Genomic DNA, 230686 nt, shown 5'->3' with positions numbered 1-230686 from the left:
GAAGGGCCCGCTCGGTGACGTCCGCGTCCGCCGCGCGCTCTCCCTGGCCCTGGACCGCACCGGGTTCGTCACGTCCGCCCTCGCGGGCGTGGGCACCGTCACCGGTTCACTCACCACCCGTGCCGCCTGGGCCGGGGGCTCGGAGCAGACGCGGAAGGCCGCCTTCGACGGGCTGCCGCCGACCGCCGCGGACATGAAGAAGGCCAAGGCGCTGATCAAGCAGGCCGGCGCCACCGGGAAGACCCTGACCGTCGCCACCAGCTCCATCGGCCAGGACGTCTCCGTGCTCGCCACCGCCGTCCAGGCGGCGGGCGCCAGGATCGGCCTGGACATCCGGCTCAGGACCATCGCCCCGAACGCGTTCACCGCGCTGTTCACCGACCCCAAGGCGCGCGAGGGCATCGACATGTTCCCGCTCACCTACTACGACTCGATCACCGACCCGCTGGACCTGCTGTCGAACTTCAAGACGGGCGCCTACCTGAACTTCGCCGGCTACAGCGACAAGCGGTACGACGAACTCGTCGGCCGGGCGACCGCCGCCTACGATCGGAACCAGCGGATGACGATCGAGGCGCAGCTGCAGAAGCGCGCCGCCGACCAGTTGCTGTGGATTCCGGTCGCCGAATGGCCGACCTCGGTGTTCCTCAACAAGAGGATCACCGGAGCGCCCACCACGATCTCGTACATGTACTATCCGTGGGCCGCCGACGTGGGGGCCGCGCAGTGAACTTCACGAGATTCGCCGTGCGGCGGCTGGCGGAGATGATCGCCACCCTGCTCTGTGCGTCGTTCGTGGTCTTCGGCGCGATGTACCTGGCGCCGGGCAGCCCCGCGAGCTTCCTGCTCTCGGGCCGCTCGGCCTCACCGCAGGCCCTCGCCGCGATCAACGAGCAGTACCACCTGAACGATCCCTTCTTCGTCCGGTACCTGCGATGGCTCGGCGACGTGGCGCACGGCGACTTCGGCCGGTCCATCACCTACCGCACCGACGTCTCCCGCCTGCTGGCCGACCGGCTGCCCACCACACTGCTGCTGGTCGCCATGGCGCTGGTGGTGGTCGTGGTCGTCGGCCTGGTCCTCGGCCGGCTCGCCGCCGTACGCGGCGGCGCCACCGACTCCGCCGTCCTGGTCACCACCACGTTGGCCGTCGGGACCCCGTCCTTCGTCGCGGCCGTCATGCTCCAGGGCCTGTTCGCCGTCAGGCTCGGCTGGTTCCCCAGCGGCGGCGCGGGCGACGGGCTCCTCGACGAGGTCTGGCATCTGACCCTTCCCGCCATCGCGCTCGCCCTGTACCTGATCGGTCTGCTCGCCCGGGTCACCCGCTCGGCCATGCTGGAGGCACTCGACAGCGAACACGTCACGGTGGCCCGCAGCCGGGGTGTGCCCGAGCGCCAGGTCATCCGCCGTCATGTGTTCCGCAACTCGCTGGGCACCGTGCTGACCACCGGTGGCCTGATCGTCTCGACGCTGCTGGTCTGCACGATCTTGGTGGAGAGCGCCTTCAGCATCGGCGGCATCGGCCAGCTCCTCGAACTGTCCACCACCACCAAGGACTTCCCCACCGTCCAGGCCATCTCCCTGATCATCGTCGCCCTGTTCATGGTCGTGAACCTCGTCGTCGACCTGCTCATGCCGCTGGTCGACCCGCGGATCACCCTCGGAGCGAGGAGGTCCTCCGCATGACCGTCGTCCTCACCCGCCGGCCCGGCCTCGCCCGGATCCGCTCGGCCGGGTCACCGCTGCACCTCTGCTGTCTGGCATTCGTGGTCCTCGTCGTCGCCGCGGCGCTGTTCGCCGGCGTGGTGGCGCCGCACGACCCCAACGCGGTCGACCTGGGCAACGCGCTCGCGGGGCCCTCGGCCGCTCATCCACTCGGCGTGGACGAGGCGGGCCGCGACACCCTCTCGCGTCTGCTGCTCGGTGCGCGCACCTCCCTGCTGGGCCCGCTCGGGGTGATCGTCTTCTCCACCGTCGCCGGCGTCGTCGTCGGAACGGCCGCGGCCTGGAAGGGCGGCTGGCTGGACTCCGTGCTCTCCCGCAGCACCGAACTGGTCTTCGCCTTCCCCGGAATGCTGCTGGCGATCCTCATCATCTCGGTCTACGGAGAGGGGCTGCTCGCCCCGGTCGTCGCTCTGGCGATCGCCTATCTCCCCTACGTCAGCAGGCTCACCCGCTCCCTGGTCCTGGCCGAACGCGAACGCCCCTACGTCAGCGCCTACCAGGTCCAGGGCCACTCCGGGCTCCAGATCTGTCTGCGCCACATCCTGCCCAACGTCGCCCCCGTCGTCCTCGCCCAGTCCACCGTCAACTTCGGCTACGCCCTGATGGACCTCGCGGCCCTCTCCTTCCTCGGACTGGGCATTCCCGCGCTCACCCCCGACTGGGGCCGCATGGTCTTCGACGGGCAGACCGCCATCCAGCGTGGCTACCCGCTGTCCGCGATCGTGCCCTGCGTGCTCATCGTGCTGACCGTCGTCGCGTTCAACGTGGTGGGGGAACGCTGGGCCGACCGCGTCGCCAGGAGAGAGCGATGAACACACTCGAGATCCAGGGTCTTCGGATCACTCTGCCCGGCACCGCCCGTCCGGTCCTCGACGGCATCGACCTCACCGTCGGCGCCGGCGAGACCGTGGCCCTCGTCGGCGAGTCCGGTTCCGGGAAGACGCTCACGTCGCGCAGCGCGCTGTGCCTGCTGCCGCCGGCCGCCGTCACCGAAGGCGCCGTCCGGGTCGACGGCCACGACGTGCTCACCATGGACGCGGACCAGTTGCGCGCCCTGCGCACCGGCACGGTCGCCATGATCTTCCAGGACCCGCGCGCCGCGATCAATCCGCTCCGCCGCATCGGTGACTTCCTCACCGAGAGCGTCCGGCTGACCAGGGCCATGAACCAGGCCGAGGCCACCGCCCAGGCCTGTGAACTCCTCGACGCGGTGGGCCTGGACGCCTCCGCGCTGCGGAAGTACCCCGGCCAGGTGTCCGGCGGCATGCTCCAGCGCGTCATGATCGCCGCCGCCCTGATGGGAGATCCGGCCCTCCTGCTCGCCGACGAGCCCACCACGGCGCTGGACGTCACCACCCAGGCCGAGGTCATCGCCCTGCTCGGCCGGCTGCGCGAACGCTTCGGCACCGGGCTGCTGTTCGTCACCCACGATCTCGACCTCGCCGCGGCCATCAGCGACCGTGTCTACGTCATGTACGCCGGACGGATCGCCGAAAGCGGCCCCGCGGAAGCGCTCTTCGCGCACCCCCGCCACCCGTACACGGCTGCCTTGCTCGCCTCCACCCCCCGGATGGAAGGCCCCCGGGGCCGGCTCGCCGCCATCGACGGCCAGCCTCCCGACCTGCGCCAGGCACTGCACGGCTGCGCCTTCGCCGCCCGGTGTCCCCTCGCGACCGGGATCTGCGAGCGGGAGGCACCGCCGGCGCTGTCCGCCCCGGGCAAGCCGGAACACCAGGCCGCCTGTCACCACAGCGACCGGCTCGAAGGGAGTGCTGTCGATGCCTGAGAACGTACTGGTGGTCAGCGGCCTGAAGCGGACCTTCGGGGCCGTGCGCGCCGTGGACGACGTGTCCTTCACGCTGCCGGAAGGCGGATCCCTCGGCATCGTGGGCGAATCCGGCTCCGGCAAGACCACCACGGCCCGGATCGTGGTCGGCCTGGAACGGGCCGACGACGGCGAGGTCCTGGTCCGCGGCCGGTCCAGGACCGGGCGTGACCGGGGTGCCGGCCGGGGCAGGTCACGGCGTCTCGCCCGCGCCCGCGAGGTCCAGATGGTCTTCCAGGACCCCTACCTCTCCCTCGACCCGAGGACGAGCGTCGAGGCGGCCCTCCGCGAGACGCTGCGCCTCCACTTTCCCGAGAGGGACCCCGCACCGCGCATACGCGAACTCCTCGACCAGGTGGGCCTTCGAACACGCGCCGCCGACGCGCTGCCGCGTCAGCTCTCCGGCGGGCAGCGCCAGCGCGTGGCCATCGCGCGGGCCCTGGCCGTCGAGCCCGCCGTCCTCGTCCTGGACGAAGCGGTCGCCGCGCTCGACGTGTCGGTGCAGGCGCAGATCCTCAACCTCCTGGCCGACATCAGGAAGCAGACCGCGGTCGGGTACCTGTTCATCACCCACGACCTCGGCGTGGTCCGGTGCGTCACCGACGAGGTCGTCGTCATGCGGCGCGGTGCCGTCGTCGAGGCGGGTCCCACGGCCGAGGTGCTCGCCGCACCGCAACACCCTTACACCCGGCTTCTCCTGGAGTCCGTCCCCCGCCCCGGCTGGGACCCGGAACTGATCTCGGCCGCCCGCCGGGCGCTGTAGCAGGCCGCTGACCGGTCAGGCCCTTGGCCGACTCAGCCCCTTGGCCGGTTCAGGCTGCTGGCCGGCTCAGGCCCCTGACCAGTTCAGGCCCCTGACCGGTTCAGTCCGCTGATCGGCTCAGGCCCCTGCGGCGAGCGTGGAGATCAGGGTCCTCAGGACCGAACCGGTGTCGACCCCGGCGTCCAGTGACTCCACGGCGGCCAGCCCGTCGACGGCCGCGGCGACGGCCTCGCCCAGCGGCCGGGGATCGAGGTGCCCGCCCTTCTCGTCGGCCAGGACCTGGAACAGATCGACGAAAGCGGTGCGCCAGCGCCGGTACTCCGCCTCCAGGGACTCCCGCACCCGGTCGTCGTTCAACGCGTGCCAGTGCAGCGCCGAGTGCAGGTGCGCGAGGGCCGCGCCCTCCGGCCGGCCGAGCAGATCGACCACGCGGTCGGCGCGCTCGGCGAACGTGCCGGGGGACGCCACCGCCGCTTCCAGGGGGGAGATCCACTCGGGGCGGATGTCCTCGACGACCGCCAGGACGAGATCGGTCCGGTCCTGGAAGTGGTAGTGGCACATTCCGTGCGAAACCCCGCACAGGGCCGCCACGTTGCGGGTGGTGAAGCGCTCGCTCATCTCACCCGAGAGCAGCGTCCGCGCGGCCGAGATCAGCCGTGCCCGGGTCTGCTCCCCCTTCGCCGACACGCGCGACCGCCCCGTCCGGGCGGGGGGAGGGGAGAGTTCCTGGGGGCCCTTCGCCGATGCAGCCATGGCGTCACTCTAGCGAGCGCCTGAGGCGCCACCTGCGGCGTTGCGCGAACCCACGGGATTCGCCGTCCAAACTATTGACCGAGCGCTCGGTCAGTTTTAGCTTTCAGGCTGCCGTCGTGCCACAGCGGTCGGCTGAAGCCACAGAGGAGACCCACATGAACGAGCACGCAGTGAACCGCGCCTCGGGCGGGGGCATGCCCAGGCGCCGGTTCCTGGCAGCGGCGGGGCTCACCGCCGCCGCAGCCGCCCTCGCGGCGGCCGAAGGACGGGCCCGAGCCGCGTCCCCGCGCGACCGGGCCGCTTCAGCGGGCTCCTTCAGCGTGCCGATCGAGGACGTCCGCCACACCCGCACCTGGATGGCCTGGCCGGACAAGCACCGCGATCTGGGGTGGAACGCTCAGTGGCGTCCAGGCGGACATCGCGCTGATCGCACGGACCATCGCCACCTACGAGCCGGTCGTCATGTGCGCCAACTCGGCAAGCGCGGCCAAGGCCCGCTCCTCGTGCGGGTCCTCGGTCACGGTCATCAGCTCGATCCCGGTCGACGACTGCTGGATGCGCGACACCGGCGCGGTGTTCCGCACCGACGGGGCCGGCGGACTGGACGCGGTCGGCCTCAACTTCAACGGCTGGGGGAACAAGCAGACCCACGCCCGCGACGCGCACGTGGCCGAGAGGATCGCCGCCTACGTAGGCGTCCCGTTCACTTCCGCCGCCCTGGTCGGCGAGGGCGGCGCGATCGAACAGGACGGCGTCGGCACCCTCATGGCGACCCGCAGCAGCCTCCTCGACGCCAACCGCAACCCCGGCATGTCACAGGCACAGCTCGAAACCGCGATGTGTGCCGCGTACGGCGCTTCCCGCGTCATCTGGTTCGACGGCGTGCGCGGACAGGACATCACCGACGACCACGTCGACGCCACCTCGCGCTTCCTCGCCCCCGGACAGGCGCTGGTCCAGATGCCCCTGGCGACGGACACCGACGTCTTCTCCAAGGACGCGCGCCGGCAGTTCCAGGTCCTTTCCGCCTCCGTCACCGCGAGCGGTACTCCGATGTCGGTGAGCAGGCTCCAGGGCCCCGACTACGACAAGATCCGCTCCACCGACCGGGACTTCCTCGCTTCCTACGCCAACTACTACGTGTGCAACGGCGCCGTCATCTCCGGCCAGTTCGGCGACACCCAGGCCGACGCAGCGGCCAGGGCCACCCTGGCCCGGCTCTACCCCGGCCGGGTCGTCGAACAGCTCGACATCGACCGACTCGGCACAGGCGGCGGCGGAATCCACTGCGTCACCCAGCAGCAGCCCGTTCCGTAGCCGACGAGCGCACGCCGGCCGAGGGCCGGCCGAAGGCCCGGGGGCAGGTGGCTAGAGTGCGAGTTCCTCCCACTGGTCGAGCGTGAGTTCTGCCAGGTCGGGGCAGGGTTCCCGCTGACCGTCGTGGAGGGATTGCTCGGCCCAGATCACCTTGCCGCGCGCCAAGTAGCGGGTGCCCCAGCGCTCGGCGAACTGTGCGACCAGGAAGAGGCCGCGGCCACCCTCGTCGGTGGCGGCAGCCCGCCGCAGGTGCGGGGAGGTACTGCTGCCGTCGGAGACCTCGCAGATCAGGGCACGGTCGTACAGCAGGCGGACCCGGATGGGCTGGGTGCCGTAGCGGATGGCGTTGGTGATCAGCTCACTGAGGATCAGCTCGGTGGCGTACCCGATCTCCTCCAGCCCCCAGCCGTCCAGGGTGCGTCCGCAGTCGGAGCGGATCCGCGCCACGGCCGCCGGGTCGGACGGCACCTCCCACTCGGCGACCCGGTCCGGGTCGAGCAGCCTGGTACGGGCCACCAGCAGCGCGACGTCGTCGCTGGGACGGGCGGGCAGCACGGCGTCCATCACGGCGGCGCAGGTCTCCTCCGCGTCGAGGCCCGTACCGGTGGCCAGAGCGGAGCGCAGCAGCTCCAGGCCGGTGTCGATGTCGCGCTCGCGGTCCTCGACGAGCCCGTCCGTGTACAGCACCAGGCGCGAACCTTCCGGCAGGGCCAGTTCGGCGGTCTCCACCGGCAGGCTGCCGCCCGCGCCCAGCGGTGGGGAGACGGGCACTTCGGGGAAGGAGGCGGTGCCGTCGGGGAGCGCGAGGGCCGGCCCGGCGTGGCCCGCCCTGGCCATCGTGACCCGCCCCGCGACCGGGTCGTACAGCGCGTACAGGCAGGTGGCGCCGGTCATTCCGGCACCCTCGCCGTGTCCGTCGCCGCTGTTGCCGGCGGTCGGATCGCTGTCGATCCGGCTCACCAATTCGTCCAGGCGGGCCAGAAGCTCGTCAGGGGAGAGGTCGAGCGCGGAGAAGTTGTGGACCATGGTGCGCAGACGGCCCATGGTCGCGGCCGCGTGCAGACCGTGACCGACGACATCGCCGACGACCAGCGCCACCCGCGCACCGGGCATGGGGATGACGTCGAACCAGTCACCGCCGACCCCGGCCCGCGCGGGCAGGTAGCGGTAGGCCACGTCGAGGGCGGACTGCTCGGGCAGCCCACGAGGGAGCAGGCTGCGCTGCAGGGTGACAGCCATCGTGTGTTCGCGGGTGAACCGGCGGGCGTTGTCGACAGCCACCGCGGCGCGGCCCACCAGCTCCTCCGCGATCGAGACGTCCGCCCGCTCGAACCGCTCCGCCTCACCCGACCGCAGAAAACTGGCAACGCCCATCAGCACACCGCGCGCACGCAGCGGTACCACGATCATCGAGTGCATGCCGAAGCCGACGAGCCGCCGGGCCCTTTCGGGATCGTGCGCCTGCCATCCGGCGAACGTCGACATGTCCGCCTCCAGTACCGGCTCTCCGGTGCCGAAGCCGACCGCCTGCGGTGTGTCCGGAGCGAATTCGAGCAGGTTGCCGACCGGGTACAGAGGATGGTCCGCCCGGATGCCGCTGAGAGCTGTACGGCGCATCGTCGTGCCCACCGGCTCGCCGCCCTGAAGGACCGGCTCGACGAGGTCCACGGCGGCGTAGTCGGCGAACCGGGGCACCACGAAACGCGTCAGCTCCTCGGCGGTCCGCACCACGTCGAGGCTCGTGCCGATCGCCGCCCCCGCGTCACACAGCAGCCCGAGGCGATGCTGTGCCGCGGCGGCCCTGCCGGACAGGGCCCGCAACTCGGTCGTGTCGCGGACCGTCACCACGCTCCCCGTCGGGCCGCCGTACGGGGCGGTCTGGCGCGCGTTCACCGCGAGCAGACGATCGCGCGCCGGGAAGACCTCGTCGGCGGCCTCCCGGCCGGAAGCCAGCAGCTCGGCGACGGGCCGGTCCAGGCCCAGGTCGGCGATGTCGTGCCCCACGGCGTCCGCGGGCAGGGCCAGCAGGCGTCGCGCCTCGTCGTTGGCCAGGAGCAACCGCCCGTCGCTCACGATGAGCACCCCCTCCCGCACGGCGTGCAGCACCGCGTCGTGGTGCTCGTACATCCGTCTCAGTTCGGCGGGCTCCAGACCGTGCGTCTGCCGCCGCAGGCGACGGTTCACCAACGCCGTCCCGGCCGACACCAGGACCACGGCGCCGGCAGCGGACCCGAGGAGAACCGGAAGCTGACGTACCACCCTCGCGTTCACATGGTTGACCGTGATGCCGACCGACGTCAGCCCGACGACCTTGCCATGTGTGTCGAAGACGGGAACAGTCGAATCCACGGTCAGCCCCAGGGGCGTGATGAACGTGCCCGTCTGGGTATGCCCGGCAAGCGCTACGTCGTACGGGCCCAGCACATGTCTGCCGATCAGCCGCGGGTCGGGGTGGGTCCAGCGGAAGCCGGCCGGACTGAACACGACGATGTAGTCGACCCCCGACGTCATCCGTGCCGCCTCCGCGCGCGGCTGCAGCAAGGCGCTGGGGTCGGGTGACTCGATGGCGGCCAGCGTTCCCGGGGCGTTGGCGAAGGCAGCGGCGCCGGTGAGAGAGCGTTGCCTCGCCTCCTGCACACTCGCCCCCTGAGCTTGCAGTACGAGCGCGGCCACGGCTCCCAACCCGAACAGCACCACGAGCACCAGCTGCAACACGAACACCTGACCCGCGACACTGCGTGGGATCAGCGGGAAACGGCGCGGTCGCTCCGACGTCGGCGACGCCCCGGTGCCGTGAGGGTCCCTCCGTGTGGACGAAGAGAAGAAAAGCCTCACCATGGGGCATTCATACCACCGGCTGCACCCGCCGAGCAGCCAGGGATTTTTACCCTCCTCTCACCCTCCGGTCCTTCGGGTGCCCTCTCCCCACCCGTGCCGTCGGCGCCGAAGAGCAGGCCGAGTGCGAGGGGTTCGCGGGTTTCGGTGGCCGCGTCGGGGGGTGCCGGGCAGGTCGGTCTGGAGGGCGTGGGCGGAGGCGATCATGCCGACGGCCCCGCAGGGTGCACCGGTCCGTCCGGATTCCTGTGTCAGTCGTGGCGCAGTCGGGCCGCCAGGCCGTCGAGGAGCAGGCCGAGCCCCAGCGCGAACCCACGGTCGTCGAGTTCGGGCAGTCCGCCGTCGGTGGCCGCGGCTCCCTCCAGGGAGTCGGCGAGGGCAGGGTAGTCCGGCCGGTACCCGGCCGGGGGCCGGGCGAAGCCCGCCGTGAAGGTCTCCAGGGCGGAGCCGAGGACCAGGTAGTCGATGGCGGCTGCCGCCTCGGCCGCCACGGCCGGGGTGAGTCCGGCGCCGACCAGTGTGCCCAGCAGGGTGTCGTACCCGCGCAGGGCCTTGTCCGCCTCCACCCTGCGCCGGGCGACCAGGGGGATCATGTTCGGGTGCCGCAGGTACACCTGCCGGTAGCCGCGTGCGTACTCGACGATGCCCTCGCGCCAGTCCGGCCTCCGCAGCGGGCTCAGGTCGATCTCCTCGTTGATCAACTGAGAGGCCGCGTCCAGCACCTCCTCCTTGGAGGAGATGTGGTTGTACAGCGACGCCCCGCGCACCCCCAGCCGCGTCGCGAGCGCGCGCATGGTCAGCGCCTGGGTGCCTTCCTCGTCGAGGAGTTCGAGAGCGGCGCGTGCGATGACCGCACGGCTGAGCAGGGCGCGGCTGGGTCGGCCCACGGGGGCGTCGCCTCCTTCGGCGCGATCGTCACGGACAGGGTCGTCAGGCTACCGGTACGTAAAGGCTTCACAGCTGGTCGGGTGGCGGCTATGGTCCGTTAACTAACAAAGTTAGTTATCTTTAGTGCCGTGACCGGCTCGCCACCCCTGACCAGGCTTGCCATCGTCCCGGCGCTCGTGTTTCTCTGCGAGGTGCCCGTGTCCCACCCTGCCCACGGCGGATCCACCGCCGAGTCCACCGCTGCGCGGCAGGACGCCGACGCCGCCCGCCTCGGCGACCTCGGCTACAAGCAGGAACTGCGCCGCAGCCTCGGCGTCCTGGGGAACATCTCCATGGGCTTCGCCGTGGTCTCCCCGGTCGTCGCCCTCTACGCCGTGTCCCAGGTCGGCACGATGATCGCGGGCCCCGCATGGGTGTGGGCGCTGCCGATCGTCCTGCTCGGCCAGTGTCTGGTCGTCAACGTCTACTCCGAGCTCGCCTCGCAGTGGCCGCTCGCGGGCGGCCCCTACCAGTGGGGGCGCCGGCTGATCGGCCCGGCGTTCGGCTGGATGGGCGGCTGGGTGTGGCAGTTCGCCGTCATGTTCGGCAACACCACCGTGGCCTACCTGGCCGCACCCTGGGTCTTCGCGCTCATCGGGGTGGCCCCCTCGCCCGGCGGGATGGTGGCGACGGCCGTCGGCATCCTGCTGGGGTGCTCGCTGGTGAACGCCTACGGCATCAACGCCCTGCGCTGGTTCGTCTCCATGGGCATCGTCGCCGAGGCGATCGCCTCGGTCCTGGTCGGGTTCTCCCTGCTGCTGTTCTTCCGCAAGCACCCCTTCTCGCTGTTCACCCACACCCTGGGCGCCGAACAGCTCTCCGGCGGATCCACGTTCGCGGCGTTCGTCGCCGTCGTCGCCGTGGCCGGCTGGGCGTTCATCGGCTTCGACGCGTGTGTCTCCACCGCCGAGGAGACCAAGGACGCGGGCCGCCAGGTACCGCGCGCCATGTGGTGGGCCCTGCTGAGCGTCGGCACCGTGGTCATCCTGAACGCGATGGCCGTCGCCCTCTCCCACCCCGACCCGGCCAGGATCGTCGCGGGGGAGGACATCGACCCCGTCACCACGGCCGTGACGACGTCGTTCGGCGCCTGGTCCGACAAGCCGTTCGTCGCCGTCGTCCTGGTCGGCTTCCTCGCCTGCGCGATGGCCTCCCAGGGCGGTGCCGCCCGGGGCCTGTACTCTCTGGCCCGCGACGGCGCCTTCCCGGTCTCCGGCCAGGTCCGGAAGGTCAACGCGCGTCAGGCGCCCATCGGCGGCCTGATCGCCTCCACCCTGGTGAGCAGCGTCGCCCTGCTCCTGGGCATGAACGCCACCGCCATCGGCAGCCTGATCGCCTTCGGCACCGCGGCCACGTTCGTGCCGTTCTTCCTGACCTCGCTCGCCGCACTGATCGCCCGGCTGCGCGTCACCTGGAGGCCGTCCGGCCACATCCGGCAGGGCCGCAAGGGCACCGTCGTCAACGTGCTCGCGACGCTGTGGACCGGCTTCGAGGTCGTCAACGTCTGCTGGCCGCGCGCCGTCATGGCGCCGCCCGGAGCCCCCTGGTACCAGATCTGGGCCGGCGTCCTCGGCACCGGCGTGGTCCTCGGCACCGGCCTGCTCTACCTGATCGTGAAGCGGCCGCACGAACGGATCCCCGATGAGCAGGGCAAGGCCGCCGGCACGTCAGCCGACACGTCCGCGGACGGTTCCCCGGCATGGGCGGCCGAACCGTCCTGACCATCACCTGGCTGATCCATCGGCAGGTCGAGAGGGGGAGGGCAGGGAGGCAGAGGGCCAGGGGGCGGGCGGGTCAGGCGTAGGCGTCCTCGACGGCGGCTTGCCGCACGGTGCGCAGCGTCGATCGGAGAGTGTCCGGATCGGTCGAGCCCAGGGCGAGGCGGATGGCCTGCGGCGTGTGCGTGGAGGTGGAGAACGGCTCCGCCGTGGACACCGAGATGTGCCGGCGTGCGAGGGCGGCGGTCAGACGGTCGGCGCGTGCGTCGTCGGGCAGCGGCAGCCAGGTGAAGTAGGACGAGGGGTGGCTGATGAGCGGGAGGCCTGCCAGCTCTTGTCCGGCGATTGACTGGCGGGCCCTGGCGTCGTCCCGTTTCCGCGCTTCCAAGTGGGCCACCGTGCCGTCGTCGAGCCAGCGGCAGGCGATCGCGGTGGTGAGGGCGGGGGTGTTCCAGGTGGTCGCCCGGATCGCGCGTTCGAGCGAGGGCACCGCGGAAGGCGGGGCGACGACGAAACCGACTCGCAGGCCGGTGGCGACGCTCTTGGACAGTCCCGAGACGTGGACGGTGATGTCCGGCGCGGTCGCGACCAGAGGCGGTGGCGGGTCCTCGACCAGGTAGGCGTAGGAGGCGTCTTCGATGATGTGCGACCCGTGCTGTCGGGCGATCTGGATCAGGCGGGTCCGGTCGGTTGCCGGCATGACCCAGCCCAGAGGGTTGTGCAAGGTGGGCATGGTGTAGATCGCGCGCACGGGGCGGGTCGCGCACAGCTTCTCCAGGGCATCGAGATCCGGCCCGTCGGCGGTGGCGGGGACGGGTTCCAGGTCGAGATGAAAGGCGTGCGCGAGCACCTTGAAGCCGGGATAGGTGAGTGCGTCGACCGCGACGACGTCGCCGGCGCCCAGCGTGGCCATGACGGTGACGGCCAGGCCGTGCTGGGCACCGTTGGCGATGAGGATCCGGTCCGCGTCAGTGGTGATTCCCCGGAGCCTCAGGTGTCGTGCGACGGAGGCTCTGTCCTGGGGGCGCCCTCGATGGGGTTGGTAGTGCAGCAGCGAGTCGAGATCGCCGGAGGTGGCCACCTCGCGCAGGGCCTGCCGCAGGAGATCGGCCTGGCCGGACAGCGACGGGTAGTTGAAGTTGAGGTCGACCGCGTCCGTGGCGACGGCCTGCTGGTCGATGCCGTGACCGGCGGGGACCGCGAGGTCACGCACGAACGTGCCGCGGCCCTGTTCCCGGCTCACCAGGCCCATCGCTTCGAGTTCGGCGTAGACCCGGGTCGCGGTCACCAGGGCGATGCCCTCGCGGGCGGCGAGCCCGCGGTGTGTCGGCAGCCGCACACCTGCGGTGAGCCGCCCGGTCCGGATGTCGGATGCGAACGCGTCGACCAGCGTCTTGTATCGCGGGGCTGCCACGCGCCGAATTGTATCCATGACAATTCTTTGACTGTCCTGTTTCGGGGTCCTTACCGTCACGTCAAGACGCACTCAATGCCTCACTCAGCGCCCCGCTTTATGACCCACCCACCCGGAAAGGCAGCCACCGTGCACATCGCCATCCTCACCTTCGAGGGCTACAACGAACTCGACTCCCTGATCGCGCTCGGTGTGCTCAACCGCGTCAGGACCGACGACTGGCGCGTCACCATCGCCACCCCCGCCCCCAAGGTGACGTCGATGAACGGGGTGGTCATCGAGCAGATGTCCACCCTTGAGGAGGCGTGCGCCGCCGACGCCGTCATCGTCGGCAGTGGCATCGCCACCCGCGAGGTCGTGGAAGACCCGGCGATCATGAACGTCCTGCGGGGCCTGGACCCCTCGCGCCAGCTCATCGCGGCGCAGTGCTCCGGCGCACTCGTGCTGGCCAGGCTCGGCCTGCTCGAAGACATCCCCGCCTGCACCGACCTGACCACCAGGCCGTGGGTCGTCGCCGCCGGCGTCGAGGTGCTCGACCAGCCCTTCTACGCCAAGGACAACATCGCCACCGCCGGCGGCTGCCTGGCCTCGACCTACCTCGCCGCCTGGATCATCGCCCGCCTCGAAGGCAACGGCGCCGCCGAAGGTGCGCTGCACTATGTCGCCCCGGTCGGCGAGAAGGAGGAATACGTCGAGCGCGCCTGGCGCAACATCACCCCCTACCTGCCCGCTCCCGCTCCCGCCTCCGCTCCCGTTCCCGCGCCGGCGCTCGGCTGACACGTGACCGTCGATCACGGCGCGATCGGGCGGGTCCGCACGCGGGATGCGTGACCGGCCGCCTCGTGGACATCATGGAGGCTGCGGGGGAAGAGGGGACTGAGGGCCCAGCACACCACCGGACGGAGCGGACGCGACGGTGGTGAGAAGGGATGGCCGCGATGAGCGCATCCGAATCCTTCCGGGCCGAGGGCGAAGTTCGCAGGGCGTCCCAACCCCTCAAGCTTCTGAACGATCTGTCCGGGAGGCTGGTCTCGCAGTCCCCGGTCGGGCTGGCTGTCATGGACACAGACCTGCGGTACGTCGCCGTCAATCCGGCCCTGGAACGCATCAACGGCCTGTCGGTGGAGGACCATGTCGGCCGCCACGTCTCAGAGATCCTTCCGCGCGTGGAGACCACGGCCATCGCCTCCGCGCAGTGGCGGGTGCTGGAGACCGGAGTCCCGCTGCTGGATCAGTACGTCGTGGGCCGTACCTGGGCCGATCCGCATCACGACTGCGCGTGGTCGGTCTCCCTGTACCGGCTCGAGGACCCCGTCGGCCGGGTGTGGGGAGTGGCCGCCTCGATCGCGGACGTCACCGAGCGCCACCGCGTGGAGGCGGAAGCCGCTCGGGCCCGACGGCGACTCACCTTGATCGCCGACGCCTCGGCTCTCATCGGCACCGTGCTGGACGTCGACCAGACCGCCCGGGAGCTGGCCCAGGTCGCCGTGCCCGAACTCGCCGACATCGCGGCCGTGGACATGCTGGACACGGTCCTGGCCTGCTACCGCACGGCCGGGCCGGGCAGCGGCCCGGAACTCTTCCGTGCCCTCGCCCTGGCCGCCGCCTACCCGACCGAGGCCACCCGCGCCGCCGACCAGGTGGGTGACCTGGCGACCTACGCCGCAGACCGCCTGGTCACCCAGTGCGTCCACACCGGCAGGCCGGTCCTGGTGCCGCACGTGGGAGAGCAGGACCTGGCCCGCATCGCCCGCGATCCCGGGGCCGCCGTGCTGTTGGCCCGCGCCGGCGTCCACTCGTACCTGGCCGTACCGCTCAGCGCCCACGGAGTGGTGCTCGGCGTCCTGTGCCTCCAACGCGCCCGCAACCCCCTGCCCTTCGACCACGACGACGTCCTGCTGGCGGTCGAGCTGGCCGGCCGTGCCGCGGTGAGCATCGACAACGCCCGCTGGTACCAGAGCGTGCGCAACACCGCGGTCACCCTCCAGCGCAGCCTGCTGCCGGAACACCCGCCGCACCTGACGGGCCTGGAGATCGCCTCCCGCTACCAGCCCGCCCAGGCCACCAGTGAAGTCGGCGGGGACTGGTTCGACATCATCCCCCTGACCGGCGACAAGACCGCTCTGGTCGTGGGGGACGTGATGGGCAGCGGCATCGACGCCGCCGCCACCATGGGCCGGCTGCGCACCGCCACCTGCACCCTGGCCGAACTCGACTTCGACCCCGCCCAGGTGCTCCAGCACCTGGACAGGATCACCAGCGGCCTGGAGCACTACATCGCCACCTGCCTCTACGCCGTCTACGACCCCCACCACCGCGAGTGCCACATCGCCAACGCCGGACACCTGCCGCCCGCGCTCGTCCACACCGGCCGACCTCCCGAGCTGCTCGACCTGTACCCGGGCGCGCCGCTGGGTGTCGGTGGCGTCCCCTTCCACAGCAGCACGCTCGAACTCGGTCCCGGCGACGATCTGGTCCTCTACACGGACGGCCTGGTCGAAACGCGTCACCACCCCATCGACGAGCGTCTCGACGCCCTCCTCGGCCTGCTGGACGGCTCCGACCGCCGCCCCGCGGGAGAAACCTGCGACCTGCTCCTGCACGCCCTGCGGAACCCCGACGACCACGACGACGTCGCCCTGCTCATCGCCCGGATCCTGCCCGCCCAGCCCTGAACGCGAGAGCGTCGAGGCTTCTCGTAGCGCGAGCCCGCCGATACGTGGCTTCCTTCACGCACTCCCGGCTTCGGAGGGCCGGGGTCCCGCCGCGCGGCGCAGCCGGTTGGCGATCGCGAGTCCCAGCCCCTTCTCCACCGGCAAGGACGCGACGACGAGGTCGCATCCCCGCTTGTCGAGTTCGCGCAGGAACCCGTACAGCCCGCGTGCGTAGGCGGCCATCGAACCGGGGACCGCCACCACGGCGTGCGCCTTCACCGGAGCGCCGGCGAAGGCGGAGGGAAGGAAGACGCCCACCTGGTGCCCCAGCTCCTGCGCGCGTTCCGCCTCGGCGACCACCTTCTCGGGCTCGACGAGGACGACACGCGCACGCGGCGCGTAGTGGGACGGGTGCTGGCCCGGTACCCGGACGCGGCTCGTCGGGTCGACCGCGAGCGGGTGCCCCAGCACCTCTTCGAGGTCCTCGCGCGTCACCCCGCCGGGCCGGAGGATGCTCGGGATCTCGCCCGTGGCGTCCACGATGGTCGACTCGACGCCGACCTCGCAGGAACCGCCGTCCAGCACGAAGTCGACGGCATCGCCCAGCTCCGCACGGACGTGGCCCGCCGTTGTCGGGCTGACCGAGCCGAAGCGGTTGGCGGACGGGGCCGCGACACCGCCGCCGAAGGCGGAGAGCAGCGCGCGTGCGACGGGGTGGTCGGGCACGCGCACGGCCACCGTCCGAAGGCCACCGGTCGCCTCCAGGGGCACCCGGCGACCGCGCCGCAGGACCAGCGTCAGTGGCCCCGGCCAGAAGTGCTCGGCCAGCAGGCGAGCCGTCGGCGAGACGTCCTCGGCCCAGTCGCCCAGGTGCTCGGCGCCGCCGATGTGGACGATCAGCGGGTGGGACGGCGGGCGCTCCTTGACCTGGAAGACGCGCGCGACGGCGGCGGAGTCCTCGGCGTCGGCGCCCAGACCGTAGACAGTCTCGGTAGGGAAGGCCACCAGCCCTCCGGCGCGCAGCACACCGGCCGCCTTCTCGATGTCACTGGTTCTTGCCGTCACCCTCGCCATCCTTCCACAGCGCCAATCTCCACATCTCACGGCCGTTCCACGGTCGTTCCGTGGTCCCTTCGGCGCATAACGACCGACCTGGGCCGAGGGCACCGCGTGGGCCCGGTACCAGTGGGCGGGGCGATCGACACGTCCGTCGCGTCGTCTCTTCGTCTCTTCGTCTCTCCGCATCTCCGTCTCCTCCACGCCGCTCATGCGCCGCGCGTCGGCGTCAGGACCGGGTCCCCGGGTCGGTGTACCGCAGCAGGGCGCCCACGCCCTCGTGCAGCCGCAGCTCGCCCTCCGGTACGACGACCAGTTCGGCGCCGGTGCCGACGAGGGCCCGGACGAGTGCCTCGTCGGCGCGTTCCTCGCGCGGGGCCCGCACACCGAAGGACATCAGCTCCGCTTCGGTCAGGGCGAGCTGAGTGGGCTGGGAGCCCGTCCAGAGGCGCAGCGTGGGCCCGGCCCCCGGCGGTCGGTTCAGCAGCAGTGCCGCGACCTGGCCGCGCTGGAGGGCGGCGACGGTGGCGGCCGGCCCGTCCGTCACGGGTCCGTCCAGAGCGCGCCGGCCGATGAAGGTGTCCACGAGTTCCCGGTCGTGCGCGGCCATGCGGCCGTGGAAGACGCCGTGGAGCTGCGGCTCCAGCAGGGCGCGTCCGGTGTCGGTGGGGGTCCGGCCGCCCACGCGTACGACCTTGTCGCGCAGGGTGTGCGGCAGGCGGCGGAGCAGTACGTTGCACGCCCACTCGTCCCCGCCCACCACGACGGCGTCGGCGTGGGCGCGCCGCGCCTGTTCGTCCAGCCGGTGACCGAGCCGCAGGCAGGCGCGGTGCCAGGTCGCCACCGCGACCCTGCGGTGCAGCCGTTCGCCCGGGGTGACGGTGGACGCGGGCCAGGTGCCGGTCTCCGCCTCCAGCGTCACCCAGCCGTGGGTCTCGGCGGTCGGAAGGCCGCCGTAGTGGACGACCACGGCCATGTAGGGGATCTCCGGAAGGTGCTGGGTGAGCAGGGGCAGCGCGTCCGGCAGGGTGCTGTAGCGCGCGGAGTCGTGCTCGGGAGGCGTGGGCAGCTCCCCGTCCAGGACGAGCGTGCCGTGGGCGGCGAAGACGGCCTGACCGTGCGCCCCCGGCACCTCTGTGTCGGCGCCGACCACCTCCTCCAGTACGTTCAGCAGCGCCCGCTCCGAGCCCTGACGCGACAGACTCGCGCGCAGCCGCCCCCAGCGCAGCGCGATCGCCCGCTCGGGATGCTCGACGTTCCGGGAGGTGTCCAGGTACACGGAGGCGAACGGGCCCGGCTCCGCGTAGAGGGGTTCAAGGAACGACAGCCTCATCGCCACTCCTCACTCTTCGTCTCACTCCTTCACTCCTCGTCGACGGCCTCTCCTCCCTTCCTTCGATGATGCGCGGCGCGGGGGCTCTTTGGTGATGCGCGCCCTGGCGGTTCTTCGATGGTGCGCGCCCCGAGGGCTGCGTCAGCGCCGCGGCGTTCCTCACTGTCCGTGTTCACCGCGCGATCCGCCGCTGTGGGCGAAGCGACCCCCGGTGTTATTCAATGAGGTGTGCGGTCAGGGATCTCGGGGCCCCGTCGCACGGGTCCGAGTACGGCCCTGGCGCTGCGCCGGGGACTGCTGAGGGAGCCGCATGGACTCCACACCCTCTCCCTCGTCGTCTTCGCCGTTCGACCTGGTCAGCAGCGCCCTGGGGCGCTACATCCCACGCGGAGGAGCGGCAGCGGGCGCCGGTCGCGCGCAGGCGCAGGGCGGCGGCACCTCCCGGCAGCGCGTACCCGACAGCCCGGCGGCCGGCCGTCAGGACCAGATCCTCGGCGCGGTCAACCTGGACAGGGATCTGAGGATCACCCGCCGCAACCTGGACGCCCCCGTGTTCGAGGGCCTGGACGCCGTGGACGGGAGTCCCTTCGTCGATCTCCTGCCCCCCGGGGACGTACCGACGGTCACACGGCGGTTGCGGCAGGTCCTGGAGACCGGTGAGGCGCACGTCGCCCGGATCCAGCGCCTGCGGCGCGGCGACGGGTCGGAGCTGGTGGTCTCGATGAGCATCCTGCCCGCCGCGGTGCCTCAGGAGGGCCTGACCGTCTCCGTGATCGCCATGGCCAGGAGGCTGCACCTGTACGCCGCCGAGACCGCGATCGGCACCTCGCTGGACATCGGCGACACCGCGCAGTCGCTGGCACAGTCCCTGCTGGCGTGGGGAGAGGTGGCCGCCATCGACCTTGATTTCGCCGTGTGGACGGGGGAGGGGGTCACCGGGCAGGGGAAGGGGCGCATCCGGCTGCGGCGGGCGGCTCTGGTGCCGGACCGGGCATGGCCCGACGGCTACGTGACCGCGGGCCACGACCTTCCCGGCGACGCGAGTCGCCTGCTGGCGCACGCGGTACAGCGGGCCGATGCCCCGCAGGCCATCGTCATACCCGACCGGGAGGCGGTCGAGCGGGTGCTCGGCAGTCCGCGGGTGATGCGTGCCCTGGTGCCCGGTGACCGGTCGGCGGGGGTGGCCTGCATACCGCTGGTCCTGGACGGCGCGCCGCCCGTCGTGCTGGGCGTGGCGGAGGTCTGGCGGCGCTCCGACCGCCCCTTCCGCGACAGCGAGCTGCTCGACCTGCAGGAACTGGTGGCCAGGACCGCCCATCACGTCGACCTGGCCCGTCAGCACCAGCGCGAGCACACGCAGGTGCTGGCGTTGCAGCGCCGGCTGCTGCCCCGGCGCGGCGGCGACACGATCGAGATCGCCAGCATCTACCAGCCCGCCACTCCCGACAGCGCGGGCGTCGGCGGCGACTGGGTGAACAGCTTTCCGCTGCCGGACGGCCGTACCGCGCTGGTGGTCGGCGATGTCGTCGGGCACGGCCTGGGAGCCGCGGCGACCATGGGCCAGCTGAGCATGGAGGCCCGCGCGCTGCTGTCCGCGGGGCTGGCGCCGGACGAGGTGCTGGAGCACCTGGACGAGACCGTGACGCTGCTGGACGAACCGGAGTCCGGGCTCGCGGCCGGCTACAGCGCCCTCGGGTCGACCTGCTGCATCGCCCTCTACGACCCGGTCAGCCACCGGTTGGCGTTGTCCAGCGCCGGCCACCTCCCTCCGGTCCTGGTCTGTCCGGACGGGCGGGCGCGCACGCTCGCGGTCCGCCCTCACCCCGGCCTGGGCGCCGAGTTCGCGTTGCGGGAGCCGTTCGACGTGCACACGTTCGACGCACCCCCGGGCTCCCTGCTCGCTCTCTACACCGACGGCCTGGTGGAGGATCCGGCCGTGTCGATCGACGAGGGCATCGGCAGGCTGGCGGACGCCGTGTCCAAGGTGCACCCCTGGGACGCCCTGCAGCAGGCCGCGCGGCACGTCGTCGCCGCGCTCGCGCCCCCGCGTCAGCGCGACGACGTGACCCTGCTGCTCGCGCGGATGATCGGCTACCGCAAGGGGGACACCGCGACCTGGCGGCTGCCCGCCCGCGACGACGCCCCCGCCCGTGCCCGCGCGCAGGTCCGCGCGCTGCTGCGGCAATGGCGCATCAGGGACGACACCCGGGACAACGTGTCGCTGCTGGTCAGCGAACTGGTCACGAACGCGGTGCGCTTCGCCGCAGGTCCCGTCACGGTACGGCTGATCCGGGCCGGTCAGGGCCTGCTGTGCGAGGTGGGCGACACCGGCAACGGCAGGCCGCGTCTGAGCCGGGGCGGCCTCCTGGACGACGGCGGTCGCGGGCTGCACGTCGTGCACCGGCTCACCACCCGGTGGGGGGTGCGGTGGACGGACACCGGCAAGGTGGTCTGGGCGGAAGTCGCGCGGTGACGAGGCAGCCGTCCCCCGCCCGGGTCGCCGGTACCGGTGGCGCGGGTCCGCGCTACAGCCACTCGCCTTCCAGCGCGGTGGCGGTCAGGCCCGGTGCCGCCGCGTACAGGACGGCGCGACTGCCCGACTTCTGCCCGGCGTCGTGCGCCCGCCGCATGATGTCGAACACGGCCGCGCCTCCGCGGTTGCCGCTGGTGTAGCTGTCCCTGCTGTAGCCCAGCAGTCCCGAGGGCCACGCCTCGGGCATCGTCTGCTCCATGTACTCCAGCACCCGGGTCCCGCCGGGGTGCGCCAGCAGCACGTCGGGGTGCCAGGAGTCGGGGTCGTCCTGGTAACGGACGCGCAGCCACTCCCACATCGCGGCGACTGTCTTCTGGACGGCGCGCGGCCCGTGCCGGTCCATCACGAAGTGGGTGCCGTCCGCCCGCGTCTCCAGGCGGTGCAGGTCGTGGGTGCCGGGCGGGGTGTGGTGCCAGGCGGCGTCCAGCCGCAGTACCGACTCGCGCCTCGGGCGGCCCGTGACCACCGCGGCGACCGCGGTGTCCGCGAACAGCAACCGGACGATCAGGGACTCGAGGGTGTCGTCCGCGGGCTGGTAGGTCGTGCTCAGCGCCTCCGCGATCACGACCAGGACGACCCGGTCGGGGTCGGCGGCCACCAGATCCGCCGCCAGCGCCAGGGAACGGGTCCCCGCGACACAGGCCCACTGCGTGGCCGGCAGCAGCATCGCGTCGCTGCGGAGCTGAAGCCGGTTGGCCAGGGAGACGTCCAGACCCGGCAGCGCGGGGGTGGTGGAGTGACTGGTGATCAGGCAGTCGATGTCCGCGGCGTCGAGCCCGGCGATCTGCAGGGCCCCGCGCGCCGCACGCTCCCCGTAGGCCTGTACGGCCTCCCAGGCCGGCGCGGTGCGCTCCTGGACGGTCTGCGGCGCGGGTATCGCTTCGAGGGCGGCGATCACGCGCTCCACGTCCTGCTGGGTGAACCCGTCGCGTGCCAGCGCCTCTTGGGCGGGCCCTGTGCCGAGGGTCCCCAGACCGCCTGCCTTGCCGGGCGCGACGGCGGTCTCCAGCGGCAGCATCCACCCGCGGGCCTCGATGCCCGTGCTGGCCGCGATGCCGTCGATCCGGGGAGCCCAGGCCGCATGCGGGTGCCGGTCGCGCACCTCCGCCACGATCTGGCTGGTCTCCACGGTGTGTTCGCCGTGTATCACGGCAGGAGGACAGAGGTAAGCGGCCATAATGGGGCACCTTCCCAGGTGAGGAGGAATGTCACGAGTGCTGTGTCATGGGTCACTTTGAACTCCGCTCCCAAGAGGTTGCCGATGGGCTCCACTTCGGGAGTCGGTCTCGGTATCGAGCATGGACGCCAAATGGACATTTCCGCTGTGATGCAGACAACTTAGGCGGCATTTGTGGTGCGTGACACGGCACACATCGCTGCAGCGGGGCCTTCGGGGCGGTGCCGGTGGGCCGGGCTTGACTCGCTGTCAGACGGGACGTCCAACTGCCTGCTCACTGGCGCCCCGGAGACCAAGTCTTCTCATCCGTAGCCCCACACGGGATCGGTCATCGAGGCGGAGCGCGCGTAACTCGCGTGACCGCGAGCCGAGTTCAAGCGCATCGAACGCGATTACGGCTTCGAGTTCGCGGACGATCACCGTGCGTTCTGTGCGGCACAACAGGTTCAGGTACGAAGGCTGGGGCGAGCGTCCGACTGGCGGGGCGGAGGCGCTGGTCTTGACTTCGATGCCCAGTTCGTCGGCGGTCTTGACGTCGTGGCCGACCCACTCCACACACGGCTCGTCGGAACCCACCGCCTGGCATACCAGGAACTCCGCGAACAGTCCGTGTGTGTTGTTCACGCGGAGATCGGGCATGGCGAACCGTCAGAAAGCTGCTGTACCGGCCGCTTCATGGTGGACAGTCTGCCGGTGAGCGGAGTGGTCTGCTCGGGTGGCTTTTCAGGAGCCGTCGAGACAGGGGGTGTTGGGGTACCTGGCGGCTTGTTCGGCGGGGGACGATGATTGACTGGTCGCGGTAGCCACCGTGCCCACCGCGAAGGAGAACCCCGCAGTCATGAGCCAGCCCTACACGTACGAGTACAAGGTCGTCAGCTTCCGGGAGTCGCTGATAGGCGATGCCCTGGACTCCGACAAGCTGGAGAAGGTCCTCAACAAGCACGCCGAGGACGGCTGGGGGCTGAAGGCGATCACGTCCGCCGACGTCAAGGGCCGCATCGGGCCCGGTGCCGTCGAGGGACTTCTGCTCACCTTCGAGCGGCCGCGCCAGTAGCGATCACGATCCGGCCGCCGGCCGGCTCCAGCGGCCGGTCGAAGGCGCCGGCAGCCGCCCGTGCACTGCCGGGGCAGGGGAGTGAGGCGGCCCGAGGTCTCCGTCATCGGGCCGAGGGCCGCCCCGCCGAGGGGTGTGGACCGGCGGCACGATCTTCGATGCGAAAATGGGTGGATGGCAGGAGTCGAGGAATTCACGCCCGAGTCTGAGCGGGTCATGCGCACCCTGCGCGATCAGATCATCGACGGGACCCGGGCACCCGGCAGCAGGCTGGTGGAGCGGGAGATCGCCGCCGAGCTGGGTGTGAGCAGGCTGCCCGTCCGCGATGCCCTGCGGGACCTGGTCAACGAGGGTCTCGTGACGCCGCGCCCTCGTACCTGGGCCGTGGTCCGAGAGTTCACCCCGTCCGACCTCTCGGACCTCAGCGAGGTGAGGTCCGTCCTGGAGACGCTCGCGTTCAGCCTCGCCGCACAGCGCCGTACCCGCGAGGGCCTCGCCAAGCTGCGCGCCGACCTCGATGCCGAGGAATCCGCCGCAACTGTGGGTGACGGCGCGGGCGCACGGCGCGCTGCCGCAGACTTCCACGAGACCGCCATCGAGCTGGCCGACAACGCGCTGCTCAGCGAGCTGTACACGACACTGCGCAGCCGGATGCGCTGGTTGCTGGGGCAGCACGACGATTTCGCCGCCGTCGCCGGGGAGCACGAGGAGCTGTATCGGGCGATCGAGGCGCGGGACGTGGAAGGCGTCGGGGAGCTGGTGGCGCGTCACCTGGCGGCCAGCCGGGAGAAGGTCGCCGCGCACCAGCGCAAGGCGGCGGCGCAGTAGCGTCCGCCGCCTTCGGGCCCGCCCGGCGGGGGGACCGGGAGGGGGCGCCGGGGGAGGGGGCGGGGTGACGGGTGCGGTCGTCGAGCTCTTCCGCGGCGCAGCGGTGTTCCCCTTCAGGCGCCGTGCCGTGCCGTGCCGTGCCGTGCCGTGCCGTGCCGTGCCGTGCTCTGCCGCGCCGCTCCCCGTCTCGGTAGCCGGCCCCGGCTGTCGGTCCCGGCAACTGTTCCGGTGATCAGCCCGTAAGGCCGGGAATAGTCCACCGGATACCTCGCCTACCGGATACCTCGCCTACCGAGCACCTCGTCTACCGAGCACCTCCCGAATACCTCACTCCCCGACGTAGACGATGCCTCCCGGCACGTCGGACCGGATCTCCGTGCCGACGCGCCGCTCCAGCAGGTCGTCCAGGCGCTCCAGGGGGCCGATGAGGGTGCGCCCGCCCGCCTCGGCGACCCGCACGGCCGCGTCGACCTTCGGCTTCATCGAGCCCTCGGCGAAGGCCAGCCGGGCCAGGCCCTCCGGTGAGGCGGTGAGGATGTCGCGCTGCTCGGGCGTGCCCCAGTTCTCGCTGACGAAGTCGCCGTCGGTGAGCATGATCAGCATGTCCGCCTTCAGGTCGGCGGCGAGCGCGGCGCTGGCCAGGTCCTTGTCGACCACGGCCTGCATACCGATCTGGCGGCCCTTGGAGTCGGTACGCACCGGCACACCGCCGCCCCCGACGCACACCACGAGCGTGCCGTTGTCCAGCAGGCTGCTGACCAGCGGCGCCTGCATGATGCGCAGCGGGTCCGGGGAGGGGACGACGCGCCGGAACGCGCCGCCGTCACGCGCGATCGTCCACCGGTACTCGGCGGCGGCCTCGGCCGCGTCCTGCGCCGAGTACTGCGGGCCGATCAGCTTGGTCGGCCGCTCGAAGGCGGGGTCGGCCTCGTCGACCTCGGTCGTGGTGAGGATGGCCGCCACCTCGCGCTCGCCGGCGAGCGCGTTGGAGAGCTCCTGCTGGATGACGTAGCCGATCATGCCCTGGGTCTCCGCGCCGAGGATGTCCAGCGGGTAGGCCGCCACGTCCTGGTAGGCGAGGTTCTGCAGGGCCAGCAGGCCGACCTGCGGGCCGTTGCCGTGTGTGATGACGACCTCGTGCTCGCGGGCCAGGCCCGCCAGTGCCTGGCAGGCCCCCCGGACGTTCGCCCGCAGGTGGTCGGCCGTCATCGGCTCCCCACGCCGGGCCAGTGCGTTTCCTCCGAGGGCGACGACGATGCGCATGTGTTTTCCCTTGCTGGTACTTGTGTTCCCCGACGAGGGGAGAATGGTATACCAATCTGGTATACCAATAGTGCTGGTCCGGATGGTGCTGATCCGGAAAGGCCATGGACAGGCGCTTATGTACGGCGATGAGGAGGGCGCGAGGATGGGCCGCAACGACGCGATCGGGCTGCGCGTGCGCTCCGGCGACGCCGCGCTCCTCGACCGGCTGCGCGAACCCGCAGGGACCGGCTCCGTGCACTCCGTCTTCACCCGCGTCGTCAACGTGCTGACGCCCCACGGCACACTGATCGCCCTCGCCGCCCGTGACGGCGCCGACGCCCCCAGGACCCTGATCGCCGACGTCGCCGACTGGACGGGGCGCGGGCTGGCGGCCGGCCAGAGCGTGACGTTCACGCCCGGGAGCATCACGCTCGGCATCCCGTCCCGGCCCCTGCGCCTGACCACGACCGGCGCCCGCGCCTGGGACCCCGTCGTCCCGTCCCTCGCCCACCTCGCGCCGGACGACGTCAAGACGGCGGCCGTCGTCCTCGACCGGCTGAACCACGCGTACGGCGCCCGCGGCGGCATGCTCGGCGCGACACCCGACGCCGGCCCGATGGAAGCGGCCGTCGTCCGCGCGCTGCACGACGGGCGTACGACGCTGCTCGACGCGGTGCGCGCCGGGGACCGCCCCCGCATCCGCCGCGGCATCCTCGCCCTGCTCGGCCTCGGCCCCGGGCTCACCCCGGCCGGCGACGACTTCCTCACCGGATTCACCCTGCTCGCCGCGCTGCCGGGCAGCGGGCTGGCCGCCTTCGTACCCGTCCTGCGCGACGTCCTGGCCGACCACGGCGGACGCACCACGGATCTCGGCCTCGCGACCGTCGGCGAGGCGGCCGACGGCCGGGCCCGCTCCGAACTCCTCGACCTGCTCGGCCTGTTGGCGAACGGTCATCCACCGGGGGATCTGCACGTTCCTGCCCGCAAGGTGCTGGCCATCGGCCACACCTCGGGCAGCGACACCCTGTCCGGCCTGGTGGCCGGGCTCCATCTGGAAGAAGAACTGCGAGGTTCGCTGTGAGCACCACAGCAGTCGTACGGAAGAACACGTACTTCGACTCCGTGTCCCTGATGTCCGTCTCGACCAAGGCCAACGGCCTGGACGGGGTGGAGCAGGCGTTCACCGCCATGGGCACCGAGATGAACAAGGGGGTGCTGGAGAACCTCGGCCTGCTCACCGACGAGCTGCGCGACGCGGGCAACGGCGACCTGATGATCGTCCTCGTCACCGCCGAAGGCGCTGACACCGAGGCCCTGCTGGCGCAGGTCGAGGATCTGCTGCACCGCAAGGCACCCGCCTCCGCCACGGCCGGCGCGGTCACGTACCGCACCATCGGCAGCGCCGCGCAGGCCATCGAGGGGGCGAACCTCGTCATCATCGCGGTCAACGGCGCCTACGCCGGCCGCGAGGCGCGCAAGGCGCTGGAGAGTGGCCTGCACGTCATGATGTTCAGCGACAACGTGCCCGTCGAGGAAGAGGTCGCGCTCAAGCACCTCGCCCACGACAAGGGCCTGTTCATGATGGGCCCGGACTGCGGCACCGCCATCATCAACAACATCGCCCTGTGCTTCGGCAACAAGGTGCGGACCGGCAACGTCGGCATCGTCGCCGCCTCCGGCACCGGCTCGCAGGAGGTCAGCGTCCGCGTCCACGCCCTCGGCGGCGGCATCTCGCAGCTGATCGGCACCGGCGGCCGTGACCTGAGCGAGGAGGTCGGCGGCATCATGATGACCGACGGCATCCGCGCGCTCGCCGCCGACCCGGCCACCGACGTCATCGTGCTGGTCTCCAAGCCGCCGGCCCCGTCGGTGGAGAAGAAGGTCCTCGCCGAGGTCGCCGCCGCGGGCAAGCCCGTCGTCGTCTGGTTCATCGACGGCTCCGAGGAGGCGGTCGCCGCCGCCGGCGGGCACTTCGCCGCCGGCAGCCTCGACGCGGCCCGCCAGGCCGTCCGCCTCGCGGGCGTCGAGCAGAGCCCGACCGAGACGTTCGACGCCGAGGCCGCGGCGGCCGGCGTCGTCGCCCGGCTCTCCGCCGGCCAGCGCTACGTACGCGGCCTGTTCTGCGGCGGCACCCTCTGCGACGAGACGATGTACGCGGTGCGCGACGCGGGCGCCGAGGTCTGGAGCAACATCCAGAAGGACCCCGCCCACCGGCTGACCGCCGCCGCCCCCAGCACCGGCCACACCTTCCTCGACTTCGGCGACGACGACTTCACCAACGGCCGTCCGCACCCGATGATCGACCCCACCCCGCGCCTGGAGCGGCTCGTGGAGGAGGCCAAGGACCCCGAGGTCGCCGCCGTCGTCATGGACTTCGTGCTCGGCTTCGGCGCCCACGAGGACCCGGTCGGCGCCACCCTGCCCGCCATCGAGGAGGCGCAGCGGATCGCCGCCGAGGGCGGCCGTCACCTGGAGATCATCGGCTACGTCCTCGGCACCGACCTGGACACGCCCTCCGTCGCCGCCCAGACCGCGGCCCTCACCGCCGCCGGCGTCACCGTCACCCGCAGCAGCACCGAGACGGGCCAGTTCGCCCGTGAGATCGCGAAGAAGGCAGAGCAGGCATGAGCACCGAGCAGAACACCGAACTCACCGAGGCAGCCCGGCTGTTCAGCAGCGACCTGAACGTCGTCAACGTCGGCCTCGCCATGTTCGACGCGGACATCACGGCCCAGGGCGCCCAGGTGACGACGCTGGACTGGACCCCGCCCGGCGGCGGCGACGCCGACGCCGCACGCGCCCTCGACGTCCTGGAGCGCCCCGAACTCGCCGAGAAGATCGAGGCCGCCAACGCCGAGGCCGTCGAGCGGATCATGTCCGCCCGCCCGATGCTCGTCGGCTTCGGACGCGCCCTGGACGTCGTCCCCGGCATGACGCCGACCACCATCATGCACGCGGGCCCGCCCATCACGTGGGAGCGCATGAACGGCCCCATGAAGGGCGCCGTCACCGGCGCGATCGTCTTCGAGGGACTGGCGAAGGACCTGGACGAGGCCGCTCGGGTCGCCGCGTCCGGCGAGATCACCTTCAAGCCGTGCCACGAGATGAACGCGGTCGGCTCCATGGCCGGCGTCACGTCCGCGTCGATGTACATGCACATCATCAAGAACGAGACGCACGGCAACACCGCGTACACCAACCTGTCCGAGCAGATGGCCAAGATCCTGCGGATGGGCGCCAACGACCAGAGCGTCGTCGACCGCCTGATCTGGATGCGGGACGTCTTCGGCCCGATGCTGAAGGAGGCCGTCGAGTTCACCGGCCCGGTCGACCTGCGGCTGCTGCTCTCCCAGGCCATCCACATGGGCGACGAGTGCCACAACCGCAACGGCGCCGGCACCCTGCTGCTCTTCCAGGCCCTCGCCCCCGGGCTGCTCCAGTCGTCCTTCACGACCGAGCAGAAGAAGGAGGTCTTCGACTTCGTCGCCAGCTCCGACTACTTCTCGGGACCGACCTGGCTGGGGATGGCCAAGGCCGCGCTGGACGCCGCGAGCGGCGTCGAGTACTCGACCGTCCTGACCGCCATGGCCCGCAACGGCGTCGAGTTCGGCATCCGCGTCGCCGGCCTGCCCGGCCAGTGGTTCACCGGCCCCGCGCAGAAGGTCATCGGCCCGATGTTCGCCGGGTACAAGCCGGAGGACTCCGGCCTCGACATCGGCGACAGCGCCATCACCGAGACGTACGGCTTCGGCGGCTTCGCCATGTCGGCCGCGCCCGCCATCGTCGCCCTCGTCGGCGGCACCGTGCAGGAGGCCATGGGCTACACCCGCGACATGGGTGAGATCACCACGGCGCAGAACCCCAACGTCACCATCCCCGCCCTGGACTTCCAGGGCCTGCCCACCGGCATCGACGTCCGCAAGGTCCTCGACACCGGGATCCTGCCGATCATCAACACGGCCATCGCTCACAAGGAAGCCGGCATCGGCATGATCGGCGCCGGCATCACCCACCCGCCCGCCGAGGCATTCACCAAGGCAGCCATCGCCCTCGCCGACGCCCTCGCCTGACGCGCGAGCCCACCCGGAAGCCCACATACGATGAACACACACCACAACGTCGCGGAGCAGGACGCCTCCGCCGCCCGGGAGCTCGACCCGGAGTACGAGCACAGCCCGGTCCCGGCGGGCAGCCGCAAGTCGCTGTTGACGGTCTCGGCCGTCTGGTTCGGGTTCCCGATGATCCTGACCAATGCCGTCCCCGGCGGCGTGGTCGTCGCCATGCTGGGCTTCTGGCGTGGGCTGGCCGCGATCGCGGTGGCCAACCTCGTCATGCTCCTGTACGTGGGGATCCTCAGCCACCGCGCGGGCTCCACCGGCGAGAGCTTCTCGCTCCAGGCCACGCGCACCTTCGGCCGGGCCGGTTACATCGTCGCCTCCGCGTTCCTCGCCACCATCGTGGTCGGCTGGTTCGCGTTCAACACCGGTGCCACCGGGGCGACCCTGCACCAGTCCTTCGGCTGGCACGAACAACTCGTCGCCGGACTTGCCGGGCTGGGCTTCATAGCCCTGACCTACCTCGGCATCAGGGCACTGTCCTGGCTGGGCGCGGTCGCCGCCCCGCTGTTCGTGATCGCGGGCATCGCGGCCCTGGTGATCGCCGCCAAGGACCACGACCTCGGCGCCGTCTTCTCCTACCAGGGTGTCGGCGGCAACGCGGCACTCACCTTCGGCGCGGCGGTCTCCCTGGTCATGGCGACCTTCGCCGACTCCGGCACCATGACCGCCGACTTCACCCGCTGGTCGAAGAACGGCCGGCAGGCGGTTCTCGCCACGATCAGCGCCTTCCCCGTGGCCAGCATGGTGGCCCAGGTCACCGGCGGCGTGGTGGTCGCGGCGGGTGCGATCGCCGCACCGGCCACCGTGGGCGGCAACTTCCTGCCGCTCCTGACCGGCCAGCACTCGTCCGCCCTGAACGTGCTCGCCACCGTCTTCGTCTTCGTCAACCTCGGCTCCGTGTGCAGCCACTGCCTCTACAACGGCGCTCTGGGCTGGTCGCATCTCACGGGTAAGACGATGCGGCTGATGACGATCGTGCTCGGCCTCATCGGCACCGTGGCCGCGCTCGCCGGGGTGTGGAACCACTTCCTGGACTGGCTGGTCATCCTGAGCGTCTTCGTCCCGCCCCTGGGCGGCGTCCTCATCGCCGACCAGTTCTTCGCGCGCGGCGGCCGAAGCGCCATGGACCAGCGGCCCACCGTGGCCGTGCGTCCCACCGCCTTCCTGGCCTGGGCCGTCGGAGCGGCAGCCGCGGGCGCGGCCCACTGGTACGCCCCCCAGCTCTCCGACGCGGTCACCGGCCTGGTCGTCGCCGTCCTCGCCTACGCCGTCCTCGAACGGGTCATGCCCCGCGGACCCGAGGCGACTGCGGCCCCGGCGGAGCAGCTCCAAGGGGCGGCCGAGTAACCCTCGCCCCCCGTCCATACGTCGACGCGCACTTGCCCCAGCCACTGCGGGCAAGTGCGCGTCGACGTATGGCTGCGGTGGTCACGCCGGCGCCCATGCCGCCGCGCACAGGGCGCGGTCCAGTTCGTCCGTGTAGCGCGCCGCGGTCAGCCAGGCCCGGGTGAAGCGGTCCGCGTCGGTGGGGAGCAGACGGCCGAAGACGTCGCGGGAGCGTTCGGTCGCGGCTGCGTGGAGTTCGCCGAGGATGTCGCCCGCCGTCGACAGGCCGTGCCGGTTCAGGCGGCGGGTGTCGGAGGTCGTGTCGGCGGGGAAGGACAGGGCGCGCCGGCCGCCCGACACCGCTTGGTGCACGCGGCGGCGGAGCAGGTGGAGCGGGGGTTCGTCCGGCAGCGGGGCGGGAAGCGGGGGAGAGGTTCGGGTGGTGGGGAGGTCGGCGCGCCGGAGGTGGTCCAGGCCGACGTCGACGCGTGTTCCGGGGATGGTCGGGTGCTCGATCGCCAGAAGCGTGGCCCGGGGGTGCGGGGCCGGGGTGAGGCGGGCGACGATCCGGAGCCGGCTGCCCTGGGCGGCGGCCAGCAGACGGAGGTTCTCGCGGTGGGGGAGCGCGGGGTGGTCGTGGGCGGCCCTCAGGCGCAGGTCCACACCTCCGCAATCGGCGAGGAGGCAGTCACCGGCGGCCTCGCGGACCGTGCTGGTCAGTACGACGTCGAGGAAGAGCAGGTCGGGGCCGCCCGTCAGGGCACGGGAGACCTGCTCACAGACGGGCACCGCCCACAGCCGGTCCAGGGGTTCCGCACGCCAGTCGGCGCCGGACGCGCGGACCGCCCGTACCCGTGCCCCTGCGCCCAGCCGGCCCGTCGGGGACACCGTCGCCCCCGACACCGCGAGCCCCGCCCGCGACAACTCCCGGTGCGTCAGCGCCGTGTCACCGATGCGTACGGCCCGGTCCGCCGCGCCCACCGCACGGCCCGCGCCACCCGGGGCCACGTCCGACACCTGATACAGCCGGCCCCCGGCATCGGCGGTCCAGGTGACGGCCCCCGCGTAGCCGCTCGCCGTCAGCACCGGCTCGGAGAAGACGCCGTACAGGCGCAGGGAGCCGTCGGGGCGGTACGGCTGCCGGGCGGTGCCACGCAGCTCGGTCAGCTCGGCGCCCTCGGCGTGCGGCGCGCGATGGGCCACGGTCAGGACGTCGCCCAGCGCAGTGGCGAGGTCGGCGAGGCGGTACGTCGGGGCGGACGCACGGGCGGCGCGCAGTGCGGTGACCGCCGAGACGGCGGACGACGCGGCCCGGGGGAGACCGGCAAGTCCGGCGGTGTGCGCCGCCCGGAGCAACTCCGCCTGGAGAACCGCTCCGGAGCCGTCCGTGCCGGCTTCGAGGACGGCACCGGCCGCGGTCAGCAGGGAGCGGGCGGCGGCGCGTTGTTCGGTGGTGGCGGTCGGCGCGGGCTCCGACGCGTTCGTGGGCTGCCGCGCATCAGGCGGCGGGGGTGGTGAGTCGGGGGTCGTCGTGACTCTTGAAGCGTCGGAGGACGAGTCCGGCGCGGGTTCGTCGGTCGCGCTCTCCCCGGTCACATCCGCCACCGGCGCGGCGGACGCAGCCGCCGCGCGGTGCAGGCAGGATGGGGCAAGGAGGCAGCCGCAGCGGATGTCGTCCGCCGTGGTCACCGTGCCGTCGGGGGCGTGCAGTTCGACGTGGGTCGTGTCGTCGATGGCGATGCGCACGGTGGTGCCGTCGACGGTCGCGGGGTTGTCCGCCAGTTTGGCGATGCCCGCGTCGAGGCGTTTGCGCAGCCGGGGCGAGAGAGCCTCGACGAGTTCGGCGGTCACGGCCGGGGCGACCGGCGGAAGGTGCGGGCTCATACGATCTTCTCCCCTACCCAGCGGGCGAGTTCGAGCGGGCTGAGGGCGGCGACCGGCATCCCCGCGGCCACCAGCTGACCGGCGACGCCCGTGGCGTACCGCGGGCGGCCGGCGTCGTCCAGACTCGCGCAGCCCAGGACATGGCAGCCGGCCCCGACGAGGGCGCGGACCTCGGCGAGCAGCCCGCCGAGCGGGTAGCCCTCCTCGAAGTCGCTGACCACCACGACGAGGGTCCGCGAGGGCACGGTGACCAGTTCGCGTGCGTGCCGGAGCCCGGCGGCGATGTGCGTGCCGCCGCCGACGCTGACCTCGAGCAGCAGCGACAGCGGATCCTCGACGTGCTCGGTCAGGTCGATCACCTCGGTGGAGAAGGCCAGGAAGTGCGTGGACAGGGTGGGCACCCCGGCCAGCACGGAAGCCGTGATCGCCGACCAGATCGTGGAGGCCTCCATCGATCCCGACACGTCGGTGACGAGGATCAGCCGCCAATCGGCCGCCTTGCGGGCCCGGGTGCGGAATACGGGCCGTTCGGGGATCACCTGGACCGAGCCGTCCGGTGCGCGGCGCGCGGTCGCCAGGTTGGCCCGCAGCGTGCGGGGCAGATCGAGACCGCCGCCCGGACGCCGGCTGGGACGCGGCAGCGCGGTGCCGTGCAGCGCGGGGCGCAGACGGGTGGCCAGCTGCCCGGTGAGCGCGTCGACCAGGCGCCGGACCAGGGGACGCAGCGTGGCCAGCCGGGCCTCGGGAAGGCCACCGGCGTGCCGGAGCACCGAGCGGAGCAGGTCGACCGAGGGGCGTACCGAGTCGGCGTCGAGTTCCGGGAACACGTCCGTACGCCCGCTCGCGGCTGCCGCTGCCAGCACCTCCTCGCGGATGCCCGGACCGAAGAGGGCCGCCAGTTCCTCGGACCACTCACGCACCCCGGGGTACGACGCCTCCCGGCCGCCGCCACGCCCAGGGCCCGTGAGGTCGCCCCGGGATCCCTCGCCCCGCCCGTTGCCGTACAGCTCGTCCAGCGCGGTCGCCAAGGAGCGGGCGTGGGAGGGGAGTTGATCGGTGCGGCGGCCCAGGAGCAGCCGCCAGCGGTCGGAGGGAGCGAGCTGGTGGGCGGAGGGAGCGGTCCGGTGGTCGGAGGGCGCGAGCCGGTGGTCCGGGTGGTCCGTGGCGGGGGTGGGGCCGACGGGGTCGGCAGGAGCGGTGGGGTCAGTGGGGCTGGTGGGGGCAATGGGACTGGAGGGAGCAGTGGGACTGGAGGGAACAGCGAGTCCGGCCAAGGCCGTTGTGCTGTCCGGGCCGGTGGGGCGCGTCGCCGGCAGGAGGCCCAGCGCGCCGAGCGCCGCACGCGCCGCGAGGTCCGCACGGGTCCAGGTGGCCAGCGCGACAGGGTCGATCGCGCCCGTGTCGGCCACGTGACGCTCGTCCAGGCGCTCCTCGACCGTGGACAGCAGGCGCTCGCGGGCGGCGGGGCTGAGCGTGTCGAAGCCGCCGCGCAGGGCGGGCAGCCGGTCCAGGAAGTCACGGTCGGACAGCCCGGACACGCGGGCCAGCAGCGGATCCAGCGCGGGGGCGGCCGAATCCAGCAACTGCCCCGCGGCGGTCAGCAGTCCGGTGAGCCGTGCCGTGAGTGCCGTCCGGGACTCGGCGTCCACGGCCCCGTCCACCCACGAGGCGACGCGATCGCCGAGGGTCCGCGGATCCTCCTGGTCCAGCAGGACGCGTACGGCACCGGCGGCGCCGCGCATCAGCGGGGAACCGCCGGCGGCCAGCCGGGCGAGCGCGTCGGTGAGCCGGATGCCGCCCAGCGGGTCCGCACGGTGGGAGAGTTCCAGCAGGGCGTGGGCGTCGGCCGGGTCATCGGAGCCGGTCAGGCCGTCGACCTGCCGCACCGCCGCGGACGTGAGCAGGCCGGCCACGGCCGTCGCCCGCGCCGTACGGTCGTCCGAGGACTGAAGGCCGGAGACGTGACCGGCGCGCAGCCGGTCCAACAGGGCCAGACCGGCAAGGAGTTCGGGCAGCGTGCCCGAGTTCGGCAGCACGTCGGCGATGTCGTCCAGCCGTTCGTCGGCGAGCGCGGGAAGGCCGCACTCCGCCGCCTGCTCCAGGCCGCGCAAGACCTGTGCCGCCGTCGGACCGCCCTCCGCGCGCTCGGAACGCAGGCGTTCGCGCAGCAGGCCCTCCGCAGCCTGCGCCGGGGTGACGCCGCGGACGCCGGCCGCGGTCAGCATGGCCGCCGTGGCGGGCGTCCAGCGCACCTCCCAACGGGACGTCAGCGCCTCGGCCCCACCCGTGCCGGTGACCTCCTTGGGCTCCGCGTAGGGCACCGCGCACACCGCCAGGCGGCGCAGCAGGAGTTCACGGCGGCGGTCCAGGTCGGACCGGAGCGGGTCCAGACGCAGGTCGCGGGCGCTGCCCGGACCGGAGTCCGCCGGTCCGGGCAGCCCCAGCGCGGCCAGCTCCGCCTCGGCCGCCGGGGCGAGCCCGCTGCGCGGGGCGTCCGGCGCCGGCCGGCCCGCACGGGTGCCGACGAGCACCTGCTCCATCGCCCGCGCCACCGCACGGCCCCGCCCGTACGGCTCGCCCTGCGCGAGCACCGTCTGCGCGGCCTCCACCAACTCGCCCCGGCCCGCCGCGGGCAGCCCCCGCAGCCGGGCCAGATCACCGGCGAGCCGGGTGATCTCCCGCGCGTCGGCGGGCCCGGACGGATGGCCGAGTTCCCGCAATGCCGCACACACCCGCACGGCCGCCCGGGTCAGGGCCTCCTCCATCGCGCCCGGATCACCGGCCGCGTCGAGCACCATGTGCTGCCACTCGGGATCCCGGATGCCCGCCGGATACCCGGAGCGCGCGTCGAGGAGGGCGTAGGTGTAGGGGATGAGGGAGGTCGTCCAGACCGGGCCGTTCGGCGCACGCCGCGTGCCTTCGGCGAGCCCCGTGCCGTCCACCGGCCCCAGCAGTGCCGGGGCGTGGAACGCGCCCACGACCACGGCGGCACGCTCACCCTTCGCCGTGGCGGCGGCCAGGCAGGACCGCATCCACCGCTCCCGCCGCAGATCCAGCTCGGGCACGCCGCCCGAGGCCGCCGCGTCCTCGCGCAGCGCCCAGCCGGTCAGCAGCGCGGCCCGCCGCAGCGCCTCCGGGGGAGATCCGGGGGCGGCGGCCTCGACCAGCCGGTCCCAGAGGTCGTCGCCGGGGCGTCCGGTCAGGCCGGCGCGGAGGGTGTCGGCAAGACGGGCCCCGGTGCGCGCGTGAGCGGTGTCCACCGGCAGCTCTCGACCGGGCGGGCCGGTGACCGGTGGGCTGTCGTCTCCGGTGCTGTCGGTGTGTTCGTGATCGTGATCGAGTTCGTGTGCGTCTTCGGCTCCTGTCCAGGCCCGGTCAGCCAGCGGAAGGTCACAGGCGACGACCGGTACCGCGTGACGTGCCGCCCACCGCACCGCCGCCAGCTCGGGAGAGAAGTCCGCGAACGGGTAGAACGCCGGTCCCACCGCCGTGCCCGCGCCAGCGTTCCGGCCCCCGCCGTCGGCGCCCGGAGCCGCCGCGAGAGCGACCGGAGCGCGGGTCTCCTCATGGGCGAGCCAGGGCAGCCAGTCCTGCAGCTCGGCGGGGAGTTCGACGAGGAGGACGTCCGGCTCGGAGGCGTCGAGCAGCGCCGGCATCGCCGCGGCCAGGGAGGGCGCGTGATGCCGTACGCCGATCAGGCAGGGCCCCGCCGGGTCGGTGAGGGCGGCGACGGCCGCCTCGGGGGAGGTGCGGGACACGGGGTTCAGCCCTCCAGTACCGTGCGCAGGTCCCACAGGGTGCGCCAGGTGGCGGAGCCCTGCTCGGCCCGGCGCCGTACCGGACCGTCCCAGTAGCCGCGCAGCCGGGCGGCGTCGGCCGGGTCGTCCTTGCGTACGACGCCGAGGAGATGCCCCGGGAGCAGACCGAGGACGTCACGGTCCCCCGGGAAGTACGCCGTGGCCAGCCCCAGCGCGCCCGCGACGGACACGGCCTCCGCGGTGCTCATCACGGTGGACGGCCGTTCCACCTCCCAGCCCTCGGCGGAGCGCCCCTCGCGCAGGTCCCGGAACGCGGTCACCAGTGCCTCCAGCACGGCGTCGTCGACGTGGAAGGGCGCCCCGGCCCGCTCCACCGACGCCCGCGCCTGGCTGCGCACCAGCGCGGTCTCGGCGTCGAGGTCCGCAATGGGGCCCACGGTCTCGAAGTTGAAGCGGCGCTTGAGCGCGGCGGACATCTCGGAGACGCCCCTGTCGCGCAGGTTGGCGGTGGCGATGAGGTTGAAGCCGGGTGCCGCGTGCGCCAACGCGTCCTCACCGCCCGCGAGTTCGGGTACGGCGATGCGCCGCTCGGAGAGCAACGACACCAGGGAGTCCTGCACTTCGGGCAGGCACCGGGTGACCTCCTCGACCCGGGCGATCGCACCCCGGGCCATCGCCGTGAGCACCGGCGACGGCACGAGCGCCTTGCGGCTGGGCCCCTGCGCGAGCAACAGGGCGTAGTTCCAGCCGTACTTGAGCTGGTCCTCGGTCGTGCCCGCCGTACCCTGCACCACCAGACCACTGGTCCCGCAGACGGCGGCCGACAGCAGCTCGGACAGCATCGACTTGGCGGTGCCGGGCTCGCCGACGAGCAGCAGCCCCCGCTCACCGGCGAGCGTGACGACACACCGCTCCACCAGGGCACGGTCGCCGACGAACTTGCCCGAGATCTCCAGGCGCCGCGGTACGTCCTGCGCCGCCTCCGCCTCCTCGGGCAGCCGCAGCGCCTGGCCTGCGCTGCCCATGACGAACGTGACGACGGCACGGGGCGTGAGCCGCCAGGCGGGCGGGCGCGGCCCGCTGTCGTAGGCGGTGAGGAAGGCCAGTTCGGTGGCGTACAGGTCCTCGGGCGGGACGACCTGACGGGTCGTGTCGGGAGCGAGGGCGGCGGCGGTCATCGGCGGAAGTCCTTCGCGGAGGTACGGGACGGGGTCGGCCCGGTGTGACGAACGGGAGGCGGAACAGCGGCCTGCGCCGCCGGTTGTGCGGCGGTGTCGGGATGGGGCACCGGTTGTCTCGTGGTGTCGGGATGGGGCACCGGTTGTCTCGTGGTGTCGGGATGGGGCACCGGTTGTCTCGTGGTGTCGGGATGGGGCACCGGTTGTGTCGTGGTGTCGGGATGGGGCACCGGTTGTCTCGTGGTGACGGGACGGGCCACCGGTTGTGCGGCGGTGGCGGGGCCCTGGCTGGTCCCGGCGGCCGAGCCAGGGCCGGCCCAGGTGACAGGGCTACGGCCAGGGCGGGCCCCGGCGCCAGAGCCGGGGCTCACCTCAGCGGCCGTGCCGCCAGGGCTCGGCCCCGTGTAATCGGCCGGGTTCGACTCCGGGAGTTCGGTCGGAACTTGCCCCGAGGGCCCAGCCGGGACTCGTGCCGCGGGACCGGTCGGGACTTGCTCCGCGAGGCCGACCGGAACCCACCCCGCGAAACCAGCCGGAACTTGCCCCACGAGGCCGATCGGGACTTGCTCCGCGAGGCCGGCCGGAACCCGCCTCGCGAGGCGGGTCGGAACTTCCCCCGTGAGTTCGGTCGGAGCTTCCCCCGCGAGGCCAACTGGAACCCACCCCGCGAAACCAGCCGGAACCCGCCCCACGAGACCGTTCGGATCCCACCCTCCGATGCGAACACGCGCCGGCGCCACGCAGTGTCCACGCGCCGGTGCCGCGCCGCGTCCACGCGCCCGCGCCACGCCACGCCGCGTCCGCCCGCCGGCCAGGCGGAACTCATCGGCGTCGTCCCTTGCGTGTCGCGCGGGTGGTCAGTTCCTCGTAGGCGGGGGCGTCGCCCGCGCGCACGCGCTCCCAGGCGCGGGTGAACAGCTCGGGCACCGGAAGGAGGGGCAGGGCGCGCTGGTGGCCGACGATCGGGTAGAGGCCCTCCTTCCAGGTCTCGACGGGCAGCGCGGGCGCCTTCAGGTCGTGCCAGCCGCAGGGCAGGAACAGGGTGCGGCCGGCACGTGGCCGCTTGGCCTCCACCACCAGGTCCGTCGCGGCCAGTTCGGCGCGTGCCTTCTTCGTCCGGGCGGGCTTCCAGCCGGTCCAGCGGGCGCAGTTGCGGTCCGTCGGGTCGGGCAGGGCGAGCAGCTGGAGGTAGAGCGCCGCCGCGTCCTCGCTCAGCCCGTGCGCCGCCGCGACCTGTGCGACGAGCGCGGGCACGCTCACGGTCGGGTCCTGTGCGTGGCCCGAGCCGCCGTCGGTACGGGCCTCTGTGCCGGCCTCGACCGTGCGGGTCAGCGGGCCGTCGAGCAGGGTGCGCAGGGCGGCCAGGCCCTGGCCGCGCGCCGGGCCCACCAGGCCCTCCAGCAGCCCGAACACCGGGTCCTCGGGGCCGGTGAGCGCGGCCGGGCGGATCCGGACCGTCTCCGACTCGCGGTGGTACGGGTGCAGGACCATCGCCTCGCCGACCCGGGTCATGCCGTGCGCGTCGGCCCCTCCGGTCTCGGGCAGGTCGTAGGCCGTGCGCAGTGCCGCGGCCGTGGAGGCGCCCTTCTCCGTCCAGTCGACGCCGAGGTCGAGCAGCAGTTCCGGGTCGGTCATCCGGCGGCGTACGGCGGCCAGTCCGGCGGGAAGGTGTGCGCGCAGGGAGTGGCCGTAGGGCAGGACGTAGGCCAGCGCGGCGAGGCTGTTCACGACCGCCGACAGCGTCTGCCTGCCGGGCACCGCGCCGGGATCCCGCGGGGCGAGGTTGCCGTCCTTGTCGGGGCGCACGACCGTGGTGCGGCTGAGCCAGGAAGTACGCGACGGGTTGAGCACGTCCTCGGCGTGGCCGGCGCCCGTCCCCGCCAGCTCGGCGGCGAACTCCTCGGGGATGCGGACGAGCGTGGCGAGGTGTTCGGCCCAGACGCGGCCCGCGGCCTGCGTGTCGGGTCCGTGGGTCCACAGGCCGGCGGGGTCCGCGGGCAGCAGGGCGCCCAGGAGAGCGTTGCGCTCGCGCGCGCCGAGGGAGTTCACCCGGGCGATCGCGGCCTCGTTCTGGCGGGGCTTCAGGCCGGTGACGGCCAGTGCCGCGGCGTCGGCGTCGCCCGGCAGACCGGCGAGCAGCGCGGCGGCCTGGAGCGGGCCGAGCCCGCCGCCCGTGGCCGCCACGAGCGCCTCCGGGGCCTCGGCCCGCCAGGGCGCGGCGCCCTTCTCCCGGATCAGCCGGGCCACGGCGGCGAGATGCGCGGCGGAGATCGCCGGTACGTGCCGGACCTCCTCGTCCAGGGTGAAGTGGGCGACCGCGCCGAACGCGCCGGACGGGTCGTGGTCCAGGGCCAGCCAGTGCACCTGGTTGCGCTGGCTGTCGATGCGCTGGGAGCCGAGGACCAGCACCGTGCGGCCGTCGCGGCGCAGGACCTGCCCGGTCCGCTGCTGCTGGTCGTACGGCTCGCTCAGCACGATCTGCCGGAGCACGCCGTCACCGGTGAGGAGCGGCCCCTCGGTGAGCGCCCCGAACAGCAGGAGCAGCGACTGGCGCCGGTCCTCGGTGAGGGCGGGGGACGCTGCCCGGAGCGCGAGCGCGCGCACGGCGCCGAGGAAGGGCGGCCACACCATGCCGATCCCGGGGATCGTGTACTCCTCGCCGATCCAGCCGTCGGACAGCGCGCCGAGCCGTTCGTGGCCCGGCAGCGGCTTGCCGTCGGCGGGCTTGCCGGACAGCACGTGGCCCACGGCCCGGATCTGGCGCAGCACGTTCCACTGCGCGCCGTACCACCAGCCGTGCAGCCCGATCACCCCGGACAGCGCGTCCTGCACGGCGCGGTCGTGGCCGTGCTCCGGGCTGTAGTCGGCGAACATGCCCTCGGTGCGGTTGCGCGGCTGCCGTGGCCGCTCCGCGGGCGGGTTCGCGAACGCCGTGGCCGAATCGACGACGCGCAGCGCCACGCGGACCACCGCGGCGACGCCGGTCAGCAGCCGGGCGTCGGTGATCCCGGTCAGCGTCATGGCGACGGCGCCCAGGGCGACGTGCTCGGCGGGCGGCACGGCGGCCCTGGCGGCCTCGTCCGCACCGGCCCTGGCGAGTTCCTCCTGCCGTCCGGCCAGCGCGAGCGCCGTGACGCGCAGCAGTTCGGCGGCCTGTTCGTCGGTGAGCGCGCGCAGCACGGCCGAGCCCCGCTCGTCGCGGGGGCGCAGGGCGTGCCAGAAGGGCAGCGGGGGCATGAACCGGGTGCCGGCGGCGTACTCGCTGCCGCGGTCACCGGGTGTCACCCAGCCCAGCTCGCCGACCTGATCGGTGCCGTCGACGCCGAGCAGTCCGATCTGGCCGCCCGACTGCGCGACGACCGGCTCGGCGCCGCCCGGCAGCCGCAGCGCCCCGAGCGGAATCGCGCCGAACCCGCCGTCGTGGGCGATGGGCACGCGGACGGTACGCCCGTCGGGCATCCCGACGACGCGGCGGACCTCCTCACCGTTGCCCTCCTCGCGCACCCAGCGGCCCAGCACGGTGCCGTCGGTGCCGAACGGGCTGTTCTCGAGCCCCGGTTGGAGCGGCAGCACCTCGGACCAGCCCGGCAGCAGGGTGGCGTCCTCGTGGACGCCGGCGCGCAGCAGGGCGGGCAGGGAGGCGCGGCCGTGCGTGCCGGTGGCCGGGTCGTGCTCCAGCCACAGCGTCTGCCTGCCCTGCCTGCCCCGGCGCCACAGCGAGGTGCCGTCGCCGATCACGGCACGGCTCGGCGGCAGCACCGTGTCCCCGGCGTGCAGGGTGCGGCCGCCGGTGGCCCGGCCGCCGCCGGGCAGCGGGATCGAGGGGGTGTCGACGTCGTTGCCCGACCAGTAGGCGGGCAGCTGCTCGCCGCCGAGTTCGAAGACGTCCGCGGGGCGGGCCGACCAGTACCCGTACTGCTTGCCGTCCTGCCGCCACATCACCAGCAGTTCCCCGTCCACGTAGCGGAAGTGGGGGCGGTTCCAGCGGTCCGGTTGCCGGGGCAGGCGCAGGTCGTGGACGAGGAGCACCTGATCGGGGCCGACCACGACCGCCTTGTGCCGGCGCGCCAGGATCAGCGCGGGCCAGGCCTCGTCGACCAGCAGCGTGTCGTCCTCGCCCGTGCGGGTCTCCGCGTCGAGCAGGGCCAGGGCCTCGTCCAGGGCGGGCCAGCCCAGTTCGTCGAGGATGCCGGTGCGCAGGGTGCGGCCGAGCAGCGGTGCCACGGCGTGTCCGGCGACCCGGGTGACGGCGTCCGGGGCCGCCTCGCCGGCGATCATCCGGAACGGACGCAGCCGGTCGAGCGCGGCACGCGCTCCGGGCAGGCCGCTCGCGCGCGTGTAGTCCTCGGCGCGCCGGTCCAGCCACTCGCGCAGCACGCCCGACAGCACGGGGTGGTCGGCGAGGTCCTTCAGCAGCTTCCCGGACTGCGAGTCCTTGCCGACCGTGTCGACCGCGAGGTGCAGCAGCCGGCGAAAGCGCGGGTCGGCGGCGACGGCCGCCAGGTCCCGCCCGCCGCCGCGGGTGTCCTTCAGCCAGTCGGTGAGCGGGAGATACACGTTCGCGTCCGTGCCGGGCACCGTGAGGGTGATGTTCTCGGCCGCGCACAGGTCGAGCAGGTCGAGGTCCGTGCCGGCGTGCCAGCGCCCGGTGAACAGGTCCACGGGCCGTCCGGCGGCGCGCAGCCCCTCGGCCATCGCCTCGACGAGCGTCAGGGTGGCGTCCGAGCGGAGCGAGAAGGACCTGCCGTGCTTGCGGAACGCGGCCCACCGGCTCAGCCAGTCGGCGGGGTCGATGCCGTACTCCCCGGCCGCCCGCGCGTCGGTCAGCAGCCGTACGGCGCCGCAGTCGGCGAGCAGGGCGAGCCAGAACTCGTCGTCCTCGACGTCCCGGCCGAGGCCGGCGGGCATGATCTCCAACAGGCGGGCGCGGACGGCCGGCTGACGCCCGGACAGGAGCCGCAGGACCGAGCGGTAGGAGTTCCAGAAGGACGCGGGTGCGCGGACGGCGGCCGGGGAGGCGATCAGATCGGCGACCAGGGCGCACTCCTCGGTGTCCCGGTCCAGGCCCGCGGCCTTGATCAGCCCGCGCGCGTCCTGCGGCAGCGAGGCGTACGGCGGCATGCCTGCGGCGCAGCGCTCCACCGTCAGCTGCCGGAACTGCGCCCACGCGGCGGCCGGGTCGAGGCGCCGGGAGAGGTCCTTCACATGCTCCTTGAGGGCCTTGACGGTCAGCGCGCCGGCGAAGGCGAACTCCAGGAACACGGCCCGCTGCCGCTCCTCGTCCACCGTGAGCGCGTGCACCCGCTCCGCCTCGCGGGCCTTGCCGAAGAAGGCGGCGGCGTACGTGGTGTTCTCCTGCTGGAGGAAGGCACGGGCCGCCTGCTCGTAGAAGGTCGGCAGGAAGTGCGGCACGGTGCGCCCGAGCCGTTCGCCGAGCGCCTCGAAGCCGTCCTTGGCGTTGCCCGGCTTCGACTTGGCCTGCCGGGCGAGCCGCTCGACGTCCTTGACCAGGGCGAGGGCGTGGTGGCCGTTCGCCGGGTCGTTGACCAGCGCCCAGGCCGGGAAGCCCAGCGTCTCCTTGCGTACCTGCCCGACCTCGGGCGTCTCCGGGTCGCGGGCCAGGCCCAGGAACTCAAGGGCCAGATCCTCGGCGTCACCCAGGGTGCCCGGGACCAGGCGCACGATGCGGCGCTCGTCCAGGGCGGGATGCGTGTAGGTGCGGACGGTGAGGCGGTCGGCGTCCTCGCGCGCGGTGCTGCCGGGCGGCAGGACGGCTCCGGCCTCCAGCAGGGCGGTCAGGGTGGCCGCGTCGTACCCGGCGACGGCGATCCCGGCGTCCCCCGTCAGTGCGGTCCCGGCGTCCGCCGTCGCAGTGGTCTCGCCATCCGGCGTCACAGTGGTCTCGGTATCTTTCGTCACAGCGGTCCCGGCGTCCCCCGTCACGGTGGTCTCGCCCTCCGCCGTCACGGCGGTCCCGGCGTCCCCCGGCACAGCGGTCTCCTCGTACTCGGTCACCGTGCTCATGCCACCTGCTCCTCGTCCTGGATGTCCCGCCCGGCGTACAGCGCGGCTGCCATGCGCATGCCTTCCGACCAGGCGACCGGCCCGATCTGACCGAGCTTCAGCGTCCGTCCGGCGGGGTCGGTCCACGCCAGCGGGCCGGTCTCGGTCTCGTCCCAGCCGTCGTAGTCGCCGACCCAGACGCGGGCCTCGACACCGCGGCCGTCCTCCAGGACGGAGCACACCGCGTACCCGCCGCGCACGCGGTAGCCGAGTTGGGCGGCCCGGCCGTGCAGGAAGCGCAACTCCTTGTAGGAGCCGCCCGCGTACTCGTCGACGGACATGCCCTCGGCGTCGAGTCCGGCCGGGCGGTGCCACACCTCGCGGAAGAGCTGCTGGGCGCGCTGCTCGACGCCCAGTTCGACGGCGAACTCGCGCAGTTCCTCCAGGTCGTCGAGGAGGACCGGGTGCGGGAGACGGACCAGGCCGGGGGCGATGCGCACGGTGTCGCCGTCGAGGTCGACCAGGCCCAGACCGCGCTCGGGGTCGGCGTCCCGCAGGAAGCCGGCGACCTGTCCGTCGGCGCCGGTGACGACGAGGTCGCGCAGCGCCGCCTGCCAGGCGGCGTCCGGCCACACGCGGGTGAGGACGCCGAGCGGCACGGGCAGGGAGCGCACCATCCACCGCTCCACATCGGCCAGGCACTGCCGCTCGTGCCGCTCCAGCCACTCGGTGAGCTGACGGAGCCCCACGACCGCCGGGTCGTCGGCGATCTTCGGGGGCACGGACTTCAGCCGGCGCCCGGCCGCGTTGCGGCACACCACCTTCCCGTCGTCGAGAGCGACCTCGTAGTCGCCGGCCGACACCCACCCCATACGTGCCTCCCCGCACCGCAGTGATCAAGTGACGGGAACTCTAGGCGAGGCCACTGACAACGACTTCATGCCCTGACGGGCACGCACCCCGGCGGAACCGGCCACAACGGTTTGTGCACGAGTCGAGGAGGCCTCGCGGAGCCACGAGCCGTCCCGGAAGGAGGGTCGCGCGCTGTGTCCCAGGTCGCCGCGCATGCCCGGCCGCGGGCCGCCGCGCAGGCCGTGGTGGGCTGTGGGGGAGGTGTGGGATCTGCGTCGGGGGCGCGCGGGCACCCTGTGCGAATCCTGTGAACGGGCGTTCACGGAACCTTTCCCGGGCGTGGCCGGAAGCGGCCTTGCTGGGCCAACTCGCCGACCAACAAGGTGGAGCGAGCACTAGAGCATCAGGAGTCGCAAGCGCACTGCTTGACCCGGACACCGACCGTCCGGGCGCCGACGGGGGAACTGATGCGGTGCGCTCGACCGCTGCCGGCCAGGCATGCGGACGCTTGCCGCGCCGATACGGAACATGTCCCTCCGCTGTCTTTCTCTTGGTGCCATCGCCCGGTGCCCCGAGACAGGGATTAGGAGGGGGAAAGCCGATGAGCGCGGTGAACGCCGCCAAGCCGACGTACCCCGGCGTCTACGTCGAAGAGCTTCCCAGCAGCACCCGCACGATCTCGACCCTGACCACGTCGGTGACCGCTTTCGTGGGCCACACCCGGCGCGGTCCGCTGAACGAGCCGATACGCGTCACCAGCTTCGCGGAGTTCGAGCGCCGCTTCGGCGGGCTGAGCGCACGCAGCGCCGTGGGCTACGCGGTCCACCAGTTCTTCGGCAACGGCGGCACCGTCGCCGTCGTCGTCCGCGTCACCAAGGCCCGCAGCGGCAAGGCCGCCGGCGTCACCCTCAAGTCCACCGAGGGACACAGTGACAGCGATGTCCTCCAGGTGCACGCCAAGGAACCCGGCGCGTGGGGCAACGGACTGCGCGTGGCCGTCGACCAGGACACGCCCTGCCCCGACGACACCTTCAACCTGCGCGTCTACGACGCCCGCGGCGAGGCCAGGGAAAGCTTCACCGGCCTGTCCACGGACGCCTCCGACGACCGCTACGCGCCCACGGTCATCAACGCCGGCTCCCGGCTGATCCGTGTCGAGGTCGTCGGCGAGGGCCGCCCCGACCCGTCCGGCACCGTCTCCAAGCCCTTCGGCCACCGCCTGCCCGGCCTGGCCGTCGACCTCACCGTCAAGATCGGTGACGTGGAGCGGGAGTTCACCCTCTACGAGCCCGACTGCGACGGCGAAGCCCCGTCCTCCGTGGCCGAGTTGGCGCTGCTGCTGGAACGCAAGCTGCGCGCCCTGCCCGACGCCCCGGGCAAGCACGCCTTCGCGGGCGTGGAGGTCACGCCCTTCGGCCGCCGCGTCCAGGTCGTCGCCGGCTCCACCGACCCCGAGGACGTCGTCCGCTTCCTCGGCGAGTGCGCCAACGACCTGGGTCTTGAGGCATCCGTCAACCCGCCGGTCTTCCCGCTCGCGGGCGGCGAGGACGGCGAGGCCCCCGGACCGCGCGACCTCATCGGCTCCGAGGCCGACAAGACCGGCATCCAGGCCCTGCGCGGCGTCGCCGACGTCAACCTCCTCGTGCTGCCCGAACTCGCGGCGTACGAGAAGACCGAGGACGCCGTCACCGTCGTCTCGGCCGCCCAGCGGCTGTGCGAGGAGCGGCGGATCTTCCTCCTCGTCGACGCCCCCGGCACCTGGGTGAGCGTGGACTCGGCACGCGCCGGCGTCGCCGCCTTCGACGCCGTACGCGGCAACCACGCGGGCCTGTACTTCCCGCACCTGCAGCTCACCGACCCGCTCACCGGGCGGCTGCGCGCCTTCCCGCCCTCCGGCGCGGTCGCCGGCGTGATCGCGCGCACCGACTCCGAGCGCGGCGTGTGGAAGGCGCCGGCCGGCACCGAGGCACGCCTCGCCGGGGTCCACTCGCTCACCGTCGGCCTCACCGACCGCGAGAGCGGACTGCTGAACCCACTCGGCGTCAACTGCCTGCGCACCTTCCCGCTGACCGGCCCGACCGTCTGGGGCGCCCGCACCCTGGAGGGCTCCGACGCCCTCGACAGCGAGTGGAAGTACGTGCCCGTGCGCCGGCTCGCCCTGCACATCGAGGAGAGCCTCCAACGCGGCCTGCAGTGGGTGGTGTTCGAGCCCAACGACGAGAACCTGTGGCAGCAGATCCGCCTCACCGCCTCCTCGTACCTGCACACGCTGTTCCGGCAGGGCGCCTTCAAGGGCGGCACCCCGCGCGAGGCCTACTTCGTCAAGTGCGACAGCGACACCACGACCGCCGAGGACATCGAGAACGGCATCGTCAACGTCCTGGTCGGCATCGCACCGGTCCGCCCGGCGGAGTTCGTGATCGTCAAAATCCAGCAGACGTCCGGCCAGTTCGAGCTGTAGGCCCACGGGAATCTTGGAGAGCTGAAGGAATCCGATGGCAGAGTTCACCGTCAACGCCCATCGTTTCGACCCGTACAAGAACTTCAAGTTCCTGGTCCTGTGGGACGGTCGTACGGTCGCCGGCATCAGCAAGATCAGTCCGCTGAAGCGGACCACCGAGGTCGTCAAGCACCGCAACGGCGGCGACCCCTCCTCCCCGCGCAAGTCGCCCGGCCGCTCCGAGTTCGAGGGCATCACGCTGGAGCGCGGGGTCACCCACGACCCCGAGTTCGACCGCTGGGCCAACAAGGTCTGGCAGGTCGGCGCCGGCCTCGGCTCCGAGGTCTCCCTCGCCGACTTCCGCAAGGACATCGTCATTCAGGTCCTCAACGAGGCCGGACAGGTCGCCGTCTCGCACAAGCTCTACCGGACCTGGCCCAGCGAGTACCAGGTCCTCGGCGAACTGGACGCCAACGCCAACGCGGTGGCCATCCAGTCGCTGAAGCTCGAGTGCGAGGGCTGGGAGCGGGACTACGAGGTGCCCGAGCCCGAAGAGCCCTCCTTCCTCAACCCTGCCTGATCCGAAGTGAGTTGAGGGAACAGGGGGAAACACATGGCGATCACCGGGGCGGCCGGGCTGCTGGCCACCTGGGAGGCGGGGCTCGCCGAGGCGCCCGCCGGGCGCGCCCTGCTGCTGCACCGCACGGCGCGCCCGGACGACGCCGGCATCACGGCCGTACCGCTGGGCGAACGGGAATCCGATCTGTTCGCCCTGCGCCGCGCCCTGTTCGGGGAGCGGATGCAGGTACGCACGGAGTGCCGGGCGTGCGGCGCGGACATGGAGTTCGAGCTCGACGCCGGGGAGTTCGCCCGGACACTGAGCGCCCCCGAATCGCCGGTCGTGCGGCTGGCGGAGGGCGGCTGGGAGATCGTCTTCCGGCTGCCCTCCGCCGCCGACCTCACGAGCGCGGCCCGGACCGCCGACCCGCGTGCCGCGCTGCTCGCCCGCTGCCTGGTCTCCGCCGAGCACGACGGCACGGCCCAGCCGGCCGGCGCGCTCCCCGTACCGGTGCGGCGGCGCATCGCCGAGGCCGTCGAGGCCGCCGACCCCGGCGCGGACGTGACCCTCACCATCGCCTGCCCCGAGTGCGGTACGGGCACCCGCGCCGAACTCGACATCGCCTCCTACCTGTGGACCGAACTGGACGCCTGGGCCAGGGACCTGCTCCTCGACGTCCACCTGCTCGCCACCGCCTACGGCTGGAGCGAGCCGGAGATCCTGGCGCTCAGCCCGCTGCGCCGCCGCTACTACCTGGAGCTGTGTGCGGATGTATGACTCCTCCTCCCGGGCGCCCGAGGCGGAGCCCGACTTCCTCGACCGGCTGATCGCCCGGCACGCCGCACCGGCACCGGACACGGTCCGGGTCCGGCCCCGGCTGCCCGGCCCGTTCGAACGCGTCGAGGCCGTCCGCGCCCGCACCCCGGACCCCGACACCGCCGACTCCGCGCCGTGGCCCACCGCCACGACCGCACCCGCACCGGAGCGCGACCTGCCCCGGCCGGCGGCGGCCGAGGTGCGGCACCACACGGAACGCGAACGGACCGTCGTCCGTACGGAACGGACCCCCGCCGGACCGCAGGCGCGCCCGGCCCCGCGTCCGCTGCCCGAGGCACCGCTGCTGCGCCCCGTCGCGCCCCTCGCGCCGAGGCCGTTCGCGGCGCCACAGACCGGTCCGCGCACGTCCGGGCGGGGAGGCCCGGAGCCGGGCACGGACCGGGTGGCGGCGTCCGCACCCACCCACCCGGGAACGGACACCGCCTCCTCCACCGTCGTGTCCGCGGCGACGAGGCCCAGCGCCGCGGACACGGCGGCGGCCCGTGACGCCGTACGACAGGCCGCCGCACGCCGGCCGGGGAGGGCACCCGAACAGGTCGTGCAGGTACAGATCGGACGGCTGGAGGTCACGGCCGCAGGGACCCCGGCACGGGGCGGCGCACGACAGCCGGCGCGGCCCGCCGACCGCCCCGGAGCGGCCCTCAGCCTGGCCGACTACCTGGCCCGGGGGCGCGAGTGAGCAGCACGGCAGTGACAGCGGTGGGAGAGACAGGACACGCCTTTGACAGCGGCGGGAGCGGAACGGCACGAGGCCGCGCGAGTGGCCGGACGAGTGGTCGTACGAAGGGAACCGGGGAACTGACGCCATGAGCAACGCACTCGCCATCGCCCATGTCAGCCAGGCCCTCGCCCTGCTGATCGAGTCCCACCTCCAGCCCGAGATCGACATGGCCGTCAAGGTGGAGCCGCGCAAGCCGCCCGCCGAGCCGCCCACCGACCCCACCATCTCCGTCTTCCTGTACCAGGTCACCCCCAACACCTCGCAGCGCAACAACGACCTGCCCACGCGCGCGCCCGACGGCACGCTGGTGCGCCGGGCCGCCGCCGCGCTCGACCTGCACTACGTGATCAGCGCGTACGGCGACGAGACCGAACTGGTCGGCCAGCGGCTCATCGGCTCGGTGGTCCGCACCCTGCACGAGATACCGGTCCTGCCCAAGGACGTCATCGAACTCGCCGGTGAGCGCCCCTACTTGGCGGGCAGCAACCTTGCCGAGGCGGCACAGCGGGTGCGCTTCACGCCGATGGTCATGGACGTCGACGAGACGTCGAAGCTGTGGGGGATGCTCTACCAGACCCCGTACGCGCTGTCCGTGGTCTACCAGGCCTCCCTCGTGTTCATCGACGGCCTGGAGACGCCCGTCCCGGCGAAGCCGGTCGAACGGCCCGAGGTGCGGGTGCTGCCGTTCGGGGCACCCGGGGCGCCGGTCCCGCCGGGGCCGTCCGAGCAGAGTCCCTCCGGGACGGGCCCCTCCGAGCAGAGCCCCTCCGAGCAGAGCCCCTCCGAGCAGAGCCCCTCCGGGACACCGGGCGGGACGACCGGACAGGACGTCGTGAAGCGGGAGCCGGCAGGCGACCTCGCGGCCAAGGACGAGCCCGCTTCCGGGAAGGCGGCGAAGACGGCGCCCGCCAGGACGACGACGCCCGCCAAGGCGGTCGCCAAGACCCCGGCCAAGGCACCCGCCCGTGCACGCAGGACGGCACAGCCGACCAGGGCCGCCGCGAAGAGGACGCCGAAGAGCGCTCCGGGGCGTGCCGAGGACACGGACTCCGGATCCGCGCCGCGGACCGGCGACGACGGCGTGGAGAAGTGAGGCGACGTGGGGTCTGACGCGAGGTCGACGGGGGCGGGTGAGGACATGGGCGCACACGGGCCGGGAACGGCGACGGCGGGCGACGGCGGCACGGCGCTGACCGCCGGGATCCGGCGCGTCCTCGCCCGCGTCGACGCCCACGCGGCGCGCGTCACCGACCAGGGGACCGGTGGAGCGCCGGCCACGGGCCCCGACACCGCCGTCGTACCGGCGCCCGAGACCGCCGCCCCTCTCGACGCCCTCGTGACCTGCTTCGGCCTCACCCCCTTCGAGCGTGACCTCGTCCTGCTCACCGCCGCCGACGAACTCGACCCCACGACCGGCGCCCGGTGCGCCGCGGCCACGGGTGCCCCGCAGCGCGCCCACCCCACCTTCTCCCTCGCCCTCGCCGCCCTGGACGGGCCGCACTGGAGCGCCCTCACCCCCGTGGCACCGCTACGGCGCTGGCGCATCGTGGAACTGGAGGACGAGACCCGGCTGACCACGTCCCGGCTGCGCCTGGACGAACGCGTCCTCCACTTCCTGCTGGACTCGCCCTACCTCGACACCCGGCTGCACGGTCAGCTGCGCCGCACCCCGGCCCCGGACACGCTGCCGCCGTCGTACGACCTCGCCGCGAGCCGGCTCGCGGAGGGCTGGACCGAGGACGGCGGTCGCAGCCCCGACGCGCCGATGCTGGTCGAGGTGACCGGCGGCGATCTGCGCAGCCGGGCCGACATCGCCGCCGCAGCCGCCGCCCGCTGCGGCCTCGGCCTGTACACGATGAGCGCCGAGGACGTGCCGACCGACCCGGCCGAACGCGACCGGCTGGCCCGGCTGTGGCAGCGCGAGGCGATCCTGCTGCCCGCCGCGCTGCTGGTGGAGGCCGGCGAACTCGACCGCGACCAGCGGGCCGCGACCGAGGCGTTCCTCGCCGGAGCCGCCGTACCCGTCGTCGTGTCCGGCGAGGACCCGCTGAGCAGCGGGCGCCCGCACGGCGTCCGCGTGCCCGTGCCGAAACTCGACGACGACGAACAACTCACGCTCTGGTCCCAGGCGTTCGAGGACGTCACCGACCTGGGGGACACCGAACTCCGCTCCCTGGTCGCCCAGTTCCAGCTGCCGCCCCATGTCGTACGGTCCGCCGCCGCCACCGTGCGCCGACGGCTGCCCCACGAGGACGAGTCGGACCCCGCCGGACTCGCCTGGCGGGCCGGCCTGGACGAGGCACGGATCGGCATGGACGAACTCGGCCGCCGGATCGAGCCGCAGGCCGGATGGGACGACCTCGTCCTGCACGAGCGGCAGACGGCCGTGCTGCGGGAGATCGTCGCGCATGTGCGGCAGCGGGCGACCGTTCACCAGGAGTGGGGCTTCGCCGCGACCCTGCGCCGCGGCCTCGGCGTCACCGCGATGTTCGCGGGCGGCTCCGGCACCGGCAAGACGCTCGCCGCCGAGGTCATGGCGAAGGAACTGGGCCTGGACCTGTTCGTCGTCGACCTCTCCCAGGTCGTCAGCAAGTACATCGGCGAGACCGAGAAGAACCTCCGCCGGGTCTTCGACGCCGCCGAACGCGGCGGCGCGCTCCTGTTGTTCGACGAGGCCGACGCCCTGTTCGGCAAGCGCAGCGAGGTCAAGGACAGCCACGACCGGTACGCCAACCTCGAGGTCAGCTACCTGCTCATGCGGATGGAGGCCTACCGTGGCCTCGCCGTCCTCACCACCAACATGAAGCAGGCCCTCGACACCGCGTTCCTGCGGCGCATCCGCTTCGTGGTCGACTTCCCCTTCCCGGCGGAGAACGAGCGCGCCGAGATCTGGCGCCGCGTACTGCCCGCCCAGGCCCCGGTCAAGGACATCGACCCCGCACTCCTCGCCCGGCTCACCGTCGCCGGCGGCTCCATCCGCAACATCGCGCTGTCCGGGGCGTTCCTCGCCGCCGAGGAGGGCGACCGGCTGCAGATGCGGCACATGCTCGCGGCGGCCCGCACCGAGTACCTCAAGCTGGAGCGCTCCCTGACCCCCGCGGAGGTGCGCGGATGGGTGTGAGCAGGCAGCCCTCGGCGATCCGCGTGGAGATCGGCGAACTCGTCCTCGACGGCTTCAAGGGCGACCCGCAGCGCGTCCGCGCCGAGTTCGAGCGCGAACTGACCCGGCTGGTACGGCTGCACGGCGTACCCGTGGCGGCGAACGGGGCCCTGAGCGTCGACGCGCTCGGCGGCCTCGCGACACTGCCGGCCGGCCTGTCCGCGCGCCGCCTGGGCCAGGAGCTGGCCCGTGCCGTGCACGAAGGACTCAGCGGCCACGGGGAGGTGACCCCATGAGCACCCAGTCCCAGCAGGCGAGCGCCGAACAGTCCGCCGAACAGCGCCGGCGCAAGCGCAAGGAGCGCGCCGCCAAGTCCCGCGCCCCCGAACCGAAGAACGTCGTCAGCGGCGCCGGCCAGCCCCTCGACCCCGGTGTCCGCCGCGACCTGGAGGAACAACTCGGCCACGACCTCAGCCGGGTACGCCTTCACACCGGCCGCGACGCCGCCCGGCTCACCGAACTCCTCGGCGCCGACGCCGTCGCTGTCGGCCACGACATCCTCTTCCGCGAGGGCGCCTTCACACCGGGCACCGACGAGGGGCGCCGGCTCCTCGCCCACGAGGTGCTGCACACCGTGCAGAACCCGCACGGACTGGGGGCGTTGCGGGCGGGGCGTGAGCCGGGCGCGGTGAGTGTGCCGCAGCAGGCGATCGAGCGGGAGGCGGAGTCGGCGGCGCAGGATCTCGTGCACCCGGAGCGCGAACAGTCCGCCCCCGAGGTGCAGGAGGGGCAGGCGACACCCGGCTGGCTGCGCTACGCCACCGTCGACGCCGACCGGCAGCGCGCGGAGGCGATCGACCCGGCGACCCTCGTGGACCGTCTCGCGGGCAACGTGCTGCGCTCCCTGCGCGGCGACCCCACCGACGCCTCCGGCCGAGTGCGGCTCCAACTTGCCCGGATGTCGGAGGAGTTGGAGGAGTCGGTCGTCGACCGCCTGGAGAACAGGCTGCTGACACCCGAGTACGATCGTCTTCTGGAGATCGCCGATCAGGCTCGCCCCGGTCCGGTCGAACTCCAGCCTGCCGAGGCTCCGTTGCCCGAGCTCGACCTCTTCGCGGAGCTCGGTGTCGAACGCACCCAGTGGCAGAAGAAGCAGGAGTCCGACCACGGTTCGGCCGACAATCGTGCCGACGACTCCCGCACGGAGCAGAGGGACGCCACGGCCCGCGACGACAAGAGCGGCAGCGACCGCAGCCGGGCCAGTGCGGACGCCGCCACCGAGGAACAGGACGCCGCTCAGCGCACGGAGCAGGAGGACGAGCGCAACGCCTCCCGGCAGCGGGCCAGGGAAGAGCAGCAGCAGAAGGACGAGCAGGCTGCCGGCGACCGCGAGCGTACCGACCAGGCCGGCGACGAACGAGCCCAGGGACAGCAAGAGGGCACCGAACAGGCCAAGGAAGAGCGCAAGGAGCAGCGCGAACGAGAGGAGTCCGACCCGCAGCAGGCGAGCGCGCCGGGCGCCGACAAGCGCAAGCAGCGGGACGACCAGACCCAGCCGGGCGCCGGTTCGAAGCGCGAGGAGCCGGATCCGAAGCAGAGGGCCCAGCCCGGCCCCGTACGCCCGGAGAAGGTGGACGAGCGGGCCGAGCAGGCCGATTCGGCGTTGTCCGAGCACGGGTTGAACGAGCAGGACGAGAGCGAGCGCGACCCCCGTGAGGAGGAGCAGCCGCTCGGCCTGGAAGCGGGCGCCGACCGGGAGGTCGTGGGCGGCGAGGTCGAGGAACGCGAGGGGGCGGGGCCCGGCTCCGACGGCAAGCAGGACCACGCCACCTCTGCCGAACTGGCGGTCGACGAGATCGTCTTCTCCGAAGACGCGTCACCGCTGGCCGTCGCAGGCGCGCTCGCGATCGTCGCACCCGGGGCGGAACCCGAAGCGGACGAGGCGAGCCCCGATGCCGAACAGGGGCATCCTGCCAGGGACCGGGGTGCCGAGGAACCCGCGATCGCCGACATGCCGGCCGAACAGCCGGCGGATCAGGAGGTCGGCCAGGATCCGGAGCAGTCGGAGAAGGAGCAGGCCGAGCCGGAGGCTGAGGAGCGGCAGAACCCTGACGAGGGCGCCTCTGAGGCCGGAGCGCAGAAGAACGCGCCCGGGGCCAAGGGCGAAGAGAGCCAAGGCGACGAGGAAGAGCCCGAGGCCGTCGGCGTCCGGGACGAGGAGAAGCGGCGTACGGCAGAGCAGCCGGCCGAGCGCGCCGACGACCCTGCGGCACGTCAGGCGACGCCGGGCCCGGCCGCGAAGGTGCCAGGATCCACCGAAGACGCGGACGCGACGCCTCCGGCCCCCGCACCGGCCGGCGCCCACAAACCCGCGGGATCTCATACGGCCCCGTCGCCCGTCGAGGACCGTGCGCCCTCGCCCGCCGCCCGGCGCGGTGCCGAACCGCCCCGGTCCGAGCGCGAGGCACCGCAGGCCAAGAGCCGGGTGCCCAAGGAGAGCGGGCCCGGCGCCGCGCCGCGCGGACCCGTGGGTGCCGCCGAGAAGACCGGGCCGACGACGGCCGCCGGGCCCGGTGCCGCGCCGTCCGTCAGCCAAGCGGCGGTGAGCCCGGCGGCCGAGCAGTCCGACGGGCCCGGCCAGACCGCGGCGACGGACGCGCCCCGGCCCGAGGCGTCGTTGGAGAAGGACGGCGGCGGCTGCGCGCCGCCCACGCCCGCGCCGGAGAAGGACGAGGGCGGGCAGGGGAGTTGTGGAGGGGGCGGCGGCGAGGCGGCACCCGAGGAGAAGCAGCAGGACCCGCCGGACGTCTCGGGGCAGGACCCCAAGACTGCCGTACAGACCGTGAGCAAGCTGGCGCCCGACCAGGCGGCGGCCGCCATGCCAGGGGTCGACAAGGCCGTGGACAAGAAGATCGGCGACGAGCAGAAGCGGCTCGACGCGGCCCCGCCCACGCGGGAACGTCCGTCGGGGGCGCCGCAGACGCGTTCGGCGCCGCCCGAGGCCGCGCCCGAGGCCGCGCAGGTCACCGGCAAGGTGGAGCGGATCGGCCCGGAGGGCCAGGGCGACAAGCAGAAGGCCAAGGGCGGCGACAAGGCGGAGGGCAAGCAGCCCACCGACGACGTGGCGCCGCCGCCGCCTCCCGCCGTGCCCGACAAGGGGCTCAGCGAGGCGGAGGCGAAGAACGTCGAGGCGGCGGCCGACGCGGTCCCGACAACCGACCCCGAACTCGACAACAAGACCGTCGGCCCGGCGCCCAAGATCCGGCTGGAGGGCGCCAGCGACCCGACCCGCACCGACGACCAGGCAAAGGCGCTCAAGGACAAGCAGTCCGATCTGCAGACGACGGGCCGCGAGGACGCGGCGAAGCCGCTCGGCGAGGACCAGATCTTCCCGAACGCGCCGCGGGAAACGCTCCGGGGCAAGGCCTCCGGCGGCGCGGGCGGCGGCAAGGCGGGTGCGCTGGAGGCCACTCCCGCCCCGAAGGCCGGCGTCGGCGCCGTCGCCAAGCAGGAGAAGGGCACCGAGATCACCGGTGGCGCCGGCAAGGCGCAGGGCGACCTCGACGCCAAGGACAAGGAGCACCAGCAGAGCGAGCAACAGGCCAAACAGAACAAACAGGCCGAGATCGACAGCGAGGTCGAGCGGAACACCTCGCAGCAGACGGCCGAGCGGGGCCGGGTCGCCCAGGAGACGCAGAAGCAGCGCGAGGACTGGCGGGGCGAGCAGGACAAGAAGATCCGCGACGCGGACAAACAGTCCGACGACGAACACGGCAAGAAGAACAAGGAGATCGTCAAGGCCCGCGACGACAAGGACAAGGAGGTCGGCGAGCGCAAGGACAAGGACAACGCCTCGATCGACACCGAGCGCGAGAACGCCGAGAAGGAGGCCAGGAAGAAGAAGGAGGAGAAGAAGCCCTCCGGAGGCCTGCTCGGCTGGATCGCGGACAAGGTCGCCGACTTCTTCAAGGGCCTGCTCGCCGCCGTCACCGCGGTCTTCGACGCCGCCCGCAAGGCCGTCAACGGGATCATCGACAAGTTCAAGGACTGGGCCAACCAGGCGATCGACTTCGTACGGGACCTGGCAGTCAAGGCGATCGATGCGCTGGCGGACGTCCTGATAGCGATAGGCGACACGCTGCTGGCGGCGTTCCCCGAGTTGCGGGACAAGTTCCGCAAGGCGATCGAGGGCTTGCGGGACGCGGCGATAGCAACGGTCGACAAGCTGGCGGACGGCCTGAAAAAGGCGGTCGACACACTGCTGGACGCGCTGGCAGCAGGCCTGAACAAACTGCTCGACGTCCTGGAGGCGGGCGTCAAGGCGGTCATCAAGGCCTACCAGGCGATCATCGTGGGCGCGATCACGTTCGCGCAGGCGGCGATCGAGGCGCTGGGGAAGTTCGCGGCGCTGGTGGCGGACATCGCGCCGGACCCTGGCGGCTGGATCTCGAAGGCCGGCACCGCGGCGAAGACCGGCATCACGGACCACCTGTGGGGCGCCATCAAGGTGGCGGTCAAGGGGTGGTTCGACACGAAGGTCGAGGGCATCCTCGGCCTCGGCAAGGCGGTCATCGACGTCCTGGTGAAGGGCTGTGTGTCGATCAAACAGATCGGCAAGATGGCCTGGGACGCGATCATCGCCTCCCTCCCGATGATGATCGCGACGCTGGTCATCGAGAAGGTCGTCTCGATGATCGTCCCGGCGGCGGGCGCGATCCTCACGATCATCCAGGGCCTGATGGCAGCCTGGTCGACGGTCAGCTCGATCCTGTCAGCGTTCTCGAAGTTCTGGGCCTACCTGAAGGCGGTGAAGGCGGGCCCGGCGGCGTGCCTGTTCGCGGAAGCAGTCGCCGCGGGCGTGGTGGCGTTGCTGGACTTCATCACCAACTTCCTCCTCCAGAAGCTGTCTTCGGCGACAAAGGGCGTAGGCAAGCGCCTCAAGGGCATGGCCCAGAAGATCATGGACGGCCTCAAGAAGACGGGCCAGGGCGCACGCAAAGCAGCCGGCGGAGCTGTGAACCGTGCACGCGGCGCGATACGGAAGGCCAACCAGGCGCTTCGCGAACCCGCCGGGCAGACCAGGCCCAAGCCCAAACGGCCGACCGGCGAGGACCAGCGCGCGACGAAACCTGAGCGGCCCGATCAGCGCCCCCAGCAGCAGAGGGACCCCGAGGACCGGCGTGAGCAGGCTCCCCTGCCCGGATCCACACGGGAGACCACCCCCGATGCCGCCGGACGCGACCAGAAGCCGGATCGCATCGCCACCGACAAGCCCGCCACGGACGCGGACGCCGGCCCGCGGAAGGCGCCGGAGCAGGGCGCAGAGCCAGGAAAGAAGCCCGAGAAGACCACGAACGACAGAGAAGGGGGCAACAAGCCGGACAAGAAGACGGAGGAGCCCGGCAAGAGCGAGGCTCCCGCCCGCAAGTCGCCCACGCCGAAGACGGCCAAATCGCTTCCCGCGCGTGCCCTCAACCGAGTCAGGCAGGCAGTCAAGTCAGCGCTCAAGAAGACACGTAACGCAGGGCGCACACTCGGCAGGAAGCTCAAGAAGAGCAAGGTCGGCCGGGCGGTTTCCCGCAGTGCCAAGGCGTTGCGGGACAAGTACTTGGCGAAGATTAGAAATCTGCGTGATCTGCACAGGAAGCAGCAGAAGGAGAACGCCGACAGGCGCGCCGGGAAGGACGGCAAGGACAGGGACGAGAAGGACAGGGAGGATCAGAAGCAACAACAGAACCCACCGACTGTGACGGCCGCGTTCTCCATGAGCGGCGAAGTGCACAGGATGGTCCTCAAGCCGGTCGGAAATGATGTCGATGTCCGTATGGCGTCGAATAACCTCATGCCGCTCGGTGATCAGTACACGCAAGCGTACAACAATATGGAATACGTCAAGACGTACATTAATTCGATCGAGAACGAGAGGGTGCGCAGTCAATTCAAGGAAGAAATCCTCGACGACATCATCAGTTTCCAGAAGGGCAGTGTAGGGGATTACAAGAAGGCCTTCAAAATGGCCTTCCCCAGTCGTTCGCTGGAGCACAGGGCGCCCGACAGGGAAACTGCGGTCCAGGTGGAAACGAAGGTGGCCGTTTTGCTGGAGAAGCTCCGCGGGATGAACGGTAAGATCAGCGGGTGGGCCAGAAGGACGGGTGTCGAGGGTTTCGGCAGGGAAGATTTCGACAAGGTTCTTGTCGAAAAGGGAAAGATCATATGGGAGCGTGAGTACAAGGCGATCAAGGGAATCATCGACGGCGTACTCAGCAAGGAGGATTACAAGAAAAAGCCGCTGGAGTACGTGGGCAGCTTGAAATGGGGGACGCGTGGTCCGCACAAGGGGCGGACGGCTTTCAATGTGGATGATTTCGACGTGGACCTCTTCGTCGTCCACCCCGAGGAGTGGAAGAGGGTGTACCCCCTCATCAAGAGACAGTTCCCGAACGAGGTGGACGGTGAAAAGTTCTTCCCGAAGAACGTTGGCGACATCCTTGCCGATCTTGAGGTGAAGGGAATGGTTGTCGGAGGAAGGCTGGCCGATGCCCTGGAGGGACGCCTGAAGGACGACGGTGAAATCAGGAACAAGACCGACATCGTATTGCGCTGGGAGCACCCGTAGAAATGCCTGAGATCGAGCAAAAACCCCTGCGAATGCTCTATTTCTCCATTCGCTCCGATGTCCTGGAGCCGCCGGAGCGCCTGGCCGAGCGCCTCGGGGAGATCATGGGCTGCTCATTCCATGAGGGATTCCACCGGGAGGAGACCGCGGCTCTGTGTACCGAGCTGCTCGGTATGGAGATCTACCTCTACGAGTGGCGCGGCCGGCAGAATCGCCGAATCTACCGCTTCCACGGGAGTCAGGCCAGGGACAGGTTCCGGTCGCATGTGGGAAAAAAGGGCATCGAATGCGTTCGAATTGATATCAGTGACGCCATTATTGATCTCTTGGAAGCCCATGGTGGTGGCACATGGTACCGGCCCACTGAAGCCGACGTCGATGCAGAGATCGCATATGCCAACCGAATTCTGCGATCCGAATAAGGGGCGAACGGAGAAGACGTGACCCGCTACGCAGATATCCCCAAACCCATCCGCTCCGGCATAGTCGTCGTCGACCCCGAGCGCGGCACCCCCCAGCGGGTCATCGTGCTGCAGTTCAACCCCGACACCCTGGAACGCAGCATCGCGCCCCAGTCCGCCGGGGACAGCGGCGACGGTGGCAGTGGTGGAACAGGCGGCGGGGACCGCAATGAGGCGCTCCGGCTCAAGGGGCCCGCGCAGGAGACCTGGAAGTTCACCGCCGAGATCGACGCGACCGACCAGTTGGAGATCGCGGCGCCCGACGGGATCCACCCGCAGCTCGCCACCCTCGAGATGCTCGTGCAGCCGACCACCGCGCAGCTCCGTGCGGCGAGCGAGCTGACGAAGAAGGGCACCATCGAGATCAGCCCGATCGAGATGCCGTTGACGCTGTTCACATGGGGGAGCAAGCGGGTCATGCCGGTCAGGCTGACCGAGCTGTCCGTCAACGAGTCGGCGTTCGACGTCAATCTGAATCCGATCCGGGCCTCGCTCAGCATCGGGATGAAGATCCTGACCGTCAGCGACCTGCCGGCGGGGCATCGCGGTGCCGATCTGTACATGGCGCACCTCGCGCAGAAGGAGCGGCTCGCCGCCCTGGCCCGCGGCGGCAGCCTCGGCATGCTCGGGCTCGGCGGCGCCGACCTCGTGACCGGAAGGGGATGAGCACAGCACGCCATGGCCAACACCGAGCCTTATGAGAGTGCCCTGGACTCCATACCGGGGGCGCATCCCTACCCGCGCACCAGCCGGTACCACGACGCCGAGATCGGGGTGTACCGGCGCGGCGACGGGACCGAAGTGCGGTACACCAAGCGCCGGTTGCTGCCGCCCCTCGACCAGAGCGGGGAGGAGACCGAGGCGCTCGTCGTCGGTGCCGGCGACCGGCCCGATCTGTTCGGGCAGCGGTTCTTCGGGGACCCGGGGCAGTGGTGGCGGGTCGCCGACGTCAACCCTGTCCTCGATCCCCGGGAGTTGACGGACGAGACGGGGCGCGTGATCGACATCCCCGCGGCCGGCGGGTTCTCGCGCGGAGACCGGCGTGTCTGAACAGCGCGTGGGGCAGGGCCCCGTACACGTCCAGCTCCTGATGGGGCCCACGCTGGCCCGCCCGGTCCCCGCCGAGGTCGCCGAAGCGCTGCTGTCCGCCCAGATCACCGCCACGGCGGGCGAACGCAGCGGTTTCCAGATCGCGTTCGACCTCACCAAGACCGGGACGATCGGCACACGGCTGCTGCCGGAGGGGTTCTTCGACCCGAAGACCCGCGTCATCGTCAACGTCAGTGTCAGCGGTACGCCCGAGGTGCTGTTCGACGGGCTGATCGTGCGTCAGGAGGTCGGCGCCAGCAACATCCCCGGCCACTCCACCCTCACCGTCACCGGCGAGGACCTGACCCTGCTCATGGACCTGGAGGAGCGCACCGCCCGCTACCCCAACCTGTCCCCGTCCGAACGCGTCCTGGCCATCCTGCGCCGCTACTCGGACTACGGCATCCGCCCGGACGTCTACACCGAGAAAGTGGCCCAGCCCCCGCACCAGGACCTCCGCGTGCACTACCAGACGGGGACCGATCTCCAGTACGTCACCGACCTGGCCCGCGCCAACGGCTACACCTTCTATCTGGATCCCGGTCCCAACCCGGGCCAGTCGTCCGCCCGTTGGGGACCGGAGGTCCGTCTCGGCGCCCGCCAGCACGCCCTCAACGTCAACATGGACGCCAACTCCACGGTGGACCAGCTGACCTTCGCCTACGACGGCACCGCGCGCGAGGAGCCGCAGGCCCGCTGGCAGGATCCCGGCACCCGGCAGTCCACCCTGCTGCCCCAGCCGCCGATCAGCCCGCTGCGCCCGCCCCTCGGCAGGCGCCCCACCCCGGCCCTCAAGCGCAAGACGCTCGCCGGCACCGCCAAGCAGCAGCGCGAGCAGGCCGAGGCCGAACTGCTCGCCAGGGCGGCCGTCTCCGCCGACGTCATCTCCGGCTCGGGCTCGCTCGACGTCAACCGGCACGGCTACCTCCTCCAGCCGCGCCGGCTCGTCGGCGTGCGCGGCGCGGGGCGGGCGTACGACGGCGACTACTACGTCAAGTCCGTCACCCACAACCTCCGCCCCGGCTCCTTCCAGCAGAACTTCACCCTCTCGCGGGAGGGGTTGGAGGCGCGCAGCGACCGCGTGGAGCCATGACCGATCGCCCGACCCGGCGCGGCCGAAACGCCTTGAACGACCGAACCGACCGGACTGGCCGTACCGACCGGACTGGCCATACCGACCGGATCGGCCGAACCGACCGAATCGCCTGAACCACCCACCGACCAGGAGCAGTTCAGTATGGCGGCACCCAACAATCGCTACCTCGGCAAGTTCCGCGGCCGGGTGATCAGCAACGACGACCCGTTGCGCATCGGCCGGATCACGGCCGAGGTGCCGGACGTCCTCGGCGACGAGCCGTCCACCTGGGCGCTGCCCTGCCTGCCGTTCACCGGGCCGGAGTCGGGGCAGTTCGTGGTGCCGCCGCCGGGCGCGGGTGTGTGGGTGGAGTTCGAGCAGGGGGATCCCAGCTTCCCGGTGTGGACCGGGTGCTGGTACGGCGACGCCGGCGAGCTGCCGCCCGACGCGCGCCGCGAACTCCAGGGCAACGCGACGAGCAAACCGGTCGTCGTGCAGACCCCCGGCAACCACAAGATCGTGCTCAATGACACCGCGGGCGCCGAGCAGGGGATCCTCCTGCAGGCCCAGGGCGGTGCCTACATCCGCATCACCAAGGAAGCCGTGGTCATCGCCACCGGCGCCGGCGCCGAGATCACGCTGCGCGGTCGTGAAGTGACCATCAACGAGGGCCAGTTGACTGTCCTCTCCAAGCGATAGACAACGGGGGAAGAACTTGTCCGGAAGCCTGTTGGACGCGGGCACCGTCATCGGCTGCCCGCACGGCGGCCGTGTCCTGCCCGTCGCCACACCGTCCGGTGGCCTGCGGATCGCGGGCGCCGCCGTCGCGACGACGGCGCAGACGTATGTCGTCACCGGCTGCCCGCACACCGTCGCCGGCGTGCCCTCGCCGTGCGTCTCGGTCCGCTGGACCTCCGTGGACAGCGGTGTGAGCGTCGACGGCGCGTCCGTGCTGCTCGACACCTGCGCCGCCGAATGCTTCAGCGCGGCCCTCGTCCCGCAGGGACCGCCCCTCGTCCAGGCCGCGCAGCGAAAGGTCACCGTCCGATGAGTCCGACCGGCGGGCGAGCCCGCACCGACATCGCCTTCCCCTTCCACGCCGACCGCCGCGGACGCACCGCGCACGCCGGGCGGGGCGAGCACGTCCACGACCTGATCGAGCAGCTGCTGTTCACCAGCCCCGGCGAACGCGTGATGCGCCCCGACTTCGGCTGTGGACTGCTCGACCTGGTCTTCGCGCCGAACACGCCCGAACTGGTCAGCACCCTCGAACTCTCCGTCCAGGCCGCCCTGCAGCGCTGGCTCGGCGACCTGGTCGAGGTCGTGTCCCTCGACATCGAGAGCGGCGACGACGTCGTACGCGTCCAGCTGGCGTACCTCGTGCGCGCGACCGGCGCCGTCCGTGAGGACGTCTTCGAGGGGAGGGCGGCATGAGCGCGGGCACCGCCCGGCGCGCCAAGGTACGCGCCGCCCAGCTGAACGGCGTCGACGCCGTCGAGGTGAGCGACGACGGGCTCCAGCTCACCGTCACCTTCCTGGGCAAGGCCCCGCACGGCCTCGGCCCCGAGAACGTCCGCATCGACGGCGGCCGGCGCATCACCGGCATCACCGCCGTCGACGTCAGCGTGGAACGCGAGGAGGACCCGGAGCTGGACGACCGGCTCTACGTCACCCTCGACCGGGCCGGCGACACCTCCCGCTACACGCTGTCGCTCGTGGAGGCCGACCCGTACGGCAGGCCCGGCACGGAGCCGTACCGCGGCTTCGACCAGCGCTATGTCGGTGCGGGCTTCGCCTTCCGGCCCGACTGCCCGACCCCCTTCGACTGCGAGGGCGACCAGGAGCGGACACCGGACTTCCCGTCCGCGCCCGTCATCGACTACACCGCCCGCGACTACGACACCATCCGCAAGCTGCTCCTGGACCGGCTGGCGCTCACCACCCCCGACTGGGTGGAGCGCAACCCCGCCGACCTGGGCGTCACCCTCGTCGAACTGCTCGCGTACACCGGCGACCAGATCAGCTACCAGCAGGACGCGGTCGCCACCGAGGCCTACCTCGACACCGCGCGGCGCCGCGTCTCGGTGCGCCGGCACGTGAGGCTCATCGACTACGCGATGCACGACGGAACCAACGCCCGCGCCTACGTCACCGTCGAGACCGCCGGCGACCACACCCTGGCCCCGGGCACCTTCCGCTTCGCCTCGGTCGACGTCCGGTCGCTGGACCCGCACGACAGCCCCGAGCCCGGCACCGTCATCGACGAGAACGACCTCGGCGACCTGGACGAGCGCGGCTCCGTGGAGGTCTTCGAACCGGTCGTCGTCGCCGACCCGTTGCGGCTGCGGGTCGCGCACAACGCGATCCGGCTGTGGACCTGGGGCGGCGAGGTGCGCGCCCTGCCCAAGGGGGCCACCGCGGCGAGTCTGCGCGACGAGTGGGCGGACCCGGAGACCTGCCGGGAACGCCGGCTGGACCTGCGGCCCGGAGACGTCCTGGTCCTGGAGGAGGTCAAGGGCCCGCGCGGCGGCACCCCCGGCGACGCCGACCCCGCGCACCGCCAGGCCGTACGCCTGACCTCCGTCACGCCCGGCCTGGACCGCATCGAGGACCAGCCGGTCCTGGAGGTCACCTGGGCCGCCGAGGACGCCCTGCGCTTCCCGTTCTGCCTCGCCACCCGCGGCGGTCGCGACTGTCTGCCCGTCGAGGACGTCACCCTCGCCCGCGGCAACGCCGTCCTCGTCGACCACGGCCGTTCCGGACTCCACGAGACGGTCACCGTGCCACCGGTGCCCGCCGTCGTGGCTTCCTGCGACCCGCGGGACTTCGGCTGCGACGACCGCCGGGACGGCAACGCGCCCGCGCGGCTCGTCAACTCCCTCACCGACAAGGCGGAGACCGGGCAGGCGCTCGTTCCCGACGACGTCCGCGAGCTGTTCGACGTCGTGGGGGAGCGGGCCACCACACGCGCGGGGCTCGGCCTGGAGCGGGCCGGACAGCGGCACGAACGTGTCGTGCCCGGCACCGCGTACGCACAGGCCGCCGCCCTGCGCACCCTGCTCGCGCAGTCCGTCTACCCCGGCATACGGCCCCGCTTCCGTCCCGTCCTCGGCCGGACCCCGGTCACGCAGGCTGTGCCGTTCCCCGACCCGGCCACGATCGCCGCCGGGCAGGCCGAACGCATCGCCGTCATCCCCGAGCAGGCCCGGCAGCGGCTCGTGGAACTGTGGCGCAGCGCCCGCGACCGGGACGGGCTCCGCGACGAGGAGATCGCCGAACTCACCGCGATCTTCGGCCTGAAGGTCCTGGAACGGCTGGAACTGCGCGTCCACCCGGTCCGCGCCCTGCGTGAACTCCTGCACCGCGGTGACGAGTTGCTCGACGCCAAGCTGCGCCGGGTGGAGATCCTCGCCGCGCGGGCCCGCGCCGGCACGGTCCTCGACGGGCACATCGCCTGGGAGATCGCGCACAGTTGGGGCCCGGCCTACGCGACCGGACTCCACCCCGAGGAGCCCGTCCTGCGCGGTCCGGCCGCCGCCGCTCTCGCCCAGGACCCGCGCCGAGCCCTGCCCGCCGTACGCCTCCACGACGGCGACCGGGTCTGGGAGCCGCGCCGCGACCTGCTCGACAGCGCCGCCCGCGACCCGCACGTCGTCGGCGAGCTGGAGGACGACGGACGGCTCGCCCTGCGCTTCGGCGACGGACGCCACGGCGCGCGGCCGGTGCCCGGCAGCCGCCTCGCGGTGCGCTACCGGCTCGGCGGCGGCACCGCGGGCAACGTCGGTGCCGAGGCCATCAACCACCTCGTCGTCGCGGCGGGAGCGTCCGGCGAGCCCGGTGGGTCCGGCGAGCCCGGCGAGTCCGGTGGGCCCGGTGACCTGGTACCGGCCGTCACCGTCCGCAACCCGCTGCCCGCCGTCGGCGGCACCGAGCCCGAACCCATCGACCAGGTAAGGCAGTTGGCCCCGCTGGACCTGCGCCGCACCCGGCTGCGTGCCGTCACCGCCGAGGACTACGCGGCCCTCGCCTCCGCACTGCCCGGAGTGCAGCGGGCCGCCGCCGAGATCCGCTGGACCGGCAGCGCCCAGGAGGCGCACATCGCGATCGACGCCTACGGCAGCGGCATGCCGTCGCAGGCACTGCTCGCCTCGGTGACGCAGGCCCTGGAGGCGTACCGGCGCATCGGCCACGACCTGGTCGTCGGCCCCGCCCGTCCGGTGCCGCTCGACATCGCGCTCACCGTCTGCGCCCGGCCCGGTCACCAGCACGGGCAGATCCTGGCCGAGCTGTACCGCGTCCTGGGCACCGGCCGGCTGTCCGGCGGAGCGCTCGGCTTCTTCCACCCGGACGCCCTGAGCTTCGGCGAACCGGTGCGGCTCAGCCGCCTCGTCGCCGTCGCGGCAGCCGTCCCCGGGGTGGAGAGCGTCGAGGTCACGCGGCTGCGGCGGCTGTTCGAACAGGACCGAGGAGAGAGGGAGGACGGCGTGCTGCGGCTCGGCCCGCTGGAGATCGCCACCTGCGACAACGACCCGGACCGGCCGGAGAACGGACGGCTGGAGATAGCCCTCGGAGGTGCCCGATGACCCCGCTGACCCCGCCCTGTTCCTGCGCAGGCGCGTGCGGCGGCCACGACGAGCGCCTCGCCCCGCCCCCGCTCCACAACCCGCCAGGCCGCACGGCCCTCGACTACCGCGTCGGCGAGTACGGCTCCTTCCTCGCCGCCCTCCTCGACCGGCTGGCCGCGCCCGCCTACCCGGCCCTCGACAGGCTGACCGTGCGCACCCCGGACGATCCGGCCGTCGGCCTGCTCGACGCCGCCGCCGTCCTCGGCGACCTGCTCACCTTCCACTCCGAGCGGATCGCCGACGAGGCCTATCTGCGCACGGCCGACGACTACCGCTCCCTGGTGCTGCTCGGCCGGCTCGTGGGACACCGGCCCCGCCCCGGCGTGGCGGCCGGCACCCACCTGGCGTACACCCTCGAACGCGACCCGCGCGCCGAGACCCTGCCGGTGACCATCCCGCGCGGCGCCCGCAGCCACAGCGTGCCCGCCTCCGCCGACGAGCAGTCCCTCACCTTCGAGACCGCCCGAGACCTCACCGCACGCTGGGACTGGAACGAGCTGACGGTACGGCGCCGCAGGCCCTCCCTGCTCACGCCCGAGGACCTCGACCGCCGCTCCGCCCTGTTCGTGGAGGGCACGGCGAACTCCCTGCAGACCGGCGACCAGCTCCTCTTCGTCTTCGGCGAACAGGCCGGAGGGCAGCGGAAGTTGCTGCCCGTGGCCGGCGTCCGGATCGACCGGGACGAGGAGATCACCGCGATCTCGCTGCCCAGGTCGGCCCCGCCCACGCTCAAGGAACTGGTGGACGAGGTGCGCCGGTGGACCGCGCTGCCGGCCGCCCCGGGCGAGCCCGGCGAGGAGCCGCCCACACCGCAGGTGCCCAACCCGCGCCCGGTCAGCCGGCTGATCGAGACCTTCGACGACCAGGTCCTCGCCCCGCTGCGGACGGGCCTGGACGGCGTCACGTCGCCGGGGAGCCTCGCCGCCCTGCTCGGCGAGCCCGTCGCCCGGCTGCGCGAGGCCGAGGTGCTGGCCGAACCGTACGAGGACGTGGCCGCCTGGTTCGAGCAGCTGGAGGCGATCCTCGCGGAACTCGCCGAACGCGCCCAGGAGTTGGCCCCGTCCCAGCCCGTCGAGGACACCACCGCCGACACCACCGTCAAGAACGCGCAAGCCATGGCCGGGTCCGGCACCAAATCACACCCCCTCCCCGACGCCCGGACGGCCGCCCTCCAAGCGCTGGGCAACGTCCTCCCCGCCCTGCGCGCCGCCACCCCCGCCCCCTCGGCGGGAACCCGCGGCCGGCGCCCCGGCAGTGACACCGCCCGCCTGCTGTCCGCCCTCAACCCCGGCCTCGGCAGCCTCTACCCGGCCTGGCGGACGGCCACCGCGCCCGGCAGCCCGCAACTGCTGCGCGAACTGCTCGCGTTGCGCGTGACGGCGGCCCCCTTCGGCGCCACCGCACCGCTCAAGCCCGTCCAGGACGCGAACGGCCGGGTCATCCGCACCGCCGACTGGCCGCTGACGGGCGCGGTGCTGGCGAGCATGCGCGTCGTGTACGACCCCGCCGGGAAGGTGCCGGTACGGGCGGAGTTCCAGTACGTCGAGGGCAGCAGCAGCGACCAGCGCGCCGAGAACCTGCCCGTCGCCCAGCAACTCACCTTCACCCTCGGCCCCGGCCAGGTCGATCTGTCCACCCGCGCCCCCCAGGACCGCGACCTGAACTGGCTCCGGAGCCGGCCGGCCACCGCGGCCGGGGAACCGGGCGTCACCGCCCGACTCCACGCGGGCCTGCCCGAACGCAGCCTGTTCGTGTCCCGCCCGGACGACGACGGCCAGGTGCACATCGGCGTCCACAACGGCACCCCGCACGCGGTCTCCCTGCGGCCGGGCGGCACCGAGCAGTTCACCCACGGCGAGTACGAGGTGAGCGTCCGTTACACGACGGGCAGCACCGAACCCAACGTCGAGATCGTCATCGCCGCCAAGCCGGAACCCGTCAACCGCCGCGTCCTGCAGCTGGACAGCGTCAACGACGGCATCACCGTGGGTAGCTGGGTCGCCGTGCAGCGTCCCGCGAAGGGCACGTCCGTACGCGGCGACGCCGCACTGGCCTTCGTCACCACCCAGGTCGTGGCCGCCCGCACGGCGGTGTACTCCAACTACGGCATCACCGGGCGCGGAACCGAACTCACCCTCGCCGACCCGTGGCTGGACGAGTTCGACGTCCTGCTCTCCCACATCCGCGACACCACCGTGCACGCGGCGGGCGAGCCGCTGCGTCCGGCCGACGAGCCGCTCGGCGAGGACGTCCACGGCAACGTGATCGAACTCGCCGAGCTGTACGACGGGTTGCGGCCCGGACGCACCCTCGTCGTGAGCGGCGAACGCACCGACGTGCCGGGCGCGGCAGGGGTCACCGCCACCGAGGTGGTCACCATCGCCGCCGCCGACCCGGCCGTCGACCCCGGGATCCCCGACGACCACGTCCATACCCGGCTGACCCTCACCGCCGACCTCGCCCACCGCTACCGGCGCTCCAGTGTCCGTGTCCTCGGCAACGTCGTCGAGGCCACCCACGGCGAGAGCCGCGAGGAGGCCATCGGCAGCGGCGACTCCGACCGCGTCAACCAGACCTTCGCGCTCTGGCAGTCCCCGCTGACCTGGCTCGCCGCGGACAACCCCCTGGGCGCCACACCCGTCCTGGAGATCCGCGTCGACGGCGTCCTGTGGCACGCGGTCGACAGCCTCGCCGGACGCGGCCCGACCGAGCGCGTGTACATCACCGGCACCGCCTCCGACGGCCGTACCACCGTCACGTTCGGCGACGGCATCCACGGCGCCCGGCTGCCCAGCGGTCACGAGAACGTCCGCGCCCGCTACCGCTTCGGCACCGGCAAGGCCGCCGACGTCCCCGCCGACCGCGTCACCCAGCCCCTCACCCGCCCCCTCGGCGTCACCACGGTCACCAACCCGCGCCCGGCGACCGGCGGCGCCGACGCCGACGGGCCCGGCCTCACCCGCCGCACGATCCCCCTCGCGGTCTCCGCCCTGGACCGGCTGGTGTCCGAGCCCGACTACGAGGACTTCGCCCGCTCCCGCGCCGGCATCGGCCGGGCCGCCGCACGCGAACTCTTCGACGGACGGCGGCGGGTGCTGCACGTGACGGTCGCCGGGACCGACGACGTACCGCTCGCCGAGGACAACCTGAGGCCGCTCGGGGCCGCACTGACCGAGTACGGCGACCCGAACCTGCCGGTCCGCGTGGACGCGCGTGAACTCGTCCTGCTGCTGATCGCGGCGAAGGTGAAGGTCGCCCCCGACCACGCCTGGGAGATCGTCGAACCCCGGGTGCGCCAGGCCCTGCTGGCCCGGCTCGGCTACGAGGGACGCGAGCTGGGGCAGCCCGCCCGCCTCTCCGAGGTCCTCGCCACCGCCCAGTCCGTGGCCGGCGTGGACTACGTGGACGTCGACGTCTTCACCGGTGTCCCCGCCTCCGCCACCCCGGAACAGCTCGCCGCACTCCTCACCGGACCCGGCACCCCCGGCGCGTCCGTCCCCGCGCACCCGGCGGCCTACGAGGAGAGGACCCACACGGTCGGCGGCGAGGGCGAGACCCTGACGTCCGTCTGCGCCTGCTACGGCCTTCCGCTCGCCGAACTCCTGCGCCTGAACCCCGACATCACCGACACCCGGCGCCTGGACCCGGGCCGGACGGTGTTCGTCTTCCGCGGCATCCGCCCGGCCCAGCTCACCATGCTGTCGGCGCGGGCCGCGGACACCCTGATACTCACGGAGGTCAAGTGATGGCCGCGAAGCCGACGGACGTCGAACGGGAGACGCCGGCTCCGGTACCGCCCCGGGACCCTGACGGGCTCGCCGAGCTGCTGCCCCGCTGGCACCTGCTGCGCGACGCCGAGGAGGGCGAGCCGCTGCGCGCGCTGCTCGCGGTGATCGCCGAGCAGCTCGACCGGGTCCGCGACGGCGTCCAGCAGGGCTACGAGGACCTGTTCGTGGAGACGGCCGCGCCCTGGGTACTGCCGTACCTCGGCGACCTGGTCGGCTACCGCACCCTGCCGGGCTACGAGCGGGTCCTCACCACCGGCCTGCACGGCGGCGGCCGCGAGGAACTCGCCGAGGCCATCGCCCCGCGCGCCGACGTGGCGGCGACGGTCGCCCACCGGCGCCGCAAGGGCACCCTGCACCTCCTGGAGGAGCTGTCCGAGCAGGTGGCGCAGTGGCCGGCGCGCGCCGTCGAGCTGTCCCGGCACGTGGCCCACACCCAGCCGGTGAAGCTGTACGGCACCGGCACCGGCACCGGCACCGGCACCGGCGGCCGGCGCGGGGACCGCGGCCGACTGCTCGACCTGCGGGACGGCTCGGCGCTCGCCGTCGCGGGCGGTCCCTTCGAGGAGACGGCCCGGACCGTCGACGTGCGCCGCGCCGACTCCGGGAGGAAGCAGGGCGGTTGGACGCCCGCCGGGGTCGGCCTCTTCGTGTGGCGGCTGAAGCCGTACGCGCTCACGTCCTCCCCGGCCTACTGCATCGACCGCGCCCGCAACCTGTACACCTTCTCCATCCTGGGCAACGACACCCCGCTGGTCACCAAGCCCGTCCCGGAGCCCTCACCCGCCCACATCGCGGCCGTCGACAACGTGCCGGCGTTCATCACCCGCCGCCTGCTGCACGACCGGCTCGCCGACTACTACGGCCCCGGCAAGAGCCTCGTCGTCCGGCGCGACGGCGAGGACCAGCCCGTCCCGCCCGCCGACATCGTCGTCGCCGACCTGTCCGACTGGCGCTACCGCCCGAGGCGCGGACAGGTCGCCGTCGACCCCGAGCTGGGCCGGATCGCGTTCGGCTCCCGCTCGGCGCCCCGGCAGGGCGTGTGGGTGGACTACCACCACGCCTTCGGCGCCGACATGGGCGGCGGCGAGTACGAGCGCCCCGACCGTGGCCATCGGCCGGACGCCGACTTCTACCGGGTCGGCCCCGGGCAGCCGTACCAGCGGATCATGGACGCCTACCGTGCCTGGCAGGACGGGCGGAGCCCGGAGCGCACCGGCATCATCGAGATCACCCACAGCGGCGCCTACCAGGAGCAGCTGGACTTCGACCTCGACCCCGGCGACCGTCTCGAACTGCGCGCCGCCGAGGGGACCCGGCCGGTGATCCGGCTGCTGGACTGGTACAGCAACCGCCCCGACGCCCTCAACATCCGTGCGGTGCACGCGGATTGCGCCCCGCACGAGCGGCCCCGGGTGGTCCTGGACGGACTCCTCGTCGCCGGGCGCGGCATCAACGTCACCGGCCCGATGGGCGCGGTCGTCGTACGGCACTCGACGCTCGTGCCCGGCTGGTCGCTGGAACCCGAGTGCGAGCCGCACTCGCCGGAAGAGCCCAGCATCGTCCTGGACCGCACCACCGCCTGCCTCCAGATCGAGCACAGCATCCTCGGCACCATCGAGGTCATCGGCGACGAAGTGAGCGAGGACCCCCTCGACATCCATCTGCGCGACAGCATCCTGGACGCCACCGGCGACGACCGCGAGGCCCTCTCCGCCCCGGACTGCCGGCACGCCCACGCCGTCCTGCACCTGCACCGCACCACGGTCATCGGCGAAGTGCACACGCACGCGGTGCGCATCGCCGAGAACTCGGTCCTCACCGGCAGGCTCCACGTGGCCCGGCGCGGCATCGGCTGCGTGCGCCACTGCTACGTCCCGCCCGGCTCGCGCACCCCGCGCCGCCACCGCTGCCAACCCGATCTCGTCGGCCCCGAACAGGCGGAGCGGGTACGGCCGTTGTTCGTATCCGAGCGCTACGGCACGCCCTGGTACGGCCAGTTGGCTGACCGGTGTGCCGAGGAGATCCGGCGCGGCGCCGACGACGGAGCCGAACTCGGCGCCTTCCACGACCTGTACAGGCCGCAGCGGGAGGACGGACTCAGGGCGCGGCTCGCCGAGTACACACCGGCGGGCACGGACGCCGGGATCTTCTTCGTGACGTGAGCAGTGCCGCCGTACGACCACCCGCAGACTTCCGAACCAGGGGGACCCCCTTCATGCACGCCGATCTCTCCCGCTCCACCTTCCGCCCGGAGCGGCACTACTCCGCGGTCGTCGCCCAGCAGGGCCGCGTCCAGCTCGACGCGGACCTCAACGAACAGGCCGCGATCCAGCTCCACCTGGCCCGCACGCTCGCCGCCGACCTGATCGGACCGCACGGCGGGCCCGGCGGACCCGGCCGTCCGACCGGCTTCCACATCGACTACGTCGGCGGCAAGCAGGACATCGACACCCTGACCATCTCGCCCGGCCGCTACTACGTCGACGGCATCCTGTGCGACGCGACCCGCCCGGCGCCCGGCACACCGGTGCCGCACGACGGCACCGAGGAGCCGCCGGCCCCCGAGGCGGACACCGCCTGGGACTACTGGACCCAGCCGGACGCCTTCCGCGACCCGGAGCGCGACCAGTTGCCCTCGCCCGCCCGGTCGCCGTTCGTCGTCTACCTCAAGGTGTGGGAGCGGGCGGTGTCCGCCGCCGAGGACCCGGCGCTGCGCGAGGTCGCCCTCGGTGCCGCGCTGCCCGACACCGCCGTCCGCTCCAAGGTCGTCTGGCAGGTGCTGCCGCTGACCCTGTCCGAGCTGGACATCGAGGAGTCCGACCCGTCCGTGGACACGGTCCGCGGAAAGTTCGACACCTGGGCGGGCAAGCAGGCGGCGCCCGCCGGGCGACTGGCCGCCCGCAGCGAGCGGCCCGAACACGCCGACGAGGACCCCTGCCTGGTACGCCCCGACGCCCGCTACCGGGGCCCGGAGAACCAGCTCTACCGGGTCGAGGTCCACGCGGGCGGCGCGGCCGGGCAAGCCACGTTCAAGTGGTCACGGGAGAACGGCTCCGTGGTCTTCCCGGTCGACGAACTCGACGGCACCTGGGTGCAGTTGGCCACCCTCGGCCTCGACGACAAGCTCGACCTCGACGTCGACGACCTCGTCGAGTTCACCGACACCGCCTACGCCTCCCGCCTCGAACCGCTGCCCCTGCCGCGGGTGGAGGAACTGGACCTGCCGGGCCGCCGGGTCCGCCTGTCCGCCGAGCCGGACCCGCGGGTCGGACGGCTGCCCCACCTGCACCCCTTCCTGCGCCGCTGGGACCACCACGAGGCGCCCCGGCGCAAGGGCCGTACCACCGCACTGAAGGGCGGCGCCGTCCCGCTCACCGAGGGCGAATGGCTGACGCTGGAGGACGGCGTCGAGGTGTACTTCGCCAAGAACGGCAGCTACCGCACCGGCGACCACTGGCTGATCCCCGCCCGCACGGCCACCGGCAGTGTCGAGTGGCCGACCGACGCGGCGCGCCGCCCGCTGCTCCAGGCGCCGGCCGGCATCGCCCGGCACTTCGCGCCGCTGGCCCTGATCAAGGGCGAGGGCGGCTCCGTCGACCTGAGGCTCTCCTTCGGCCCGTTGGCCACGGACGTCAAGCCGGCCGACCAGGGGACCCTGGACGCGGAGGCACTCGCGGCGCGCGAGGAGCAGGCGGCCGAGGCCGCCCCCTCCGGCGGCCGCTCGCAGACCACGGCGGCGGCGGAGGCCGCCGCGGAAGGAGACGAGTGATGGCACAGCCGATGACCGCGTCACAGCTGCTGGAAGTGCTGCGCGCCGAGGGTGTCACCGTCCACGAGGTGCGCGACTGGCGCCACCACAACCGCAACACCAAGGGCCCCTGGGGTCCGGTCAACGGCGTGATGATCCATCACACCGTCACCTCGGGAACCGAGAACTCCGTGAACATCTGCTACAACGGCTACTCCGGCCTGCCCGGCCCGCTGTGCCACGGCGTCATCGACAAGCAGGGCCACGTCCACCTCGTCGGCAACGGCCGCGCCAACCACGCGGGCCTCGGTGACAGCGACGTCCTGCGCGCGGTGGTCGACGAGACGGCACTGCCGCACGACAACCAGGCCGACGTCGACGGCAACCGGCACTTCTACGGCTTCGAGTGCATCAACCTCGGCGACGGCAAGGACCCCTGGCCCGAGGCGCAGAAGGAGGCCATCGAGAAGGTCTCCGCCGCGATCTGCCGGCACCACGGCTGGTCGGAGCGCTCCGTCATCGGGCACAAGGAGTGGCAGCCGGGCAAGCAGGACCCGCGCGGCTTCACCATGGACGGCATGCGGGGGCGCATCGCCGACCGGCTGGCACACAAGGGCGGCGGCACGGGACCGGGCAAGCCGACGGACCCCAAGCCCGTGCCCAAGCCGAAGTACGCGCCGTTCCCGGGCAGCGGCTTCTTCCACATCGGGCAGCGGTCACCGCTCATCACCGCCATGGGGCGCCGGCTGGTCGCCGAGGGCTGCGGGCACTACGAGGAGGGGCCGAGCCCCGAGTGGACCGAGGCCGACCGCAAGTCCTACGCCGCCTGGCAGCACAAGCTGGGCTTCAAGGGCAAGGAGGCGGACGGCGTCCCCGGCCGCACGAGCTGGGACAGCCTGAAGGTGCCGTCGGACAGCTGAACCGGGGGAGGCCGCAGAGCCCAACCGGGGGACAACCGGGAGAGGAACAGGGGATCGGGAGGCGGGGCGGGGGACCGGGAGGAGGTGCGGGGGACCGGGCGTCAGGCGCGCCCGGCGTCCTTCTCCTACCTCTCCTGCCGCTCCTGCTTCTCCTTCTTCATGTTCTTGATCCGTACGGATTCCTTGCGGACCTCGGCCTGGGTGGCGCGCTCCTTCTCCAGCCACTCGGGCCGCTCCTGCTTGAGCGCCTCGATCTGCTCGGAGGTCAGCGCCTCGGAGACCCCGCCACGGGCCAGGCCCGCGATGGACACACCCAGCTTGGCGGCGACCACCGGACGCGGGTGCGGGCCGTTCTCCCGCAGCTCGCGCAGCCACTCGGGCGGATTCGCCTGCAGCTCGTTCAGCTCGGCACGCGAGACGACACCCTCCTGGAAGGCGGCGGGGGTGGCGGGGAGGTACACACCCAGCTTCTTCGCCGCGGTCGCGGGCTTCATCGTCTGGCTGCTCTGCTGCGAACTCATGAGGTCAAGGGTATCGGCCGCGTGCGGGACGTCCGACCACGGCCGGTAACCTGGCCTGGTGACAGACTCGCAGGAATCACCGTCGTTCCGGCTCGCGTACGTTCCCGGAGTGACGCCCGCCAAGTGGGTGCGGATCTGGAACGAGCGCCGGCCCGACATCCCGCTCGCCCTTCTCCAGGTACCGGTCGGCGAGGCGCCTGACGTGCTGCGCGCGGGCGAGGCGGACGCCGGGCTCCTGCGTCTGCCGGTCGACCGTACGTTCTTCAGCGCGATCCCCCTCTACACCGAGGCCACGGTGGTCGTCGTCCCGAAGGACCACGTGATCACGGCGGCCGAGGAGGTGACCCTCGCCGACCTCGCCGACGAGGTGCTCTTCCATCCGCTGGACGACGTCTTCGCCTGGGACAGCCCGCCCGGCGAGCCCGCCTTCGAGCGCCCCGCCACGACCCCGGACGCCATCGAACTGGTCGCGGCGAACGTCGGTCTCCTGCTGGTCCCCCAGTCCCTGGCCCGGCTGTACCACCGCAAGGACCTCACCTACCGCACCGTCACCGACGCCCCCCAGTCCGGCGTGGCCCTGTCCTGGCCGGAGGAGGCCACCACCGACCTGGTGGAGGACTTCATCGGCATCGTCCGGGGCCGCACGGTGAACAGCACGCGCGGCCGTACGGCGCAGAAGGACGAGAAGGACCAGAAGGACCGTAAGGACCAGAAGGACCGTAAGGACCAGAAGGACCGTAAGGACCAGAAGAAGCCGGGAACGGCCAAGGCGACGGGCGGAAAGCCGACAGGCGGCAAGTCGACGAGCGGTAAGCCGTCGGGCTCCAGGTCGGCAGGCAGTGGTGGCGGCCGGGGCCGCGCGGGCACGGGAAGCGGCAAGCCGGCCAAGCGGGGGAAGCCGCGCCGGAGGTCGTGACAGACGACGTGGCAGGAGTCCTGAGAGGCGTCGCGAGGGGACTCGCGTAGGAGGTCTCAGCCCTGTCGGACCGGTGCCCCAGGCTGCTCCGGTTCGGGATGCAGCCGGCGTTCACGCAGGTCGGCGACCGCCAGGCACAGGGCGATCAGGATGATCCCGATGGCCGTGAGCAACCCGAGCTGCAGGGCTGTGGTGGGGCTGCCGTGGTTGGCGAGGTGGGCGAAGTACACCGCGCCCACGACGGCGATGCCCGCCGCGGAGCCGATGCGCTGGGCCGTCACCATGACACCGCCGGCCGCCCCGGCCCGCCGTACGGGAACACGGGTGAGGGTCAGTGTGGTGTTCGGGGAGATGGACACGCCGGAACCGACTCCCGCGACGAGCAGCGGCAGCGCGGCGGCCAGGGCCGCGCCCTGACCCGGCACCGCCCGCACGGCCACGACGACCGCGAGCAGGCCCACCGCCACCGCGGCCAGACCGACGATCACCAGCCTGCGTCCGTGCCGGACGACCAGCCGTCCGCCCATGGCCGCGCCGACCGCCGAACCGACGGCGAAGGGCAGCGAGGACAGTCCGGCCGCGAGCGCGCCGTAGCCCAGGCCGTTCTGCAGGAACAGCGTGTAGACGAAGAACACCGCGGTGAAGCCCGCGAAGTACACCAGGTTCAGCAGCACGCCGAGCGAGAAGGACCGCAGGGAGAACAGGGCCAGGTCCACCAGCGGGGCCCGCCCGCGCCGCCCCTGGTGCCGCTCCCACGCCCAGAACGCCACCAGCAGCAGGGCCGCCAACGGCATCAGCGCCCACTTCTCCCGACCGGTCCACTGCTGCTCCTGCACCAGCGGCAGCATCAGCGCGAGCACGGCCGCACCGAGGAGCAGGACGCCGGGCAGGTCCATGCTCTCCCGCCCGCCCGGTGACACCGGGGTGCGCGGCAGCAGCCGCAGCGCCGCGCAGAACGCGGCCACGCCGATGGGCAGGTTGACGTAGAACACCCAGCGCCAGCCGTCCTCGACACCGAACGCCTGGATCAGCAGGCCGCCCGCCGGCGGGCCGAGCGCCGTCGAGATGCCGACGACGCTGCCCAGCATGCCGAACGCGCGGGCCCGCTCGGCGCCCTGGAACAGCTGCTGGATCAGCCCGGTCGTCTGCGAGGCGACCAGGCCCGACGCCGCGCCCTGCACCAGCCGGTACAGCACCAGCCACCCGGCGCCGGGCGCCAGCCCGCACGCGGCCGAGGACAGCGTGAACAGGGCGAGCCCGAGCAGGAAGGCCGTGCGCCGCCCGCGCATGTCACCGAACCGGCCCGCGGGGACGAGCGCGAGCCCGAAGGTGAGGGCGTATCCGGAGACCACCCACGACACGTCGGCGGCATCGGCGCCGAGCCCGCGTTCCATCGAGGGCAGCGCCACGTTCACGATCGAACTGTCGAGGAGCGTCATGAAGCCGCCCGTCAGACACACCGCGAGGGCTTTCCAGCGACGCGGGTCGACTGCGGCGGCCGGACGCGTCTCGACTGTAGTCATGCGATCACGCTATGCAGTCATCGTGTCGCGCGCATTCCGGGAGAGGCCGGGGCCGACCCGTGCGAGGCCCCCGTGTGCGTGTGTCGGCCGCATTCGCGTGCCCGCGTCAGCGGCGTCCGGGTGTGCGTGTCAGCCGCGTGCCGCCCGGCCCACCGACTCCACCAGCGGCAGCAGCCGGTGCGGGACCCGCTCCCGCAGGACCACCTCGGTCCGGGTGCGCACCACGCCCGGCACGCTGATCAGCTTCTGGATGACGTCCTCCAGATGGGCGTTGTCCCGCCCCACCACCCGGGCCAGCAGGTCGCCGCTCCCCGTGATCGAGAACGCCTCGACGATCTCCGGTACGGCGGCCAGCGCGTCCCCGACGTCGTCGAGATGGCCCTGCGTGACCTCGATGTGCACGAACGCCAGCACCGGGTGACCGAGCGCGGCGGGGGAGAGCGAGGGGCCCGTACCGGTGATGACGCCGTCCCGCTCCATGCGGTCCAGGCGGGCCTGGAGCGTGCCGCGGGCGACGCCGAGGACACGGGCGTACTCGCGCACGCTGGTGCGGGGCTGCTCCAGCAGCAGTCGCAGGATGCGGGTGTCGAGTTCGTCCACGGCCATGGTGCTCCGGCCTCCTCGCGCCGTTCGATCACCGCCGACTGTACCAATGGCTCAGGCCATCGCCTGCCGCACATGCCACGCGACCTGGTCCGTTGGCTCGTCCCGGCCTTACCGAACTCCGCATTTGGTGCGCCAATGGCTCAGTGAATCAGGAGGCAGTTGAGCCACCGGGCCCTGTGGTGCTGTCATGGGGACGTCGATGGCGCTGCGGACCCCCGCGGTGCCTTTTTTCGTGTGAGCGGCCATGTGTGAACGGCCATGAAGGGGGCGGCAGCTGTGCTGAAGAGGGTGTTCATGGCGCCGGACCCGGGGCGGGTACGCCTGCGCTTCGCCGTGCGCGCCGTGCTCGGCACCGGTCTGGCCGTCGTCGTGTGCGGGCTCGCGGGGCACTCTCTCGTCGGCGCCGTCGCCGGAGGCCTCGCCGCGATGCTCGCCCTGTTCACCGTCACTGACCCCACCGTGCGCGGACAGGCGGTCACCACGGCCCTGCTGCCCGTCGTCGGCGTGCCCGTGCTCGCCGTGGCGGCCGAGCTGCACGCCCACCCCGTGGCCCGGGACCTGACGTTCCTCGCCGTGGTCGGCGCCGGCGTCTACGCACGCCGCTGGGGCCCGCGCGGGCACAGCCTCGGCGTGTTCGCCTTCATGACCTTCTTCGTGGCCCAGTTCCTGCACGCCACCCCCGGACAGCTGCCCGAGCTGTACGCCGCCGTCCTGCTGTCCGTGCTCAGCGCGGCGACGGTGCGCTTCGGCCTGTGGTGCTACGAACGCCGTCTGCCCCCGGTCGCCGTACCTCCGGCGCCCGGCGGCTCGGGACTGGCCCGGGTGACCACCCGGCAGGCGGTCCAGGCGGTCGCCGGCTCCGGATTCGCGCTGGTCGTGGGGCAGCTGGTGCCCGGGCAGCGCTGGTACTGGGCCGTCGGCGCCACCTGGTGGGTCTTCGTGAACACCGCCTCGCGCGGCGAGACGCTGGTGCGCGGCTTCCGGCGGGTCCTCGGCACCGTCATCGGCATCGCCGTGGGCTTCCTCGTCGCGGTGCCGGTGCACGGAGCGCCCGTCCCCACCGCCGTCCTCGTCGCGGTCGCCGTCTTCGGCATCTTCTACACGGCCGCCCTCTCGTACACGTGGATGATGCTCTGGGTGACCGTCCTCGCCGAGTCGCTGTACGGCCTCCTCGGCGTCCTCAGCCCCGGCCTGCTGGCCCTGCGTGCCGCCGAGACCGCCGTCGGTGCCCTCGGAGCCGTCCTCGCCGTGCTGTTCGTGCTGCCCGTCAGCACCCACGCCGCCACCCACGCCTGGATCCAGCGCGCCCTGCGCTGCGTCCACGCCTGCACCGCCGAGGCCGCCGCACGCCTCGCCGGATCGCCCACGGCCGACCCCGCGCCACGCGTGGCCGAACTGGAGCAGCTGCTCGGCCGGGTCCGGCTCTCGGTCGCGCCGCTGGTCCACCCGCTCAACCCGATGCTCGGCCGCAAGCGCCGCGCCCGCCGCGTGCTCGCCCTCCTCGACGACTGCGCCCGCGAGATCCGGGGCCTGGTCGCCGTCGCCGCCGACCCCGAGGCCTCCCACGACGCCCGCCTGGCCGCGGCCTGCTGGCGCGTGGAGGCCGCGGTGGAGGCGCTCACCGAGGGCGGCTCCGAGCATGTCCACCGGCCCGCCGAGGCCCCCGCCGAACCCGCCCTGGCCCATCTGCACGGCCTGGAGCGCGCCCTCGCCGACCTGGCCGAACCACTGCGCGCCCCGACCGGATCGCCGCTGGTCGGCGCCTGAGGACCACCGCCGGACGCGGGCGGACACCCACGCGTCCCCCATATGGTCTAGACCGAAGGTGACCGACTGCTACCGTCGGCACTGGCTCGGACCGAGAGGGGACAGCGGTGGCAGAAGGCGGCAGGCGGCACAGGGCGTTCATCGGCTCGTTCACGGCGGCGGGCGGGCCGGGACTGGTGACCGCGGAGGTCCGCCCCGGCACCGGCGCGCTGGTCCTCACCGGCAGCCTCGGCACGGTGCCCGACCCGTCCTATCTGGCCCTGTCGCCGGACGGGACCATGCTCTACGCGGTCAGCGAGACGGCCGAGGGAGCCGTCGCCGCCTACCGCGTACGGGGCGACAAGCTGGAGCCCGCCGGGCCGCCCGTCCCGCTCGACGCCGGCGGACCCACCCACCTCGGCCTGTACGCCGGACACGTCCTGACCGCCGACTACGGCTCCGGGAGCGTCACCGCCGTACCGGTGCGCCCGGACGGGACCCTCGCCACAGCGCCCTCGGGACAGCTGCGGCACACCGGTTCGGGACCGCACGACCGGCGCCAGCGCGGCCCGCACGCCCACCAGGTGCAGGCCGACCCCAGCGGTCGCTGGGCCGTCAGCGTGGACCTCGGCACGGACTCGGTCCGGGTGTGCACCCTGGACGGCGGCGCCCCCGTCCTGCACCGCGAGATCGCCCTGCGCCCCGGCTCCGGCCCCCGCCACCTGGCCTTCCATCCGGACGGCGAGCACGCCTACGTGGTCAACGAACTCACCCCGACGGTCACGGTCTGCCGCTGGGACGCCGCCGGCGGCTCCCTGAAGCCGCTGACCGAGGTCATGGCCCTGCCCGGCGCCCCGGCCGGCGACGCGTACCCCTCCGGGATCGTCGCGTCCCCCGACGGCCGCTTCGTGTGGACCGCGACCCGCGGCGAGGACGTCCTGTCCGTGTTCCGTGTGGAGGGCGACGCCCTGCGCCTGATCGGCACGGTGCCGTGCGGCGGCCACTGGCCGCGCGCCCTCGCCGAGCACGGCGGCTACCTCTACGCGGCCAACGAACGCTCCGGCGACGTGACCTGGTTCGCGATCGACGAGCCGACCGGGCTGCCGCGCTACGACGGCTCCGTGAAGGTGCCCGCGGCGTCCTGCGTGATCTTCGACTGACCCCGGCCCGACCTCGAACCCGGCCCCGGCCTCGAACCCGGCCCTGGCCTCGACCCCGGCCCCGACCACGACGGCGAAGGGCCCGCTCCGGGAGCCGGACGCTTGGCGTCTGGGAGTCGGAGCGGGCCTTTCGCCGTACGTATGCCGTGTCGTGCCCGGTCAGCGAACCGGCGTGCCCTGCGCCTGCTGCGGGGCGATACCCAGGGCGTTCGTGTACTTGGCGAGCGTGAGCTTGCCGATCGCCGGGTAGGCGCCGAGCGGCTCCGCCATGGCGCATCCCGCCTCCTCGGCGGCTGCGGCCAGCAGCGCGGCGTCGATCTCCGGGCCGATCAGGTACGGCGCGAGGGCCAGCTGCTGCGAGCCCGCCGAGCGCAGCTGCTCGGCGACGGAGGCGATCGAACCCTCCTGGTCCAGAGCCGCCGCCATCACCGGCACGGCCAGGCGCGCGGCGAGCAGCATGCCGGTGATCCCGGCCGCCTGCACGGCCTCGTCACCGCCCACGGAGGCCAGGATGATGCCGTCGGCGGCCGTGGCCACGGTGAACAGCCGGGCGCGGTCGGCGCGGGCCAGACCGGCCTCGGACAGGCGCACGTGCAGGGCCTCGGCGAGCAGCGGGTGCGGGCCGAGGACGTCGGTCAGCTCGGCGGCGACCCGGCTGTCCATCACGGACTGGCGGATCTGGCGCAGCAGGCTGTTGTCCGGGCCGGCCAGCAGCGGTACGACCACGGCCACCGGGCCGTCCGGCTCCTTGACGTCGACACCCGCGGCGCGGGCCTGCTCGTAGCGGGCGGTGCGCTCCTCGGCGGTGTGCGCCAGCACGGAGCGGAGAGTCGGGAACTCGGTGTCGTCCCCGTCCAGGTAACCGATCCGGGCGTCCAGGCCGGGCAGCTCGGAGCGGGCGATGCTCACGACCTCCTCGGCGAGGCTGCGCGTGGCGGCGCTGGGCGTGCCGGGCACGGCGAGGACGAACGCGGGGGCGTCCTCGGGAGCCACCAGCGGTTCCGGTCGGCGGTGCCGTCCGGGCTGGCGGGGTCGCGGCATTCGTACTGGCAGGCCGGACGCGGGCCCAGTGGGGGAGCTCATGGCGCCGCATGTTACTGGCTTCCTGGGCTCCCCTGTTCGGGGAGGGTGCAGGTGAGCGGTATCCGTCCGCTTTTGTCTGATGAGTTGCGCACGAATGGCACGTGTTCGGGGCACATGCCGGACACATGTGCAGCCATCGCCTTCGATCCCCTTTTGCGGTGACCGTGTACAGCATGGCAGGTTCACCCGGCCGGGTGAACCGACCGGTGCTCGTCCGTACGGGGTCCCCTGGCTGTGGCGGGGCGTTGTCGGTGTCGGCCACTAGAGTGACGTTCCGTGGCACGACGACCGTTGCATGAACTTGTGGATCCCGGCTGGGCGAAGGCCCTGGACCCGGTGGCCGAGCGTATTGCGGCCATGGGGGACTTCCTGCGCGCCGAGGTGGCGGCAGGCCGGACGTATCTCCCGTCCGGGGCGAACGTCCTGCGGGCCTTCCAGCAACCCTTCGACGACGTGAGGGTTCTGATCGTCGGTCAGGATCCCTACCCGACGCCCGGAATGGCGATCGGCCTGAGCTTCGCGGTGGCGCCGGAGGTGCGGTCGCTGCCGGGCAGCCTGGAGAACATCTACCGTGAGCTGAACACGGACCTGGGCCTGCCCCGCCCCTCCAACGGTGATCTGACCCCGTGGACCCGCCAGGGCGTGCTGCTGCTGAACAGGGCCCTGAGCACCGCCCCGCGCAAGCCCGGGGCGCACCGGGGCAAGGGCTGGGAGGAGGTCACCGAGCAGGCCATCCGGGCGCTCGCCGCGCGGGGAAAGCCGCTGGTGTCCATTCTCTGGGGCCGCGACGCCCGCAATCTGCGGCCACTGCTGGGGGAGTACCCGGCGATCGAGTCGGCGCATCCCTCGCCGATGTCGGCCGACCGCGGCTTCTTCGGCTCGCGCCCGTTCAGCCGGGCCAACGAGTACCTGACCGGGCAGGGCGCCGAGCCGGTGGACTGGCGACTGCCGTAGACCGCCTCGAAAGCGAGCCCCGGGCCAAGGGATTCGAAGGCGAGCTCCGGGCCAAGGGTCTTGAAGGCGAGTCCCGGGCCAAGGGCTGTGAAAGAGAGTCCCGGGCGACGGGCCCGGGGCGGTCCGCACGCTGCGGCAGCAGCTCGGTCACACGGTGGTCAGCCACTCCGGGCGCTGGGAGCCGCGCGGAACCAGGATCTGCCGGTAGGAGCCCGGGGTGTCCGACATCCGCACCTGGCCGGTGATGCCCTGGTAGTGGCCGAGCGGGGTCTCGGCGGTGAAGACCTCGGGATCCGGGTAGGCGTGCAACTCGCCGGTGCCCGCGACCTGCTTCGCGTAGTCCTGGTCGAAGACGCCCATGGACAGGATCCACAGGGCCACGCGGGACAGCGAGACGTGGACGCGGTAGCCGCCGCCGTCCTTGGCGCGCCGGCGCAGCGCCTCGGCGACACCGGCCGTCAAGAACCACGAGACGAGGTAGTCGTTGACGACGGTGATGCGCGGCAGGGCCGGCTTGTCCCGTCGCCCTCCAGGTGCAGGAGACCCGTGAGCGCGCCGGCGGTCTGGTCGAAGCCGAGGTAGTCCTTCCACGGACCGGTCCTGCCGTTCAGCGACACCGTGGCGTGGATCAGACCGGGCCGGCGCTCGACGGCCTCTTCCTCGGTCAGGCCGCCCCGGTCCAGGAAGCCCGGACGGCGGTAGGCGTAGAAGACGTCGGCCTCGGACTGGCGCCGGTGGATGAGCGCCAGGCCCTCCTTGGTGTACGGGTCCACCGTGGCGGAACGCACGCCGACGCCGGTCGTGTTGTAGGTGACGTCGTGTTCGAGCTCGTGGGGACGCCACAGGTTCAGCACGTCCGCGCCGTGCAGCGCCATGGCACGTCCGGCACCGGCACCGGCACCGGCGATGATGTGGCCCATGCCCAGCGCGCGCACGCCGTCGAACGGGGCGATCGGGTTCGCGGGCAGCGGCTCGGGCTCGCTGTCACCGATGCGGGTGATCTCCACCAGCTGCAGCTCGGACAGGACCTGCTGGTACTGCTCCTCCTCCAGGATCTCCCGGGGTGTGCGCACCATCGGCATGACGCAGCCGGCCTCGGCGCCCGCCCGGTCCAGCTCCCGGGCGTTCCACCGCGAGATCGCGGCCTCAGGGCGGCGACGGCGGCGGACTTGGCGACCAGGGAGATGCCGGAGGCCGCGCCGAGGCGCAGGGTGCTCGGTACGACCGGGTCCGCGCCCTCGAAGGTGATGTGGCCGCCGGTGTCGCCCGGCTGGAGGCCGATGCCCGCGAGCACCTCGTTCGTCTCGGTGTGGACGTCGAACGCGTCGTCGGTGGCCGGGTTGTCGACGGCCTGCTTGATCTTGTCGGTGAGATTCATGACCTGTTCGTTTCTCAGGTGGGGTGCGGTGGGGTGCGGTGGGGGGGCCGGGGGGTGTGAGATCAGGCGCGGGCGCGGGCGCGGCCGGTGTCCGGGGTCTCGCCCAGGGCGCGCATGAGCGCGATCTGCTTGCGGTCGCGCTCCGCGGCGAGTTCCTCGACGGTGCCGCCTGCGAAGGCCTCGTTCGCCTGGTCGACGAGGGTGGCGACGGTGGCGTCGTCGAAGGTGGGACTGCCCAGTGCCGGCCACATGTCGGCCTCCATGGCGCGGCCGAGGTGCTCGATGAAGTGGGGCAGGCCGCCGGGGCCGCCACCGAGATGGAAGGTGCGGAACGGACCGGCGACCGCCCAGCGCATCCCGATGGAGGAGGTGACGATGTCGTCGAGTTCCCGCTCCGTCACCACCCCCTGGGCGACCAGGTGCACGCACTCGCGGAAGATCGCGGACTGCAGGCGGTTGGCGACGAACCCCGGGACCTCCTTGCGCAGGACCTGTGGCTTCTTGCCGAGCGCGGCGTAGAACTCCTTGGCCCGGCGCACCGTTTCCCCGGAGGTCCTCTCGCCCGGCACGATCTCGACCAGCGGCACCAGGTGCGGCGGGTTGAAGGGGTGGCCCACGACGAGGCGCTCGGGCTGCCGCATCGCCGCGGCGATGGCCGTCGCCGGGATGCCGGAGGTCGAGGTGGCCGGCAGCGCGTGGGCGGGTGGCCGCGTCCTCGACGGTCCGCCAGATCCGCCGCTTGAGTTCCAGGCGCTCGGGGCCGTTCTTCTGGACGATGTCCGCCTGCACGACGGCGGTGGCGAGGTCGGCCTCGAAGGAGAGCCCGGCGGTGAGGTTCTCGGTGGGCAGACCGAGCTGGGCCAGGGCCGGGGTGATCTCCTCCAGGCCCGCGAGGACGAGATCCCTGATGTCGGGGCGCGGGTCGCTGACGACGACCTCGATGCCGTGGGCGAGGAAGAGACCGGCCCAGGAGACGCCGATCACGCCGCCGCCGATGAGCGCGGCGCGCTTGGCGGCGCGCTTGTCGAAACGGCTGCTGGAACAGTTCCTGGTGGTGGCCGACGAGAAGCAATTCGGCCGGGCCGCCGAGCGGCTCGTCATGAGCCAGCCACCGCTCAGCCAGTCGATTCAGCGCCTGGAACGGGGGCTGGGGGTGCGGCTGTTCGAGCGGGGTCCAGGAGGCGTCTCCCTGACCCCGGCGGGTGAGGCGTTCGTGGTGGACGCCCAGCGGCTCCTCAACGCCCAGTCGGCGGCCGTCGAGCGCGTCCGCAGGATCGCGAGCGGCCTGGAGGGCGACGTCCGGCTGGGGTACGTGAGTGTCCTCAGCCACCACTACCTGCCCGGACTCCTTCGCTCGGCTGCCCAGGAACTGCCGGGGCTGCGCATCCATCTTTGTCAGGACTCGTCGGTCGCGGTCGCCGACATGGTCCGTTCCGGAGCGCTCGACCTCGGGTTCCTGCGCGGTCCCGCGCCCCTGTCGGACGAACTCGTCAGTGAGGTGTTCGCCGTCGAGCGCATCGCCGCGGCCCTGCCGCTCGAACACCCCCTGGCCGGGGCCGACGAGATCCACCTGGCCGATCTCCGCAGCGACGACTTCGTCCTCCCGGACGCGGCGGCCCTGCCGACCTTGGCCCAGCAGCTTCAACTCGCCTGCGCGGAGGCGGGATTCGCGCCGCGCGTCCGCGCGGTGGCCGACGACCTCTCCAGCCTGTTCAGCTACGTCGCCTCCGGGCTGTGCGTGAGCCTGCGGCCCGAGCTGCTGCGGGAGGGCTTCCCGATCCCCGGAGTCGCCCTCGTCCCGCTGCGCGGGGCGTCGCGCCGACTGGAGACCTCCGTGGTCGCCGTGCGCCGCCCGGAGGCGGACGCGGCCGTACTGCGCCTGCTGGAGCTGGTGAGACCGGGGGGCGGGGGAGGTCGGGAGAAGCCGGGTGAGGGTGAGCCCGGCGCGGCCGTGATTCCTTCTTCGCCGTAGCGAGCCGCCCGTCACCCAATGTTGGCACCGCATACTTTGCACCCTGGTGTGTGCAGTAGTGTGTGCACTGTAAACATCGGGCTCCTTGGCGAGCCACCCATTCCCTCAGCCGTGTGGACGGAGTGTCATGAAGGCGATTTCGATCAAGGAGCCGGGCGGTCCCGAGGTCCTGCGATGGACCGAGGTCGAGGACCCGTCGCCGGCGGCCGGCGAGGTCGTCGTCGACGTGGTGGCGAGCGCGCTCAACCGGGCCGACGTCGCCCAGCGGCTGGGCCTCTACCCGGTGCCGCCGGGCGCGTCGCCGTATCCCGGACTCGAGGTGTCCGGCCGTATCAGCGCCGTCGGCGAGGGAGTGACCGGCCATCAGGTGGGCGACGAGGTCTGCGCCCTGCTGGCGGGGGGCGGCTACGCGCAGAAAGTCGCCGTCCCAGCAGGCCAGTTGCTCACGATCCCCAGGGGAATCGACCTGGTCGAGGCTGCCGCCCTGCCCGAGGCGGTCGCCACGGTGTGGTCGAACATCGTCATGACCGGACACCTGAAGAAGGGCGAGACCTTCCTCATGCACGGCGGGGCCGGCGGCATCGGAACCATGGCGATCCAGATCGCCAAGGCGCTCGGCGCGCGCGTCGTCACCACCGTCGGCGGACCCGAGAAGGCCGCCGTGGTCCGGGAACTCGGCGCCGACCTGGCGATCGACCACCTGACGGAGGACTTCACCGTGCACGGCCCCTACGACGTGATCCTCGACGTCGTGGGCGGCCGGTACCTCGAACGCAACGTCCAGTCCCTGGCCCTCGACGGGCGCCTCGTCGTCATCGGCCTCCAGGACGGCCTCGAAGGCCAACTCAACCTCGCCGACCTGGTGTTCAAGCGCAAGTCCGTCCACGGTACGACCCTGCGCTCGCGCCCCGCGGAGCAGAAGGCCGCCATCGTGGCCGAGGTGCGCAAGCACGTATGGCCGATGATCGAGAGCGGAGCGGTCCGTCAGGTCGTCGACCGGACGCTGCCCATGTCCGAGGCCGCCGAGGCACACCGGCTGCTGGACACGGGCCGCCACATCGGCAAGATCCTGCTGGTGAACGACACCCCCTCGTCGTAGTCCTCAGGCGATCACCGCCGCCCGTACGCACAGCACGTCCGGCAGATGCGCGGCCAACTGCTGCCAGCTGTCGCCGTCGTCGGCCGAGGCGAACACCTCGCCGTTGCGGTTGCCGAAGTAGACACCGGCCGGATCCGCGTCGTCCGTGCACAGCGCGTCGCGCAGCACGGTGCCGTAGTGGTCGTCCTCCGGCAGCCCCTTGGACAGGGGCTCCCAGTGCGCGCCCGCGTCGGTGGTGCGGTAGACCCGGCAGCGGTGGCCGGCGGGAACCCGGTCGCTGTCCGCGTTGATCGGGAAGAGGTAGGCCGTGTCACCCCGGTGCGGATGCGCGGCCACCGCGAAGCCGAACGTGGACGGCAGCCCCTCGCCGATGTCGGTCCAGTGCGCACCCGCGTCGTCGCTGCGGTACACGCCCCAGTGGTTCTGCAGATACAGCCGGTCCGGGTTCACCGCGTCCCGGGTCACCTTGTGCACGCACTGGCCGAACTCGGGGTTCGGTTCCGGCAGGAACGCCGCGGAGACACCGGAGTTGGACGGGGCCCAGCTCGCCCCGCCGTCGGTGGTGCGGAACACCCCGGCCGTGGAGACGGCCACGGTCACCGCCTGCGGGTCGCGTGCGTCGGTGAGCACCGTGTGCATGCCCTCACCGCCGCCGCCCGGCACCCACCGGGAGCGGGTCGGGTGCTCCCACAGCGGACGCACCAGCTCGAAGCTCTCCCCGCGGTCCTCCGAGCGGTACAGCGCGGCCGGTTCCGTGCCCGCGTACACCACGTCCGGCTCGGCGGCGGCCGGGTGCAGCTGCCAGACCCGCTCCAGCGAAGCGCCGGTGTCCTTGGGGAACTTGACGGCGGGACGGGCCGGCTCGGTCCATGTGCGGCCCAGGTCGTCGGAGTGGAACACCGACGGGCCCCAGTGCGCGCTGTCACCGCCCGCGAGCAGGCGCGGTGTGCCGTTGCGGGTGTCGATCGCGACCGAATAGACGGCCTGCGCGTTGAAGTGGGGAGCCTCGTCGAACTCCCAGATGCCACCGCGCCGTCGCGCGAGAAAGAGGCCCTTGCGGGTACCCACCGCCAGCAGAACCTCGGTCATGCCGATCACCTCCGGGACGTCGTTGTCCAGGTAGTCGTCAGATATCGGCCAGTGTGCACCCCACCACTGACAGTCACCCCGAGAGCCGGCATCGCCGCAGGTCACAGAGGTGTCCTCGGCCTGTCGCGGAGATCGGCCCGGCCCTTTCCCCGGATGCGCCTGCGCGGAAGGGGTCTCTCGTGCGACCGTCGGGAGGAGGCTCGGCTGAGCAGTGGGGCGGACTCGCCCGTGCAAGAGGGCGGTCCGGCTCGTCGGTGCGCTCGTGGGGAGGATGCCTTTGAAGGCGTTCCGTGGTCGGAAGGTGTGGCTGTGGCGCTGGCGGCGCAATCCGCTCAAGCGCCGGACCGATGTGGTGGAGGCCTGGGTCGTGCTCGGCGCGTGGCTGCTGGCCGCCCTGGTCGGTGTGGCCGCCGGGCTCGGGGCGGCCCGGTCGGTGGAACGCGGCCTGGCCGCGGAACGCGCCACCTGGCGTCCCACCGTCGCCCGCGTCCTCGGCCGCGCACCCGGCAGGCCCGCCGTGCGGATGCCGGTCGCCGAGCGGGTCTGGGCCAAGGTCCGCTGGACCCGGCCCGACGGCTCGGTCCACACCGGTGAGGCGCGCGTCCCGCTGGGCAGTAAGGCAGGCACCCCCGTCACCGTCTGGACCGACCCCCGGGGCCACCTCGTCACCCGCCCCACCGCCCCCTCCGAGGCCGGCTTCCGCGCCTCCCTCATGGGCGGCCTCGTCGGCGTCAGCGCGGGTGCGGTCCCCTTCGTCGGCGGACTCGTCCTGCGCGGACGCCTGGAACGCCGGCGCCTGGCCCGCTGGGACGCGGAATGGGCCCGGTTCGGACCACAGTGGGGCAGCACGATCGGCTGAGGGCGGGGCTCGGCGTCTGAGATCGGGTTGCGGCAACCGGGTTGCGGCCTGTGGCAACTGGTCTGTGGCAACTGGCCTGCGGCCGGCGGGATTCGGTCGTAGGGCCGTGGAATGGGCCGGGTTCGAGGCGCACGGGGCGGCATGATCGGTTGAGGGCGGGGACTGGGCGTCTGGGATCGGGTTGCGGCAACCGGCCCTGCGGCCTGCCGTCTTCGGGTTCTGGCTGTGGGCCCGTGGAATGGGCCCGGTTCGAGGCACAGGGAGCGGCATGATCGGCTGCGGGATTCCGGAGCCGGCCTCCAGACCCCGGGATCCGGCCCCTGACCTCCGGTCCTTGAGCCCCGCCTCCGACCCCGACCTCCGGTCTCTGGGTCCCGCGCCCGCTTCCGACCCCCGACCCCGCGTCTCCGGGCCCCGCTCCCGCCCCTGCCCCCGGTCCCAGGGGCTCTGGGCCCCGCCCCCGGGTCTCTGGGCCCCAGGGGCCCCGGCGTCGAACGGCTCCGACGGGTCGTCTCCAGGTGTCCTGAACAGCAGCGGGCCGACCGCGCGGAGGTGCCGGCCCGCTCAAGGATCACCGCTCAGGCTTCAGTTCCGCTCGGGCAGGGACCGTTCCAGGATCGCGTCCAGGTCCGTCCCGGAGGGCAGCGTGCCGAAGGCGTGTCCCCAGTCGCCGCCCAGCCGGGTCGCGCAGAAGGCGTCCGCGACCGGGTGCGGGGCATGCCGGACCAGCAGCGAGGCCTGCAGGGCGAGCGCCATCCGCTCGACCAGCCGGCGGGCGCTCACCTGGTCGGCGTCGGCCAACTGCGCCTTCAGACCGGCCACGGCCGAGTCCAGCCGCGCGTCGGCCCCGCGCGCGAGCGCGAGTTCCGTGAACAGGGCGTCGGCGGTGTCCGCGTCACGGCCGAGCGCGCGCAGCACGTCGAGCGCGTTGACGTTCCCCGACCCCTCCCAGATCGACAGCAGCGGAGCCTCCCGGTAGTGGCGGGGCATCCCGGACTCCTCCACGTACCCGTTGCCGCCCAGGCACTCCAGGGCCTCGGCGGTGAACGCCGGGCCCCGCTTGGTCACCCAGTACTTGCCGACGGCGGTGGCGATGCGCCGGAAAGCCCGCTCCCCGGCGTCCCCGCGCACCGCCCGGTCCGCGGCCCCGGCCAGCCGCAGCGTGAGCGTCGTCGCGGCCTCCGACTCCAGCGCCAGGTCCGCCAGGACGTTGCGCATGAGCGGCTGATCGAACAGCCGGGCGCCGAACGCGCTGCGGTGGCGCGCGTGGTGACCCGCCTCGACGAGCGTCTTGCGCATCAGGGTCGCCGAGGACATCACGCAGTCCAGCCGGGTGCAGTTGACCATCTCGATGATCGTCTTCACGCCCCGCCCCTCGGCTCCGACGAGCCAGGCCACCGTCTGGTCGAACTCCGGCTCGGAGGAGGCGTTGGAACGGTTGCCGAGCTTGTCCTTCAGCCGCTGGATGCGGAAGGTGTTGCGGCTGCCGTCCGGAAGCACGCGCGGCACCAGGAAGCACGAGAGGCCGCCCGGCGCCTGGGCCAGCACCAGGAACACGTCGCACATGGGCGCCGAGGTGAACCACTTGTGCCCGCGCAGGGTGTACACGCCGGGCTCGCCGGTCGGCGCGGCCACGGTGGTGTTCGTCCGCACGTCCGAGCCGCCCTGCTTCTCGGTCATGCCCATCCCGGCGAGCAGACCGGGCTTCTCGGTGGGCACGCGCAGTTCCGGGTCGTACACGCGGCTGGTGAGCAGCGGTTCGTAGACCTTGGCCAGTTCCGGCGTGGCGCGCAGGGCGGGGACGGCGGCGTACGTCATGGACGTCGGACAGCCGTGCCCGGCCTCCGTGTGCCCCCACACCAGCCCGCCCGCGGTACGGACCACGTGCGCGCCGGGCCGGTCGTCCGCCCATGGGGCGCCGGCCAGGCCCTCGGCGACCGCGGTGCGCATCAGGTGGTGCCAGCTGGGGTGGAACTCGACCTCGTCGACGCGGTGGCCGTAGCGGTCGTGGGTGCGCAGCTCCGGCTCGTGCCGGTTGGCCAGCTCACCCCACTCCTGGGCCTGTGCCCCGCCCGCGTGGAGCCCGAGTCGCCGGATGTCGTCCTCGGCCCAGCCGGCGCCCTCCCGGCGCAGCCCCTCCAGCAGGGCCCGGTCGTCGGAGGCGTCGTAGGGGGCCAGGGGCGGGGCCTGGTTGGTGACGTCGTGGGTGGCGTGCTGCGGCTGAACCGACTGCGCGGGTATCGAGACCATACGGCCATGTTGCACCTTCGATGCGGCTGTAGCAATGATGCAACAAGGAGGCGCACGTACAGTACGTGCCCATGCACATGAACCTCTCGGCCGAACCGGACGAGGCCGCGGCCGGACTGCGCCCGCTGTCCGCGCGGTCCGTCGTCCTGAGCCTGCTGCTCGGCGCGCATCCGCCGAGGCTGCCGGTCAAGGACCTCGTCCGGCTGGTGGAGCCGTTCGGCGTGGGCGGCTCCACGCTGCGGGCCGCGCTGAGCCGGATGGTGGCCTCCGGCGACCTCCGGCGCACCGACGCCGTCTACGGACTCAGCGAGCGGCTGCTGGCGCGCCAGGTCCGCCAGGACGAGGCCGTGCACCCGCGCACGCGCGCGTGGGACGGTGACTGGGAGATGGTCGTGATCACGGCGACGGGCCGAGGCCCCGCCGAACGCGCCGACCTGCGCACCCGGCTGACCGGCCTGCGCCTGGCCGAACTCCGCGAGGGCGTGTGGCTGCGCCCCGCCAACCTCGACCGGCCCCTGCCCGACGAACTGCGGCGCGTGGTCCAGTCGTACACCGCCCGCCCCGACGGCTCCCCGCAGGACCTCGTCGCCGGCCTGTGGCCGCTGGACACCTGGTCGGCCACCGCCCGGACCGTGCTCACTCGCGTGGCCGCCTCCCGCCACCCCGCCGACCGCCTCACCTCCTTCGCCGCGGCCGTCCGCCACCTCCTCACCGACCCGGTCCTGCCCCCCGCCCTCCTGCCCCCCGACTGGCCCGGCGAGGCACTGCGGACGGCGTACGCCGACTACCAGACGGAGCTGGCCACATCCGTGGGGTTGCGGAGGAGCGAGGACTGATCACGCACGAGGCCGACGACGCCCCGTCCACCGCGCTGTGCCGACGGCGCCCCGTCGCCCTCGTTGTGCCCGCGGCGCCACGCCGACGAAGCGGCGCCCCATGCCCACTGCACGGCGCCGACATGTCGACCGCGACCGCGCCATGCCGCGGACGCCGCACCGCCCATCACCGCCCATACGAGGCCGACGGCGCGACGCCCCCCGCACCAATCCCCCCGCACCGATCGGCCCACCCCCGTCCGCCCTCACCAAGCGGACCGCACCACCCCGACCGCCCTACGCCGACCGCCCTTACCCCGACCTCGCCGCTCCCAGCAGCGCGTCCCAGTTCGCCAGTTTGACCACGTTGCGGCCCAGGCGGGCGCCCAGGTCGGCCTCGGCGCGCTCGATGGCCAGCCAGCCCTGCCACGGCACCGGCTCGATCCCGGCCGCCCTCAGGGCCGGGAGCGGGTCCTCCGGCACCTGCTGGGACGCGAGCGCGGGCGCGTCCGCGAGCAGGGAGGTGACCGTCTCCTTGGCGCACGGCCGGTTGGTGCCGATGACGCCGGTCGGGCCGCGCTTGATCCAGCCGGCGACGTACTCACCGGGGGAGGCGACGCCGTCGCGCACGATCCGGCCCTCCAGGTGCGGCACCGTGCCGCGCGTCGCGTCGAACGGCAGCCCCTCCAGCGGCACTCCGCGATAGCCCACCGAGCGCAGCACCAACTGCGCGGGCACCTCCTCGAACCGGCCGGTGCCCGTCACGCCGCCGTGCCCGTCCGGTGCCGTCCGCTCGAAGCGCACGCCGGCCACCCGCCCGTCCTGCCCGAGCACTTCCACCGGACGCAGGAAGAACCGCATCCTGATCCGGCGGTCCACCTCCCGGGGCGGAGCAGCCGCCCAGTCGCGCAGCACCTCCGCGTTGCGGCGCTGCACCGCAGGCAGCGCGGACAGCGCCGACGGCTCGGCGAAGGCCGGATCGAGCGCCAACTCCCGCGGATCGACGATGACTTCGGTGCCGGGCAGACCGCCAAGCTCGCGCAGCTCCTTGGTGGTGAAGCGGGCCTGCGTGGGGCCGCGCCGGCCCACCATGTGGACGTCGGTGACCCCGCTGGCCGCCAGCGCGTCCAGGGCGCCCTGCGGCATGTCCGTCGGACGCAGCTCGCCCACGCCGCGGACCAGCATCCGTGTGACGTCCACCGCCACGTTGCCCAGCCCTATGACCACCGCGGACCGCACCCCGCGCAGGAAGCCCTCGTCCACGGCGTCCGGATGCGCGCTGTACCAGGACACGAACTCCGTCGCCGACCAGCTGCCCGTCAGATGCTCGCCCGGGATGCCGAGCCGGCGGTCGGTGGCGGCTCCCACGCAGTACACGACCGCGTGGTACAGCTCCCGGAGCCGCTTCACGGGAATCCCGCGCGGCCCGCCCACCGCGACCCCGCCGAGGAACCGCACCCGGTCGTGCTCCAGCACGGTCCGCAGGTTGTTCTGCAGGGACTTGATCTTCTCGTGGTCCGGAGCCACGCCGTAGCGCACCAGGCCGTACGGGCAGGGCAGCCGGTCCAGGACGTCGACCTGTACGTCGGGATCCCGCTGGACCAGACTCTGGGCGGTGTAGCACCCGCTCGGCCCGGAGCCGACGACGGCGACACGCAGCACGGCGGTACTCCTCACCCCAGGGGCAGCTGGAGAGTGTGCCTGACGGCTCCAGCATGGCACCGGCGGGCCCGCCGGTGCAGCGACCGGCCGGTGACACGGACGCGTGTCCGCCCTGATGGAGGGTGATCGCGCGGTTACGCCACGGATCGGCGAGCCGCCACCCGAGAGGCACCCGCCACGCTCACCCGGTCCGTTCGTCGGCCCCTGCAGCGGTCCGCTACTCGGCCTGCGCCGCAGTCCGCTCCTCCGGCCGTCCCTCGGTCCGCTCCCCGGTCGCGAAGAACCGCGACAGATCCTGCTCCTGCTGCCGCGCCTCCGCGTCCGTGCCGCTCTCCGGCGGGACGCCCATGTCCCAGTCGAGCCCGTACCGCTCGAACAGCTCCGACCGCAGGACCGGGACGGGCATCGGAACCCCCGGAACCAGCGCCGCGTACACCGCTCCCATCAGCAGCGCCCGCAGCATCGGATAGTCGGCCGTCACGCTGTCGGAGCCGTAGCGGGCGACGGTGTCGCCGAGCAGTTCCGCGAGTCGCCGCTGTTCCGGGCACTGCACGAAGCCCTCGGCCTGGAGCAGCCCCGCCATGTGCTGCCGCATGAGCACCGGCTGGTCCCGGGCCAGGCCCAGGATCGCGTCGATGGCCCGCGCCAGCCGCTCCCGGCCGTCGTCGGTGCGCGGCTCCTGCTCCAGCGCATCCTCCAGCGTGCAGTGCATCACCCGGTGCACGGCGGACTGCACCAACTGGCGCTTGCCGGGGAAGTAGTAGGACACCAGTCCGCGCGCCGAACCGGCGCGGTCCGCGATCGCGCCCAGCGTGGTGGCCTCGAATCCGCGCTCACCGACGAGTTCGAGCGCTGCCTGCAGCAGCCGCTCCCGGGAACGTCGTCGCAACTCTTCATTGACCGAGGCGCTCCGCGGGGACATCCTTGAACTCCTGCGTTGACTGGCTGTCAGCCAACTATACTCAACGCATCAGGCACCGCTGTGCGTGGGAGCCTGCTCAAGGCTGCCGTCCGTCTGGGGCGACGCGGGGGATCGTCTCAGACGGACGGCATTGGGCAGCGCGCATCGGATGCGCTCGTCCGAGCTGCTCTCCGATGCGCATCGGTCTGGATGCGCTTATCTGACGCGCTCGTCCGACGCGTTCATCTGATGGGCTCATCCCACCAGATCCAGCACCGGCAACAGCGCGTCCGGACGCTGGGCCACCGGCAGATGGTCCACGAAGTGCACGCGGCACCCCAGGGCAGCCGCGCCACCGTCGGCCGGCCTGCTGTCGCCGACCATCAGCACCTCCCGGGGGTCGGCACCCACCTGCGCGCAGGCCGCCGAGAAGAGCCGCGGGTCCGGCTTCTGCACGCCGTGTTCGTACGACAGCGTGTACGCGTCCACGTTGGCGTCCAGACCGTGTTCGCGGAAGACCGGACGCAGGTCCCAGCCGATGTTGCTGACGACGCCGACCCGGATCCCGCGTCCGCGCAGCGTGCGCAGCACCTCGGCAGCGTCCGGGTACGGGGCCCAGGCGGAGGGGGACTTGTGCCGCTCGTACAGCGCGTCGTGCAGGGCCGGGTCGGGGAGTGGCACGCGCCGGGACAGGCCGGTGTAGGCGGCCCGGTGCAGCGCGGGGCTCTTGTCCCGCACCGTCCACAACTCGGCGAGGTCCTCCGGCACCTCCAGTGGATTCGCTCCGCCTGGCAACGCCCCGGCCACCTCCAACGCCGTCGCCGTTCGGGTCAGTTCGGGTTCGGGGAGGGCGGTGCCCGTCTCCTTGAGGACGGCACGCAGCCAGGACTCGGTGGACTCGACGCGGAACAGGGTGCCCGAGAAGTCGAACAACACAGCAGTCATGCGCGGGGACTCTAGTGCGTGCCGCGCCACCGCCCCGCCAACTCGCCGAGACCCGCGACAGCCTGTGTTTCGAGGGGGCGTTCCGGCCATCACATCGTCAGGAGCATCGCGACCATGCCGATCCCCATCGACAGTCGGCAGGCCCGCGCCAGTTCCGGACGGTCCCCCCAGCGCATCGCCCCCGGGCCACCCGCAGCCCCCGTGGTCCCAGGTGGCCCGGTGGTGCCTGTCGCCCCCATGCCTCCCGTCGCCCCCACGCTTCCCGTCGCCGCGGCGGGCACCAGGCGGGCGCCGGTCAGCAGCACATAGCCGGTGAAGTAGAGCAGCAGCGCGCCGGTCAGCAGCGGCACACCGGTCCCGCCGTGCGCGTGGTGGTGCGAGGCGGGGGCGCCAGGGGAACCGGAGGAAGCGGAGGAGACGGCCATGGCGAGGGCCATGTAGACCATTGCCGAGGTTCCGATCAGATGGTGCAGATGATGGCCGCCCGCGCGTGCCGTCCACAGCGCGCGCAGCGCGGCGGCGCCGAACACGGCGGCGTACACCGGCCACGCCCAGCGCGGCGGTGCGAACACCGCGGCGGGTACGGCCATCGCGGCCATGCCGAAGCCCATGAGCGCCTCGCCGCCCGCGGCGCGGCGCTGCTCCTCGACACCGCTGCGCATGCGCAGCAGGCAGTAGGCGCCGGTCGCCGCGCACAGCGCGACCAACAGCCACGCCGCCGCAACCGGTCCGTGCACGCACACCACCCCCCCCGCTCGACGGTCGGTCGCCTGAAGGTGCGATGCCCACGGCACGCGGCGCGCACGCGAGCGCAAGGATGTACACGGGGAGCATTTGCCGGAGCACAGGCCGTGAGCAGGGAGGGTGCCGGTGTCGGTGAGGGTGTTTTACGAGTAAAACACATGCTAAATTGATGGGTATGAGCAGTGCGACCCCCCATCGGCTTCCCCTCGCCGGGGTGCTCCGCCTCGGCCGGCCCTCGGACATCTGGTTCAAGCCCGCGCTCAGCGCGGTCGCCTCGGCCGCCCCGCCCAACCTGATCCTGCTGGCCCTCGGACGCCTCGATCTGGCCATGTACACGATGGCCGGGTCCCTGTGCGCGATGTACGCCCACAACCGGCCCTACGCCGCACGGGCCCGCGCCCTCGCCTGGGTGGTGCTCGGCATGGTCGGCGGCCTGGCCGTCGCCCTGGTCGCCGCGTCGCTCACGTCCGACGCCGTCGTGCTGGTCACCGTCGGCGCCCTCATGGCGGCGGTGCAGAAGGCGGTGTGCGACGCCACCCGCCTCGGACCGCCCGCGCACGTGGTGCTCGCGTTCATCAGTTCCGCCTCGCTGTTCGCGCCGCAGACCCTGGGCCAGGTGCCCGGCCACGTGGGTCTGGCCCTGGCGGCGGGCGCCTGGGCCTGGCTCGTCGGGATGGCGCCCGCACTGCTGCGGCCGCACGGCCCCGAGCGCCGCGCCACCGCCCAGGCCCTGAACGCTGCCGCCGCGTACGCGCAGACGCGCGGCACCGGCGACGGCCATGTCCGCGCCCGCGCCGCCACGGCCGCCGCCGTGCACACCGCCTGGCAGTCCCTGCTCGCCGCCGGCGCCCGCCCCGATCACACCCGCCGCGCCCTTGAACGGCTCCTCGTCCGCGCCGAGGTCGCCCTCGCCGCCCCCGCCGACACCGATCCTGGGCGGCTGAGGGCCTGGGCCCGCGCACTGCGCGGCACCGGCCCCGTCCCGGAGGCGGGCTCCCTCCGGGGCACGTCCGAGGAACTGCTCGGCGTGGACGTGGAGCTCGCCCTCCCGCGCCGCCCGTTGCGCAGCCGTCTCGCCCCACTGGCCCCCATCGCCGTCCGTACGGCGATCGGCTGCGCCCTCGCCGGGTACGTCTCCCTGGCCCTCGGTGCCGGCCGCCCCTACTGGGCCCTCGTCACCGCGGCCTCCCTGTACCAGGCCAACGTCACCCTCACCTGGAGCCGGGGCGTCCAGCGCGTCGTCGGCAACCTTGTCGGTGTCCTCGTCTTCGCCGCGGTCGTCCCGCTCGCCCATCTCCACCCGGCCGCCGTGGTGCTGTGCTGTCTCGCCCTCAACTTCGGCGCCGAGGCGCTGATCGGCCGCAACTACTGGCTGGGCAGCGTCTGCGTCACGCCGATGGCCCTGCTCATCACCGAGTTCGCCCGCACCCAGGATCCCGGCCGGCTGATCACGGAGCGGGTCGCGGACACCCTGATCGGCGCGCTGGTCGGCTTCGTCGCGGCCGTCGTCGTCACCAACCGGCGCGCGGGCGGCCGTATCGAGCACGCGCTGACCGCCGTCGGCCGTGCCCGCGAACACGCCGCGCGGCTCCTCGCCGAGCCCCGTCCCGCGCCCGGCGCCCTGGACACCGCCCGCCGTGCCCTCGCCGCCGCCCTGGTCGAGCTGCGGGACACGACCGACGCCGCGTCCGGCGAGTGGTGGCAGCGCGCCCTGCCCACGGAGCGGGTCGTCCTCGCCGAGCAGGCCGGACACCGTACGCTCGCCGCGACGGTACGACGCCAGGGCCTCGTACCCCTGGCGCAGGACACGGGCAGGACGACGGAGGGCACACGGCCATGACGGCGACGAACGGGCGGCCGGGAGCCGGGGCCGGGGGCGACGCGGCGAAGGGCGGGGCGGGGGAGCGGCCGGGGGGTGCGGGCGCCGAGAACGCCGAGCCCGCCGACGCGCAGACGGCAGGGCCGAGCGGCGACACCGACGCCGAGCCTGCTGGGCTCGCTGGGAACCCCGGGCCCTCCGACGACGCCGAGCCTGCCGGGCACGCAGGGCACGCTGAGAACGCCGAGCCTGCCGACATCGCCGAGCCCGCCGGGCACGCCGACAACGCCAGGCACGCAGGGCACGCTGAAAACGCGGGGCCCGCCGAGCACGCTGAAAACGCGGGGCACGCAGGGCACGCTGAAAACGCGGGGCCCGCCGAGCACGCTGAAAACGCGGGGCCTGCCGAGCACGCCGAAGACGACGCCGAGAACGCCAAGCACACCAGGTCCGCCGGGCACCCGGAGAACGCCAGGCCCGCCGGGCACCCTGAGAACTCCGGGCCCGCCGACAACGCCGACAACGCCGACCCCGCGGAGCGCACGGCACCGGCGCCGGCCGGGCAGTCCGGCGCGCACGGTGACACCGTCGCCGCCGTGGTCGGGCAGTGGCGGGCCGTGCACCCAGGTCTCGACACCGGGCCGATGGAGGTCATCGGGCGCATCAACCGCTGCGCCGCCCTCCTCCAGCAGGCCGAGGACGCCCCGCTGCGCCGGGCCGGTCTCAGCCGCCCGGAGTTCGACCTGCTCGGCGCGCTGCGCCGGACCGGCCACGAGCTGACCCCCGGGGACCTGGCCCGGGAGACCTTCTCCTCCGGAGCCGCCGTCACCAAGCGGCTCAAGCACCTGAGCGAACGCGGACTGGTCGAGCGACGCGGGGACACCCGGGACCGCCGCGTCGCCCACCTGCGCCTGACCGACGCCGGCCGCGACCTCGTGGACGGCATCCTCCCCGAGCAGCTCGCCTACGAGACGGCGGTGCTGTCCATCCTCGACCCCGGCGGCCAGGGTGAGCTGGCCGCCCTGCTCGGGGCCCTGCTCGGCGGGCTGGAAGGCCGCATGAGCGCTCTGCGCGCGTGAGGTCAGTCCTCCGGGCCCGCGTAGACGCCGAACGCCGCCCCCTGCGGGTCGCGCAGCACGGCGATGCGCCGGACGTCCCCCACCGCCGTGGGGGCCAGGACGACGGCGCCCCCCGCCCGCACGGCGACCTCCGCCGCCGCGTCCACGTCCTCCACCGCGAAGTACGGCATCCAGTGCGGCGGCACCTCGGGCGGGAACCGCTCGCCCATGGCGGCCATCCCGCCGAAGTCCTCCCCGTCCAGGCCCCACTGCGTGTACCACTGCGAGGCGTTGACGCTCCAGCCGAAGACCGTGGTGTAGAAGTCCCGGGCCCGGTCGGTGTCACGGGTCGCCAGCTCCACCCAGCCGAGCGTGCCGGGCGCGTTGAACAGCCCGGCGCCCGGGAAGGCGCGGGCCTGCCACAGCTGGAAGGCGGCGCCGGCCGGGTCCAGGGCCACCGCGAAGCGGCCGACGTCGAAGATGTCCATCGGGCCGAGGAGCACGCTGCCCCCGGCCTCCGTCACCCGCCGTGCCGCGTCGTCGGCGTCCGCCACCGCGAACGACACGTTCCAGGCGACCGGTTGGGACTCCTGGTACAGCGGGCTGAGGGCGGCGACCGCCGCGTCCCCGACGTGCGCCGTCGTGTATCCGCCCGCTTCCGGCCGCGGATCCGTCTCCGGCCGCCAGCCGAACAGGTCGGTGTAGAACCGCTTGGCACCCTCCAGGTCGGAGGTGCCCAGCTCGGTCCAGCACGGTCCGCCGAGCACGGGCTTGTCGAACTTCATCTCGGTTCCCTCCGGATGCGGCGACGCGGGCAGAGGACTCCGCGCACCGGCGGAAACCCTCTTGGCACGCTAGTCCCGCCCACTGACAGCGGCCATCCGGAAGCCCGTCAGAAGGCGGGCCGGTACCGCAGCGGATGGTCCGCCGGGACCTCCACCAGCACGATCGGGATGCCGTCCGGGTCGGAGATCCACATCTCGACGAGCCCCCACGGCTCCTTGACCGGCGGCCGTACGATCTCGACGCCCTTCGCCCGCAGTTCCTCCTGCGCGGCGGTGACGTCCTCGACCTGGAGCCACAGCCGCACCCTGGGCGACGGCGGGGCGTCGGAGCGGCCGGAGATCTCCAGGAAGCCGCCGCCGAGGAAGTAGACCGTCCCGCGCTCCTTGCCGGCACCGAAGTCGCGGTAGACGGCGAGGCCCAGCCGCTCCCCGTAGAAGGCGCGGGAACGTTCGGGGTCCGTGGGGCGGACCAGTGTCCGGCTGCCGAGTACGTGCACCATGCGTCCGGAGCCTAATGGCACAGATACCCTCGACCCTGGTTCAGCCGCGCCCGAGATCGGAGATCATCCCCATGGACAGCACCGCCGCCGCACCGGCCTTCCGGGACGCCACCGACGCCGACGTGGACGCCCTCGTCGCGCTGGTCGAGTCCGCGTACCGGGGCGACTCCAGCCGGGCCGGATGGACCACCGAGGCGGACATCATCGAGGGGCAGCGCACCGATCGCGAGGGCGTGCTCGAGGTCGTCAAGTCGCCGGACAGCAGGCTGCTGACCGTCGAGCAGGACGGGCGGATCGTCGCCTGCTGCCAGCTCGAACACCGCGGCGACCACGCCTACTTCGGCATGTTCGCGGTCAGCCCCGCTCTCCAGGGCGCGGGCCTCGGCAAGACGGTGCTGGCGGAGGCGGAGCGGCAGGCCGGTCAGACCTGGGGCGTCACCGAGATGCACATGACGGTGATCTCGGTCCGCGACGACCTGATCGCCTGGTACGAGCGCCGCGGCTACGGCCGTACGGGCAAGATGACGCCGTTCCCGTACGGCGACGAGCGCGCCGGTGTCCCGCAGCGCGACGACCTGCAGTTCGAGCTGCTGGTCAAGCCACTGGTGTGAGCTTCACACGGTGAACTGGTAGGAGCTACACGCCGTGAGCTGGTACGAGCTTCACGCGGTGCACCGGTGTGAGCCTCGCGCGGCGAACTGCTGTGCGCTTCACGCGGTGAAGCGGCCGGTGCGTTTGATCTCCGGGTAGTCGGTCGTCGCGCCGTCCAGCTGCAGGGCGCGCACCAGTCGCAGATCGTCCTGCGTGTTGACCACCCAGCCGAGGATCCTGAGGTCGGCCGCGCGCGCGTGCTCGACGACCTCCAGGGTCACCCGGCGGATGTTGAGGCAGAGGGCCGAGGCGCCCACCTCGGTCGCGCGCTCCACCACGTCGGTGCCGTACCGGCTCGCGATCAGGGCGGTGCGGACGCCCGGCACCAGCCGGGCGATCTCGGCGATCGCCTCGTCGTGGAACGAGGACACCTCCACCCGCGAGACCAGGTCCCGGCGGTGCATGACCTCGGCCAGCGCGCGGGCCGCCGCCACGTCCTTGATCTCCGCCTGCAGCGGGGAGCGCACCGCGTCCAGGACCTCCTCGAACACCGGCACCCGCTCCCCGCGGCCCGCGTCCAGGGCACGCAGTTCGGAGAGGGTCTTCTCGGCGATCGGCCCGGTGCCGTCGGTCGTGCGGTCCACCTCCGCGTCGTGCATGACGACCAGGGCGCCGTCCTTGCTCAGATGCAGATCGAGTTCGATCAGGTCGAGGCCGGCCTGCTGCGCGGCGACGAAGGAACGAAGGGTGTTCTCGGGCTCGACACCCATGACCCCGCGGTGACCGATGGTAAGGAAGTTCAAGGTTCAACTCGCTTCCGTCGACGGCGGCTCGGCGCCCCGCGGACCCGACGGGCGTCGTCGTCCGCACGGCAGGGTCGCAGCCTAATGGCCGGGTCCGGGGATGGACCCGCACCTGCGCCGGGGGATCCCGGTACGGCCCGCCCCGTGCCTGGCTCCTGCCCGTCCCGCCGTCACCCGGGCGTGGGCGAGTCCTGCCGTCATTGACCGGCTGGATCTGATCGCCGCGTCATCTGTCGCCATGACCCCCATGTCCGGGAGGTAAGTGAGCGCCGTCCGGGTATCGCGCAGGAAAAATGTCGGTGACCATGCGATCCGACAGAATAATTTCCCGATCCCCCTCTTGCTGTGCGAAAGGGGGTATGCATACGGTGTCCTTACGTGAGGTTCTCCCGTGGAGGATGGGGCATGACGGAAATTCTTGTGCAGGCGGCTATGGAGGAGCAGGTTCCTTCGCTGACCAGGGTGGTCGAGCACCCGGCCTGGCCGGTGCTCAAGAGTGCCGTGGAACAGATCCGGCCATGGCAGTCCCCGGACGGGTCGATCGACTTCGCGGCCGAGGGTGCCCCGGAGCGGGCCGAGGCCGAGGACACGGTGCGCCGTGTCGTCGAGTCGGTCGAGCGGATCTCCCCGCTGCTGCCGCACGACGCCGCCTACCACGAGGCTCTGGTGCGGGACCTGCGCCGCTGGGCCGAGGGCGGCTTCGAGGTGCCGGACTTCCTGGACTCCCTGCTGGCCTTCCAGCCCGCGGCGGGCCGCGCGGACGGCCTGCAGCACCTGGTGGTCTTCCCCATGTACACGCAGAACGGCAACCCGGACCGCAACCTGGAGGCGGTCGTGCTGCGCATGGTGTGGCCCGAGTGGCTCGCCGAGCTGGAGCGCACCCGCTACGACAACCCGCTGTTCTGCGGCATCACCTTCGAGGACTTCACGGCCGGCTACGACACCAACTCGGCCGTCCTCTTCCCGGAGACCATCGCCGTGCGCGAGGCGCCGGAACGTTTCTCCTGGGGTGGCATCTTCTGTGACCGCGAGGCCGCCCGCTTCCGCCGGGTCACCGGCGCGGCCGTCGAGATCCTGGGCCTTGAGCTGCCCGAGGACATCGCCGCGATGGTCCACGACCAGAAGCGCTGCGAAGAGGCCTTCGTGCTCTGGGACATGGTCCACGACCGCACCCACAGCCACGGCGACCTGCCGTTCGACCCGTTCATGATCAAGCAGCGCCAGCCGTTCTGGATGTACGGCCTGGAGGAGCTGCGCTGCGACCTCACCGCCTTCAAGGAGGCCGTGAAGCTCCAGGCGGACGGCGTCCCGCAGGCCCGCGACGTGCAGTACGCGGTGCTCTTCGACCGCATGTTCCGCTTCCCGCTCACCGGTGACCGCGTGCGCAACTACGACGGCGTCGGCGGCCAGCTGCTCTTCGCCTACCTGCACAAGCACGACGTCATCCGCTGGACGGACAACAAGCTCACCATCGACTGGGAGCGCGCCCCGCAGGTCACCAACCAGCTGTGCGCCGAGATCGAGAAGCTGTACCGGGACGGCATCGACCGCCCGAAGCTCGTGCACTGGTTCGCGGGCTACGAACTGGTCTCCAGCTACCTCGCCCCGCACCCCGGCTCCAAGTGGGCCAAGGGCCCGGACGCCCTGGACCTGACCCAGCCGCCGCGCAAGCTCGTGGACGACGTGCTTCCGGACGAGTTTCCGCTCAGCATGTTCTTTGAGGCCCTGTCCAAGAAGCTGAAGAATGTGATCGCATCGACGAAGGGCATCACCGCGGACAGCGCCGAGCGGCTCGCCGCGTGAGCGACAGCGTCCAGAGCACTGCTGAACAAGCTGATCAAGAGGGGAACAACATGGGGAACGGGGTTCTGAGTGGCGCCGTCGTCGCGGTCGCCGGAGCGGGCGGACCCGCCGGGCGCGCGACCCTGATCCGGCTCGCCGAGGCGGGCGCGACCGTCGTCGGCGCGGACAACGACCCGGGCCGCCTCGCGGAGGCCGTGGACGCCGCCCGCTACGCCAACGGCGGCGCCACGGTCACGGGCGAGACGGTGGACCTGCTCGACCTCGGTTCGACCCGCGCCTGGGCCGAGCACATCGAGAAGGAGCACGGCCGCGTCGACGGCCTGGTCCACCTGGTCGGCGGCTGGCGCGGCAGCGCGAACTTCGGCGAGACCGACCTCGCCGACTGGGACCTGCTGGAGAAACTCCTCATCCGCACCGTCCAGAACACCTCGCTCGCCTTCTACGACGGCCTGCAGCGCAGCGGAAACGGCCGCTTCCTGCTGATCAGCGCCGCCGGTGCGAGCAAGCCCACCGCGGGCAACGCCGCGTACTCCGCGGCCAAGGCCGCCGCCGAGGCCTGGACGCTGGCCATGGCCGACGGCCTGCGCAAGGAGGGCGGCGAGGAGGGGCCGCGCGCGGCCGCCGCCGTTCTGGTGGTGAAGGCGCTGGTCCACGACGCGATGCGCGCCGAACGCCCCAACGCGAAGTTCGCGGGCTTCACGGACGTCAAGGACCTGGCCGAGGCCGTCGTGGGTGTCTGGAGCGAGTCCGCGGCCGAAGTGAACGGAAACCGTCTGTGGCTGACCGAGAAGCCGTGAACCCTGCCAAGACCGACGCGCGTCGCCATCACGACCCGAAGGTCCGCGGTTTCGCCAGCGACAACTACGCCGGGGCGCATCCGGAGGTGATGGCCGCCCTGGCCCTGGCCAACGGCGGCCATCAGGTGGCGTACGGCGAGGACGACTACACCGAGAACCTCCAGGGGATCATCCGCAGTCACTTCGGGTCGACCGCGCAGGCCTTCCCGGTCTTCAACGGCACCGGCGCGAACGTCGTCGCGCTCCAGGCGGTCACCGACCGCTGGGGCGCGGTGATCTGCGCCGAGAGCGCCCACATCAACGTGGACGAGGGCGGCGCCCCCGAGCGGATGGGCGGCCTCAAGCTGCTCACCGTGCCCACGCCCGACGGCAAGCTCACTCCCGAGCTGATCGACCGGCAGGCCTGGGGCTTCGAGGACGAGCACCGTGCCATGCCCCAGGTCGTGTCGATCACCCAGTCCACGGAGCTGGGCACGCTCTACACGCCCGAGGAGATCCGCGCGATCTGCGAGCACGCCCACGCGCACGGCATGAGGGTGCACCTGGACGGCTCCCGGATCGCCAACGCCGCCGCCTCCCTGAACGTCCCCATGCGGACGTTCACCAACGCGGTCGGCGTCGACATCCTCTCGCTGGGCGGGACGAAGAACGGCGCGGTGTTCGGCGAGGCCGTCGTGGTCATCAACCAGGACGCGGTGCGCCGGATGAAGCACCTGCGCAAGATGTCCATGCAGCTGGCCTCCAAGATGCGTTTCGTCTCCGTGCAGTTGGAGGCGTTGCTCGCCAAGGACCTGTGGCTGCGCAACGCCCGGCACGCCAACGAGATGGCGCAGCGGCTGGCCGAGGGCGTCCGCGCGGTGCACGGCGTGGAGATCCTCTACCCGGTGCAGGCGAACGGCGTTTTCGCCAAGCTCCCCCACGAGGTGAGCGAGCGGCTGCAGAAGAAGTTCCGGTTCTACTTCTGGGACGAGGCGGCCGGCGTCGTGCGCTGGATGTGCTCCTTCGACACCACCGAGGACGACGTCGACGCGTTCGTCGCGGCGGTGAAGGAGGAGATGGCCCGCTAGCCCGGCCGACCCGGCCGGCACCCCTGGGCGTGCATAGGTATGCGGTCTCCCGAAAAATCATTGACGCTCGGGTGGCCGCATTCCTATGCTCTGCGACCATGGAGCCGACCATGGAGCTGATTCAGAAAAACGCCGACCTGTCCGCCTACTTGGCCGCTGACGAGGTCATCGACCACCATCGTCCGATCGTCCGCGAAACGGCCGCCCGCCTGGTGAAGGGAGCGGCCGACTCGTATGAGTATGCGCGTGCCGCGTACGAGTTCGTGCGCGACACTGTCCCGCACTCCCAGGACTCCGGCGATCTCCGCGTGACCTGGCGCGCCTCCGACGTCCTCGCGCTGCGCACCGGCATCTGCTACGCCAAGTCCCACGCCCTCGCCGCACTGCTGCGCGCCGAGGACATTCCCACCGCCCTGTGCTACCAGCGCCTGTCCGACGACGCGGGCGGCCTCGTCGTCCACGGCCTGGTCGCCGTGCGCTTCAACGGCGCCTGGCACCGGCAGGATCCGCGCGGCAACAAACCGGGCGTCGACGCCCGCTTCTCCCTCGACGGGGAGCGGCTGGCCTGGGTCCCCGACCCCGCGTCCGGCGAGCTGGACTTTCCGACGCTCTACGCCGCGCCGCATCCGCTCGTCCTCGACGCCCTGAAGGCGGCCCCGGACCGCCCGCACCTCTGGGAGACCCTCCCCACCACCCTCTGAAACGCGACAGCGCCCCTTCCCGGCGTGCTTCCGCCGGGTGTCAGGGCGCCTTCGCCGGTGTCAGTGGGCCTCGGCCGCGCGCAGTTGCTCGACCGTCGGTGCCGTACCACCGAGGTGGGCCGGGAGCCACCAGGAGTCCTCGGTGTTCCTGGGGCGGGCGGGGTAGGCGCGCTGGGCGGCGTCCAGCAGCTCCTGGACGCGCTCGCGCAGCCGGCGGGTGATCGCTCCCGCGTACTGGTCGCGCGGGGCCTCGACGGCCTCGCCGACGCGGACGGTGATGGGGGTGTGGCTGCGCTTGAAGTTGCGCGGGTGTCCCTTGGTCCACAGCCGCTGCGTGCCCCACAGCGCCACCGGGATCAGCGGGACGCCGGCTTCCTGGGCGAGGCGTGCCGCACCGGACTTGAAGCTCTTCAGGGTGAAGGACTGCGAGATCGTGGCCTCCGGGAACACCCCGATGACCTCGCCGGAGCGCAGCGAGTCCAGCGCGTGCGCGTAGGCGGCCTCGCCCTGATTGCGGTCGACCGGGATGTGCTTCATCCCGCGCATCAGCGGCCCCGACACCTTGTGCCGGAAGACGGACTCCTTGGCCATGAAGCGCACCAGGCGCTTCTGCGGCAGAGCGGCCAGACCGTCGAAGATGAAGTCCAGGTAGCTGATGTGATTGCTCACCAGCACGGCGCCGCCCTCGCGCGGGATGTTCTGCGAACCCTGGCAGTCGATCTTGAGGTCCCACACCTTGAACAGGGTCTTGGCGAAACCGACGACGGGACGATAGACCAGCTCTGCCATAGGGGGGTCGGACCCTTTCTGCTCTGCTCGGGAAAGGGGGCTCCCGGCGGGAAGTTACGCGGCCGTAGGTTTTCGGCGTCTCGCAGATGGTGCCCGAAGAACGGACAGGTGGCCAGTCCTGGTGCCCCGTGGCGGCGAGATCCTCGTCACGTCGGCCCACATCCCGGCCTCGGATCCCGGATCCTGAGGGTTCCTTTACTGTCCGGACGACGACCGCACAGGTGGTGCGGCGGAGCGGGAGGACGCGGTGAGCGGGAGGGCGCGGGTGAGCGGCGACGAGGGCAGGCGGCTCGGAGTGGCCGAGCTGGGCGGTGAACTGGGGGAGCGGGCCACGCTCGTGCAGTTCTCCAGCGCCTTCTGCGCGCCCTGCCGGGCCACCCGGCGCGTCCTCGACGAGGTCGCCGCGATGGTGCCGGGAGTCGCCCACATCGAGATCGACGCCGAGGCCCACCTGGACCTCGTACGCGAACTGGCCGTCGTCAAGACCCCCACCGTGCTGGTTCTCGACGCCGACGGCCGGGTGGTGCGGCGCGCCGTCGGACAGCCCCGCAGGGCGGACGTCATCGCGGCGCTCGGGGCGGCCGTGTGAGGGCCGCGCGGGGGCCGCGTGAGTGCCGTGCGCGGTCGTCCGGCGCCTGGTGAGGCATCTTCCGGATCCCGGACCGAACTTGACTGCACCCGCCACCTATCGTCAGCCTGACCGTATGCCGATCGAACTCCTTCTCTTCGGCCGGGTCCACGTCGACCTGGTGCGCACCGCGAGCGCGTGCTGTCCGGGCTGTTGAACAGTCACGGATCCGGTCGCCCTCACCAGAAGAAGGACAACTCCATGACGGCCATGCCCGACCTCGGCACCTTCCAGCCCGCCTCGCCCGGCCTGCTGCGCTCCACCTTCCGCCGGCACGCCGCCGGTGTCGCGGTGATCACCGCGCGCGGCGCCTGCGGTCCAGTCGGTTTCACCGCCACCTCCCTCACCTCCGTCTGCGCCGACCCGCCGCTCGTCTCCTTCGGCGTCGGCACCGGCGCCTCCAGTTGGCCCGCCATCGCGGAGACGGAGCACGTCGGCGTCCACATACTCGGCGAGCACCAGAGCGATCTGGCCGCCACCTTCGCCCGCAGCGGGGCCGACCGGTTCGGCGCGCCCACCGCCTGGCGCGAGGGCCCGGAAGGCGTACCCGTCCTGGACGGCGTGCTCGCCTGGCTGGTCTGCCGCGTGGTCGGCCGCGTCCCGGCCGGGGACCACCGGATCGTGCTCGCCGAGGTGGTCCTCGGTGACCCGACCGGCGTGGGCCGGCCGCTCCTCTACCACCAGGGACGCTTCGGCGGACTGCGGGATTGATCACGCCCCGTCGTCCTGCGGAGCCGCCCGGTTACGGTTACGCTGCGTTGCAGAGGTCACAGTTCAAAGCGCTTGCTTAGTGGGCACGAACTGGGTGTACTGGTGAGTAATATTCGACCGGGCGGATGGACGCCCGGTCGTGGGGATCGGCCGATTGATCGAGGCACCTATGCTGCCTCCAAGAGGCAGCCCGGAAATGACGATTGCAGTAGGAGAGCCGGCGTGAGCTTGAGGATCGTTGTCACTGTGAAGTACGTGCCCGACGCCACTGGCGACCGGCACTTCGCCGATGACCTGACTGTCGACCGCGACGACGTGGACGGTCTGCTCTCCGAGCTGGACGAGTACGCCGTCGAGCAGGCCCTCCAGATCGCGGAGGACGCGGACGACGCCGAGGTCACCGTCCTGACCGTGGGCCCCGAGGACGCCAAGGACGCGCTCCGCAAGGCCCTCTCGATGGGTGCCGACAAGGCCATCCACGTCGAGGACGACGACCTGCACGGCACCGACGCCATCGGCACCTCCCTGGTGCTGGCCAAGGCGATCGAGAAGGCCGGCTTCGACCTGGTCGTCTCCGGCATGGCCTCCACCGACGGCACCATGGGCGTCGTCCCCGCGCTGGTCGCCGAGCGCCTGGGCGTCCCGCAGGTGACCCTGCTCTCCGAGGTCTCCGTCGAGGGCGGCACGGTCAAGGGCCGCCGCGACGGCGACGCCGCCTCCGAGCAGCTCGAGGCGCAGCTCCCCGCCCTGATCTCCGTGACCGACCAGTCGGGCGAGGCGCGCTACCCGTCCTTCAAGGGCATCATGGCGGCCAAGAAGAAGCCGGTGCAGTCCTGGGACCTGTCCGACCTCGACATCGAGGCCGAGGAGGTCGGTCTCGACGGTGCGTTCACCAAGGTCGAGGACGCGGCCAAGCGCCCGGAGCGCACGGCCGGCACGATCGTCAAGGACGAGGGCGAGGGTGGCAAGCAGCTCGCTGAGTTCCTCGCGAGCCAGAAGTTCATCTAAGGGCTCGCCCCGCTGACCGCCCCTCAACTTCGTTACGCAGGAGAGCAAATCCCATGGCTGAAGTCCTCGTCTACGTCGACCACGTGGACGGCGCCGTCCGCAAGCCCACCCTTGAGCTGCTGACCCTGGCCCGCCGCATCGGCGAGCCCGTCGCCGTCGCGCTGGGCAACGGCGCCGCCACCACCGCCGCCACGCTCGCCGAGCACGGCGCGGTGAAGGTCCTCACCCACGAGGCGTCCGAGTACGCCGACTACCTGGTCGTCCCGAAGGTGGACGCCCTGCAGGCCGCGGTCGAGGCCGTCTCCCCGGCCGCCGTGCTGGTCCCGTCCTCCGCCGAGGGCAAGGAGGTCGCCGCCCGCCTGGCGCTGCGCATCGGCTCCGGCATCATCACCGACGCCATCGACGTCGAGGCCGGCGACGAGGGCCCGGTGGCCACCCAGTCGGTGTTCGCCGCGTCCTTCACCACCAAGTCCCGCGTCATCAAGGGCACCCCGGTCATCACGGTCAAGCCGAACAGCGCCGCCGTCGAGGCCGCCCCGGCCGCCGGTGCCGTCGAGGCGCTGGCCGTCACCTTCTCTGACAAGGCCACCGGCACCAAGGTCACCGCCCGCACCCCGCGTGAGTCGACGGGCCGCCCCGAGCTGACCGAGGCGGCGATCGTGGTCTCCGGTGGCCGCGGTGTCAACGGCGCCGAGAACTTCTCGATCATCGAGGCCCTCGCCGACTCCCTCGGCGCGGCCGTCGGCGCCTCGCGCGCCGCGGTGGATGCCGGCTGGTACCCGCACACCAACCAGGTCGGCCAGACCGGTAAGTCGGTCTCGCCGCAGCTGTACATCGCGAACGGCATCTCGGGCGCGATCCAGCACCGTGCCGGCATGCAGACCTCGAAGACCATCGTCGCGGTCAACAAGGACCCCGAGGCCCCGATCTTCGAGCTGGTCGACTACGGCGTCGTCGGCGACCTGTTCGACGTCGTCCCGCAGCTGACCGAGGAGGTCAAGGCCCGCAAGGGCTGAGCCTCTCCCGGGCACTCCACGAGGCCCCCGTGACCCGCGCGGTCACGGGGGCCTCGGTGCATGCTGGAGGCGTCCCGCCGGATGTGGAACCTCTTGTCTGCCGGATGAGGACCGTCCTGTCCGCCGGATGTGGACCGTCCGTCCGGAGGGTGTTGACCAGGGGAACCACCCCGGATAACTTCATTCTACGGATTGTTGATTCCGTACAGCGGAAAATTGGAGGGTGTGGGATGGGTCAGCAGGAGACGGTGGCGACGAGCCTCGCGGGCGCGGTCAGCGAGGAGATCAGCGCTTCCCTCGCGCCGGTCGACGCGGAGCTGGAGCGCCGCTACCCCGGAGACCCCGGCACCCGGCAGCCCGTCCACACCGTGTACGTCCCCGGCGACGTCTTCGCCGCCGGCACCATCCGCTCCTGGGGCGACCAGGCCCTCGCCGCCCTCGACGAACACGCGCCCGACGCCGCCTCGTTCGCTGCCGCCCTCGGCCTGACGGACGACCTCGCCGAGCCCGTCTACACCCGCGTCCGCGCCAAGCTGCGGCGCGAGCCGATCGAAGACCTGCGCGTGGACTTCGAGGACGGCTACGGCCCCCGCCCCGACGCCGAGGAGGACGAGACGGCCGCCCGCGCCGCCCGGATCGTCGCGGAGGCGTACAAGAACGGCACGGCGGCCCCGTACATGGGCATCCGCATGAAGTGCATGGAGGCCGCGGTACGCGACCGGGGCATCCGCACCCTCGACGTCTTCCTCACCGGCCTGATGGAGGCCGGCGGCTTGCCCGAGGGGCTCGTGCTGACCCTGCCGAAGGTGACCTACGCCGAGCAGGTCAGCGCCTTCGTGCGCCTCCTGGAGGCCTTCGAGAAGGCCCATGGACTCGACTCCGGCCGCCTCGGCTTCGAGATCCAGATCGAGACCAGCCAGTCCATCCTCGCCACCGACGGCACCGCGACAGTCGCCCGCATGATCCAGGCCGCCGAGGGCCGCGCCACCGGACTGCACTACGGCACCTTCGACTACAGCGCCTGCCTCGGTGTCTCCGCCGCCTACCAGGCCAGCGACCACCCGGCCGCCGACCACGCCAAGGCGATCATGCAGGTCGCCGCTGCGGGCACCGGCGTACGCGTCTGCGACGGCTCGACCAACGTCCTGCCCATCGGCCCGACCGAGAAGGTCCACGACGCCTGGCGGCTGCACTACGGCCTCACCCGCCGCGCCCTGGCCCGCGCCTACTACCAGGGCTGGGACATGCACCCCGGCCACATCCCGACCCGCTACGCGGCCGTCTTCGCCTTCTACCGCGAGGGCTTCGAGCGGGCGGCGGCCCGGCTCGCCCGCTACGCCAACCGCGCCGGCGGCGACGTCATGGACGAGCCCGCCACCGCCAAGGCCCTCAGCGGCTACCTGCTGCGCGGCCTGGACTGTGGCGCCCTCGACGACGCCGAGGTCGCCGGGCTCACCGGCCTGACCCGCCCCGACCTGGAGGGCTTCGCCGCCCCCCGCCGCGGCGACCTGACGGCCTCGGCGCAGTAGACCCACCGCGCTCGTACAGCCCCGGCCGGCCTGGCCGCCGACCGCCCCCGCCGCCCCGTGAAAGGGCGACGGGGGCGACTCGTGTCCGGTGCCTGCCCGTGCCTGTCCGTGTCTGTCCGTGTCTGCCGCCCCGGCGGCGCCTTGTGGATTCCCGGGCGCGGGCGCGGGCGCGGGGACGGGACGCCGGCGGCTTCCCGGAGGGGACTCGGAGCCGGTCGGCTCCTTGAGCCTGCGCCCGCCCCACCCCGGTCGCGACGGCTGCGGCGGGAGCCGACCGTCACACCCCGGGCCGGGGGCGCCGACGACTGCCCCCGGCGCCGGGCGGGGCAGGCGGCCGGCCGTGTGCGTACGGCTCCAGCCCCGATTCCGTCACCCACGCCTGATCCGCGAACAGCCGTGTGCCCCGATCGCACAGCCCGGCATCCGCCCGCGCCCGCGCGCAGAACTCCTCGGGAGTCTCGCCGAACAGCATCCTCAACGGAGTGGATCTCATGAGAAGTTCGGACAGCAGGGCGTGCTGGCCGGGATGCGGGCGCGGCATCCCGGCGCCGTCGTGCAGCACCCCGTGCCAGTTGACGTACGCGTGCGCGCCGGGGAGCGTCGAGCCGTCCGGCAGCTCGATCCGCACGTCCGGCGCGGGCAGCCGGGCCCGCCAGAAGTTCAGCTCGCTCGCGTCCATCACGGCCAGTTGCCGCGGATCCAGCCAGATGAGGAACAACTCCCGTACAGCATGCGGGGACTTGACCGGCGAGGCCGAGACATAGCCCATGCGGCTGACGTGAGCGGAGACGCCCACGTCGATCCCGGTCACCCGGACCCGGACCATGGGAATGGGGGAGTCGATCCCGAAATCGTCCATCTTGCGGCGGAGTTGACCGGGGCAGGCGTTGGAGCCCACGGCCAGGACCGGTACCCGGTCCTCGTGCACCAGGCGCTCCAGCGGCAGCATCCGGTCGCCGTGCAGCAGACCGGACTCGGTGGGCCAGGCGCCCGGGTAGCTCAGCGGATGGTCGTGGGGTGCCTCGGCGAGGCCGAGTTCGTCCAGGGTGCGGCCGGCCATGGAAGGCTCAGTCCGCGGGCGGCAGTTCGCCGGAACCGCGGGCGATCAGCCGGGTCGGCAGCTCGACGCGTTCCGGGGCGACCAGGACGCCGTCCAGCTGGCGGAAGAGCCGCTCGGCGGCGGTACGGCCCAGGGCGGCCGAGTTCTGGGCGACGACCGTCACCGCGGGCCGCAGGAGGTCGGCCAGTTCGAAGTCGTCGAAGCCGACGAGGGCGACGGGGCGGGTCTGCTCGGCGAGCACGCGGATCACGGTGACCGTGACCCGGTTGTTGCCCGTGAACACGGCGGTGACCGGGGAGGGCCCGGACAGCATCTCCTCGGCCGCCCGGCGCACCCGCTCGGGGTCGGTCACCCCGAGGGAGATCCACCGTTCGTCCACCGGTATCCCCGCGTCCTCCATCGCGGCCCGGTAACCGCGCAGTCGCTCGGCCGCGGTGTGGATGCGGGGCATGTCGCCGATGAAGCCGATCCGCCGGTGGCCGTGCGCGATCAGGTGGGCGACTCCGTCGCGGGCTCCTCCGTAGTTGTCCGACAGGACGACATCGGCGTCGATGCGCCCGGCCGGCCGGTCCACGAACACCGTCGCCACGCCCGCCCTGATCTCCGGCTCCAGGTAACGGTGGTCGTCCCCGGCCGGGATCACCACCAGGCCGTCGACCCGTCGCGCGCACAGCGCCAGCGCCAACTCCTGCTCCCGCTCCGGGTCCTCGGCGCTGGAACCGTTGATCAGCAGGGCGCCGTGCGCGCGGGCCACCTCCTCGACCGCGCGGCTGAGGGGGCCGTAGAACGGGTCCGCGAGGTCCTCAAGGACCAGGCCGATGCTCGACGTACGGCCCTTGCGCAGCACCCGCGCGCTGTCGTTGCGGCGGAAGCCGAGCGCGTCGATCGCCTCCTGCACCCGGCGCTCGGTGTCCGGGGTGACCCCGGGCTCGCCGTTGACCACACGGGACACCGTCTTCAGACCGACCCCCGCCCGCGCGGCCACGTCCTTCATCGTGGGACGATTGCCGTAGCGAGTCCCGGAGAAGTGGTCGGTGCGGCGGGTGGTCTCGGGCACGGTGCTGCGTCCTGTCCTGTCGTCCGGGGTGTCCACCGGGGTGGTGCGTCGTCGGTCCGGCGGACGCATGAGGATGTGGCGTCGAGCATAGAGCCTGGACAACGTTGTCAGATGCGCGAGAGACTGTCCACCGCCGCCTCCGGCCTGCGGCCACCGCCGCGGTCGGCCTGCGGTGACGCTCCGGCCGGCTCCTGCGTACGTGCGCTTCGCACCTTCGCTTCGCACCTTCGCTTCGCACCTTCTCATGATCGACGGGGAGACCTGACTCTGATGCACACCGACCTCGTGGCGGCCCTGGACATCGGCGGGACCAAGATCGCCGGCGCGCTCGTGGACGGCCATGGACGGATCCGGACCCGCGCCCAGCGGGCCACCCCCGCGCAGCAGGACGGCGAGACGGTCATGCGGGCCGTGGAGGAGGTGCTCGGCGATCTCGCCGGGTCGCCGCTGTGGGGACGCGCGGGTTCCCTCGGTATCGGCAGCGCGGGCCCGGTCGACGCCTCGGCCGGCACCGTCAGCCCCGTCAACGTGCCCGGCTGGCGCGACTTCCCGCTGGTGGAGCGGGTGCGCGCGGCCACGGGAGGCCTGCCGGTCGAGCTGATCGGCGACGGCGTGGCGATCACCGCGGCCGAGCACTGGCAGGGAGCCGCACGCGGCCACGACAACGCGCTGTGCATGGTGGTCTCGACCGGTGTCGGCGGCGGTCTGGTCCTGGGCGGCCAACTGCACCCCGGTCCCACCGGCAACGCCGGACACATCGGTCACATCAGCGTCGACCTCGACGGCGACCTCTGCCCCTGCGGCTCGCGCGGCTGCGTCGAGCGCATCGCCAGCGGCCCCAACATCGCCCGCCGCGCCCTGGACCACGGCTGGCGGCCCGGCCCCGACGGCGACACCTCCGCCGCCGCGGTGGCCGCCGCCGCCCGCGCGGGCGACCCGGTCGCCGTCGCCTCCTTCGCGCGCGCCGCCAAGGCTCTGGCGGCCGGGATCGCCGCCACCGCGACCCTGGTCGAGATCGACGTCGCGGTGATCGGCGGGGGCGTCGGCAAGGCCGGCGACATCCTCTTCACCCCGCTGCGCAAGGCTCTCGCCGACTACGCCACCCTCTCCTTCGTCCAGCGCCTGACGGTGACGCCCGCTCAGATGGGCACGGACGCGGGGCTGGTGGGGGCAGCGGCGGCGGCCCTGCATGTGGCGGCGCCGACGTCCGTGTGAGAAGGGGGGGTCGGCGAGGGGAGGTTGGCGAGAGATGCTCGGCGAGGGCCGCTCGGCAGGTGAGCGTGGCGTCCGCCCGGCCGCGCGTGGTTCTCACCGGAACTCGTGCACGACCTCGATGGGGCCGACGATGTGCGCGTTGAACTCGTCCAACTCCTCGGCCGGAACCCACAGTTCGAGGATGGTCCGGCCGCCGGCCTGCTGGACCGGGTACCGGGCGAGGAACGCGGAGTCCACCTGGAACCGCGTCACGAAACCGGCTCCGTCGTGCTTGACGTTCCAGTCGCGGGCGATCCTGATCGCGTAGTCCTCGTTGAGGACCGGGTAGAAGATCGGCTGCTCGGGCAGTCGGGGCGGCCACGCCTTCCAGTCCAGCCGCCGGACCAGGGCCAGTTCCTCGGGGCCGGTGGGGCGCCACAGGGTGGTGGTCGGGCGGGGGCTGGTCATGGTCGTCGTACTCCCGGTCATGGCCCGCCGGTTCCCGGCGGACGGAGATCCGGACGATACCGGCCGCGAGAACACCACCGCCACGAGGTTTCGTCGCGATCCGTGATCCGTGATCCGTGATCCGTGATCCGTGATCCGCGTGACTTCGGGCGGTCTGTGCAGTTGATCACGGCATGAAGAAGCGCAGCATGCTCGCCATCGCCTCCCTCGCCACCGGGTTCGTCGTGGCCGCCATCACCCCGTCCCACGCGGCGGAGAAGGGGGCCCTCGAGGATCTGAAGGTCACCGACACCGTCGGCACGGTCGACCACCTGGTCAGCCAGGACAGCCTGTCCCTGGACGAGGGCGCGCTCGGCCAGGAGTAGACGGGAGACGGAGGGCCGGTACTTCCGCGAGAGAGGTGCCGGCCCTTCCGCGTGCCTGCCCTCAACTGCGTGTGGTTTCCGTGGCAGGGTGGAACGGGCAAGCCCCAGGGGGCCAAGAGAAGAGGGGGAACCGTGACCGTCGTCTGGATCAACGGCGCGTTCGGTGCGGGCAAGACCAGTGCCGCACGGGAACTGATCGAGCTGATCCCGAACAGCACGCTCTTCGACCCCGAGATCATCGGGGGAACGCTCTCGCACCTGCTGCCGCCCAAGCGCCTCGCCGAGGTCGGTGACGTCCAGGACCTGCCGATCTGGCGCCGGCTCGTGATCGACACGGTGGCCGCGATGCTCGCCGACCTCGGCGGCACCCTCGTGGTCCCCATGACCCTGCTGCGCCAGGAGTACCGGGACGAGATCTTCGGCGGCCTCGCCGCCCGCAGGATCCCCGTGCGCCACCTGTTGTTGGCCCCGGCTGAAACGATCCTGCGCGCACGAATAGCCGGGCGGGAGAACCTGTCGGACTTGTCGGATCTGCCCGACGGCGAGATACGGCAGCGGCAGTGGGCGTACGACCGGATCGAGCCCTACCGGGCCGCCCTCGCCGCCTGGCTCACCGCCGATGCCCATCTCGTCGACACCAGCGCTCTCACGCCGTACGAGACCGCCGTCCGCGTCGCCGACGCCGTCGGCAGCGGTGCGGTCGCGCCCTGCGACATCGTGCAGACCCCCGAACCCACCGCCGAGACCGTCGCCGCCGGTGTGCTCCTCTTCGACGAGCAGGACCGGGTGCTGCTCGTGGACCCCACCTACAAGCCCGGTTGGGAGTTCCCCGGCGGAGTGGTCGAGCGCGGCGAGGCCCCGGCCCGTGCCGGCATGCGCGAGGTCGCCGAGGAGACCGGGATACGGCTGCGCGAGGTGCCCCGGCTGCTCGTCGTCGACTGGGAGCGGCCCGCACCTCCCGGCTACGGCGGACTGCGCCTGCTCTTCGACGGTGGCCGCCTGGACTCCGCCGAGGCCTCCCAAGTGCTGCTGCCGGGCCCGGAGTTGCGCGCCTGGCGCTTCGCCGGCGAACAGGAGGCCGCCGGCATGCTGCCCCCCGTGCGCTACGAGCGACTGCGCTGGGCCCTCCGGGCGCGGGAGCGCGGAGCCGCGATGTACCTGGAGGCGGGGGTGCCGGTCGGCTGATCCCGGTGCCGGATCGGGGGACGGGGACGGGGAGTCGCTTGCTGAGCCGGGTGTCCGGCCGGCGGGGTGTCTGGCTATGGGTCGGTAGAGCGGCGGGCAGGCGCCGGTAGGGTGGCCTGTTGTGGACGCGGGGGCAGGAGACGAGCTGGTTGCGGTCCCGTCTGGGCAGGTGACGCTGTCGGACCGGCGGACGCAGAGGAGTTGGCGGGTCGAGGTCGCACCGTTCCAGATGTCGCCGGTCCCGGTCACGCAGTCCTGGTACGCACGAGTCACGGGCCGACGGCCGAGCAGTGCCCAGGGTGAGCGGCTGCCGGTCGAGGGCGTTTCATGGTGGGACGCGGTCCAGTTCTGTAACGCCTTGTCCCGGCATGAGGGGCTGACGCCGGCGTATCAACTGTGCGCCGACGCCGAGACGGCCGAGTGGGACACCTCCGCAGACGGATACCGGTTGCCGACCGAAGCCGAATGGGAGCACGCCTGCCGTGCGGGCACTACGGGCCCGCGGTACGGCCGGCTCGACGAGGTCGCCTGGTACCAGGGGAATTCCGATGGGCGGATCCACCCTGTCGGCGGCAAGCAGCCCAACGCGTGGGGCCTGTACGACATGCTGGGCAATGTGTGGGACTGGTGCTGGGACCTCTACGACGCCGAGGTGTACGGGGCCTACCGAGTGCTCCGTGGTGGTGGATGGGCCGACGAGCATTGGAGCTGCCGGGCGTCGGTGCGGCGGCGCAGCCACCCGACCTTCCGGATCGACGACGTGGGATTTCGCATCGTGCGCTCCGCACCACGGCCCCGGCAGTGACAAACCCCGGCCGCCGGGTGCGGCAGAGGAGTCAGCCGCCCGTCGGGACGCGGGCAGCGGCGGCCCGCAGGGCGCGGGAAGCCCGCCCCATGACGGGGGCGCCGTGGCCGAAGCACGCCACCTCCACGTCGAGTTCTGCCAACCGGCGGAAGGGATCGCGGAGTTGAGGCCCGTTCAGGTTGAACACACCGGGGATCACCGTGCCGTCGACGGGCGAGGCCGCCACCGTGTCGCCGGTGAACAGCACGGCCTCGTCGGGGAGGAACAGGGCGATGCTGCCGTCGGTGTGCCCGGGGACGTGGATGACCTGGGCGCCGCCGCCGAAGTCCAGCACGTCGCCGTCGCGGACGGGGGTGATGTGCCGGGGCCGAACCGGTTCGCCCTCGGGCAGCAGGCTGGACGTCTCCGCGTGGATCGGCAGCTCCCAGTCCTCGAACACCGGCTCCGGGCCCGGCCGTTCACCAGCGATGAACGGAACGTCCAAGGGGTGGGCCAGTACGTCCGCTCCGCTCAGCTCGGCGAACTCACCGGCCGCGCCCACATGGTCCTCGTGGAAATGGGTCAGCACGATCCGTCGTACGTCCCCGGGCGTGCGGCCCAGCCGGGTGACCGTGTCGGCGATCGCCGGGCCGGAGCCGGTCAGGCCCGCGTCGATCAGCGTCAACTCCTCGTCGTCGTGCCAGAGATAGGCCTGGCCGACCGGGAAGCGGAGGAGGTGGAGGCGAGGGAGGAGTTCGATGACGTCCATGCGCCGACCGTAGGGAGCGCCCCCGCCCGGGGGCGAGGGCGCTCTGCCAGGGGCAGAGGGGTTCAGCTCGCCGCGTAGTTGCGCAGGAACAGCGCCTCGGCGACCGACAGCCGCTCCAGCTCCTGCGGCGACACGCTCTCGTCGACCGCGTGGATCTGCGCCTCCGGCTCGCTCAGGCCGATGAGCAGGATCTCCGCCCGCGGGTACAGCCCGGCGAGGGTGTTGCACAGCGGGATCGAGCCGCCCTGCCCGGCGTACTGCATCGTCTCGCCCGGGTAGGCGACCGCCATCGCGTCGGCCATCGCCTGGTACGCCGGGCTGCTCGGGTCGGCGCGGAAGGCCTGGCCCTGGCCGATCTGCTCGGTGGTGACCCGCGCGCCCCACGGGGTGTGGCCCTCGACGTGGGCCTGGAGCAGCTTGGCGGCGTCGGCCGCGTCCACGCCCGGCGGCACCCGCAGGCTGATCAGCGCGCGGGCGCTCGACTGCACGGACGGCGTGGCACCCACGACCGGCGGGCAGTCGATACCGAGGACCGTGACCGCCGGACGGGCCCAGATACGGTCGGCCACCGAGCCGTCACCGATCAGCCCGACCCCGTCCAGCACCTTGGCGTCCTTGCGGAACTGCTCCTCGGTGTACTCCAGACCGTCCCAGCCCGGCGTGGCGTCGAGCCCGTCCACGGTGGTCGAGCCGTCCTCGGCGCGCAGCGAGTCCAGCACCCGGATCAGCGCGGCCAGCGCGTCCGGGGCGGCACCGCCGAACTGGCCCGAGTGCAGGTTCCCGGCGAGGGTGTCGACCTGGACCCGGACCAGCGTCATGCCGCGCAGGGTGGTGGTCACGGTCGGCAGGCCGACCCGGAAGTTGCCCGCGTCGCCGATGACGATCGAGTCCGCCGCCAGCAGCTCGGGGTGCTGCTCGGCGTACCGCTCCAGGCCGCCCGTGCCCTGCTCCTCGGAGCCCTCGACGATGACCTTCACATGCACCGGCACGCCGCCGTTCGCCTTGAGCGCGCGCAGCGCCAGCAGGTGCATGAGGAAGCCGCCCTTGCAGTCGGCGCTCCCGCGTCCGTACCAGCGGCCGTCCCGCTCGGTCAGCTCGAAGGGCGGTGTGGTCCAGGCGGCCTCGTCGAGCGGCGGCTGCACATCGTAGTGCGCGTAGAGCAGAACCGTTTTTGCGCCATCCGGGCCCGGCAGGAGGCCGTAGACCGACTGCGTGCCGTCCGGGGTGTCCAGGAGTGCCACATCGGTGAAGCCCTCGGCGCGCAGAGCGTCGGCGACCCAGTTCGCGGCGCCCTCGCTCTCGCTCTTCGGGAACTGCGCGAAGTCCGCCACCGATTTGAAGGCGACCAGTTCGGTCAGCTCTGCCTTCGCGCGGGGCAGCAGCGAGGCGACGGTCTCGGCGACCGGATTCGACGACATGGGCACGCTCCTCGTAGGTGCGACGTTGAACTGCTGAGATAGAGCGATCCTCCCACAGCGGTCCGCGATCACGACCGCCGTAGGATGCGGTGGACATGGGGTTCCCCGCACCCGGCGGCACCGGGCGGACAGGGGAGCGGCAACGGCACGGATCGGAGCGGTACACCATCGTGAGCGGCGAGAACTCTTCGGCGGACGACGTGCAGCGGGTGTGGGACGTCGTCGTGGTGGGCGCGGGGCCCGCGGGGGCCTCGGCGGCCTACGCGGCTGCGGTCGCCGGACGGCGCGTGCTGTTGCTGGAGAAGGCGGAACTGCCCCGCTACAAGACGTGCGGCGGCGGCATCATCGGTCCCTCGCGCGACGCGCTGCCGCCCGGCTTCGAGCTGCCCTTCCGGGACCGGGTGCACGCGGTCACCTTCTCGAACAACGGCCGCTTCACCCGCACCCGCCGCTCCAAGCAGATGCTGTTCGGGCTGATCAACCGGCCCGAGTTCGACCAGCAGCTGGTGGAGCACGCGCAGAAGGCGGGCGCCGAGCTGCGTACGGGCGTCACGGTGCAGCGCGTCGAGCAGCACGGCTCGGCGGTGCCGGACCGGCGCACGGTCGCGGTGGTGCTCCAGGGCGGCGAGACGGTGCTGGCCCGCGCGGTCGTCGGCGCCGACGGCAGCGCCAGCCGCATAGGCGCGCACGTCGGGGTGAAGCTGGATCAGGTCGACCTCGGTCTGGAGGCGGAGATCCCGGTGCCGGACACGGTCGCCGAGGACTGGAAGGGCCGGGTGCTCATCGACTGGGGCCCGCTGCCGGGCAGTTACGGCTGGGTCTTCCCGAAGGGCGACACGCTGACCGTCGGCGTCATCTCGGCGCGGGGCGAAGGCGCGGCCACCAAGCGGTACTTGGAGGACTTCGTCGCCCGGCTCGGTCTCGCCGGCTTCGAACCGCACATCTCCTCAGGGCACCTGACCCGCTGCCGGGCCGACGACTCGCCGCTGTCCCGCGGCCGGGTGTTGGTCTGCGGTGACGCGGCGGGGCTGCTGGAGCCGTGGACCCGCGAGGGCATCTCCTTCGCGCTGCGCTCGGGCCGGCTCGCGGGGGAGTGGGCGGTGCGGATCGCGGAGGCGCACGACGCGGTCGACGCCCGCCGCCAGGCCCTGAACTACGCGTTCGCGATCAAGGCGGGGCTCGGCGTGGAGATGAGTGTCGGCAAGCGGATGCTGGCCGCGTTCGAGCGCCGTCCCGGCGTCTTCCACGCGGCCCTCACCGGCTTCAGGCCCGCCTGGCGGGCGTTCCGGGAGATCACCCAGGGCTCGACGTCCCTGGGCGAGCTCGTCCGGTCCCGCCCGATCGCCCAGCGGGCCCTGGCGATGCTGGACCGGGCGCCCGCCGCCGTGCCGGAGGAAGCACCGCAGGACACCGTCAGTTCGTGACGTACACCGTCGGTCAGTTCGTCACGTACGCCAACCGTCGGTTCGTGACGTACACCGTCAGTTCGTGACGGTGTACCGGAACACCGGGTGGTCGGGGGCCGCCGCGAGGATCTCCGCGTCCGAGGACGCGGCGGTCACCCCCGGGAAGTACTGCTTGACCTCCCAGCCCCACTTCTCCAGGTAGGCCCGCAGGATCGGGAGCTTCTCGTCGTCGGGGAGCTCCACCACGGTGAACGCGCGCACCTTCCGGCCGACCCGCAGCTCCCCGCCGCCCGCCGCGCGCATGTTGAGCACCCACTGCGAGTGGCCCCGCGCCGAGACCAGGTACTGGCCGCCCTCGTAGGTGTGCGGGTTGACCGGGACACGCTGCATCTTGCCGCTCTTGCGGCCGGGCACGGACAGCTCGGCGCTTCCCGCCATGCTGAGCCCGTGCCGGGCGAGCCAGCCGACGATGCCGTTGAGACGGACGGCGAGCGTGCCGCTCTTGACGTAGTACGGCGAGGACGGTGAAGAAGCGGAAGAGGCTGAAGACGACGACATGGTGACCCCCACGGATTGCGAGAGCGGTGCTCTCGATCGGCTTCAGCCAGTGTGGGGGTGACGGCCGCTCCAATGCAAGAGCAGTGCTCTCTTTTTTGTGCACCGCTTCCTTTTGTGCGCGCCGCTTCCTTTTGTGTGCAGTGCTCTTGACTCGTGGCACACTGCTGGGATGAGTACCGCACAGGGCGCCCGCGCACGAGCCAGGACGGCAGTCACCGCAGCCATCAAGGACGAGGCGCGCAGACAGCTGGCGGCCGAAGGCGCGGCCAAGCTCTCCCTGCGTGCCGTCGCCCGCGAACTGGGCATGGTGTCCTCCGCGCTCTACCGGTACTTCCCCAGCCGCGACGACCTGCTGACCGCTCTCATCATCGATGCGTACGACTCCCTCGGCGCGGCGGCCGAGGCGGCGCACGAGAAGATCCCCGACGCGGACCTCATGGCGCGCTGGACGACCACGTGTGAGGCGGCACGGGCCTGGGCGCTCGCTCATCCGCACGAGTACGCGCTGATCTACGGCTCTCCCGTGCCGGGCTACTCCGCGCCCGTCACCACCGTCGCCGCCGCCTCCCGCGTGGGCCTGCTCCTCATCGGCATCGTCCGCGACGCCCACCGGGGCCCCGGCCTCGCCGGCCTGTCCGTCCCCGCCGGCCTGCGCCCCGAGGCCGAGCGCATGGCGGCGGACCTCGCCCCTGATCTGCCGCCCGGGACGGTGATCGCCATGACGGCGGCCTGGGCCCAGCTGTTCGGGCTGGTCGGTTTCGAGGTGTTCGGGCAGTTCAACCGGCTGGTGGAGGACCCTGAGCCGTTCTTCCGGCACGCGGCCGCCCGGCTCGCGGAGTCGGTGGGACTGGGCGGCTCCTGAGGTTCCGGCCCCACCTTTTCCAGCCCACCTCTTCGGGCTCCACCCCTTCCGGCCCCACCCCTTCCGGCTCTACGCCTCCGGCACCAGGACGACTTTCCCGGTCACCCTTCCGGACTCGGCCAGCCGCATCGCCCGCGCGGCCTGAGTGAGCGGCAGCCGGGCGGCGATGTGTGCGGTGACCTCGCCGCGCTCCAGGGCCCGGAACACCTCGGTGAGGTCGGCGCGCAGCCGGGCCCGGAAGCGGTCCTTGTTCAGGGCGCGCCCCGCCCAGACGTTGAAGAAGTACGCGTGGCGGCCGTTCGGCAGGGCGTTCCACAGCCACACCCGGCCCAGGATCTTCAGCACGGGCCACTGCTTGGAGCCCGTGTCGTCCCGGGTCGTGGCGCTGCCGTAGGAGACCAGGGTGCCGCCGGGGGCGAGCAGCCGCCAGGAGTCGACGACGCTGCGCCCGCCGAGGTGGTCGAAGACCGCGTCGACACCGCCGGGGGCGAGCTCCCTGACCCGCGCCGGGACGTCCTCGGTGCGGTAGTCCACCGGGGTCACGCCCATCGTGCGCAGAGTGTCGTGGTGGCGTGCCGAGGCGGTGCCGATCACGGTCAGGCCGGCCGCCCGCGCGAGCTGGACCAGGACGGTGCCGACGCCGCCGCCCGCGCCGTGCACGAGGACCGTCCCGCCGTCGCGCACCCGCGCCCTGCGGTGCAGCATCTGCCAGGCCGTGATGCCGTTGACCACCAGCGTCTCCGCCTCCGCGGCTCCGACCCCGGCCGGAACCTCCACCGCGTCCGCCGCGTCGAGCACCACGTGACTGGCCCAGCCGCCGACCTTGACCAGCGCCGCCACGCGCCTGCCGACGAGGTCCGGGCTGACCCCGGCGCCCGCCGTCAGGACGGTGCCGACCAGGTCGTATCCGGGTACGAAGGGGAACGGCGGCTGGTCGTAGTACCGCCCCCGGCGCATCTGCTGCTCGGCGAACGACACCCCCGTGGCCTCGGTCCGCACCACGACCTGCCCTGCCCCCGGCGCAGGTATCTCCCGGTGCCGCAGTTGCAGACCCTCCGGTTCCACCGTGCCCGGCAGGACGACCTCGACGAGTTCCCTGCTTCCCATGACGACCTCCGTGTAGGTGAGGGCTGCCGGGCCTTCACGGCTAGAGCCCCTCGGTTGAGTTAGAGCCTATAACTAAAATGATGCTCTCCATCGAGAGTGTCAAGCTCTCACCTTCAGATCTGTTACGACCTCTCTCGACGGTGATAGGTTGAAACCACGCGGCGAGGAGGAGGGGGAAGGCGATGGCGGCAGGCACGGCAAGTCCCCGTGAGCGGTACCGCAGTCAGGTGCGTGCGGAGATCAAGGCGCGGGCGTGGGAGCAGATCGCCACCGCAGGTGCCTCGGGGCTGTCCCTCAACGCCATCGCGAAGGACCTCGGCATGAGCGGCCCGGCGCTCTACCGGTACTTCGCCGGCCGGGACGACCTGATCACCGAACTGGTCCGGGACGCCTACCGCAGCCTCGCCGACACCTTCCGGTCAACCGCCGACTCCGGTACGGGACTGTCCGGCCTCGCGCAGGCGCTGCGCCGCTGGGCACTGGCGGATCCGCAGCGGTACTTCCTGGTCTACGGCACTCCCGTTCCCGGCTACCGGGCACCGGACGACATCACCGCCATCGCGCAGGAGATCATGGCCGCGCTGCTGGACGTGTGCATGGTCGGCGACTCCGGCACGCCCGACGCCCCCGGCACGCCTGACAGCCCCGGCGCGCCCGACGCCTTCGAGGCGCACCTCGCGGACCACCGCCGCTGGGCCGGCGACCACCCCGCCCCGCTCCGCGTCCTGCGACGCGCCCTGTCCTTCTGGACCCGGCTGCACGGAGTGCTCTCCCTGGAACTCGCCGGCCACTTCACCGGCATGGGCTTCGAACCGGACCTGCAGTTCACCGCTGAGCTGGAGTCGCTCACCGCAGGACGCTGACCGCGCGGGCGGCCGTACTGCGTGTGGCCGTAGCGCGGGTGGTCGTAGTGCGGCCGGTCGTACTCCCCGGGGAGTATCCGTGATCACCTCGCCCGGCTGACGTCCTCGCGGCCCGTCGGCGTCTAGCGTTGCGGGCATGGACGAGCAGCGCGGCCCCGGGCCCACGCACTGGTGGCGGTACGGGCCGCCGTGGTGGAACCGCCCCGCCGGCGCCCCGGAGACCCGCACCGCCCGGATGCCCTGGCGGTCCACCGCGCTGATCACCGTGTTCGTGCTCGTCGGCTCGCACTTCGCCGCGCACGGGCAGCCCCACCGGGAGGCCCTCGACACCACTGGGCGCGTGCTGCTGCTCGTGGCCTCGCTCCTGCTGCTGTGGCGGCACCGCCACCCGGCGGCCGTCGCCTTCGGCACGGCGGCGGCGGTACTGGTCTACACGGGTGCGGGCTACCCGTACGGGCCGGTGTTCCTGACCGTCGCCGTCGCCTGCTTCAGCGCCGCCGTCGCCGGGCACCGGCGCGCCGCCTGGACGGCTCTCGGCCTGCTCTGGGCGGGGCACGCGCTGATCGCGCTCTGGCTGTACCGCCGGCTGCCGCCGGCGGGGGACAGGGGCGCGAGCATCGGCCAGGAGATCGTCGTCGCCACCTGGGTGTTGGTCGTCGTCGCGGTGGCCGAACTGGCGCGGGTGCGGCGCGAGCAGTGGGCGCGGGAGCGGGCGGACCGCGCGCAGGCCGCCCAGCGGCGCGCGGACGAGGAACGGCTGCGGATCGCCCGGGAGTTGCACGATGTGCTCGCGCACAGCATCTCCGTCATCAACGTCCAGGCGAGCATGGGTCTCGCCCTGCTGGACAGCGACCCCGAGCAGGCGCGCAGCGCGCTCACCACCATCAGGGCCGCGAGCAAGGAGGCGTTGGGGGAGGTGCGTCAGGTCCTCGACACCCTGCGCGCACCGGGCGCCGCGCCGCGAGCCCCCGCGCCCGGCCTGGACCGGCTCCCGGAACTCGTCGAGCAGGCGGCGGCCGCCGGCCTGACGGTCGAGGTCGAGGGTGAGCCGCCGCGCCTGACACCGGGCGCCGACCTGGCGGCCTTCCGCATCGTGCAGGAGGCCCTCACCAACGTCGTACGGCACTCCGGGTCCCGGCACGCGCGCGTGCGCCTCGAACGCGACGGGGACCAACTGCGGCTGCGCGTCGACGACGACGGCCCCGCGACCGGAGCCGACGCGGGCGGCAGCGGCAACGGACTGGCCGGGATGCGGGAGCGTGCCGCCGCCCTGGGGGGCACGATCGAGGCGGGTCCGCGCCCCGACGGCGGCTTCCGGGTGCTCGCCGTACTGCCCTTGCACACCAGGGAGGACCAGTGATCCGGGTACTGCTCGCCGACGACCAGTCGCTCGTGCGGGCCGGCTTCAGGGCGCTGCTCGACGCGCAGCCGGACATCGAGGTGTCCGGCGAGGCCGCGGACGGCGAGGAGGCACTGCGCCGGGTGCGCGAACTGCGGCCCGACGTCGTCCTGATGGACATCCGCATGCCGCTGCTCGACGGGCTCGCCGCCACCCGGCGCATCACCGAGGACGCCGGACTGACGGACGTGAAGGTGGTCATGCTCACCACCTTCGAACTCGACGAGTACGTCTTCGAGGCGATCCGCGCGGGCGCCTCCGGGTTCCTGGTCAAGGACACCGAGCCGGACGAACTCCTGCGCGCGGTACGGGCGGTGGTCGGCGGTGACGCGCTGCTCTCACCCGGTGTCACCCGGCGCCTGATCGCCGAGTTCGCCGCCCGCTCCAAGGAACCCGCCGCGGCGCACGCGCTGGCCCTGCTCACCGAACGGGAGCGCGAGGTGATGGCACTGGTCGGGATCGGCCTGTCCAACGAGGAGATCGCCCGCCGCCTGGTGGTCAGCCCGCTCACGGCGAAGACCCATGTCAGCCGCACGATGGTGAAGCTAGGCGCCCGCGACCGCGCCCAACTCGTCGTCCTCGCCTACGAGTCGGGGCTCGTACGGCCGGGCTGGCTCGGCTGAGACCGTCGCCGCGAACGCGGCATCTGGTGAGCCTCACAGGTGTGCGCCCGGCGGGGCGATCAGCCGGCCGCCGGGCGCACACGGGGAGGCGTTCCCCCTTCTCAGTCGCGGACCGCCACGCGCTCCGCCTCCGCCTCCTTCAGGGTGGACCGGGCGACCACGATCGACGGCCGCGTACGACGGCCGCGCACACCGGTGAGGCTGATCAGCAGCCCGGCGAGCGCGATACCGGTGACGACCGTGAAACCGGGCCGGTAACTGTCGAGGACGGCCTGCGGGGTGGTGTGCGCGGGAGCCGCCGCGGTCACCACGGCCGTCACGACGGCCAGGAAGATCGCGCCGCCCACCTGCACCGAGGTGTTCAGCAGCCCGGAGACCATGCCCTGCTCGTGGTCCTCGACCCCGTTGGTGGCCTGGATGTTGAGCGAGGGGAAGACCAGGGCGCAGGCCGCGCCGATCAGCAGCATCGACGGCAGGACGACGGCCGCGTACACCGGGTCGAGGTCGATGCGCAGGAACAGCGCGTACCCGGCGACCATCAGCGCGAAGCCGGTCGCGATCAGCCGCGGGGTGCCGAACCGGTCGACGATCGCGCCGACCTTCGTCGACGACACCGCCACCAGCGCGCCCGCCGGCAGGAAGGCGAGTGCCGTGTGCAGCGCCGACCAGCCGAGCAGCGACTGCATGTACAGGGTCGTCAGGAACTGGAAGCCGACGTAGGAGCCGAAGAACGCCACCGCGCCGAGCTGGGCCCGGACCTGGCTGCCCGAGCGCAGTACGCCGAGCCGGACCAGCGGGCTGGGCGAGCGCCGCTCCACCAGGACGAACGCGGTCAGCAGGACGGCGACGGCCAGGAAGGACAGCAGGGTGCGGGCGGAGACCCATCCGGCCTGGGGCGCCTGGACGACGGTGAACACCAGCAGCAGCATCGACGCCGTGCCGAGGACGGCGCCCGGGATGTCGTAGCCGTCGTGGTTCTCCTCGCGGCTGCTGCGCGGCAGCAGCTTGAGGCCGGCGGCGAGGGCGATCAGCGCGACCGGGGCGGGCAGCAGCATGGTGAAGCGCCAACTGGCCTCGGTGAGCAGGCCGGAGAGGACCAGGCCCATGGAGAAGCCGGTGGCCGCGCAGGTGGTGTAGATGGAGAGGGCGCGGTTGCGCAGCGGGCCCTCCGGGAACGTGGTGGTGATGATCGACAGGCCCGCCGGTGCGGTGAAGGCCGCGCTCAGTCCCTTGATGAAGCGGCTGGCGATCAGCAGCGGACCCGAGTCGACGAGCCCGCCGAGCACCGAGGCGAGGGCGAAGACGCCCAGGGCGACCAGGAACACCTGGCGCCGGCCGAGCAGGTCGGCGGTGCGTCCGCCGAGGAGGAGCAGTCCGCCGTAGCCCAGGATGTAGCCGCTGACGATCCATTGCAGGGTCGACGTGGACAGGTGCAGGTCGGAACCGATGGACGGCAGCGCGACGCCGACCATCGACACGTCGAGCGCGTCCAGGAACATCGCGGCGCACAGCACCAGCAGGGTGCCCCACAGCCGAGGAGTCCAGCGGACCGTCGACTCCGGGGAGGCGGAAGGGGTGAGCGGAGAGGTCATGGCGAGGAGGCTACATGCACACACATCAAATGCAAACGCATTTAATGACGATGCAATAATTCCGTTTCTCTGCTACCGTGCGTTCATGTCGGCGAAAGACAGCGAGCGGACGCTCGTCGAGCAGTGGCGGGGCATCCTGACCCTGCACGCCCGCACCCAGTGCGAGCTGGACCGGGCCCTCCACGGACACGGCCTGTGCGCCAGCGACTTCGAGGTCCTCGACGTGCTCGCCGGTGACCCGTCGCCGGACGGCCACCGCGCCTACCGCGTGCAGGAGATCTCCGAGCGTGTCCACCTCAGCCAGAGCGCGCTGTCCCGGCTGATCGGCCGCCTCGAGAAGGACGGCCTCGTGGAGCGGGCCATGTGCCCGGAGGACCGGCGCGGGGTGAGCGTGGCCCTCACACCGAAGGGGCGCGCGCTGCACGGTGAGGTACGACCCGCACAGCGCGCGGTACTTGCCCGGATGCTGACCGACTGACACGCCGTCGGCCGGTCCGGCGCCGTCAGGTGATCGGGGACTTCTCCCGCCACAGGTCCAGCAGTGAGCGGTCGCCCGCGACGTCCGGCACGGGCACCCGGTTCCACAGTGCGAGGTACAACCGGTCGGCGGGCCCGGACAGTTCGGCGTCCGCCTCTCCGGCCGCGTCCCGCGAGGTCACGGGCGGCTCGGCCGAAAGGCGCACGGTCCACACGGCGTCGGCAGCGGCGTTGGTGTGGGTGTCGGCGTCCGCGTGCGGATCTGCGTGCGCATCCGGGGCGACGGCGCGGATGCGCAGCACGCGCGGCTCCTCGGAGCGCAGACGGCTGCGCGAGCGGGCGTGGAACCCGCGCAGCAACTCGTCGATGCCGTCCACCGCGTATCCGCTCGCGATCGATGACACCGCGCCGCCCCGCGCCACCTCGGCGTCGTACCGGTGCACCGTCGTCTCGTGCGCCTGCCGCCGGGTCCAGAAGGCCAGCGGTGAGGGATTCGGCGCGGGGTGGAAGGTCCAGCACGCCAGATCGGCCGGCGCGGCGGCCAGGGTGTCGACCAGCAGGCGGTGGCTGTCCCGGTACCAGGCGATCAGCTCGGGGCCGTCCAGGTCCGGCGCGTCGTCGAAGGGCCGCGGTGCGGTGTGCCCCTCGGCGACGAAGGCGGTGGCCCAACGGTGCACGGCGCCGGTGTGCCGCAGCAGGTCCCTGACCTGCCATCCCGGGCAGGTCGGCACCTTGGCGTCCGTGCCCGCCGCTTCGGCGGCTGCGGCCAGCGACAGGCCCTCCCGGTCCAGGGTCTTGAGGAAATCGGCAGTCTCCATGGGGGGAGTCTGCCGGACGGCGCCCGCGCGTAGGTGGCAGGAGGGGGTGCACACGCAGGAGGTCGGTCGCGGTGCGGTGCGGCGGCGGGGGTCGTGGGCAGGGGCGTGGGCGGGGGTGGTGGGGTCAGTCGCTCATCGCCCGGTGTGTCGTCACGCCGATGAGCGCGGCCACGGCGGCCAGCGCGGCGACGCTGGTGAGCGCCGTGGCCAGGGAGAACCAGTCCGCCATGAAGCCGATCGCGGGTGGCCCCAGGAGCATGCCGCCGTACCCGAAAGTGGAGGCCAGGGCGACACCGGACGGACCCGTCAGCGCGCCGGCCCGGTCCACGGCGATCGGGAAGAGGTTGGCCAGTCCGAGACCGGTGACGGCGAAGCCGATCAGTGCCGCCCAGACGGAGGGTGCCAGGGCGCCGAGGAGCATGCCGGCCGTCGCGGTGGTGCCTCCGGCGATCACGGTCGGGGCGCGTCCGTAACGTTCCAGCAGCGTTGTCCCGGACAGCCGGCCGGCGGTCATCGAGAGCGCGAAACACGAGTACCCGGCCGCTGCCGTCCCGGACGAGGCCGTCAGGTCCTGCTGGAGGTGGAGGGCGCCCCAGTCGGCCATGGCGCCCTCGCCGTAGGCGGTGCACAGGGCGATCAGGCCGAAGACGACGACGAGCCCACGGGACCTGGCGTCCGGCCGGTGCGGACCGCCCGGTTCCGGGCGGGGGCGATCCGGTGGAAGCGGCGGGTCGTGCCGCAGGAGGTGGCGTCCCGCGACAGCGGTGACCAGCAGACCGACGAGCGTCAGGCCGAGCAGGTGCCGGGCGGGGGTGAGGGCGCCGGCGGCGAGCCCGCCCACCCCGGCACCGATCATTCCGCCCAGGCTGAACGCCGCGTGGAAACTGGGCATGGCGGGTCTGCCCAGAGCGGCCACCAGATCGACCGCGGCGCTGTTGAAGGCCACGTTGATACCCCCGTAGGCCGCCCCGAACAGGAGCAGTACGGCGCCGAGGGCCATGGCCGAGTGCGTGAGCGGGGGCAGGGCGACGCTGAGGCAGAGAAGCACCGCGCAGACCACGGTCACCCGGTGACTGCCGAAACGGCGACACAGCCGTCCCGTCAGCGTCATCGTCACGACCGCCCCCGCGGAGACTCCGAGCAGCGCGAGCCCGAGGCCGCTCGCCGAGGCGTGGGTCTGCTCCTTGATGGCCGGGATGCGTACCACCCAGCCCGCGAAGATGAAGCCGTCCAGGGCGAAGAACGTGGTGATCGCGATCCGGAGTCGGGTGAGGTCGGGACCCGGCACGACACTGTGCGATCGGGATTTGTTTATTAGCGGCACAAACTCAGGCTAGGTGGGGTGCGGGGGCGGGGCAAGGGGGGCGCCGCGGCGGGTGCGCGCCCGGCCCGGGGTCCGTGTTCCGCAGGCGCAGGTGCAGGCCCAGGCGTAGGCCCGCGCAAGCGCGGTCGCTTGTCGAGACACGGCCCGCCCGAGGGACTCACCGATGACTTTCGGGCCTGGACGGTGTCGGTATCTGCGGAACACTGGAGAGGAGAGGCGAGGAATCCGTGGTGATCGAGTCGACTCTGCATCTCGTGCGCGGGGCTCGCGCCGCCGAGGGCCGTACGTGCCCGCTGCAGGGCGCTGTTGCCCCGGACGCCGCTGTTGCCCCGGACGCCGGGGCCGCCTAGCCGCGTTCCGCTCCTGTCCCCGCGATCTCCGACACGTCAGGAAGGTGAACGTCGTCATGAAGACACCCCCGATCGTCTCGCCGCAGGAGTGGGAGGAAGCGCGCCAGGAACTCCTGGTGGAGGAGAAGCGGTTGACCCGTGCCCGGGACGCGCTGGCCGCCAAGCGGCGGAGGATGCCCTGGCTGGCGGTGGAGAAGCGGTACGTGTTCGACGGCCCGAAGGAGCAGGCCGGACTGCTCGACCTGTTCGACGGCCGTCGTCAACTGATCGTCTACCGCGCCTTCTTCGAGCCCGGCGTCTTCGGCTGGCCGGAACACGCCTGCCGCGGCTGCTCCATGGTGGCCGACCACGTCGCCGACCTCGCGCATCTCCACGCCCGCGACACCACGCTCGTGTTCGCCTCACGCGCGCCGCAGCCGGACATCGAGCGGGTGAAGGCGCGGATGGGCTGGACGATGCCCTGGTACACCATCACCGACGACTTCGACACCGACTTCGGGGTGAACGAGTGGCACGGCACGAACGCGTTCATCCGCGAGGGCGACCGGGTGTTCCGCACCTACTTCGTCAACAACCGTGGTGACGAGGTGATGGGGAACACATGGACCTACCTCGACCTGACCGCGCTCGGGCGACAGGAGACCTGGGAGGACTCGCCCGAGGGCTATCCCCAGAGCCCGCCGTACGAATGGTGGAACTGGCACGACGCGTACAGCGACGCCGAGACGGCGCCCGAGTGGCTGGCCATCACCCGGCGAGCCACCGAGGACCAGGCGGAAGGATGAGAACTGGCGCGCGAGTTCGTCACACGTGAGGGTCTTTGTCCTACCGGAGCCCGGTGGGGGGAGTGCGCCGACGACGGGCCTTGTGCCGGTATCGGATTCGGGGCGCCCACAGGGTCCGACGTCGGCAACGGCACCCGGCGCGGGACCTGTTCGCGGCGCGGCCTGCCGGCCGGCGGCAGGTTCCCTCATGGGAACAGGTCGGTTAATGGTTGCTCACGCGATGGTTGCGGACGGGTGAGCGGTCCATGATGTAACCATGACGTTGGCCTCCCGCGCGTTCGCGCAACTGGCGACCTGGCCGGACCTGAGACGGACCGTCCCGAGCTGCGGCCTTGGGCGGGCGGTGAGTTCGATACACGGCGAGATCGCCCACTTCCACTCGTCCCGGGACGTCGACCTGCGGCTGACCGACCGGGCCATCCGGCGCTTCGCCAAGGACATGCGGCACACCGGAGCCGTCCGGATCGTGCCGGGTTCGCAGTGGGTGACCCTCAGGCTCGACGCCGCCAGCGACGTCGACCTGCTGCTCACCCTGGCGAGCGTGGCCCTGCAGGCCCAGCAGACCTGGCCCGACCCGGTCGGCCGGCTCCTGGTCGGCTGCAACGACCAGCGGGGCGCGGGGTTCGTGAAGGCCGACCTCAGCGGCGTCTGACACCGCTCGCCCCTGACGGACGATGCCCCGGCCCGCCGGTCCTCTCGTGGTCTTTTCGCGCCTGCCTTTCGCGCCGGGTCCTTCTCCGCCGGAACCGCGCACCATGCACCGCGGGCCACGAACCGAGCACCGCGCACCGCGCGACCTCACACCGCGAGGACCCGGATCCCCGCCTCCTCGAAGCGCCGCACGGTTCCCTCGTCGGCGGCCGCGTCCGTGACGAGCGTGTCCACCAGCTCCGCCGCGCAGATCCGGGCGAACGCCCGCTGGCCCAGCTTGCTGGAGTCGGCGGCCACCACCACTCGTTCGGCGCGCTCGCACAGCAGCCGGTTGATCGCGGCCTCGGCCTCGTCGTGAGCCGCCGCGCCGTGCGTGACGTCGAAGGCGACGACACCGAGGACCGCCATGTCGAGCGTGATCTGACCGAGCACCCCGTCCGCGAGCGGACCGATGAGCTCGTACGACTGCGCGCGTGCCACCCCGCCCGTCACCACGATCTTGAACTGGGGCCGTACCGCAAGCTCGTTGGCGATGTTGAGCGCGTTGGTGACGATGGTCAGCGCGGGTGTCCCGGTGCCGAGGTCGGGGCGTACGGCCAGGGCGCGGGCCACTTCCGTGGTGGTGGTGCCACCGGTCAGCCCCACCGCCTCGCCCGGCGCCACCAGCTCGGCCACCGCCTTGGCGATCCGCTGCTTCTCGGAGGCGCGGCGGGCCGTCTTGTAGCGCAACGGCAGTTCGTACGACACCCCGTGCACGACCGCCCCGCCCCGGGTGCGCACCAGCATCTGCTGCTCGGCGAGCTGGTCGAAGTCCCGGCGGATCGTCGCCGCCGACACCTCCAGCTCGGTCGCCGCTTCCTCGACATCCAGCCGGCCGCGCTCGACGAGCAGTTCCAGCAGCGCCTTCCAGCGGGCGTCCCGGGACATCCACAGCCTCCGTTCCTTGTGTACCGGCGACCCTAGCGCACCCCACTCTGAGCTCGGATGCTTGATTGTGTTCGAAAGCTCGCTATATCTTGCAGGAACAATCAGAGGGTGGAGGGTGTGGCATGAGCCATGTCGAAGGCGAACTGAACAGCCAGCCCGAGTGCTGGACCCGGGCGGCCGAGGAGGCGGGCCGGCACCGCGAGGCGCTGCCGGCGCCGGGGGAGCGGGTCGCGATCGTCGGGTGCGGGACCTCGTACTTCATGGCGCAGGCGGTGGCCGTCCTGCGCGAGTCGGCCGGGCAGGGCGAGACGGACGCGTTCGCCGCGTCCGAGTTCCCGCGAGGCCGCTCGTACGACCGTGTCGTCGCCCTCACCCGCTCCGGCACCACCACCGAAGTACTGGACCTGCTGGGGCAGTTGAAGGGCGGTACCCGGACCACGGCGATCACCGCCGACCCCGACACGCCCGTGATGAGCGCGGCCGACGACCTCGTCGTCCTGGACTTCGCCGACGAACGCTCCGTCGTGCAGACCCGGTTCGCGACCACCGCCCTCACCCTCCTGCGCGCCCACCTCGGACTGGACACCGACGCGGCCGTCGCGGACGCCCGCACGGCCCTCACCACCCCTCTGCCCGCGGCGCTCGTGGCATGCACCCAGTTCACCTTCCTGGGCCGGGGCTGGACCGTCGGACTCGCCAACGAGGCCGGTCTGAAGATGCGGGAGGCGTCCCTGTCCTGGACCGAGGCCTACCCCGCGATGGAGTACCGGCACGGTCCGATCAGCATCACCACCAAGGGCACCGCCACCTGGATGCTCGGCGAGGCGCCCGAGGGCCTGGCCGAACAGGTCCGCTCCACCGGCGGGTTGTGGATCGAGGGCGGCCTCGACCCGCTCGCCGAACTCGTCCGCGCCCAGCGCCTCGCGGTCGCCGTCGCCGACGCGCGCGGCCTCGACCCCGACCAGCCGCGTCACCTCACCCGCTCGGTGATCCTCGCCCCCTGACCCGTGTCCCGGAAGGGAGACAAGCCGTGCCCCTCGTGACCACCGGCGAACTGGTCACCCGAGCCGCCCTGACCGGCTCGGCCGTCGCCGCGTTCAACGTCATCACCCTCGAACACGTCGAGGCCGTCATCGCCGGTGCCGAGTCCGCGGACGCCCCCGTGGTCCTGCAAGTCAGCGAGAACGCCGTCAAGTTCCGTTACGGACGGCTTCTGCCGCTGGCCCGCGCGGCCGTCGCCGCCGCCGAACGCGCCGACGTGCCCGTCGCGTTGCACCTCGACCACGTGCAGAGCGACGACCTGCTGCGCCAGGCACCCGGAGTCGGCTTCAGCTCCGTGATGTACGACGCCGCCCGGCTGCCCTACGCCGCGAACCTGGACGCCACCCGGGCCGCGGCCGACTGGGCGCACGGCCAGGGCCTGTGGATCGAGGCCGAACTCGGGCAGGTCGGCGGCAAGGACGGCCGGCCGCCGCTGGACGCCCACGCGCCCGGCGCCCGCACCGACCCCGACCAGGCCCGTGACTTCGTGGCCCGCACCGAGGTCGACGCCCTGGCCGTGGCCATCGGCAGCGTGCACGCCATGACCACCCGCACCGCCACCCTCGACCAGGGCCTGCTCAAACGGCTGTCCGCCGCGCTCACCGTCCCGCTCGTCCTGCACGGCTCCTCGGGCGTACCGGACGACGCCCTGGTCGCCGCCGTCGCGGGCGGCATCGGCAAGGTCAACGTCGGCACCGCCCTCAACGCCGCGATGACCGCAGCGATCCGGGAGTTCCTCGCCACCCATCCGGAGGCCGTCGACTCCCGGAAGTACCTCAGCGTGGGCCGGGAGGCCATGGCCCGGGAGGTGACCCGGATCATCGGCGTCCTCAGCCGCAACGCGGACTGACCGCGCGGCGGAGGGCCCGGCACCCGGGCGAAGCACCTCACATGGCCGACGTCGGTGGGCTCACATGGACGGCATCGGTGCGGCGCACATGGCCGGCATCGGCGCACCTCACATGACCGGCGTCGGTGCGGCGCGCACACGGCCTCGCGCGCCGCACCGATGCCGGATGTCGGACGTCCGACGTCCGTTCCTACCCCTGCTTGACGGCCTTCAGCAGCACGAACTTCCGGTCGCTCGCGACGAGTTCGCTGTTCCCGAACAGCCGCTTGAGCTTGACGTGGTACCCCAGGTGCCGGTTCCCGATCACCCACAGCTCACCGCCGGGCCGCAGCGCGCGCTTCGCCCCGGTGAACATCCGCCACGCCGTCGCGTCGGTCGTCGCCTGATGGGAGTGGAACGGCGGGTTGTTCAGGACGAGGTCCGCACTCCCGGGCGCCACCCCGGCCAGCCCGTCCCCGACCCGGAACTCGGCGTGCCCCGGCACCCCGTTGGCCCGGTACGTCGCCTCGGCCGAGGCGATGGCCTGGAACGACTCGTCCACGAACAGCACTTCGGCGTCCGGGTCGGCCAGCGCCACCGCCGTACCGACGACTCCGTTGCCGCAGCCGAGGTCCACCACCCGGCCCCCGCGCGGCCCGTCCGGCAGGTGCCGCAGAAGGAACCGGGTGCCGATGTCCAGCCGGTCGGCGCAGAACACGCCCGCGTGGTTGACGACCGTGCCCCCGGACGCCGCGCCGATCCCGTCCGGCAGGGCGTAGCGGTACGGCCACGGGTTCGCCGGCCGCACCAGGGACGGGTCGGGGGTGCAGAAGATCAGCCGGGCCTTCTGCCGCGCCAGCGACGTCCGGGTCGGCCCCAGAATCCGCTCGAACAGCTGAAGCGTGGACGTGTGGATCTCCTTCACCATTCCGGTGCCGATGACCACCGTTTCCTCGTGCACGGCGGGCGCGAGCCGCAGCAACTGGTCCTCCAGCAGCGCCAGGCTCTTCGGCACCCGTACGAGGAGCACGTCCACGCGTTCCGGCGGCGGATCCTGGGTGGTGAGCAGGGACACGGCACCCGGTTCGACACCGGCCCGCGCCAGATTCAGGCGGGTCGCCTCCTGGCTCAGGAAGGAGTCGGTGATCTGCGTCGGCCGGTGCGCCGCGAGGGCCGTCGCCAGGGCGCCCCAGCGGTCGCCGACCACGACGACCGAGCCCGTGAGCGCCACCCCTTCCTCGGCCAGGTGCCGCAGCAGGTAGGAGTCGGAGGCGTCCCAGGCGCGCAGCCGGTCGCGGGGATCCTCGGGGAAGCGGGACAGATCGATCTCGCCCCACGGAGTCGTCATACGGTCGTTCATCGTGCTCCAGGCTAGCCGAGCCCCAGCTCAGCACCGGTCGGGCGGGATTCGGGCAGGATGGAGCACATGGACGTGGAACTGTTCGCGCGCGAGCCGTCCGAGGTCGCGCCGTGCGCCGTGCACGTCCCGCACTGGCTGGACACCGAGCGACAGCGCGCGCTGCTCACCGCCTGCCGGGACTGGGCGCGGCCCCCCGCCGGGCTGCGCACGGTCCGCACCCCGGGCGGCGGCACGATGACCGCCCGCCAGGTCTGCCTGGGCCGGCACTGGTACCCCTACGGCTACGCCCTCACCGTCGTCGACGGCGACCACGCCCCCGTGAAGCCGTTTCCGCCCTGGCTGGACACGCTGGCCCGCGCCGCGGTGGCCGACGCGCTCGGCCCGTCATCGGTCCCGGCCGAGCCGTACGACATCGCGCTGATCAACTACTACGACGGCGACGCCCGCATGGGCATGCACCGCGACAGCGACGAGAAGACGGACGCGCCGGTGGTCTCGCTCAGCCTCGGCGACACCTGCGTGTTCCGTTTCGGCAACACCGAGACGCGGACGAAGCCTTACACGGACGTGGAACTGCGCAGCGGCGACCTGTTCGTCTTCGGCGGAGAGTCCCGCTTCGCCTTCCACGGAGTGCCGCGCGTGCACCCGGGCACGGCACCGCCCGAACTGGGGCTGGCCGGGCGGCTGAACATCACCCTGCGGGTGAGCGGGCTGCCGGGGACGGGCGGGGCGGGGTGACGGCTGTCGGATCCGGTCGGGGTGAGGGGTGGACGGGCGGCTGCCGGATCCGGGCGGCGGCCACGGCGGGTCCGGATCATGGGAGACTCACCCTCATGAGCGGCAAGGCGGACCCCCGGAAGGCGGGGGAAGGGGCCATCTCAAGGGCGCGGCTGGACCGGGGGCGCGGTGCGCTCGGACCCGCCCTGGAGCTGGTGCACACCGGGCGGGCTCCCACCCGGGCCGTGCTCACCGCCGAACTCGGGGTCACCCGGGCGACGGCCGGGGCGGTCGCCGCCGAGCTGGAGGCGCTGGGCCTGATCCGGGTGGACGCCCGGCCGGGCGCGGCAGCCGGTTCCCAGGGGCGTCCCTCGCACCGGCTGGAGGTCGCCGAGGACGGCCCCGTGGCCCTCGCGGCACAGATCCACGCCGACGGCTTCCGGGCCGCGCTGGTGGGCCTGGGCGGCCGGATCGTGGCGACCGCGCCCGGCTGCGAGACCGTCGACGCCGACCCGGCGAAGGTGCTGGGCTCCGTCGTCGAGGCGGGCGCCGCACTCCTGCGCGAGACGGGCCTGCGCTGCGTGGGCGCCGGGCTCGCCGTCCCCTCGGCCGTCGCCGAACCCGACGGGCTGGCCCTCAACCCCCTGCACCTGGCCTGGCCGGTGGGGGCGCCGGTGCGCCGGATCTTCGCGGAGTGCGTGCGCGCCGCGGGCATCACCGGCCGCGCGTTCACGGGCAACGACGTCAACCTCGCCGCCCTCGCCGAACACCGGCACGGCGCCGGCCGGGGCGCCCGGGACCTGCTGTGCGTGGCCACCGGGCACCGGGGCGTCGGCGGTGCCCTGGTCCTCGACGGCCGCCTGCACACCGGCAGTTCGGGCCTCGCCCTGGAGGTCGGGCACCTCACCGTCAACCCCGAGGGCCGCCCCTGCCACTGCGGCAGCCGCGGCTGCCTGGACGTCGAGGCCGACCCGATGGCCCTGCTCGTGGAGGCCGGCCGCGACCCGGGCCCCGAGGTCTCCCTGCTCCAGCAGGCCAACGACCTGCTGCGCACGCAGTACGCGGACCCGTCCGTCCGCACCGCGGCCGAGGTCCTGATCGACCGCCTCGGCCTCGGCCTCGCAGGCCTGGTCAACATCCTCAACCCCGACCGCATCATCCTCGGCGGCCTGCACCGCACCCTCCTCGACGCCGACCCCGAGCGCCTGCGCGCCGTCGTCGCCGACCGCAGCCTCTGGGGCCAGAGCGGCGGCGTCCCCATCCTCCCCTGCACCCTCGACCACAACAGCCTGGTCGGCGCCGCCGAACTGGCCTGGCAACCGGTCCTCGACGACCCACTGGACGCACTGCAGTGACCACGCGGTCGCCGGGCCCGACCGGCTCCAACTGACCGGCGCAGCCGCCGACCTCCCGCCTCACCCGTCCCCCCTGCGCTCGCGCATCTTCAGAGTCATCGCTGTCTCAACTCCTGGATCAGGCCACCGGGCGGATCAGGGCACCAGGACGTACCGGGGGAGCAGCCTCGCCGGGCCCGTGTACTCCCGCGGAGGTACGCACACTGCCGCCGGTCGCACGACGACCCGGACCCCCTGTCGGAGGGAGCCTCGTGGCATCACCCGAAGAGCCTTCCGACAACGGAGATGACCCGAGATGCAGACCCTGGCGAACTGGGACGGCGGACCCGGCCCGTGGATCCTTTTCTTCCCCCTGATCTGGGCGGCCGTCGTGGTCGCCGTCGTCACGTTCCTGCGCCGCACCGCCCGGTGGGGCCGCGGTGGTCCCTGGCGCGCCCTGGACGGCGCCCGCCCGGCGGGCGACTCGCCGCTCGCGGTCCTCGGCCGCCGTTTCGCCTCCGGAGAGATCGACGAGGACGAGTACTGGCGCCGGCTGTCCGTCCTGGAGGAGCAGTTCGGCCGCGCCGGCAAGGGCGGTGCGGCATGACCACGACGACCGCACTGCGCACGGCGGCCCGCGTGGCGGGCGCGGTCAAGGTGTATGGCGGTGGCGACACCGCCGTGCGCGCCCTGGACGGCGTGGACGTCGACTTCCCGGCCGGACGCTTCACCGCGATCATGGGCCCCTCCGGCTCCGGCAAGTCCACCCTGATGCACTGCGCGGCCGGACTCGACACGCTCACCTCGGGCGCCGCCTACATCGGCGACACCGAACTGGGCACCCTCGACGACCGCCGGCTGACCCTGCTGCGCCGCGACCGGATCGGCTTCGTCTTCCAGGCGTTCAACCTGGTGCCGACCCTGACCGTCGCCGAGAACATCACCCTGCCCCTCGACCTCGCCGGACGGCGCGGCGACCGCGAGTGGATCGACGCGCTCGTGGACATCGTCGGACTGCGCGACCGGCTGCGCCACCGGCCCTCCGAGCTGTCCGGCGGACAGCAGCAACGCGTCGCCGTGGCACGGGCGTTCGCCGGGCGCCCGGACGTCGTCTTCGCCGACGAACCGACCGGCAACCTCGACTCCCGCTCCGGTGAAGAGGTCCTCGGGCTCCTCGGCCGCGCCGTACGGCAGATGGAGCGCACGGTCGTCATGGTCACCCACGACCCGGTCGCCGCCGCCCACGCCGACGAGGTGGTCTTCCTCGCCGACGGACGGCTCGTCGACCGGATGCCGTCCCCGACCGCCGACAAGGTCCTGGACCGCATGAAGGCCTTGGAGGTGAGGTCGTGAACGCCTCTTGGCGGCTCAGCCTCAACTCCCTGCGCACGCACCGGCGTCGCTTCGCCGGCACGTTCCTCGCCGTGCTCCTCGGCGTCGCCTTCCTCGCCGGCACGCTCGTCATGGGCGACACCCTGCGCGCCGGCTTCGACACCATGTTCGGCGAGGCCACCAGCGGCACGGACGCCGTCGTACGCGGCGCCGACGCCATCACCGCGCCCGGCGAGGCCCAGGGCGTACGGCGGCCCGTCGACACCTCCCTGCTGACCGCGATCGAACGCGTCCCCGGCGTGGCCGCCGCCGCCCCGGACATCCAGGGCGCCGGCCAACTCGTCGGCAGCGACGGCAAACCGATCGGCGGCCAGGGTCCGCCCACCCTCGCCGGCAACTGGATCGCCGACCCGGAACTCAACCCGTACCGGCTCGCCGAAGGCCGCGTGCCCGCCCGCTCGGGCGAGGTCGTGGTGAACCGGGGCGCCGCGAAGAAGGGCGGCCTGAAGATCGGTGACACCACCGTCCTGCGCACCCCCGACCCGGTCCACGTGACCGTCGTCGGCCTCGCCACCTTCGGCGGCCAGGACGGCATGGCCCAGGTGACCTTCACCGGCATGACCCGCGCCGACGCCGAGAAGTACCTCACCGCACGCCCCGGCCAGGCGGCCAGCATCCAGGTGCGGGCCGGCCCGGGGGTGAGCCAGCAGGAACTGGCGCGGCGGCTGACTCCCGTACTGCCCAAGGGTGTTGAGGTGATCACCGGCCGGCAGTCGGCGCAGGAGAACACCGACATGATCTCCAGCCAGTTCCTGACCCTCTTCACCACCTTCCTGCTCGTCTTCTCCGGTGTCGCCCTGCTGGTCGCCACCTTCTCCATCCACAACACGTTCGCCATCGTCGTCGCCCAACGCACCCGCGAGAACGCCCTGTTGCGCGCCCTCGGTGCCGCGCGCCGCCAGGTGACCGCCTCCGCCCTCGCCGAGGCGAGCGTGGTCGCCGTCACCGCCTCCCTCGCCGGACTCGCGGGCGGCGTCGGCATCGCCGCCGGGCTCCAGGCGCTCTTCCCGGCGATCGGATTCCCCTTCCCCGACGGCGACTTGGTGATCAAGACACTGTCGATGGTGCTGCCGCTCGCCGTCGGCATCCTCGTCTGCCTGGGCTCCGCGCTGCTGCCCGCCGTACGCGCCGGACGCACCGCCCCGCTGGCCGCCCTGCGCGAGACGGCCGTCGACACCTCCGGCGCCTCCCGTCCACGCGTGATCGCCGGTACCGTCCTCGGCGCCGCGGCACTGGCCGCCACCCTCACGGGTGTCCTGGTCCGGCCGTCCGTCTGGCTCGCGGGACTCGGCGCGCTGCTCGCGCCCGCGTCCTTCGTGGTCCTCGGCCCGGTCGCCGCCACCACCGCCGTACGCGTCCTCGGCGCTCCCCTGGACCGGCTGCGCGGCGTCACCGGGGCCCTCGCCCGGCGCAATGCCCTGCGCAGCCCCAGGCGGACGGCCGCGACCGCGAGCGCCCTGATGATCGGCGTCGCCGTCGTCTCGCTGTTCACCGTGTTCGGCGCCTCGCTGAAGGCCACCATGGACCAGACGGTCTCCCGGTCCTTCGCGGGCGACCTCGCCGTCAGCGCACCCTCCTTCGGCGCGGGCGGCAGCGGGCTCAGCCCCCGGCTCGCCCCGGCCCTGCAGCGACTGCCCGAGGTGGACACCGCCGTCGGACTCGGCCGCGGAGTCGCCGAAGTCGACGGCAAGGGGCGGGCACTGACCGTCACCGACCCGGCCGCGCTCGCCCGCACCTTCGACCTGGGCACCGTCACCGGTGACCTGAACGGCCTCGGCACCGACGGCATCGCGCTCACCCGCACCGAGGCCGACCGGCAGGGCCTGCGCACCGGAGACACGGCACGGCTCACGTTCACCGACGGCAGGACCCAGGACTTCACCGTCCGGGCCGTCTACGGTCGGTCCGAACTCGCCGGCGACTACGTCATCACGCGCGCCGCCTGGCAGCCCCATCGCACCCAGGACTCCGACACCCTGATCGCCGTCACCTTCAGGCACGGGGTGAGCGCCGACGCCGGGAAGGCCGCGGTGCGCGAGACGGCCGCCCGCTACGGCAACCCCGAGGTGCAGACCCGCGACGAGTACGCGCGTTCCTCGGCCGCCGGCATCGACATGATGCTGACCCTGGTCTACGCGCTCCTCGCCCTCGCGGTGGTCATCGCCCTGCTCGGCATCGCCAACACGCTGACCCTCGCCCTGCACGAACGCACCCGGGAACTGGGTCTGCTCCGGGCCGTCGGCCAGACCCGCGCCCAACTACGGGCCATGGTCCGCTGGGAGTCGGTCCTGGTCGCCGCGTTCGGCACGGCGGGCGGGCTCGGACTCGGCGCCTACCTCGGCTGGGTCCTGGTGAAGGCCTCCGACGGCGCGAGCGACACCGCGTTCGCCTTCTCGCTCCCGCCGGCCCGGCTCGCCGTCGTGGCCCTGGTCGGCCTCGCGGCAGGCGCCCTCGCGGGCCTGCGCCCGGCCCGCCGAGCCGCCCGCCTGGACGTCCTGCGGGCCATCGCCACCGAGTGAGGCCGCGCCGTACGACGCCGGGAGCGACCGGTACGACGTCGTACGGCGGCGGCAACGACAGCGAAGGCCGCGGCCATATCGACGGCGACGGTGATGACGACGGCGACGGCGACGGCGACGGCGCGGGTCCGGTCGGCACCCGGCCCAGGCCGTGCGTCTACGCCTGGATGCCGCAGCCCCGGCACGGCGCGGGCGGTGGGTCATGGCGACCCACCGCCCGCTCGCCGTGCCGGGTTGTCACCGCCCGGTCAACCGGGAACGGCCGACCGGGCGGGAGCGGGTGTGGAGACGGAGGCCGCGACCGGTTCCGGTGCTGGTGCCGAGACGGAGGCCGCGACCGGTGCAGGCGCGGGCGCGGGTGCCGAGACCGGGGCCGGGGCCGGGGCCGGAGTGCGCGCCGGTGTCATGGCCGAGGTGGGGGTCGCGGTCGGTGCCGGTGCCGCGGCGGCGACGGGAGCCGGGGCGGGCCGCACCTCCGTGAGCCGGGGCACCGGCTGCTGCTCGGCCGTGCGGTGCGGCACCCGGGCCGGCTGCCCGTGCGCGGCGACGGAGGCGGGCAGCGTGAACCACACGACCTTGCCGTCGTCCCCTTCCGGACGCGCGCCCCAACTCTCGCTCACCGCGGCCACCATCGCCAGGCCTCGCCCGCAGGTGGCCAGCGGGAGGGCGTCGGCCGCCTCCGCCGTGTCGGCCACCACCGGGAGCCGCGGATCGTGGTCGCGCACCGAGACGGTGAGCCGGTCGGACAGCAGTTCAAGCTCGACGGTGCAGGACTTGTCGGGCCGGGCGTGCCGGTGGACGTTGCTGAGCAGCTCCGTCACACCGAGCGCGGCCCGGTCGATCAATGGGTCCATATGCCAATAGCGCAACTGCGCAGATACGATTCTGCGGACCTGTCCGATCCGCGACGGCAGGGCTTGCAGCTCCACCGTGCAGTGTCTGCTTGGGTGACTGATCACGGCTGCGACTCCCCGATGTGAGGTCCGGAGAAACCGGAGGAACACGGAGAACACGAGAACAACGGATCCAGCAGAATGGTGCTTGCGTCCAAACGTCCGACTGCTGTCGTGGCCGGCGGGCTGGGTCGCAGCGTAGCCGCCGGTAAACCCAGAGTGACGTGAGACCAGCGTGGCGCAGTGGCCGTACTCCCGCAACTCGCCGCGACGGGGCGCAGGTCAGGTGCCGCGCCCGGCCGCCCGGCGCACCGCTTCGACGAACCGCCGTGCCGCGGGCGGTCCCGCCCGGCCCGGCGCGGGGTCCTGCTCACCGAGGGTCAGCTGATAGCGGTTGCCGTTGAGGTCGGCCGACGCGCGGTCGTCGGAGGCGTACCAGGGCTTGGAGGCGCGCACCGCCTGCACCGGCGCGCTGTCGATCTCGCTGCCGTAGCTGTTCAGCAGCTCCAGCCTGCCGTCGCTGATGCGGACCTTGCCGGCCCGGGTGAGCGAGCGCAGCCCCCTGCCGATCCGCACGCCCGTGGCCGTGAACTCCGGCTCCGCCATCCCTCGCCGCCCCCTCGTGCGCGTCGCTCGCCCCCGTCCGGGACGATCGTCCCCTGCGGTGCAGTCTGCTCCGATGCGGCCCGGAGCACCAGTGCGCGCAGGGGGCGCGCGTCCGGCGCCCGGAGCACTCGCGCCAATGCGCCCGAGTCCCTCGCACGGCGTGCCCCAGCCTCGCTTTGGGTGGCTCAAAGATGCGTTTATGCAGGTGGGAAGCGGTCTGGAAGGTGCCTATTATCGAATTGCCGGCCGCGCGAGGAGCCGTCGGCGCCCACCGTAAGGAGCCCCGCCGTGAGCACCACACCCCGGACCCGCACCGGCGCCACGCTCGATGCCGACCGCAGCGACGCCGTCTACCGCGCCTGGCTGAAAGAGGCCGTCCGCAAGGTCCAGGCCGACGCCAACCGCTCCGCGGACACGCACCTGCTGCGCTTCCCGCTGCCCGAACAGTGGGGCATCGACCTGTACCTGAAGGACGAGTCGACCCACCCGACGGGCAGCCTCAAACACCGCCTCGCGCGCTCCCTGTTCCTCTACGGCCTCTGCAACGGCTGGATCCGCCCGGATCGCCCGGTCATCGAGGCGTCCAGCGGTTCGACGGCCGTCTCCGAGGCGTATTTCGCCAAGCTGATCGGGGTTCCCTTCATCGCGGTGATGCCGCGCACGACGAGCGCGGAGAAGTGCCGGCTCATCGAATTCCACGGCGGGCAGTGCCACTTCGTGGACGACTCCCGGCAGATGTACGAGGAGTCCGCGCGCCTCGCGGTGGAGACCGGTGGCCACTACATGGACCAGTTCACCTACGCCGAGCGCGCCACCGACTGGCGCGGCAACAACAACATCGCCGAATCCATCTTCCGCCAGCTGGAGTTGGAGCGGTTCCCGGAACCCGCCTGGATCGTCGCCACGGCCGGCACCGGCGGCACCTCGGCGACCCTCGCGCGCTACGTCCACTACATGCAGTACGACACCCGCATCTGCGTCGCCGACCCCGACAACTCCTGTTTCTTCGAGGGCTGGACGGCCGGCGATCCGGACGTCACCTGTGACTGCGGCTCCCGCATCGAGGGGATCGGCAGGCCGCGCATGGAGCCGAGCTTCGTGCCCGGCGCGATCGACCGCATGATGAAGGTCCCGGACGCCGCCAGCGTGGCCGCCGTACGCGCCCTGGAACGGGCCATCGGCCGCAAGGCGGGCGGCTCGACGGGAACCGGCCTGTGGAGCGCGCTGAAGATCGTCGCCGAGATGGTGGCCGAGGGGCGCACGGGCAGCGTGGTCACCCTGCTGTGCGACCCGGGTGACCGCTACCTCGACAAGTACTACTCGGACAGCTGGCTGGAGGAGCAGGGGCTGGACATCGCCCCCTACACAGAGGCCATCGAGACCCTGCTGTCGACGGGCGTGTGGACGGACTGAGCCGAAGGGGCCGTACGCGGCGATGGGACCGTGCGCGCTGAAGGGGCCGTACGCGGCGATGGGACCGTGCGCGCTGAAGGGTCCGTACGCGGCGAAGGGGTCGTGCGCGTTGAAGGGGTCGCGCGCGTTGAAGGGTTCGTACGCGGCGAAGGCCGGTCGCGGTGGCCCGTCAGCCGGCCAGGCGACGGTCCAGCGCGTCGACCGCCTGCCGGAACGAGCGCCCCACGCCCGCGCGGGCGAGCCGGCACACGAAGCGGAAGACGGCCGTGCCGTCCAGCGCGAAGGTCATCCGGACACAGGTACCGGCGTCGGGTCCCGGGCCGGCCGGAGTGAGCTGCCACTCCTCGATCCAGGCGCGGGCACCGGGGGTGTTGGTCACGTCGACCCGGTAGGCGTACAGCTCGGGTTCCTGCGCGGCGAGCACCGACTCCCGGAAGCGGACACCGCCCCGCAGCCGCACCTCACGCCCGCCGTCGGTCGCCCGCACCGAGGCCACCGCGGAGAACCACGCGGGCCAGTCGGCCACGTCCTTCGCGAGCGCCTGGAAGACCGCGTCCGGCGGGGCGGCGATGTTGCGGGCGAACACGAGCCGTACGGGAGCGGTTCCGGTGAACTCGATTCCCACCGGGCGCAGACGGTGAGCCATGACGACGAACCCCCTCCTGAAGTCCCCGGGAAACCAGGGGAACCAAGCCGTCAGACTAACTGACGAGTCATCAGGTGTCTTCGGCGCCCTCGGAGTCCTCGGTGTCTCTGGAGTCCTCCGTGCCCTTGGAGTCCTCGTCGTCGTCCGGCTCACCCGCCACCACCAGGCGCCGCAGGTGCTCGGCGATCTCCGCCCGCGCCTCGGCGGGCAGCCCCGCGTCCGTGACCAGTGTGTCCACCTGCCCCAGCGTGGCGAACGAACTCAGGCCCACCGTCCCCCACTTGGTGTGGTCGGCGACCACCACGACCCGCCGCGCCGACTGCACCAGCCGGCGGTTGGTCTCCGCCTCGGCGAGGTTCGGCGTGGACAGACCGGCCTCCACCGATATGCCGTGCACACCGAGGAAGAGCAGATCGAAGTGGAGCGCGGCGATCGCCTGGTCGGCGACCGGTCCGACGAGCGAGTCGGACGGGGTCCGCACCCCGCCCGTCAGCACCACCGTGGCCGCGCCCTGCCGCTCGCCCGAGGTGCGCTGCGCCGCGTGGAAGACGTCCGCGACCCGCACCGAGTTCGTCACCACGGTCAGGTCGGGCACCTCCAGCAGATGCTGGGCGAGCGCGTAGGTCGTCGTACCGCCGGACAGCGCGATCGCCGTTCCCGGCGTGACCAGCCGCGCGGCGCTGCGCGCGATGTCCTCCTTGGCGGACAGCTCCAGACCCGACTTGGCCTCGAAGCCGGGTTCGTGCGTGCTCGGCTCGACCACCGGCACCGCGCCGCCGTGCACCTTCTCCAGCACCCCCTGGCGGGCGAGCGCGTCCAGATCGCGGCGCACGGTCATGTCCGACACGCCGAGCTTGCGCGTCAGCTCGTTGACGCGGACGCCGCCCCGGCGCCGGACCTCGTCCACGATCAGGGCGCGGCGCTGTTCGGCGAGGAGGTTCTGATTCTCGCTCACGTACGCTCCGGTCCTTTCGCCGCAACCCGTCCGACACCCCTGGCACGCCTCCCGCGACCTGGACGTTCCATGCCTCGGGTCGCGTGGGCGTCTCATCTTTGCACGGGCCGGTACAGGTTGCGCCACTGCCTGTCACGACGCGTGCATGCCGCCCGAGCCCCGTGCGGGCACCCTCCGGGGCCCGCGCCGGCCCCGGGTGTTTGGGCCGGGTCACACGGATCGGGGAGATTCCGTGACGAGAGGTGTACGCGGCCCCGGAATCGGAGAACCTGAACCGCGCACGGACACAGACCGTCGGACGCGTCACGGGGGAAGTGCGAGAGCAGTGGAACGTGCGCAGGAACGCACCGCCGGGCCCCGGCCGGACGCCGCCTTCACGCGGCCCGCGGGAGCAGAGCCCGACCTGGAACTGCTGGTGCACGGAGTCGGCGGCACCACGCCCGAGGAGATGCTCGGCGACCCGCGGACCGTCCGGATCACCGGCGACGACACGGCCGCCGTCTTCCGGCGGGCCGCGGACGTCGAGAACGTCGAGAACGCGGCGGCTGGCGCGAGCACGGCCGCGGGTACCACTGGGAGCGCTCGGAGCACGGCGGGAGCCGCGAGCACCGCCGACGCTGTGGGCACCAGCGACGCCGTGGGCACCGCCGACGCCGCGAGCACCGGCCACGCCGTGGGCACCGACGCCGGGGGAGTGCCCCGGAAGGGGCCCGTGCAGGAGGCCTACGTCTGGTGCAACCTCACCTCCGGCGACGGATCCCGGGCCCTGTGGCTCCTGCTGCTGCCGTTCATGGTGGTCAACCTCGCCCACTGGATGCGCCCCGCCGCGCCCGGCCGCCCCCGCGCGATCCGGCTCTACGGCCTGCTCGTCCGGCTGATCGCGCTCACGCTGACGGTGCTGCTGGTGGCGGCGGCCTGCGAGGTCGCCCTCGACCTGGTCGCCTGGCAGTGCGCGGGCGTCGCCGCCTGCGCCGGCCGGCACTCCTGGCTGGGCTTCCTCTCGCCCACCGCGTCCGACGGCGGCTGGTGGAGCCTGCCCGGCCGCCGGCTCGCCCTCGCCGCCTTGGTCCCCACCCTGCTCGTCGTCCTGCTGTGGTACCTCTCCCACCGCACCTGGCAGGCGTACGAGTCCCACCGGCCGATGTCCCACGGACGCGAACCGGACACCGACGGCAGCGCCCTCGCGCGCCCCGGGTTCTGGTACGGGCGCCGGCTCGTGGCCCGGCTGCGCGGCGCCCACACCGCGGCCGGCCTGCTGACCGTCGCTGCGGCCGTCGCCGTACCCGCGATGCGCTTCGACCACCGTCCCGGCGGCGCCCCCGCACTGGACACGCTCGGCCGGCTCCTCGCCGCGGCCCTGCTCGCGGGCACGGTCGCGGTGGTCTCCACCGTGTGCCTGCGGGGCCGCAGCGAGAACAGCCTCGACCAGCGGCTCGACCGCCGTCTCGTACAGGGCCTGCCGCTCGGCGCGCTCGGCCTGCTGCTCCTCGCCGTGCTGTACGCGGGCTGGTCACGGCCCGGCTGGCGGTCCGCCGGACGGCTGCCCGGGGACCCGGCCTTCGCCGGCCTGATGCTGGCCCAGGGACTGCTCGTCGTGGCCCTCGCGCTCGTCGCCGCCGCCCTGCACCGCCGGCACCCCGACCGGCGCGCCGGTATGCGCGGCCTCGGCGGACCGGCGGTCGCGCTGCTCGCCTGCGCTCTGGGCGGGGTGATGTCCGGCGGGGTCGCGCAGCGCATCGCCGACTGGCTGGACGGCACCCGCGCCCTGCTCGACGGCCCGCCGGTGCTGCTGACCTGGCAGGCGTCGGCGATCCCGCCCATCCTCGCGGTGCTGCTCGTCCTGATCGCCGCCCTCGGCGTGCGCACCGCACGGCTCGCCCGCGCCGAACGCGACCGCGTACGCCACGAGCACCCCGGCGAGCCCGAGGACCCCTCCCGCACCCGGAGCATCGCCCAGGTCCGGGCCATGGCCACGCTCACCGACCGCGTGCCCCTCGTCGTCGCCGTGCTCTCCGCCACCACCCTGGTGCTGGGCGCGGCCGCGCTCGCCGGTGCCCTGGCGACCGGCGAGTCCCCCGACGGGGCGACCCGGCGGACGTTCGAGGCGCTGCGCGCGGTGGCCGAGACCTCGCAGGCGCTGGGCTCCTGGCTGGTCGGGGTCGGCTTCCTGCTGTTCGTGACCTGGGGCCGACGCGCCTACAAGGACGCCTCCGCCCGGCGCACCATCGGCATCCTGTGGGACGTCGGCACGTTCTGGCCGCGTGCCGCCCACCCCTTCGCGCCGCCGTGCTACGCCGAGCGCGCGGTGCCCGACCTGACCTGGCGGATGGCCACCTGGACCGAGCGCACCGGCGGCCGACTGGTCCTCTCCGGCCACTCCCAGGGCAGCGTCCTCGCCGCCGCCGCGGCCTGGCAGCTCGCGCCCTCCGTCCGGGGCCGGGTCGCCCTGCTGACGTACGGCTCCCCGCTGGAGAGGCTGTACGGCCGCTGGTTCCCCGCCCACTTCGGGCCGCCCGCACTGGCCGCGCTGCACCACGACGTCCGCTCCTGGAGCAACCTCTACCGGCTCACCGATCCCATCGGCGGCCCCGTCCACGCCGCACCGGACGCGGGCGTGGACGTCGACCACGAGCCGCTGCGCGACCCGCTCGCCTACGGCCGCACCCCCGAGCACCCGCTCCCCGCACCGATCCTCGGCCACTCCGACTACCAGGCCGACCCCGCCTTCGCCCGCGTACGCGCCCGGCTCCTGTCCCGCCTCGCCCCGGACGTGCCCGGTCCGCGCCCCGACCCGGAGCCGGACCTCAGGGCCACGGGCGCCTGACGACCGGGCTCAGGACAGTTCCGGCAGATCCTCCGCGAACAGCAGGGTGAGATCGTCGGTGCTGGCGTCCTCGACCTGGGCGACCCGGCTCGCGTGACGCTCCACCATCGCCTCGAAGGTCTGCCGCGCGGTGCGGCCATTGCCGAACGCGGGGCCCTTCGGGAGCGCCGTGAAGTACGTCAGCAGCGCGTCCGGGGCGCCCGGCGCCAGCCGGTACTCGTTCTCGTCGGCCTGCTGCTCCACGATCCTGAGCAGTTCGCCGGGACCGTAGTCACCGAAGGTGATCGTCCGTGAGAAGCGGCTCGCCACACCAGGGTTGACGGACAGGAAGCGCTCCATCTCAGCCGTGTAGCCCGCGACGATCACCACGACCGCGTCCCGGTGGTCCTCCATCAGCTTCACCAGCGTGTCGATGGCCTCCTTGCCGAAGTCACGCCCGGCGTCCTCCGGCGACAGCGCGTACGCCTCGTCGATGAACAGCACACCGCCGTGGGCCCGTTGGAAGGCCTCCTGGGTGCGGATCGCGGTGGAGCCGATGTGCTCGCCGACCAGATCCACCCGGGACACCTCGACCAGGTGCCCCTTCTCCAGCACTCCGAGGGAGGCGAGGATCTCGCCGTACAGCCGGGCCACGGTCGTCTTGCCGGTGCCGGGGGAGCCGGTGAAGACCAGGTGCCGCTTGACCGAGGCCGCCTTCAGGCCCGCCTGCCGACGGCGCCGGCCCACCTCGATCATGTCGGTCAGGGCCCGCACCTCGCGCTTGACGCTCTCCAGGCCGACCAGTGCGTCGAGTTCACCGAGCACGGCCTTCGACGTCCGGACCGGCTGCTCCGGCTCGGACGGGGTGACGAGCGGCTCCTGCTCCGTGGCGCGCTGCCCGGGAATCGCCCCGAGCAGTCCGCCGGAGGAGGCGGGGGCCGCCGTCTGCACGGCCGTCTCGCGGGGCGCGGGCGATCGCAGGCTGCCGCTCTCGTCGCTGGTGCAGTCCTCCACCACCGGTCCGGTCCCCGAGCCCGCGTCCGGCCCCGCGTCCGCGAACTCGTAACCCCCGCGCGCGCACCGCTCCGTACGGCACTTGCGCAGCGTCGTACGGCAGCCGTCGAGCACATGGAAGCCGTAGCCGCCACTGCCGGTGACCCGGCAGTTCTGGAAGGTGCCCCGGCCGCCGGCGGACACGTAGAAACCGGCCTCGGACGGGGTGCCGACCGTGCAGCGCTCGATGGTCGGGTCGGCGCCCTTGGTGACGATCACACCGGTCTGGGTGCCCTCCACGGTGCAGTTGTTGAGCGTGCCGCCGCTGCCGTGGTCGCGGAACCACGCACCGGTGGCCGCGTCCCGGATCCGGCAGTCGTCGAGCTGGGCGGTCGCCCCGTCACTCACCGACACCGCCGTGTTGCGCACCTGGGACAGGTCGCTGTCCACCACGTCGGCCCGCGAGCCGCGGTCCAGCACGAACAGGGCGTCCGGCACGTCGTGCACCCGGCAGGAGTCCAGCACCGCCGTGGCGCCGTCGCTCACCCACACCGCCGGATAGTCGCCGGTGCTGTCGAAGATCTCGCACTGGTTCGCGTCGACCCGGGTGCCCGGGTCCCACACCGACAGGCCGTTGCGCCCGAACTGACGCACCGACGTACGGGTCAGCGTGAGCACCGAGCGGGAACGCAGGTCGATCGCGTTCTCCGGGATGTCGTGGATCCGGCAGTCGGCCAGGGTGAGCACCGCGTCCGTGTCGAGCGTGACACCGTCGGCGGAGGTGCGGTGGACATCGCAGTCGGTCAGATGCGCCGTGGCCCGCTGGGTGACCTGGACCCCGGAGCCCCGGACCTCGTACACCTCGCAGCCGACCGCCTCCAGCGCGGAGTTCTCACCGGTCGCGCTCAGACCGACGCCGGAGGCGTGGTGCACCCGGCAGCGCTCCAGGCGCGGATGGGCGCCGCCCCGGACCGCCACCGCGGCCTGTCCCGCCGCGACGACCTCGCACTCCTCGAACACCCCGCTGCCACCGTCGAGCACGGCGATACCGATGCCGGCCGGATTGTCGACCGTGCAGCGACGCACGGTCGGCCGCGCCGAGCCCCGCACCTCGATACCCGCGGCGGACCGCGTCACGATCCGCACGTCCGTCAGCTCCGGCGCGCCCTCCTCGACCAGCAGCGCGGGCGCGGCCGAGTCCTGGCCCTCGACGTGCAGACCCTGCACGACCGCCGAGGCCCGCACGGTCAACGGCACACCGTCCGAGGGAGCGATCCGCACCGAGCCGGGCGAGCCCTCTGGACCTCGCAGGGTCACCGGCCGCTGGACGACGAGGTTCTCCCGGTAGGTGCCGGGGGCGATGGTGAGGACGTCGCCGTCGGAGGCGGCCTCCAGGGCGGCGGCGAGCGACGCGTACTCACCCGTGCGGCGCCGCCACCGCGAAGTACCGGTGTGCGTCACCTGGACCGTGCCCTGTGCCATGGCGTTGCCGTGCCCCCACCTCGTGGTACGTGCGCTCGTTCACCTGCTGGGCGCTGCCGCCGGAGGCGGGAACACGGGCGCGCCCGGCCCACAGGGGCCTCGACGCGTCGCGCTCCGGTCACCGGCGCGCCCTTCGGCTCGCTCGCGTGCGGGTTGATGCCGAGAGCGAGTCGGCCGGTCCACCGTAGCGTGCGCGCGGACCATGGATTGACCAGAGACGGAAGGCCGTCAGCTGCCCGTGCCCGCCTTGCCCCAGTCCGGACCCGCGCGGTCCCAGGCCTGGTCCCAACGCGCGTACCGGCGGCGGACCATGCGCCAGACGACCAGCCGGCGGCCGGCCTCGACCAGTGCGGCGGTCGCCAGGGCGGCGCCGATCCCGGCGAGCACCGCGTGTGTCGTCGCCGTCGCCGGATCCAGCGGGCGGGTGGTTATTCGGCCGTGCGGATCCGTCCAGAGTCCGAAGTGGTCCCCCTGGTGCGGGGACTTGAGGCTCGCCAGGACCGGGCCGTGCTGCCGGGTGCCGTCAGGTGCGGTCCAGTCGGCCAGGACCCGGCTGCGGATCTGCGCGGCGCTGGTGTCGGGGTCGGTCTCCGGCAACGCGTCGCTCAGCTTGCGGACCACGGTGGCCGTGACCAGATGGTGTGAGTGACGCTGGCCCACCACCGCCCGCTGCAGGGAGTCCTGCGCGGTGGTACCGACCAGGGAGCCGACCGCGGGTGCCGCCGCGACGACCAAGAGCAGCGCCACCAGGGCAAGCCAGGCCTCGGCCACGTCGGTTCCCCGGCGCAGCGGATTGCCACGCCAGCGCCACAGACCGCTCAACGCCCGCACATCCCCACCCCCTTCGACTCCGTGACAACCCACGGCGGAGCCGCTCACCCCGAGGCCCGGCCGAGAGAGCGACATCACGTCCGGCCGGCACCTCTCACGAATCTCTCACATCACCTCAACGACCGCGCGTCCCCTGTGGTTCCCGGCCGCAGGCCACGGCGATCGGGAGCCTCGCCGCCAGCCGCCAGCCGCCAGCCGCCAGCCGCCAGCCGTCCGGCCGCTCATCGCCCGGCCGCCCATTGCCCACCGCCCGGCCGTCCGCCACTACGTCAGCACGCGCACCGGATCCCCGACCCGGACCGTGCCGGGCCCGAGGGGTACCAGGTTCTGGCCGAACTGCAGTTGCCCGTCGCGCCGGCGGTGGCGGGCCAGCGTGTGCAGCGGTTCACGGCCGCGCACGGCGCTGTCCTGGTCGGTGGTGGTCACGACGCAGCGCCCGCAGGGCTTCGCGACCCGGAAGACGACCTCGCCGACCGAGATGCGCGACCAGTGGTCCTCCGCCCACGGCTCGGTGCCCGCCACGACCAGGTTCGGCCGGAAACGGTTCATGGGCAGCGGACCCTCGTCGGCGTGCTCGCCCTGTGCGAGCAGGGAGTTGAGGGCGTCGAGGGAGGCGAGCGTGGTGACGAGGAGGGGGTATCCGTCGGCGAGGCTCACCGTCTCGCCGGGCAGCGCGTGGTCCGGGTCGATGGGGCGGCGCGTGGCCGGGTCGTCGAGGTGGACCAGGCGGACGTCGGCACCCACGTACGCACTGCACCAGTCATGAGCGGCGGCGCAGGCGGCGACCGCCTCCACCTTGGTGCCGAAGATGTCGATGAGCACCGTCGCCGCCGGAGCCGCCGCTGCCGGCTCCGGGACGGGCACCGTCAGCGGCGCACGACCGGGCGCGGACAGCAGAAGGCCGCCGCCGGGCAGCAGCTCGGCGGCGGCCATCGCGAGACGTGGCTGTTCGCGCTGCGTGACGACCCTTCCCCCGAGGTCGACAAGAGCCCAGCGCCGGTCACCGGCCAGCCCCCAGGGCTCTACCGCGGCCTGCCGTGGCGACAGGCCGCGGAGCGCCTTGACCGGATGGACGTGGATCGAGTGCAGTGTCGCGTTCCCCATGAGGCCACCCTGCCAGGCGACACGGCGGCCGGGGCGCGCGGATCAGTAGCCGCGGTACTGCTGGTTGTTGTACGGGTCCTGGTAAGGAGCCTGCGGGGGGCGCGGCGCGGCCGGACGCATGGCCTCGTATCCCGTGCCTCCGCCGTTGGTCATCGGACGCTGCATCGGCGCCTGCTGCCCGGCGTAGCCGCGCGGCGCACCGGCCTGCTGCGGGATGTACGCCGTGGGCGCCTGCTGCAGCGGCGCGGACTGCGCCATCTGCGGGTAGCCGTACGCGGGGGGCTGGGGGGAGGGGGCCGCCGGGAGGGCCGGCAGCGCCGACGGCAGGGCGGGCAGGTTGCTCGCCGATTCGTAGGCGGCGGGGACCCGGATCGGGGCGATCTGCGGGGTGCCCCGCTCGGCCACGAGCGAGTCGTAGATCGGAGTGTCCGGGAAGGAGGCGGAGTAGTAGCCGCCACCATAAGTGGAGCGGGGGGAGGTCATGGCACATAAGTTAAGCCCACGATGTGCTGGTTGGGGAGACCGATAAGAGGGTTGTTTTCCGTGTCGGCAGTGACCTGGTGTCCCTAATACGAGCGAACTTGGCAAAAATGGACTCCGGCCCCCGTTTGAATCGTGTAAAGGCCAAGCTCCCACAGGGTTACCGGCGGTTGACCGGCGATCTTCCTGTGCCGGTCCCGGGAGTTCAGCGTGGCTGGAATACGTTGAGCGGGTAGGGACGACCCTGGCGGCCGGGAGCGTCCGGGACGCCGAAACCGAGGGGGCCGACATGTCAATGCCGAAGGGATCGAACGCGCCGGTGCCGACCGCCGCGCTGCGCGTCGAAATGCGCTGGCGCCCGGGACCCGGTGTGCCCGACGCGGACGCCTCGGCGCTGTTGCTCGTGGCCGGAAAGGTTCGCTCCGACCGGGACTTCGTCTTCTACAACCAGCCCTCGCACCCCTCCGGCGCGGTCCGCCACGAGGGCAAGCGCGATGCCGGCGACCACGTGAGCGACACCCTTTTTCGTGGACCTCGCGCGCGTGGAGGGCGCGATCGAGCGGATCGTCCTCGCGGCCTCCGCCGACGGCGGGACCTTCGGACAGGTCCCGGACCTGGCCATCGAGGTGACCGACGCGGGCACGGGCGCCGTGGTCGCCCGCTTCGACAGCCCCGGCGCGAGCGTGGAGACGGCTTTCGTGCTCGGCGAGTTCTACCGCCGCCAGGGCGGTTGGAAGTTCCGCGCCGTGGGCCAGGGGTACAGCAGCGGACTGGAAGGTCTGGCGACGGACTTCGGCATCACCGTCGACGAGCCTCAGCAGGGCGCGGTGCCGCCCGGCCAGACGCCCGCCCAGGCGTCCGGCCGCACGCCCGCCCCGATGCCCGCACCTCCCGCAGCGCCTCCGGTGGCTCCTCCCGTGACCGCGCGCCCACCGGCAGCCGTACCGCCACCGCCACCGCTACCGCCATCACCGCCATCACCACCGGTCGTCCCGCCGTCCCCGCCGCCTTCGGGCACCCCGCTGACCCACCTGCCCCCACCGCCCCCGGGCTCGACTCCCGCGCCTCTGCCCCCGCCTCCCTCGGCGCAGCCGGTCCGGCTCTCCAAGGTCACGCTCACGAAGGCCGCGCCGTCCGTCTCGCTGACCAAGCAGGGCGGCAGTTCCGGAGCCATGCGGGTCAACCTCAACTGGCAGGTGCGCGAGCAGTTCCGGGGCCGGGGGCGTCGCCGGGGAGACGTCGACCTCGACCTGGGCGCCCTGTACGAACTCGCCGACGGCCGGAAGGGCGTCGTACAGGCTCTCGGTAACGCCTTCGGTTCGCTGAGCCGGCCGCCGTACATCCACCTCGACGGCGACGACCGCACCGGTGGCCTGGCGAGCGGTGAGAACCTCACCGTCAACCTCGACCACACCCGGGATTTCCGGCGCATTCTCGTCTTCGTCACCATCTACGAAGGCGCCAGTTCCTTCGCCGACCTGCACGCCACCGTCACCTTCCAGCCGCAGAACGGCGCCCCGGTCGAGTTCTCGCTGGACGAGTGCACGGTCCCCTCGTCGGTGTGCGCGCTCGCGCTGATCACCAACACGGGCGGAGACCTCGTCGTACAGCGCGAGGCGCGGTACCTGGTGCCGGAGCGCGGGGTGAGCCCGCAGCGCACCATGGACCGCGCCTACGGATGGGGCATGAACTGGACGCCAGGCCGCAAGTGACTCCGCTCAGCCCTCGTCGGGAACGGCGCCGGGGCGCGTGTAGGTACGGCCCTTCCAGGCCGCGCCCCGGCCCCGGTAGTGCTGCACCGCGGAGTCGACCGTCATCAGGAGGTAGAGGAACGCGGTGAACGGCAGCAGGGGAGCGAGCCACAGCGGCTGCCGGTAGTAGCGGAGCATCGGCACGTACGTCGCCGCCATCACCGCCCACGCCGCCGCGCCGACGGCCGCCGTCACCGCGTCGCCCGTGACGGCGCCCGTCACCACCGCCGCGGGCGGCACCAGGTACACCAGGGCGAGTCCGGCGACCGTCCCGAGGAGCAGCAGCGGGTTGTGCCGCAGCTGGGCGTACGCGCTGCGTGAGACCATCCGCCACAGGTCGTGCAGCCGCGGGTAGGGGCGCACGCTGTCCACCCGCTCGGCCAGCCCCAGCCAGACGTGGCCGCCGACGCCCTTCACCGCGCGCGCGAGCGCCACGTCGTCGATGACGGCGTGCCGGATGGCGTCCGGGATCCGTGCCCGCTCGGCCGTCTCCGCGCGCAGCAGCACACAGCCGCCCGCCGCAGCCGCCGTACGCGACCCCTTCCGTCCGATCCGGCGGAACGGGTACAGCTGCGCGAAGAAATAGACGAACGCCGTGACGACCAGTCGCTCCCACAGGCTCTCCACCCGCAGCCGCGCCATCTGCGAGACCACGTCGAAGCCGCCGGTACGGGCCGCTGCCACCAGCTCGCGCAGGCTGTCCGGGGCGTGCGCGATGTCCGCGTCCGTCAGCAGCAGGTATTCGGGGCCACGCGCGCGTGCCAGCCCGATGCCGTGCCGCACCGCCCACAGCTTGCCCGTCCAGCCCGCGGGCGGCTCCCCGGGCGAGGCCACCGTGAGCGGCAGCCCGCCGTGCCGCCGGGACAGCTCCCGGGCCAGTTCCCCGGTGCCGTCGGTGCTCCCGTCGTCCACGAGGACGACCTCCGCCCGCCCGGGATACTCCTGGGCCAGCAGCGAGGGCAGACTCGCGGGCAGCACGGCCGCCTCGTCACGGGCCGGGACGACCACGCACACCGACGGCCACGCCTCCGGTTCCCGGCGCCGCGGCAGCCGGACGTCCGTCCGCCAGAAGAAGCCCTGGCACAGCAGCAGCCAGCACCAGGCGGCGAGGGAGGCGAGTGATACCACGGTCGTCCACGCGAGGGCGCTCACGGCCCGAAGTCTGCCCCACCGGACGGGCCCGCAGGGGGCGATCGTCTATCGTGGCCGGGTGAAGATCGCGCTCATGGACTCCGGAATCGGCCTTCTGGCGGCCACCGCCGCGGTACGGCGCCTGCGGCCCGACGCGGATCTCATCCTCTCCCTCGACCCCGACGGCATGCCCTGGGGGCCGCGCACCCCCGAGGACCTCACCGGGCGGGCCCTGGCCGTCGCGGAGGCCGCGGCGGCCCGCCGGCCCGACGCCCTGATCGTCGGCTGCAACACCGCCACGGTGCACGCCCTGCCCGCCCTGCGCGCCCGCCTGGAACCGGGCGTCCCGGTCATCGGCACCGTCCCGGCGATCAAGCCGGCCGCCGCGGGCGGCGGCCCCGTCGCCATCTGGGCGACCCCCGCCACCACCGGCAGCCCGTACCAGCGCGGGCTCATCGCGGACTTCGCGGACGGCGTCCAGGTCAGCGAGGTGCCCTGCTGGGGGCTCGCCGAGGCCGTGGAGCACGCGGACGAGGCGGCCATCGGCGCCGCCGTCACCGCCGCCGCCGCGCTCACCCCCGAGGACGTGACGACCGTCGTCCTGGGCTGTACCCACTACGAGCTGGTGGCGGAACGTATCCGCACCGCCGTGCGGCGCCCCGGTGCCGCCCCGCTCGTCCTGCACGGCTCCGCCGGAGCCGTGGCCGCCCAGGCCCTGCGCCGCCTCGGTGAGCTGCCCGCCCCCGACGCCCCGGCCGAGGGAACCCTGACCGTGCTGCTGAGCGGCCGCGAGGGCGAGCTGCCCGCGCCCGCGCTGCACTACGCCGAGGGGCGCCTTCTGCCCGCCGTCGGCCCCTTCGCCGACCGGCGCTGACACCCACGACGGGAAGCCGCGGGGCCACCGGGCCGCCATGGGCTGCCGCGCGCCCGCCGGGCGGCCCGGCGGCCCGGCCGCACCAGTGACTGTCCGCGAGCAGGTACCCGCGCAGCGAAACCTGAGTAACCTCGTAGGCATGAGGGACCACCGCGACGCCGAGGACCTTCCCCTCCCCGACGTCTGGACCGGGCGCGCCACCAACCGTGTGCAGTGGCTGCTGGCGCTGGTCGGCGCGGCCTGCATGGCGCTCGGTATCGAGCTGGCCGTGGCCGCGCCCTGGACCTCGGGCACCGCCCCGCTGGTGATGGCCGTCGTCGGCTGTATCGCGGCCGGCCTCCTCGTGCTCTTCGGCACACTCGCCTTCGTGCACGTCGACCTCAGGCTCGACCAGGAGTGCCTCGAAGTGCGCTGCGGCCACATCGGCCTCCCACGCCGCCGCATCCCGCTCTCCCAGGTCGCCGGCGCCGACTTCACCCCGCACGTCACCCCGCGCCAATGGGGCGGCTGGGGTTACCGCTGGCGCCCCGAGAAGGGCACCGCGGTCGTCGTGCGCCGCGGCGAGGGCATCGTGCTCAGCCTGTGGGACGGCCACACGTTCACGATCACCGTGGACAACGCGGAGTCGGCGGTACGGGTCATCAGGGACCGGCTGAGTACGATCACGCCCGGTACGGCGGCCTGACACCGCGCCACGATCCCAGGCCCAGGCCCACGCCCCGCCTCCGACCCTTCTGCGCCTCCGACCCTTCTGCGTCTCTGGGGCAACGGAGCCTCAGGGTCCCAGAGTCCCGGAGCCTCAGAGCCTCGGACCGTCGGCCTCCTCACCGGCCCACGGTCGTGCTGTCGCCCAGCCGGCCAGCAGTCCCGCACCCGCCGTCACCGTCGTGAAGCTCAGCGCGTTGCCGACCGAGGCGATCACCGCGAGTGCCGTCAGCGCCGCGCCCGCGGTCAGGGCGACCGGGGTCGGGCGTGGGGTCCGCCACAGCGCGTGGAGGACCCAGCAGAAGGTGGCCGCGAGCAGGAGCACGCCCACCACGCCCTGTTCGGAGGCCTGCTGGAGCGGCGCCGAGTGCGGCTTGCCGTCGGGCAGAGCCCTCGTCCCGGTGGTGCTCAGCTCGCCGAAGCGGCCGGGGCCCACTCCGAGACCCGGGGCGCTACGGGCCAGTCGCAGCGCGTCCTGCCACAGTTCGAGCCGGTGCGGGGCGAACCGGCCCTCCAGCGCCGCGCCGGGATCACCGGGCAGGGCGCCCGCCGCGACCGCCCACACGGCTCCGGCCGTCACGAACGCCACCAGCGCCAGGCCGGCGATGCCCACGCCGCGGTGGCGCATCGAGCCCGCGGCGAGCGAGCACAGCAGTACGGCGACGCTGGCCAGGCAGCCGATGGCCGAGCCGACGGCAGCCGCGGTCAGGGCGACGGCGACCGCGAGCACCCGCAGGCCGAGCCGCAGCGCCGGTACGGAGGTCGACCAGGCGGCGCAGCACGCCGCACCCGTGGCCAGCGCCGGCAGGGCGGCGCTGGCACCGGCCTGTCCGAGCGGGGCGAGGTACCCGTGTCCGGGCAGGACATCGGGCATCAGCACGGTCAGTGCGAGCCCGGCCGCCGCCCCCGCGCCGGGCGCGGCCACCGGCAGCAGCGCCCCGGAGATCCTTCCCACGGCGTAGCCGGCGGCCGTGGCGAGCACCGCGAGCAGGACGCCCTCCGGCCGTCCGTCGTGGACGGCGGCCGTGATCAGCGACCAGGCGGCGCAGGCGCCCAGCAGGATCATGCCCGCCCCGTCAGAAACGTTTCTCCTGATGCGATCCGCGTCCGCGCCTGTGGCCGTGCCTGTCGCGGACGTCATCCCCCTCGACCCCACCCGTCGCCCCCCGTACCCGTCCCCCGTGTCGCGGCGAACCTCGGCCGTACACACCGGAACCGGCCGCACCGCCGAGGCTGGCCACACCGTAACGGCTGATGACCGGTTTGTGGACGAGTCGCTGGGAATCGTCGTGATTCCCGCAGATCGTCGGCACGGGCGCGGGTCGTGCCGGCGGTCCGCGCGGGTCGTGCCGGCGGCGTGCGAGGGGCTTGTTGACGGTCTGCTCCGGTCGGCGTCGGGCGGGGTGCTGACGGTCTGCACCGGTCGTGCCGACGGTCTGCGTCGGGCAGGGTGCCGCCCCGCGCGTGGACCGTGCCCGTTGCCGTGCGGCCAGGGGACGGTTCGTGCTTCCGCGCAGGTCGGCCGCCCTGTCCGTGCCGTCGGTGACGAGCCGACCGTGCTGTCGGCGGCGAGGCGCGCCGCCGTACACTCCCCGGGTGACCGTCACCGCAACTTCCGTGGACCAGCCGGACCATCTGCAGCCGCCCTCCGTGCAGGGCGCGCGCGGCCGTCGGCTCCTGCGCCTGGTCCCGGCCCTCGCCTCCGCGCTGTGCGGAGTGCTCCTCTACGTCAGCTTCCCGCCGCGCACCCTGTGGTGGCTGGCCCTGCCCGCCTTCGCCGGGTTCGCCTGGCTGCTGCGCGGTCGCGGCTGGAAGGCGGCGCTCGGCCTCGGCTACCTCTTCGGGCTCGGCTTCCTGCTGCCGTTGCTGGCGTGGACCGGCGTGGAGGTCGGTCCCGGTCCCTGGCTCGCGCTGGTCGCCATCGAGGCGGTCTTCGTCGCCCTCGTCGGTGTCGGCATCGCGGCGGTGTCCAGGCTGCCTGCCTGGCCGGTGTGGGCTGCCGCCGTGTGGATCGCCGGAGAAGCGGTACGCGCGCGGGTGCCGTTCCGCGGTTTCCCCTGGGGCAAGATCGCCTTCGGGCAGGCGGACGGCGTCTTCCTGCCGCTCGCCGCGGTGGGCGGCACCCCGGTGCTCGGTTTCGCGGTCGTCCTGTGCGGCTTCGGCCTGTACGAGGCCGGGCGGCTGATCGTCGAGCGGCGCCGTACGCAGACCGTCCGCAAGGCGGCCGCTGCCGCCGCGCTGCTCAGCGTCGCCGTGCCGGTCGCCGGCGCGGTCGCCGCCCGAGCGCTGGTCAGCGACAAGGCCGAGGGCGGAACGGCGACGGTCGCGGTCGTCCAGGGCAACGTGCCGCGCGCCGGTCTGGAGTTCAACGCCCAGCGGCGCGCCGTCCTCGACTACCACGCGCGCGAGACCCTCAAGCTGGCCGCCGACGTGAAGGCCGGCAAGGTCCCGAAGCCCGACTACGTGCTGTGGCCCGAGAACTCCTCGGACATCGACCCCTTCGGCTACCCCGACGCGGCTGCCGTCATCGAGGGGGCGGCCAAGGCGGTCGGTGTGCCCATCTCGGTCGGCGCGGTCGTCGAGAGCGACGGGAAGCTGCTCAACGAGCAGATCCTGTGGGACCCGGCCAAAGGGCCGGTCCAGACCTACGACAAGCGGCAGATCCAGCCCTTCGGCGAGTACCTCCCGCTGCGCGGGCTCGTCGGCGCGATCAACAAGGACTGGACCGGCATGGTCCGCCAGGACTTCAGCCGGGGCACCGAGCCGGGCGTGTTCGACATCCACGGGACCAAGGTCGGCCTGGCCACCTGCTACGAGGCCGCCTTCGACTGGGCCGTCCGCGACACCGTCACGCACGGCGCGGAGATGATCTCCGTACCGAGCAACAACGCCACCTTCGACCGCAGCGAGATGACCTACCAGCAGCTCGCCATGTCCCGCATCCGCGCCGTCGAGCACAGCCGGACCGTGACGGTGCCCGTCACCAGCGGGGTCAGCGCGGTGATCATGCCGGACGGGCGGATCACTCAGAAGACCGGCATGTTCGTGCCCGCCTACCTGGTCCAGAAGGTCCCGCTGCGGACCTCCGAGACACCCGCGACCCGGATGGGCATCCTGCCCGAGATGGCCCTGGTGCTGGTCGCCGCGGGCGGCCTCGGCTGGGCGATCGGGTCCGGGATCCGGGCCAGGCGCTCGGGTGACGCGTAGCCGTACGCGCGTCGACAGCCCGCCGGCGCCGCCCGAGGTGCCGGCTGCGGCCCGTTAGGGTCGGTCCCATGGCTACTCCTGACTTCATCCGCACGATCAGGGCAAGCGCGGGCCACCAGTTGCTGTGGCTCCCCGGCGTCAGCGCGGTCGTCTTCGACGACCAGGGCCGAGTCCTGCTGGGGCAGCGCTCGGACAACCACCAGTGGGCGGTGCTCTCCGGAATCCCGGAACCCGGGGAGCAGCCGGCCGCCGCCGCGGTGCGCGAGGTCTACGAGGAGACCGCGGTACGGTGCGTCCCCGAGCGGATCGTCATGGTGAAGTCCAGCGAGCGCGTGACGTTCGGCAACGGCGACATCTGCCAGTTCATGGACATCACCTTCCGCTGCCGGGCCGTCGGCGGCGAGGCCCGCGTCAACGACGACGAGTCGGTGGACGTCGGCTGGTTCGAGGTGGACGCACTGCCGCCCATGGACGAGCGCCATCTCGTCCGGATCAAACAGGCCATGTCTGATGAACCCACATGGTTCGACCCCACGACTTTTGAATGAAGTATGGAGTGTGACCACATGTGGTCGGGAGAGGGTGCTCCTTAGGGTCGACACATGACCCAGCCCAGCGCCCTGTCCGGCCACCACAGCCCCTCGCTCGACCTCGGCGGTCGCACCGCCCTCGTCACCGGCGCCGCCGGCGGCATCGGCCGCGCCTGCGCGCTGCGGCTCGCGGCAGCCGGGGCCCGGGTCAGAGCCGTCGACCGGGACTCCGCGGGCCTCGCCGAGCTGGTCGAGGTGGCCAAGGGCGCGGGGGATCTCACGGGCACGGGCGATCTCAAGGGCTCGGGCGGTCTCACGGGCACGATCGAGCCGCACGTCCTCGACCTCACCGACCTCGACGCCGCCGAGGAGGTGGCCGCCGGCACCGACGTCCTGGTCAACAACGCCGGCCTTCAGCTGGTCCGCCCCCTGGAGGAGTTCCCGCCCGAGGTCTTCCACACCGTACTGACCGTGATGCTGGAGGCCCCCTTCCGGCTCATCCGCGGCGCCCTCCCGCACATGTACGCGCAGAGCTGGGGCCGGATCGTCAATGTGTCCTCCGTCCATGGGCTGCGCGCCTCTGCCTTCAAGGCCGCCTATGTGGCCGCCAAACACGGTCTCGAAGGACTCTCCAAGACGGCCGCCCTGGAAGGCGCCCCCCATGGTGTGACCTCGAACTGTGTGAATCCGGCCTATGTGCGCACCCCACTGGTCGAGAAGCAGATCGCCGACCAGGCACGCGCCCACGGCATCCCCGAGAAACGCGTGCTGTCCGAGATCCTGCTCAAGGACAGCGCGGTCCGGCGCCTCATCGAGCCGGAGGAGGTCGCCGAGGCCGTCGCCTACCTGTGCGGCCCGCAGGCGTCCTTCGTCACCGGCACCTCGCTGGTGCTGGACGGCGGCTGGACGGCCCACTGAACAGGCCCGGGGCGTCCGGCGGCGAAGTTGTCCACAGGCCTGCCGCGCCGGGCGGCCGATGCGGAATCCTGTGACCATGTCTCTCGATCACGTGCAGCCCGCCGGGCGCCCCGCCACCGGGAACGCCCGCGGGGAGTCCGACGGCAGTGCGCAGGCCTCGTACCTCGCACTGCTGGCCCGCGACGCCTCCGTGGAGGCCTACGAGCAGCCGCTGCTGCTCGCCCGCGCCGAGGGACAGCCGGCCGAGCGGATAGCGGCGCTGGAACAGGCCAAGCTCCTCGCCCTGCGCGTCCGTTCCGAACTGGAGGGGCGCCGGCGACGCGAGGCGGAGCTGTCCGCGCTCTTCGAGACCGCCCACGACCTGGCGGGACTCAGGGACGCGGACGCCGTCCTCCAGGCGATCGTGCAGCGCGCCCGCTCCCTGCTCGGCACGGACATCGCCTACCTCAGCCTCCACGACCCGGCGCGCGGCGACACCTACATGCGGGTCACCGAGGGCTCCGTCGCCGCACGCTTCCAGCAACTGCGCCTCGGCATGGGGGAGGGGCTCGGCGGCCTCGTCGCCCAGACCGCGCGGCCGTACGTCACCGACGACTACTTCAAGGACAGCCGCTTCCAGCACACCCTCGCCATCGACGCCGGTGTGCGCGACGAGGGCCTGGTCGCCATCCTCGGTGTCCCGCTGATGCTCGGACCGCACGTCATCGGTGTCCTGTTCGCCGCGGACCGGCGCGCCCGCGTCTTCGAACGCGAACAGATCGCCCTGCTCGGCTCCTTCGCCGCCCTCGCCGCCACCGCCATCGACACCGCCAACCTGCTCACCGAGACACGTGCCGCCGTGGCCGGGCTGGAGCGCGCCAACGAGATCATCCGGGACCGCAGTTCGGTCATCGAGCGCGCCTCCGAGGTGCACGACCGGCTCGCCGAACTCGTCCTGCGCGGCGGCGGGGTCCACGACGTCGCGGCGGCCGTCTCGCAAGTCCTCGACGGCACGGTCGAGTTCACCGAGACCGGCACCACGCCGGCCGCCGCGCTGAAGACGTCCAGCACCGAGGGGCACGCCGTACCGCACGGCGACGACTGGATCGCCGCGGTCGCCGCGGGCGGGGAACTCCTCGGCGCGCTCGCCCTGCGCGGCCACCCGGACCTGGACCCCGTCGACCAGCGCACCCTGGAGCGCGCGGCGATGGTCACCTCGCTGCTCCTGCTCGCCCGCCGCTCCGCCACCGAGGCCGAACAGCGCGTACGGGGCGAGCTGCTGGACGACCTCCTGGACGCCCACGCCCACGACCGCGACCCGCGCCTGCTCCGCGAGCGCGCCGCACGGCTGCACGCCGACCTGGACGCCACGCATGTCGTCCTCGCCGCCCGTCTCGACGGCCCCGCGGCCGACGCCGAGGAGGAGGCCGACGCCCGCCGCCGGCTGTGGTCCGCCGCCTCCCACCTCGCCGCCACGCGGCAGGGCCTGGCCGCCGCCCGCGACGGCGGCACGGTCCTGCTGCTGCCCCTCGGCACCGGCGACAGCGCCACCGGCCTCGCCCGCCGCACCGCCCGCGACCTGGGCACGGCCGTCCACCAGCCCGTCACCGTCGGCGCCTCCGCCCCCGTCACCGACCTCGCCGCCCACCCGGACACGGTGGCCGCCGCCTACACCGAGGGCCGCCGCTGCCTGGACGCCCTCCACTTGCTGGGCCGCGGCGGAGACGGCGCGGCGGCCGAGGACTTCGGCTTCCTCGGCCTGCTGCTCGCCGGCGAACGCGACATCGGCGGCTTCGTCGAGTGCACCATCGGCACGGTCGTCGCCTACGACGAACGACGCGGTACGGAGCTGCTGCGCACCCTGGACGCCTACTTCGCGTGCGCGATGAGCCCGGCCCGCACCAAGGACGCCCTCCATGTGCACGTGAACACCGTCGCGCAGCGGCTGGAGCGCGTGGGCCGGCTGCTCGGCGGTGACTGGCAGACGCCGTCCCGCGCCCTGGAGATCCAACTGGCCCTGCGCCTGCACTGGTTGGCGACACCGCAACGGCACTGACCGGCTCCCCGCAGCGGAGAGCCGGCCGGTACACAGGAGGAGCGGACGGTCAGGTCGTGTGGACCCGTCAGGCTGTGCGGGCCTCGGTCGCGGGGCTCGCCTCGGCGCTCTGCGCGTCGACCGCGTCCACCCGGGCGAGATCACGGTGCCTGGTCTCCCGGGCCACGCCCACCGCGACCAGGGTCAGCACGCAGGCCGCGATCACGTACAGGGCGATGGGCGTGGAACTGCCGTACGCGGAGAGCAGGGCCGTGGCGATGAGCGGGGCGGGCGCACCGGCCGCCACCGAGGCGAACTGGGCGCCGATGGAGGCACCGGAATAGCGCATCCGGGTCGCGAACATCTCGGCGAAGAAGGCGGCCTGGGGCGCGTACATCGCGCCGTGCAGCACCAGTCCGACGGTCACCGCCAGGATCAGGTTCCCGAACGACCCCGTGTCGACGAGCGAGAAGAACGGGAACATCCACAGGCCGATCCCGACCGCACCGAACAGGTACACGGGACGCCGTCCGACCCGGTCGGAGAGCGCGCCCCAGGCGGGGATCACCGCGAAGTGCACGGCGGAGCCGATGAGGACGGCGTTGAGCGCGGTCTGCTTCGAGACGCCGGCGGACGTGGTGGCGTAGACGAGGATGAAGGCCGTGATGACGTAGTAGCTGATGTTCTCCGCCATCCGGGCGCCCATCGCGACCAGCACGTCACGCCAGTGGTGGCGCAGCACGGAGACGAGCGGCAGCTTCTCCTCACCGCCGTCCCTCAGCGCCTCGGCCCGCGCCTGCGCCTCCTTGAAGACCGGCGATTCATCGACGGAGAGACGGATCCACAGACCGATGATCACCAGCACACCGGAGAGCAGGAACGGGATCCGCCAGCCCCAGGAGCCGAAGGCGCCGTCCGACAGCACGGCCGTGAGCAGGGACAGCACACCGGTCGCGAGCAATTGCCCGGCAGGCGCTCCGGTCTGCGGCCATGCTGATGGCCCAGAAGCCGCGTCGCCGAGCGTCCCCGTGCTCGGACACCAGCAGGACGGCACCGCCCCACTCGCCACCGAGCGCGAAGCCCTGCACGAGCCGCAGCACGGTCAGCAGCACCGGCGCGGCGCTCCCGATGGTCGCGTGCGTGGGCAGCAGACCGATGGCGAAGGTGGCCCCGCCCATCAGCAGCAGACTCAGCACCAGCAGCTTCTTGCGCCCCAGCCGGTCACCGTAGTGCCCGAACACCAGCGCCCCGACCGGCCGGGCCGCGAACCCGACCGCGTACGTGAGGAAGGACAGCAGCGTCCCGACCAGCGGGTCCGAGTCGGGGAAGAACAGCTTGTTGAACACCAGGGCTGCGGCGGACCCGTACAGGAAGAAGTCGTACCACTCGATGGTGGTGCCGATGAGGCTGGCGGCGACGATGCGCTTCAGGTTGGCGGGCGTTGGGGGAGCGGATGCTATGGAGGCCATGTGCGCCACTTCCTCGTGTGCGGTGGGGACGGGTACGTGTCGGCACACGGTAGGAAGATGCAGGTCAAGGGCACATGTGGTGGGGCCACATAGTTCACGGGTTGGTTATGCGTGTGGCCGCCATGCCGGGTCACGGAAGGGCGATTCAGGGGCTCGAAGGTGGTCGAAACGAGTGCCGTCCGTGACGCGTAGTTCGGAGTGATTTGACGGTGCGGTGCTGACTCCCGTGCTGACTTGGTACTGACTACGCTCTGTTGAACTCGGACAGCTTGGGGCTGATCGACTCAGGGCCGTTGCGTGGTAGGCGACCTGAACGAGAGGTCGACCCGGCTTTGCCGCTCGGCTCTGCGGGCAAGTACAAGGGGTCGCGTCCGCCGGAGTGGTGTATCGACGGCCACTCGGTGATCTCGTTTTGAGGCTATGCGGTGAGTTCGGTGGGCAGGTCGGGCTTGTCGGTTTCTGACTCGATCGGGTGGAGGCGGGTCTTGGCGAGGAGTTCGCGGCCCATGTAGTGGCGGGCCTCGGTCCACTCGTCGTTCTGCTCGGCCAGGACCGCGCCGACCAGGCGGATCAGGGCGGTGCGGTCGGGGAAGATGCCGACCACGTCGGTGCGGCGGCGGATCTCCTTGTGCAGCCTCTCCTGCGGATTGTTCGACCAGATCTGCCGCCAGATCTCGCGCGGGAACGTGGTGAACGCCAGCAGATCGTGCTGGGCGGCATCGAGGTGCTCGGCCGCCCGGGGGAACTTGGCCTCCAGTGCGTCGAGGACGTGCCGCATCTGGGCCTGGACGGCGTCGCTGTCGGGCTGTTCGAAGACGGTCCGCAGCAAGGTGGCCACCCAGGGCTGGGCCGATTTCGGGACCTGGCTCCGCAGGTTGCGGGCGTAGTGAAGCCGTAAAGAATCAACCCGTTGCTTCCATAGGACAAGATCGTTGCTCTGGTATGAGCTTCGCCGCCGACGTTCTGGATCAGCTTGCGCTGCGGTTCCAGGTCGTCTTGCCGTATCTGAACGAGCGTCAGCGGCGTCTGATGCTGGCCCAGGAGGCGCGACTGCTCGGACACGGTGGGGTACGGGCCGTTGCGCGGGTGGCCGGGGTGAGCGAGAGCACGGTCCGTAACGGGGTGTTCGAGTTGGAGGCCGGTGGGGATCAGCTACCGGATGGCTGCGTCCGGCGCCCCGGGGGTGGCCGCAAGCCCGCCGAGGAACAAGATCCTTCCCTGGTTCCTGCGTTGCTGAAGCTGGTGGAGCCGGATGAGCGGGGTGATCCGATGTCGCCGCTGCGCTGGACCACCAAGTCCCTGCGCAACCTCGCAGAGGAGCTGACCCGGCAGGGTCACCCGGTCTCCGCTCCGACCGTCGGACGGCTTCTGAGAGGGCAGGGCTTCAGCCTGCAGGCCAGCGCCAAGACGCTGGAGGGTAAGCAACACCCCGACCGGGACGCACAGTTCCGCTACATCAACGAGCAGGTCAAGGAGCACCAGTCCGGCGGTCAGCCGGTGATCAGCATCGATGCTAAGAAGAAGGAACAGTTGGGGCAGCTGCCGAACCCCGGGCGGCAATGGCGCCCCGCCGGCGATCCGGTGCAGGTGGAGGACCACAGCTTCTACTTCATCGGCCCCGACGTCGACGTGGCGATACCCTTCGGCATCTACGATCTGGCCCGCGACAGCGGCTGGGTGAACGTCGGTACCGATCACGACACCTCGGTGTTCGCTGTCGAGTCGATCCGCCGCTGGTGGCGGGTCCGCGGGCGGGCGGACTACCCGGATGCCGACAGACTGTTGATCACCGCGGACTGCGGAGGGTCCAACAGCTACCGCTACCGGTTATGGAAGGCCGAACTCGCCGCCTTCGCCGCCCAGATGGGTCTCACGGTGACCGTCTGCCACTTCCCGCCGGGCACCTCGAAGTGGAACAAGGTCGAGCACCGGCTGTTCTCCCACATCACCATGAACTGGCGTGGCAGGCCCCTGACCAGCCACGAAGTCGTGGTCAACAGCATCGCCGCGACCCGCACCCGCACTGGCCTGCGCGTTCACGCCGAGCTGGACACCGGGACCTACCCGGTGGGAATCTCCGTCAGCCGCGAACACCTGCGCTCTCTGCCGATCACACCCCATGACCAGCACGGATCCTGGAACTACACGATCGCCCCGGCCGGCGCCGCCGGCAACTGCGTGACCAGCACGAACGATCGGGACCAGAGAAGGTCGCAGGTTCTGGCGATGCTCTCCGACCCGCGTCTGAGCGGCATGACCTCATCGGAGCTGAAGGCACTGTGCGCCCAACTGGCCCCCGCGCAAGCCGCCCAGGCCGAACAACGCAAGTTCCAGCAGCGCGGCGGCCGCCGCTTAAAAGCACCCGGAGCACACGGCAGACCCCTGCTCTCGAACGCCGACCGCATCCTCGTCACCGTGATCTACCTACGCCGCGTCTGTTCCCAGAAGGTTCTCGTCGATCTGCTCGCCATCAACGCGGTCACGATCGGCAAGGTCATCAGCGAGACCCGCACACTCATGGACGCCCAGCAGGTCAACGTCTCGCAGACCGCGCACTACTTCTCCTCCGCCCAAGAGCTGCGCGACTGGGCGCAGGACGGCGCGACCACCAACAGGATGGAACTCTCCCAGACCCTGTCTCACCCCGCTCTCACCGGCATGTCCCGCCCGGACTTCCAAGCACTGATCGACCGGATCACCGTGCCCTACCAAGCCGCTCTCGAACAACGCCGTCATCGCAAGCGCGGTGGTGATCGGCGCCCGGGAACCCGTGGTGGCGTCTTCCGTCAAAAGATCACCGACGCCGACAGGATCTTGGCGACGGTCCTTTCCCAGCGAGATCTGTGCGATCAGCAAGCCCTGGCCACCTTGTTCGGTGTCAGCCGCGGCACCATACGCAACGCCATCGAGGATGTCCGTCCCCTCCTCGAACAGGACACATACGTCCCGACGCTCGCCGAACGACGCTTCGCAACGGCCGCCGACATACTCGCATCCGTCACAGAAGGCGGCGAAACACCATGTTGAATCCTTACGGCTTCAGTGCGTGCGGCAGCGCTGCCACGATGCTCCAGGCAGAGCGGCGCCGATCGCGTCGACGAGGCCCGCGTGGGCATCGGAGATGACGAGCTGGACGCCGGACAGGCCACGGGCGATCAGCGAGCGCGGGAAGGCGAGCCAGCCGGCGCCGTCCTCGCGGGTGGCGACGTCGATGCCGAGGATCTCCCGGTGCCCGTCGGCGTTGACGCCGACCGCGATCAGCGCGTGGACGTTGATGATCCGGCCGCCTTCGCGGACCTTCTGGGTCAGCGCGTCGACCCGGACGAACGAGTAAGGGCCCTGGTCCAGGGGCCGGTTGCGGAACGCGGCGACCTGCTCGTCCAGATGCTTGGCCATCGCACTGACCTGGGACTTCGACAACTGGGTGACGCCCAGGGACTCGGCGAGCTTCTCCACTCGGCGGGTGGAGACGCCCAGCAGGTAGGCGGTCGCGACCACCGAGATGAGGGCCTGCTCAGCCCGGCGGCGTCGTTCGAGCAGCCAGTGCGGGAAATAACTGCCTTGCCGCAGCTTGGGGATGGCGAGTTCGACGGTAGCGGCGCGCGTGTCCCACTCGCGCGGGCGATATCCGTTGCGATGATTGACTCGCTCGTCGCTGACCTGCCCGTATTCGGCGTTGCAGAGGGCGTCCGCCTCCGCGGACATAAGGGCGTCGGCGAGCGTCTTGACCATCGCGCGCAGCAGATCGGGACTCGCCGCAGCGAGGTTGTCCTCAGTAAGGGCGTGCAGAGGCAGACTGTCGGGTGCGGTCATCGTGCTGTTCTCCTTCGGGCTTCGACACCTCGAAGATCAGCCGGTGGCCGTTCACCTATGCGGGCCTCATCCCGACGCCGGAGCAAACCCCCGGATCGGGTCGAACTCATACACCACTTCCCTGGACGCAGGCATTCGATATGCGAGTAGGTGTAATTCGCCGATATCTGGGTAACAGGTCTGGGCTTGCCCGCCGTCGATTCAGGGCTACGCTGATCTAGCACCTAACGTCGGCTCTCCGCTTTCCGCACCAGAGGCTCGCGTCCGGGTTCGCGTCGCCGACCGGATCCGGCAATTACGGCGGCTACGGCCGACACTTCCCCACGATCCTTAGTGTTTCTCAGTCGCCGAAAAGGCCGAGTTCACCTTGTACGCGGAGGATGTGGAAGCACATGACGACCTCTGGGATCTTGAAATCAGGCAAGGGCAGACCGGCCCTGGGAGTGGCGGTGCTTTCCGCCCTGACCGTGGTGCCGGCTCACGCCGCAGGCGACCTCGGCAGGGCCACAGCCGCAGGCGACCTCGGCAGGGCCACAGGGGGCCAGAAGCCGACCGTGGTGCTCGTACACGGAGCATTCGCCGACGGGTCCAGCTGGAACGGAGTGGTGCAGCGCCTGCAGCACGACGGCTACCGGGTCATCGCACCGCCCAACTCGTTCGCCGGCCTCTCCGGCAAGTTCCCGCCCGCCCCGCTCACCACGGCGCTCAAGCAGGTGCCGTTCCGCAACGGCGACGGCACCACGGGCACGGACGTGCACATCCAGGCCGACAAGCTCCACGCGACCTTCGCTCAGGACCTCCCGCAGCAGCAGGCGTCCGTCATGGCGTCGACGCAGCGCCCGATCGCGCAGTCGGGGTTCACCGACAAGCTCACCGCAGCGGCCTGGCGGGACAAGCCGGTCTGCGTGCTCGTCGGCAGGCAGGACCGGGCCATCAACCCGAGCCTTGAGCGGTACGAGGCCAAGCGCGCACACGCGCGCAAGACGGTGGAGATCAACTCCTCGCACGTGTCACTGGTTTCCCACCCCAGGCGGTCACGGACCTCATCGTGAGCGCGGCCCGCGACTCCGGTCACCAGTAGGCGAACGGGCAGCACCCCGAGCACATGCGGCAGTGGGTCTCCAGCACACACCGGAGGCCCACTGCGCATTCATTCGCAGTTGCCCTGCATGAGCCCACCTTGAGCCGGATCATCGCCGAACTTTTTTCGCATCCTAGAGTAAAGGGCTGAATTCCATGGGATCAGCTCCTCACTGTTCGACCAAGCAGCGTGCTCACCTTGCAACACGCATACCAAATTGGCTTCGCAGGCGTGATCCGGAACTGTCGGCACTGCGCCGCGCACTTCGGGTCGCTGTCCTCACACCAGCGCTCTTCGCCGTGGCAGACTTGACGATCGGCAGGCCGACGATGGCGATTTTCGCGGCCATCAGCCCGATAGTTCTGACGATGTTCGTGAACTTCAGCGGCCGGATGCGCGAACGTATGACCTCACAGTCAACGTTGGTCGTCGTCTCCACCATCTTGATCTGCCTGGGAAGCCTGACCGACCAATTCGTGTGGCTGGCCGTCGCTGCGACTTTTCTGGCTTCCTTTCTCATCCTGTTCCTAGGCGTCATCAGTTCCATGCTGGCAGGAGCAACAACTTCGCTCCTTATCAGTTTCGTGCTCCCCGCGACATTCACAGGCTCGGTGAGCAGCATCCCGGACCGTGTCGTCGGCTGGTCGATGGGCGGCGCGGCTACTGTCGTCGCCACCGCCGTCCTGTGGCCGGCTCCCAACAGTGAGCCGCTGCGGACCTCCGTCACGCGAGCCTGCACCCTGCTCGCGCGACGCCTACGCGTGGAGGTCGATTGCATCGGCTCCTGGTTCTCCCCTGTACACACTGATGCGCTCAACGCGGCGATCCAGGATGCGACGACCGGCGTGGCAGATCTACGGAATTCCTTTTTCAGTACGCCGCATCGACCCACCGGTCTGTCCACTGAATCGCGTGCCTTGGTCCGGCTTGTGGATCAGGTGATATGGCTCGACGAAGTTCTGGAGCAAGTACCTCCGAGAAACCAGCGTCCCCTCAGCGAGGGCGTGGTGTGCGAGGTCAAGCTGGCGGCGGCAGAACTCTTGGAGTGCGGGGCGGCGCTACTGGTATCCAGTACGACCGCCCCTCAGAGCCTGGTCGTCCACATCGACCGACTCGAACGAGCCCGGGCAGCACTGGAGGAGACCATGACCACCGTCCTTCCGGAAAGCCTCACACCTAAACCAGCTCAGGCTCTCTCCCGGTCTGCTTCCCTTTCCACCCCTGAGCCCATGAATCATTTGTTGCGTGCATTGGCTCCCAGCTTCCGTGCCCAGGAAATGAGCTTCGCCGTATCTGCTATTGCCGCGAATATCCATCTCAGCGCTTCAGCGCAGCGGCGAACCTGGTGGCAACGACTGATCGGGTATCGCCCTGCAGGATCGAAGTCAGTTCTCTCCTCAGCCCGAGAACGTTCTCGAGCTCATCTGAACAGCAACTCGGTTTGGCTGCGCAACAGCGTGCGAGGGGCCGTCGCGCTGAGTCTCGCAGTGCTTCTCGCCCATGCGAGCGGTTTACAACATTCGTTCTGGATCGCCTTCGGCGTACTTTCCGTCCTTCGGTCCAACGCGCTGAACACCGGTCAAACCATCGCTCGTGCCCTGCTGGGCAACGTCATTGGTCTCGTCGTCGGCGTAGCGCTCATTCTTGCGCTGAGCCCACACCCCACCGGCCTTTGGCTACTACTCCCTGTGGCAATCGCGATCATGGGGCTCGAGTCAGCGGTCACTTCACTCACAGCAGGGCAGGTCGGCTTCACTGTCGTCCTGCTCATCCTCTTCACCATCATCGCCCCTGCCGGCTGGAAGATTGGACTGGTCCGGATCGAGGATGTGGCGCTCGGGTGCGCGGTGAGCCTGGTCGTGGGCGTCCTGTTCTGGCCGCGCGGCGCCACCGCTGCTCTAGGGCAAGTGCTGGGCGAAGCCCTAGGCGCCAGCGCCCAGTACGTGCGGAGCGCCGTGGCGTTCGGACTCACGCGATGCGACAGCCTTGCCGTACCGTCTCCAGCCCCTGACGGCGACAGACAACGGGCCGCAGACTCCGCCCGTCGGCTCGACGATGCCTTCCGCAGCTATCTTGCCGAGCGTGGCACCAAGCGTCTGGTGCTGGCTGATGTGACCGCACTCGTGAATGCAGTCGTGACACTGCGTATCACCGCCGATGCCATCGACGATCTGTGGTCTCACTCCAGTCATGTACCCAGGGGGGATCGTGCCGCGGCGCGCGCCGAGATCCTGGTAGCGAGCGCACCAGTTATCGCGTGGTTCGAGAGAGCAGGTCGAGCGATTTCGGGCGCCCAGCCTGCCCCTGGCGAGGTGGTGCAGCGAATGGTGGCGGGCAAGGCACTTCAGGAAGCGGTGCGCTGCGACCTGGCCGGGGATGCGGTGTCCGGCACCGCTGCAGCTGTCAGGATGGTGTGGACGGCAAAGTACATGGATTCTCTTCGCCGTCTCCAAGCCGATATCGCCGATCCTACCCGGGCTGCCGCTTCTGCCGGCGGAAGGCGACTGCTTCGAAAGGGCAACTTCAAAGAATCAGGCCCGAAGCAGGGCTGAGGCGAGGTGCGCGCGGCCCTGTCGTGGTGTTCACGGCACCCTCGGTGTCACGCGGGGCACGGTCCACGAGCGCTGTCCTGTTGCTGGTCCCGGTGGCTGCTCTTACGGTTGATTCACGGCTGCCTCGTGGGTATGTCCCGGTGTCGGGAATGGCCGCGTCCATGCAGTCGATGGGCCCGTCATGTGATCGCGAGCCTCGACGGGTCCCGGCTGACCGGTGTTCGCCGGCACCCGATTCTTCGCCCTCCAAAGAGGTGTTCCCATGGCCAGGGTCTTGTTTGTGCTGACCGGAGCAAGCTACTGGACGCTCAAGGACGGTCATCGGCACCCCACCGGATACTGGGCTGAGGAGTTTGCGAGTCCGTTCAGTGTGTTCACCGAGGCCGGTCACGAGGTCACCGTAGCCACCCCGGACGGTGTCATACCCGTGGTCGACGCGATGAGTCTCCGGCCCCGGATGACGGGAGGAGAGGAGGCGTCCGTCAAGCTGGAGGGGATCATCGAGGAGGCGGAACAACTTCGTCACCCCGTCTCCATCAAGAGGGTCAACCTCGACGACTACGACGCCGTCTACTACCCAGGGGGCCACGGCCCTATGGAAGACCTCGCGTCCGACGCCGACTCCGGGCTGCTGTTGAGGAGAGCTCTCGCGTCCGGCAAGCCGCTGGGCATCGTGTGCCACGCCCCGGCGGCTTTGCTCGCTACCCGGGACGAGAAGGGTGACACGCCCTTCGCCGATTACCGCGTCACCGGCTTCTCGAACGAGGAGGAGGAGGGCGTCGGCTTCGCGGACAAGGCCAAGTGGCTCATGGAGGACGAGGTCAGGGCACTCCCCACGAACTATTCGCGCGGCCCGGTCTGGGAGCCGTACACGGTGGTTGACCGTAACCTCTACACGGGGCAGAATCCGGCCTCCTCCGGGCCCGTCGCCGAGGAGATGCTCAAGGTGCTTTCGTAGGCGGGCAGGCGTGAAGCCCCTGGCAGGACAAGGTCAGCGCGGTGGCCCGTGAAGGATGCGCAAGTTCCGCGATGTGCCCATCGTCATCGTGCCTTTTGACCAGACGGGCCAGGCACCGGCCTCACTAGACAGGACACCTACGGCCCCTGGCCGGCGCTGATACCGCCTGGGTCAGCAACCAGAACGTGACTCCGGTGCCCACACCGTAGGCGAGGTGGGAGCCGAGATCCCAGGCCACGACCTTGGCGTCGTACTCCCAGATCGGCTTGTAAAGTCCGGCGATCGGCAAGGAGATGTAGTCGCCGGCGAAGACCGCAGCGCCGTAAGGCACGCCGTATGCGGGATGCGGTGCGGACAGCGATCCGGCCAGGATGCCGTACGCCGCGCCCAGCGCTGAACCGAAGGCCCAGTGAGCCGTGGTGCTCGTGAGCCAGGCCGAACTGTCGGGGATTTTGCGCTGCGTGAAGCCCTCGATCACGCGCTTCGCCACCTGACCCGGATCAGGGGCCTTCTCCCAGTTCTCGATCGGAGCGAATTCCCACGCGAGCGGGCTCTCCTTCCCGCCTGAGCGACGGTACTGCAGGTAGTGGACGGCATCCAGGCACACCGTTCCTACGGCCCCGGCCAGCAGGCCGGCCGCCACCGCCGCGAGCGGAGTCAGCGAGTTTCGTTGGGCACCCATGATGAAATCTCCCTCATGGTCGGGGCACGAGCCAGGGCGGGTCGGCGTTCATGGTGTTCTCCTCTTGCCATCAGCGTCACACCTGCGGACCACGCGCTCTATCGAAGATGCGCCGACCGGGGGATTGCGTGGTGATACGGCTCAGCCACTTGGGCAGTACGCTCCGCGCTGTGCCCTTGCTGACGACGGACACCCTTCGGTGCGCTGCCTCCTCCCTGCAGCGGGACATGGACCCCCTGACCGGTTCGATCACCCTGTCGATCACGGCGGAACCTCCGGAGCTCGTCCAGGACGCGCGGACCGAGTAGGCCTTCCGGAGCGCGGTGCTCGACAACGTCGTATCGGCTCTGCGTGTGCTCGGCACAGGCCGTGACGACGAGGAGTTCGAGGCGCCTCCGGTCGCCCTGGAGTTCGCTCGGCGGCTCGCGCAACAAGGCGTCGAGTACTACTGCGCGGACAGCGAGAACGGCGACCACGTCGAGGACCCGTCCGAAGACGCCCTGTTCATGCTGATCAGCGACTTGAACGGCACGGACAACACCTTTGTCGTCATCCAGCCCGACGAGGACGATCCCGCCTGGTTCGCCTCCGTCGCGGTCCTGGACGAGGGCGGCTACGAGATCGTCCGGCGCGAGACCACCTGCCGCGAGCACGACGTCACCATCGAGACCAGCGACATCCTTCCCACCCGCCCCACAGAGCAAGCCAGTTCAGATGTCACCCGATCGTGCGGCAGACCCTGCAGCAGACCCGACCGCGGATACGACCACGACAAGTACCGCCGACTGGTCTGGGACCTCGGTGTGCAGTCGCTGATCGCCCGGCGCGGAACCGAGCACGGCTCCGGACTCGGCACCCAACGATGAGTCGTGGAGCGCGCATTCGCCCATCTGCACTGGTTCCGCCGTCTGCGGATCCGTGGGGAGATCCGCGACGACATCCACGAAACCTTCCTCACGCTGGGATGCACGCTCATCTGCCGGAGGCGCTTGAAGTCATCGCGATAGGAGTCTTGGGACTCCAACAAAGTGACAGGCTCGCCAGCTGGCTGAACCGAGCGAGGCCAGGAATCAGGTTCCGGCGATGGTTCGGCCCGGCATCGGCTCCGCGAGCGCGGCCCGCCAGGCCGGCGCGCCGAAGGGGTCGGCGAAATACTGCGTCTCGTGCACCACGTGCTGGTCGGCGAATTCCATGATGCTCACCGAGTACGAAGGCGCACCGTCGTAGGTGATGATGCATTCGCTCACCCACAGATTCGCGTGGCCGGTGATCCGCTGGACGGTGAAGTGCCGGTCGGCCGGGTGTCCGCCGCGTTGCGCCGAAATCGCTGCTCGGCCCCGGAATCGCTCGCCTGACTGCGGGTAGTCCAGGATCGCGTCCGCGGCGTAGATGGCGTGCTCGGCTACGGTGTTCCCGCGTTCCGAGGCCCGCCAATGCTCCTCGATCGCGACCCTGGTCCGGGAGTCAGCATCCATGGCACCGCCCTTCCGTAGCGGTGACAGCCTAAACACACCGGGCCACAGCAGGCCCGGGACCAGGCGGACGTGGGCTGCCAAGTCCTCCCTTTGGCCGGATCGGAGGGCGGCAGCCATCCACCGTGGCAACGGCGCCGAATGGCCGCCACTCGGCTTACCCGTCTTCGATCCATTCCGTAAGCGGTTCCAAAAGCCCACGTCATCACCCGTGCTCACCCCTCCCGTGCTGACTTGGTGCTGACTACGCTCCGTTGAACTCGGACATCTTGGGGTCGATCGACTCAGGGCCGTTACGTGGTAGGCGACCTGAACGAGAGGTCGACCCGGCTTTGCCGCTCGGCTCTGCGGGCAAGGACAAGGCGTCGCGCCCGCGCGTGGAACGCGTTCGGCCCAGCAGATTCTTCGTCAGCTGGTTGTACGGCACTTGCGCGGATCTGACCTGTGTCGATGACGCAAGTTACTCCTGATGCGGCTTCATTGACCCGTCAGTGGTCCGGATCTTGGCTTCTCTCATCCGCCAGTGAGGGCGAGAACTCCGGGCCAGGCCGCAACCGATGGGGGACGGCGAGAGGTTGCGTCCAGGAAGTGGTGTATGGGTTCGACCTGGTCCGGGGTTTTGCTCCGGCGTCGGGGTGAGGCCCGCATAGATGAACGGCCACCGGCTGATCTTCGAGGTGTCGAGGCCCGAAGGAGATCAGCACGATGACCGCACCCGACAGTCTGCCTCTGCACGCCCTTACTGAGGACAACCTCGCTGCGGCGAGTCCCGATCTGCTGCGCGCGATGGTCAAGACGTTCGCCGACGCCCTTATGTCCGCGGAGGCGGACGCCCTCTGCAACGCCGGATACGGGCAGGTCAGCGACGAGCGAGGTACCGCTGTGGCCCGTCCGCCCGGCCAGAACTTGTCCGCCTCCGTTGCTTCGTGAAACGACGGAGGCGGACAGTGGCTGGACCTGCCAGAGGTCGGCCATCCGGTCGCTTGGAGTGTCCCGGTCGTACGTGGTGCCGGGTGACCGTGGCCGATGACGTGGTCGGCGGTGCGTTCACCGCTACGGGTGGCGCCCTCCATGAGTCCGGTGTGGTCGGGTTCGGCGTACTCGCCCGCGAAGTGGACGGCGCCGACCGGACGTTCGAGGAGCTCGGAGTCGTCCGTCGGCGTTTCCGGGCTGTGTGCCGGGTATGCGCCGCGTGCGAAGGGGTCTTGCTGCGACACGGTGATGGTGGCGGGGCGCGTCGTGTCGAAGTCCAGCTCGGATCGGATCTTGCGCGTGGCCCGGGCCGAGTTGTCCGGTCCGTCGATGAGTGCTGCCGCGTCGATGGCCGCCGGTGAGCCCATGAAGCTGTTGAGCACCGGGGCGGCCCGGCCTCCGGCGTCGACGGCGATCCAGTTCCAGAAGCGGCCCGCGCACTGACACCAGAGTGCTGGTCGTCGGCGCGGTACGTAGTGGGAGTTGCAGCTCGGCGGCCTTGCTTTGAACCACATGGCGGAGACCTGCACGTTTCCACTCGGGCAGACCGAGCTCGAGGCCTTCCGGGTCGCGCACGAGGGCCAGAGGCAGGGCGACGACAGCGGCGTCGAAGAGCGCACATCCGGAGTCAGTGGCGACGCTCACGCCGCGCTCGTCCTGGCCGACCCGTCGTATACGGGCACACCGAGTCGAATGGTGTCACCGAGCGGGGCGGCCAGCGCGGGTTGCCGCCCGCGACCCGCCGGCTCGGCAGGGGCTCGAAGGAGGCCAGGTGATCCAGTGCGGCGGCCGTGACCGGGTGCGCCTGGACCGCTGTGGAGTTCTCCATCCGTGCACGCAGGGCCTCCACCAGGTCAGGATTCGTTTCCAGCCGCTGCGGCACGTCCTCGGTCGAGGGTGTCCCGGGCAGGGTGCGGGCGAGGCGGCGGCCCGGCGGCCAGCGTCGAAGATGTCTTCGGTGCTGATCGACGGGCTCTCTTGGATGCCTCGGTCGCGGTGGGTCAGGCCCCGGGTGAGTGGCCCTGGTGCCCCTGGAGCGTCCGGTCTGCAGACGTGGTCGGGCCCCGCCGCTCCTGGTTGGGAGTGGCGGGGCCCGGGGCGGATGGTGTGGTCAGTGCAGGGTGCTGACTTCGGTCGCCGTCAGTGTTCGCGGGTAGACGTGGACGTCGGCCACGGAGCCGGGGAACGCCAGGTACGGGGTTGTGGCTGAGGCGCTGTTGACGCAGCCGCCGATGGCCAGGGGGAGGGAGGAGTCGTACTGGGGGCTGAGGTTGGTGGCTGTGCCCATCAGGGTGCTGTTCTGGTAGAGGGCCATGGTGCCAGTGCTGGCGTCTCCGTCGACGGGAGCGGTGTAGGTGGCGACGAGGTGGGTCCAGGTACCTACCGTGGCGGTGTTGGCGTCGCCTTCCGCGGTGGGGAAGTTGGCGCTCGGGTCGTTGCTGGTGGTGGTCTGGAACATCCATCCCCTGTTACTGGCGTCGTAGGCGAGGTAGAAGGCGTGGTGCGTGGTGGTTCCCTGGCAGATGGCGGCGCTGCCGGCCGCTGAATTGAGCTTGACCCAGGCGGAGACGGTGTAGTCGCCGAGGGTGTTCACCGCGCTCTGCTTGCTCTTGAGGAAGCCGGTGCTGCCGTCGAAGGCGACACTGCCTGACAGGCCGCTCGGTGCGTCGGTGCCGAAGGTGGCGCTGCCGGACGGGGTGAGCGGGTTGAGGGAGGCCGTGTCGGTGCCGTCGGTGGCGAGCTCCCAGTCGTCCTCCGGCATGCCGTTGTCCCAGCCGCTCGGCACGGTCACGCTGGCCGCGCCGGCCTGGCTCGCCGTCATCGCGTACGGGTAGACCTGTACGTCGGAGATGGAGCCGGGGAAGGCGTTGTACGGCGTGGTCGCGTCTGGGCTGTTGATGCAGCCGCCGACGGTCAGGGGCATGGAGGAGTCGTACTGCGGGGTGAGGTTGGTGGCGGTCCCCATCAGGGTGCCGTTCTGGTAGATCGACATCGCACCGGTGCTGGCGTCTCCGTCGACGGGAGCGGTGTAGGTGACGAGGAGGTGGGTCCAGGTTCCGACTGCGGCGGTGTCGGCGGCTCCTTCCGCTGTGGGGAAGTCGGCGCTCGGGTCGTTGCTGGTGGTGGTCTGGAACATCCACCCCTGGTTGTCCCTGTCGTAGCCGATGTAGAACGCCTGGTGCTGACTGGTTCCCTCACAGATGGCGGTAGCCGGGTTGGCTGTCGAGTCGAGCTTCACCCACGCGGAGACGGTGTAGTCGGTCAGGGTGTTGACCGCAGTGTGGTCGCTCTCCAGGAATCCGGTGCTGCCGTCGAAGGAGGTTGCGCCGACAGGGGCATTGGCCGCGTCCGGACCGGCCGAGTCGAACGTAGCCTCGCCGACCGCGGTGAACGGGTTGTCCCCGTTGGCGTCGGTGCCGTCGGCGGACAGCTCCCATTCGTTGTCGGGGGTGTCGCTGTCCGTGGCGAGCGGCACGATCAGGTTTGGTGCGATGCTGACGACCTGGGTGTTGGTGTCGTTCAGGTATTGGGCGGCGAGGTCTGCGTAGTACGCGTCGGACGGGGCGCCGCTCGAGAGGTCGGCCGCCTTTACGGTCGATGAGGTGGCCGTGCCGTCCGTGGAGACCGCCGCGGCGAAGTCGATGACCTGCGTCTGGAAGCTGTTGAGCAGGTAGCTGTTGACCTGCTCGCGTGCGGCTTCCTGTGTCGCCGTGCCTGGGTGGGTGGCGGTGAACGGCGGGATGGTGGCCAGGTAGACGGTGATGTTGGAGTTCTGCGTCACCGGCTGCTGGTTGATGTAGGTCTGCCCGTCGTCGGTGCCGTACGAGCTCAACTGGCTGTTGAGCGTGGCCAGTCCGTTCTCGACATCGGTGGCACAGGTGTCGGCGTCGCTGGGGCAGTTGAGCAGGTCGGCGGCGCCGGTGGAGACGAGGACGGTGCGCACGTTGCCTTGGGCCAGCACATTGCGATCCAACGGGTTGAGTGCGTTGGTCGGGGTGCTGCTGTACGTGCCCTGCGGCAGCAGGTTGTTGTTGAGGCTGTTGGTGCCGGCGTTGAGCACGCCGTAGTCCACGGTGCCGTCGCCGTTGGGGTCGTCGACGATGGCGCCGGTGATGGCGTCGCTGAGGTGGTGCTGGCCGTCGCCGCTCGCGGTGTCCCCGTTGACGCTCTGGTCGCCGTACAGGACCAGCGAGCCGGTGGGGGCGGAGGTGGGCGTGGTGGCGTCGATAGCGGCCAGGTACGGCAGACCGGTGTATGTCGTCTGCGTGAACTTACCGGCCACGGTGTCACCGGTGCGGTTGGCCGCGTCGCTGACCCATACGGGGGTCCGGGCCGCGGCATGGCCGGGCATGGCGGACACCGAGCCGTGGACCTGCAAGCTGACCAGCAATGTGGCCTGCTGCGGAACGGGTAGCGTCACCGCGTCGCTGGTGATGTCGCCGCCCGCCGGCGATGTTGCGGCCGCTACAGGTACAGGCGACGGCGGAGAACTCAAGCACCGCGGTCTCGGACACCCAGTACGATTCGCACGGCTGGACGGTGGCCACCAACAACGCCTACGCCGTGGGCGGCAGCCCTGGCAACAGCCTGATATCGGTCTCCCAGGTCTCCATACCCGACACCACTGTCACCGACTACGACGGGCAGGGACGGGCCGACCTGGTCACCGAGGAACACGACGGGGTCAAGACCTGGACCACGACCACCGCCTACACCGGAGACCGGACCACCGTCCTGCCTCCCAAGGGCGGGGTGGTCTCCGCCAAGGTCCTCGACGCACGCGGCCAGACCACCGAACTGGACCAGTACACCGCCCCGCCCACCGTGTCCGGTACCGCGGCCAACGGCTTCACTGCCACCGGCGGAACCCCCTCGGCCACCACCTACGGCTACACGGCCGCGGGCCAGCAGCACCAGGTCACGGGTCCCGACGAGATGGTGTGGACGTTCGACTACGATCTGCTGGGCCGCAAGAAGTCCCAGACCGACCCGGACGCGGGCGAAAGCAGTTACGGGTACGACGACGCCGGCAACCTCGTCTCCACCACCGACGCCAAGCAGGTCGAACTCGATTACACCTACGACCTGCTGGGACGCAAGCTCAGCGGCACCGACAAGGCCAAGTCCAACTTCCAGTTCGCCTCCTGGACCTACGACACCCTTCGCATCGGTCTGCCTACCTCATCCACCCGCTACATACAGGGCACCACCGGCGGCTACACGGTCGCCGCCACCGGCTATACCACCCTCGGTAAGCCGACCGGCACCAAGATCACCCTGCCGGCATCCGAGGCGCCGCTGCCCTCTACGTACACGACGACCTACACCTACACGGTCAGAGACCAGCTGCTCGCCACCCAGAGCGACCCGCGCACCCAGGGACTGAACAACGAAGTCATCACCTATGGCCACGACGCGCTGGGCAACCCGACGACCACCAGCAGCAGTGCCAACATCTATGTCGGAGCGACCGTCTACACCGACTACGGTGAACCGTCGAGGCTGACGTTCGGCGCCTCCACCAACCCGGCCTGGGCCACCTACAGCTACGACGACCAGACCCGCCGCCCCACCGACCGCCTGGTGGAGCGGACCCAGGCGCCCGGCCCTACGGTCGACGGCACCAAGTACACCTACGACGCCTCCGGTAACCCCACCTCCACCAGCGACCAGCAGTCGGAGACCGGCAACACCGTCACCGACCAGCAGTGCTACGGCTACGACGCGCTGGACCGGCTCACCGACGCCTGGACCGCCAACGACAACTGCGCCGCCAACCCGCCCACCGGCAGCACCCTCACCACCACCCCCGGCTCCTACTGGCAATCCTTCAGTTACGACGCCATAGGCAACCGCCACCAGAGTGTCGACCACGCCATCGGCGGGTCCGGCACCACCGCCACCACCACCTACACCGACGGCTGCACCACCAACTGCACGCCCACCGGCGCCCAGCCCCACACCCTCACCGCCACCACCGGCGGCATCAACCCCACCAGCTTCGTCTACGACGAAGACGGCAACCTGCACACCCGCACCCCCACCACCGGCCCCATCCAAACCCTGACGTGGGACGACGAAAACCACCTGACCCAGGTGGACGCGGGCGGCAGCAGCCCCACAACCACCAAATACCTGTATGACGCCGACGGCAACCAGCTCATCCGCCGCGACCCCGGGAAGACCACCCTGTTCGCCGGCGACACCGAAATCGTCGTCAACACCAGCGTCACCCCCAACGTGCTCCTCGGCGCCGTCCGCACCTACACCCACGGCGGCGCCGGAACCCCCGTAGCCGTCCGTTCCAGCCTCTCCGGCGGCGGACTGAAGTACCTGTTCAGCGACCCGCACGGCACCGCGACCCTGTCGATGGACACCACCACTCAGCAGGTCGCACGCCAGCAATACACGCCCTACGGTCAGCCACGCGCCAACGCCAACAGCACCGCCTGGCCCGACCCGACCCACTCCTATCTCGGCGCACCCCAGGACAGCTCCACCGGCTACACCGACGTCGGCGCCCGCAAGTACGACCCGAGTCTGGGCCTCTTCATCAGCGTCGACCCGATTCTGGAAGCCACCAGCCCTCAGGAACTCGGCGGCTACACCTATGCCGCTGACAATCCCGTCACCTCCGCCGACCCCAGCGGCCTCGAATCGTGCTACCCGCACTACTGCTCCGGAGACAACGGAACCAACGCGCCCTACAAGTCGTACGACGATCCCGCGTCGTCAAAATATGAGTCGTCGGACAGCAGGACACTGCCGCCGCTGAAGGACATGAAGAAGTTCGGCGGCCACGCGCCCACGATCACACAGATGATGGGCTACGGAACCTACCGGGCGGACCTCTCTCCGGCGTGGAACGTCGAGCTGTACTACCGGGAGCGGTGCACCGGTGAAGCCCTGCTCTGGACCTCCTCCTGCCAGGGATTTCAGCAGTTCTACCACCACTGGGCCAACATCAAGGACGTGCCGAGCAACCCTTGCACGGCTGTGAGTCTGTGCGAATCCCTCGGCGATCTCGCTGTCGGTATCTCCGCTGCGGCAGCTCTCGAAGAAGAAGCCATGCTGGAGGGCGTTCCCTTCTGCAGCTTCGATCCGAAGACACCGGTTCTGATGGCAAGCCGGAAAACAAAACCGATCGGCAAGATCAAACCGGGTGACCGCGTGGAGAGCGCCGATCCGGAGAGTGGTAAGCATCGCGGGCCCCGCAAGGTCACCGCTCGCTTGGTCCATCACGACGACGACCTCGTCGATGTCACGATACGAGGCGTCAACGGCCGCGACGAAACGCTTCATACCACCTCGCGTCACCCCTTCTGGGACGACACGCTCCACACCTGGGTCCCCGCCGGGAAACTCAAGCCCGGTCACGCCCTCAACACCGCGACTAATCGCCACGTCCGCGTTGACGCGGTCGTCGCCCGCCCTGGCGCCGCGGACATGTACAACCTCACCGTCCAGGAACTCCATACGTACTATGTGCTCGCAGGCAAGACGCCGGTTCTTGTGCATAACAGTAACGGCTGCCCGGAAGTATCCATTTACAAGGCGCCTGGTACTGGCATGACGGATAGGCTGCTGAAGGACGGCTTCCATGAGAGTGACTTCCCGGGATCTGGAAATGGGTATCCGGATGGACGGGCGTACTTCGGGCTGGCGGACGAAGGGAAGACTATTGCGCTCGATTACGCCAGTCGTGGAGGCTATGACGGCGGTGTCGTCGAAATCAGAATCCCGAAAGCTGATTTTGAACAGCACTTCAGTCAGTACGTAGGCTCGCATAACGGCGTTCCTGGCGTGGAGGTTGCCATTCCGAATACCGTGTTCGATCGACTTAACCAGTACCCGCGAAGTTTGGTAGGGCAGTGACAAACGGCCAGCTCAGCGAATACGAGCAACACCTCATCGGCCAGATGGTCGATGGCGAGATTGAGGCGGTCTTTCGCTGGGGAGTCATCGTGGATCTGGGGCTATCTCGCGTTGGGCTCATTGACGCCCTGTACATCGACGCTGGGGATAACTACCAGGTTGGCGATCGAGTCAGCGGCTATCTGGACTGCTTTGACGAGCAGAAGGACAAATTCATCTTGAGGCCACCTAGCCAAATCCCGCTTGCTGAGCGGCTGAGGCGGGCAACGGGTCAATAGTTGGAATTCGTCAACCAAGTCCGCGCAGGCTCATGAGGAGAATTCCTGCTGACTTGCTGGGGGAGTCCAGAGGCCCACCGGATTTTGTTTCCGGTGGGGCCTCTGGGGCGTCTGACGGCAGTAGTTGACGGCAACGTCAGCGGACGGGTGCTGCGCAAAGCGGGGGATCGTCGCCGTCATCGGGCTTGGCAGTGCTGTTGGCGGCGTGGCGGAGGGCGGTGCTGAGGATGTCGATGGCGTCGCGCTGGAGCCGAAGTCGGACGTGGGCGTAGACGGTGGCGGTGACGCCGATGTGGGCGTGGCCGAGGAGTTCCTTGATGACGACGAGTTCGACGCCCTGTTCCAGAAGGAGGGTGGCTGCTGAGTGTCGAAGATCATGGAACCGGATGCGGCGGAGCCTGGCACGGTGGAGCAGGGTGTTGAAGTGCCGGGTGAGAGTGGCCCCTTCGATCGGGGCACCGTTGGGCCGGGTGAAGATGTAGCCGCTGTCCTTCCAGCCCGCGCCTGCCGCTTCGCGTTCCTGACGCTGTAGGTTGCGGTGCTGTTCGAGGGAGCGCAGGCATGGCGTCGGCAGGGCGATGCGCCGTTCGGAGCTCTGGGTCTTGGTCGGGAGGGCGGTCAGGCCGGCGGTGTTGGTGCGCTGGAGGGTGCGGCGGATGCTGGCGGTGCCACCGGTGAGGTCGAGGTCTTCCCAGCGCAGGCCGAGGAGTTCGCCCTTGCGGAGCCCAGTGTGCAGGGCGAGTTCGAACAGCGGCTGCAACCGGTGACCGCTTGCGGCGGCCAGAAACTCGCGCGCTTCCTCGGCGGTGAGGGGTTCGAAGCGGCGGGGCCGTGGTGTGCCGGTGCGGACGTTGCGGGCGACGTTGCGTGGGATTTCCTCCTCGCGCACGGCGTGCTCCAGGGCGGACTTGAGGACGGAGTGCACGTAGGACAAGGTCAGCGGCGAGAGCCGCTTGGAGCAGCACTTTCCGACAGCGCAGCAGAGGGGCTCGTCGCGGGCGGTGTCGAGGCCGCGGGTGCAGCACTGGCAGGTGGTGCGGAGCTGGTTGAGCCAGGTGCGTACGTCCTTGGCGGTGAGCTTGGCGAGCTTCTTCCGTCCGAGGCCGGGGATGAGGTAGAGCCGGGTGACGGCGGTGTAGCGGGTGTGCGTGTTCTCGCGGAGCTGGTGGACGGCGACAGTGTCGAGCCAGTACGTCAGGTACGCGGCCACGGTGCCCTGCGCAGACGGGACGGGGACGCCACGGTTGCTGGCGGCGATCTTCTCCGTGAGCTTCGCCAGGGCCTCCGTCCTGGTGGTGCCGTAGACGCGGACGCGCTTGCGGGTGTTGCCGGGAGCGAGGACGTATCCAGCGGCTTCCCAGCGGCTGTCCTTGCGCTGGTAGACAGTCCCATCGCCGTTGGCGCGGACACGGCGGGAGGCGGGGGTGTCGCGGGGCGTGGTCATCAGGCGGCTTCCTGTTCGAGGCGGGTGTGGATGAAGTCGGTGAGGGCGTGGGTGGGGATGCGGCGGGCGCGGCCGAGGGTGATTGAGGCGAGTTGTCCGGTGCGGAGGAGGTCGTAGACGGCGGAGCGGCCGAGCTGGAGGCGGGCCATCACCTGGGGCACCGTCAGCAGATCCAGCACCGGGACCGCTTCCGTGCCGAGGACGGTCGGCGGGGGCGAGTTCATCAACTGCCACCTTCCGCGATGAACCGTCGTTCCAGTTCCTTGCGGTGCCACACGCCGGCGGCGAGGAGTGCGGCGCCGGGGCTGTAGCCCGCGCCCAGGTACTCCCACCGACCGACGACGAGCGTGGTCGTCGGGTCCGGCTCGGGCAGGCCGGTGTGGGCGCGGGCCTGTTCGGTGCGCCAGGCGAGGCGGGCATCGCGTAGCGCGCCGAGCGTGACGGAGTAGCGGCGGGACTTGGTGGAGAAGTGGCCCCGGAAGCCGAGCATGTGCGCCCACTTCCAGAGCTTCAGGTGGTCGAACTCAGGCAGCCTGCCCAGCTCCCAGCAGGTACGGATCATCTGCCGCACATGGCGGGCGACGGCGAGGCGGGGCAGCGGCCGGGCCTGTCCGGTCCCGTCGCAGGCGGTGCACGGCAGCGGGGTTCCGTGGGGCAGCAGGGTGGCGCCGCGGCCCTGGCAGGGGCGGCAGAACAGGGAGCGGTCGAGGGTGCCGGAGGCGTCGGCGGACTTGGTGGCGTACTTCGCCACGTAGGCGGCGACGGCCTGGTCGGTGAGTTCGCTGTCGGTGCCGAAGACGGCGATCTCGCGTACGTCGAGTTGCTGGCCCCAGGTGAGTTCGCGTTCCCCGATCGCGTCCGAGGTGACTGAGATGCGGGCGCGTGGTGCGGCGGCCCTGATGGCGTCGGTGAGCACGGCGACCGTGGCGTACGAGGGCGGGGGCTGGGTGCTGCCGTCGGGTCCGTCGAGGCGGATCACGGCGTGGAAGTGGACCAGGCCGCGCTTCTGGTACTCGGCGACCTTCGCGAAGGACATCCGCAACACCGCGCGTGCAGCCTTCTGCGTCATACCGAGCCGGACGGCGATCTCCCGGCGCAGGTAGGTGGTGAAGCGGGCCCACAGGGCTCCGGCGTGGGCGTTGAAGAGGACCGCGCCCGCGTAGTCGTACGTCGCCGGATTGAGCGGCGTGCCCAGCAGGGGGTCTGCGGCTTCGTGGCGGGTGCCGCAGCGACAGGGCCGGGCCTCGGGGCGGTTGTGGACCGGGCCGAAGGACGGCGCGGTGAGGGTGGCGAAGACGCGGGGGTGGGTGCGGACGGTGTCGGGGACGCTCTTGCCGCCGGAGAGGCCGGCGCGGATGAGGTGGTAGGTGTCGGCGGCGTAGAGGCGGGAGCAGGCCGGGCAGCGCGAGGAGCGGCGGTTGCCGCACCCGGTGAGCAGACTGCCGGTGGGCTCGGTGTCGGTGGAGTAGGAGCGCAGGACTTCACCGGTCGTGGTGTCGACGGTGGTCGTGTGGCCGGTCAGGCGGACGGGTTCGGTGCAGCCACCGAGGTGTTCGATCTGCTGCTGTGCGCGGTCGAAGTCGGGGTGGTTGACGAGGTGGAGCAGGTCCCGTATGGCGGGGCTTGCCACGTGTTGCAGGTCCGGGGTGACCATTCGGGGCGTGTCCCTTCTGTCGGGTGGGTGTCCCCGAGCAGCAACCAGCCAGGTGGGAAGACGTGTTGGTGCTGCTCGGGGCATGACGAACCAGGCCCATCGGGTGGGCGTGGGGTTGCGCGAGGGGGATGCGGCTGGTGCGGGCCGGGGCTCAGAGTTGAGCGAGTGCGGCGGTGGCCACCGGCAGGGCGATGCCCATGCGCGTGCCCAGGTGGGCGGCGGTGATCGGTGTTCCGTTCTCGGCGCGGTGGGTGTCCGCGATGCGTCGGGCTGCGTCCAGTAGGGCGGCCGGCAAGGCCGGGCTGGAGGCGGGACGTGGCGTCTTGGTGACGGTGATGGGCGGAGCTGCGGTCGGAGCCGGAACGGGCTCCAGTTCCTCGGCCGGGGAGGCGATGACGGCCGGGACGGGCGTTGGAGGTACCGCTTCGGGTGCGGGCGCTTCGTCGGGCACCGGTTCGGAGATGGGGGTGGGCGTGGCCTCCAGGTTCTGGGTGGGACGGGTGAGGGTGTGGAACTGGGCGAGGAAGGCGGGGCCGACATGGCCCCAGCCGAGGAGCAGGAGCGGGGCGACGGTGTCCAGGCAGGCCCGTCCGTAGCGTCCGGCGAGTAGTGGTTCGGCGGTGTTCAGGGCGAGGGTGAGCAGGCCGCACAGGTGCAGCAGCCGGGTACCGGCCCGCAACTCCGCCTTGGACACGCCGTGCAGGGCAAGGAACCGCAGCGCGACGAGGAGGCCGACGACGGACAGGTCCACCATGGGGGCGATCAGCGGCGCGATCGGACGGGGGACGCCGAGTCGCAGGGCGAGCGCCCAGACGTTGCCGAAGGAGAAGACGAAGGCCAGGGCCGCGATGACCGCCATGACCGCGGTCACGGTGCGCCGAGTGAACCGTTCCTCCGTCATGCGATCAACCTCCTTCTTTCTTTCTGGCGTGGGCTTTTCGGGACTACTTGGCAAGCGGGGCCCGGGGTGCTGCCGTGGTCCGGCCGGTCGAGCGGAGAAGGGCGTCCAGGCACAGGTCCGGGTCGGCGGTCAGGTGCGAGGTGTCCTCGGCGACGCGGGCGGCGTCGGTGTCGGAGACGTAGGGGGTGCGGATGCGGGTGTAGCCGGGGCGGCCCTGCATCGCCATCACGGCGACGCCGACGTAGGCGGGGTCCTGCAAGGTGACCGGGCTGGCGTCGGGCCAGTTGCGGATGTCCTCACCCAGCGCGGCCACCGCTGCCTCCACCGTCTTCTGCGCGAAGGACAGCCCAATGGGGCACACGTCGCGGATGAAGGTGGGGATGGCGTCGCCGGTGGTCTTCTGGCTGATCAGGATCACCAGGATGCCGACGCTGCGGCCCTTCTTGACCAGGTCCTCCACCAGCCGGGCGTTCTCCGCCGTCAGCGCGGCAAGACGTTTCGTCGTCGGGTCGCTGCCCTTGTACTCGCGGAAGTACGTGTGCGCCTCATCGATGATCAGGACCGTGAGCGGCCACTGTGGTGACGGGCCGACGTGCCACATGTTCTTCACACCCAGCACGTCCCGGATGGTCGCCGAGCGCCGCTTGCGCAGCTCCACCAGGCGCTTGAACAGCTCGTTGGCTTCGTCGAGGTCGTCGCCGCAGAACGCGAACATCCGCTTGACGAGGTCGGCGTAGTCGCCCTCCGAGGCCCGTGACACCTTTCCGTCCGCCGTCGCGATCTGCATGGCCGGGGACGGTGCGAAGTCGCAGACGAACTTGTTGACCCCCGAGGTCTTGCCCGCACCCGGGACGCCGGCCACGGTTACCCCGGGAACGTTGGCCAGGGACACGCACACCCGGGCGGCGTACTCGTCCACCCCCAGCTCCCAGCGCGTCAGGTCCGTGGGCGGGCGGCCGGTGGGCCGGTGCTCGGTCGGCGTGGTCAGCGGGTCGGAGCGCACGCCCCGGATCACCACCCTGCCGGGGCCGTCCGGCAGGACGGACACCCGCGTGCACCGCCAGGCGTCCGCCAGGAACCGCGCCGCCTTCTGGTACTCCTCCAGCCCGACCTGCGGCAGCGTACGCGCCCGCACGATCACCCCGTACTGGTCGGGCTTGACCTTGATCTTCGGAGTCAGGACCCGTGGCGCGGGAGTGACACCGTCCTTCTGCGCAGCGATCTGTGCGAGCAAGCTCGGGGTCTTGTCGGTGACCGTCAGCCCGGCCATCCGCGCGAGGCGCACCCAGCCCCAGCGGACCCGCACGGCCTGCCGCATGCTGACCCGCGTGCCCCGGTCGGCCCGCACGTAGCGCACCACCGTCACCAGCAGCCACACACCGACCAGCGCTATAGCGATCGGCAGCGCGTACGACGCGTATCCCGTGACAGCGTCCATGTCAGGCCCCCCTTTCGTGTATCCGGCGGAACACGTCGCCCAGGTCGAGGTGGGCCGCCTGTTCCGGGTCCAGGCCGAGCAGATCGAGAACTGCGGCCGAGACGGCGAAGGTGGCCTTGCCCTCCGTGTCCGGCAGGGGCCGGAGCGGGTGCAACTCCCGCTCCCGTGCGAGGTTTTCGAAGCGGGTCACTGGTTCGCCTCCACCGTCACCAGCTCCAGGCGGGCGGCGCGGTAGGCGACGCCGTCGGAGAGCTGCCCGTTGAAGATCCGCGCCCACGGGGTCGCGAACAACTCCACCGGCCGCACCATCGCCCCCGGCTTGAGCCCGGCCGCAAGGCCGGTCTCCGGAACGGTGATCTTCAGGACCTCGGCCCGGCCGTCCTCCATGAGCATCACGGTCACCGTGTACAGCGCCGCCCCGGTCTCCCGGTCGGTGGCGACCTCCCCGGTCTGCTGGTCCTTGATCTTCAGCACCGGATCGGTGCCCGCGATGCACACCGCCGACGGCAGCAGAGCAACCCGGATACGGGTCATGGCCATGCCATCACATCCTCGTTCGATGGAGCCGCCTGATCGACTCGCCACGAGCACAAGGAGATGATCGCTGAACTTGCAAGCCCGATGAAGTTGTGACTGCGGTGAGGTGGATGGGCGGTCAGGCGGGAAGCGCAGGAATCTGCCTGTAGCGGCTCACCGGGCAGGCGATACCGTGGGGCCATGACCCTGCCCTTGGACGAGGACTCCCGACCGCCGTATCTCCAGGCCGCCGCCGCCCTGCGGGACGCGATCCTGACCGGCGAGTTCACGTCGGGCGAGCGCCTGCCCTCGGCGAACGTGCTCGGCGAGCGGTTCGGTGTCTCCAGCTCCACCGTCCAGAACGCCCTGCGAGTCCTCAAGCAGGAAGGGCTGGTCTACTCCCAACTCGGCCGGGGCAGCTTCGTGAGCTCGACGGCCGGCGGAAGTGACGCTCCGGGTACCCCAGCAGCAGATGCAGACGGCGAGGAGCCGGGCCCGGACTGGCCAGCCGATCTCATCCGCAACGACGACGGCCGCCCGCCCTACGTCCAAGTGGCCGACTTCCTCCGCCGCGACATCGCAGAAGGCACCTACCCTCCGGGCTCCCAGCTCCCGCCCGCCCGTGAGATCCAAGAACGCTTCCAAGTAGCCAACTCCACCGCGCAGAACGCCTACCGAAGGCTCAAGCAGGAAGGGCTCGTGTACTCGGTCAAGGGCCGCGGTGTCTTTGTGCGCCAGGCCCCGGAGCCGGGCAAGCACCACGGGCCGATCACGAACTACCTGCTACGGGAGGAGATCGCCCGCGAGGCCCGCGCAGCCGCCGCCGACTTCGCCGACCTCACCGATGACGAGCTACTGGCACGGGAAGCGGAACTCGACCAACGATGGGTCACCATCCGTGAAGAACACCAGCGGATCTTCAACGAGCGCCGGAAGGTCAAACGCGAGACGAGCCGACGCGGCCTGTTCCTGCCACCGCTCCATGACGACGACGCCGACTCGGACGCGTCGCCGCGCGAGAAACTCGAAGCCGCAGTGGCCGAATCGAAGAAGCGCCGACAGCAGCGCCCCTGACGGTCAGCCTGGCACCTTGGCCAGATGCGGCGACAGGGATGTCGGATCCCAGCTGATGCCTGACGTTTCTGTCCCAGGTGATGCTTGACGGTGGGCCTAGACAACGTAGGGAGCCCCGTGGGGCTTGTTCGCTTTCACGTTACGGACCGGGACGTCGGTCGTGCGCCGGATCACCCGGACCTGACCGTCCAGCTCGACGCTGATCGTCGTGTCCGAGACGTGCACGGTCACGGTCTGCCCTGCGTACGGACGGCCCAGGGAGACAACCTGGCGGCAGACCATGACCGTGCCCACCGCACTGACCCGCCGCTGCACCCGCACGGGCTCGATGCCCGGACGCGGCGGCGGCCCGGCCGGACGCAGGCCCCGCAACCTGCGCACTTCCTCGCCACTCAGCGGGTTGGGCCGCACCCGCAGCAACTGCCTTGAGGACAGGTCGAAGAACGACAGCGTCTCCTCCTCGACGCGGATGCCGACCTGGCGGCCGCCGAGGATCTCCGCCGCCAGCACCTGGCGCCCGCCCAGGCCCACCAAGCCGCAGTTGTTCACGACCCGGTCCACCTCGAACGCCATCCCGTCCCCGGCAGGCAGCGGGGCCGGACCGGCCGCACGTCCACCCCGGGCGGCCAGCCGCCCCAGATCCGCCACCGACAGGTGCGAGCGAACGGTCTTGATCCGCGTCCCGGCGATCAGCAGATGGATCACCGAGATGTCCGCCCAGAACGTCACCGTCAGCCCCGAACGGGACGGGCCGAGCCAGAACTGCTTACCCGCGACCTGCAGATTCCCACTCGCAGGCACCACCCGCTCGAACTCCACCGGCCCGCCCTCCTCCACCCGCACCACCTCCGGAACGGGGGCAGGAGCAGGCTCCGCCCCGACCGGATCGGGCACCGCGGCGGGAGCCGTCCGCTGCTGCGGCACCAGCGCCAGCACTCCGGGAATCCTCAGGCCCAGCACGTCCCGCTCCGACTCGGGCACCGGAGCGAACCGGTCGCCCGGGGACTGCATGTCCAGCGCCTGATGCGGACGCTCGGAGTTGTACTCCTCCACCCACCGATCCAGCGCCGCCTGAGCATCCTCGACACTCTCGAACGCGCCGCAGTCGTCGAGGAGTTCGCGCCGCAGCGTCTGATGGAACCGCTCGACCTTGCCCGTCGTGGTCGGCGACGCCGGCTGGGTGAGGCGGTGCGCGATCCCGTTCTCCCGGCAGATCCGGTCGAACAACACCTCACCACCCTGCCCGAACCGGTCGGTGAACTGCTTGCCGTTGTCGGTCAGCACCTCCTCCGGCACCCCGAACACCTGCAAGGCCCGGGCGAACGCCGCACACACCGCCCTCCCCGTCGCCCGCTCGACCACCGACGCGATCACGCAGAAGCGGGAATGGTCATCCACCCCGGTCACGACCTTCGCCTCGGTCAGCTCACCGGTCACCGCATCGACCAGCATCACCCCGCCGACGATGTCCATCTGCCACAGCTGCATCGCACGGTCCCGCTGCCAGCGCTTGTAATCCGACCGCTTCCGGCGCCGAACCCCCGGCTCCACCAGCCCATGCCGGACCAGGATCCGATACACCGTCATCCGCGACGGCACCGGCACCACCGCCCCAGACCGCTCCAGCACATGAGCGATCCGCCGCGGACCCCACCTCGGATGCTTGCGCCGCAGCTCACACACGGCCGCCTCGACCTCGGCGGACGCCTGATGCGGACACGACGCCGGCCTACGAGAACGATCAGCCAGCCCAGCCAGACCCGAGGCCGCATAGCGGGACTTCCACCCGCTGACCGTCTGCCGCGACACCCCGAGCGATGCGGCGACCTCGGTCACCGTCGCACCCGCCAGCACCGCCAAGACAGCCCGGTATCTCTGCTCGACAACCGACAACTCCACCAGAGCCAATCCCGGCCTCCCCACACGCGCCGCAACGACACGCACAGAAAAGCCGATCACGGCCACCGTCAACCATCAGCTGGGATCGAACTGTCAAGCATCTACCGGGACCGGACAGCTCGGCCCGTGGGTGAGCTGTTCAGAGTTTCTTTACTTGATCAAGGGCGTCCCGCTGACGCGGCCCGCGCGCGCCCGGCCCTGCGGGGCCGCCGCCCGCTCCTGTCTCCGCCCCGCTGGCGACGGCCGCCGACCACTCGGCGCGCAGATCCCGGGAGCATAGGCCGGACTCCAACTCGGAAGCCCCGCTGTCCGACCGCTCAGCAGCAGACTGGCCGGGCACCCGAGAGGCCGTCCGGCGAGCTCGTACCGTGTGGCGTCGGCATCCCGGCGGAGCTGTCGTCCGGAACGCTGGCCGTGGTGCCTGGCTGGGGGCCGTGACGATGGAGATAACTGGGCTGAGGCCGGCGCGGGTTGCTGGAGACACACGTGGCGGGTGATCTCTCGGCGCACCCGCCGTCGTGGCTGACTTTCTGTGGCTGAGCTCGAAGTCGGGGCGGGGATCAGGCGACCAGCGACGGTGGCGCGATCGTCCGTGCTCGCTCATACAGGTCGCGGGCCGCCGCGTTTTTCAGATGTGGGCGCAAGAGGCCGAACATCGACTTCACGCGGTCGTCGGCGCGGCCGGACTGCACCTTGGGGTAGTCATCGAGGGCCTGGTGCCAGGTGGTGCAGGCCGCTTCCAGGTGGCCGAGTTCCAGCTGTCGTTCGGCCAACAGGCCACGACGGTGTACTCGCGTGCGTTGGTACACGCTGGGGCGGAGCCGGTCGGCTTGTTGCATGGCTTCGACGGCTCCGGACCTGTCGCCGAGTTCGTAACGTACCTGGCTGACGTGATAGTTGAGCGAAGAGGGGTCGTACGAGCCGAACGCCTTGCCGCGCGACTCGGCACGGTCCATGGCCGCCTCAGCCTTCCAGATGTGGCGCAGCGCGCCAGTACGGTCGCCGGTCTGCGCGGCGGCATGAGCCTGCTGACCGGAGAGGAAGGCCAGCATCCGGGGGCCGGCCTTCGGGGAGGCGGCGGCAGCGGCATCGGCCAGCTCCATGGCCTTCGCCCCGTGGCGGAGGTCGACCGCCTGGACGCTCATCCCCCGCAGGGTGGTGCAGTACGTCAGGTGGTCCTCAGCCGCGCCCGCCAGCTCCAGGGCCTTGACGTAATAGCGCTGCGCGAGGCCGTGCAGCCCTTCGTCCACGGCCATGTAGCCGGTCAGGTAGAGCAGGTCCGAGGCGGCGGACAGCATGGCCTTGCGCACCTCCTCGGGTGCGTCGGCACGCAGGTAGGAGGCCACCGTGTTGACCATGAACGAGGCAGCCATGGGGCGTGCATGACGGCCGCCGAACTCGTCGTCCAGTTCCGAGACACGTTCGGTCATGGCGATGACCATGTCCACTTCGTTCATGCCGATGCGTGTGGCGCGGCCGGACTGGACGGCATCGGCACGCCCGACCACATCAGGCCAGCCGGGAATGGTGACGGCCACGGAGAACAGGCCGACACCCAGGACGCTGCGGCGGGACGGGTCCATATCCAGCCTCCCCAGGTCGATCACCCCTTCCACGGTATCCGTAGCTGCGGAGGAGCGATCGCGTGGAACGGGCAGTCCCGCTTCGCCATGGGTGACGGGTCGGCCGAGGCGGCGGGCGAGGGCTTCGAGGACGCATGCACGCACCGCACCGCGAGGGACGGTGCCGCTGAGCCAATGGCTCACCGCCGATTCGTCGTAGCGCAGGGGAGTGCCGGTCTCGGTGCCGACGCGGTTCACCGCCCGCGCGAACTGGCGGTGAGTCCAGCGGCTCTCGGCGAGCAGGCGCCCCAGTGCCACGTTCGGTTCACGCTTGGCCATGCCCTCAACTTCCCTTGCTCTTGCGAACTTTCAAGGCTTTCAAGTCCTGGCGCTGCGGCAACGGTACCGCTGTGCGTGGTCGTGCGGTTGCGTAGAGGCAGCAGGAAACGGCGAGACCTCGCCGCAGCCGTCGTCTGAGGGACTGATGGATGAGAAGCGAAGCACGGGCCCGCCTGGCCCGAATGACCGAGGAGCTGGGCACGGACGGGGTGTTGAGGATCGACACCTACGAGGGCGCGGATCTGCCGCTGGGTTCGAATCGGTTCCCGCCATGCCGCTGCCCGCAGCACCGCCGCACCACGCCTGAGGATGGGGCGAAGTTGAGCGCCGCAGTACGCGAGGTCAACGAGCGCAGCCGTGGAGAGCGACTGTGAAGGGGCCGGCCGCAGTCGTCGGCCGCTACGCCGGACCGTTCCTGATCCTCACCATCTCGGGATCGGTCGGCTTCGTCGGCATGGCCGCCGCATCCACACCCACTGACTCCTCCCCGTCACGCGTCCAGGCGCCCCGCCTGTGACGAGGGAGGGCCCGCCGCTCGAAGCGGCGGGCACCCCGACCGGCTGCCTTCTTCGCAAGGGTCCGGCAGCCGGACGGGTCCAACTCCGCAGCATCAGCCGCGGAGTCCACTGAAAACCGTAAGGGAGAAAGCGATGAACGTGGACGAGCTGTTCACCGGCGACCTGATCACCGGCGTCCCGACCGTAGAGGCCGCGCTGTTCGACAAGATGCCGGGCGGTGGCGACAACAACGGCGACCACTGCAGCAAGTGATCCAGGGCTGAGGCCAGGCGGGGCGGGGTCGTTCGCGGCCCCGCCCCGCCGCACGACATCGGAAAGGGACGACATGCTGTCGATGCGTTTGCGCCTGACCGATCTCCAGGATCCCAAGTGGAGTTCGCAGGGCGGCCGTTGGATCAACGGCGAGAGTTGGATCGAGCCCGCGAACGTGTCCACGCTGGTCATGGAGGTCAACGACGACCAGGCACCGCGCGTACGGGTCCGGGTGAAGGAGTGTAAGCGGGGTGAGGCCGATTTCATCGAACTCACCATGGAGCCCGGACAAGCCCGCCTGGCGGCAGGCGTCTTCGGCACAGCTCCGCTCTACCTGACAGAGAAGGCCGGCGCACTGCACGCCTCATGGGACCTGACGATGCTGCGACCGCATCTACAGGCTGACGGCCTGGTGTCACGCGTCGTCGCCCGAACGTTGACGAGGCAACACCGCTACACGTCCGAGACGCTGTTCGAAGGCGTCTACCGCCTCACCGAACGGGCATCGGCCACGTTCACCACCTCGGGACTCAGCATCCACTACCCGGAGCCGGCCGAACACGTCCTTGAGCCGCGTACGCTGCGGCCCGGCGTTGATCCACTCGCCGCTCTGCACGAGTTGCTGACCGATGTGATCCGCCAGGCGCCGACAGCAACCGGGTGCGTGGGCGTCGAGCTGTCCGGCGGCGCGGACTCCGGAAATGTCGCCCTGGCTGTGAAGGCCGCCCGCTTCCCCGAGGTGCACAGCTTCGGCCTGCTGGTGGGAGGAAGCACCGGCAGGCAACAGAGCGAGCGACGCCGGGCCTTTGCGGAGCACTGCGACTTCCGGGACACGGCCACCCCCGCCATGCAGCACCCACCCTTCTGCCCCGGAGGCGTACGAGCCCTGCGCAAGCCGCACGATCCGGCGGGAGCCTTCTACCAGGAGGCGTTCGACGTCGTACGCGAGCAGGCAGCCGCCCGGCGGTGCGAGGTCATGTTCACGGGCAGCGGCGGAGACGAGATCAACGCCCACCACTCCAGAACGCAAGCCGAACTGCCGACGCCGGAACCCGTGCCGTGGCTCGGCAGCAAGGCTGTCCGAGCGCTCGCCGAGGTGAACGAGCACCTGGCCCCTATTCCGGTGCTGCCCGTACCGACCCTGATGGCGTTCGGGATGCACAACCCCGGATTCCTCCGGGCAGGAGTCTGGCCAGTGAGCCCGCTCGTGCACCCGCGGATCGTGCGGTTCATGGAGCAGCTACCGCACGAGCACAAGCGCGGCAAGGCGCTTTTCCGCGAGCGGATCCGGCGGGCCGGGCTGCCCGAGTGGGTGGCCGAGCCGGCCGAGCCGGAAAACTTCCTGGCTGTCTTGGAGAAGGGGCTGCGGTCCTACGGTTTGCCCGTACTGGACGACATGCTGAAGGAGTCCATCCTGGTGGACGTCGGCTACGTTGACGGGAAGGCGCTCGCCGAGGCGCGGAGGGATGCCGACGCTGCCCCGGTCGTTCCCGATCTGTTGTGCGACGTGCTCGCGCTGGAGGTCGGACTGCGAAGCCTCATGTGACCAGCCCCAACACGGAAGCCGAGCACGTGGAAGCCACCAACCTCCTGTACCGCGATCCGGCGCTCTACGACCTGGTCCAGTCCGACAGCGCGAGCGCCGGGATGTGCCAGACCCTGATCGAGCTGCACCGGCCGGCCGCCCGGACCCTGGTCGACTTCGGATGCGGCACCGGCCGGGACCTGGAGATCCTGGCCAAGAGCTTCGACTGCATCGGCGTGGACCTCCAGCCCGGCCTGGTCGACCACGCCCACCAGGCCCGGCCGGAGCTGGACATCCGCACCGGCGACATGCGCACCGTACGACTCGGCCAGCGCATGGACGTAGTGACCTGTATGGGCAACAGCCTCGCCTACGTGCACGACAACGAGGAGATCAGCCAGGTCTTCGCCACCTTCGCGGCCCACGCCCGGCCGGGCGCACTGCTCGTGCTGTGCTCCCCAATCGCCCCGATCACCCAGACCGATCCGACCACGGCAGCGGTGGACACACCAAGCGGACCCGCGGCGGTCACCATCCGATATGAGTGGGACCTGCGGACCCAGATCAACACCATGCACCGACATTGGGTGCTCCCCTCGGGCGAGGAGGCCCAGGACGAGATCCGCAGGCGTGTCCTGTTCCCCCGCGAACTGGAGCGTTACGCGGCGGGTGCCGGCTTCGAGGTCCTGGACATTCTCGACGGCACAGGGGCACGGCTCACCGCCCCAACCGCGTACACGGTGGCCCGATACGCCCAGAGATGAAGGCGAGGCGGAAGACGGCGCCAATTCCCGCCGCCCCCGCCGCTGACGGCAGTAGCGACGGCAACACCCACGGATTTCCGCGCACAACCACGGACACCAGCGGAACCCGAAACCGCCGCTGATCTGCGAATACGCAGATAGAGAGGGGTCGCGTAGCACACGTACTATGTGCTGGCGGGCGAGACGCCGGTCCTCGTTCACAACAGCGGACCGTGCGGCCCGGCCAAGGGAGCAGCGGGCGAAGCAAGAGCTGTCCAGGAGCTTCAGGACCGGGGTTACACGATCATGGGGACGCACGTGAAGCTTGAAGCTAAAGACGGGACGATATCGTATGTTGATGTCGTCGCAACCAGGAATGGCCCCGGCTTGGGTGCGCCCGAGTATTTTGAAGTGAAGAATGGACCTTCGGCCAGACTGTCACCGCAGCAGAAGACTGTGTATGGGCAGCTTGGGGACAGCGGGAATGTAATTCTGCGATCCGACCAACTGAGTAGCTGGGGCTTGAAGAGTGGCGATTTGCTCCCGCAGGCCGACGTCAACGTGATCCTTTATGGCGGGGCAAAGGCATGGTAGGAGGAGTCAGGGAGGGAGCATTGGCAAGCGCCGAGCTCTGCTGCACGCGAGACGAGGTGAGTGAAAGATGAGCTACGACCTGGCGGTTTGGCAAGGGGATGTGCCGTCCAATGATCGCGAAGCGGCTAGGGTGCATAATCACCTGTACGACGAGTACCTCGATGGCGATGAGCTGTTCCCGGTAGTAAGCGTCGTCGCCGACTTCCTGGCCGCCCTCACTGGGCGCTGGCCTGATAGGGATACCGGAGACGATACGCCCTGGGCTGCAACGCCACTTTCCAAAGGGGCAAGTGGGCCATACGTTTACATCGCGCTCGCGTGGAGTAGTGCAGATATGGCGTCCGCGTATGTGGCACAGGTTGCCAACAGGTTTGGACTGAACTGTTTTGACCCTCAGATGAAGATGCTTCGGTCAGGGTAGCTTCGACTCTCTTGGGAGTTTTCTGAGGGGCCCAGTATCAGGGTTAGCTCTCGGTCGCATGAAATGTTGGCGTGAAACGAATCCCGCTTAATGGGTCGATAGCGCCAGCAAAGTGAAGCCCCGTCAGGTGCGTCCTGGCGGGGCTTCTGCGTGGGGTGACGGCAGTAGTTGACGGCAACGTCAGCGGACGGGTGCTGCACACAGTGGTGGTTCGTCGCCGTCGTCGGGCCGGGAGGCGGGGTTGCGGAGAGCGTTGCCGAGGAGGTCGATGGCGTCGCGTTGGAGGCGGAGTCGGACGTGAGCGTAGACGGTGGCGGTGACGCCGATGTGGGCGTGGCCGAGGAGTTCCTTGATGACGACGAGTTCGACGCCCTGTTCCAGGAGCAGCGTGGCGGTCGAGTGGCGGAGGTCATGGAAGCGGATGCGGCGGAGGCCGGCCTTGCGGAGGAGCGTGGTGAAGGTGCGGGTGAGGTTGGTGGGGTCGATAGCTCCGCCCTGCGCAGTGGTGAACACGTGCCCGCTGTGCTGCCACGCCGGGCCTACGGCCTCGCGCTCGCGCTGCTGCTGCTCGTGGTGGAGCTTCAGCGAGCGGACGCAGCGGGTGGGGATGGCGATGCGGCGCTCGGAGGCCCGGGTCTTGGTGGGCAGCGTGGTGAGCCCGCCTGCGCTGGTGCGCTGGAGGGTTCGGCGGATTGCGGCGGCGCCCGCGTCAAGGTCGAGGTCTTCCCAGCGCAGGCCGAGGAGTTCGCCCTTGCGGAGTCCGGTGTGGAGCGCGAGTTCGAACAGCGCGTGCAACCGGTGTCCGCGCGTGGCCGCGAGGAACTGGCGGGCTTCGTCGGCGGTGAGGGGTTCGAAGCGTCGGGGCCGTGGGGTGCCGGTGCGGACGTTGCGGGCGACGTTGCGCGGGATCTCCTCTTCGCGGACGGCGTGTTCCAGGGCGGACTTGAGCACCGAGTGAATGTAGGTGAGTGTCAGCGGGGAGAGCAGCTTGTGGCAGCACTGGCCGACGGCACAGCAGCGGGGCTGGTCGCGCCGGGCGTCGAGGCGACGGGTGCAGCACTGGCAGGTGGTTCGGAGCTGATTGAGCCAGGTGCGGACGTCCTTGGCGGTGAGCTTAGTGAGCTTCTTCTTGCCCAGGCCGGTAATGAGGTACCGGTTGACGCAGGCGGCGTACCGCGTATGGGTGTTCTCGCGGAGGTGGTGTATGGCGACGTTCTCCAGCCAGTACGTCAGGTACGCGGCCACGCTGCCTTGCGCGCAGGGGACGGGTAGGCCGCGGTTGCTGGCGGCGATCTTCTCGGTGAGCTTGGCCAGGGCGTCTTTGCGGGTGGTGCCGTAGACGCGGACGCGGCGGCGGGTGTTGCCGGGGGCGAGGACGTATCCGGCGGCTTCCCAGCGGCCGTCCTTGCGCTGGTAGACGGTCCCCTCCCCGTTGGCGCGAGTCCTCTTGCGCGGTACGGGCATCAGGCGACCCCTTCCAGGTGATGGCGGATGTATGTGTCGAGGGCGGAGGCCGGAATACGGCGGGCACGGCCGATCGTGAGGGAATGCAGCCGGCGGGAACGGATCAGGTCGTAGACCGTAGAACGGCCTAGCTTCAGCCGTGTCGCATGACCTCTGGGACCGTCAGCAGCTCGTCGTCAGGCATGAGTGGGTTCTCCTTCCGCTCTGGGGGCGGGTCCGAGGGATGCGGCGAGCCATGTTTCGGCGGGGCTGAGGCCGGTGCCGGCGAAAACCCAGTGCGCCAGGACGTACGTCGTGTCCGGGTAGGGGCTGGCGGCTGCTGCCGATTGTGCGCGGCGCCATTCGGCGCGGGCGTCCGCGGAGGGTGCCGAGGGTGGTGGAGTAGCGGCGGGACTTGGTGGAGAAGTGGCGGCGGAAGCCGAGCATGTGGGCCCAGGCGCGTAGGCGGAGGCGTTCGAGGTCTTTGCTTGCGCCAAGGGCCCTGGCCGGCGGACTGCCGGCGGGGGGATGCTCTGCCGCGTGCCGGCGGATCAGGTCACCGAGACCCGGGCTCAGGTGCAGCTGTTCCAGCGTGTCCGGGGTGAACCACCGCAGCAGCACGCCCTCTTGCAGCTCCACCGTCTCCGGATCACCGCTCCAGCGGCCCACGAAGACCTGGATCGGCACCGCGAAGCCGTCGACGCTCGTCGCCTCTTCCACGGCATACGGCGTCAAGCCTATCATCTCCAGGCCCGGGACATCTTCGGCGAGCTCCCGCCGCAAGGTCGCCTCCAGGCCGGCCTCCTCCACCGTACGGCCGCCGCCGAGGAGAGCGAACGTGCCAGGGGCCCAGATTCCTTCACGCTGGTCCCGCAGGTGAAGCAGGTATCTGCCGTGGCCGTCGTGGATCAGGGCGGAGGCGTTAACGGGCTCTGGCCGCCCGTCGAGGCCCTGGTCTCGGGCGGCCAGGAGCTTGGCACGCAAGGTCGGGGACCTGACGTCGGCGAAGTCGAGCCACCGGGCGCCGGCAACCTCATCGTCCTGCAAGGTGAGCCGGGGATGCTGCTCGGGCACGAGGCAGAAGACGAAGCGGAAGTCGAAGTGCTGGTGGGAGCCTTCGCCCTTGGCGGCGTTGGCGTCGATGTCGATCGGAGCCCCGAGGAACTGCGGAGTCAGGCACAGGTCGCCCGGCCGGATGCCGGTCTCCTCGCACACTTCCCGCAGCGCCGCGGCCAGGAGCGTCCGGTCGTCCTCGACATGGCCACCCGGAGCGAGGAGCAGCCCCGTGACCTTGTGGCCGATGTGCGGAAAGCGTTGGTCCCGGTCGATGACCGCCGCGCCGCAAGTGACGTGACCGGGGAGCGTGGCACGGCCGGCCGGGGCGTCGGCTCCGTCCAGGAGGGACAACAGCCCGGCCAGGGATTCCCGTTCGTGTGGATGCCGGGCCAGGTACGTCTCGGTGGTCGCGCGGATGGGGGAACGGGTGAGCGGCACGTCATCACCTCGGGACGGCATGGGAAGGGCGGGGTCGTCCGCGGCCGTGGGTGCGGACGCTTCGGTGGGGCGTACAGAGGTGGCGCCGGGGCCGCTCATGCGGGGGTCTCGCGCTTATCGCCGTCCGGCTCGGACGTGATCTGGTAGGACAGCAACTGCTGAAACAAGCCGGCCTGTTGGGAGAGCTGGGCGTAGGTGCCCTGCTGGACGATTTTGCCGTCGTCGAGGACCAGGATGCGGTCGGCGATGGCGACATTGGTGATGCGGTGGGTCACCAGCAATACCGCCCGGTCCCGGGCGAGGTCCCGAAGCCGCTGGAAGATGCGGTACTCGGCGCGGGGATCCAGGTTCGCCGTCGGCTCGTCGAGCACCAGCAGACCGGCCTGGCGGAAGAACGCTCTCGCCAGGGCGATGCGCTGCCACTGGCCGCCGCTCAGTTCCTCCCCGTTGAGCCACTCGCGGGCCAGGAGGGTGTCCAGGCCGGCGCCGAGCTTGTCGACGACTTCGTCAGCGTCGGCCGCCTTGCACGCCTCGCGGACCGCCGCGTCGCCGCGCGCCGTGGGCTGTCCCTGGGTCACGTTCTCCCGCACGGTCAGCGGCCAGTGCGCGTAGTCCTGCGGCACGAGGGCGACCTGGCGCCACAGAGCCTGCGGATCGGCGCCGTCGGTGGGGACGCCGTCCCACAGCACCTGCCCGTCTGTGGGCAGGTAGAGGCCGCTGACCAGCTTCGACAGCGTCGACTTGCCCGAGCCGTTGAAGCCCACCAGCGCGGTGACCTCGCCGCGGCGCAAGGTGAGAGAGACGTCGGACAGTGCGTCGCGGTCCTTGCCGGCATACCGGTGGGTGACCGACTTGACCTCGATCGTCTCCGGCGGCTCAGGGCGGTGCGGACCCCGGTGCATACGGAAGCCGCCGGCCTTGTCCAGGAAGCCGCTCCAGTCGTCCATGTACAGCCCCGTCCGCACGGCGCGCGCACCGACGGCCACCAGGCCGCGGACCGACATGCCTACCGTCTGCAGGGCGAAGACGGCCGTCCCGGCATGCCCGACGGTGATACGGCCGGTCGCGAGCAGCCATACGACCGCCGCCCACACCACCGCCGACCCCAGCCCTCCGCACACCGCGCCGACCAGGGACATCCGGGCGCCCTTGTCGGCCGCGGCCCGGTCCTCGCGGTTGATCCGGGCGACCGTCTGCCGGTACCGGCCGGACAGGAAGTCGGCCATGGTGCCGGCGCGGATCTGGTCCGCGGCGTCCTTCGTGTAGATGTGCCAGCGCAGCACCGACAGCATCCGGTTGTCGCCGTTGCTGCGGAGGTTCGCCAGGTACCGGACGCGCGCGGCACTCACCTGGGCCAGGGCCTGCGGGAGGCTGGCTGCGACGAGGAGGGGAAGGAGGACCCAGTGCACGCCGGTCAGCACGATCGCCCCGGCGAGGAAGCCGGCCCCCGACGCGATCAGGTCCTGGCCCTCGTTGATCAGGTCGCCGGTGACCTGGGCGCCGCGGTCGGCGGCTTCCCTGTCACGGTTGAAGTCAGGGTCGTCGTACGCGGACAGCTCGACCTCGGCGCAGCCGGTGAGCAGCATCTGTTCGGCCTCGCGGGACATCAGCGGGCCCAGCCGGGAGGAGAGCCAGTTGACGGTGATGCCGAGGAGCGCGCGTACGCCGGCGGCCCCGGCGAGCAGGGCGACGGAGGGCCACGCCTGAAGGAGCCGGTGGTAGACGTCTCCGCTGCGCAGCAGGGCGGTCAGGGTGCCGGCGATGGCGACCAGGCCCAGGGCCTGCATCACGCCGGTGACGGTCTGGCACAGCAGGAGGCCGACGGTCGCTCGTCGGTCGACGCGCCAGGCGAGAGCCAGCGAGCGGCGGACCAGTTGCGGCAGGCGGCGGGCCATGTCGCGCATCCGGATCGAGCGGCCGGCTGCCTCGCGGCTGCCGGTCAGGTCGACGTACCGCATCTGAGGCTCGGGAGTGGCCGCGGGCGAAACGCCCCCCGGCGAGGGTGCGGACGGTCCGGAGGACGGAGTGGAGGGCGACGCTGCGGGGGTGGTGCGCGGTCCCGGAACACTGGCGGCTGAGGCATCGGTGGGCTCACTCATGCCGCCCACCCCGTATCCGGACGTGCTGAGCTGAGCTTGTCGTCAATGCTGTGCGTGATCACGCCGGGCCGCCGTTCGATTCCGGGAGGCTGCCGCAAGGGGGCAGGAGTGGGATGCATGGCGTGTCCTCCGTCTGGGCGTCGGTGTGGCACTGATGCTCTAAAAACGCACTGGACCTGGTCCCGTCACGGCCCGATCGGAGGGCATTTGGTGAACAGGAGTTCTCATGCCAGGGGCAGGGCGGGCGGGCTCTGGGCGGTCGCGACTCAAATTCGTTCGATCAGGTCGGTTCACTCCTTCAGGGGGGTGCGGACAGCACGGACCGGGCCGCAGCGGAATTCCGCCGCGGCCGTGCGGTGGGTGTTCAGGGCAGGACCGGCGGGAGGGTGTCAGATGTTGAGGGTGGTGAAGGCGACGGAGGGGAATCGGCGGCCGTTGACCTGGAGGGCGAGGGAGTAGGAGCCCGGTGAGACCCTCCACCGTGCGGTCGAGCGCAGCGGGTACGCCTTGGCGAGCCGCAGTTCCTGGCCGGCTTCGGCTCTGGCACGGCGCAGGAAGGAGACCTTCTCCCACGGCCGGCCGTTCAGCCCCGTGGTGGCGATCACGATCATCACGTGGACTGGTGTGGTGGTGGCGGTGAGAGCGGCGGAGAAGTTCAGGGTGTCGCCGTCGCGGAGTCCGGTGCGCTCCAGGACGAGGGGGGTGAGCGCGATGGGCGCGTCGTGGGCGTAGCCGAGGATCGCGTAGGCGGGCGGCCAGCCCCCCCTTCAGCCGGTTGCGCAGGGCGCCTCGGGCGATGAAGGCGAAGTGCTCGTCCGAGAGTCGGCCCGACCGCTTCCACCGCTGAAGGGTGGTCAGCACGAGGTCGGGCCGGCCGGCGGCGATGTCGCTGAGGTGGTTGGCGACGGAGGTGCGGACGTAGCGGTGAGCGTCGTCGTAGAGCTGATCGAGGACGGGCAGTGCCGCGTCGACGGGCAGCTGGATCCGTGGAGCCCAGGGCAGCAGGGGCCGGGTGGCCTCGCTCGCCGGCCTGCGCACCCGGAAGTCGTCGTCGTACCCCTCGTCGATGTCACCCCCGTGACCATCGCCCTCGCCTACAGCACCCACCGCTCCATGCCCGCCATCGGCAGATTTGCCCAGCTCGCGCGCGAGCGCCTGGGCGCGGACGTGCGACCGCCGGCCGAGCAGGGCATCAGCCGGTGAGCACGGCGCACCGGCACAAGCGCTCACGCGCGCACGACGGCGGACCCGGCGGGTCGGCGGATCAGCCGGAGTGGTTCCGCAGGAGGTTGCTCCACAGGCGTCGCAGGCTCGTCAGCCCGCCGTTGGTGGAGGTGAGCAAGGTGGCGTTGCCGACGAGGAGGTCACCGGCGAACAGGCCGGCGCGCGACTGCAGCAGTGCGTCGAACGTCTCCGCCACGTCCGGATGGGCCGCCACGTCCGGATGGGCCGGGGCGCCGGGGTCGATTCGCTGACGCGCGAGCACCTCCAGGTCCGCCGGCGCGGCACCGTGGCGTTCGAGGTGCGGCAGATGGGGGTGGCGTGGGGCACGCCGTCGAGGAGGCCGAGCCGGTCGCGGTCGGGTGCGGGCAGGATCGCGGCGGGCGAGCCGCCCGCCGCGACGGCCGGCCGTAGCCCGAAGCGGTTCACCACCGGGACGCCCAGGCCTGCGAGCAGGGAACGGCCGTATCCACCGAATCCCTGCCGCGGGGGCAGGGTGCGGTCGCCGTGATGGGCGGACTCGGCGGCCTGCACGGCCAGTCGCTGCCCTTCGTCCGGGGCCGTGGTGGCGCCGACGTTGTGATGGAGGCCGACGAACACCAGGTTGCCGGGGACGGCGAGGAAGTCGCGCACCGCGGCGATCTCGGTGTCGGTGGCCACTTGGCGGGTGCGGTCGGAGTCGAAGCTGATGACGACCAGGGTGTCGAGCGTACCGAGCGGCAACTCGTCCAGCCCGGTCGTCCGGCCGTCGTCGGTCACCCGCTCGACCTCCCGGGCCGCAGGGCCGCACACGGAGGCGAACTCGGTGAAGTTCCGGCGCAGTACGTGGTCGATGAAGCCGGCCACGCCCTGGTCGAAGCACTCGGCGTCGGCGAACTCGGTGAGCTGAGGGAACAGGAAGCGGCGGCTCTCGAACAGGGCCGGGAAGCGGTCCTCGATGACGACGAGCGGCGCACCCGTCTCCGCGGGTCGGCTCCACGCGTAGTAAATGCCGACGGCTCGATGCGTCAAGACGGCACCTCTCGTTCGGTGAACCGGAGCGTCTCATCCCATCACGCGACGCGGCGACGATGCGGGGGAGCGTAGCCGGGGGCGGGTACGTGTCGCCCCATCGGAGAAACGTGTACGTGAGGCGCACATGTGGCGGAGGCGCACATGTGGTGGCGGCACACATGTGCTGGTCGGCGCCCACGAGCCGTTGCCCGGCCCGTGGGCGCCCACCCCCTGGAAGGCCCCACCCCCTGGAAGGCCCCACCCCTGGAAGGGCCCCACCCCTGGAAGGGCCCTGTGCCTGTGTGCGTCAGCTACGCAGCAGGCGCAGGTCGATCGCGTCGGCCATGGCCTTCATACCCGCGTCGTTGGGGTGGATGTGGTCGCCCGAGTCGTAGGCCGGGTTGAGGGCGGCCGGGTTCGCGGGGTCACGCATGGTCTTGTCGAAGTCGATGACGCCGTCGAAGGCGCCGCCGGTGCGGATCCACTGGTTGACGCTCTGCCGGATCGCCTCGGCGTCCGGCGTGTAGTAGCCGTTGCCCTGGTCGGGCATCAGAGTCGCGCCGATGACGTCGACATGGGCGGCGTGGGCCTCGTCGATCAGGGTGCGGTAGCCGTCGATGAGGTCCTGGGCGCTCAGCGGCCCGCCGTCGGGGCCGGCGTTGTTCCCGATGTCGTTGATGCCCTGGAAGAGGATCACGTCCTTGACGCCCGGCTGACCGAGGGCGTCGTGCCCGAAGCGCTTCAGGGCGCGGACCCCCTGCCACAGGTTCGGGACGTCGGTCAGGACCCGGTTGCCGCCGATGCCGGCGTCGACGACACTCAGCTTCTGCGGGCCCGGCCCGGCGCCCAGCCGGCGTCCGAGGAAGTCGGGCCACCGGGTGTAGGTGCCGGTCGAGGAGTGGTAGCCGTCCGTGATGGAGTCGCCGAAGGCGACGACCGTGCCCCTCGCGGTCGAGGACAGGACGTCCAGCCCGGCCAGGTAGTACCAGGAGGTCGTGGTGGAGCCGAACGCGGCGGCGCTGTCGTCGCCGGTGTGGTTGCCGAAGGCCGTGTAGGTGGTGTCGAAGGCGTCGGAGTGCCAGGTCGACATGCCCGTCGTGCCGGGGACGTAGAGGCTGACGAGCAGGTTCTCCCCGGCGCTGACCGAGATCGGGACGACGTCGCTGACGGCTTCCTCGCCGGCGGGGATGGTGACGTGGCGGGAGCCGCCGAAGGTGACGTTCCGTATGGTGCCACGGGTCGCCGCGCCGCCGCTCGCCTGGACCGCGACGTCCACTTCGGTGAGGTCGAGCGGGGTGGTGCTGTACCGGTTGGACAGCGTGATGCGCGCGCCCGTGCCCGCGACGCTGCTGTGGACCACCATCCGTATGGTCTGGTTGCTGAAGGACGGGCCGCCGGTCGTCATGCTGGGCGACCAGGCGCTGACCCGGGTGGTCCTGCCCGACGACGAGGACGTGGTGGCGCTCGCCGCGTTCGCGGTGCTCAACGCGGCGACCGTCAGGGCCATGCCGGTCAGCGCGCCGGCCACGGTCAGCAGGGTTCTGCGACGCGGACGGCGACCCGCCGCCGCGTACTCCTTGTTGGGTGACATCGTCGATCTCCACTCTGGTCGTCGTCCGCGGACACCATGGACTGCCGCTTGTGGGAACCGGCCTCAGCCGAGGTTGCCGAGCGTGACGGACTGACCGGGCTTGAGGCTGATCCTGCGTGAGGCGCCGCCCGCGAGGACGGTCGTGTCACGGCCGCCGACGCTCTTCAGCGTCACCTGTGTGACCTTGCCGTTCTTCCACCTGAGGTCGGCGACGAAGCCGCCGCGGACACCGACGCCGGACACCGAGCCGGACGCCGCCCACGCCGCGGGCAGGGCGGGCAGCAACTCGACGTGACCCGGCCGCGAGTAGACCAGCATCTCGACGATCGCGGAGGGGGTGCCGAAGTTCGCGTCGATCTGGAAGATGCCGCGGCCGCCCCCCATGTCCATGATGTCGAAGAGGTTCGGCGCCGAGCCGTTGCTGCCGTTCGCGGACGGCTTCAGGTTGTTGACGACGAGTTGGTAGGCCTTCTCCGCGTTCTTCAGCCGCGCCCAGCACAGGCTGCGCCATGCGTTGGACCAGCCGTAACTGTCCATGCCGCGGGCCGTCAGGAGGGCTGTCGCGCCAGCGAGGATGTCCTTGGGCGTGGAGTCGTCCGGGCGGATCCGGTCGCCGGGGAAGAGACCGATGAGCGGGGAGAGGTGCCGGTGGGTGGTCTCGCCGAGGTTGTCGGGCGACATCCACTCCTCCAGCCAGCCCGACTTCGGGCTGACCACGGGCAGGTAGAGGCGCCGGCGCAGAGCGTCGACGGTCGCGCCGTAGGAGGCGTCCTTGCCGAGCACCTCGGTCGCGGTGAGGTAGTTGCCGAAGAGGTTCCACACCAGTTCCTGGGCGTAGGTGATGCCCTTGGCGTCCTGCGGACCCTGCTCGGGGGACCAGTCGCTGTCGTCGACGAGGACCTCGCGCGAGACGCCGGAGGCGTCGGTGACGGTCGTGGTGACGAGGCGGGCCTCCCAGAACTCCACGGCGCCCTTGAGGAGGGGATAGATCCTGTCGAGGTAGGCGCGGTCCTGGGTGAACTCGTAGTGCTCGAACAGGCTCTGGCAGAGCCAGGCGTTCGCGCCCGGGTGCCACCACCAGCCGCTGCCGCCGTAAGGGTTGGTGGAGAAGGCGACGGCCCAACCGGCGACCTTGCCGCTGGAGTTGCGGAACCTGTTGGCGGGAGTGTTGAACAGCCGCTGGGTGGCCTCCGTCCAGGAGGGCAGCTGTGCGAGGCAGTAGTCCGCGAACGTGCCGAAGCAGTCGGACAGGCCCGCCCGGTCGGCCATCCAGTAGTTCATCTGGAGGTTGACGTCGGTGTGGTAGTCGCCCATCCAGTCCGGGTCGTTGCCGTCCAGCCACGGACCCTGCAGGCCCATCGGCAGGGTGCCACGGGATCCGGAGATCATCAGGTAGCGGCCGAACTGCAGGTAGGCGGCCTCCAGTTCCGGGTCCGGCACGTCGTCCCGGTAGCGGGCCTGCACCCGTTGCCAGGTGTCAAGACCGCGCTGCGCGCCGGAGGATGTGCCCAGATCGATGTTCAGCTGCTCGAACACCGGGCGGAAGTCGGCGACATGGGTGTTCAGCAGTGTGGTGGCGGAGTGGCCGGCCGCGTTCAGGACCTTGGTCCGCGCCAGTCGCTCCGGGTCCAGGGACGGGTCGCGGAAGCCGGCGGCGGAGTCGGGCGTGTAGTTCGTGCCGCCGCTGAACACGACGGTGAGGTCCTTGCAGCCGCTGAAGGAGATCGCCCCACCCGTGACGGTGACCTTGCCGGTGCCGCTGTACGCGGTGACGGCGGCGCCGTACTTCAGCCCGTTGGCGAAGGAGGCGCCGAACGAGGCGCAGCGCCCGGTGCCGCCCGCGGTGGTGGACTCGCCGTGCGTGCCCGCGAGGGAGACGGTGCCGGTGTAGGTGCCGCCGCCCTGCTGGGAGAAGTACAGGACGATGACGTCGTCGGGGCGGCTGGCGAAGATCTGCCGCCGGTAGGTGACGCCGGACAGGTCGTACGACGCGCTGACGAGGCCCTGGGCCAGGTCCAGGGTGCGACGGTAGTCGTTGACGGCGCCCAGGTCGTGGGCCGGGATGTCGACGGTGAGTTCGGCCAGCAGGGTCAGGGAGCCGAAGTCGTCCCGGCCGTAGGGGAACTGGCCGTCGTCCTGCAGGGTGTCGTTGCGGCCGCCGGTCCACAAGGTGGCGTCGGAGACGGTCAGCAACTCGCTGGAAGGGTCGTTGCCCGCGAGCGCCCCGAGGCGCCCGTTCCCGACCGGCAGACCCTGCTGGATCATCGAGTGGGAGTCGCTAGGAGCCTGCCACCACAACTGGTTCTTCGCGGCGGCGGCCCCGGACAGCAGGGGGGACGAGGTGGGACGCAGGGGGGCCGCCGAGGCGGTGAAGGCGGGCAGAGCGCCGAGGGCGGCGGCCGTGCCGGCCGCTGCGGCAAGGGCGAAAAATCCCCTGCGGCTCGGGTGGTTGTCGCGCGATGCGGTGTGCTTGGTGTCCACGTTGTGCACTCCATGTCCGGGGAACGGCGCATGCGGGAACGACGGACCGGGGCCGTCGGAAGGTGTGTGAGGCGAGTACGCCGGGCGCGGGTCCCGGGTCGTGGCTGACCCGGGACCCCCCCGGGACGGGTCAGGCGGAATCGGGTACGTCGATCCTGTCGATGTCAGGCGAGTAGTCCCAACCGCTGTCGAAGGTGAGGGAGTTGGAGCCCGCCTTCAGGGCCAGCTGGACGCTGACCGTCTCGACCGTGCCCCAGTCGCCCGTGGAGGGGAACCTCAGGCTGGTGCCGTTGCCGCTGTTGGAGTAGACGGTCACCGAGCGGGGGTCGCCGCTGACGTAGGCGACCTTGACGGTGTAGATGCCGGCCTTCTTCACCTTGACGTCGTTGAACTGCAGCTTGCTGTCGAGGTAGAGGTTGCCGATCTTCTTGCCGCCGGAACAGGCGTCGCACGTGGCGAGGGAGGAGTTCCCGGTCAGGGTGTTGTTCGCGGACTCGGCCTCGTACGCGGTGGTCGAGAGCGATGCGCCGCCGGGCCTGACGGTGAACAGCCGGGAGCCGTGCGCGGGCAGCGCCGCGGTGATGCTGTTCTTGTACGAGCCGAGGTTCTGGTGGTTCCACAGGTCGCGCACGGAGGCGGTGCCCGTGAAGCCGAAGGACGCCCAGTAGGCGGTGACGGAGGCCGGTGAGCTGCCGAGGTTGAACAGGGCGACGGTGTAACTGCCGTCGGAGTTCCGGGTCCCCCAGACCTGCTGGTCGCCCATCGGAGTGACGGGACGTGCGACGGGCGAGTCGTTCTGGTCGACGCCGATGACTTCCTGGTTGGTCAGCAGGGACAGGCCGTAACTGTCCAGCCGGGTGAGGTCGTCACCGGTGAACAGCGGCGACTTGTTGATGGCCCACAGGGTCATGTAGCTCTGCCGCTCGGCGTTGGTGAGGCCGTCCATCGCCCCGTTGCCGACGTCGAGCGCGTCGAGGTCGTTCCAGCCGCCGGGGCCCGCCTTGCGGCTCCACGCCGGGGCGTCGTTCCACCGGTCGTCGACCGAGTTCTCCCAGGTGACCAGGGTGTTGCAGTAGCACTCGACGTCGGTGTCGATGCGCCAGCCGTTGGAGTACTTCTTCCAGTCGGCGGCGTGACCGATGTCGAGCGACCAGGAAATCTCCAGATGCATGGGGCGACCGGTGTCGGCGATGGCCTTGTGCCAGGCGGCGATGTCCGGCACGTTGTCGTAGTTGTCACCGGACTTGAACGAGCCGGGGCCCACCCCGTCCACCTTGAGGAAGTCGTATCCCCAGTCCGCGAGCATCTGGGCCTGGGAGTCGATGTACTTCTGCGCGCAGGAGTTGTCGAAGTTCACCTTGTAGGCGCTGTCCCAGCCGTTGGTGGTGCGCAGGTCCGGGTAGACGATGTCCGCGGTGGTGCAGCCGGGGGCGTTCCATATCGGCACCTTGCCGTCGCCGTACGCCCCTTTCTCCAGGCCGACGGGGAGGTAGATGCCGGCCTGGAGGCCCTTGGCGTGGATGTGGTCGGCGACCGCCTTCATGCCGTGCGGGAAGCGGACCGGGTCGGGCGTCTGCCGGCCGTACTGGTCGAACTCGGTTGTCCAGTCGCGGTCCATCCACCAGCCGGCGTCGATGTTGACGTGGTCGTAGCCGTACGGCTTCAGCGTGGTGGCGAGCGCGTCGGTCTGCTTCAGGACGTTCGCCTCGGTGAGGTAGCTGTAGTTGCCGTCCGGGTTCAGGCCCGGGTACTGGGAGGACTGCATGCTCCAGCTGGACCAGCCCATGTACGGCTTGGCCGCCGGGCCGGAGGCGGCGTCCGCCGTAGTGGCGGCCGAGGTCAGGGACGCGGCCGAGGTGACGGACCCGGTCGACATGCCGGAGGCGGTCGAGGACGTGGCGGCGGACGCCGTGGCCCCGGTGGCGGCGGCAGGGACCGCGGCGGCCGGGATCGCTGTGGCGAGTCCGGCCGTGACGGCCAGGACCAGCGTGGCTCTGATCGTACGGCGCGGGAAGCCGGGGAGGGCTCCGCGCAGGGCTCTGTAGGGGGATGACCGCATGGGTCGCCTCCTGGTGGCGGGGGTGAGAGGGATGGTGCGGTGCTGCCCGGTGGGGGACGGGCGTCGGTGAGCCGGCTGTCCTTCTGGAGGGCCCCGCGAAGCGGGCGGCGTTGAGAGCGGGCGGCGGCGAGTGCGGGCGGTGAGAGCGGCTGGCGAGTGCGGGTGGCGAGTGCGGGCACGGCCGGGGTGGTGGCCGGCAACGGACAGCCCGCCGAGCGGTCGGGCCCGACGCGCAGCGCCTCCAGGCGGCGGGCGCGTCCACGCGGAGGCCCTGCGCCGCCTGCCCTGCGGCGGTCTACGGGCTGCGGCTCTGCAGCGTCATCGCTGCTCCTCGTACGTGTCCGACGCCATGAAGGACTGGATCGCGGTGGCCGCGGCGCCGCGCGCCCACTCCTCGAAGGGCAGGGGGCGGATGATCACGTCGCACTGCGAGGCGGTACCGAAGGCGGAGGCGGCGAACGCGTCCCGGATGCCCTCGGCGAAGAGGTCGTAGGCGGCCAGGCCCTCACCGGAGATGATCACCCGCTCGGGTCCGAAGATGTTCACCAGGGAGCCGATGGCCTTGCCGATGGCTTCGCCGGCCCGCGCGTAGACCGCGCGGACACCAAGGTCCCCGCCGTGGGCCAGTTCCAGCGCCTCGGCGGCGTCGGTCACCGGCCTGCCCGTGGCCGCGCGCACCGCGCCGAGGATGGCGGGATCCGCCGCGATCGCCTCCACGCAGCCCCGGTTGCCGCAGTGGCACAGCGGGCCGAGCGGATCGAGGGACAGATGCCCGATCTCGCCGGCCACACCGTGCGCGCCCGACACCACCCGCTCGTGCACCACCAGGCCACAGCCGATGCCGGCGCCCACGGTCACCAGGGCGAAGTCCGAGAGCCCGACGCCGGCCCCGAACCAGTGCTCGGCGACCGTGAGCGCCCGTACGTCGTTGTCGACGGTGACCGGAAGTCCCGTCGTGGTCCCGGCGAGTTCGGCGAGCGGCACGTCCCGCCACTCCAGGAAGGGCGAGTAGCGGACCACACCGTCGACGCGGTCCACGTCCCCCGAGATCGCGATCCCCAACCCCCGCACCCGGACACCGAATCCGTCGGCCTCGGTGAGCAACTCCTGTACCAGCGCGATGAGGACGGGGAGCACCGCCTCCGGCTCGCGGCCCGTGAGGGGGACGTGCCGGGAGACCCGGATACGGCAGCACAGGTCGGCCAGTACGGCGATGATCTCGTCGCCCGTCACCTTGATCCCGATGAACAGCGCCCTTCCCCCGTCCACCCGCACCAGGTTGGCCGGGCGTCCCACCGCGGGCCGTGCCTCCTCGTCCACGCCCTCGACCAGGTAGCCGAGTTCCATCAGCGGACGGACCGCCTTGGTGACGGCCGCCGCGGAGAGCCTGGTCCGCCGACCGACCTCGGCCCGGGTGAGCGGGCCGTGGGAGAGCAGGGTGGTGAAGACGAGGGACGCGGCCGGCGTCATGGCCGGGGCCGCCTCGCGGGAGGGGGTCGAGCGCATGGCCGGAAACTTAGGGACGTTATTTTTTGCTGTCAATGAAGAAAGCAACATCCATTTCAAGGGTATGAGTTGACCAGGAAGAACCTGTAAATCAGAGATCTGGAGGGGGCGTTGACAGGGGATCGAAGGAGGGGTTGGCTGCGCACTGCTCCTGTGCGGCCCGCTCCGATCGTGAGGACCCATGTCTGACATCTCCTTCGACCCCACCTGCGGCGTCTGGCTGCTCTCCACCGCGCACACGTCGTACGCGATACGGATCGACGACACGGGAGCGCCCTGCCACCTCGCCTGGGGGCCCCGGCTGCCCCTCGCCGCGGCCGGTCAGCTCGTCCCGCCCCCGGCCGGGGAGATCAGCAGCTTCGAGGGCCGCTCCCCGGCCGGGGAGGAACTGCCGGTCGACGGCGGTGCCCGGTACGGAGCACCGTCCCTGCGGGTACGGTTCGCCGACGGCACCCGGGCCTTCGAATGGACGCACCTGGGCCACCGGATCAGCGAGCCGGCGCCCGGGACGACGGAACTCGCCCTGGAGTTCCGTGACCGCCACTACCCGCTGGCCGTCACGCTCCACTACCGCGTCCACGACGACACGGACGTCATCGAACGCCGGACCGTGCTGCGCAACACCGGACAGCGGCCGATCACCCTGCTCCGCGCGGACTCGGCCGCCTGGACGCTGCCGCCGCGCGACGACTACCGGATGAGTCATGTCACGGGCCAGTGGTCGGCGGAGGGCCTCCTGCACCGCGAGCCGGTGCCGCACGGCGAGAGCGTGCTCACCAGCCGGCGCGGCATCACCAGCCACCACGCGAACCCCTGGCTGATGCTGGACGCCGGCGAGGCCACCGAGGACCAAGGCGAGGTGTGGAGCGCCGCCCTGGCCTGGAGCGGAAGCTGGCGCCTCGTCGTGCAGCGCACGCCGGACGGACGGACGGCCTTCACGGGCGGAGCCGGACACGACGGCGAGGAACTGCCGCTCGGCCCCGGCGAGGAGTACACGACCCCCGGCTTCGCGGCCCTGTACACCGACCGCGGTTTCGGCGCGGCGAGCCGCGCCTGGCACGCGTACGTCCTGGCCCATGTGCTCCCGCACCCGGACGAGACGCGCCCCGTCCTGTTCAACTCCTGGGAGGCCACCGGCTTCGATGTCGACGAGGCCGGTCAGATGGCGCTCGCCGCCCGCGCGGCGAAGCTGGGGGTGGAGCTGTACGTCGTCGACGACGGCTGGTTCCGGGGCCGCCGCGACGACACCGCGGGACTCGGCGACTGGACACCGGACTCCGGGCGGTTCCCGCGGGGGCTGCGTCCGCTCGCCGAGGAGGTCCACCGGCTCGGCATGCGCTTCGGCCTGTGGGTGGAGCCCGAGATGGTCAACCCGGACAGCGACCTCTACCGCGCCCACCCCGACTGGGTGGTGCACCTCCCGCACCGCACCCGGACCGAACTGCGCAACCAACTGGTGCTCGACTTCGCGCGGGACGACGTCGCCGAGTGGGCGTACGGATGGCTGACCCGGCTGGTCGCGGACACCGGGATCGACTTCCTCAAGTGGGACATGAACCGCGCCTTCAGCGAGGCCGGTCGGCCCGCCGGTCCGGACGGCCGGGACGCGTTGTGGACGCGGTACGTGCACCATCTCTACGGCGTCGTCGACCGGTTGCGCGCGGACCACCCCGGGCTGCGCATCGAGACGTGCAGCGGCGGCGGAGGCCGCGTCGACCTGGGCATCCTCTCCCGTACGGACCAGGCGTGGCCGTCCGACAACACCGACGCGGCCGACCGGGTCGGCGTCCAGCACGGCTTCGGGCAGATCTACCCGGCCCGGGTCATGTCGGCCTGGGTGACGGACGTGCCCAACCAGCTCACCGGCCGCTCGGTGCCACTGCGTCACCGCTTCCATGTCGCGATGGCGGGAGTGCTGGGGGTGGGCGGTGACCTCGCGCGCTGGACACCGGAGGAACTCGCCGAGGGGGCGGAGCTGGTGGCGCGGTACAAGAAGGTCCGGCACATCGTGCAGCACGGCACCCTGCACCGGCTGCGCGGACCGGGCGACGACGGACCGACCGCGGTGCAGTACACCACCACGGACCGGCGGGAGGTCTTCGTGCTGGTGTGGCAGCGGGCGCCCCGGCACGCCACACCGCGCCCCGCCCTCAGGCTTGCCGGCCTCGATCCCGCCGCACGCTACCGGGACACCGACAGCGGCGCCGTCCACCACGCGTCCGTACTGACCGGGTACGGCATCGCGCCCGAACTGCCGCCCGGTGACTGGTCCAGCACGTTGCTGCACCTGATCCGGGTCGAGGACGCACACACTCCCTGAGGCGATATTTCCTATACGATTTTGGTCCCAGGGATTGACTGGGTGATGGTCGGTCGGTGGATCGACCTGGCCTGTCCCGGCGCTCTGAGCTGCTGCCGAAGAACTCGTCAGCGCTCGTGCGGTTCAGAGGGTTGACGGGGAGCGGTGGGTGGCTGACCATCTCCGTGCCAATATCCTATTTGATTCTGGGGAGTGGTGGAGATGCGTCCCCCGACCCGTTCCGTACTGTCAGGAGTCGCCGCCGTCGCCGTGCTCATGGCGGCCTCGACGGCCTGCACCATCAAGTCCTCCGGTGGGTCTCCGGGAACCGGGGCCCAGGCCTCCGCGTCCGCCAGGACCGGTACCGGCACCGCCGAGTTGGCCGACGGCTCGGGCACCAAGGTGGCCCTCGTACCCGGCGGCGCCCACCCGTACTTCCAGCCCTGGAGGGCGGCGGGGGCCGCCGCGAAGAAGGAGTACGGCCTCGGGGACGTGACCTTCGACGAGACCTCCGAGTGGGACCAGCAGAAGCAGGACAACCTGCTCTCCACGCTCGCGGCCCGCGGCTACAACGCCTTCGGGATCTTCGGGGTCTCGCCCACCGACATCAACACCACCTTCGCCGACCTCAAGTCACAGGGTTTCGCCGTGGCTTCGCTCGCCTCCTGCCCGGCCGGCGGCACCGACAAGGCCGACTTCTGCCTCTCCACGGACGTGGAGGTCGCCGCCTACAAGGCGGCCCAGGCCGCGATCCGGGCCATGGGCGGCAAGGGCACGCTCGTCCACCTCACCGGCAACAACGTGGACGCCAACACGCAGTTGCGCATCAAGGGCGTCGACCGGGCGGTGAAGGAGACCGGGGGCAAGGTGAAACTGCTCCAGACCATCACCGACGTCGACAAGGACCTGCAGACCGCGCAGAAGGCGGTCTCCGACCTGCTCGCCGCCAAGGGCAACCGGATCCAGGGCATCGTCACCACCGCCTACAACCCCGCCGTCGCCGCCGCCGACGCGGTCGGGAGCTCAGGCTCCAGGGCCAAGGTCGTGGCCATCGACGACGACGCCAAGATCCTCGGCGCGATCAAGGACGGCTCGGTCGCCGCCACCGTCGTGCAGAACCCCGTGGGACAGGCCGAGATCGGCACCTGGGCGCTGGCGCTGCTGCAGACGAAGCAGTGCACCATGCGCCACCCGGGCCAGATCATCGACTCCGGTTCGTTCGTGGTCACCAAGGCGAACGTCGCCACCTACGGCGCGGCCCGGAAGGCGAAGACCGAGCAGCTCAAGAAGCAGTTCGGGGACACCGTCCTGAACTGTGGGTGACCACCGCCGGCGCTACGGAAAGCGGGCCTCGAACGATGACCATCATCACGACCGCCACGGCACTGCTCGCGGACATCGCGGTGGAGAAGGAGCGCACGGACGCCGTGCAGGCGTTCGTCAAGCAGGAGACCGTCCTCGTGGACATCACCACGTCGGACGGCCTGCGGGGCACCGGCTACGCCTACACGATCGGCACCGGCGGCTCGTCCGTCCTGGCCCTGCTCCGCGAGCACCTGCTGCCCCTCGTGACGGGAGCGGACGCCCGTAACGTCGAGGCACTGTGGCAGCGGCTCTTCGCCACGACGCGGGCCACCACCACCGGAGCCATCACCTCCCTCGCCCTCGCCGCCGTGGACACCGCCCTGTGGGACCTGCGGTGCAAGCGCGCCGGCGAACCGCTGTGGCGGCTGGCCGGCGGCCACCGCCAGGAGGTCCCGCTCTACGACACCGAAGGCGGCTGGCTCCACCTGAGCACCGACGACCTGGTCAGGTCGGCGCAGGAGGCGCGGAAGGCCGGCTGGGCGGGCGTCAAGATCAAGGTGGGCAAGCCGAACCCGGCCGAGGACGCCGAGCGGCTGCGGGCCGTGCGCGAGGCGGTCGGCCCGTCGCTGCACATCATGACGGACGCCAACCAGTCAGGGACCGTCTCCTCGGCGCTCCGCCTCGCCGCCGCCCTCGAACCGTACGGCCCGTACTGGCTGGAGGAGCCGCTTCCCGCCGACGACGTCAGCGGACACGCCCGCCTGGCGGCCTCGACGAGGATCCCCGTCGCCGTGGGCGAGTCGCTGTACTCCGCCATGCAGTTCCGCACCTACCTGGAGTCGGGCGCCGCCTCCGTCGTGCAGGTCGACGCCGCCCGCGTCGGCGGCATCACACCGTGGCTGAAGGTCGCGCACACCGCGGAGAGCCACAACGCCATGGTGTGCCCGCACTTCCTGATGGAACTGCATGTCAGTCTGGCCGCCGCGGTGCCCAACGGCATGTTCGTCGAGTACATCCCGCAGCTCAGAGCGGTGACCCGCACCGAACTGACGGTCCGTGACGGACGGGCGGTCGCACCGGACGTGCCCGGCATCGGCATCGACTGGGACATGGACGCCCTCGACGACCGGAGGGTGGCATGAGGGCGCCCGTCAGGACACCGGAGAATGGCAGCCGGGCCGACGGGGCGGACGGCGGCGGCGCGCGGCAGACCGCGCGGAGGCTGTCGTTCTGGGTGAACCAGCGTCTCGGACTCCTCGTGCTCACCCTCGCCCTCGCGGCGCTGTTCGGCATCCTGCGGCCGGCGTTCCTCGACCAGCGGCTCGTGCTGTTCCCCCTGTTGCGGGACATCTCGACGCTGACCGTGGTGGCGCTCGCCCAGATGGTGGTCCTCTCCGTGGGACACATGAACCTCGCCGTCGGCCGGATGGCCGCCTTCGGCGCCCTGTTCGCGGGCCTCGGGTACGACCGCCTCCATCTGCCGCTCCCGCTCGGCCTGTTGCTCTGCCTGTTCGCCGGTGCCGTCATCGGCGCCCTGGCCGGCTGGATCATCGCCCGTACCGGCGTCAGCTCCTTCGTGGTCACCCTGGCCATGGACTTCGCCCTGCTGGGACTGGTCTCCCTGCTCTACTCCGCGCTGACCGAGAACGCCGCCTTCACCACGCAGCCCGGCGGGTTCGGCGACCTGCGCTCCACCTCGCTCGCCGACATCTGTATCGGCCGCGTCTGCGGATCCCCGGCCGTCCCGCAACTGGCCCAGTTCACGGTCCTGGCGCTGGCCGGCCTCGGTTTCCTTTACGCCCGTACCCGCGTGGGCCGCGAACTGCTGCTCACCGGGGCCAACCCGGCGGCGGCGGAGCTGTCGGGCATCCCCACCGGTCGCCGCGTGATCCTCGCGCACAGCCTCTCCGGACTGCTCGCCGCGCTCGCCGGGTTCATGGCCGCCGCCAGTACCGGCACGTTCAACGCCGCCATCGGCGACGACTTCATGCTGCCCTCGTTCCTCGGCGCGGTGCTCGGCGGCACGCTCCTCACCGGTGGCGTCGTCTCCGTACTCGGCGCACTGCTCGGCACCTCCCTGGTCGGCGTCATCCGCAAGGGCCTCGATCTGCTCGGAGTCGGCCTGGAGAGCCTGAACATCTACCTCGGCTGCGTCCTGCTGCTGGCCCTGTCGGCGGACCGGGTGCGCACCGTCGTGTCCTATCGCAAGGTGGTGCGCTCGACATGATGACGACCGACGGCCGCGGAGCCCGCACCGGCGCGGCCCTGCGCCGTTTCTCCCGCTCCACGGCCATGACGCTGCTGTGCGTGACACTTGCCGGATATCTCGCCCTGGGAGCGGCCTCGTCGGGGGCGTTCTTCGAGGGGCCGTCCGTACGGACCTTCCTGCAGTACCTGGCGACGCCCATCCTCATCGGGCTCGCCCAGATGGCCGCCCTGTGCGTCGGACAGCTCAATCTCGCGGTCGGTGCCCTGGGCGGCTGCACGGCCTGCCTGACGGGTGTCCTCATGGCCGACGACGGATTCCCGGCACCGGTCGCCGTCGCGGCGGGCGTCCTCGCGGCGACAGCGGCCGGCCTGGTGACCGGTGTGTTCATCGTGGTGACGCGGATCAACGGCTTCATCGTCACCCTCGCGACGATGACCATCCTGCTCGGAGCCCAGTACCGGCTGGTCGGCACCCGCACCGTCGACGACTACTCACCGGCGCTCAAGCACCTCGGCCGGGCGGCCCCGCTGAACGTTCCCCTGGTCTTCCTCACCGCGCTCGCCGCCGCCGCACTGCTGGCCGCGTTCATGTACCGCGCGACCGCGGGCCGGCGACTGCTCGCGGCGGGCGGCAACCCGCTGGCGGCGAGACTGTCGGGCATCTCCACCGACCGGCAGATCGTGCTCGCCCACACCCTGTCAGGACTCCTGGTCGGCATCGCCGCGGTCACCGCGACGGCCTCGCTGCCCGGGGTCAACAGCAGTGTCGGCGGGGACTGGCTGCTGCCGAGCTTCGCCGCCCCGATCATCGGAGGCGTGGCGCTGAACGGCGGATCCGTCGCGGTGCTCGGCACGGTGCTGGCGGCGTTCGTCATGCGGCTCATCGACGCCGCGCGCGCCCAGTTCTCGCTCGACCCGAGCTGGGTGAACTTCCTCATCGGCCTGGTCGTGCTCGGCACGGTGGTCGGCGGCCACATGCACCAGAGGCAGCTGGCGAAGAAGGGCACGGCCCAGGGGCGTACCCCGCAGGCGCCCCCGGACCCGGGACCCGCGGCCGGCGCCGCCCTGCCGCACGCGGGAGGCGCCGCCCTGCCGAACTCGGGAGGCGCGCGATGACCGAGATCCTCCTCGAATGCCGCGAGATCGTCAAGGTCTTCCCCGGGGTACGGGCCCTGGACGGCGTCGGCCTGCGCCTGACGGGCGGATCCGTGCACGCGCTGCTGGGCGAGAACGGCGCCGGCAAGTCCACCCTCATCAAGGTCCTCACCGGCGTCCACCCGCCCGACAGCGGCCGCATCACCTGGCGCGGCGACGAGATCCACCTGCGCTCGCCACTGGACGCCACCCGGGCCGGCATCGGCGTCGTCCACCAGGAGCGCAACCTCATACCCGGCTTCTCGGTGGCGGAGAACATCACCCTGCAGAACCCTCCCTCGCACCGGGGGCTCGTCGACCGGGAGGCCATGAACGCGCCCGCCCTGCGCTGTCTGGCGGAACTCGGTCTGGACCTCGATCCGCATCAGGTGGTCCGCGAACTGTCCGTGGCTCAGCAGCAGTTGGTGGAGATCGCGAAGGCGCTCCACACCCAGAGCGAGGTGCTGCTCCTCGACGAGCCGACCGCTTCGCTGTCCCCGCAGGAGGCCGAGCGCCTCTTCGACGTCGTCCGGCGGCTGACGGCCCGCGGCACGTGCGTCGTCTTCGTCAGCCACAAGCTGGAAGAGGTCTTCGAGATCTGCGACACCGTCACCGTGCTGCGGGACGGCAGGTCGGTGCTGGAGTCCGCACCGCTCGCCGGTCACACGCACGAGGACGTCGTCGACCTGATGGTGGGCCGTGCGCATACGGCCACCGAGATGCGACCACGCACCCCGGACCGGACGGCCGCCCCGGTTCTCGTGCTCGACCGGATCTCCACCGCCGACGGCCACCGGGACATCTCCCTGACGGTGCGGCCCGGTGAGATCGTCGGTCTCTACGGCCTCGTCGGCGCCGGGCGCAGCGAGCTGGTCAAGGCCGTTCTGGGCCTCGGCCGGGTCACCGGCGGCGAGATCAGGGTGCACGGCAGGCCGGTCCGGATCGCCTCCCCCCGCCAGGCGCTGCACGAACTCGGCATCGGCTACCTGACCGAGAACCGCAAGGAAGAGGGCGTCTTCCTGGACCAGCCCATCCACAGGAACATCACGGTCACCGTGTGGAGGAAGCTGGCCAAAGCCCTCGGGTTCGTCTCCGCCGCCGAAGAACGGGCCGTGGCGCGGGATCTGGTCGAGCGCCTCGGCATCCGTGTGTCGGGCCTCGACCAGAACGCCGGTGACCTGTCCGGAGGCAATCAGCAGAAGCTGAGTCTGGCGAAGTGGCTCGCGGCGGACACCCGGCTGCTGATCGTCGACGAGCCGACCGTGGGCGTCGACGTGCGCACCAAGCACGGCTTCCACGAACTCCTGTGGGAGCTGGCCCGCGGCGGTCTGCCGATCCTGCTGATCAGCAGCGACCTCACCGAGATGATCACCCTGGCGGACCGCGTCCTCGTCATGGCCGACCACCGCGTCCGCGGCGAGGTCGACAACGACCGCGACTACGAACGGATGAGCGGCCGGATCATCCGCATCATCCACGACCGCGCGCTCTCGGCGGTGAACACGGCGGGCACGGTGAACACAGCGACTACGGTGACCACGGAGAGGGACGCGGAATGAAGCGCGTGGCACAGGTGATCCGGGTCAGCCCCGAACAGCTGGAGAGGTACCGCGAGTTGCACCGTGACGTCCCCCAGCCGGTGCTGGACGCACTGCGGGACTGCCACATCAGGAACTACTCGATCCACCTGCTCGGCGACCTGCTGTTCGGCTACTTCGAGTACGTCGGTGACGATCTGGCCGCGGACACCGCCCGCATGGCCGCCGACGAGGCGACGCAGGCCTGGTGGCGGCTCACCGCACCCTGCCAGCAGCCGGTGGAGGAGGCGGCACCGGGGGAGTGGTGGGCCTCGGCGGAGCAGGTGTTCCTCATGCCGTGAGAATGCCGCGAGCATGCCGTGAGACCGGAAGGACGGCGCCCGGCGACCTGCGAAGGGGGCGCCGGGCAAGGTCCTCACCTCGGTAAACTGCTCTCGTCCTGACAACCCCGCAGTACCAGGAGCACCAGGAGCAGGAGAACGGATGCCACCGCATGACAGTTCCTCTGCCGCCGGCCCTGGACGCCAGGTCCTTTCGGACAGCGTCTACGAGCAGATCAAGGCCATGGTCATGGACCATGAGATCGCCCCCGGCGCACGCGTGGGGATCGAGGCGCTGTCGCGCGCCCTCGGTGTCTCACCCACGCCCGTCCGCGAGGCGCTCGCCAGGCTCGAGTCGGACGGACTCGTGGTCAAGAGGTCGCTCTCCGGGTACCGGGCGACGGAGTTGCTGACCCGCGAGGGCCTCCAGGAACTCTTCGAGATGCGGCTCCTTCTGGAACCGAGGGCGGCGGCGCTCGCCGCCGTCAACGCCACCGACGAACAACTCGACGCCATCGAGCGGCTCGTGGAGGAGATGCAGACCCATCCCGGGCCGACGGGGCGGTACGCGGACTACCGCGACTTCGCCGCTCTCGACCAGCGCTTCCACGACGCGATCGCGGCGGCCTCGCAACGCCCGCTTTTGGCCGACGCGGTGGAACGGCTCCACTCCCATCTGCATGTCTTCCGGCTCAGAAGTGCCGGCAACGCCGACGACCCGACACTGGCGGAACACGAACGCGTCGTACGCGCGATCCTGCGCCGCAAGCCCGACCGTGCCGCGGAAGCGATGGCGGAGCACCTCACGCGCAGCCTGCGGCGCCAGCTCGGCCAGGAGCCGAAGCCCTGAGCGGCGCCGAACCCGCGGAACTACCGCACCCCCCTACACCTACATCTACACCTGTGCCGACATCCACCCGTACCGAGGTCCTTCAGTCGGTGCCGGTAGGTTGAGCCCTCATGAACGCCGAAAAGAACGTGGCCGCCGGGGCGGCGGCGATCATCGGGCAGAAGGTCCTTCCCGGGATGGAACACGCGTACCGGTCGTGGCAGGAGGACCTCAACGCCGCAGCCGCCTACTACCCCGGCTTCCTCGGCGCCGAGATCTCCCCGCCGACATCGCTGCAGCCCGACTGGGTCGTCGTGTACCGGTTCGACTCGGTGGCGCATCTGCAGGCGTGGATCAACAGCCGGACCAGGCAGACGTATCTCGACGTCGGCGCCAAGTACTTCGACGGCCCGGCGACCCAGCAGGTGGTCAGCAGCGGCACCCAGCAACTGGATCCGCTGGTCACCGTGGTGGTCACCCATCGCGTCCCGCCGAACGAGGTCGACGACTTCCTCCGGTGGCAGGACCGCATGGTCCAGGAGGAGAGCAGGTTCGACGGGTTCCGCGGGACCGAGCTGTTCCGCCCTGTCGAGGGGCTCCAGGAGGAATGGACCACGCTGTACCGCTACGACAGCGCCAAGCACCTCGACGCCTGGCTGACCTCGCCCGAGCGGCAGCGGGTCCTGGCCGAGGGCGAGAAGTTCAGCGACTACGAACTGCGTACGATCGACAACTCGTTCGGCAGCTGGTTCGCGTTCGCGGGCAACGGCAGGCAGGCACCACCGCCGCCCTCCGAGACCAGGACCTCCCTCGCCGTCTGGGTCGGCCTGTACCCGACCGTCGTGCTGCTGACGCTCGCCCTGTCCCCGCTGCACATGCCGCTCTGGATCGGCCTGCTCGTGGGCAACCTGCTGTCGAGTTTCCTCATGACCTTCGTGACCATGCCCTACTACGTGAACCCGCTGCTCAGGCGATGGCTGCGGCCCGCGCAGGAAGAACCGGCGGCGAGGACCAACCTCCGTGGCCTCTGTGTCGTCGCGGTGTCGATGGCCCTCTGGGCCGCCGTCTTCTATCTCGTCACCGTCCGGCTCTGGACGCTGCCCTGAGCCACGGCAGGTCCTGGTCCCGTCGGTTGGGTGAGGGTTCGTCGTTCGCGGTTCAGCGGTCCAGGCCGAGGGATCCGAGGAAGCGCAGGAGTGCGGCGTTGACCTCCTCGGGGCGTTCCTGCTGGATCCAGTGACCGGCGCCGTCCACCACGACGTGCTCGCGCAGGTCGGTGAGGACGTCTCCGAGCTGGTCCGTGGGCAGGAACATGGCGACGGGATCCCTGGAACCGGTGAGGAAGAGGGACGGTTGTGCGATGGGCCGGTCCGCCAACTCGGGGGTGAGGGCCCAGTTGCGGTCCATGTTGCGGTAGTAGTTGAGGCCGCCCGTGAAGCCGGTCTCCTCGAAGGTCTTGACGTAGTAGGCCAGTTCGTCCTCGTCGAGCCACGGCGGCGCGGGCGTCTCGGCCTCGTCGCGGTCGGCCCACTCGGCGGAGTAGATCTCCCGCGCCACGAGCGTCCTGCGGGTGTCGCGCGCGAGCGCCAGGTCCGCGACGCCGGGCTCCTGGAACCACAGCATGTAGAAGTCGTCGCCCAGACGCGAACGAAGGACGGGCAGCGGCGCGACGGGGGAGCGCGGGGTGGCGGGGACGCTCAGGCCGGCCACGGCACGCACCCGTTCGGGGTGCAGCCCGGCCATGTGCCACACGACGTTCGCTCCCCAGTCGTGGCCCACGAAGACCGCGTCGTTTGCGCCCACGTCGTCCAGGAGGCCCGCGAGATCCCCGCACAGGTGCAGCACGTCGTACGACTCGGGGTCCTGCGGTCGTGAGCTTCCGCCGTAACCGCGCATGTCCGGCACCAGGACCCGGTACCCGGCCTCGGCCAGGGCGAAGAGCTGGTGGCGCCAGGAGAAGGCGAGTTCGGGGAACCCGTGGCACAGGACGACCGGCGGTGTGCCGGGCCGTTGCTCGCCCAGCTCGAAGACACGCAGAGTGATGCCGTTCGTCGCGACATCACGCGACCGCAGGCGCTCCCAGTCGGCGAGTGAAACCTTCGTCGTCATGCGTCCGTACACCGCCCCATCAGTTGGACCCCGCACGAACAAGCCCTGTTCGACGGGGCCTTGCAAGTATTGAACTTGAGGTTGGATTCACCTATACAAGGCTGTGGTCGCGCACGCGGGACCTCGGCCGAGCTCACCGTACACCTGGAGAGAGGCACTCCGTGTTCACTCACGATGACCAGACGCCGCCGCATGTACGTGAGACGTGGCAGACGCTGGAGCCGTACCACGGGGCCGTCTACTTCTCGCCCGAGGCACACGCCGCCTACGCGGAGTCCGGGGTGGTGGGGCGCGCGGGATACTTCGCCTCCCGCGCGGCGGCCCTCGGACCCGTCGGTCCCGAGGTGGTGACGGCCACCTTCTACAACTTCAACCCCGAGGCGGTACGGGCCGCACTGCCCGCCGCCTGGGAGAAGGCGCCGCCGCAGGAGCTGCTCGCCGCACGGCTGCGCGGTATGGACGCGACCCTGCGCCGGATCCTCGGCGACGAGGTGCTCGCCTCCGCGGACATGCGACGCGCGGCCGAACTCGCCACGACGGCCGCGCAGTCGGCCCTGCCCCACGTGCACGGGCGTGCGCTGTTCGCCGCGCACACGGCACTGCCCTGGCCCGAACAGCCCCACCTGGCCCTGTGGCACGCCCAGACGCTGCTGCGCGAGTTCCGCGGCGACGGACATGTCACGGCTCTCGTGGGCGCGGAACTGAACGGCGTCGAAGCGCTGGTCACCCACGCGGCGGCCGGATCGGTCGGCGCCGAAGCGCTGCGTACCACCCGGGCCTGGTCGCAGGCGGATTGGGACACGGCCGTCGCCGGTCTGCGCTCCCGGGGGTGGCTCACCGAGGATCCGGACCTGGCCTTCACCGAGGAGGGCGCGGAGCGCCGAGCGGCCGTCGAACGCGCCACGGACCGCCTCGCCGCGACGCCGTACCTGGAACTGGGCGCCGACAGGTGCGCCGAACTGCGCACGCTCGTACACCCGTGGAGCAAGGCGCTCGCGCAGGAGCTGATGCCGTGGGCGGTGGGGCGCCTCGTGCGATGAGGTGGCCTGTGTACGTCCTCCACGACCACTCCCGCGCGTTCACGCCCTGCGCTGCCGCCTGATCGGCTCTCCCACACGATGCAGGTGCGTCAGGGCCTCGCGGTAGGACTGGATCAGTCCGGTCTCGTGACAGGGCACCCCGATCTCGGCGCAGTACTGCCGCACGATCACCCGGGCGCGACGCAGATGGACCGTGGGCATGCTCGGGAACAGGTGGTGTTCGATCTGGTAGTTGAGCCCGCCCAGCATCACGTCGGTGAACCGGCCGCCGCGCACGTTGCGGGACGTCAGGACCTGGCGGCGCAGGAAGTCGAGCCGCTGATCACCGGTGAGCGTCGGCATGCCCTTGTGGTTGGGGGCGAAGGTGCAGCCCAGGTAGACGCCGAAGAGGCACTGGTTCACGGCGAGGAAGGCCACCGCCTTGCCCGGGGAGAGCACCAGGAACAGGGCGGAGAGGAAGGCGGCGCTGTGCAGCAGGAGCAGGGCGCCCTCCAGCAGCCGGTTCTTCATGGACGGTGAGCGCAGCGCCCGCACACTGGAGACGTGCAGGTTGAAGCCTTCCAGCGTCAGCAGGGGGAAGAACAGCAGTGCCTGGTGGCCGCCGAGGAGGCGGGCGACGCCCCGGCTGGCACGGGCTTGTCCGGTGGACCACACCAGGATGTCCGGGGCGACGTCGGGGTCGAGTTCCTCGTGGTTGGGGTTGGCGTGGTGGCGGGTGTGCTTGTTCATCCACCACCCGTAGCTCATGCCGATGGCGAGGTTGCCGAACAGCCGTCCGCCGATCTCGCTGTGCCGGCGCCGCCGGAAGACCTGCCCGTGGGCGAGGTCGTGCGCGACCAGGGCTATCTGTCCGAACACCACGGCCAGAAAGGCGGCGACCAGCAGTTGCCACCAGGTGTCGCCGAGAGCGAGGAAAGCTCCCCAGCCGGCGGCGAACGACCCGGTCACGAGAGCGAGCCGCACCGTGTAGTAGTCGGGGCGCCGTTTCAGCAGGCCGGCCTCGGCCACGCGCCGGGACAGCCTGGCGAAGTCGCTGCCGGCACCGGGGTTCGACGCGCCCGCGTCGGCGGCTGAGCGGCCGGACGCGCCGGCGGAGTGGCCGGCCGCGACGGAGACATCGGGAGAGGGAGAGATCGTCATGCCAGAATTCTGGAGACGGCCGGACGGCCGAAGTAGCCTGCCACCCACCGTATGCACACGGGGCCCCGCCCCCGGGGGGGGGGGGGGGGGGGGGCCCCCCCCCCCCCCCCCCCGGGGGGGGGGGGGGGGGGCCCCCCCCCCCCCCCGCGCGGGGGGGGGGGGGGGCGGCGCGGCGGCCCCCCCCCCCCCCC

Annotated in this window: 185 protein-coding genes and 10 pseudogenes (1 of these 195 cut by a window edge); 113 read left to right on the top strand and 82 right to left on the bottom strand. The window is 71.6% G+C overall.

The features are described 5' to 3' along the window. The 5 genes in view from ACGFYV_RS10535 to ACGFYV_RS10515 are tightly spaced (each overlapping or abutting the next) and all read left to right on the top strand, a layout consistent with a single transcriptional unit that may run on beyond the window. Positions 1-730 carry the 3' end of an ABC transporter substrate-binding protein gene (locus ACGFYV_RS10535; protein WP_393877969.1) on the top strand. The gene continues 932 nt to the left of window position 1, outside the view, so the window shows 730 of its 1662 coding nt (coding positions 933-1662); its start codon lies off the left edge, out of view; the stop codon is at positions 728-730. Continuing rightward, entirely contained in the window at positions 727-1686 is a 960-nt protein-coding gene (locus tag ACGFYV_RS10530; protein WP_393877968.1) for an ABC transporter permease, read from the top strand. The genes ACGFYV_RS10535 and ACGFYV_RS10530 overlap by 4 nt, the downstream gene beginning before the upstream one ends. Further along, positions 1683-2537, top strand: coding sequence for an ABC transporter permease (locus ACGFYV_RS10525; protein WP_393877967.1), 855 nt, complete (start codon positions 1683-1685; stop codon positions 2535-2537). Before ACGFYV_RS10530 ends, ACGFYV_RS10525 begins: the two co-directional genes overlap by 4 nt. Beyond that, on the top strand, positions 2534-3511 hold the full coding sequence (locus tag ACGFYV_RS10520; protein WP_393877966.1) for an ABC transporter ATP-binding protein: 978 nt from the start codon (positions 2534-2536) through the stop codon (positions 3509-3511). The genes ACGFYV_RS10525 and ACGFYV_RS10520 overlap by 4 nt, the downstream gene beginning before the upstream one ends. Next, complete coding sequence (locus ACGFYV_RS10515) at positions 3504-4313, top strand: ABC transporter ATP-binding protein (RefSeq protein WP_393877965.1); 810 nt, start codon at positions 3504-3506, stop codon at positions 4311-4313. Before ACGFYV_RS10520 ends, ACGFYV_RS10515 begins: the two co-directional genes overlap by 8 nt. Positions 4314-4430: 117 nt before the next feature. On the opposite strand, the gene ACGFYV_RS10510 is transcribed toward ACGFYV_RS10515, so the two are convergent. Continuing rightward, positions 4431-5066: a TetR/AcrR family transcriptional regulator gene (locus tag ACGFYV_RS10510; RefSeq protein ID WP_393877964.1), complete on the bottom strand. Its 636-nt coding sequence runs from the start codon at positions 5064-5066 to the stop codon at positions 4431-4433. Between the two features lie 381 nt (positions 5067-5447). On the opposite strand from ACGFYV_RS10510, the gene ACGFYV_RS10505 reads away from it, so the two are divergent. Then, positions 5448-6383, top strand: coding sequence for an agmatine/peptidylarginine deiminase (locus tag ACGFYV_RS10505; RefSeq protein WP_393878016.1), 936 nt, complete (start codon positions 5448-5450; stop codon positions 6381-6383). Positions 6384-6434: 51 nt separating this feature from the next. Here ACGFYV_RS10505 and ACGFYV_RS10500 read toward each other — a convergent pair whose 3' ends face one another. Beyond that, complete coding sequence (locus ACGFYV_RS10500) at positions 6435-9221, bottom strand: SpoIIE family protein phosphatase (protein ID WP_393877963.1); 2787 nt, start codon at positions 9219-9221, stop codon at positions 6435-6437. A gap of 248 nt (positions 9222-9469) precedes the next feature. Next, a complete protein-coding gene (locus tag ACGFYV_RS10495; RefSeq protein WP_393877962.1) occupies positions 9470-10105 on the bottom strand; it encodes a TetR/AcrR family transcriptional regulator in 636 nt (211 codons plus the stop codon). A gap of 129 nt (positions 10106-10234) precedes the next feature. Between ACGFYV_RS10495 and ACGFYV_RS10490 the strand changes: the two genes are divergently transcribed. Continuing rightward, positions 10235-11866, top strand: coding sequence for an APC family permease (locus tag ACGFYV_RS10490; RefSeq protein ID WP_393877961.1), 1632 nt, complete (start codon positions 10235-10237; stop codon positions 11864-11866). Between the two features lie 73 nt (positions 11867-11939). Here the strand turns inward: ACGFYV_RS10490 and ACGFYV_RS10485 are convergent, their stop codons facing one another. After that, positions 11940-13277: a PLP-dependent aminotransferase family protein gene (locus ACGFYV_RS10485; protein ID WP_393877960.1), complete on the bottom strand. Its 1338-nt coding sequence runs from the start codon at positions 13275-13277 to the stop codon at positions 11940-11942. A 129-nt stretch (positions 13278-13406) separates the two neighbouring features. Here ACGFYV_RS10485 and ACGFYV_RS10480 point away from each other — a divergent pair, with 129 nt between their 5' ends. Together ACGFYV_RS10480 and ACGFYV_RS10475 are read left to right on the top strand one after the other, a co-directional pair. Continuing rightward, entirely contained in the window at positions 13407-14054 is a 648-nt protein-coding gene (locus ACGFYV_RS10480; RefSeq protein ID WP_393877959.1) for a DJ-1/PfpI family protein, read from the top strand. 161 nt (positions 14055-14215) lie between these two features. Continuing rightward, positions 14216-15952: a SpoIIE family protein phosphatase gene (locus tag ACGFYV_RS10475; protein WP_393877958.1), complete on the top strand. Its 1737-nt coding sequence runs from the start codon at positions 14216-14218 to the stop codon at positions 15950-15952. Between the two features lie 54 nt (positions 15953-16006). Here ACGFYV_RS10475 and ACGFYV_RS10470 read toward each other — a convergent pair whose 3' ends face one another. Both ACGFYV_RS10470 and ACGFYV_RS10465 read right to left on the bottom strand, forming a co-directional pair. Continuing rightward, a complete protein-coding gene (locus ACGFYV_RS10470; protein WP_393877957.1) occupies positions 16007-17005 on the bottom strand; it encodes an L-threonylcarbamoyladenylate synthase in 999 nt (332 codons plus the stop codon). A gap of 211 nt (positions 17006-17216) precedes the next feature. Beyond that, positions 17217-18320 (bottom strand): hypothetical protein, encoded by a 1104-nt coding sequence (locus ACGFYV_RS10465; RefSeq protein ID WP_393877956.1) that lies wholly within the window; start codon positions 18318-18320, stop codon positions 17217-17219. Positions 18321-18630: 310 nt separating this feature from the next. Between ACGFYV_RS10465 and ACGFYV_RS10460 the strand changes: the two genes are divergently transcribed. Beyond that, complete coding sequence (locus tag ACGFYV_RS10460) at positions 18631-20793, top strand: SpoIIE family protein phosphatase (protein WP_393877955.1); 2163 nt, start codon at positions 18631-18633, stop codon at positions 20791-20793. Positions 20794-20845: 52 nt separating this feature from the next. Here the strand turns inward: ACGFYV_RS10460 and ACGFYV_RS10455 are convergent, their stop codons facing one another. Together ACGFYV_RS10455 and ACGFYV_RS10450 are read right to left on the bottom strand one after the other, a co-directional pair. Continuing rightward, positions 20846-22030 carry a type III polyketide synthase gene (locus ACGFYV_RS10455; RefSeq protein ID WP_393877954.1) on the bottom strand — a complete coding sequence of 395 codons (1185 nt, stop codon included), beginning with the start codon at positions 22028-22030 and terminating at the stop codon, positions 20846-20848. A gap of 249 nt (positions 22031-22279) precedes the next feature. Next, the gene (locus ACGFYV_RS10450) at positions 22280-22654 is read right to left on the bottom strand and encodes a hypothetical protein (protein WP_393877953.1); all 375 of its coding nucleotides are present in this window, start codon (positions 22652-22654) and stop codon (positions 22280-22282) included. A gap of 214 nt (positions 22655-22868) precedes the next feature. Between ACGFYV_RS10450 and ACGFYV_RS10445 the strand changes: the two genes are divergently transcribed. Together ACGFYV_RS10445 and ACGFYV_RS10440 are read left to right on the top strand one after the other, a co-directional pair. Beyond that, positions 22869-23084 carry a DUF4177 domain-containing protein gene (locus ACGFYV_RS10445; protein WP_393877952.1) on the top strand — a complete coding sequence of 72 codons (216 nt, stop codon included), beginning with the start codon at positions 22869-22871 and terminating at the stop codon, positions 23082-23084. A 174-nt stretch (positions 23085-23258) separates the two neighbouring features. Continuing rightward, positions 23259-23912, top strand: coding sequence for a GntR family transcriptional regulator (locus ACGFYV_RS10440; protein ID WP_393877951.1), 654 nt, complete (start codon positions 23259-23261; stop codon positions 23910-23912). 327 nt (positions 23913-24239) lie between these two features. Here the strand turns inward: ACGFYV_RS10440 and ACGFYV_RS10435 are convergent, their stop codons facing one another. Next, positions 24240-25175: a carbamate kinase gene (locus tag ACGFYV_RS10435; RefSeq protein ID WP_393877950.1), complete on the bottom strand. Its 936-nt coding sequence runs from the start codon at positions 25173-25175 to the stop codon at positions 24240-24242. A gap of 145 nt (positions 25176-25320) precedes the next feature. Between ACGFYV_RS10435 and ACGFYV_RS10430 the strand changes: the two genes are divergently transcribed. From ACGFYV_RS10430 to ACGFYV_RS10415, 4 genes are read left to right on the top strand one after another with little or no spacing between them, the layout of a single operon-like run. Next, positions 25321-26238, top strand: a complete 918-nt coding sequence (locus tag ACGFYV_RS10430; RefSeq protein ID WP_393877949.1) for a DUF2877 domain-containing protein — start codon at positions 25321-25323, stop codon at positions 26236-26238. After that, on the top strand, positions 26235-27785 hold the full coding sequence (gene fdrA, locus ACGFYV_RS10425; RefSeq protein WP_393877948.1) for an acyl-CoA synthetase FdrA: 1551 nt from the start codon (positions 26235-26237) through the stop codon (positions 27783-27785). Before ACGFYV_RS10430 ends, fdrA begins: the two co-directional genes overlap by 4 nt. Next, the gene (locus ACGFYV_RS10420) at positions 27782-29227 is read left to right on the top strand and encodes a DUF1116 domain-containing protein (protein WP_393877947.1); all 1446 of its coding nucleotides are present in this window, start codon (positions 27782-27784) and stop codon (positions 29225-29227) included. The genes fdrA and ACGFYV_RS10420 overlap by 4 nt, the downstream gene beginning before the upstream one ends. A 30-nt stretch (positions 29228-29257) precedes the next feature. Next, positions 29258-30622, top strand: a complete 1365-nt coding sequence (locus ACGFYV_RS10415; RefSeq protein WP_393877946.1) for a cytosine permease — start codon at positions 29258-29260, stop codon at positions 30620-30622. 81 nt (positions 30623-30703) lie between these two features. Here ACGFYV_RS10415 and ACGFYV_RS10410 read toward each other — a convergent pair whose 3' ends face one another. From ACGFYV_RS10410 to ACGFYV_RS10390, 5 genes are all read right to left on the bottom strand, one after another. Beyond that, on the bottom strand, positions 30704-32485 hold the full coding sequence (locus ACGFYV_RS10410; protein ID WP_393877945.1) for a hypothetical protein: 1782 nt from the start codon (positions 32483-32485) through the stop codon (positions 30704-30706). Continuing rightward, positions 32482-36243 carry a DUF5682 family protein gene (locus ACGFYV_RS10405; RefSeq protein WP_393877944.1) on the bottom strand — a complete coding sequence of 1254 codons (3762 nt, stop codon included), beginning with the start codon at positions 36241-36243 and terminating at the stop codon, positions 32482-32484. The genes ACGFYV_RS10410 and ACGFYV_RS10405 overlap by 4 nt, the downstream gene beginning before the upstream one ends. Positions 36244-36248: 5 nt before the next feature. Beyond that, a complete protein-coding gene (locus ACGFYV_RS10400; RefSeq protein WP_393877943.1) occupies positions 36249-37421 on the bottom strand; it encodes an AAA family ATPase in 1173 nt (390 codons plus the stop codon). An 822-nt stretch (positions 37422-38243) separates the two neighbouring features. Beyond that, positions 38244-43445 carry a hypothetical protein gene (locus ACGFYV_RS10395; protein WP_393877942.1) on the bottom strand — a complete coding sequence of 1734 codons (5202 nt, stop codon included), beginning with the start codon at positions 43443-43445 and terminating at the stop codon, positions 38244-38246. Beyond that, entirely contained in the window at positions 43442-44296 is an 855-nt protein-coding gene (locus ACGFYV_RS10390) for a DUF4132 domain-containing protein (protein ID WP_393877941.1), read from the bottom strand. Before ACGFYV_RS10390 ends, ACGFYV_RS10395 begins: the two co-directional genes overlap by 4 nt. Before the next feature lie 581 nt (positions 44297-44877). On the opposite strand from ACGFYV_RS10390, the gene ACGFYV_RS10385 reads away from it, so the two are divergent. The 20 genes from ACGFYV_RS10385 to ACGFYV_RS10290 all read left to right on the top strand — a co-directional run bounded on the left by ACGFYV_RS10385 (position 44878) and on the right by ACGFYV_RS10290 (position 74255). Beyond that, on the top strand, positions 44878-46737 hold the full coding sequence (locus ACGFYV_RS10385; RefSeq protein ID WP_393877940.1) for a phage tail sheath family protein: 1860 nt from the start codon (positions 44878-44880) through the stop codon (positions 46735-46737). A gap of 34 nt (positions 46738-46771) precedes the next feature. After that, positions 46772-47296, top strand: coding sequence for a phage tail protein (locus tag ACGFYV_RS10380; RefSeq protein WP_362685951.1), 525 nt, complete (start codon positions 46772-46774; stop codon positions 47294-47296). Positions 47297-47329: 33 nt separating this feature from the next. Beyond that, positions 47330-48052, top strand: a complete 723-nt coding sequence (locus ACGFYV_RS10375; RefSeq protein WP_393877939.1) for a hypothetical protein — start codon at positions 47330-47332, stop codon at positions 48050-48052. Continuing rightward, positions 48045-48791 carry a hypothetical protein gene (locus ACGFYV_RS10370; protein WP_393877938.1) on the top strand — a complete coding sequence of 249 codons (747 nt, stop codon included), beginning with the start codon at positions 48045-48047 and terminating at the stop codon, positions 48789-48791. The genes ACGFYV_RS10375 and ACGFYV_RS10370 overlap by 8 nt, the downstream gene beginning before the upstream one ends. A gap of 127 nt (positions 48792-48918) precedes the next feature. After that, the gene (locus ACGFYV_RS10365; protein ID WP_393877937.1) at positions 48919-49926 is read left to right on the top strand and encodes a Pvc16 family protein; all 1008 of its coding nucleotides are present in this window, start codon (positions 48919-48921) and stop codon (positions 49924-49926) included. Between the two features lie 45 nt (positions 49927-49971). After that, the gene (locus tag ACGFYV_RS10360; RefSeq protein WP_393877936.1) at positions 49972-51954 is read left to right on the top strand and encodes an ATP-binding protein; all 1983 of its coding nucleotides are present in this window, start codon (positions 49972-49974) and stop codon (positions 51952-51954) included. Continuing rightward, complete coding sequence (locus ACGFYV_RS10355; protein ID WP_393877935.1) at positions 51945-52229, top strand: hypothetical protein; 285 nt, start codon at positions 51945-51947, stop codon at positions 52227-52229. The genes ACGFYV_RS10360 and ACGFYV_RS10355 overlap by 10 nt, the downstream gene beginning before the upstream one ends. Then, on the top strand, positions 52226-58549 hold the full coding sequence (locus ACGFYV_RS10350) for a DUF4157 domain-containing protein (RefSeq protein WP_393877934.1): 6324 nt from the start codon (positions 52226-52228) through the stop codon (positions 58547-58549). The genes ACGFYV_RS10355 and ACGFYV_RS10350 overlap by 4 nt, the downstream gene beginning before the upstream one ends. A gap of 2 nt (positions 58550-58551) precedes the next feature. Further along, positions 58552-58971, top strand: a complete 420-nt coding sequence (locus tag ACGFYV_RS10345; protein WP_393877933.1) for a hypothetical protein — start codon at positions 58552-58554, stop codon at positions 58969-58971. An 18-nt stretch (positions 58972-58989) separates the two neighbouring features. Next, on the top strand, positions 58990-59676 hold the full coding sequence (locus tag ACGFYV_RS10340; protein WP_393877932.1) for a hypothetical protein: 687 nt from the start codon (positions 58990-58992) through the stop codon (positions 59674-59676). A gap of 12 nt (positions 59677-59688) precedes the next feature. Further along, the gene (locus tag ACGFYV_RS10335; protein WP_393877931.1) at positions 59689-60060 is read left to right on the top strand and encodes a hypothetical protein; all 372 of its coding nucleotides are present in this window, start codon (positions 59689-59691) and stop codon (positions 60058-60060) included. Then, the gene (locus tag ACGFYV_RS10330) at positions 60053-61192 is read left to right on the top strand and encodes a hypothetical protein (RefSeq protein ID WP_393877930.1); all 1140 of its coding nucleotides are present in this window, start codon (positions 60053-60055) and stop codon (positions 61190-61192) included. Before ACGFYV_RS10335 ends, ACGFYV_RS10330 begins: the two co-directional genes overlap by 8 nt. 144 nt (positions 61193-61336) lie before the next feature. Further along, positions 61337-61873, top strand: a complete 537-nt coding sequence (locus ACGFYV_RS10325) for a phage baseplate assembly protein V (protein ID WP_393877929.1) — start codon at positions 61337-61339, stop codon at positions 61871-61873. Positions 61874-61889: 16 nt separating this feature from the next. Then, positions 61890-62225, top strand: a complete 336-nt coding sequence (locus ACGFYV_RS10320; RefSeq protein ID WP_393877928.1) for a hypothetical protein — start codon at positions 61890-61892, stop codon at positions 62223-62225. Beyond that, positions 62222-62608, top strand: coding sequence for a GPW/gp25 family protein (locus tag ACGFYV_RS10315; RefSeq protein WP_393877927.1), 387 nt, complete (start codon positions 62222-62224; stop codon positions 62606-62608). The genes ACGFYV_RS10320 and ACGFYV_RS10315 overlap by 4 nt, the downstream gene beginning before the upstream one ends. After that, positions 62605-65757: a putative baseplate assembly protein gene (locus ACGFYV_RS10310; protein ID WP_393877926.1), complete on the top strand. Its 3153-nt coding sequence runs from the start codon at positions 62605-62607 to the stop codon at positions 65755-65757. The genes ACGFYV_RS10315 and ACGFYV_RS10310 overlap by 4 nt, the downstream gene beginning before the upstream one ends. Further along, on the top strand, positions 65754-69545 hold the full coding sequence (locus tag ACGFYV_RS10305; RefSeq protein ID WP_393877925.1) for a putative baseplate assembly protein: 3792 nt from the start codon (positions 65754-65756) through the stop codon (positions 69543-69545). The genes ACGFYV_RS10310 and ACGFYV_RS10305 overlap by 4 nt, the downstream gene beginning before the upstream one ends. Then, complete coding sequence (locus tag ACGFYV_RS10300) at positions 69545-71749, top strand: hypothetical protein (protein ID WP_393877924.1); 2205 nt, start codon at positions 69545-69547, stop codon at positions 71747-71749. The genes ACGFYV_RS10305 and ACGFYV_RS10300 overlap by 1 nt, the downstream gene beginning before the upstream one ends. 53 nt (positions 71750-71802) lie before the next feature. After that, entirely contained in the window at positions 71803-73356 is a 1554-nt protein-coding gene (locus tag ACGFYV_RS10295; RefSeq protein ID WP_393877923.1) for a DUF6519 domain-containing protein, read from the top strand. Beyond that, entirely contained in the window at positions 73356-74255 is a 900-nt protein-coding gene (locus tag ACGFYV_RS10290; RefSeq protein WP_393877922.1) for a peptidoglycan-binding protein, read from the top strand. Before ACGFYV_RS10295 ends, ACGFYV_RS10290 begins: the two co-directional genes overlap by 1 nt. Before the next feature lie 125 nt (positions 74256-74380). On the opposite strand, the gene ACGFYV_RS10285 is transcribed toward ACGFYV_RS10290, so the two are convergent. After that, entirely contained in the window at positions 74381-74776 is a 396-nt protein-coding gene (locus ACGFYV_RS10285; protein WP_393877921.1) for a DUF5997 family protein, read from the bottom strand. Between the two features lie 58 nt (positions 74777-74834). Here ACGFYV_RS10285 and ACGFYV_RS10280 point away from each other — a divergent pair, with 58 nt between their 5' ends. Continuing rightward, positions 74835-75692 carry a LysR family substrate-binding domain-containing protein gene (locus ACGFYV_RS10280; protein WP_393877920.1) on the top strand — a complete coding sequence of 286 codons (858 nt, stop codon included), beginning with the start codon at positions 74835-74837 and terminating at the stop codon, positions 75690-75692. Positions 75693-75748: 56 nt separating this feature from the next. On the opposite strand, the gene ACGFYV_RS10275 is transcribed toward ACGFYV_RS10280, so the two are convergent. Both ACGFYV_RS10275 and ACGFYV_RS10270 read right to left on the bottom strand, forming a co-directional pair. After that, complete coding sequence (locus ACGFYV_RS10275; RefSeq protein WP_393877919.1) at positions 75749-77215, bottom strand: MFS transporter; 1467 nt, start codon at positions 77213-77215, stop codon at positions 75749-75751. A 129-nt stretch (positions 77216-77344) separates the two neighbouring features. Next, the gene (locus ACGFYV_RS10270) at positions 77345-77821 is read right to left on the bottom strand and encodes an Lrp/AsnC family transcriptional regulator (RefSeq protein ID WP_393877918.1); all 477 of its coding nucleotides are present in this window, start codon (positions 77819-77821) and stop codon (positions 77345-77347) included. Between the two features lie 276 nt (positions 77822-78097). Between ACGFYV_RS10270 and ACGFYV_RS10265 the strand changes: the two genes are divergently transcribed. Beyond that, complete coding sequence (locus tag ACGFYV_RS10265) at positions 78098-79588, top strand: FUSC family protein (protein ID WP_393877917.1); 1491 nt, start codon at positions 78098-78100, stop codon at positions 79586-79588. Between the two features lie 107 nt (positions 79589-79695). Then, entirely contained in the window at positions 79696-80727 is a 1032-nt protein-coding gene (locus tag ACGFYV_RS10260; RefSeq protein WP_393877916.1) for a lactonase family protein, read from the top strand. 159 nt (positions 80728-80886) lie between these two features. Here the strand turns inward: ACGFYV_RS10260 and ACGFYV_RS10255 are convergent, their stop codons facing one another. Then, positions 80887-81810 (bottom strand): sirohydrochlorin chelatase, encoded by a 924-nt coding sequence (locus tag ACGFYV_RS10255; protein ID WP_393877915.1) that lies wholly within the window; start codon positions 81808-81810, stop codon positions 80887-80889. A gap of 276 nt (positions 81811-82086) precedes the next feature. On the opposite strand from ACGFYV_RS10255, the gene ACGFYV_RS10250 reads away from it, so the two are divergent. Then, positions 82087-82764, top strand: coding sequence for a uracil-DNA glycosylase (locus ACGFYV_RS10250; RefSeq protein WP_393877914.1), 678 nt, complete (start codon positions 82087-82089; stop codon positions 82762-82764). Between the two features lie 147 nt (positions 82765-82911). Here ACGFYV_RS10250 and ACGFYV_RS10245 read toward each other — a convergent pair whose 3' ends face one another. Both ACGFYV_RS10245 and ACGFYV_RS10240 read right to left on the bottom strand, forming a co-directional pair. Further along, positions 82912-83226: a hypothetical protein gene (locus ACGFYV_RS10245; protein ID WP_393877913.1), complete on the bottom strand. Its 315-nt coding sequence runs from the start codon at positions 83224-83226 to the stop codon at positions 82912-82914. Continuing rightward, on the bottom strand, positions 83223-83840 hold the full coding sequence (locus tag ACGFYV_RS10240; RefSeq protein WP_393877912.1) for a CoA transferase: 618 nt from the start codon (positions 83838-83840) through the stop codon (positions 83223-83225). The genes ACGFYV_RS10245 and ACGFYV_RS10240 overlap by 4 nt, the downstream gene beginning before the upstream one ends. A 173-nt stretch (positions 83841-84013) precedes the next feature. On the opposite strand from ACGFYV_RS10240, the gene ACGFYV_RS10235 reads away from it, so the two are divergent. Then, on the top strand, positions 84014-84202 hold the full coding sequence (locus tag ACGFYV_RS10235) for a hypothetical protein (protein WP_393877911.1): 189 nt from the start codon (positions 84014-84016) through the stop codon (positions 84200-84202). A 2-nt stretch (positions 84203-84204) separates the two neighbouring features. Here the strand turns inward: ACGFYV_RS10235 and ACGFYV_RS10230 are convergent, their stop codons facing one another. Together ACGFYV_RS10230 and ACGFYV_RS10225 are read right to left on the bottom strand one after the other, a co-directional pair. Then, entirely contained in the window at positions 84205-84795 is a 591-nt protein-coding gene (locus ACGFYV_RS10230; protein ID WP_393878015.1) for a 3-hydroxyacyl-CoA dehydrogenase NAD-binding domain-containing protein, read from the bottom strand. 112 nt (positions 84796-84907) lie between these two features. Further along, a pseudogene (locus ACGFYV_RS10225) lies at positions 84908-85243 on the bottom strand (3-hydroxyacyl-CoA dehydrogenase NAD-binding domain-containing protein); the annotation flags it as partial. Between ACGFYV_RS10225 and ACGFYV_RS10220 the strand changes: the two are divergent. Further along, complete coding sequence (locus ACGFYV_RS10220; protein ID WP_393877910.1) at positions 85137-86114, top strand: LysR family transcriptional regulator; 978 nt, start codon at positions 85137-85139, stop codon at positions 86112-86114. The pseudogene ACGFYV_RS10225 and the gene ACGFYV_RS10220 sit on opposite strands and share 107 nt — an antisense overlap. A 127-nt stretch (positions 86115-86241) precedes the next feature. After that, positions 86242-87213 carry an NAD(P)H-quinone oxidoreductase gene (locus ACGFYV_RS10215; protein WP_393877909.1) on the top strand — a complete coding sequence of 324 codons (972 nt, stop codon included), beginning with the start codon at positions 86242-86244 and terminating at the stop codon, positions 87211-87213. 3 nt (positions 87214-87216) lie between these two features. Here ACGFYV_RS10215 and ACGFYV_RS10210 read toward each other — a convergent pair whose 3' ends face one another. Continuing rightward, entirely contained in the window at positions 87217-88302 is a 1086-nt protein-coding gene (locus tag ACGFYV_RS10210) for a WD40/YVTN/BNR-like repeat-containing protein (protein WP_393877908.1), read from the bottom strand. Between the two features lie 271 nt (positions 88303-88573). On the opposite strand from ACGFYV_RS10210, the gene ACGFYV_RS10205 reads away from it, so the two are divergent. After that, on the top strand, positions 88574-89161 hold the full coding sequence (locus ACGFYV_RS10205) for a hypothetical protein (protein WP_393877907.1): 588 nt from the start codon (positions 88574-88576) through the stop codon (positions 89159-89161). Between the two features lie 585 nt (positions 89162-89746). Here the strand turns inward: ACGFYV_RS10205 and ACGFYV_RS10200 are convergent. Further along, a complete protein-coding gene (locus ACGFYV_RS10200; protein WP_393877906.1) occupies positions 89747-91411 on the bottom strand; it encodes a DNA alkylation response protein in 1665 nt (554 codons plus the stop codon). 71 nt (positions 91412-91482) lie between these two features. Between ACGFYV_RS10200 and ACGFYV_RS10195 the strand changes: the two genes are divergently transcribed. Then, complete coding sequence (locus ACGFYV_RS10195) at positions 91483-92247, top strand: PaaX family transcriptional regulator C-terminal domain-containing protein (RefSeq protein ID WP_393877905.1); 765 nt, start codon at positions 91483-91485, stop codon at positions 92245-92247. Between the two features lie 291 nt (positions 92248-92538). Here ACGFYV_RS10195 and ACGFYV_RS10190 read toward each other — a convergent pair whose 3' ends face one another. The 4 genes from ACGFYV_RS10190 to ACGFYV_RS10175 form a co-directional block, all read right to left on the bottom strand. Further along, a complete protein-coding gene (locus ACGFYV_RS10190; protein ID WP_393877904.1) occupies positions 92539-93888 on the bottom strand; it encodes an FAD-dependent oxidoreductase in 1350 nt (449 codons plus the stop codon). 217 nt (positions 93889-94105) lie between these two features. Continuing rightward, positions 94106-94810: a TetR/AcrR family transcriptional regulator gene (locus tag ACGFYV_RS10185; RefSeq protein WP_393877903.1), complete on the bottom strand. Its 705-nt coding sequence runs from the start codon at positions 94808-94810 to the stop codon at positions 94106-94108. Between the two features lie 234 nt (positions 94811-95044). Next, positions 95045-95734 carry an HAD family hydrolase gene (locus ACGFYV_RS10180; RefSeq protein ID WP_393877902.1) on the bottom strand — a complete coding sequence of 230 codons (690 nt, stop codon included), beginning with the start codon at positions 95732-95734 and terminating at the stop codon, positions 95045-95047. Positions 95735-95823: 89 nt separating this feature from the next. After that, positions 95824-96471, bottom strand: coding sequence for a DUF5134 domain-containing protein (locus ACGFYV_RS10175; RefSeq protein WP_393877901.1), 648 nt, complete (start codon positions 96469-96471; stop codon positions 95824-95826). A gap of 182 nt (positions 96472-96653) precedes the next feature. Between ACGFYV_RS10175 and ACGFYV_RS10170 the strand changes: the two genes are divergently transcribed. Further along, a complete protein-coding gene (locus ACGFYV_RS10170; RefSeq protein ID WP_393877900.1) occupies positions 96654-98318 on the top strand; it encodes an FUSC family protein in 1665 nt (554 codons plus the stop codon). Positions 98319-98893: 575 nt separating this feature from the next. After that, entirely contained in the window at positions 98894-99376 is a 483-nt protein-coding gene (locus ACGFYV_RS10165) for a MarR family winged helix-turn-helix transcriptional regulator (protein ID WP_393878014.1), read from the top strand. Between the two features lie 2 nt (positions 99377-99378). On the opposite strand, the gene ACGFYV_RS10160 is transcribed toward ACGFYV_RS10165, so the two are convergent. Then, on the bottom strand, positions 99379-100140 hold the full coding sequence (locus ACGFYV_RS10160; protein ID WP_393877899.1) for a VOC family protein: 762 nt from the start codon (positions 100138-100140) through the stop codon (positions 99379-99381). A 107-nt stretch (positions 100141-100247) separates the two neighbouring features. Continuing rightward, complete coding sequence (locus ACGFYV_RS10155) at positions 100248-100640, bottom strand: VOC family protein (RefSeq protein WP_393877898.1); 393 nt, start codon at positions 100638-100640, stop codon at positions 100248-100250. 71 nt (positions 100641-100711) lie between these two features. Between ACGFYV_RS10155 and ACGFYV_RS10150 the strand changes: the two genes are divergently transcribed. Further along, on the top strand, positions 100712-101251 hold the full coding sequence (locus ACGFYV_RS10150; protein ID WP_393877897.1) for a GNAT family N-acetyltransferase: 540 nt from the start codon (positions 100712-100714) through the stop codon (positions 101249-101251). A 99-nt stretch (positions 101252-101350) separates the two neighbouring features. Here the strand turns inward: ACGFYV_RS10150 and ACGFYV_RS10145 are convergent, their stop codons facing one another. Next, on the bottom strand, positions 101351-102034 hold the full coding sequence (locus ACGFYV_RS10145; protein WP_393877896.1) for a glycerophosphodiester phosphodiesterase: 684 nt from the start codon (positions 102032-102034) through the stop codon (positions 101351-101353). Between the two features lie 405 nt (positions 102035-102439). Here ACGFYV_RS10145 and ACGFYV_RS10140 point away from each other — a divergent pair, with 405 nt between their 5' ends. The 4 genes from ACGFYV_RS10140 to ACGFYV_RS10125 all read left to right on the top strand — a co-directional run bounded on the left by ACGFYV_RS10140 (position 102440) and on the right by ACGFYV_RS10125 (position 106402). After that, a complete protein-coding gene (locus ACGFYV_RS10140) occupies positions 102440-103837 on the top strand; it encodes a DUF6421 family protein (RefSeq protein ID WP_393877895.1) in 1398 nt (465 codons plus the stop codon). A gap of 50 nt (positions 103838-103887) precedes the next feature. Next, complete coding sequence (locus ACGFYV_RS10135; protein ID WP_393877894.1) at positions 103888-104634, top strand: SDR family NAD(P)-dependent oxidoreductase; 747 nt, start codon at positions 103888-103890, stop codon at positions 104632-104634. Next, a complete protein-coding gene (locus ACGFYV_RS10130; RefSeq protein WP_393877893.1) occupies positions 104631-105701 on the top strand; it encodes a threonine aldolase family protein in 1071 nt (356 codons plus the stop codon). Before ACGFYV_RS10135 ends, ACGFYV_RS10130 begins: the two co-directional genes overlap by 4 nt. A gap of 110 nt (positions 105702-105811) precedes the next feature. Continuing rightward, positions 105812-106402, top strand: coding sequence for a transglutaminase family protein (locus tag ACGFYV_RS10125; RefSeq protein ID WP_393877892.1), 591 nt, complete (start codon positions 105812-105814; stop codon positions 106400-106402). Positions 106403-106462: 60 nt separating this feature from the next. On the opposite strand, the gene ACGFYV_RS10120 is transcribed toward ACGFYV_RS10125, so the two are convergent. Next, positions 106463-107191 carry a lysophospholipid acyltransferase family protein gene (locus ACGFYV_RS10120; RefSeq protein ID WP_393877891.1) on the bottom strand — a complete coding sequence of 243 codons (729 nt, stop codon included), beginning with the start codon at positions 107189-107191 and terminating at the stop codon, positions 106463-106465. Between the two features lie 247 nt (positions 107192-107438). On the opposite strand from ACGFYV_RS10120, the gene ACGFYV_RS10115 reads away from it, so the two are divergent. From ACGFYV_RS10115 to ACGFYV_RS10090, 6 genes are all read left to right on the top strand, one after another. Beyond that, entirely contained in the window at positions 107439-107780 is a 342-nt protein-coding gene (locus ACGFYV_RS10115) for a TlpA family protein disulfide reductase (RefSeq protein ID WP_393877890.1), read from the top strand. Between the two features lie 115 nt (positions 107781-107895). Continuing rightward, the gene (locus ACGFYV_RS10110; RefSeq protein ID WP_393878013.1) at positions 107896-107976 is read left to right on the top strand and encodes a putative leader peptide; all 81 of its coding nucleotides are present in this window, start codon (positions 107896-107898) and stop codon (positions 107974-107976) included. Positions 107977-108020: 44 nt separating this feature from the next. Then, positions 108021-108530, top strand: a complete 510-nt coding sequence (locus ACGFYV_RS10105) for a flavin reductase family protein (RefSeq protein ID WP_393877889.1) — start codon at positions 108021-108023, stop codon at positions 108528-108530. 222 nt (positions 108531-108752) lie between these two features. Then, positions 108753-109538, top strand: a complete 786-nt coding sequence (locus ACGFYV_RS10100) for an electron transfer flavoprotein subunit beta/FixA family protein (RefSeq protein ID WP_393877888.1) — start codon at positions 108753-108755, stop codon at positions 109536-109538. A gap of 53 nt (positions 109539-109591) precedes the next feature. Next, positions 109592-110554, top strand: a complete 963-nt coding sequence (locus tag ACGFYV_RS10095) for an electron transfer flavoprotein subunit alpha/FixB family protein (protein WP_393877887.1) — start codon at positions 109592-109594, stop codon at positions 110552-110554. A 230-nt stretch (positions 110555-110784) separates the two neighbouring features. Next, on the top strand, positions 110785-112083 hold the full coding sequence (locus tag ACGFYV_RS10090; protein ID WP_393877886.1) for a DUF6986 family protein: 1299 nt from the start codon (positions 110785-110787) through the stop codon (positions 112081-112083). Positions 112084-112360: 277 nt separating this feature from the next. Here the strand turns inward: ACGFYV_RS10090 and ACGFYV_RS10085 are convergent, their stop codons facing one another. Both ACGFYV_RS10085 and ACGFYV_RS10080 read right to left on the bottom strand, forming a co-directional pair. Beyond that, positions 112361-113143 carry a hypothetical protein gene (locus ACGFYV_RS10085; protein WP_393877885.1) on the bottom strand — a complete coding sequence of 261 codons (783 nt, stop codon included), beginning with the start codon at positions 113141-113143 and terminating at the stop codon, positions 112361-112363. A gap of 7 nt (positions 113144-113150) precedes the next feature. Beyond that, entirely contained in the window at positions 113151-114200 is a 1050-nt protein-coding gene (locus ACGFYV_RS10080; RefSeq protein ID WP_393877884.1) for a LacI family DNA-binding transcriptional regulator, read from the bottom strand. Between the two features lie 270 nt (positions 114201-114470). Here ACGFYV_RS10080 and ACGFYV_RS10075 point away from each other — a divergent pair, with 270 nt between their 5' ends. Next, positions 114471-115415, top strand: coding sequence for an ROK family protein (locus ACGFYV_RS10075; protein ID WP_393877883.1), 945 nt, complete (start codon positions 114471-114473; stop codon positions 115413-115415). A gap of 93 nt (positions 115416-115508) precedes the next feature. On the opposite strand, the gene ACGFYV_RS10070 is transcribed toward ACGFYV_RS10075, so the two are convergent. Next, positions 115509-115862 carry a hypothetical protein gene (locus ACGFYV_RS10070; RefSeq protein WP_393877882.1) on the bottom strand — a complete coding sequence of 118 codons (354 nt, stop codon included), beginning with the start codon at positions 115860-115862 and terminating at the stop codon, positions 115509-115511. Between the two features lie 173 nt (positions 115863-116035). On the opposite strand from ACGFYV_RS10070, the gene ACGFYV_RS10065 reads away from it, so the two are divergent. The 3 genes from ACGFYV_RS10065 to ACGFYV_RS10055 all read left to right on the top strand — a co-directional run bounded on the left by ACGFYV_RS10065 (position 116036) and on the right by ACGFYV_RS10055 (position 118217). Further along, positions 116036-116227, top strand: coding sequence for a hypothetical protein (locus tag ACGFYV_RS10065; protein ID WP_393877881.1), 192 nt, complete (start codon positions 116036-116038; stop codon positions 116225-116227). Between the two features lie 132 nt (positions 116228-116359). Further along, a complete protein-coding gene (locus ACGFYV_RS10060; protein ID WP_393877880.1) occupies positions 116360-117412 on the top strand; it encodes an NUDIX domain-containing protein in 1053 nt (350 codons plus the stop codon). Between the two features lie 145 nt (positions 117413-117557). Next, a complete protein-coding gene (locus ACGFYV_RS10055) occupies positions 117558-118217 on the top strand; it encodes a formylglycine-generating enzyme family protein (RefSeq protein ID WP_393878012.1) in 660 nt (219 codons plus the stop codon). Positions 118218-118248: 31 nt separating this feature from the next. Here ACGFYV_RS10055 and ACGFYV_RS10050 read toward each other — a convergent pair whose 3' ends face one another. Together ACGFYV_RS10050 and ACGFYV_RS10045 are read right to left on the bottom strand one after the other, a co-directional pair. Next, positions 118249-118965, bottom strand: a complete 717-nt coding sequence (locus ACGFYV_RS10050) for an MBL fold metallo-hydrolase (protein ID WP_393877879.1) — start codon at positions 118963-118965, stop codon at positions 118249-118251. 62 nt (positions 118966-119027) lie between these two features. Then, positions 119028-120383, bottom strand: a complete 1356-nt coding sequence (locus tag ACGFYV_RS10045) for a dipeptidase (protein ID WP_393877878.1) — start codon at positions 120381-120383, stop codon at positions 119028-119030. 170 nt (positions 120384-120553) lie between these two features. Here ACGFYV_RS10045 and ACGFYV_RS10040 point away from each other — a divergent pair, with 170 nt between their 5' ends. Beyond that, complete coding sequence (locus tag ACGFYV_RS10040; RefSeq protein WP_393878011.1) at positions 120554-121807, top strand: geranylgeranyl reductase family protein; 1254 nt, start codon at positions 120554-120556, stop codon at positions 121805-121807. A 57-nt stretch (positions 121808-121864) separates the two neighbouring features. Here ACGFYV_RS10040 and ACGFYV_RS10035 read toward each other — a convergent pair whose 3' ends face one another. After that, positions 121865-122347, bottom strand: a complete 483-nt coding sequence (locus tag ACGFYV_RS10035; RefSeq protein ID WP_393877877.1) for a nitroreductase family deazaflavin-dependent oxidoreductase — start codon at positions 122345-122347, stop codon at positions 121865-121867. A 169-nt stretch (positions 122348-122516) separates the two neighbouring features. Between ACGFYV_RS10035 and ACGFYV_RS10030 the strand changes: the two genes are divergently transcribed. Then, the gene (locus ACGFYV_RS10030; RefSeq protein ID WP_393877876.1) at positions 122517-123209 is read left to right on the top strand and encodes a TetR/AcrR family transcriptional regulator; all 693 of its coding nucleotides are present in this window, start codon (positions 122517-122519) and stop codon (positions 123207-123209) included. 69 nt (positions 123210-123278) lie between these two features. On the opposite strand, the gene ACGFYV_RS10025 is transcribed toward ACGFYV_RS10030, so the two are convergent. After that, positions 123279-124316: a medium chain dehydrogenase/reductase family protein gene (locus ACGFYV_RS10025; RefSeq protein WP_393877875.1), complete on the bottom strand. Its 1038-nt coding sequence runs from the start codon at positions 124314-124316 to the stop codon at positions 123279-123281. Positions 124317-124498: 182 nt separating this feature from the next. On the opposite strand from ACGFYV_RS10025, the gene ACGFYV_RS10020 reads away from it, so the two are divergent. From ACGFYV_RS10020 to ACGFYV_RS10010, 3 genes are all read left to right on the top strand, one after another. Continuing rightward, positions 124499-125179 (top strand): TetR/AcrR family transcriptional regulator, encoded by a 681-nt coding sequence (locus ACGFYV_RS10020; RefSeq protein ID WP_393877874.1) that lies wholly within the window; start codon positions 124499-124501, stop codon positions 125177-125179. A gap of 136 nt (positions 125180-125315) precedes the next feature. Next, positions 125316-126539, top strand: a complete 1224-nt coding sequence (locus ACGFYV_RS10015; RefSeq protein ID WP_393877873.1) for a sensor histidine kinase — start codon at positions 125316-125318, stop codon at positions 126537-126539. Then, positions 126536-127201, top strand: a complete 666-nt coding sequence (locus ACGFYV_RS10010) for a response regulator (protein WP_393877872.1) — start codon at positions 126536-126538, stop codon at positions 127199-127201. The genes ACGFYV_RS10015 and ACGFYV_RS10010 overlap by 4 nt, the downstream gene beginning before the upstream one ends. 101 nt (positions 127202-127302) lie before the next feature. Here the strand turns inward: ACGFYV_RS10010 and ACGFYV_RS10005 are convergent, their stop codons facing one another. Beyond that, positions 127303-128793 (bottom strand): MFS transporter, encoded by a 1491-nt coding sequence (locus ACGFYV_RS10005; protein ID WP_393877871.1) that lies wholly within the window; start codon positions 128791-128793, stop codon positions 127303-127305. 85 nt (positions 128794-128878) lie between these two features. Between ACGFYV_RS10005 and ACGFYV_RS10000 the strand changes: the two genes are divergently transcribed. Continuing rightward, on the top strand, positions 128879-129271 hold the full coding sequence (locus ACGFYV_RS10000) for a MarR family winged helix-turn-helix transcriptional regulator (protein WP_393877870.1): 393 nt from the start codon (positions 128879-128881) through the stop codon (positions 129269-129271). A gap of 25 nt (positions 129272-129296) precedes the next feature. Here ACGFYV_RS10000 and ACGFYV_RS09995 read toward each other — a convergent pair whose 3' ends face one another. Both ACGFYV_RS09995 and ACGFYV_RS09990 read right to left on the bottom strand, forming a co-directional pair. Next, a complete protein-coding gene (locus ACGFYV_RS09995) occupies positions 129297-130088 on the bottom strand; it encodes a maleylpyruvate isomerase family mycothiol-dependent enzyme (protein WP_393877869.1) in 792 nt (263 codons plus the stop codon). A 124-nt stretch (positions 130089-130212) separates the two neighbouring features. Then, a complete protein-coding gene (locus tag ACGFYV_RS09990) occupies positions 130213-131376 on the bottom strand; it encodes an MFS transporter (protein WP_393877868.1) in 1164 nt (387 codons plus the stop codon). A 442-nt stretch (positions 131377-131818) separates the two neighbouring features. On the opposite strand from ACGFYV_RS09990, the gene ACGFYV_RS09985 reads away from it, so the two are divergent. Together ACGFYV_RS09985 and ACGFYV_RS09980 are read left to right on the top strand one after the other, a co-directional pair. Continuing rightward, positions 131819-132547 (top strand): DUF899 domain-containing protein, encoded by a 729-nt coding sequence (locus ACGFYV_RS09985; RefSeq protein ID WP_393877867.1) that lies wholly within the window; start codon positions 131819-131821, stop codon positions 132545-132547. Between the two features lie 256 nt (positions 132548-132803). Continuing rightward, positions 132804-133199, top strand: coding sequence for a luciferase family protein (locus tag ACGFYV_RS09980; RefSeq protein ID WP_393877866.1), 396 nt, complete (start codon positions 132804-132806; stop codon positions 133197-133199). 146 nt (positions 133200-133345) lie between these two features. Here the strand turns inward: ACGFYV_RS09980 and ACGFYV_RS09975 are convergent, their stop codons facing one another. Further along, positions 133346-134125 carry a DeoR/GlpR family DNA-binding transcription regulator gene (locus ACGFYV_RS09975; RefSeq protein ID WP_393877865.1) on the bottom strand — a complete coding sequence of 260 codons (780 nt, stop codon included), beginning with the start codon at positions 134123-134125 and terminating at the stop codon, positions 133346-133348. Positions 134126-134247: 122 nt separating this feature from the next. Here ACGFYV_RS09975 and ACGFYV_RS09970 point away from each other — a divergent pair, with 122 nt between their 5' ends. Further along, a complete protein-coding gene (locus ACGFYV_RS09970) occupies positions 134248-135129 on the top strand; it encodes an SIS domain-containing protein (RefSeq protein WP_393877864.1) in 882 nt (293 codons plus the stop codon). 26 nt (positions 135130-135155) lie between these two features. Further along, positions 135156-136016 (top strand): ketose-bisphosphate aldolase, encoded by an 861-nt coding sequence (locus ACGFYV_RS09965; RefSeq protein WP_393877863.1) that lies wholly within the window; start codon positions 135156-135158, stop codon positions 136014-136016. Positions 136017-136206: 190 nt separating this feature from the next. Here ACGFYV_RS09965 and ACGFYV_RS09960 read toward each other — a convergent pair whose 3' ends face one another. Next, on the bottom strand, positions 136207-137343 hold the full coding sequence (locus ACGFYV_RS09960) for a methyltransferase (protein WP_393878010.1): 1137 nt from the start codon (positions 137341-137343) through the stop codon (positions 136207-136209). Positions 137344-137421: 78 nt separating this feature from the next. Between ACGFYV_RS09960 and ACGFYV_RS09955 the strand changes: the two genes are divergently transcribed. The 5 genes from ACGFYV_RS09955 (at position 137422) to ACGFYV_RS09935 (ending at position 143317) form a co-directional block, all read left to right on the top strand. Further along, positions 137422-138093: an alpha-ketoglutarate-dependent dioxygenase AlkB family protein gene (locus tag ACGFYV_RS09955; RefSeq protein WP_393877862.1), complete on the top strand. Its 672-nt coding sequence runs from the start codon at positions 137422-137424 to the stop codon at positions 138091-138093. 95 nt (positions 138094-138188) lie between these two features. Continuing rightward, a complete protein-coding gene (locus tag ACGFYV_RS09950) occupies positions 138189-139427 on the top strand; it encodes an ROK family protein (RefSeq protein WP_393877861.1) in 1239 nt (412 codons plus the stop codon). Positions 139428-139722: 295 nt separating this feature from the next. Further along, the gene (locus ACGFYV_RS09945) at positions 139723-140013 is read left to right on the top strand and encodes an SHOCT domain-containing protein (protein ID WP_393877860.1); all 291 of its coding nucleotides are present in this window, start codon (positions 139723-139725) and stop codon (positions 140011-140013) included. Continuing rightward, positions 140010-140759, top strand: a complete 750-nt coding sequence (locus ACGFYV_RS09940) for an ABC transporter ATP-binding protein (protein WP_393877859.1) — start codon at positions 140010-140012, stop codon at positions 140757-140759. Before ACGFYV_RS09945 ends, ACGFYV_RS09940 begins: the two co-directional genes overlap by 4 nt. Then, positions 140756-143317 carry an ABC transporter permease gene (locus tag ACGFYV_RS09935; protein ID WP_393877858.1) on the top strand — a complete coding sequence of 854 codons (2562 nt, stop codon included), beginning with the start codon at positions 140756-140758 and terminating at the stop codon, positions 143315-143317. Before ACGFYV_RS09940 ends, ACGFYV_RS09935 begins: the two co-directional genes overlap by 4 nt. Before the next feature lie 248 nt (positions 143318-143565). On the opposite strand, the gene ACGFYV_RS09930 is transcribed toward ACGFYV_RS09935, so the two are convergent. Together ACGFYV_RS09930 and ACGFYV_RS09925 are read right to left on the bottom strand one after the other, a co-directional pair. Beyond that, positions 143566-144246, bottom strand: coding sequence for an ATP-binding protein (locus tag ACGFYV_RS09930; RefSeq protein WP_393878009.1), 681 nt, complete (start codon positions 144244-144246; stop codon positions 143566-143568). Positions 144247-144492: 246 nt separating this feature from the next. Next, on the bottom strand, positions 144493-144816 hold the full coding sequence (locus tag ACGFYV_RS09925; protein ID WP_393877857.1) for a hypothetical protein: 324 nt from the start codon (positions 144814-144816) through the stop codon (positions 144493-144495). Between the two features lie 288 nt (positions 144817-145104). On the opposite strand from ACGFYV_RS09925, the gene ACGFYV_RS09920 reads away from it, so the two are divergent. Then, the gene (locus ACGFYV_RS09920) at positions 145105-146229 is read left to right on the top strand and encodes a PLP-dependent cysteine synthase family protein (protein ID WP_393877856.1); all 1125 of its coding nucleotides are present in this window, start codon (positions 145105-145107) and stop codon (positions 146227-146229) included. A gap of 169 nt (positions 146230-146398) precedes the next feature. Here ACGFYV_RS09920 and ACGFYV_RS09915 read toward each other — a convergent pair whose 3' ends face one another. Together ACGFYV_RS09915 and ACGFYV_RS09910 are read right to left on the bottom strand one after the other, a co-directional pair. After that, a complete protein-coding gene (locus tag ACGFYV_RS09915) occupies positions 146399-146875 on the bottom strand; it encodes an SRPBCC family protein (protein ID WP_393877855.1) in 477 nt (158 codons plus the stop codon). 70 nt (positions 146876-146945) lie between these two features. Further along, a complete protein-coding gene (locus ACGFYV_RS09910) occupies positions 146946-147830 on the bottom strand; it encodes a DeoR/GlpR family DNA-binding transcription regulator (RefSeq protein ID WP_393877854.1) in 885 nt (294 codons plus the stop codon). Between the two features lie 325 nt (positions 147831-148155). Here ACGFYV_RS09910 and ACGFYV_RS09905 point away from each other — a divergent pair, with 325 nt between their 5' ends. Further along, complete coding sequence (locus ACGFYV_RS09905; protein WP_393877853.1) at positions 148156-150654, top strand: hypothetical protein; 2499 nt, start codon at positions 148156-148158, stop codon at positions 150652-150654. Between the two features lie 9 nt (positions 150655-150663). Here the strand turns inward: ACGFYV_RS09905 and ACGFYV_RS09900 are convergent, their stop codons facing one another. The 4 genes from ACGFYV_RS09900 to ACGFYV_RS09885 all read right to left on the bottom strand — a co-directional run bounded on the left by ACGFYV_RS09900 (position 150664) and on the right by ACGFYV_RS09885 (position 155526). Further along, complete coding sequence (locus ACGFYV_RS09900; protein WP_393877852.1) at positions 150664-153108, bottom strand: right-handed parallel beta-helix repeat-containing protein; 2445 nt, start codon at positions 153106-153108, stop codon at positions 150664-150666. A gap of 228 nt (positions 153109-153336) precedes the next feature. Beyond that, positions 153337-153939 carry a hypothetical protein gene (locus ACGFYV_RS09895; RefSeq protein ID WP_393877851.1) on the bottom strand — a complete coding sequence of 201 codons (603 nt, stop codon included), beginning with the start codon at positions 153937-153939 and terminating at the stop codon, positions 153337-153339. 264 nt (positions 153940-154203) lie between these two features. Further along, positions 154204-155043: an MOSC domain-containing protein gene (locus ACGFYV_RS09890; protein ID WP_393877850.1), complete on the bottom strand. Its 840-nt coding sequence runs from the start codon at positions 155041-155043 to the stop codon at positions 154204-154206. A gap of 42 nt (positions 155044-155085) precedes the next feature. Continuing rightward, complete coding sequence (locus tag ACGFYV_RS09885) at positions 155086-155526, bottom strand: DUF6643 family protein (RefSeq protein ID WP_393877849.1); 441 nt, start codon at positions 155524-155526, stop codon at positions 155086-155088. Positions 155527-155812: 286 nt separating this feature from the next. Here ACGFYV_RS09885 and ACGFYV_RS09880 point away from each other — a divergent pair. Next, a pseudogene (locus ACGFYV_RS09880) lies at positions 155813-155971 on the top strand (TerD family protein); the annotation flags it as partial. A gap of 79 nt (positions 155972-156050) precedes the next feature. Beyond that, positions 156051-157235 carry a TerD family protein gene (locus ACGFYV_RS09875; protein ID WP_393877848.1) on the top strand — a complete coding sequence of 395 codons (1185 nt, stop codon included), beginning with the start codon at positions 156051-156053 and terminating at the stop codon, positions 157233-157235. A gap of 6 nt (positions 157236-157241) precedes the next feature. Here the strand turns inward: ACGFYV_RS09875 and ACGFYV_RS09870 are convergent, their stop codons facing one another. Then, complete coding sequence (locus ACGFYV_RS09870; protein WP_393877847.1) at positions 157242-158426, bottom strand: glycosyltransferase; 1185 nt, start codon at positions 158424-158426, stop codon at positions 157242-157244. Between the two features lie 58 nt (positions 158427-158484). Here ACGFYV_RS09870 and ACGFYV_RS09865 point away from each other — a divergent pair, with 58 nt between their 5' ends. Next, positions 158485-159279, top strand: coding sequence for a glutamate racemase (locus tag ACGFYV_RS09865; RefSeq protein WP_393877846.1), 795 nt, complete (start codon positions 158485-158487; stop codon positions 159277-159279). A 139-nt stretch (positions 159280-159418) separates the two neighbouring features. Next, positions 159419-159964: a hypothetical protein gene (locus ACGFYV_RS09860; protein WP_393877845.1), complete on the top strand. Its 546-nt coding sequence runs from the start codon at positions 159419-159421 to the stop codon at positions 159962-159964. 114 nt (positions 159965-160078) lie between these two features. On the opposite strand, the gene ACGFYV_RS09855 is transcribed toward ACGFYV_RS09860, so the two are convergent. Then, positions 160079-161050: an O-antigen ligase family protein gene (locus tag ACGFYV_RS09855; RefSeq protein ID WP_393877844.1), complete on the bottom strand. Its 972-nt coding sequence runs from the start codon at positions 161048-161050 to the stop codon at positions 160079-160081. Between the two features lie 530 nt (positions 161051-161580). Between ACGFYV_RS09855 and lnt the strand changes: the two genes are divergently transcribed. From lnt to ACGFYV_RS09835, 4 genes are all read left to right on the top strand, one after another. Then, the gene (lnt, locus tag ACGFYV_RS09850; RefSeq protein WP_393877843.1) at positions 161581-163191 is read left to right on the top strand and encodes an apolipoprotein N-acyltransferase; all 1611 of its coding nucleotides are present in this window, start codon (positions 161581-161583) and stop codon (positions 163189-163191) included. Between the two features lie 68 nt (positions 163192-163259). Beyond that, the gene (locus ACGFYV_RS09845; RefSeq protein ID WP_393877842.1) at positions 163260-163739 is read left to right on the top strand and encodes an NUDIX domain-containing protein; all 480 of its coding nucleotides are present in this window, start codon (positions 163260-163262) and stop codon (positions 163737-163739) included. A gap of 54 nt (positions 163740-163793) precedes the next feature. Beyond that, positions 163794-164639: a 3-hydroxybutyrate dehydrogenase gene (locus ACGFYV_RS09840; protein ID WP_393877841.1), complete on the top strand. Its 846-nt coding sequence runs from the start codon at positions 163794-163796 to the stop codon at positions 164637-164639. 76 nt (positions 164640-164715) lie between these two features. Beyond that, a complete protein-coding gene (locus ACGFYV_RS09835) occupies positions 164716-166674 on the top strand; it encodes a helix-turn-helix domain-containing protein (protein ID WP_393877840.1) in 1959 nt (652 codons plus the stop codon). 67 nt (positions 166675-166741) lie between these two features. Here the strand turns inward: ACGFYV_RS09835 and ACGFYV_RS09830 are convergent. Further along, a pseudogene (locus tag ACGFYV_RS09830) lies at positions 166742-168122 on the bottom strand (MFS transporter). Between the two features lie 418 nt (positions 168123-168540). Further along, a pseudogene (locus ACGFYV_RS09825) lies at positions 168541-169017 on the bottom strand (transposase); the annotation flags it as partial. A gap of 47 nt (positions 169018-169064) precedes the next feature. Here ACGFYV_RS09825 and ACGFYV_RS09820 point away from each other — a divergent pair. Further along, the gene (locus tag ACGFYV_RS09820) at positions 169065-171149 is read left to right on the top strand and encodes an ISAzo13 family transposase (RefSeq protein ID WP_393877839.1); all 2085 of its coding nucleotides are present in this window, start codon (positions 169065-169067) and stop codon (positions 171147-171149) included. A gap of 15 nt (positions 171150-171164) precedes the next feature. Here ACGFYV_RS09820 and ACGFYV_RS09815 read toward each other — a convergent pair. Next, positions 171165-171935: pseudogene (locus ACGFYV_RS09815) on the bottom strand (IS256 family transposase); the annotation flags it as partial. A 392-nt stretch (positions 171936-172327) separates the two neighbouring features. Between ACGFYV_RS09815 and ACGFYV_RS09810 the strand changes: the two are divergent. From ACGFYV_RS09810 to ACGFYV_RS09800, 3 genes are all read left to right on the top strand, one after another. Continuing rightward, entirely contained in the window at positions 172328-172987 is a 660-nt protein-coding gene (locus ACGFYV_RS09810) for an alpha/beta fold hydrolase (protein ID WP_393877838.1), read from the top strand. A gap of 328 nt (positions 172988-173315) precedes the next feature. Further along, positions 173316-175568 carry an FUSC family protein gene (locus ACGFYV_RS09805; protein ID WP_393877837.1) on the top strand — a complete coding sequence of 751 codons (2253 nt, stop codon included), beginning with the start codon at positions 173316-173318 and terminating at the stop codon, positions 175566-175568. 262 nt (positions 175569-175830) lie between these two features. Continuing rightward, positions 175831-176526, top strand: a complete 696-nt coding sequence (locus ACGFYV_RS09800) for a type 1 glutamine amidotransferase domain-containing protein (RefSeq protein WP_393877836.1) — start codon at positions 175831-175833, stop codon at positions 176524-176526. 124 nt (positions 176527-176650) lie between these two features. On the opposite strand, the gene ACGFYV_RS09795 is transcribed toward ACGFYV_RS09800, so the two are convergent. Next, positions 176651-177208: a hypothetical protein gene (locus ACGFYV_RS09795; protein WP_393877835.1), complete on the bottom strand. Its 558-nt coding sequence runs from the start codon at positions 177206-177208 to the stop codon at positions 176651-176653. A 170-nt stretch (positions 177209-177378) separates the two neighbouring features. Here ACGFYV_RS09795 and ACGFYV_RS09790 point away from each other — a divergent pair, with 170 nt between their 5' ends. Together ACGFYV_RS09790 and ACGFYV_RS09785 are read left to right on the top strand one after the other, a co-directional pair. Then, positions 177379-177516 carry a hypothetical protein gene (locus ACGFYV_RS09790; RefSeq protein WP_393877834.1) on the top strand — a complete coding sequence of 46 codons (138 nt, stop codon included), beginning with the start codon at positions 177379-177381 and terminating at the stop codon, positions 177514-177516. A gap of 96 nt (positions 177517-177612) precedes the next feature. Then, positions 177613-177918: pseudogene (locus tag ACGFYV_RS09785) on the top strand (hypothetical protein); the annotation flags it as partial. 360 nt (positions 177919-178278) lie between these two features. Here ACGFYV_RS09785 and ACGFYV_RS09780 read toward each other — a convergent pair. After that, positions 178279-178683, bottom strand: a complete 405-nt coding sequence (locus ACGFYV_RS09780) for a nuclear transport factor 2 family protein (RefSeq protein WP_393877833.1) — start codon at positions 178681-178683, stop codon at positions 178279-178281. A 702-nt stretch (positions 178684-179385) separates the two neighbouring features. Between ACGFYV_RS09780 and ACGFYV_RS09775 the strand changes: the two are divergent. Beyond that, positions 179386-179553: pseudogene (locus tag ACGFYV_RS09775) on the top strand (transposase); the annotation flags it as partial. A 212-nt stretch (positions 179554-179765) separates the two neighbouring features. Here the strand turns inward: ACGFYV_RS09775 and ACGFYV_RS09770 are convergent. After that, a pseudogene (locus ACGFYV_RS09770) lies at positions 179766-180167 on the bottom strand (FAD-dependent oxidoreductase); the annotation flags it as partial. Between the two features lie 596 nt (positions 180168-180763). Further along, positions 180764-183073, bottom strand: coding sequence for a LamG-like jellyroll fold domain-containing protein (locus ACGFYV_RS09765; RefSeq protein WP_393877832.1), 2310 nt, complete (start codon positions 183071-183073; stop codon positions 180764-180766). A 119-nt stretch (positions 183074-183192) separates the two neighbouring features. Here ACGFYV_RS09765 and ACGFYV_RS09760 point away from each other — a divergent pair, with 119 nt between their 5' ends. Beyond that, positions 183193-186528 (top strand): polymorphic toxin-type HINT domain-containing protein, encoded by a 3336-nt coding sequence (locus tag ACGFYV_RS09760; RefSeq protein WP_393877831.1) that lies wholly within the window; start codon positions 183193-183195, stop codon positions 186526-186528. Then, complete coding sequence (locus ACGFYV_RS09755) at positions 186525-186806, top strand: hypothetical protein (protein WP_393877830.1); 282 nt, start codon at positions 186525-186527, stop codon at positions 186804-186806. The genes ACGFYV_RS09760 and ACGFYV_RS09755 overlap by 4 nt, the downstream gene beginning before the upstream one ends. Before the next feature lie 136 nt (positions 186807-186942). Here ACGFYV_RS09755 and ACGFYV_RS09750 read toward each other — a convergent pair whose 3' ends face one another. The 7 genes from ACGFYV_RS09750 to ACGFYV_RS09720 form a co-directional block, all read right to left on the bottom strand. After that, positions 186943-188250 (bottom strand): tyrosine-type recombinase/integrase, encoded by a 1308-nt coding sequence (locus ACGFYV_RS09750; RefSeq protein WP_393877829.1) that lies wholly within the window; start codon positions 188248-188250, stop codon positions 186943-186945. Next, positions 188250-188474 (bottom strand): helix-turn-helix domain-containing protein, encoded by a 225-nt coding sequence (locus ACGFYV_RS09745; RefSeq protein ID WP_393877828.1) that lies wholly within the window; start codon positions 188472-188474, stop codon positions 188250-188252. Before ACGFYV_RS09745 ends, ACGFYV_RS09750 begins: the two co-directional genes overlap by 1 nt. Further along, positions 188474-189904, bottom strand: a complete 1431-nt coding sequence (locus ACGFYV_RS09740; RefSeq protein WP_393877827.1) for a replication initiator — start codon at positions 189902-189904, stop codon at positions 188474-188476. Before ACGFYV_RS09740 ends, ACGFYV_RS09745 begins: the two co-directional genes overlap by 1 nt. Positions 189905-190055: 151 nt before the next feature. After that, positions 190056-190805: a DUF2637 domain-containing protein gene (locus tag ACGFYV_RS09735; RefSeq protein WP_393877826.1), complete on the bottom strand. Its 750-nt coding sequence runs from the start codon at positions 190803-190805 to the stop codon at positions 190056-190058. A gap of 43 nt (positions 190806-190848) precedes the next feature. Further along, a complete protein-coding gene (locus tag ACGFYV_RS09730) occupies positions 190849-192243 on the bottom strand; it encodes a cell division protein FtsK (RefSeq protein ID WP_393877825.1) in 1395 nt (464 codons plus the stop codon). Between the two features lies 1 nt (position 192244). Then, a complete protein-coding gene (locus tag ACGFYV_RS09725; RefSeq protein WP_393877824.1) occupies positions 192245-192433 on the bottom strand; it encodes a hypothetical protein in 189 nt (62 codons plus the stop codon). Continuing rightward, entirely contained in the window at positions 192430-192783 is a 354-nt protein-coding gene (locus ACGFYV_RS09720; protein ID WP_393877823.1) for a hypothetical protein, read from the bottom strand. Before ACGFYV_RS09720 ends, ACGFYV_RS09725 begins: the two co-directional genes overlap by 4 nt. Before the next feature lie 177 nt (positions 192784-192960). On the opposite strand from ACGFYV_RS09720, the gene ACGFYV_RS09715 reads away from it, so the two are divergent. Next, positions 192961-193833 (top strand): GntR family transcriptional regulator, encoded by an 873-nt coding sequence (locus ACGFYV_RS09715; protein WP_393877822.1) that lies wholly within the window; start codon positions 192961-192963, stop codon positions 193831-193833. Positions 193834-193929: 96 nt separating this feature from the next. Here the strand turns inward: ACGFYV_RS09715 and ACGFYV_RS09710 are convergent, their stop codons facing one another. Continuing rightward, positions 193930-195741 (bottom strand): IS481 family transposase, encoded by a 1812-nt coding sequence (locus tag ACGFYV_RS09710; RefSeq protein ID WP_393877821.1) that lies wholly within the window; start codon positions 195739-195741, stop codon positions 193930-193932. Positions 195742-196292: 551 nt separating this feature from the next. Further along, a complete protein-coding gene (locus ACGFYV_RS09705; RefSeq protein WP_393877820.1) occupies positions 196293-197633 on the bottom strand; it encodes a tetratricopeptide repeat protein in 1341 nt (446 codons plus the stop codon). Between the two features lie 149 nt (positions 197634-197782). Here ACGFYV_RS09705 and ACGFYV_RS09700 point away from each other — a divergent pair, with 149 nt between their 5' ends. From ACGFYV_RS09700 to ACGFYV_RS09680, 5 genes are all read left to right on the top strand, one after another. Further along, positions 197783-198007 (top strand): hypothetical protein, encoded by a 225-nt coding sequence (locus ACGFYV_RS09700; protein ID WP_393877819.1) that lies wholly within the window; start codon positions 197783-197785, stop codon positions 198005-198007. Continuing rightward, entirely contained in the window at positions 198004-198150 is a 147-nt protein-coding gene (locus tag ACGFYV_RS09695; protein ID WP_393877818.1) for a hypothetical protein, read from the top strand. The genes ACGFYV_RS09700 and ACGFYV_RS09695 overlap by 4 nt, the downstream gene beginning before the upstream one ends. Before the next feature lie 443 nt (positions 198151-198593). Next, the gene (locus ACGFYV_RS09690) at positions 198594-199949 is read left to right on the top strand and encodes an asparagine synthase-related protein (RefSeq protein ID WP_393877817.1); all 1356 of its coding nucleotides are present in this window, start codon (positions 198594-198596) and stop codon (positions 199947-199949) included. Then, complete coding sequence (locus ACGFYV_RS09685; RefSeq protein WP_393877816.1) at positions 199946-200692, top strand: class I SAM-dependent methyltransferase; 747 nt, start codon at positions 199946-199948, stop codon at positions 200690-200692. The genes ACGFYV_RS09690 and ACGFYV_RS09685 overlap by 4 nt, the downstream gene beginning before the upstream one ends. Positions 200693-201332: 640 nt before the next feature. After that, the gene (locus tag ACGFYV_RS09680; protein WP_393877815.1) at positions 201333-201686 is read left to right on the top strand and encodes a hypothetical protein; all 354 of its coding nucleotides are present in this window, start codon (positions 201333-201335) and stop codon (positions 201684-201686) included. 180 nt (positions 201687-201866) lie between these two features. On the opposite strand, the gene ACGFYV_RS09675 is transcribed toward ACGFYV_RS09680, so the two are convergent. From ACGFYV_RS09675 to ACGFYV_RS09655, 5 genes and pseudogenes are all read right to left on the bottom strand, one after another. After that, a complete protein-coding gene (locus ACGFYV_RS09675) occupies positions 201867-203150 on the bottom strand; it encodes a tyrosine-type recombinase/integrase (protein WP_393877814.1) in 1284 nt (427 codons plus the stop codon). Next, positions 203150-203334: pseudogene (locus ACGFYV_RS09670) on the bottom strand (helix-turn-helix domain-containing protein). The gene ACGFYV_RS09675 and the pseudogene ACGFYV_RS09670 overlap by 1 nt, the downstream one beginning before the upstream one ends. Further along, positions 203327-204722, bottom strand: a pseudogene (locus ACGFYV_RS09665) (replication initiator). Before ACGFYV_RS09665 ends, ACGFYV_RS09670 begins: the two co-directional pseudogenes overlap by 8 nt. After that, a complete protein-coding gene (locus ACGFYV_RS09660; RefSeq protein ID WP_393877813.1) occupies positions 204719-206581 on the bottom strand; it encodes an ABC transporter ATP-binding protein in 1863 nt (620 codons plus the stop codon). The pseudogene ACGFYV_RS09665 and the gene ACGFYV_RS09660 overlap by 4 nt, the downstream one beginning before the upstream one ends. A gap of 530 nt (positions 206582-207111) precedes the next feature. Continuing rightward, positions 207112-207336 carry a hypothetical protein gene (locus ACGFYV_RS09655; RefSeq protein WP_393877812.1) on the bottom strand — a complete coding sequence of 75 codons (225 nt, stop codon included), beginning with the start codon at positions 207334-207336 and terminating at the stop codon, positions 207112-207114. Positions 207337-207646: 310 nt separating this feature from the next. Here ACGFYV_RS09655 and ACGFYV_RS09650 point away from each other — a divergent pair, with 310 nt between their 5' ends. Then, positions 207647-207925, top strand: coding sequence for a hypothetical protein (locus ACGFYV_RS09650; RefSeq protein WP_393877811.1), 279 nt, complete (start codon positions 207647-207649; stop codon positions 207923-207925). Positions 207926-208036: 111 nt separating this feature from the next. On the opposite strand, the gene ACGFYV_RS09645 is transcribed toward ACGFYV_RS09650, so the two are convergent. The 5 genes from ACGFYV_RS09645 to ACGFYV_RS09625 form a co-directional block, all read right to left on the bottom strand. Continuing rightward, complete coding sequence (locus tag ACGFYV_RS09645; protein ID WP_393877810.1) at positions 208037-208954, bottom strand: hypothetical protein; 918 nt, start codon at positions 208952-208954, stop codon at positions 208037-208039. 289 nt (positions 208955-209243) lie between these two features. Continuing rightward, positions 209244-210527, bottom strand: coding sequence for an SGNH/GDSL hydrolase family protein (locus ACGFYV_RS09640; RefSeq protein WP_393877809.1), 1284 nt, complete (start codon positions 210525-210527; stop codon positions 209244-209246). A gap of 63 nt (positions 210528-210590) precedes the next feature. After that, positions 210591-213008 (bottom strand): glycoside hydrolase N-terminal domain-containing protein, encoded by a 2418-nt coding sequence (locus ACGFYV_RS09635; RefSeq protein ID WP_393877808.1) that lies wholly within the window; start codon positions 213006-213008, stop codon positions 210591-210593. A 130-nt stretch (positions 213009-213138) separates the two neighbouring features. Further along, positions 213139-215067, bottom strand: a complete 1929-nt coding sequence (locus ACGFYV_RS09630; RefSeq protein WP_393877807.1) for an alpha-galactosidase D — start codon at positions 215065-215067, stop codon at positions 213139-213141. Between the two features lie 318 nt (positions 215068-215385). Next, positions 215386-216573 (bottom strand): ROK family protein, encoded by a 1188-nt coding sequence (locus ACGFYV_RS09625; protein WP_393877806.1) that lies wholly within the window; start codon positions 216571-216573, stop codon positions 215386-215388. 181 nt (positions 216574-216754) lie between these two features. On the opposite strand from ACGFYV_RS09625, the gene ACGFYV_RS09620 reads away from it, so the two are divergent. The 9 genes from ACGFYV_RS09620 (at position 216755) to ACGFYV_RS09580 (ending at position 227312) form a co-directional block, all read left to right on the top strand. Further along, positions 216755-218893: an alpha-galactosidase gene (locus tag ACGFYV_RS09620; protein WP_393877805.1), complete on the top strand. Its 2139-nt coding sequence runs from the start codon at positions 216755-216757 to the stop codon at positions 218891-218893. A 201-nt stretch (positions 218894-219094) separates the two neighbouring features. After that, a complete protein-coding gene (locus ACGFYV_RS09615) occupies positions 219095-220195 on the top strand; it encodes a substrate-binding domain-containing protein (protein ID WP_393877804.1) in 1101 nt (366 codons plus the stop codon). 35 nt (positions 220196-220230) lie between these two features. Beyond that, positions 220231-221319, top strand: coding sequence for a mandelate racemase/muconate lactonizing enzyme family protein (locus tag ACGFYV_RS09610; RefSeq protein WP_393877803.1), 1089 nt, complete (start codon positions 220231-220233; stop codon positions 221317-221319). Then, a complete protein-coding gene (locus ACGFYV_RS09605; protein ID WP_393877802.1) occupies positions 221316-222404 on the top strand; it encodes an ABC transporter permease in 1089 nt (362 codons plus the stop codon). The genes ACGFYV_RS09610 and ACGFYV_RS09605 overlap by 4 nt, the downstream gene beginning before the upstream one ends. Continuing rightward, positions 222401-223501, top strand: a complete 1101-nt coding sequence (locus ACGFYV_RS09600) for an ABC transporter permease (protein WP_393877801.1) — start codon at positions 222401-222403, stop codon at positions 223499-223501. The genes ACGFYV_RS09605 and ACGFYV_RS09600 overlap by 4 nt, the downstream gene beginning before the upstream one ends. After that, entirely contained in the window at positions 223498-225078 is a 1581-nt protein-coding gene (locus ACGFYV_RS09595) for a sugar ABC transporter ATP-binding protein (protein ID WP_393877800.1), read from the top strand. Before ACGFYV_RS09600 ends, ACGFYV_RS09595 begins: the two co-directional genes overlap by 4 nt. Further along, entirely contained in the window at positions 225075-225398 is a 324-nt protein-coding gene (locus ACGFYV_RS09590) for an L-rhamnose mutarotase (RefSeq protein ID WP_393877799.1), read from the top strand. Before ACGFYV_RS09595 ends, ACGFYV_RS09590 begins: the two co-directional genes overlap by 4 nt. Before the next feature lie 142 nt (positions 225399-225540). Then, positions 225541-226227 carry a GntR family transcriptional regulator gene (locus ACGFYV_RS09585; RefSeq protein WP_393877798.1) on the top strand — a complete coding sequence of 229 codons (687 nt, stop codon included), beginning with the start codon at positions 225541-225543 and terminating at the stop codon, positions 226225-226227. Positions 226228-226337: 110 nt separating this feature from the next. Then, positions 226338-227312: an antibiotic biosynthesis monooxygenase gene (locus ACGFYV_RS09580; RefSeq protein ID WP_393877797.1), complete on the top strand. Its 975-nt coding sequence runs from the start codon at positions 226338-226340 to the stop codon at positions 227310-227312. A 52-nt stretch (positions 227313-227364) separates the two neighbouring features. Here ACGFYV_RS09580 and ACGFYV_RS09575 read toward each other — a convergent pair whose 3' ends face one another. Beyond that, positions 227365-228315, bottom strand: coding sequence for an alpha/beta fold hydrolase (locus ACGFYV_RS09575; protein ID WP_393877796.1), 951 nt, complete (start codon positions 228313-228315; stop codon positions 227365-227367). A 161-nt stretch (positions 228316-228476) separates the two neighbouring features. Here ACGFYV_RS09575 and ACGFYV_RS09570 point away from each other — a divergent pair, with 161 nt between their 5' ends. Continuing rightward, complete coding sequence (locus ACGFYV_RS09570) at positions 228477-229355, top strand: hypothetical protein (protein ID WP_393877795.1); 879 nt, start codon at positions 228477-228479, stop codon at positions 229353-229355. A 39-nt stretch (positions 229356-229394) separates the two neighbouring features. On the opposite strand, the gene ACGFYV_RS09565 is transcribed toward ACGFYV_RS09570, so the two are convergent. Continuing rightward, positions 229395-230495 (bottom strand): fatty acid desaturase family protein, encoded by a 1101-nt coding sequence (locus ACGFYV_RS09565; protein WP_393877794.1) that lies wholly within the window; start codon positions 230493-230495, stop codon positions 229395-229397. Positions 230496-230686: the final 191 nt, after the last annotated feature.

This window comes from Streptomyces sp. NPDC048297, assembly GCF_043201585.1.
Lineage (GTDB): Bacteria > Actinomycetota > Actinomycetes > Streptomycetales > Streptomycetaceae > Streptomyces.
Note: the sequence above shows the minus strand (reverse complement) of the source record. Positions and strands in the feature narration are given on the sequence as shown.

Coding starts and splice junctions, on each gene's coding strand:
- ACGFYV_RS09970 (WP_393877864.1), top strand. CDS start 134,248: ATGAGCCATGTCGAAGGCGAACTGAACAGCCAGCCCGAGTGCTGGACC.
- ACGFYV_RS10500 (WP_393877963.1), bottom strand. CDS start 9,221: ATGGTGAGGCTTTTCTTCTCTTCGTCCACACGGAGGGACCCTCACGGC.
- ACGFYV_RS10205 (WP_393877907.1), top strand. CDS start 88,574: ATGCCTTTGAAGGCGTTCCGTGGTCGGAAGGTGTGGCTGTGGCGCTGG.
- ACGFYV_RS10125 (WP_393877892.1), top strand. CDS start 105,812: ATGGAGCTGATTCAGAAAAACGCCGACCTGTCCGCCTACTTGGCCGCT.
- ACGFYV_RS10350 (WP_393877934.1), top strand. CDS start 52,226: ATGAGCACCCAGTCCCAGCAGGCGAGCGCCGAACAGTCCGCCGAACAG.
- ACGFYV_RS10430 (WP_393877949.1), top strand. CDS start 25,321: ATGGGCCGCAACGACGCGATCGGGCTGCGCGTGCGCTCCGGCGACGCC.
- ACGFYV_RS10200 (WP_393877906.1), bottom strand. CDS start 91,411: ATGGTCTCGATACCCGCGCAGTCGGTTCAGCCGCAGCACGCCACCCAC.
- ACGFYV_RS10375 (WP_393877939.1), top strand. CDS start 47,330: ATGGCGATCACCGGGGCGGCCGGGCTGCTGGCCACCTGGGAGGCGGGG.
- ACGFYV_RS10220 (WP_393877910.1), top strand. CDS start 85,137: ATGAGCGCGGCGCGCTTGGCGGCGCGCTTGTCGAAACGGCTGCTGGAA.
- ACGFYV_RS09720 (WP_393877823.1), bottom strand. CDS start 192,783: ATGGCCATGACCCGTATCCGGGTTGCTCTGCTGCCGTCGGCGGTGTGC.
- ACGFYV_RS09885 (WP_393877849.1), bottom strand. CDS start 155,526: ATGACCTCCCCCCGCTCCACTTATGGTGGCGGCTACTACTCCGCCTCC.
- ACGFYV_RS10140 (WP_393877895.1), top strand. CDS start 102,440: ATGACGGAAATTCTTGTGCAGGCGGCTATGGAGGAGCAGGTTCCTTCG.
- ACGFYV_RS09860 (WP_393877845.1), top strand. CDS start 159,419: ATGAGGGACCACCGCGACGCCGAGGACCTTCCCCTCCCCGACGTCTGG.
- ACGFYV_RS09985 (WP_393877867.1), top strand. CDS start 131,819: ATGAAGACACCCCCGATCGTCTCGCCGCAGGAGTGGGAGGAAGCGCGC.
- ACGFYV_RS10020 (WP_393877874.1), top strand. CDS start 124,499: ATGGCGGCAGGCACGGCAAGTCCCCGTGAGCGGTACCGCAGTCAGGTG.
- ACGFYV_RS09630 (WP_393877807.1), bottom strand. CDS start 215,067: ATGCGGTCATCCCCCTACAGAGCCCTGCGCGGAGCCCTCCCCGGCTTC.
- ACGFYV_RS09735 (WP_393877826.1), bottom strand. CDS start 190,805: ATGACGGAGGAACGGTTCACTCGGCGCACCGTGACCGCGGTCATGGCG.
- ACGFYV_RS09925 (WP_393877857.1), bottom strand. CDS start 144,816: ATGGCGGAGCCGGAGTTCACGGCCACGGGCGTGCGGATCGGCAGGGGG.
- ACGFYV_RS09975 (WP_393877865.1), bottom strand. CDS start 134,125: ATGTCCCGGGACGCCCGCTGGAAGGCGCTGCTGGAACTGCTCGTCGAG.
- ACGFYV_RS09955 (WP_393877862.1), top strand. CDS start 137,422: ATGGACGTGGAACTGTTCGCGCGCGAGCCGTCCGAGGTCGCGCCGTGC.
- ACGFYV_RS10435 (WP_393877950.1), bottom strand. CDS start 25,175: ATGCGCATCGTCGTCGCCCTCGGAGGAAACGCACTGGCCCGGCGTGGG.
- ACGFYV_RS10135 (WP_393877894.1), top strand. CDS start 103,888: ATGGGGAACGGGGTTCTGAGTGGCGCCGTCGTCGCGGTCGCCGGAGCG.
- ACGFYV_RS10155 (WP_393877898.1), bottom strand. CDS start 100,640: ATGGTGCACGTACTCGGCAGCCGGACACTGGTCCGCCCCACGGACCCC.
- ACGFYV_RS10420 (WP_393877947.1), top strand. CDS start 27,782: ATGAGCACCGAGCAGAACACCGAACTCACCGAGGCAGCCCGGCTGTTC.
- ACGFYV_RS10360 (WP_393877936.1), top strand. CDS start 49,972: ATGGGCGCACACGGGCCGGGAACGGCGACGGCGGGCGACGGCGGCACG.
- ACGFYV_RS10090 (WP_393877886.1), top strand. CDS start 110,785: ATGGGTCAGCAGGAGACGGTGGCGACGAGCCTCGCGGGCGCGGTCAGC.
- ACGFYV_RS09980 (WP_393877866.1), top strand. CDS start 132,804: ATGACGTTGGCCTCCCGCGCGTTCGCGCAACTGGCGACCTGGCCGGAC.
- ACGFYV_RS09835 (WP_393877840.1), top strand. CDS start 164,716: ATGTCTCTCGATCACGTGCAGCCCGCCGGGCGCCCCGCCACCGGGAAC.
- ACGFYV_RS09680 (WP_393877815.1), top strand. CDS start 201,333: ATGAGCTACGACCTGGCGGTTTGGCAAGGGGATGTGCCGTCCAATGAT.
- ACGFYV_RS09615 (WP_393877804.1), top strand. CDS start 219,095: ATGCGTCCCCCGACCCGTTCCGTACTGTCAGGAGTCGCCGCCGTCGCC.
- ACGFYV_RS10000 (WP_393877870.1), top strand. CDS start 128,879: ATGTCGGCGAAAGACAGCGAGCGGACGCTCGTCGAGCAGTGGCGGGGC.
- ACGFYV_RS10460 (WP_393877955.1), top strand. CDS start 18,631: ATGGACTCCACACCCTCTCCCTCGTCGTCTTCGCCGTTCGACCTGGTC.
- ACGFYV_RS09750 (WP_393877829.1), bottom strand. CDS start 188,250: ATGACCACGCCCCGCGACACCCCCGCCTCCCGCCGTGTCCGCGCCAAC.
- ACGFYV_RS10035 (WP_393877877.1), bottom strand. CDS start 122,347: ATGTCGTCGTCTTCAGCCTCTTCCGCTTCTTCACCGTCCTCGCCGTAC.
- ACGFYV_RS10075 (WP_393877883.1), top strand. CDS start 114,471: ATGCACACCGACCTCGTGGCGGCCCTGGACATCGGCGGGACCAAGATC.
- ACGFYV_RS10105 (WP_393877889.1), top strand. CDS start 108,021: ATGACGGCCATGCCCGACCTCGGCACCTTCCAGCCCGCCTCGCCCGGC.
- ACGFYV_RS10275 (WP_393877919.1), bottom strand. CDS start 77,215: ATGACTACAGTCGAGACGCGTCCGGCCGCCGCAGTCGACCCGCGTCGC.
- ACGFYV_RS10440 (WP_393877951.1), top strand. CDS start 23,259: ATGGCAGGAGTCGAGGAATTCACGCCCGAGTCTGAGCGGGTCATGCGC.
- ACGFYV_RS09690 (WP_393877817.1), top strand. CDS start 198,594: ATGGAGGTCAACGACGACCAGGCACCGCGCGTACGGGTCCGGGTGAAG.
- ACGFYV_RS10030 (WP_393877876.1), top strand. CDS start 122,517: ATGAGTACCGCACAGGGCGCCCGCGCACGAGCCAGGACGGCAGTCACC.
- ACGFYV_RS10395 (WP_393877942.1), bottom strand. CDS start 43,445: ATGAGCACGGTGACCGAGTACGAGGAGACCGCTGTGCCGGGGGACGCC.
- ACGFYV_RS10415 (WP_393877946.1), top strand. CDS start 29,258: ATGAACACACACCACAACGTCGCGGAGCAGGACGCCTCCGCCGCCCGG.
- ACGFYV_RS09950 (WP_393877861.1), top strand. CDS start 138,189: ATGAGCGGCAAGGCGGACCCCCGGAAGGCGGGGGAAGGGGCCATCTCA.
- ACGFYV_RS10475 (WP_393877958.1), top strand. CDS start 14,216: ATGAGCGCATCCGAATCCTTCCGGGCCGAGGGCGAAGTTCGCAGGGCG.
- ACGFYV_RS10410 (WP_393877945.1), bottom strand. CDS start 32,485: ATGAGCCCGCACCTTCCGCCGGTCGCCCCGGCCGTGACCGCCGAACTC.
- ACGFYV_RS09845 (WP_393877842.1), top strand. CDS start 163,260: ATGGCTACTCCTGACTTCATCCGCACGATCAGGGCAAGCGCGGGCCAC.
- ACGFYV_RS10215 (WP_393877909.1), top strand. CDS start 86,242: ATGAAGGCGATTTCGATCAAGGAGCCGGGCGGTCCCGAGGTCCTGCGA.
- ACGFYV_RS10255 (WP_393877915.1), bottom strand. CDS start 81,810: ATGAGCTCCCCCACTGGGCCCGCGTCCGGCCTGCCAGTACGAATGCCG.
- ACGFYV_RS10070 (WP_393877882.1), bottom strand. CDS start 115,862: ATGACCAGCCCCCGCCCGACCACCACCCTGTGGCGCCCCACCGGCCCC.
- ACGFYV_RS10465 (WP_393877956.1), bottom strand. CDS start 18,320: ATGAGGCTGTCGTTCCTTGAACCCCTCTACGCGGAGCCGGGCCCGTTC.
- ACGFYV_RS09745 (WP_393877828.1), bottom strand. CDS start 188,474: ATGAACTCGCCCCCGCCGACCGTCCTCGGCACGGAAGCGGTCCCGGTG.
- ACGFYV_RS09625 (WP_393877806.1), bottom strand. CDS start 216,573: ATGCGCTCGACCCCCTCCCGCGAGGCGGCCCCGGCCATGACGCCGGCC.
- ACGFYV_RS09800 (WP_393877836.1), top strand. CDS start 175,831: ATGGCCAGGGTCTTGTTTGTGCTGACCGGAGCAAGCTACTGGACGCTC.
- ACGFYV_RS10270 (WP_393877918.1), bottom strand. CDS start 77,821: ATGGCCGTGGACGAACTCGACACCCGCATCCTGCGACTGCTGCTGGAG.
- ACGFYV_RS09595 (WP_393877800.1), top strand. CDS start 223,498: ATGACCGAGATCCTCCTCGAATGCCGCGAGATCGTCAAGGTCTTCCCC.
- ACGFYV_RS10045 (WP_393877878.1), bottom strand. CDS start 120,383: ATGTCGTCGAATCCGGTCGCCGAGACCGTCGCCTCGCTGCTGCCCCGC.
- ACGFYV_RS09730 (WP_393877825.1), bottom strand. CDS start 192,243: ATGGACGCTGTCACGGGATACGCGTCGTACGCGCTGCCGATCGCTATA.
- ACGFYV_RS09705 (WP_393877820.1), bottom strand. CDS start 197,633: ATGGCCAAGCGTGAACCGAACGTGGCACTGGGGCGCCTGCTCGCCGAG.
- ACGFYV_RS09565 (WP_393877794.1), bottom strand. CDS start 230,495: ATGACGATCTCTCCCTCTCCCGATGTCTCCGTCGCGGCCGGCCACTCC.
- ACGFYV_RS10160 (WP_393877899.1), bottom strand. CDS start 100,140: ATGAAGTTCGACAAGCCCGTGCTCGGCGGACCGTGCTGGACCGAGCTG.
- ACGFYV_RS10095 (WP_393877887.1), top strand. CDS start 109,592: ATGGCTGAAGTCCTCGTCTACGTCGACCACGTGGACGGCGCCGTCCGC.
- ACGFYV_RS09660 (WP_393877813.1), bottom strand. CDS start 206,581: ATGCGGTACGTCGACCTGACCGGCAGCCGCGAGGCAGCCGGCCGCTCG.
- ACGFYV_RS10180 (WP_393877902.1), bottom strand. CDS start 95,734: ATGACTGCTGTGTTGTTCGACTTCTCGGGCACCCTGTTCCGCGTCGAG.
- ACGFYV_RS10195 (WP_393877905.1), top strand. CDS start 91,483: ATGCACATGAACCTCTCGGCCGAACCGGACGAGGCCGCGGCCGGACTG.
- ACGFYV_RS10515 (WP_393877965.1), top strand. CDS start 3,504: ATGCCTGAGAACGTACTGGTGGTCAGCGGCCTGAAGCGGACCTTCGGG.
- ACGFYV_RS10355 (WP_393877935.1), top strand. CDS start 51,945: ATGGGTGTGAGCAGGCAGCCCTCGGCGATCCGCGTGGAGATCGGCGAA.
- ACGFYV_RS09940 (WP_393877859.1), top strand. CDS start 140,010: ATGACCACGACGACCGCACTGCGCACGGCGGCCCGCGTGGCGGGCGCG.
- ACGFYV_RS10390 (WP_393877941.1), bottom strand. CDS start 44,296: ATGGGGTGGGTGTCGGCCGGCGACTACGAGGTCGCTCTCGACGACGGG.
- ACGFYV_RS10470 (WP_393877957.1), bottom strand. CDS start 17,005: ATGGCGAGGGTGACGGCAAGAACCAGTGACATCGAGAAGGCGGCCGGT.
- ACGFYV_RS09575 (WP_393877796.1), bottom strand. CDS start 228,315: ATGACGACGAAGGTTTCACTCGCCGACTGGGAGCGCCTGCGGTCGCGT.
- ACGFYV_RS09610 (WP_393877803.1), top strand. CDS start 220,231: ATGACCATCATCACGACCGCCACGGCACTGCTCGCGGACATCGCGGTG.
- ACGFYV_RS10325 (WP_393877929.1), top strand. CDS start 61,337: ATGGCGGCACCCAACAATCGCTACCTCGGCAAGTTCCGCGGCCGGGTG.
- ACGFYV_RS10305 (WP_393877925.1), top strand. CDS start 65,754: ATGACCCCGCTGACCCCGCCCTGTTCCTGCGCAGGCGCGTGCGGCGGC.
- ACGFYV_RS10120 (WP_393877891.1), bottom strand. CDS start 107,191: ATGGCAGAGCTGGTCTATCGTCCCGTCGTCGGTTTCGCCAAGACCCTG.
- ACGFYV_RS10445 (WP_393877952.1), top strand. CDS start 22,869: ATGAGCCAGCCCTACACGTACGAGTACAAGGTCGTCAGCTTCCGGGAG.
- ACGFYV_RS10345 (WP_393877933.1), top strand. CDS start 58,552: ATGCCTGAGATCGAGCAAAAACCCCTGCGAATGCTCTATTTCTCCATT.
- ACGFYV_RS09960 (WP_393878010.1), bottom strand. CDS start 137,343: ATGACGACTCCGTGGGGCGAGATCGATCTGTCCCGCTTCCCCGAGGAT.
- ACGFYV_RS09715 (WP_393877822.1), top strand. CDS start 192,961: ATGACCCTGCCCTTGGACGAGGACTCCCGACCGCCGTATCTCCAGGCC.
- ACGFYV_RS10385 (WP_393877940.1), top strand. CDS start 44,878: ATGAGCGCGGTGAACGCCGCCAAGCCGACGTACCCCGGCGTCTACGTC.
- ACGFYV_RS10365 (WP_393877937.1), top strand. CDS start 48,919: ATGAGCAACGCACTCGCCATCGCCCATGTCAGCCAGGCCCTCGCCCTG.
- ACGFYV_RS09740 (WP_393877827.1), bottom strand. CDS start 189,904: ATGGTCACCCCGGACCTGCAACACGTGGCAAGCCCCGCCATACGGGAC.
- ACGFYV_RS09840 (WP_393877841.1), top strand. CDS start 163,794: ATGACCCAGCCCAGCGCCCTGTCCGGCCACCACAGCCCCTCGCTCGAC.
- ACGFYV_RS10370 (WP_393877938.1), top strand. CDS start 48,045: ATGTATGACTCCTCCTCCCGGGCGCCCGAGGCGGAGCCCGACTTCCTC.
- ACGFYV_RS10005 (WP_393877871.1), bottom strand. CDS start 128,793: ATGACCTCTCCGCTCACCCCTTCCGCCTCCCCGGAGTCGACGGTCCGC.
- ACGFYV_RS10210 (WP_393877908.1), bottom strand. CDS start 88,302: ATGACCGAGGTTCTGCTGGCGGTGGGTACCCGCAAGGGCCTCTTTCTC.
- ACGFYV_RS10085 (WP_393877885.1), bottom strand. CDS start 113,143: ATGGCCGGCCGCACCCTGGACGAACTCGGCCTCGCCGAGGCACCCCAC.
- ACGFYV_RS09855 (WP_393877844.1), bottom strand. CDS start 161,050: ATGATCCTGCTGGGCGCCTGCGCCGCCTGGTCGCTGATCACGGCCGCC.
- ACGFYV_RS09820 (WP_393877839.1), top strand. CDS start 169,065: ATGAGCTTCGCCGCCGACGTTCTGGATCAGCTTGCGCTGCGGTTCCAG.
- ACGFYV_RS10185 (WP_393877903.1), bottom strand. CDS start 94,810: ATGTCCCCGCGGAGCGCCTCGGTCAATGAAGAGTTGCGACGACGTTCC.
- ACGFYV_RS10315 (WP_393877927.1), top strand. CDS start 62,222: ATGAGTCCGACCGGCGGGCGAGCCCGCACCGACATCGCCTTCCCCTTC.
- ACGFYV_RS10520 (WP_393877966.1), top strand. CDS start 2,534: ATGAACACACTCGAGATCCAGGGTCTTCGGATCACTCTGCCCGGCACC.
- ACGFYV_RS10285 (WP_393877921.1), bottom strand. CDS start 74,776: ATGAGTTCGCAGCAGAGCAGCCAGACGATGAAGCCCGCGACCGCGGCG.
- ACGFYV_RS10295 (WP_393877923.1), top strand. CDS start 71,803: ATGCACGCCGATCTCTCCCGCTCCACCTTCCGCCCGGAGCGGCACTAC.
- ACGFYV_RS10300 (WP_393877924.1), top strand. CDS start 69,545: ATGGCCGCGAAGCCGACGGACGTCGAACGGGAGACGCCGGCTCCGGTA.
- ACGFYV_RS09900 (WP_393877852.1), bottom strand. CDS start 153,108: ATGGCACAGGGCACGGTCCAGGTGACGCACACCGGTACTTCGCGGTGG.
- ACGFYV_RS10400 (WP_393877943.1), bottom strand. CDS start 37,421: ATGACCGCCGCCGCCCTCGCTCCCGACACGACCCGTCAGGTCGTCCCG.
- ACGFYV_RS10150 (WP_393877897.1), top strand. CDS start 100,712: ATGGACAGCACCGCCGCCGCACCGGCCTTCCGGGACGCCACCGACGCC.
- ACGFYV_RS10310 (WP_393877926.1), top strand. CDS start 62,605: ATGAGCGCGGGCACCGCCCGGCGCGCCAAGGTACGCGCCGCCCAGCTG.
- ACGFYV_RS09580 (WP_393877797.1), top strand. CDS start 226,338: ATGAACGCCGAAAAGAACGTGGCCGCCGGGGCGGCGGCGATCATCGGG.
- ACGFYV_RS09600 (WP_393877801.1), top strand. CDS start 222,401: ATGATGACGACCGACGGCCGCGGAGCCCGCACCGGCGCGGCCCTGCGC.
- ACGFYV_RS10110 (WP_393878013.1), top strand. CDS start 107,896: ATGCCGATCGAACTCCTTCTCTTCGGCCGGGTCCACGTCGACCTGGTG.
- ACGFYV_RS09605 (WP_393877802.1), top strand. CDS start 221,316: ATGAGGGCGCCCGTCAGGACACCGGAGAATGGCAGCCGGGCCGACGGG.
- ACGFYV_RS10240 (WP_393877912.1), bottom strand. CDS start 83,840: ATGGTGCGCACACCCCGGGAGATCCTGGAGGAGGAGCAGTACCAGCAG.
- ACGFYV_RS09995 (WP_393877869.1), bottom strand. CDS start 130,088: ATGGAGACTGCCGATTTCCTCAAGACCCTGGACCGGGAGGGCCTGTCG.
- ACGFYV_RS10525 (WP_393877967.1), top strand. CDS start 1,683: ATGACCGTCGTCCTCACCCGCCGGCCCGGCCTCGCCCGGATCCGCTCG.
- ACGFYV_RS09700 (WP_393877819.1), top strand. CDS start 197,783: ATGAGAAGCGAAGCACGGGCCCGCCTGGCCCGAATGACCGAGGAGCTG.
- ACGFYV_RS09585 (WP_393877798.1), top strand. CDS start 225,541: ATGCCACCGCATGACAGTTCCTCTGCCGCCGGCCCTGGACGCCAGGTC.
- ACGFYV_RS09590 (WP_393877799.1), top strand. CDS start 225,075: ATGAAGCGCGTGGCACAGGTGATCCGGGTCAGCCCCGAACAGCTGGAG.
- ACGFYV_RS10050 (WP_393877879.1), bottom strand. CDS start 118,965: ATGGACGTCATCGAACTCCTCCCTCGCCTCCACCTCCTCCGCTTCCCG.
- ACGFYV_RS09915 (WP_393877855.1), bottom strand. CDS start 146,875: ATGGCTCACCGTCTGCGCCCGGTGGGAATCGAGTTCACCGGAACCGCT.
- ACGFYV_RS09780 (WP_393877833.1), bottom strand. CDS start 178,683: ATGGATGCTGACTCCCGGACCAGGGTCGCGATCGAGGAGCATTGGCGG.
- ACGFYV_RS09945 (WP_393877860.1), top strand. CDS start 139,723: ATGCAGACCCTGGCGAACTGGGACGGCGGACCCGGCCCGTGGATCCTT.
- ACGFYV_RS09640 (WP_393877809.1), bottom strand. CDS start 210,527: ATGTCACCCAACAAGGAGTACGCGGCGGCGGGTCGCCGTCCGCGTCGC.
- ACGFYV_RS09795 (WP_393877835.1), bottom strand. CDS start 177,208: ATGGGTGCCCAACGAAACTCGCTGACTCCGCTCGCGGCGGTGGCGGCC.
- ACGFYV_RS10065 (WP_393877881.1), top strand. CDS start 116,036: ATGAAGAAGCGCAGCATGCTCGCCATCGCCTCCCTCGCCACCGGGTTC.
- ACGFYV_RS10025 (WP_393877875.1), bottom strand. CDS start 124,316: ATGGGAAGCAGGGAACTCGTCGAGGTCGTCCTGCCGGGCACGGTGGAA.
- ACGFYV_RS09675 (WP_393877814.1), bottom strand. CDS start 203,150: ATGCCCGTACCGCGCAAGAGGACTCGCGCCAACGGGGAGGGGACCGTC.
- ACGFYV_RS09810 (WP_393877838.1), top strand. CDS start 172,328: ATGACGACCTCTGGGATCTTGAAATCAGGCAAGGGCAGACCGGCCCTG.
- ACGFYV_RS10290 (WP_393877922.1), top strand. CDS start 73,356: ATGGCACAGCCGATGACCGCGTCACAGCTGCTGGAAGTGCTGCGCGCC.
- ACGFYV_RS09890 (WP_393877850.1), bottom strand. CDS start 155,043: ATGGGGAACGCGACACTGCACTCGATCCACGTCCATCCGGTCAAGGCG.
- ACGFYV_RS09620 (WP_393877805.1), top strand. CDS start 216,755: ATGTCTGACATCTCCTTCGACCCCACCTGCGGCGTCTGGCTGCTCTCC.
- ACGFYV_RS10170 (WP_393877900.1), top strand. CDS start 96,654: ATGAGCAGTGCGACCCCCCATCGGCTTCCCCTCGCCGGGGTGCTCCGC.
- ACGFYV_RS10455 (WP_393877954.1), bottom strand. CDS start 22,030: ATGGCCGCTTACCTCTGTCCTCCTGCCGTGATACACGGCGAACACACC.
- ACGFYV_RS10380 (WP_362685951.1), top strand. CDS start 46,772: ATGGCAGAGTTCACCGTCAACGCCCATCGTTTCGACCCGTACAAGAAC.
- ACGFYV_RS10015 (WP_393877873.1), top strand. CDS start 125,316: ATGGACGAGCAGCGCGGCCCCGGGCCCACGCACTGGTGGCGGTACGGG.
- ACGFYV_RS10335 (WP_393877931.1), top strand. CDS start 59,689: ATGGCCAACACCGAGCCTTATGAGAGTGCCCTGGACTCCATACCGGGG.
- ACGFYV_RS10510 (WP_393877964.1), bottom strand. CDS start 5,066: ATGGCTGCATCGGCGAAGGGCCCCCAGGAACTCTCCCCTCCCCCCGCC.